Origin of the sequence: Nonomuraea sp. NPDC003804 (assembly GCF_040610675.1) — a bacterium.
Classification (GTDB): domain Bacteria; phylum Actinomycetota; class Actinomycetes; order Streptosporangiales; family Streptosporangiaceae; genus Nonomuraea.
In genome coordinates this window covers 56,073-284,164 of the sequence record NZ_JBEXMT010000008.1, presented here as the reverse complement: position 1 = coordinate 284,164, position 228,092 = coordinate 56,073, and the positions used below count along the sequence as shown (strand labels likewise).

Annotated in this window: 207 protein-coding genes and 2 pseudogenes (1 of these 209 only partly in view); 94 read left to right on the top strand and 115 right to left on the bottom strand. The window is 71.5% G+C overall.

Going from position 1 to position 228,092, the window contains the following annotated elements:
• Positions 1–106 carry the start of a hypothetical protein gene (locus tag ABZX22_RS14050; RefSeq protein ID WP_354908339.1) on the bottom strand. It extends 191 nt beyond the left edge of the window, so only the first 106 of its 297 coding nucleotides appear in the window; its start codon is at positions 104–106; its stop codon lies off the left edge, out of view.
• Between the two features lie 160 nt (positions 107–266).
• Positions 267–3,161: a BREX system ATP-binding domain-containing protein gene (locus tag ABZX22_RS14045; RefSeq protein ID WP_354908338.1), complete on the bottom strand. Its 2,895-nt coding sequence runs from the start codon at positions 3,159–3,161 to the stop codon at positions 267–269.
• A gap of 130 nt (positions 3,162–3,291) precedes the next feature.
• On the opposite strand from ABZX22_RS14045, the gene ABZX22_RS14040 reads away from it, so the two are divergent.
• A complete protein-coding gene (locus ABZX22_RS14040; protein ID WP_354908336.1) occupies positions 3,292–3,543 on the top strand; it encodes an SCO4226 family nickel-binding protein in 252 nt (83 codons plus the stop codon).
• Between the two features lie 239 nt (positions 3,544–3,782).
• Positions 3,783–5,762: a hypothetical protein gene (locus ABZX22_RS14035; protein ID WP_354908335.1), complete on the top strand. Its 1,980-nt coding sequence runs from the start codon at positions 3,783–3,785 to the stop codon at positions 5,760–5,762.
• Here the strand turns inward: ABZX22_RS14035 and ABZX22_RS14030 are convergent.
• The 5 genes from ABZX22_RS14030 to ABZX22_RS14010 all read right to left on the bottom strand — a co-directional run bounded on the left by ABZX22_RS14030 (position 5,747) and on the right by ABZX22_RS14010 (position 10,276).
• Complete coding sequence (locus ABZX22_RS14030; RefSeq protein WP_354908333.1) at positions 5,747–5,854, bottom strand: DeoR family transcriptional regulator; 108 nt, start codon at positions 5,852–5,854, stop codon at positions 5,747–5,749. The genes ABZX22_RS14035 and ABZX22_RS14030 overlap by 16 nt on opposite strands.
• Before the next feature lie 12 nt (positions 5,855–5,866).
• Positions 5,867–7,006 carry a tetratricopeptide repeat protein gene (locus ABZX22_RS14025; protein ID WP_354908332.1) on the bottom strand — a complete coding sequence of 380 codons (1,140 nt, stop codon included), beginning with the start codon at positions 7,004–7,006 and terminating at the stop codon, positions 5,867–5,869.
• 852 nt (positions 7,007–7,858) lie between these two features.
• Complete coding sequence (locus tag ABZX22_RS14020; protein WP_354908330.1) at positions 7,859–9,391, bottom strand: hypothetical protein; 1,533 nt, start codon at positions 9,389–9,391, stop codon at positions 7,859–7,861.
• Between the two features lie 91 nt (positions 9,392–9,482).
• On the bottom strand, positions 9,483–9,878 hold the full coding sequence (locus ABZX22_RS14015; RefSeq protein ID WP_354908328.1) for a hypothetical protein: 396 nt from the start codon (positions 9,876–9,878) through the stop codon (positions 9,483–9,485).
• Positions 9,875–10,276, bottom strand: coding sequence for a rhodanese-like domain-containing protein (locus ABZX22_RS14010; protein WP_354908327.1), 402 nt, complete (start codon positions 10,274–10,276; stop codon positions 9,875–9,877). Before ABZX22_RS14010 ends, ABZX22_RS14015 begins: the two co-directional genes overlap by 4 nt.
• A 97-nt stretch (positions 10,277–10,373) precedes the next feature.
• Here ABZX22_RS14010 and ABZX22_RS14005 point away from each other — a divergent pair, with 97 nt between their 5' ends.
• Positions 10,374–12,851 carry a LuxR C-terminal-related transcriptional regulator gene (locus ABZX22_RS14005; RefSeq protein ID WP_354908326.1) on the top strand — a complete coding sequence of 826 codons (2,478 nt, stop codon included), beginning with the start codon at positions 10,374–10,376 and terminating at the stop codon, positions 12,849–12,851.
• A gap of 113 nt (positions 12,852–12,964) precedes the next feature.
• On the opposite strand, the gene ABZX22_RS14000 is transcribed toward ABZX22_RS14005, so the two are convergent.
• The 4 genes from ABZX22_RS14000 to ABZX22_RS13985 form a co-directional block, all read right to left on the bottom strand.
• Positions 12,965–13,483 carry a hypothetical protein gene (locus ABZX22_RS14000; RefSeq protein ID WP_354908324.1) on the bottom strand — a complete coding sequence of 173 codons (519 nt, stop codon included), beginning with the start codon at positions 13,481–13,483 and terminating at the stop codon, positions 12,965–12,967.
• A 180-nt stretch (positions 13,484–13,663) separates the two neighbouring features.
• Positions 13,664–14,173, bottom strand: a complete 510-nt coding sequence (locus ABZX22_RS13995; protein ID WP_354908323.1) for a hypothetical protein — start codon at positions 14,171–14,173, stop codon at positions 13,664–13,666.
• Between the two features lie 5 nt (positions 14,174–14,178).
• Entirely contained in the window at positions 14,179–14,358 is a 180-nt protein-coding gene (locus ABZX22_RS13990; RefSeq protein WP_354908322.1) for a hypothetical protein, read from the bottom strand.
• Positions 14,359–14,527: 169 nt separating this feature from the next.
• Positions 14,528–15,199, bottom strand: a complete 672-nt coding sequence (locus ABZX22_RS13985) for a hypothetical protein (RefSeq protein WP_354908321.1) — start codon at positions 15,197–15,199, stop codon at positions 14,528–14,530.
• A gap of 304 nt (positions 15,200–15,503) precedes the next feature.
• Here ABZX22_RS13985 and ABZX22_RS13980 point away from each other — a divergent pair, with 304 nt between their 5' ends.
• Positions 15,504–16,364 carry a CHRD domain-containing protein gene (locus ABZX22_RS13980; RefSeq protein WP_354908320.1) on the top strand — a complete coding sequence of 287 codons (861 nt, stop codon included), beginning with the start codon at positions 15,504–15,506 and terminating at the stop codon, positions 16,362–16,364.
• Here ABZX22_RS13980 and ABZX22_RS13975 read toward each other — a convergent pair.
• Positions 16,346–16,513, bottom strand: a complete 168-nt coding sequence (locus tag ABZX22_RS13975; RefSeq protein ID WP_354908319.1) for a hypothetical protein — start codon at positions 16,511–16,513, stop codon at positions 16,346–16,348. The two genes, ABZX22_RS13980 and ABZX22_RS13975, sit on opposite strands and share 19 nt — an antisense overlap.
• Before the next feature lie 73 nt (positions 16,514–16,586).
• On the opposite strand from ABZX22_RS13975, the gene ABZX22_RS13970 reads away from it, so the two are divergent.
• The 7 genes from ABZX22_RS13970 to ABZX22_RS13940 all read left to right on the top strand — a co-directional run bounded on the left by ABZX22_RS13970 (position 16,587) and on the right by ABZX22_RS13940 (position 24,624).
• Positions 16,587–20,198, top strand: coding sequence for a serine/threonine-protein kinase (locus tag ABZX22_RS13970; protein WP_354908317.1), 3,612 nt, complete (start codon positions 16,587–16,589; stop codon positions 20,196–20,198).
• A gap of 3 nt (positions 20,199–20,201) precedes the next feature.
• Positions 20,202–20,411 (top strand): hypothetical protein, encoded by a 210-nt coding sequence (locus tag ABZX22_RS13965; RefSeq protein ID WP_354908316.1) that lies wholly within the window; start codon positions 20,202–20,204, stop codon positions 20,409–20,411.
• Positions 20,412–20,423: 12 nt separating this feature from the next.
• The gene (locus tag ABZX22_RS13960; protein WP_354908314.1) at positions 20,424–21,038 is read left to right on the top strand and encodes a hypothetical protein; all 615 of its coding nucleotides are present in this window, start codon (positions 20,424–20,426) and stop codon (positions 21,036–21,038) included.
• A complete protein-coding gene (locus ABZX22_RS13955) occupies positions 21,035–21,217 on the top strand; it encodes a hypothetical protein (protein ID WP_354908313.1) in 183 nt (60 codons plus the stop codon). Before ABZX22_RS13960 ends, ABZX22_RS13955 begins: the two co-directional genes overlap by 4 nt.
• Positions 21,218–21,346: 129 nt before the next feature.
• Positions 21,347–22,345 carry an alpha/beta hydrolase gene (locus ABZX22_RS13950; RefSeq protein WP_354908311.1) on the top strand — a complete coding sequence of 333 codons (999 nt, stop codon included), beginning with the start codon at positions 21,347–21,349 and terminating at the stop codon, positions 22,343–22,345.
• A gap of 386 nt (positions 22,346–22,731) precedes the next feature.
• Positions 22,732–22,902 carry a hypothetical protein gene (locus ABZX22_RS13945; protein WP_354908309.1) on the top strand — a complete coding sequence of 57 codons (171 nt, stop codon included), beginning with the start codon at positions 22,732–22,734 and terminating at the stop codon, positions 22,900–22,902.
• Positions 22,903–23,415: 513 nt separating this feature from the next.
• Entirely contained in the window at positions 23,416–24,624 is a 1,209-nt protein-coding gene (locus ABZX22_RS13940) for a serine hydrolase domain-containing protein (RefSeq protein ID WP_354908308.1), read from the top strand.
• Positions 24,625–25,091: 467 nt separating this feature from the next.
• Here ABZX22_RS13940 and ABZX22_RS13935 read toward each other — a convergent pair whose 3' ends face one another.
• The gene (locus ABZX22_RS13935) at positions 25,092–25,472 is read right to left on the bottom strand and encodes a helix-turn-helix domain-containing protein (protein WP_354908307.1); all 381 of its coding nucleotides are present in this window, start codon (positions 25,470–25,472) and stop codon (positions 25,092–25,094) included.
• A 96-nt stretch (positions 25,473–25,568) separates the two neighbouring features.
• Between ABZX22_RS13935 and ABZX22_RS13930 the strand changes: the two genes are divergently transcribed.
• A complete protein-coding gene (locus tag ABZX22_RS13930) occupies positions 25,569–25,958 on the top strand; it encodes a RidA family protein (protein ID WP_354908306.1) in 390 nt (129 codons plus the stop codon).
• A 177-nt stretch (positions 25,959–26,135) separates the two neighbouring features.
• Here ABZX22_RS13930 and ABZX22_RS13925 read toward each other — a convergent pair whose 3' ends face one another.
• On the bottom strand, positions 26,136–26,741 hold the full coding sequence (locus ABZX22_RS13925) for a VOC family protein (RefSeq protein WP_354908305.1): 606 nt from the start codon (positions 26,739–26,741) through the stop codon (positions 26,136–26,138).
• Between the two features lie 315 nt (positions 26,742–27,056).
• Here ABZX22_RS13925 and ABZX22_RS13920 point away from each other — a divergent pair.
• The 3 genes and pseudogenes from ABZX22_RS13920 to ABZX22_RS13910 form a co-directional block, all read left to right on the top strand.
• A pseudogene (locus ABZX22_RS13920) lies at positions 27,057–27,308 on the top strand (putative PEP-binding protein); the annotation flags it as partial.
• 420 nt (positions 27,309–27,728) lie between these two features.
• On the top strand, positions 27,729–28,163 hold the full coding sequence (locus ABZX22_RS13915; RefSeq protein ID WP_354908303.1) for a CBS domain-containing protein: 435 nt from the start codon (positions 27,729–27,731) through the stop codon (positions 28,161–28,163).
• A 26-nt stretch (positions 28,164–28,189) separates the two neighbouring features.
• Positions 28,190–28,429, top strand: coding sequence for a hypothetical protein (locus ABZX22_RS13910; RefSeq protein WP_354908302.1), 240 nt, complete (start codon positions 28,190–28,192; stop codon positions 28,427–28,429).
• 226 nt (positions 28,430–28,655) lie between these two features.
• Here the strand turns inward: ABZX22_RS13910 and ABZX22_RS13905 are convergent, their stop codons facing one another.
• Positions 28,656–28,991: a hypothetical protein gene (locus ABZX22_RS13905; RefSeq protein WP_354908301.1), complete on the bottom strand. Its 336-nt coding sequence runs from the start codon at positions 28,989–28,991 to the stop codon at positions 28,656–28,658.
• A gap of 497 nt (positions 28,992–29,488) precedes the next feature.
• A complete protein-coding gene (locus ABZX22_RS13900) occupies positions 29,489–30,322 on the bottom strand; it encodes a CPBP family intramembrane glutamic endopeptidase (protein ID WP_354908300.1) in 834 nt (277 codons plus the stop codon).
• A 140-nt stretch (positions 30,323–30,462) separates the two neighbouring features.
• Between ABZX22_RS13900 and ABZX22_RS13895 the strand changes: the two genes are divergently transcribed.
• Positions 30,463–32,418, top strand: coding sequence for a sensor histidine kinase (locus tag ABZX22_RS13895; protein ID WP_354908299.1), 1,956 nt, complete (start codon positions 30,463–30,465; stop codon positions 32,416–32,418).
• Positions 32,415–33,098: a response regulator transcription factor gene (locus ABZX22_RS13890; protein ID WP_354908297.1), complete on the top strand. Its 684-nt coding sequence runs from the start codon at positions 32,415–32,417 to the stop codon at positions 33,096–33,098. Before ABZX22_RS13895 ends, ABZX22_RS13890 begins: the two co-directional genes overlap by 4 nt.
• Positions 33,099–33,231: 133 nt before the next feature.
• Here the strand turns inward: ABZX22_RS13890 and ABZX22_RS13885 are convergent, their stop codons facing one another.
• The 4 genes from ABZX22_RS13885 to ABZX22_RS13870 form a co-directional block, all read right to left on the bottom strand.
• Positions 33,232–34,092, bottom strand: a complete 861-nt coding sequence (locus ABZX22_RS13885) for a CPBP family intramembrane glutamic endopeptidase (protein ID WP_354908296.1) — start codon at positions 34,090–34,092, stop codon at positions 33,232–33,234.
• Between the two features lie 88 nt (positions 34,093–34,180).
• Positions 34,181–34,543, bottom strand: coding sequence for a hypothetical protein (locus tag ABZX22_RS13880; RefSeq protein WP_354908295.1), 363 nt, complete (start codon positions 34,541–34,543; stop codon positions 34,181–34,183).
• 278 nt (positions 34,544–34,821) lie between these two features.
• The gene (locus ABZX22_RS13875; protein ID WP_354908294.1) at positions 34,822–36,042 is read right to left on the bottom strand and encodes an alpha/beta fold hydrolase; all 1,221 of its coding nucleotides are present in this window, start codon (positions 36,040–36,042) and stop codon (positions 34,822–34,824) included.
• A gap of 180 nt (positions 36,043–36,222) precedes the next feature.
• Positions 36,223–36,405 (bottom strand): hypothetical protein, encoded by a 183-nt coding sequence (locus tag ABZX22_RS13870; RefSeq protein WP_354908293.1) that lies wholly within the window; start codon positions 36,403–36,405, stop codon positions 36,223–36,225.
• Between the two features lie 109 nt (positions 36,406–36,514).
• Here ABZX22_RS13870 and ABZX22_RS13865 point away from each other — a divergent pair, with 109 nt between their 5' ends.
• Positions 36,515–36,988, top strand: coding sequence for a MarR family transcriptional regulator (locus tag ABZX22_RS13865; RefSeq protein ID WP_354908292.1), 474 nt, complete (start codon positions 36,515–36,517; stop codon positions 36,986–36,988).
• A 58-nt stretch (positions 36,989–37,046) separates the two neighbouring features.
• Here the strand turns inward: ABZX22_RS13865 and ABZX22_RS13860 are convergent, their stop codons facing one another.
• The 10 genes from ABZX22_RS13860 to ABZX22_RS13815 all read right to left on the bottom strand — a co-directional run bounded on the left by ABZX22_RS13860 (position 37,047) and on the right by ABZX22_RS13815 (position 46,193).
• Entirely contained in the window at positions 37,047–37,943 is an 897-nt protein-coding gene (locus ABZX22_RS13860; protein ID WP_354908290.1) for a bile acid:sodium symporter, read from the bottom strand.
• Positions 37,944–37,983: 40 nt separating this feature from the next.
• On the bottom strand, positions 37,984–39,324 hold the full coding sequence (locus ABZX22_RS13855) for a peroxidase (protein WP_354908289.1): 1,341 nt from the start codon (positions 39,322–39,324) through the stop codon (positions 37,984–37,986).
• Positions 39,325–39,346: 22 nt separating this feature from the next.
• Positions 39,347–40,363, bottom strand: coding sequence for a hypothetical protein (locus tag ABZX22_RS13850; protein ID WP_354908288.1), 1,017 nt, complete (start codon positions 40,361–40,363; stop codon positions 39,347–39,349).
• A 27-nt stretch (positions 40,364–40,390) separates the two neighbouring features.
• Positions 40,391–40,924 (bottom strand): hypothetical protein, encoded by a 534-nt coding sequence (locus ABZX22_RS13845; RefSeq protein ID WP_354908286.1) that lies wholly within the window; start codon positions 40,922–40,924, stop codon positions 40,391–40,393.
• Positions 40,925–41,083: 159 nt separating this feature from the next.
• Entirely contained in the window at positions 41,084–41,518 is a 435-nt protein-coding gene (locus tag ABZX22_RS13840) for a CBS domain-containing protein (protein ID WP_354908285.1), read from the bottom strand.
• A 93-nt stretch (positions 41,519–41,611) separates the two neighbouring features.
• Positions 41,612–41,866: a hypothetical protein gene (locus ABZX22_RS13835; RefSeq protein ID WP_354908284.1), complete on the bottom strand. Its 255-nt coding sequence runs from the start codon at positions 41,864–41,866 to the stop codon at positions 41,612–41,614.
• A gap of 1 nt (position 41,867) precedes the next feature.
• Positions 41,868–43,082, bottom strand: a complete 1,215-nt coding sequence (locus ABZX22_RS13830; protein ID WP_354908283.1) for an alpha-L-fucosidase — start codon at positions 43,080–43,082, stop codon at positions 41,868–41,870.
• A 5-nt stretch (positions 43,083–43,087) separates the two neighbouring features.
• Positions 43,088–43,954, bottom strand: coding sequence for a carbohydrate ABC transporter permease (locus ABZX22_RS13825; RefSeq protein ID WP_354908281.1), 867 nt, complete (start codon positions 43,952–43,954; stop codon positions 43,088–43,090).
• Positions 43,951–44,880 carry a sugar ABC transporter permease gene (locus tag ABZX22_RS13820; protein WP_354908279.1) on the bottom strand — a complete coding sequence of 310 codons (930 nt, stop codon included), beginning with the start codon at positions 44,878–44,880 and terminating at the stop codon, positions 43,951–43,953. The genes ABZX22_RS13825 and ABZX22_RS13820 overlap by 4 nt, the downstream gene beginning before the upstream one ends.
• Positions 44,877–46,193: a sugar ABC transporter substrate-binding protein gene (locus ABZX22_RS13815; protein ID WP_354908278.1), complete on the bottom strand. Its 1,317-nt coding sequence runs from the start codon at positions 46,191–46,193 to the stop codon at positions 44,877–44,879. Before ABZX22_RS13815 ends, ABZX22_RS13820 begins: the two co-directional genes overlap by 4 nt.
• A 154-nt stretch (positions 46,194–46,347) precedes the next feature.
• Between ABZX22_RS13815 and ABZX22_RS13810 the strand changes: the two genes are divergently transcribed.
• The 4 genes from ABZX22_RS13810 to ABZX22_RS13795 all read left to right on the top strand — a co-directional run bounded on the left by ABZX22_RS13810 (position 46,348) and on the right by ABZX22_RS13795 (position 50,250).
• On the top strand, positions 46,348–47,328 hold the full coding sequence (locus ABZX22_RS13810; protein ID WP_354908276.1) for a hydroxyacid dehydrogenase: 981 nt from the start codon (positions 46,348–46,350) through the stop codon (positions 47,326–47,328).
• A gap of 5 nt (positions 47,329–47,333) precedes the next feature.
• Positions 47,334–48,146 (top strand): AraC family transcriptional regulator, encoded by an 813-nt coding sequence (locus tag ABZX22_RS13805; RefSeq protein ID WP_354908353.1) that lies wholly within the window; start codon positions 47,334–47,336, stop codon positions 48,144–48,146.
• 67 nt (positions 48,147–48,213) lie between these two features.
• The gene (locus ABZX22_RS13800; protein WP_354908274.1) at positions 48,214–49,611 is read left to right on the top strand and encodes a polysaccharide lyase 6 family protein; all 1,398 of its coding nucleotides are present in this window, start codon (positions 48,214–48,216) and stop codon (positions 49,609–49,611) included.
• Positions 49,612–49,713: 102 nt separating this feature from the next.
• Positions 49,714–50,250 (top strand): helix-turn-helix domain-containing protein, encoded by a 537-nt coding sequence (locus ABZX22_RS13795; protein ID WP_354908272.1) that lies wholly within the window; start codon positions 49,714–49,716, stop codon positions 50,248–50,250.
• Here ABZX22_RS13795 and ABZX22_RS13790 read toward each other — a convergent pair.
• Positions 50,247–51,773 carry an MFS transporter gene (locus ABZX22_RS13790; protein ID WP_354908271.1) on the bottom strand — a complete coding sequence of 509 codons (1,527 nt, stop codon included), beginning with the start codon at positions 51,771–51,773 and terminating at the stop codon, positions 50,247–50,249. The two genes, ABZX22_RS13795 and ABZX22_RS13790, sit on opposite strands and share 4 nt — an antisense overlap.
• Entirely contained in the window at positions 51,770–52,792 is a 1,023-nt protein-coding gene (locus ABZX22_RS13785) for an acyl-CoA desaturase (protein WP_354908270.1), read from the bottom strand. Before ABZX22_RS13785 ends, ABZX22_RS13790 begins: the two co-directional genes overlap by 4 nt.
• 76 nt (positions 52,793–52,868) lie before the next feature.
• On the opposite strand from ABZX22_RS13785, the gene ABZX22_RS13780 reads away from it, so the two are divergent.
• Entirely contained in the window at positions 52,869–53,315 is a 447-nt protein-coding gene (locus tag ABZX22_RS13780) for a hypothetical protein (protein WP_354908268.1), read from the top strand.
• Between the two features lie 30 nt (positions 53,316–53,345).
• Here the strand turns inward: ABZX22_RS13780 and ABZX22_RS13775 are convergent, their stop codons facing one another.
• From ABZX22_RS13775 to ABZX22_RS13760, 4 genes and pseudogenes are all read right to left on the bottom strand, one after another.
• Positions 53,346–53,648: a serine hydrolase domain-containing protein gene (locus tag ABZX22_RS13775; protein WP_354908266.1), complete on the bottom strand. Its 303-nt coding sequence runs from the start codon at positions 53,646–53,648 to the stop codon at positions 53,346–53,348.
• Between the two features lie 15 nt (positions 53,649–53,663).
• Positions 53,664–53,787 (bottom strand): annotated as a pseudogene (locus tag ABZX22_RS13770) (serine hydrolase); the annotation flags it as partial.
• Between the two features lie 132 nt (positions 53,788–53,919).
• Positions 53,920–54,582, bottom strand: a complete 663-nt coding sequence (locus ABZX22_RS13765) for a response regulator transcription factor (RefSeq protein ID WP_354908264.1) — start codon at positions 54,580–54,582, stop codon at positions 53,920–53,922.
• Positions 54,579–55,718: a histidine kinase gene (locus ABZX22_RS13760; protein WP_354908263.1), complete on the bottom strand. Its 1,140-nt coding sequence runs from the start codon at positions 55,716–55,718 to the stop codon at positions 54,579–54,581. Before ABZX22_RS13760 ends, ABZX22_RS13765 begins: the two co-directional genes overlap by 4 nt.
• A gap of 216 nt (positions 55,719–55,934) precedes the next feature.
• Here ABZX22_RS13760 and ABZX22_RS13755 point away from each other — a divergent pair, with 216 nt between their 5' ends.
• Positions 55,935–56,675, top strand: coding sequence for an alpha/beta fold hydrolase (locus ABZX22_RS13755; RefSeq protein WP_354908261.1), 741 nt, complete (start codon positions 55,935–55,937; stop codon positions 56,673–56,675).
• A gap of 56 nt (positions 56,676–56,731) precedes the next feature.
• Here ABZX22_RS13755 and ABZX22_RS13750 read toward each other — a convergent pair whose 3' ends face one another.
• Both ABZX22_RS13750 and ABZX22_RS13745 read right to left on the bottom strand, forming a co-directional pair.
• Positions 56,732–57,601: a PhzF family phenazine biosynthesis isomerase gene (locus ABZX22_RS13750; RefSeq protein ID WP_354908259.1), complete on the bottom strand. Its 870-nt coding sequence runs from the start codon at positions 57,599–57,601 to the stop codon at positions 56,732–56,734.
• Positions 57,601–58,050 carry a carboxymuconolactone decarboxylase family protein gene (locus tag ABZX22_RS13745; protein WP_354908257.1) on the bottom strand — a complete coding sequence of 150 codons (450 nt, stop codon included), beginning with the start codon at positions 58,048–58,050 and terminating at the stop codon, positions 57,601–57,603. Before ABZX22_RS13745 ends, ABZX22_RS13750 begins: the two co-directional genes overlap by 1 nt.
• A gap of 2 nt (positions 58,051–58,052) precedes the next feature.
• On the opposite strand from ABZX22_RS13745, the gene ABZX22_RS13740 reads away from it, so the two are divergent.
• Positions 58,053–58,175, top strand: coding sequence for a hypothetical protein (locus ABZX22_RS13740; RefSeq protein WP_354908255.1), 123 nt, complete (start codon positions 58,053–58,055; stop codon positions 58,173–58,175).
• A 15-nt stretch (positions 58,176–58,190) separates the two neighbouring features.
• Here ABZX22_RS13740 and ABZX22_RS13735 read toward each other — a convergent pair whose 3' ends face one another.
• Complete coding sequence (locus ABZX22_RS13735) at positions 58,191–58,586, bottom strand: helix-turn-helix domain-containing protein (protein ID WP_354908253.1); 396 nt, start codon at positions 58,584–58,586, stop codon at positions 58,191–58,193.
• Between the two features lie 68 nt (positions 58,587–58,654).
• Between ABZX22_RS13735 and ABZX22_RS13730 the strand changes: the two genes are divergently transcribed.
• Positions 58,655–59,311 carry a nitroreductase family protein gene (locus ABZX22_RS13730; protein WP_354908252.1) on the top strand — a complete coding sequence of 219 codons (657 nt, stop codon included), beginning with the start codon at positions 58,655–58,657 and terminating at the stop codon, positions 59,309–59,311.
• Positions 59,312–60,341: 1,030 nt separating this feature from the next.
• Positions 60,342–63,671, top strand: a complete 3,330-nt coding sequence (locus ABZX22_RS13725) for an NPCBM/NEW2 domain-containing protein (RefSeq protein WP_354908250.1) — start codon at positions 60,342–60,344, stop codon at positions 63,669–63,671.
• A gap of 110 nt (positions 63,672–63,781) precedes the next feature.
• Here the strand turns inward: ABZX22_RS13725 and ABZX22_RS13720 are convergent, their stop codons facing one another.
• Entirely contained in the window at positions 63,782–64,507 is a 726-nt protein-coding gene (locus ABZX22_RS13720) for a MarR family transcriptional regulator (protein WP_354908249.1), read from the bottom strand.
• A 254-nt stretch (positions 64,508–64,761) separates the two neighbouring features.
• Here ABZX22_RS13720 and ABZX22_RS13715 point away from each other — a divergent pair, with 254 nt between their 5' ends.
• The 5 genes from ABZX22_RS13715 to ABZX22_RS13695 all read left to right on the top strand — a co-directional run bounded on the left by ABZX22_RS13715 (position 64,762) and on the right by ABZX22_RS13695 (position 71,021).
• Positions 64,762–65,754 carry a hypothetical protein gene (locus ABZX22_RS13715; RefSeq protein ID WP_354908247.1) on the top strand — a complete coding sequence of 331 codons (993 nt, stop codon included), beginning with the start codon at positions 64,762–64,764 and terminating at the stop codon, positions 65,752–65,754.
• Positions 65,755–65,800: 46 nt separating this feature from the next.
• Positions 65,801–66,979: a serine hydrolase domain-containing protein gene (locus tag ABZX22_RS13710; protein ID WP_354908246.1), complete on the top strand. Its 1,179-nt coding sequence runs from the start codon at positions 65,801–65,803 to the stop codon at positions 66,977–66,979.
• 117 nt (positions 66,980–67,096) lie between these two features.
• Positions 67,097–68,278 (top strand): M20 family metallopeptidase, encoded by a 1,182-nt coding sequence (locus ABZX22_RS13705; protein ID WP_354908244.1) that lies wholly within the window; start codon positions 67,097–67,099, stop codon positions 68,276–68,278.
• Positions 68,279–68,299: 21 nt separating this feature from the next.
• Entirely contained in the window at positions 68,300–69,187 is an 888-nt protein-coding gene (locus ABZX22_RS13700; RefSeq protein WP_354908243.1) for a GNAT family N-acetyltransferase, read from the top strand.
• Between the two features lie 154 nt (positions 69,188–69,341).
• On the top strand, positions 69,342–71,021 hold the full coding sequence (locus ABZX22_RS13695; RefSeq protein WP_354908242.1) for a helix-turn-helix domain-containing protein: 1,680 nt from the start codon (positions 69,342–69,344) through the stop codon (positions 71,019–71,021).
• On the opposite strand, the gene ABZX22_RS13690 is transcribed toward ABZX22_RS13695, so the two are convergent.
• From ABZX22_RS13690 to ABZX22_RS13655, 8 genes are all read right to left on the bottom strand, one after another.
• Positions 70,999–73,062: a prolyl oligopeptidase family serine peptidase gene (locus tag ABZX22_RS13690; RefSeq protein ID WP_354908240.1), complete on the bottom strand. Its 2,064-nt coding sequence runs from the start codon at positions 73,060–73,062 to the stop codon at positions 70,999–71,001. The two genes, ABZX22_RS13695 and ABZX22_RS13690, sit on opposite strands and share 23 nt — an antisense overlap.
• On the bottom strand, positions 73,059–74,180 hold the full coding sequence (locus tag ABZX22_RS13685; protein ID WP_354908238.1) for an erythromycin esterase family protein: 1,122 nt from the start codon (positions 74,178–74,180) through the stop codon (positions 73,059–73,061). The genes ABZX22_RS13690 and ABZX22_RS13685 overlap by 4 nt, the downstream gene beginning before the upstream one ends.
• Positions 74,180–76,030: an ABC transporter substrate-binding protein gene (locus ABZX22_RS13680; protein WP_354908236.1), complete on the bottom strand. Its 1,851-nt coding sequence runs from the start codon at positions 76,028–76,030 to the stop codon at positions 74,180–74,182. Before ABZX22_RS13680 ends, ABZX22_RS13685 begins: the two co-directional genes overlap by 1 nt.
• A 115-nt stretch (positions 76,031–76,145) precedes the next feature.
• Positions 76,146–77,048, bottom strand: coding sequence for an ABC transporter permease (locus ABZX22_RS13675; RefSeq protein WP_354908234.1), 903 nt, complete (start codon positions 77,046–77,048; stop codon positions 76,146–76,148).
• Entirely contained in the window at positions 77,045–77,995 is a 951-nt protein-coding gene (locus ABZX22_RS13670; RefSeq protein WP_354908232.1) for an ABC transporter permease, read from the bottom strand. The genes ABZX22_RS13675 and ABZX22_RS13670 overlap by 4 nt, the downstream gene beginning before the upstream one ends.
• A complete protein-coding gene (locus tag ABZX22_RS13665; RefSeq protein WP_354908230.1) occupies positions 77,992–79,992 on the bottom strand; it encodes an ABC transporter ATP-binding protein in 2,001 nt (666 codons plus the stop codon). Before ABZX22_RS13665 ends, ABZX22_RS13670 begins: the two co-directional genes overlap by 4 nt.
• A gap of 262 nt (positions 79,993–80,254) precedes the next feature.
• A complete protein-coding gene (locus ABZX22_RS13660) occupies positions 80,255–81,640 on the bottom strand; it encodes a serine hydrolase domain-containing protein (RefSeq protein ID WP_354908228.1) in 1,386 nt (461 codons plus the stop codon).
• A 139-nt stretch (positions 81,641–81,779) separates the two neighbouring features.
• Positions 81,780–82,946 (bottom strand): FAD/NAD(P)-binding oxidoreductase, encoded by a 1,167-nt coding sequence (locus tag ABZX22_RS13655; protein ID WP_354908226.1) that lies wholly within the window; start codon positions 82,944–82,946, stop codon positions 81,780–81,782.
• A 151-nt stretch (positions 82,947–83,097) separates the two neighbouring features.
• Between ABZX22_RS13655 and ABZX22_RS13650 the strand changes: the two genes are divergently transcribed.
• Together ABZX22_RS13650 and ABZX22_RS13645 are read left to right on the top strand one after the other, a co-directional pair.
• A complete protein-coding gene (locus ABZX22_RS13650) occupies positions 83,098–83,307 on the top strand; it encodes a heavy-metal-associated domain-containing protein (protein ID WP_354908224.1) in 210 nt (69 codons plus the stop codon).
• Between the two features lie 120 nt (positions 83,308–83,427).
• A complete protein-coding gene (locus ABZX22_RS13645) occupies positions 83,428–84,405 on the top strand; it encodes an NlpC/P60 family protein (RefSeq protein WP_354908222.1) in 978 nt (325 codons plus the stop codon).
• Positions 84,406–84,541: 136 nt separating this feature from the next.
• Here the strand turns inward: ABZX22_RS13645 and ABZX22_RS13640 are convergent, their stop codons facing one another.
• The 6 genes from ABZX22_RS13640 to ABZX22_RS13615 form a co-directional block, all read right to left on the bottom strand.
• Entirely contained in the window at positions 84,542–86,782 is a 2,241-nt protein-coding gene (locus ABZX22_RS13640; protein ID WP_354908221.1) for a heavy metal translocating P-type ATPase, read from the bottom strand.
• A 28-nt stretch (positions 86,783–86,810) separates the two neighbouring features.
• Positions 86,811–87,815, bottom strand: coding sequence for a hypothetical protein (locus ABZX22_RS13635; protein WP_354908219.1), 1,005 nt, complete (start codon positions 87,813–87,815; stop codon positions 86,811–86,813).
• A complete protein-coding gene (locus tag ABZX22_RS13630; RefSeq protein WP_354908218.1) occupies positions 87,812–88,021 on the bottom strand; it encodes a heavy metal-associated domain-containing protein in 210 nt (69 codons plus the stop codon). Before ABZX22_RS13630 ends, ABZX22_RS13635 begins: the two co-directional genes overlap by 4 nt.
• A gap of 14 nt (positions 88,022–88,035) precedes the next feature.
• The gene (locus tag ABZX22_RS13625) at positions 88,036–88,317 is read right to left on the bottom strand and encodes a metal-sensitive transcriptional regulator (RefSeq protein ID WP_354908217.1); all 282 of its coding nucleotides are present in this window, start codon (positions 88,315–88,317) and stop codon (positions 88,036–88,038) included.
• A gap of 61 nt (positions 88,318–88,378) precedes the next feature.
• Complete coding sequence (locus ABZX22_RS13620; protein WP_354908216.1) at positions 88,379–89,767, bottom strand: MFS transporter; 1,389 nt, start codon at positions 89,765–89,767, stop codon at positions 88,379–88,381.
• Between the two features lie 314 nt (positions 89,768–90,081).
• Positions 90,082–90,315, bottom strand: coding sequence for a heavy-metal-associated domain-containing protein (locus ABZX22_RS13615; protein ID WP_354908215.1), 234 nt, complete (start codon positions 90,313–90,315; stop codon positions 90,082–90,084).
• A 156-nt stretch (positions 90,316–90,471) separates the two neighbouring features.
• On the opposite strand from ABZX22_RS13615, the gene ABZX22_RS13610 reads away from it, so the two are divergent.
• The gene (locus tag ABZX22_RS13610) at positions 90,472–91,458 is read left to right on the top strand and encodes a helix-turn-helix transcriptional regulator (protein ID WP_354908214.1); all 987 of its coding nucleotides are present in this window, start codon (positions 90,472–90,474) and stop codon (positions 91,456–91,458) included.
• 140 nt (positions 91,459–91,598) lie between these two features.
• Here the strand turns inward: ABZX22_RS13610 and ABZX22_RS13605 are convergent, their stop codons facing one another.
• Entirely contained in the window at positions 91,599–92,381 is a 783-nt protein-coding gene (locus ABZX22_RS13605; RefSeq protein WP_354908213.1) for a hypothetical protein, read from the bottom strand.
• A gap of 95 nt (positions 92,382–92,476) precedes the next feature.
• Between ABZX22_RS13605 and ABZX22_RS13600 the strand changes: the two genes are divergently transcribed.
• A complete protein-coding gene (locus tag ABZX22_RS13600) occupies positions 92,477–95,617 on the top strand; it encodes a tetratricopeptide repeat protein (protein WP_354908211.1) in 3,141 nt (1,046 codons plus the stop codon).
• A gap of 29 nt (positions 95,618–95,646) precedes the next feature.
• Here the strand turns inward: ABZX22_RS13600 and ABZX22_RS13595 are convergent, their stop codons facing one another.
• On the bottom strand, positions 95,647–97,506 hold the full coding sequence (locus ABZX22_RS13595; protein ID WP_354908209.1) for a hypothetical protein: 1,860 nt from the start codon (positions 97,504–97,506) through the stop codon (positions 95,647–95,649).
• A 200-nt stretch (positions 97,507–97,706) separates the two neighbouring features.
• Here ABZX22_RS13595 and ABZX22_RS13590 point away from each other — a divergent pair, with 200 nt between their 5' ends.
• Positions 97,707–98,720 carry a hypothetical protein gene (locus ABZX22_RS13590; protein ID WP_354908208.1) on the top strand — a complete coding sequence of 338 codons (1,014 nt, stop codon included), beginning with the start codon at positions 97,707–97,709 and terminating at the stop codon, positions 98,718–98,720.
• 180 nt (positions 98,721–98,900) lie between these two features.
• Positions 98,901–99,935, top strand: a complete 1,035-nt coding sequence (locus ABZX22_RS13585) for a hypothetical protein (RefSeq protein WP_354908207.1) — start codon at positions 98,901–98,903, stop codon at positions 99,933–99,935.
• Between the two features lie 110 nt (positions 99,936–100,045).
• On the opposite strand, the gene ABZX22_RS13580 is transcribed toward ABZX22_RS13585, so the two are convergent.
• Entirely contained in the window at positions 100,046–100,255 is a 210-nt protein-coding gene (locus ABZX22_RS13580; protein ID WP_354908206.1) for a hypothetical protein, read from the bottom strand.
• 14 nt (positions 100,256–100,269) lie between these two features.
• Between ABZX22_RS13580 and ABZX22_RS13575 the strand changes: the two genes are divergently transcribed.
• The gene (locus ABZX22_RS13575) at positions 100,270–100,617 is read left to right on the top strand and encodes a DUF4386 family protein (protein WP_354908352.1); all 348 of its coding nucleotides are present in this window, start codon (positions 100,270–100,272) and stop codon (positions 100,615–100,617) included.
• A gap of 144 nt (positions 100,618–100,761) precedes the next feature.
• Here the strand turns inward: ABZX22_RS13575 and ABZX22_RS13570 are convergent, their stop codons facing one another.
• Together ABZX22_RS13570 and ABZX22_RS13565 are read right to left on the bottom strand one after the other, a co-directional pair.
• The gene (locus ABZX22_RS13570; protein ID WP_354908204.1) at positions 100,762–101,967 is read right to left on the bottom strand and encodes an alpha/beta hydrolase; all 1,206 of its coding nucleotides are present in this window, start codon (positions 101,965–101,967) and stop codon (positions 100,762–100,764) included.
• Between the two features lie 374 nt (positions 101,968–102,341).
• Positions 102,342–102,503: a hypothetical protein gene (locus ABZX22_RS13565; RefSeq protein ID WP_354908203.1), complete on the bottom strand. Its 162-nt coding sequence runs from the start codon at positions 102,501–102,503 to the stop codon at positions 102,342–102,344.
• A gap of 20 nt (positions 102,504–102,523) precedes the next feature.
• On the opposite strand from ABZX22_RS13565, the gene ABZX22_RS13560 reads away from it, so the two are divergent.
• Positions 102,524–103,327, top strand: a complete 804-nt coding sequence (locus ABZX22_RS13560; protein ID WP_354908202.1) for a carbon-nitrogen hydrolase family protein — start codon at positions 102,524–102,526, stop codon at positions 103,325–103,327.
• A 13-nt stretch (positions 103,328–103,340) separates the two neighbouring features.
• Here ABZX22_RS13560 and ABZX22_RS13555 read toward each other — a convergent pair whose 3' ends face one another.
• The 3 genes from ABZX22_RS13555 to ABZX22_RS13545 form a co-directional block, all read right to left on the bottom strand.
• Complete coding sequence (locus tag ABZX22_RS13555) at positions 103,341–103,508, bottom strand: hypothetical protein (RefSeq protein WP_354908201.1); 168 nt, start codon at positions 103,506–103,508, stop codon at positions 103,341–103,343.
• A gap of 182 nt (positions 103,509–103,690) precedes the next feature.
• Positions 103,691–105,784 (bottom strand): hypothetical protein, encoded by a 2,094-nt coding sequence (locus ABZX22_RS13550; RefSeq protein WP_354908200.1) that lies wholly within the window; start codon positions 105,782–105,784, stop codon positions 103,691–103,693.
• 112 nt (positions 105,785–105,896) lie between these two features.
• Positions 105,897–106,595: a hypothetical protein gene (locus ABZX22_RS13545; protein ID WP_354908199.1), complete on the bottom strand. Its 699-nt coding sequence runs from the start codon at positions 106,593–106,595 to the stop codon at positions 105,897–105,899.
• A gap of 207 nt (positions 106,596–106,802) precedes the next feature.
• Between ABZX22_RS13545 and ABZX22_RS13540 the strand changes: the two genes are divergently transcribed.
• Positions 106,803–107,963: a histidine kinase gene (locus ABZX22_RS13540; protein ID WP_354908198.1), complete on the top strand. Its 1,161-nt coding sequence runs from the start codon at positions 106,803–106,805 to the stop codon at positions 107,961–107,963.
• Positions 107,964–108,001: 38 nt separating this feature from the next.
• Here the strand turns inward: ABZX22_RS13540 and ABZX22_RS13535 are convergent, their stop codons facing one another.
• The 7 genes from ABZX22_RS13535 to ABZX22_RS13505 all read right to left on the bottom strand — a co-directional run bounded on the left by ABZX22_RS13535 (position 108,002) and on the right by ABZX22_RS13505 (position 117,477).
• Positions 108,002–109,120: an alcohol dehydrogenase catalytic domain-containing protein gene (locus ABZX22_RS13535; protein WP_354908197.1), complete on the bottom strand. Its 1,119-nt coding sequence runs from the start codon at positions 109,118–109,120 to the stop codon at positions 108,002–108,004.
• Between the two features lie 160 nt (positions 109,121–109,280).
• Positions 109,281–110,108 (bottom strand): DMT family transporter, encoded by an 828-nt coding sequence (locus ABZX22_RS13530; protein ID WP_354908196.1) that lies wholly within the window; start codon positions 110,106–110,108, stop codon positions 109,281–109,283.
• Between the two features lie 467 nt (positions 110,109–110,575).
• A complete protein-coding gene (locus ABZX22_RS13525; protein WP_354908194.1) occupies positions 110,576–111,187 on the bottom strand; it encodes a glycerol-3-phosphate responsive antiterminator in 612 nt (203 codons plus the stop codon).
• 16 nt (positions 111,188–111,203) lie between these two features.
• Positions 111,204–112,766: an FAD-binding oxidoreductase gene (locus ABZX22_RS13520; protein ID WP_354908192.1), complete on the bottom strand. Its 1,563-nt coding sequence runs from the start codon at positions 112,764–112,766 to the stop codon at positions 111,204–111,206.
• Positions 112,763–114,436, bottom strand: a complete 1,674-nt coding sequence (locus ABZX22_RS13515; RefSeq protein WP_354908191.1) for a glycerol-3-phosphate dehydrogenase/oxidase — start codon at positions 114,434–114,436, stop codon at positions 112,763–112,765. The genes ABZX22_RS13520 and ABZX22_RS13515 overlap by 4 nt, the downstream gene beginning before the upstream one ends.
• Positions 114,433–116,001, bottom strand: a complete 1,569-nt coding sequence (locus ABZX22_RS13510; RefSeq protein ID WP_354908189.1) for an FGGY family carbohydrate kinase — start codon at positions 115,999–116,001, stop codon at positions 114,433–114,435. The genes ABZX22_RS13515 and ABZX22_RS13510 overlap by 4 nt, the downstream gene beginning before the upstream one ends.
• 39 nt (positions 116,002–116,040) lie before the next feature.
• Positions 116,041–117,477: an MFS transporter gene (locus ABZX22_RS13505; protein WP_354908188.1), complete on the bottom strand. Its 1,437-nt coding sequence runs from the start codon at positions 117,475–117,477 to the stop codon at positions 116,041–116,043.
• A gap of 193 nt (positions 117,478–117,670) precedes the next feature.
• Between ABZX22_RS13505 and ABZX22_RS13500 the strand changes: the two genes are divergently transcribed.
• Entirely contained in the window at positions 117,671–117,964 is a 294-nt protein-coding gene (locus ABZX22_RS13500) for a putative quinol monooxygenase (RefSeq protein WP_354908187.1), read from the top strand.
• Here ABZX22_RS13500 and ABZX22_RS13495 read toward each other — a convergent pair.
• The 3 genes from ABZX22_RS13495 to ABZX22_RS13485 form a co-directional block, all read right to left on the bottom strand.
• Complete coding sequence (locus tag ABZX22_RS13495) at positions 117,943–118,782, bottom strand: rod shape-determining protein (protein ID WP_354908186.1); 840 nt, start codon at positions 118,780–118,782, stop codon at positions 117,943–117,945. The genes ABZX22_RS13500 and ABZX22_RS13495 overlap by 22 nt on opposite strands.
• Complete coding sequence (locus ABZX22_RS13490; RefSeq protein WP_354908184.1) at positions 118,779–119,123, bottom strand: hypothetical protein; 345 nt, start codon at positions 119,121–119,123, stop codon at positions 118,779–118,781. Before ABZX22_RS13490 ends, ABZX22_RS13495 begins: the two co-directional genes overlap by 4 nt.
• 128 nt (positions 119,124–119,251) lie before the next feature.
• A complete protein-coding gene (locus tag ABZX22_RS13485) occupies positions 119,252–119,626 on the bottom strand; it encodes a hypothetical protein (protein ID WP_354908183.1) in 375 nt (124 codons plus the stop codon).
• A 135-nt stretch (positions 119,627–119,761) separates the two neighbouring features.
• Between ABZX22_RS13485 and ABZX22_RS13480 the strand changes: the two genes are divergently transcribed.
• A complete protein-coding gene (locus ABZX22_RS13480) occupies positions 119,762–120,430 on the top strand; it encodes a hypothetical protein (protein WP_354908181.1) in 669 nt (222 codons plus the stop codon).
• A gap of 29 nt (positions 120,431–120,459) precedes the next feature.
• Here ABZX22_RS13480 and ABZX22_RS13475 read toward each other — a convergent pair whose 3' ends face one another.
• From ABZX22_RS13475 to ABZX22_RS13445, 7 genes are read right to left on the bottom strand one after another with little or no spacing between them, the layout of a single operon-like run.
• Positions 120,460–121,386: a BadF/BadG/BcrA/BcrD ATPase family protein gene (locus tag ABZX22_RS13475; RefSeq protein WP_354908179.1), complete on the bottom strand. Its 927-nt coding sequence runs from the start codon at positions 121,384–121,386 to the stop codon at positions 120,460–120,462.
• Positions 121,386–122,474, bottom strand: coding sequence for a hypothetical protein (locus ABZX22_RS13470; protein WP_354908178.1), 1,089 nt, complete (start codon positions 122,472–122,474; stop codon positions 121,386–121,388). Before ABZX22_RS13470 ends, ABZX22_RS13475 begins: the two co-directional genes overlap by 1 nt.
• On the bottom strand, positions 122,471–123,217 hold the full coding sequence (locus ABZX22_RS13465) for an SIS domain-containing protein (RefSeq protein ID WP_354908177.1): 747 nt from the start codon (positions 123,215–123,217) through the stop codon (positions 122,471–122,473). The genes ABZX22_RS13470 and ABZX22_RS13465 overlap by 4 nt, the downstream gene beginning before the upstream one ends.
• A 10-nt stretch (positions 123,218–123,227) precedes the next feature.
• On the bottom strand, positions 123,228–124,046 hold the full coding sequence (locus ABZX22_RS13460) for a carbohydrate ABC transporter permease (RefSeq protein WP_354908176.1): 819 nt from the start codon (positions 124,044–124,046) through the stop codon (positions 123,228–123,230).
• The gene (locus ABZX22_RS13455; RefSeq protein WP_354908175.1) at positions 124,043–124,936 is read right to left on the bottom strand and encodes a sugar ABC transporter permease; all 894 of its coding nucleotides are present in this window, start codon (positions 124,934–124,936) and stop codon (positions 124,043–124,045) included. Before ABZX22_RS13455 ends, ABZX22_RS13460 begins: the two co-directional genes overlap by 4 nt.
• Positions 124,927–126,198, bottom strand: coding sequence for an extracellular solute-binding protein (locus tag ABZX22_RS13450; protein WP_354908174.1), 1,272 nt, complete (start codon positions 126,196–126,198; stop codon positions 124,927–124,929). The genes ABZX22_RS13455 and ABZX22_RS13450 overlap by 10 nt, the downstream gene beginning before the upstream one ends.
• Before the next feature lie 14 nt (positions 126,199–126,212).
• The gene (locus tag ABZX22_RS13445) at positions 126,213–127,106 is read right to left on the bottom strand and encodes a MurR/RpiR family transcriptional regulator (RefSeq protein ID WP_354908173.1); all 894 of its coding nucleotides are present in this window, start codon (positions 127,104–127,106) and stop codon (positions 126,213–126,215) included.
• 174 nt (positions 127,107–127,280) lie between these two features.
• On the opposite strand from ABZX22_RS13445, the gene ABZX22_RS13440 reads away from it, so the two are divergent.
• The gene (locus ABZX22_RS13440; protein WP_354908172.1) at positions 127,281–128,921 is read left to right on the top strand and encodes a bifunctional metallophosphatase/5'-nucleotidase; all 1,641 of its coding nucleotides are present in this window, start codon (positions 127,281–127,283) and stop codon (positions 128,919–128,921) included.
• 65 nt (positions 128,922–128,986) lie between these two features.
• Here ABZX22_RS13440 and ABZX22_RS13435 read toward each other — a convergent pair whose 3' ends face one another.
• Positions 128,987–129,457 (bottom strand): MarR family transcriptional regulator, encoded by a 471-nt coding sequence (locus ABZX22_RS13435; RefSeq protein WP_354908170.1) that lies wholly within the window; start codon positions 129,455–129,457, stop codon positions 128,987–128,989.
• A gap of 73 nt (positions 129,458–129,530) precedes the next feature.
• Between ABZX22_RS13435 and ABZX22_RS13430 the strand changes: the two genes are divergently transcribed.
• The 3 genes from ABZX22_RS13430 (at position 129,531) to ABZX22_RS13420 (ending at position 131,859) form a co-directional block, all read left to right on the top strand.
• Positions 129,531–130,310, top strand: a complete 780-nt coding sequence (locus ABZX22_RS13430) for an SGNH/GDSL hydrolase family protein (RefSeq protein WP_354908168.1) — start codon at positions 129,531–129,533, stop codon at positions 130,308–130,310.
• Positions 130,307–130,930, top strand: coding sequence for an SDR family oxidoreductase (locus tag ABZX22_RS13425; protein WP_354908166.1), 624 nt, complete (start codon positions 130,307–130,309; stop codon positions 130,928–130,930). The genes ABZX22_RS13430 and ABZX22_RS13425 overlap by 4 nt, the downstream gene beginning before the upstream one ends.
• A gap of 80 nt (positions 130,931–131,010) precedes the next feature.
• Positions 131,011–131,859: a hypothetical protein gene (locus tag ABZX22_RS13420; protein ID WP_354908164.1), complete on the top strand. Its 849-nt coding sequence runs from the start codon at positions 131,011–131,013 to the stop codon at positions 131,857–131,859.
• A 10-nt stretch (positions 131,860–131,869) separates the two neighbouring features.
• Here the strand turns inward: ABZX22_RS13420 and ABZX22_RS13415 are convergent, their stop codons facing one another.
• On the bottom strand, positions 131,870–132,295 hold the full coding sequence (locus ABZX22_RS13415; RefSeq protein ID WP_354908162.1) for a VOC family protein: 426 nt from the start codon (positions 132,293–132,295) through the stop codon (positions 131,870–131,872).
• A gap of 171 nt (positions 132,296–132,466) precedes the next feature.
• On the opposite strand from ABZX22_RS13415, the gene ABZX22_RS13410 reads away from it, so the two are divergent.
• The 5 genes from ABZX22_RS13410 to ABZX22_RS13390 all read left to right on the top strand — a co-directional run bounded on the left by ABZX22_RS13410 (position 132,467) and on the right by ABZX22_RS13390 (position 137,745).
• A complete protein-coding gene (locus ABZX22_RS13410; protein ID WP_354908161.1) occupies positions 132,467–133,066 on the top strand; it encodes a dihydrofolate reductase family protein in 600 nt (199 codons plus the stop codon).
• Positions 133,067–133,221: 155 nt separating this feature from the next.
• Positions 133,222–134,610 (top strand): selenium-binding protein SBP56-related protein, encoded by a 1,389-nt coding sequence (locus ABZX22_RS13405; protein ID WP_354908159.1) that lies wholly within the window; start codon positions 133,222–133,224, stop codon positions 134,608–134,610.
• The gene (locus tag ABZX22_RS13400) at positions 134,598–135,221 is read left to right on the top strand and encodes a hypothetical protein (protein ID WP_354908351.1); all 624 of its coding nucleotides are present in this window, start codon (positions 134,598–134,600) and stop codon (positions 135,219–135,221) included. Before ABZX22_RS13405 ends, ABZX22_RS13400 begins: the two co-directional genes overlap by 13 nt.
• A 103-nt stretch (positions 135,222–135,324) precedes the next feature.
• The gene (locus ABZX22_RS13395) at positions 135,325–136,932 is read left to right on the top strand and encodes a protein kinase (RefSeq protein WP_354908158.1); all 1,608 of its coding nucleotides are present in this window, start codon (positions 135,325–135,327) and stop codon (positions 136,930–136,932) included.
• A gap of 195 nt (positions 136,933–137,127) precedes the next feature.
• A complete protein-coding gene (locus tag ABZX22_RS13390) occupies positions 137,128–137,745 on the top strand; it encodes a hemerythrin domain-containing protein (RefSeq protein ID WP_354908156.1) in 618 nt (205 codons plus the stop codon).
• A gap of 124 nt (positions 137,746–137,869) precedes the next feature.
• On the opposite strand, the gene ABZX22_RS13385 is transcribed toward ABZX22_RS13390, so the two are convergent.
• Entirely contained in the window at positions 137,870–138,463 is a 594-nt protein-coding gene (locus ABZX22_RS13385) for a histidine phosphatase family protein (protein WP_354908155.1), read from the bottom strand.
• Between the two features lie 241 nt (positions 138,464–138,704).
• Complete coding sequence (locus tag ABZX22_RS13380) at positions 138,705–139,355, bottom strand: CHAP domain-containing protein (protein WP_354908154.1); 651 nt, start codon at positions 139,353–139,355, stop codon at positions 138,705–138,707.
• Between the two features lie 524 nt (positions 139,356–139,879).
• On the opposite strand from ABZX22_RS13380, the gene ABZX22_RS13375 reads away from it, so the two are divergent.
• From ABZX22_RS13375 to ABZX22_RS13365, 3 genes are read left to right on the top strand one after another with little or no spacing between them, the layout of a single operon-like run.
• Positions 139,880–140,251: a BlaI/MecI/CopY family transcriptional regulator gene (locus ABZX22_RS13375; RefSeq protein ID WP_354908152.1), complete on the top strand. Its 372-nt coding sequence runs from the start codon at positions 139,880–139,882 to the stop codon at positions 140,249–140,251.
• On the top strand, positions 140,248–141,198 hold the full coding sequence (locus ABZX22_RS13370) for a M56 family metallopeptidase (RefSeq protein ID WP_354908150.1): 951 nt from the start codon (positions 140,248–140,250) through the stop codon (positions 141,196–141,198). Before ABZX22_RS13375 ends, ABZX22_RS13370 begins: the two co-directional genes overlap by 4 nt.
• 60 nt (positions 141,199–141,258) lie before the next feature.
• On the top strand, positions 141,259–142,113 hold the full coding sequence (locus tag ABZX22_RS13365) for a F510_1955 family glycosylhydrolase (RefSeq protein ID WP_354908148.1): 855 nt from the start codon (positions 141,259–141,261) through the stop codon (positions 142,111–142,113).
• 25 nt (positions 142,114–142,138) lie between these two features.
• Here ABZX22_RS13365 and ABZX22_RS13360 read toward each other — a convergent pair whose 3' ends face one another.
• Positions 142,139–142,798: a methyltransferase domain-containing protein gene (locus ABZX22_RS13360; protein WP_354908146.1), complete on the bottom strand. Its 660-nt coding sequence runs from the start codon at positions 142,796–142,798 to the stop codon at positions 142,139–142,141.
• A gap of 115 nt (positions 142,799–142,913) precedes the next feature.
• On the opposite strand from ABZX22_RS13360, the gene ABZX22_RS13355 reads away from it, so the two are divergent.
• From ABZX22_RS13355 to ABZX22_RS13345, 3 genes are all read left to right on the top strand, one after another.
• Complete coding sequence (locus ABZX22_RS13355; protein WP_354908144.1) at positions 142,914–143,468, top strand: helix-turn-helix domain-containing protein; 555 nt, start codon at positions 142,914–142,916, stop codon at positions 143,466–143,468.
• A gap of 191 nt (positions 143,469–143,659) precedes the next feature.
• Positions 143,660–144,418, top strand: coding sequence for an ABC transporter ATP-binding protein (locus ABZX22_RS13350; protein ID WP_354908143.1), 759 nt, complete (start codon positions 143,660–143,662; stop codon positions 144,416–144,418).
• Positions 144,412–146,934, top strand: coding sequence for an FtsX-like permease family protein (locus tag ABZX22_RS13345; protein ID WP_354908141.1), 2,523 nt, complete (start codon positions 144,412–144,414; stop codon positions 146,932–146,934). The genes ABZX22_RS13350 and ABZX22_RS13345 overlap by 7 nt, the downstream gene beginning before the upstream one ends.
• A 92-nt stretch (positions 146,935–147,026) precedes the next feature.
• Here the strand turns inward: ABZX22_RS13345 and ABZX22_RS13340 are convergent, their stop codons facing one another.
• Positions 147,027–147,497 carry a DUF3237 domain-containing protein gene (locus ABZX22_RS13340; RefSeq protein WP_354908139.1) on the bottom strand — a complete coding sequence of 157 codons (471 nt, stop codon included), beginning with the start codon at positions 147,495–147,497 and terminating at the stop codon, positions 147,027–147,029.
• Positions 147,479–148,699: a flavin-dependent oxidoreductase gene (locus ABZX22_RS13335; protein ID WP_354908137.1), complete on the bottom strand. Its 1,221-nt coding sequence runs from the start codon at positions 148,697–148,699 to the stop codon at positions 147,479–147,481. The genes ABZX22_RS13340 and ABZX22_RS13335 overlap by 19 nt, the downstream gene beginning before the upstream one ends.
• An 82-nt stretch (positions 148,700–148,781) precedes the next feature.
• On the opposite strand from ABZX22_RS13335, the gene ABZX22_RS13330 reads away from it, so the two are divergent.
• Positions 148,782–149,279, top strand: a complete 498-nt coding sequence (locus ABZX22_RS13330) for a MarR family transcriptional regulator (protein WP_354908136.1) — start codon at positions 148,782–148,784, stop codon at positions 149,277–149,279.
• A gap of 137 nt (positions 149,280–149,416) precedes the next feature.
• Complete coding sequence (locus ABZX22_RS13325; protein ID WP_354908135.1) at positions 149,417–149,857, top strand: DUF4383 domain-containing protein; 441 nt, start codon at positions 149,417–149,419, stop codon at positions 149,855–149,857.
• A gap of 25 nt (positions 149,858–149,882) precedes the next feature.
• Here ABZX22_RS13325 and ABZX22_RS13320 read toward each other — a convergent pair whose 3' ends face one another.
• Entirely contained in the window at positions 149,883–151,082 is a 1,200-nt protein-coding gene (locus ABZX22_RS13320) for a M20/M25/M40 family metallo-hydrolase (RefSeq protein ID WP_354908134.1), read from the bottom strand.
• A gap of 85 nt (positions 151,083–151,167) precedes the next feature.
• On the opposite strand from ABZX22_RS13320, the gene ABZX22_RS13315 reads away from it, so the two are divergent.
• The 4 genes from ABZX22_RS13315 (at position 151,168) to ABZX22_RS13300 (ending at position 154,791) form a co-directional block, all read left to right on the top strand.
• Complete coding sequence (locus ABZX22_RS13315) at positions 151,168–151,626, top strand: Lrp/AsnC family transcriptional regulator (RefSeq protein ID WP_354908132.1); 459 nt, start codon at positions 151,168–151,170, stop codon at positions 151,624–151,626.
• A 46-nt stretch (positions 151,627–151,672) separates the two neighbouring features.
• The gene (locus tag ABZX22_RS13310) at positions 151,673–152,818 is read left to right on the top strand and encodes a hypothetical protein (RefSeq protein WP_354908130.1); all 1,146 of its coding nucleotides are present in this window, start codon (positions 151,673–151,675) and stop codon (positions 152,816–152,818) included.
• Positions 152,819–152,979: 161 nt separating this feature from the next.
• Positions 152,980–153,840, top strand: a complete 861-nt coding sequence (locus tag ABZX22_RS13305) for an ACT domain-containing protein (RefSeq protein ID WP_354908129.1) — start codon at positions 152,980–152,982, stop codon at positions 153,838–153,840.
• 60 nt (positions 153,841–153,900) lie between these two features.
• Positions 153,901–154,791: an NAD(P)-dependent oxidoreductase gene (locus ABZX22_RS13300; RefSeq protein ID WP_354908127.1), complete on the top strand. Its 891-nt coding sequence runs from the start codon at positions 153,901–153,903 to the stop codon at positions 154,789–154,791.
• A gap of 14 nt (positions 154,792–154,805) precedes the next feature.
• Here ABZX22_RS13300 and ABZX22_RS13295 read toward each other — a convergent pair whose 3' ends face one another.
• The 7 genes from ABZX22_RS13295 to egtA form a co-directional block, all read right to left on the bottom strand.
• A complete protein-coding gene (locus tag ABZX22_RS13295) occupies positions 154,806–155,522 on the bottom strand; it encodes a DUF4097 family beta strand repeat-containing protein (RefSeq protein WP_354908125.1) in 717 nt (238 codons plus the stop codon).
• Between the two features lie 239 nt (positions 155,523–155,761).
• On the bottom strand, positions 155,762–157,468 hold the full coding sequence (locus ABZX22_RS13290; protein ID WP_354908350.1) for an ABC transporter ATP-binding protein: 1,707 nt from the start codon (positions 157,466–157,468) through the stop codon (positions 155,762–155,764).
• A gap of 5 nt (positions 157,469–157,473) precedes the next feature.
• Positions 157,474–159,189: an ABC transporter ATP-binding protein gene (locus tag ABZX22_RS13285; RefSeq protein ID WP_354908124.1), complete on the bottom strand. Its 1,716-nt coding sequence runs from the start codon at positions 159,187–159,189 to the stop codon at positions 157,474–157,476.
• 387 nt (positions 159,190–159,576) lie between these two features.
• The gene (gene egtD / locus ABZX22_RS13280; protein ID WP_354908123.1) at positions 159,577–160,560 is read right to left on the bottom strand and encodes an L-histidine N(alpha)-methyltransferase; all 984 of its coding nucleotides are present in this window, start codon (positions 160,558–160,560) and stop codon (positions 159,577–159,579) included.
• 19 nt (positions 160,561–160,579) lie between these two features.
• Positions 160,580–161,299, bottom strand: coding sequence for an ergothioneine biosynthesis protein EgtC (gene egtC, locus ABZX22_RS13275; protein ID WP_354908121.1), 720 nt, complete (start codon positions 161,297–161,299; stop codon positions 160,580–160,582).
• Positions 161,299–162,591, bottom strand: a complete 1,293-nt coding sequence (gene egtB, locus ABZX22_RS13270; protein ID WP_354908119.1) for an ergothioneine biosynthesis protein EgtB — start codon at positions 162,589–162,591, stop codon at positions 161,299–161,301. The genes egtC and egtB overlap by 1 nt, the downstream gene beginning before the upstream one ends.
• Complete coding sequence (gene egtA, locus ABZX22_RS13265; protein WP_354908118.1) at positions 162,588–163,841, bottom strand: ergothioneine biosynthesis glutamate--cysteine ligase EgtA; 1,254 nt, start codon at positions 163,839–163,841, stop codon at positions 162,588–162,590. Before egtA ends, egtB begins: the two co-directional genes overlap by 4 nt.
• A 102-nt stretch (positions 163,842–163,943) precedes the next feature.
• On the opposite strand from egtA, the gene ABZX22_RS13260 reads away from it, so the two are divergent.
• Positions 163,944–164,186 (top strand): zf-HC2 domain-containing protein, encoded by a 243-nt coding sequence (locus ABZX22_RS13260; protein WP_354908116.1) that lies wholly within the window; start codon positions 163,944–163,946, stop codon positions 164,184–164,186.
• A gap of 29 nt (positions 164,187–164,215) precedes the next feature.
• Here ABZX22_RS13260 and ABZX22_RS13255 read toward each other — a convergent pair whose 3' ends face one another.
• The gene (locus ABZX22_RS13255) at positions 164,216–164,455 is read right to left on the bottom strand and encodes a zf-HC2 domain-containing protein (RefSeq protein ID WP_354908115.1); all 240 of its coding nucleotides are present in this window, start codon (positions 164,453–164,455) and stop codon (positions 164,216–164,218) included.
• Positions 164,456–164,535: 80 nt separating this feature from the next.
• A complete protein-coding gene (locus tag ABZX22_RS13250; RefSeq protein ID WP_354908113.1) occupies positions 164,536–165,168 on the bottom strand; it encodes an RNA polymerase sigma factor in 633 nt (210 codons plus the stop codon).
• Between the two features lie 192 nt (positions 165,169–165,360).
• Between ABZX22_RS13250 and ABZX22_RS13245 the strand changes: the two genes are divergently transcribed.
• Complete coding sequence (locus ABZX22_RS13245) at positions 165,361–165,891, top strand: NUDIX domain-containing protein (protein ID WP_354908112.1); 531 nt, start codon at positions 165,361–165,363, stop codon at positions 165,889–165,891.
• A 317-nt stretch (positions 165,892–166,208) separates the two neighbouring features.
• Here the strand turns inward: ABZX22_RS13245 and ABZX22_RS13240 are convergent, their stop codons facing one another.
• Positions 166,209–167,765, bottom strand: coding sequence for a phospholipase D-like domain-containing protein (locus tag ABZX22_RS13240; protein WP_354908111.1), 1,557 nt, complete (start codon positions 167,763–167,765; stop codon positions 166,209–166,211).
• Between the two features lie 82 nt (positions 167,766–167,847).
• Positions 167,848–168,750, bottom strand: a complete 903-nt coding sequence (locus ABZX22_RS13235; protein ID WP_354908110.1) for a hypothetical protein — start codon at positions 168,748–168,750, stop codon at positions 167,848–167,850.
• 178 nt (positions 168,751–168,928) lie between these two features.
• On the opposite strand from ABZX22_RS13235, the gene ABZX22_RS13230 reads away from it, so the two are divergent.
• On the top strand, positions 168,929–169,531 hold the full coding sequence (locus ABZX22_RS13230; protein ID WP_354908109.1) for a cadmium resistance transporter: 603 nt from the start codon (positions 168,929–168,931) through the stop codon (positions 169,529–169,531).
• Positions 169,532–169,723: 192 nt separating this feature from the next.
• Here the strand turns inward: ABZX22_RS13230 and ABZX22_RS13225 are convergent, their stop codons facing one another.
• A complete protein-coding gene (locus ABZX22_RS13225; RefSeq protein ID WP_354908349.1) occupies positions 169,724–170,269 on the bottom strand; it encodes an ABATE domain-containing protein in 546 nt (181 codons plus the stop codon).
• A 103-nt stretch (positions 170,270–170,372) separates the two neighbouring features.
• Here ABZX22_RS13225 and ABZX22_RS13220 point away from each other — a divergent pair, with 103 nt between their 5' ends.
• Positions 170,373–171,614: an MFS transporter gene (locus ABZX22_RS13220; RefSeq protein ID WP_354908108.1), complete on the top strand. Its 1,242-nt coding sequence runs from the start codon at positions 170,373–170,375 to the stop codon at positions 171,612–171,614.
• Positions 171,615–171,705: 91 nt separating this feature from the next.
• On the opposite strand, the gene ABZX22_RS13215 is transcribed toward ABZX22_RS13220, so the two are convergent.
• Entirely contained in the window at positions 171,706–172,491 is a 786-nt protein-coding gene (locus ABZX22_RS13215) for a SigB/SigF/SigG family RNA polymerase sigma factor (protein WP_354908106.1), read from the bottom strand.
• A gap of 267 nt (positions 172,492–172,758) precedes the next feature.
• Between ABZX22_RS13215 and ABZX22_RS13210 the strand changes: the two genes are divergently transcribed.
• The 4 genes from ABZX22_RS13210 (at position 172,759) to ABZX22_RS13195 (ending at position 176,743) form a co-directional block, all read left to right on the top strand.
• Positions 172,759–173,871: a glycosyltransferase gene (locus tag ABZX22_RS13210; RefSeq protein WP_354908104.1), complete on the top strand. Its 1,113-nt coding sequence runs from the start codon at positions 172,759–172,761 to the stop codon at positions 173,869–173,871.
• A gap of 127 nt (positions 173,872–173,998) precedes the next feature.
• The gene (locus ABZX22_RS13205; protein ID WP_354908102.1) at positions 173,999–174,478 is read left to right on the top strand and encodes a DNA starvation/stationary phase protection protein; all 480 of its coding nucleotides are present in this window, start codon (positions 173,999–174,001) and stop codon (positions 174,476–174,478) included.
• A 190-nt stretch (positions 174,479–174,668) separates the two neighbouring features.
• Positions 174,669–175,577 carry an SRPBCC family protein gene (locus tag ABZX22_RS13200; RefSeq protein WP_354908101.1) on the top strand — a complete coding sequence of 303 codons (909 nt, stop codon included), beginning with the start codon at positions 174,669–174,671 and terminating at the stop codon, positions 175,575–175,577.
• Positions 175,574–176,743, top strand: coding sequence for a zinc-dependent alcohol dehydrogenase (locus ABZX22_RS13195; RefSeq protein WP_354908099.1), 1,170 nt, complete (start codon positions 175,574–175,576; stop codon positions 176,741–176,743). Before ABZX22_RS13200 ends, ABZX22_RS13195 begins: the two co-directional genes overlap by 4 nt.
• Before the next feature lie 15 nt (positions 176,744–176,758).
• Here the strand turns inward: ABZX22_RS13195 and ABZX22_RS13190 are convergent, their stop codons facing one another.
• Complete coding sequence (locus tag ABZX22_RS13190; protein WP_354908098.1) at positions 176,759–179,518, bottom strand: LuxR C-terminal-related transcriptional regulator; 2,760 nt, start codon at positions 179,516–179,518, stop codon at positions 176,759–176,761.
• A gap of 256 nt (positions 179,519–179,774) precedes the next feature.
• On the opposite strand from ABZX22_RS13190, the gene ABZX22_RS13185 reads away from it, so the two are divergent.
• The 7 genes from ABZX22_RS13185 (at position 179,775) to ABZX22_RS13155 (ending at position 187,705) form a co-directional block, all read left to right on the top strand.
• Positions 179,775–180,203, top strand: coding sequence for a general stress protein (locus ABZX22_RS13185; RefSeq protein ID WP_354908096.1), 429 nt, complete (start codon positions 179,775–179,777; stop codon positions 180,201–180,203).
• Positions 180,204–180,227: 24 nt separating this feature from the next.
• Positions 180,228–182,132, top strand: coding sequence for a molecular chaperone DnaK (dnaK, locus tag ABZX22_RS13180; protein WP_354908095.1), 1,905 nt, complete (start codon positions 180,228–180,230; stop codon positions 182,130–182,132).
• A 5-nt stretch (positions 182,133–182,137) separates the two neighbouring features.
• Positions 182,138–182,617: a nucleotide exchange factor GrpE gene (locus ABZX22_RS13175; protein WP_354908348.1), complete on the top strand. Its 480-nt coding sequence runs from the start codon at positions 182,138–182,140 to the stop codon at positions 182,615–182,617.
• The gene (locus tag ABZX22_RS13170; RefSeq protein WP_354908094.1) at positions 182,617–183,552 is read left to right on the top strand and encodes a J domain-containing protein; all 936 of its coding nucleotides are present in this window, start codon (positions 182,617–182,619) and stop codon (positions 183,550–183,552) included. The genes ABZX22_RS13175 and ABZX22_RS13170 overlap by 1 nt, the downstream gene beginning before the upstream one ends.
• Entirely contained in the window at positions 183,549–183,854 is a 306-nt protein-coding gene (locus ABZX22_RS13165) for a chaperone modulator CbpM (RefSeq protein ID WP_354908092.1), read from the top strand. The genes ABZX22_RS13170 and ABZX22_RS13165 overlap by 4 nt, the downstream gene beginning before the upstream one ends.
• Before the next feature lies 1 nt (position 183,855).
• The gene (gene clpB / locus ABZX22_RS13160) at positions 183,856–186,471 is read left to right on the top strand and encodes an ATP-dependent chaperone ClpB (RefSeq protein WP_354908091.1); all 2,616 of its coding nucleotides are present in this window, start codon (positions 183,856–183,858) and stop codon (positions 186,469–186,471) included.
• A gap of 130 nt (positions 186,472–186,601) precedes the next feature.
• Positions 186,602–187,705: a class I SAM-dependent methyltransferase gene (locus ABZX22_RS13155; protein WP_354908089.1), complete on the top strand. Its 1,104-nt coding sequence runs from the start codon at positions 186,602–186,604 to the stop codon at positions 187,703–187,705.
• Between the two features lie 143 nt (positions 187,706–187,848).
• Here the strand turns inward: ABZX22_RS13155 and ABZX22_RS13150 are convergent, their stop codons facing one another.
• The 3 genes from ABZX22_RS13150 to ABZX22_RS13140 all read right to left on the bottom strand — a co-directional run bounded on the left by ABZX22_RS13150 (position 187,849) and on the right by ABZX22_RS13140 (position 191,999).
• On the bottom strand, positions 187,849–189,498 hold the full coding sequence (locus ABZX22_RS13150; RefSeq protein ID WP_354908088.1) for a glycerol-3-phosphate dehydrogenase/oxidase: 1,650 nt from the start codon (positions 189,496–189,498) through the stop codon (positions 187,849–187,851).
• A 121-nt stretch (positions 189,499–189,619) separates the two neighbouring features.
• On the bottom strand, positions 189,620–191,137 hold the full coding sequence (gene glpK / locus ABZX22_RS13145; RefSeq protein WP_354908087.1) for a glycerol kinase GlpK: 1,518 nt from the start codon (positions 191,135–191,137) through the stop codon (positions 189,620–189,622).
• A gap of 34 nt (positions 191,138–191,171) precedes the next feature.
• Positions 191,172–191,999 (bottom strand): MIP/aquaporin family protein, encoded by an 828-nt coding sequence (locus ABZX22_RS13140; protein ID WP_354908085.1) that lies wholly within the window; start codon positions 191,997–191,999, stop codon positions 191,172–191,174.
• 304 nt (positions 192,000–192,303) lie between these two features.
• Between ABZX22_RS13140 and ABZX22_RS13135 the strand changes: the two genes are divergently transcribed.
• Together ABZX22_RS13135 and glpK (ABZX22_RS13130) are read left to right on the top strand one after the other, a co-directional pair.
• The gene (locus tag ABZX22_RS13135) at positions 192,304–193,071 is read left to right on the top strand and encodes an IclR family transcriptional regulator (RefSeq protein WP_354908084.1); all 768 of its coding nucleotides are present in this window, start codon (positions 192,304–192,306) and stop codon (positions 193,069–193,071) included.
• 35 nt (positions 193,072–193,106) lie between these two features.
• Positions 193,107–194,615 carry a glycerol kinase GlpK gene (glpK, locus tag ABZX22_RS13130; RefSeq protein WP_354908082.1) on the top strand — a complete coding sequence of 503 codons (1,509 nt, stop codon included), beginning with the start codon at positions 193,107–193,109 and terminating at the stop codon, positions 194,613–194,615.
• A gap of 317 nt (positions 194,616–194,932) precedes the next feature.
• On the opposite strand, the gene ABZX22_RS13125 is transcribed toward glpK (ABZX22_RS13130), so the two are convergent.
• From ABZX22_RS13125 to ABZX22_RS13110, 4 genes are read right to left on the bottom strand one after another with little or no spacing between them, the layout of a single operon-like run.
• Positions 194,933–195,520, bottom strand: coding sequence for an ATP/GTP-binding protein (locus tag ABZX22_RS13125; RefSeq protein ID WP_354908080.1), 588 nt, complete (start codon positions 195,518–195,520; stop codon positions 194,933–194,935).
• On the bottom strand, positions 195,501–195,878 hold the full coding sequence (locus tag ABZX22_RS13120) for a DUF742 domain-containing protein (protein ID WP_354908079.1): 378 nt from the start codon (positions 195,876–195,878) through the stop codon (positions 195,501–195,503). The genes ABZX22_RS13125 and ABZX22_RS13120 overlap by 20 nt, the downstream gene beginning before the upstream one ends.
• Complete coding sequence (locus ABZX22_RS13115) at positions 195,875–196,291, bottom strand: roadblock/LC7 domain-containing protein (RefSeq protein ID WP_354908078.1); 417 nt, start codon at positions 196,289–196,291, stop codon at positions 195,875–195,877. The genes ABZX22_RS13120 and ABZX22_RS13115 overlap by 4 nt, the downstream gene beginning before the upstream one ends.
• Positions 196,288–198,855, bottom strand: coding sequence for a nitrate- and nitrite sensing domain-containing protein (locus ABZX22_RS13110; RefSeq protein WP_354908077.1), 2,568 nt, complete (start codon positions 198,853–198,855; stop codon positions 196,288–196,290). The genes ABZX22_RS13115 and ABZX22_RS13110 overlap by 4 nt, the downstream gene beginning before the upstream one ends.
• Before the next feature lie 206 nt (positions 198,856–199,061).
• Here ABZX22_RS13110 and ABZX22_RS13105 point away from each other — a divergent pair, with 206 nt between their 5' ends.
• Positions 199,062–200,096, top strand: a complete 1,035-nt coding sequence (locus tag ABZX22_RS13105) for a terpene synthase family protein (protein ID WP_354908075.1) — start codon at positions 199,062–199,064, stop codon at positions 200,094–200,096.
• Here the strand turns inward: ABZX22_RS13105 and ABZX22_RS13100 are convergent.
• The 4 genes from ABZX22_RS13100 to ABZX22_RS13085 all read right to left on the bottom strand — a co-directional run bounded on the left by ABZX22_RS13100 (position 200,093) and on the right by ABZX22_RS13085 (position 208,736).
• Positions 200,093–201,739: a prenyltransferase/squalene oxidase repeat-containing protein gene (locus ABZX22_RS13100; protein WP_354908074.1), complete on the bottom strand. Its 1,647-nt coding sequence runs from the start codon at positions 201,737–201,739 to the stop codon at positions 200,093–200,095. The two genes, ABZX22_RS13105 and ABZX22_RS13100, sit on opposite strands and share 4 nt — an antisense overlap.
• 47 nt (positions 201,740–201,786) lie before the next feature.
• Complete coding sequence (locus tag ABZX22_RS13095; RefSeq protein ID WP_354908072.1) at positions 201,787–203,151, bottom strand: cytochrome P450; 1,365 nt, start codon at positions 203,149–203,151, stop codon at positions 201,787–201,789.
• 202 nt (positions 203,152–203,353) lie between these two features.
• The gene (locus tag ABZX22_RS13090) at positions 203,354–207,688 is read right to left on the bottom strand and encodes a cation-translocating P-type ATPase (RefSeq protein WP_354908070.1); all 4,335 of its coding nucleotides are present in this window, start codon (positions 207,686–207,688) and stop codon (positions 203,354–203,356) included.
• A gap of 79 nt (positions 207,689–207,767) precedes the next feature.
• On the bottom strand, positions 207,768–208,736 hold the full coding sequence (locus ABZX22_RS13085) for a TIGR03557 family F420-dependent LLM class oxidoreductase (RefSeq protein WP_354908068.1): 969 nt from the start codon (positions 208,734–208,736) through the stop codon (positions 207,768–207,770).
• A gap of 53 nt (positions 208,737–208,789) precedes the next feature.
• Between ABZX22_RS13085 and ABZX22_RS13080 the strand changes: the two genes are divergently transcribed.
• From ABZX22_RS13080 to ABZX22_RS13050, 7 genes are all read left to right on the top strand, one after another.
• Entirely contained in the window at positions 208,790–210,334 is a 1,545-nt protein-coding gene (locus ABZX22_RS13080; protein WP_354908067.1) for a mannitol dehydrogenase family protein, read from the top strand.
• Positions 210,335–210,598: 264 nt separating this feature from the next.
• The gene (locus tag ABZX22_RS13075; RefSeq protein ID WP_354908065.1) at positions 210,599–212,026 is read left to right on the top strand and encodes an extracellular solute-binding protein; all 1,428 of its coding nucleotides are present in this window, start codon (positions 210,599–210,601) and stop codon (positions 212,024–212,026) included.
• On the top strand, positions 212,027–212,962 hold the full coding sequence (locus tag ABZX22_RS13070; protein ID WP_354908063.1) for a sugar ABC transporter permease: 936 nt from the start codon (positions 212,027–212,029) through the stop codon (positions 212,960–212,962). It abuts the gene before it with no gap.
• Positions 212,959–213,864, top strand: a complete 906-nt coding sequence (locus tag ABZX22_RS13065) for a carbohydrate ABC transporter permease (RefSeq protein WP_354908062.1) — start codon at positions 212,959–212,961, stop codon at positions 213,862–213,864. The genes ABZX22_RS13070 and ABZX22_RS13065 overlap by 4 nt, the downstream gene beginning before the upstream one ends.
• Positions 213,865–213,873: 9 nt before the next feature.
• Complete coding sequence (locus ABZX22_RS13060; RefSeq protein WP_354908060.1) at positions 213,874–214,887, top strand: NAD(P)-dependent alcohol dehydrogenase; 1,014 nt, start codon at positions 213,874–213,876, stop codon at positions 214,885–214,887.
• A gap of 108 nt (positions 214,888–214,995) precedes the next feature.
• On the top strand, positions 214,996–216,117 hold the full coding sequence (gene ugpC / locus ABZX22_RS13055; protein ID WP_354908058.1) for a sn-glycerol-3-phosphate ABC transporter ATP-binding protein UgpC: 1,122 nt from the start codon (positions 214,996–214,998) through the stop codon (positions 216,115–216,117).
• Between the two features lie 30 nt (positions 216,118–216,147).
• The gene (locus tag ABZX22_RS13050) at positions 216,148–217,119 is read left to right on the top strand and encodes a carbohydrate kinase (RefSeq protein WP_354908057.1); all 972 of its coding nucleotides are present in this window, start codon (positions 216,148–216,150) and stop codon (positions 217,117–217,119) included.
• A 93-nt stretch (positions 217,120–217,212) separates the two neighbouring features.
• Here the strand turns inward: ABZX22_RS13050 and ABZX22_RS13045 are convergent, their stop codons facing one another.
• From ABZX22_RS13045 to ABZX22_RS13035, 3 genes are all read right to left on the bottom strand, one after another.
• Positions 217,213–217,836, bottom strand: coding sequence for a maleylpyruvate isomerase family mycothiol-dependent enzyme (locus ABZX22_RS13045; protein ID WP_354908056.1), 624 nt, complete (start codon positions 217,834–217,836; stop codon positions 217,213–217,215).
• 244 nt (positions 217,837–218,080) lie between these two features.
• Positions 218,081–219,433 carry a 6-phospho-beta-glucosidase gene (locus ABZX22_RS13040; protein WP_354908055.1) on the bottom strand — a complete coding sequence of 451 codons (1,353 nt, stop codon included), beginning with the start codon at positions 219,431–219,433 and terminating at the stop codon, positions 218,081–218,083.
• A gap of 55 nt (positions 219,434–219,488) precedes the next feature.
• A complete protein-coding gene (locus tag ABZX22_RS13035) occupies positions 219,489–220,247 on the bottom strand; it encodes a DeoR/GlpR family DNA-binding transcription regulator (RefSeq protein ID WP_354908054.1) in 759 nt (252 codons plus the stop codon).
• A gap of 132 nt (positions 220,248–220,379) precedes the next feature.
• Between ABZX22_RS13035 and ABZX22_RS13030 the strand changes: the two genes are divergently transcribed.
• The 5 genes from ABZX22_RS13030 to ABZX22_RS13010 all read left to right on the top strand — a co-directional run bounded on the left by ABZX22_RS13030 (position 220,380) and on the right by ABZX22_RS13010 (position 228,075).
• Positions 220,380–221,744, top strand: coding sequence for a PfkB family carbohydrate kinase (locus ABZX22_RS13030; RefSeq protein ID WP_354908052.1), 1,365 nt, complete (start codon positions 220,380–220,382; stop codon positions 221,742–221,744).
• Positions 221,745–221,747: 3 nt separating this feature from the next.
• The gene (locus ABZX22_RS13025) at positions 221,748–223,139 is read left to right on the top strand and encodes an extracellular solute-binding protein (protein ID WP_354908051.1); all 1,392 of its coding nucleotides are present in this window, start codon (positions 221,748–221,750) and stop codon (positions 223,137–223,139) included.
• Positions 223,140–223,206: 67 nt separating this feature from the next.
• The gene (locus tag ABZX22_RS13020) at positions 223,207–224,115 is read left to right on the top strand and encodes a sugar ABC transporter permease (RefSeq protein WP_354908049.1); all 909 of its coding nucleotides are present in this window, start codon (positions 223,207–223,209) and stop codon (positions 224,113–224,115) included.
• The gene (locus tag ABZX22_RS13015) at positions 224,112–224,939 is read left to right on the top strand and encodes a carbohydrate ABC transporter permease (RefSeq protein ID WP_354908048.1); all 828 of its coding nucleotides are present in this window, start codon (positions 224,112–224,114) and stop codon (positions 224,937–224,939) included. The genes ABZX22_RS13020 and ABZX22_RS13015 overlap by 4 nt, the downstream gene beginning before the upstream one ends.
• Positions 224,940–225,219: 280 nt before the next feature.
• Positions 225,220–228,075: a sugar-binding protein gene (locus ABZX22_RS13010; RefSeq protein ID WP_354908047.1), complete on the top strand. Its 2,856-nt coding sequence runs from the start codon at positions 225,220–225,222 to the stop codon at positions 228,073–228,075.
• Positions 228,076–228,092: the final 17 nt, after the last annotated feature.

Below are 228,092 nucleotides of genomic sequence, written 5' to 3'. Positions count from 1 at the left end.
CTAGGGCGCCGGCGACGGACCGGACGGCGGCCGAGGCCGGGGCGGCGGCACCGGCCAGTGCCATGATGGCCAGGACCGCCCCGATCATGATTCTCCTGAGTGACATGTGCTGTCCCTTTCTCTGAGGTGCCTCTCGAAAAGGGGCGTTCCATGGAGTTCCACGTGGAGGGACGGGCGCGTCGGCGGGCGAGCGCAGGAAGTCCGCCCACGTGACCGACGCTCGTTCAGGAGACGGGTCTGTGCCTTCCTGCGACCACCGTTCGTGATCACCCGGGTGAGCTGTTCGTCGGCACGGCATGGTCACCGCTCCTGCGGGTCGCGTACCATGCCGCGATCTCCGCGCGGCGGGCGGCGCCCAGTTTGGCGAGAATATGCGCGATGTGCGCGGAAACGGTCTTGGGGGCGAGCACGAGCCGTTCGGCGATCTCCCGGTTGGTGAGGCCGGCGGCCACGAGCCGTGCGACCTCGAACTCGCGCGCGGTCAGCGGATACCGGGGGTCCTCCGGCCGCCCGCGGCTCGACGAGCCGCGGAGCCGATCGGCCGCGTCGATGAGGGTCCTGGCGCCGGACGCGACCGCGACGGCGTGGACCTCGGCGAGGTGGCGGTCCGCCTCACCGAGGCGCCGTGCCCTGACGGCGGCCTCGGCGAGATCCAGCCGCGCCCAGGCGCCTTCCCAGAACCGGCGGCGGGCGCGCCACGACTCGCTCGCCGACTCCAGCGCTCCGTGCGCGGCGACCACGTCCCCTCGGGCGAGGAGGACGAGTCCCCGCGCGTGGTTGATCGCGGGCAGCGTGCCGGGGATCGCGCGAGCCGCGAGCACGGCGGCCACCCGCTCCGACCACTCCTCGGCGGCATTGACCTCGCCACGCGCGAGGTGGGCCCGCACGCCGGTGAGCATGAACGGAAAAAGATAGGCGGCATCCGCGACACCTGCCGAGGCACGGTAGCCGCGCTCACAGAGCGTGATCGTCAGATCGTGATCGCCCTGGCAGCGCGCGGCTTCGGCGAGCCCCCACAACGTGGGTGACAGCCGCTGCAGCTCCGCCATCCGCTCGCCCAGAGCCAGCGCCTCCTCCAGCACGCCGACTGCGGCGGCCCACTCGCCGCGTCCCATCGCCAGGTAGCCCAGGACGTACTGCGCCGTGATCCTCGTGGTGATGCCGCCGCGGCCGTCGGCAAGGGCGTGCTGCGCCGTCTGCGTCGCCGCCCTCCAGTCTCCGACGGCCCACTGGACGTGCGCGAGGTGCGAGGCCATGTAGTGCCGGTGGTTCCAGAGCTGGACCTGGTCCGCGTAGCGGATGCCGTCGGCGAGCCTGCGCTCCGCGAGGTCGTACTCCACGAGTACCGACGCGCACGACCCGACCATGCGGTAGCCGCGCGCCGCCTCCGCCTCGCGATGGGCGTCGCGGGCGTGCGCGATCGAGTCTTCGAGCAGGTGCCAGCCTTCGTCCATCCGGCCGGCGAAGACCAGAACGGATCCGAGCGTGGCGGAGACGTCGAGAGCGCCTCCGTCATCGCCGATCCGCCGGCTCTCCGCGAGGCTGCGCTCACCGCGGTCGATAGCCTCGTCCAAGCGCCGATCCAGCATGTACGCGGCGGCCATCGCGGCGTACAGCCGGGCCCGCTCGCGGTCCGCGCCGGCCGTCCCCCGCAGGCTGTCCAGTGCCGTCTGCAGGCTGCGTATGCGGGTGTCGAGGCCGTCACCGAGCAGGTGCGCGACCGCGACCATGCGCGGCACCAGCGCGGCCGCCGCGCGTACGTCGCCGGTGGCGGACATCAGATCATGGGCCGTCCGATACGCCTGGATGGCGGCGGTGTTGTCGTCGTTGGCCGCCGCTTCGTCGCCGAGCGCGGCGAACAGCTCGCCTTGATCCGCCGGCGGAAGCTCGGGGGGCAGGTTCCGCACCGCCCTGACGTACAGCTCGAGCGCTTGACCGTGTGCCGATATCGACGCCGCTTCGCGAGCGGCGCCGACAGCGTGGTGGTAGGCGAGTGCGGCGCATCCCGCCTGCTCGAAGTGGGCTGAGACGAACGCGTCGCCATAGCCCCGCTCCGCCGCCGTCCGGGCCACGCTCTCGTGCAGGCGGCGGCGCGTGGGGAGATCGGTGTCGGCGTAGAGGGCGTCGCGGATCAGCGCGTGCCGGAAGTCGAAGGTGACCGCGTCGCCGCCGGGCAGGACGAGGTACGCCTCCCGCAGCCCCCGCAGGGCGGCGGCGACCTCAGTGGGGGCGGCTTGGGTGACCGCGGTCAGCAGGTCGAAGTCAAAGGATCGTCCGATGACGGCGGCCGCCGACGCGACCTCACGCGTCCGCGCGGTCAGCTGTTGTGCCCGGCTCAGCACCGCATCCCCTAGTGTGTCCGGCACGGCAGCCGCCCGCACCGCGTCGCCGGAGCGCGACGAGAGGGCATCCTGGTCGACCGCGGCGAGAAGCTCCTCGACGTGCAGCGGTATGCCGTCGCTGCGCGCGTGGATCGCCGCCACCACCTGGGCGGGGGCAGGACGGCCCAGCACGGCTGAGGTCATCGCGGCGGTCTGATCCTGCCCCAGCCGCGGCAGCCGGATCTCCTCGGCGAGTCGCTGCGCCAGCAGGCGGTTACGAAGGCGGCGCATCGGCCATTTCGGGTAGAGCTCGTCACTGCGGTACGCACCGGCCACCAGGAGCCGCCCGATTGCGAGCCTGCCGGACAGGTGGCCGAGCACGTCCAGGCTCAGCTCGTCGGCCCAGTGCAGGTCTTCCAGGATCATCAGCAGCGGCCGGCCGGGTTCGAGGGTCGCGAGCGTGTCGACCAGGTCCTGCACCAGCAGGCGGCGCCGACGATGCGCGTCACCGTCGCGAGCGGACATCGTGCGCACTCGCGACGCCAGGCTCCGCCCTGGCTCGTTCAGGGCCGGCTCGGACGCGGATGTGAGAGCACTGGCCAGGTCCAGCAGCAGACCCGCGGGCGACTGTACGTCACCGGGGAACGCCGCGGCGCGCACCACACCGAACTTCCTCTCGCGCGCGTGTTCCGCGATCACCCCGAGCAGTCGTGTCTTGCCGATGCCGGCCTCACCCGCGACGAACAGCAGCTGCCCCCTGCCGCTCGCGGCCTCGGCGAGCCGGCGCTCGGCCCAGGCGACGAGATCATCCCTGCCGACGAGTACGGGTGACTGAACCACGCCGTGAGCCGACACCGTACACCCCCTTATAAGTATTCGATTCCCACAAATAGGTCACCTGACCGATGAATCGCATACACCCCACACAGATGCTAGAGGCATCCCAATCACCAAAAAGTGAGGAGTTCCAATGGCACGGTTTATGGACGTTCACGAGGGATTCGTCGGCGTGACCGAAGAGCAATTGCGCGAGGCGCACGAGCGGGATCTGGCCAATGAAGGGGCGGAGGGCGTGCACTTCGAGCGCGCCTGGCTCGACCCGGAGGCGGGCAAGGTTTTCTGCCTGTCGTCCGGTCCCTCCAAGGAGGCGGTCATGCGCGTGCACGAGAAGTCCGGCCACCCGACCGCGGAGGTCTACGAGCTGCCCGTCGAGGTCGAGTAGAGATCTGGCGGCGTCGAGACGACAAAGGCGGTCGAGGTCGGCATCCTTCACCGCCCTCTGTCTCGTCGAGCTCGGGCCATGCCGATCCGGTATCGGCCCGAGATCGAACCGGGACGCCGGCAAGGCGTCCGACCATGCCGCCATTCAGCACCGTCCCGGCGGAAGGCGCGGAGGGAAGCTTTTCGCCGGGCGGCGGCCGTTCCGGGGGGCGAACGGTTCGAACATCACTGGAGGAAGGCGTGACAAGGGAGCAAGGAGCACACGGGCTGAAGATGTACTCGGCCGCCCGGCACGACGGCGTCGAGCCGTCCCTCTTGCAAGCTGAGCGCGCGCTCTTCGTCGAAGGCGACCTACAGACCAGCAGGAAGTGGTTCGACACGGCCTACTGCGAAGCGGAGTGTGGCGGCGACGGGCCGGCGATGGCGCGGGCGGCCCTTGGCCTGGGCGGCCTGTGGGTGCACGAACACCGGGGGATGGCCGATGCGGAGATGGTGCGGGCGCGCCAGCGACGGGCGCTCGCGCTGCTCGACCCGGGGGCCACGCTCGGACTCAGGCTGCGGATCAGGCTGGCCGGCGAGGAGGACTACCGCACCGGCGCACACGTCGCGATCGAGAAGATGCTGGTCGAGGCCCGCGTCGCGGGTGACGCTCCGGCGACGGCTGAGGCGCTGAGCCTCGCCCATCACTGCCTGCTCGGGCCGGAGCACGGGGCACAGCGGCTGGAGCTGGCCAAGGAGCTGATCGGCGAGGCATCGAGGACGGGCCGCCGCAGCGATCTGGTGATGGGACTGCTATGGCACGCGCTCGACCTGCTCCTGGCCGGCGACCCGCATGCGGAGCGCCGTCTACGGGAGCTGCACGCGCTGCTGGCGCTGGAGGACCACCTGGCAGCCGGGTTCGTCGTCGACGCGATAGAGGTGATGCGCAGTATCCGCGGCGGCCGGTTCGCGCAGGCCGAGATACAGGCGGCCGCCTGCGCCGAGCGGGGGGCGGCCGTCGGCGATGCCGACGCCACCGCGTGGCACGGGGGCCAACTGGCGGCGATCCGCTGGTACCAGGGCCGCATCACCGAACTCGTGCCGCTGTTGTCGGAACTGGTCGACTCACCGACGCTCAGCGCCGTCGACAACTCCCCCCTGGCTGTCATGGCGGTGGCCGCCGCGACAGCGGGAGAGCGCCGAGTGGCCGCTGGCGCGCTGGCTCGATTACGCGGCCGGAACCTGGCGGATCTGCCTCATTCAAGCACTTGGCTCGTGTCGATGTACGGCGCGGTGGAAGCCGCGCACCTGCTCCAGGACGCCGACACCTCGGCCCAGGCGTACGCCCTCGTCGCCCCGTTCGCGCACCTGCCGGTGGTCGCCAGCCTGGGCGTCGCCTGTCTGGGGTCGGCACACCATCTCCTGGGGGTGGCGTCGATGACCACGGGCGACCTGGACAGGGCGGTGGAACATCTGCGGGCGGCGGTCCAGGACAACCTCAGGCTGGAGCACTGGCCCGCGATCGTCCTTTCCCGCTCGCGGCTGGGACAGGCCCTGGCGCTTCGCGACGGACCGCGGGATGAGGCCGCACGGCGAGAGCTGGCGCGGGCCGCGCAGGAGGCGGCGGCACTGGGCATGATGTTGCCCGGGGACGGCCTGCCGGCTCCGGTGAGCCGGGCGGGCGGATGGGGTGGTGGTGAAGGACGGCACCGGGTGTCGTGCCGTCGGCGTGGCCGGCGATGGCAGGTCGAGCTGGGTGACCGGTCGGTGCTCGTCGAGCACAGCGTCGGGATGGCCCACCTGGCGTCCCTGCTCGCCAACCCCGGATACGAGATTCCCGCCGTCGACCTGGCCGCCGGCCCCGGGCGAAAGGGTGCGCAGGCGGCCGAGGGGGCGGCCATCTCCGCCCAGCCGGTGCTCGACGACCGGGCCAGGCGTGAGTACAAGCAGCGGCTCCTCCATCTGCAGGCCGAAATCGACGAGTACGAGTCGATGAACGACCCCGAGCGCGCCGCCGCCGTACGCGCCGAGCGCGACTGGTTGATCGCAGAGCTCACGGCGGCCAGCGGCACCGCCGGGCGGGTGCGCCGGTTCGCCGGCAACGAGGAGCGGGCAAGGATCGCCGTAGGCAAGGCCATCCGGCGAGCCCTGGCCCGCGTCGCCGAGGCCGATCCGGTCATCGGCCATGAGCTGCGCGACACAGTGCAGACGGGCCTGCGCTGCTGCTACCGACCGGATTGACGGGGCGGAGAACGCGGCGCGACCGCCCCGCCGCGCACCCGGCTCACGAGCCCCTGCTGCTGGAGCCGGCCGAGGTCACGGCGGACGGTCATGTTGGCGAGCCACTACCTGACGGCCGACGGGCCCGAGCTGCTGCGTGCGCCGGCTCGCAGGCCCACATCGGCCTCTGGAGACCTTGGGTGACCCGGCTCGCCTCCGGCCAACAGACACCCCTCCGGCCCGGTGTGAGCGAGCCGGTCGAGATTGCGGCGGATGCGGAGGGTGACCGGGTGGGCGGGAGGGTAGGCCCGTTCGACGATCGCCAGGGCGCGTCGGAACCAGTCGGCCGCCTCGGGCCTGCGCTGCTCGTGCAGCAAGGTCCCGAGGTTGTTGGCGACGAGGGCCACCTCGGGATGCCCGGCGCCGAGCAGCCGCTCCTTGGTGGCCAGCGCCTCCCGGTAGAGGGCTTCGGCCTGGGCGGGCCGGCCGTCGGCCTGTTCGAGGTCGGCCAGGTTGTGCAGGTGCACGGCGATCTCGTACTGCCGCGGCGGACGGGCCGCCCGGCAGGCCTCCAGCGCCTGCCCGAACAGGTCTCTCGCCTCCTGGTACCGATGCTGCCCGGCGACTGCGGAGCCGAGGACGGCGAGGTCGGCGGCGAGGTCCACCCTGGTCGCCCGGGACGCCTGCCGCAGCGCCACCGCGTGTCGGGCGTGGGCCTCCGCCCGCAGGTAGTGCCCGCGGGAATACTCCAGGCCGGCGAGGTTGTGCTGGAGGGTTGCCGCGTCGGCGCGCGACGCGCCGGATTCCCGGTGGATCGCATGCACCCGCGCGTAGTGACGCGCGGCGCGGTCGTACTCGCCCAGTTCCTTGGCCGTGATGCCGAGGACGGTCAGCACCGCGGCGAGCAGATCCGGCGCGCCGCCGTCGCGCTCCACCGATCGCAGCGCCCGATCCAGGACCTCGCCGGCCTCCCGATAGCGTCCGGCGCGTCGGTGACAGTCGCCCAGAGCGGTGAGCGCTCGTACGAGCATCCGGTCGCGGTGCCCCGCCTCCGGCGCCGCTTCGAGCAGGTCGAGACAGTATTCAAGGTGAGCCCGGTCGGCCGTCTGGTCGTCGCGGGCGCGCTCGATCTCGGCAAGGGTCAGCGCGATGTCGGCAGCCGGCACGACCGGCGGGGTGCGGCAACGCCCCAGCAGCCACTGCGCGTGGCAGGCGTCCCGGGCCGCCTCGTCGAGGTCGCCGGTCGCCTGCCAGTAGCGGGCCACGCGGAGCCGCCGCAGGGCCCGTCCGGTGAACCATCGGTCCCGAACGGACCCCCAACCGCCGCCGTGCCGCCCGGTCACGGCCGACCGTCCAGCCGGACGGGGCCGCTTCCACCCGCGCGCTCCATCCACTCACGCTCTGAGCGGGGAGTGCCGAAGCTGACGCCGAGGAAGCGGCCGTGCCCGGCCGGCCGTGTCGTTTGATCGGAGAAACGCGATCGCGCCATCGATACGAACCGTTCGGCGTCGGCGCGGTTCAGCGCACCGGCTCGCAGTGGTTCGCGGAGATTCTGGCCTCCGCGACGCCGGCGAGTAGCCCCAGCAGTCCGGTCGTGCCTGCCGCGACCACCGCGATCCGTAGAACACGCTTCTTCATTGTCTTCATTGTCGCCTCCGAGGTGTGGATGGGTTCTCCTACTTGTAGGGAGTTCCACCCCGTTCCACGCTGTTCCGCGCCGGCGTTCCTCCAGGTCGACATCCAGATCCACACCGTGCCCGAGCAGTAGATCGCCTGTCTCCAGGCACACGTGGTCCTTGAGCAGACCAGCCGGGGCCTCCTGGGCCCACCTCGCGGTGGGCGGGCGCGTGCCTGCCCTGCCCGCTGTTCGTCCTGTACCGCGGCCTCCTCGCCGCTTGCTCACCGGCAACAGCCTGCGTCTCGGCCTCCGTCCGGGAGGTGTTCCACCCCGACGGCGCCCTGGAGATCGCCTGCCCGGGCAACCCAGAGGATCAGCCGAGTACGGCTCGCTGATGAGCGCCGGGGCGGGGAGGTGGAGGGCTTGCGGCGTGTGTGTGAGGCGGCGGAGCGGGGTGGCGCGTTCGTCGTCGGGGCAGGTCCGCGCTTCTGCAGCAGGCTCACCTGATGGGTGAGGCGCCATGGGCGGTCGATGCGAGCTTCCTGGAAGCGACCTCCCCCGGCCGGTACACGCACCGCATCCCCGTGTGCACGCTTTCCCGCAGGTGTGCCTCGATCACATGATCTTTCGCGGCGATCTGCTCCAGAGCCCGGCGGATCGCCTTGCCGACGGCGATCCGGGCCCGCTCAGCGCCGTCCTGGAACGTACGGGTGCGGCCGGCCAGGCCGGTGGCGCTGCTCAGCTCCGCCATCAACCACTCGCGCTCGGCGCGTGCTTCCTCGGCGCGATCTTGCCGTCCGGAAGCGCTCAGCTCATCGATGACGTCGCCGAGCCGGGCGAGCCTCGCACGGTACTGCTCGATCGCTGACCGGTCCAGCAGCGCCTGAGCACCACCGGATCGCAGCGCCTGAGCATCATCGGATCGCAGCGCCTGGCCCAGCCCGGACACGCCGGCGACGAGGTCGGCCGAATGTATCTCCTGCCCGGGATTGGCGATCAACACGGCAAGGTGCAGCAGGCCCACACCACCAGCCAGCACGATGCTGCGCGTCCCGTAGTTCAATCGCCACGTGCCGCCCTGGCGGTGGCAGGTCAGGGTGTCGGACGCCGCCGGACTGGTGTGACCGGGAGGCACCGGGATACCGACCGCCGCCACGTCGTCGGCCGCATGCGCGAGCTCGGACCGGGCAAGCTCGGCGTCACCGGGGCCGTCGCGGCGCGCCAGTGCCTGCGCGTACCGCATCCTGGAGCTGACGACGGCCGGCCAGTGAGCCAGACCGAGGTTCCGCTGAACCGCGGCACGCAGATGCGCGACAGCGGCATCGAGATCGCCGGTGGTCAGGCACGCGACGCCGAGCGCTTGTTCGGTCGACCCGAAGCAGACCGTCCCGAGGCCGCCCAGCATCGGCAGCGCCGCGAACGGCTTGAGCAGTTCGTACACGCGTGCCGCGGTCTCGGCGTCGCTGAGCAGGTAGGCGGCCTCGACCAGCCCGTTCATCGTCACCAGCCAGCTGCTGGACCGAGGAAGGTCGGCGAGGTCACGGCCACGCAGGGAAGCGACCAGTTCGCGGCGTAGTCCTCCATGATCCGGACCCAGGACGCAGTGGTGCGCCAGGCTTCGGACCTCCGCCCCCGCGATCGGATCCGCCACCGACCTGACCTGGTCGACGAACGAGAGGACCTTCGCGTGCTCGCCGGTTCGGTAGTCGGCCTCGGCGGCCAGTCGGGCGCTTACCCGCAGGCCCGTCGCCGAACCTCGCTCCACCATCGGCAGTACCTGCTCCAGCCGAGCTCGCAGCGTCGCCGATGCCGCGAGCGTCCGCCGTTCGTGCACCCAGATCCCACCCATGCCCAGGGCTGCCTGTGCCATCGCCTCCGCGTTCGCGCAACGCTCCGCGGCCTCGAACGCGGAATCGAACCGCTGCCGTGCGGACGCGAGGTCCCCGTCGCCGTCCAGCGCTCGGACGGCGAGGCCGAGCAGGCCCTCGACCTCGCCTGACTCCTCGTCAGCGAATGCGCGCATGAACATCATCAGACGACTCCCGCAGTACGCGCCGAGCCCGGCCCGGCATCACCAGCCGACGCCGACAGCGGTCGAGCACGACGCCTCAAACCGTTGGAGGTCATGCCGGGTCGGGTTCCTGGTCCGGGATGGGCTGGAAACCAGAGCACAGGATGCGCAGCCACATGATTCGTTCGCCGGCGACGGCGTAGTAGACCTGCTGTTCGACCAGATAGCGAGTGGATCCGGTACGAACCTGCAGGCGGTAGGCGAGATGTTCGCGGTCGCCTACGCGGCCGGTGGCGACGTGCAGGAGACGTTCGATGTCGTCGTCGGGTTCGAACCAGTGACCGAGAATGATCTGGTCGACGACCTCGCCAGGGCTGTCGGCGTCCCAGTGGGCTCCAGGGGTGAGGGCCTTGAAGTCGAGCGGGTCGCCGAGCAGGGTGCGCAGCGCGTCGCGGTCCTTGGCGGCGAGAGCCTGCGCGAACCTCTCACCGAGCGTGTGTCCCGTCACCGACGCTCCTCCTCTACCTGGAGGGTCACGGGGCGGCCGTGCTCTTTCCACGCCTTGAGGCCTCCGTCGAGGTGGGCGACGCCGGCGTAGCCGAGTTCCTGCAGCGCCAGGGCGGCGAGCGCGGAACGGCCGCCTGACGCGCAGTACAGGATGGTCGTGGCGGCGGGGTCGAATTCGGGCCGATGGTAGGGGCTGGCCGGATCGGCCCAGAACTCAAGCATGCCGCGCGGAGCGAGGACAGAGCCCGGAACGCCCCCGTCGCGGGCGACCTCGCTGGGTTCACGTAGATCGATCAAGGTCACCGTGCCGGACTCCAGGGCCTCGGCCACCTCGGCGACCGACAGGTTCCGAACCTGTGCGCGAGCGCGGGTGATCATGTCGGTGACGGAGCTTGCCATGACGTGGTCCTTTCGGGAGGCTCCCGATATCACACGGCATTCTCGAAGCAGGTACATCCGTGCTCAGTACGGAACTTTTCTGGGGGATGATCGCGTCATGGAGGACGCCGCGATACCAGACGCGTTGCGGAAGGCCGGGGTCACCAGGCGGGAGGCGGAGGTCTTCTGGCTGGTCGGTGAACGGCTGGCGAACCGTGAGATCGCCGATCGGCTCGGTCTGTCCGAGCGGACCGTGGAGAGCCATGTGTCGTCCCTGCTGCGCAAGCTCGACCACGCGGCCAGGAGGGACCTGGTCGAAGGCGCGGCGCGGCTCCGGAAGCGCGCTCACGCCCTGCCCAGGCATCTGTCGTCGTTCGTCGGCAGGGAGCGCGAGCTCCGCGAACTCGCCGAGCTGGTCACCGATGACCGCATGGTCACAGTGACGGGGCCCGCGGGCATCGGGAAGACGCGCGTCGCCCTGTACGTGGCTCACGAGGCCGTCGGGCTGCCTCCCGCGCTCCTGGTCGATCTGGCCTCGGTCCCTCCCGGCGGACCGGTCGACCGGGCGTTCGCCGACGCCCTCGGCGTGGGCGGCGACGGCAGGGACCTCGGCCCGCAGATCATCGCCGCGATCCGAGCACGCCCGTGCTGGCTGTTGGTCGACAACTGCGAGCACGTCGTCGACGCCGTCGCGGCCCTGCTGGCCGGTCTGCTGGCGGTGGCCGACGGTCTACGCGTGCTGGCGACCAGCTACGGGCCGCTGGGTGTGAGCGGCGAGGCCGTCTATCAGCTTCCGCCGTTGCCGATTCCCGACGAGGCCGCCGATTCCGGCGAGATCCTGGACTGCGCCGCCGTCCGGCTGTTCACCGACCGCGCGACCGCCGTCGCGCCCGGCCTCACCATCACGCCGGCCGACGCGGCTGTGCTCGCGACGATCTGCCGCCGCCTGGACGGGTTGCCGCTGGCCATCGAACTGGCCGCCGCCCGTACCAGGTTCGCCTCGCCCGCCGAGCTGCTGCGCCTGCTCGACGACCGGTTCGCGCTGCTGACCGATGCGCCGCGTCCCAACCGCCACCGCACCCTTGAGGCGGCCCTGCGGTGGAGCTACGACCTTCTGGACGACGACGAGCGCCTCCTGCTGGACCGCTGCTCGGTGTTCCCCGGCGAGTTCGACTACGACACCGCGATGCAGGTGTTGGCCGCGCCACCGCTCACCGACACCGACCTCACCCGGGTCTTCCCACGCCTGCTGGACCGCTCCATGATCTCCGCCCGCCGCCAGGGCGGGGACACGCGGTACCGCCTGCTCGACAGCGTCCGCCAGTTCGCCCACCACAGGCTGGCCGAACGGCAGGAGCACGAGGAGATCCACGACCGGCACGCCCGCCACCATCTGACGCACGCCGTGTCGATCGTTCCCGCGCTGAGAGGAGGGGCCCAGACGGCAGCCCTGCGCTGGTTCACCGACCGCTGGACCGATCTGAGGACGGCCGTGCGACGCGCCCTCGACTCCGGTGACACCGCCGCGGCTTGGGGCTTTCTCGCCGGCGTCGGCACCGGATGGGAGACCCTCGGGGCCCGCGGCGAACTGTTCACCTGGGTGAACGCGCTGCTCGACCGGCCCCTCCCTGAAGGCTCCTTGGGTGTCCGCGCCGCGATCACTTCCTGCCTTCTGCTCTGCTACCAGGACACTGACAAGGCACTCGAACTGGCCGGCTGGGCGGCGGACCACGCGGCGACCGAGGAGGAGCAGGCGTTGGCCGTCCTGGCGACCGGCTGCGTGGCCGTTCACCGACCCGCTCCCGCCGAAGCGGCCCGGGCACTCGACGGCGCGGCCGCGGTCTTCGAGCGGCTGGGTGATGACTGGCATCACGCGCTGGCGCTGTCCACGCTCGCGAACGTGGCGGCCGACACCGCGACCGCGGTGGATCGGCTGAGCGCCGCGGCGGCCCTGTTCGGACGGCTGGGCGACCGCGTGAAACGCGCCAACTGTCTCAACTACATCGCGAGCCGGCTGATCCGCGACGAGGTTCGCCTGGCAGAGGCCGAGGCCTGCCTGAACGAGGCGCTCGACCTCGCCCTGCGCACCGGAAGCGACCACGAACGCCTCCACGCCCAACTCCACCGAGCCCGCCTCAGCCAGCACCGAAACGACCAAGAGTCGGCGACAGCGCTCTTCACCGATCTCCTCCCGGAGTTCCACCGCATCGGAGACCTCCGCTGCGTGACCTACTGCCTTCTAGGTCTCGGCCGCGCAGCCGCTTCGCACGGCCACCACCGACGCGCGCGACGCCGTCTCCGCAAAGGGGTCGACACCGCGATCGCCATCAACGACCACAATCTGATCGCCACCGGCCTGCGGCTGCTCGCCGAGACCGAACACGCCGCCGGCTTCGCCGCCCGATCCGCCCAGTTGCTGGGCGCCGCGACACCCGCCGGCCACGGCGGTGTGGGCGACAGCCACCTGCGGCTCACGCTCCGCGCCGAGCTCGGCGAGGCGGCCTTCGCTTCCGCACTCACGGCCAGCCGCGCAACGCCGCCCGCCGAACTGCTCAACACCCTGACGGCTGCGGACGGAGCCGACGCCGATGAGTGAAGGTCCTCCACTTCCACTCCACCATCAGTCGCAGGCCGTCGCCTGGCCCCGAGTCTTTCGCCAGCCGGCCACGCCGCCATCGACGGCGTGGCCGGGCCGCGAGCCCCGCCCGCCTAGAAGTCGCGGTGGATCTCGGGTGTGTTGAAGGTGCGGGACGTGTTGGTGCGCGGATCGACGAACCTGACCCGGCCGAACACCTCGTCGCCCCGGTCACCGGGTGCGTCGTCCTCGTCGAGCTGGAACGGGTTGACGATGATGTCGAATTCGGCGCTGAGCCCTGACTCGGCTGATGCCCACACGGCGGTGAGAGGGACGGAGAAGAGGTTGTCGTCGAAGGTGTCGGCTCCGAGCACCCTGGCCGAGACCGGGTCGCCGGGAGCGTCGATGATCGCCTGGGCGTCCTGCCGGCTCATGGAAACATCGATGCCGATGTGGACGGCGTAGGTGCTGTTGGCGAGCCCGTCGATCGACAGGCACACGACGGCGCCGTTGCCGGCCCTGCACTGCTGCTCGGCGGAGGCGGGCCCCGCCAGGGCGACGATCGGGAGGGCGAGTGCCGTCGTGAGGACGGCCAGTCTGCGCAGGAGACGGCGTTTCGTGTGGCCGCGGGATGCGGGACTGCTGATGACCATGGTGGTTTCCTCGTGGCTCTGGCGCCATCGGGGGATGGCGCTTCGATCAGAAGGCGTGACACAGCGGGACAAGGGTGTGGAACGGGCTGGAACAGCACAGCCAGGGAGTCCCGTGCTTCCGGTGGGGGAACTGTCCCGCGCGTAGGCGCCCACCCGGGTACGCGCGTGCTACGGCGCCCCCTACCGACCCGGATGACCGTGCCAGGGCGAGGCATCGACGAGGATGTGAGCGAAGGCCGGATCGAAGCCGCCAGCGGTGGAGTGGCTCTTGAGCAGCGGTTTGCCGGTGCCGGAGACCGGTATCTCCAGGGTGTGGGCGAGCATGCGCAGCGTGCGCCGGCCGGCGTCGGTGACGGCGGTTTCGCAGCCGAGCAGGCGCACCGCGACGATCTGTAGCCGCGGTAGCAGCCGGTCCTGGGCCAGCGTCCGGAAGAAGCGTGCCACGACCGGATCGAGCATGTCGATCGGTGTGTCGCCCAGGCGGAGCAGGCGATGGCCACGGGTCGAGTGGCCGATCAGGTCGAGTGTCGCCGGCGAGACCGCCTGGTCGAGGCGGCGTTCGAGGACGTCACGCAGTTCGCTGAGCGAGCCCGCGTGCTGCAGGTTCACGCAGCGCGCGATCCGTCCGGCGAAGAAGGCCTCGGCGCAGTCGGGCGAAGCGATGTTGAGTGAGGCCGGCGGGGCGGGCATGGCCGCTAGTCACCCGAGAAAGGCGGGAGCTTGGGTTCGCTCACCACGAGCAGCGCGGTGGTGACCACGAACGCACCGCTGTCGAACAGCGCGGCCAGGTGCGGGCGGCGGGGTCGGTGCGCGAGGTCGGGGACTGCCGGAGGATCGGCTACCGGTGGCGCCGAGGGGACAGAGTCGGGATGCACGGTTACTCCTTGGCGTGTGGTCGGGATGGCGCGGTGGACGGGGGTGGCGGGGTGACGTTGAGTGCGACGGCGGCGGTCACCGGCAGGGCGGCGGTCATCAGCGCCCCGGCCCACGACCGGCGGGGTCGATCGGCGGTTGTGTGAGATGCGGAAGGGGTGGGTTCGTTGTTCATCGCGAATCCTCTAGGTCCGGGCAATCATGGGGTAGCCGGCCGCTGATCAAGAACAGCGCGCCGTGTTTGGGTGCGTCGTCGACGCCGATCGTGGTCAGGCTGGCTGGTCCGGCGTCACACTGCTCCGCGGAGCGGAGATCCAGCCACATCGTGATCGGGCGGACACCCGGATGCTGCGACCTGCCCGGCGGGTAGACCGCCACGCGCGCCAATGAGCCTTGCTCCTGAAGGATTTCGGCGTGGTGACCGGTGTAGCGATTGCCGGCCCGCGGGTCGTCCAGATGCGGCCAGTAAACGGCGGTCATGTACTCATGCCGGTGCCCGCTCACCCCCACCGGAGGGCACGCTGGACGCAGGGCGCGGGGAAGTGACTCCACGAATCCGTGCTCGAGATAGACCGCACCGGCGATGTGCACCTCCGGCCAACGCGGGCCGAGTGTCGTGCCGCTCGTCATGCCGTTTGGCCCGGTGAAGCAGTCATCGACCTGCACGTCATCCCAGGCGATCTGTTTCGCGGCGGCGGCCGAGGGAGTTCGGGCGAGATCGATCTCGATGAGCCGGTTCGGGGCGAAGCCGTGATCGACTGGCTCCTCCGCCCAGAAAGCACAACGTGTCTCGCCGTCGATCCGCCCCAGGAAACCCCCGGTCCCATAAAAGACACTTCGCATCGCAGCTGCCTCTCCGCCTGTGCGTGGATCTCGTTCCACGCCCACCTGCCTCACTCCCTGAGGCGTTCCGTCCCGTTCCTGCGAACGGAGCGAGACGGCACCGCCGACCGGCATGGGTGTCCCGCCGGCACATTGACGGAACACGGCTTCTGCGTGTTGCGGATCTGTCCTGGAACGAGATGGAACGCCGATGTCCACGAAGGCGGCGTCGGGTGCGTCGCCACATCGAAAAGGATTCGAGATGCACGTCCTTCAACGGATACGGCCGGCAGCGGTAGGTGCCGCGCTGGCACTGGCAGCCGGCGTGATCACGAGCACGGGCACGTCCGCCATCGCGGCGTCCTCCACGGCCGACGAGGGGACGGTTCATCTCGTGGCGAGCCTGCTGGGCCGCAACGAGACACCGGGTGCCGACGGTGCCGTCGGCGACCTGGACGGCCGGGCCGTCGAGGTCATCACGATCAAGGGCTCGACCCTCACCTACACCGTGCGGTGGCAGGGCATCGACGTGCCGACCGCGGCGCACATCCACGCGGGGATGGCGGGTGCGAACGGCGACGTCAAGGTTCCGCTTTTCGCCTCCGACCAGTTCGGCTACGTGGCGAGAGGCTCGGTGACGGTCGACGACGGTGACCTGCTGGCCGCCCTGACCGCCAACCCGACCTCCTTCTACACCGACCTGCACACGAACGGGTTCCCCGGCGGGGCCGTACGAGGTCAGCTGCACAAGGTGAGCCAGCCGGTCGGCGAGGACGGGCCGAAGGTCGACGTCGCCCCCGTGATCAGGGGCAAGCAGATCTACGCGTGCACCAGCCAGGACAACGGCGGGTTCGCCTTCACGCAGCACGACGTGTCCGCCCTGCTCAACGGCGGCATCAAGCACTCGTTCGTCGAGCCGAAGGCGGGGCCGCCGCAGTGGGTCGCCCCGGACGGCAGCGCCGTCACCGGCACTCTCCTGCTCAGGACGCCCAACGGGACCGGCAACATCCCGGAGCTCGAACTGCGGGCCACCCAGACCGGAGGCGGCCAGGGCCGACTGGCGCAGGCCGTCGAGGTGATGCGGCTCAACACCGTCGGCGGGGTCGCGCCCAGCGGTCCCTGTGACCCGAAGGCCACGCCCATCGCCAAGGTGCCCTACCAGGCCGACTACCTGTTCATCAGGTAGCCGGGCGCCGGGCCGTTCTCCCCCGTCAATCGCAGGACCGTCCGCACTGTGTCGGGCGGTTCGTCGGCGATGACCGGATCGGCCTCGGCGACGCGGGCCAGGACTCGCCGGATGGCCTTGCCTACGGCGATCCTGGCCCGCCCTGCCACTCATCACTCATCACGACCGGAGAGGCGTCAGGCGGGTTGCGGCCACACGTCCGTTGATGGACTCTCTAAGATCATGAACGATCCTCAGCTCGTCGGACCCTACGTCATCGCGCGCCGCCTGGGCAGTGGCGGACAGGCCGTGGTGTACGAGGGGTACGGTGCGACCGGCGAGCGGGTAGCGATCAAGGTATTGCACTCCGAGGCGGGCCTGGGCAGGCCCGTCGCCAAGGAGATCGCGGCCGCGCGTCGGGTGGCGCCGTTCTGCACGGCCCGCGTTCTCGACGCCGATCTGGAAGGGGCGCGGCCGTATATCGTCAGCGAGTACGTCGACGGTCCCAGCCTTCGTGAGGCCGTCACCCGCGACGGCCCCTATTCCGGCGATGCCCTGCGCCGCCTGGCGATCGGGATCGCCACGGCGATGGCCGCCATCCATGACGCGGGAGTGGCCCACTGCGATCTCAAGCCGGACAATGTGCTGCTGGGCCCGGACGGGCCACGTGTGATCGATTTCGGTATCGCCCGCATCGTCGACAATTCGCTGACCGCCTCGCGCGGCATCATGGGCACGCCCGGATACATGGCTCCCGAACTGTTCTCGGGCGGTCTGCCCACCGCCGCCGCTGACGTGTTCGCCTGGGGCGCGGTCATCGTCTATGCCGCCACGGGCACGGCGGCCTTCTCCGGACAGCATGTCGCCGCGGCCATCAACGGCGTGCTCCGCAAGGAAGTCGACCTGAGCGCGGTGGCCGAGCCGTTGAAGAGTCTGGTGTCCGCCACCCTTGCCAAGGACCCCGCAGCCCGGCCCACCGCACGCGAGTTACTGCTCGGCCTGGTCGGGGCGGCCGAGCACGGTGGCCTGCTCCAGGCCGGCAGCCGGGCGGCGGCCGAGGTTCGAGGGAGGACGGCCGACCCACACCTCGGCGAGCAGGCCCAGCACGCCTTCGAGCGGCTGTCCCCGGACGAGCAGAGCGTGGCCGACCAGCTCCTGCTGCGCATGGTCAACGGAGACGGCTCCCTGAGCAGTGTCGATCCCGATGAGCTGGGCCGAGCGACGATCGAGCCGGTCGTGTCCGCGCTGAACGCCGGCGGCGTGGTCCATGTGCGCGACGGCGACATACGCCTGGCCCATCCCGCGCTTGTCCAGGCCTGGCCCCGGCTACGCACACTGATCGCCGAGGAGGGCCCTGGGCTACCCGTCTACCAGCGGCTGCGTGAGGCCGCGCGGAACTGGAACGGGCACGGCCGCCGAGAGAGCGACCTGTACCAGGGAGTGGCGCTCGACCAGGCGACCGCCTGGGCCGCCACCGGCCGCCGCCGCCTGCAACTGGGCTCGGTGGAGCGGGCGTTCCTTTCCGGCAGCGCGGGACTGACCCAGCGACGGTTACGGCGCCGCCGCCTGATCTCCATGACGCTGGCCGTCCTGCTCGTCGCCACGGCGACGTTCGCCGGGCTGATGGAGCTCAGCCGTCGCGAGGTCCAGCGTCAACGCGATGACGCTGTGGCCAGGCAGTTGGCGGCCAGAGCGGAGACCCTGCGGGAGTCGGACCCCGCGGCCGCGCTGCTGCTGAGCGCCGCTGCCGCCACAACTGCCGATCTTCCCGATACGAGGAGGGCGTTGCTCGGGTCCCTGGCACAGCCGAGCCTGATCCGTGGGACCACGCGGGCCATAGGACTCGGCCAGGACGGCAGGTCGCTCGTCGAGATCAAGGACGGCGCCGCGGTGATCTCCGACGCCGTCACCGGGCGGACGCTCGCCCGGATCCCTGGGGTCGAGCACAAGGTCAAGGTGCGGGTCGCCTTCCTGTCCACCGACCGGCGCTACCTGGCCACAGCCGAATGCAAGGACGCGTACTGCAACTATGGACCTGTGGTGACCATTCGGCGCACCGCGGACGGCGAACAGGTGGGCAGCCCCGTCGCGTGGGACGACGGCGTACTCGATCGCAACGACCTGAGATTCGACGGCAGGGGCCGGCTGCTGCGCAAAGCCACATGCGGCAAGTCCGCCGTGTTCGCGGGGCCACGCCACCCGGGCACGATGGTCGGTTGTACAGCGGGGTCGTCCATCGGCATCTCGGACGCGGGTACCGGGCGGATCGTCTCCCTTGAGAAGATCGGGGGATCCGAGGACCGCTTCCGCTTCGCGCAGCTGAGCCCGGACGGGCGGCTGCTGGCCGTACAGCGGGACTCCATGAGCGTCGACGCGGACCCCTGGGCCTACTTCGTCGACGTGTGGACGGTGAGCAAGGGAATGCTCGGCCGGCATGTGGGCAGGGCCGCCTTCCCGCTGCATGAGACGCCGGTGATGAACTCCGGCGCAAACGAGTGCTGGCCGGAGCGGCTGGCCTTCGACGCCTCGGCGAAAGTGCTCGCAGGTGAGCTGTGCGGCCAGGTCGTCATCTGGGGACGGTCCACCAGCATCGAACTGTCTCCTACGATGCCCGTCGCGGGACCCGAAGACCCTTGGCGACCGATGGACGTCCTGCAGACGTTCGAGCATCCGGTCGGCTCCGCGATCGCCTTCAGCCCCGGCGGCGACCTGTTCACCATGATGAGCGACGGCGAGGTGCGCATCGTGGACGCCCGCCCGCTCACGCGCCCCGGTTCGCGCGTGGGTTCGGTCAAGTCGGCCGCTCTCAGCAACGACGGACGGCTGCTCGCCGTCATGGACGACTCCAAGCTACGCATCATGGAAGCGGACACCGGACGCGTTGTCCATGCATTCCGCGAGCCATGGGTGAGTCCGGACTTCTCCGCCATCATCCAGGGCATTTACCGGCCCCCGCTACGCTTCTCCCCCAATGGGCGCCTGCTGGCGGTCCACGGTGACGGAGCCGAAGTCGTGCTGATCGACACAGCCGCCGGGAAGGTGCTCGCCAGGTACACGCTCGACCACGAACGTCCGATCTCCTCCTCCGGCAGCGGCGAGATCGTGGCTCTGGATTTCTCTCGGGACGGCTCATCGCTGGCCGCGGCCGTCGTCGTCGCCGACGAAGACTCGGCGGACAACGGCTTCAGCATTCGCGTATGGGACACCCGCACCGGCCGCCAGAGCGCGAAGGTGGATCAGGTGTTCGCCGAGACCCTGGCCTTCTCGCCGGACGGCGCGAGCGTCGTCGTCGGCCACCCGGACAACGGGGTCTGCGTGATGGACCTGGCGACGGAACCGACCTGCCAGCGCGCGGAAGCCTCGGGCTTCCGCATGCCAGGCTATTCGACGGAGAACCTCGGATTCACTCCCGACGGCAGGCACGCCCTGCTCCGGGTGGCCGACGGTTCTGTGACGCTGTGGGATCCGGCACTACGGCAAGCGTCCGGGCCGGTGATGCGGGGCCACACCGAGGCCTGGATCGCCACGGCGGCCTTCAGCCCCGACGGTAAGACCCTGGCCACAGGCGGCTACGACAACACGGTCCGGCTGTGGGACGTCGGCACCGGCACTCCGATCGGGCCTGCCTTCCAGCATGACGGCGACGTGCTGGCCGTCGCGTTCGGCGACGGCGGCCGGGCGCTGCGCAGTGTCGACGCCTCCGGCGGTGTTCACACCTACCCGCTCAGCCTCAAGCAGGCGTTGACCGCGGTGTGCGCCAAGGCGGGGCGAACGCCGTACCCGGCCGAACGCGGCCTCTACGGCCTGCCCTCCGGGAGCGGGTGCGACAAGCCGGTTGCAGGTACGGCGCAGTAGCCAGTGTGGGCCGTGGTCGCGCAGGGGGTGAGACGGTTCGCGCTGGGTGAGCGCGTGTACGAGTACCGGGAAGGGCAGTACCTCATCGCCTGCCGCTCTCGGGAGCCCGTCCGGGGTGGCGGATCCCTCTTGAGAGGGATGGGGCAGTTCACTCGCCTCGGCGATGTCCGTACGGCGACGAAAAACCAGGATGGGGGAGGTCATCGCAGCTAAGGAGTCAACGAGATGAACCCCCGCATCGCCTTCGTCGCCGCCCCCGTCCTCACCTTCACCTACGGCGTGATCCGCATCCTGGACGGCCTGGACGGCAGCCGCGGTCCCGGGCTCGCCTGGACAACTGGGCACCTGGCCTTCATCGGCGCTCTGGTGTTCTTCGCCATGACCTTCCATGAGATGTGGAGGCTGGCCGGTCGAGGACGGCTGGCCAGCGGGCTGGCCTTCACCGGATATGTCGGGATCGCCACACTGATCGCCCAGTTCGCCATCGACATCGTCATCGGGTTCCGGTCAGCCGACCACGCCGCGATGGGCGTGCTGTTCGACCAGGTCCAGGCGGTTCCCGGGGTCCAGCAGGTGATCTACGACTTCGGGCCGTCGCTCTTCTTCGTCGCCCAGATCGGCCTGGTACTCCGGCTTGCGATCCAGCGCCGCGTCAAGGCCTGGACGCCCGTCCTGGTGATCGTTGACGTCCTGGTGCCGTTCGTGGAGAAGGACCTCATGCCGCTGGGCGCCGCCTTCCTGCTGATCTCCTACCTGGCGCTGGCCAAGGTGTCCCGCGCGTCGCGTCTGGCTGAGGCCCGGCACCGCGTGGTCGAGCCTGCCGTACCGGCTTCTGTGTGATGAATGGAGAATGCCGGGTCGCGTCCCTCGTCAAACGGGTGCGCGCCGTCCCGGCACGCCGGCTCGACCTGGCTCTCACCGCGCTCGTCCTGGCGGCCCAGCTCTGGCCGCTCCTGTCCGGCCCGGAGTCGTGGAGTTGGTGGGGTACGCCGTCGTGCTCGCGGCAGCCGTACCCCTGATGTGGCGGCGGCGCGCACCGGTGGTCGCGTCCATGGTCACCCTCTGCTCAGTCGCTCCCTGGCATCGCGGCCCCATAAGGGGCAGGCTCCATGGCGGCGATTGAGCGGATTTGAGAGGGCTTTAACCACGTGAGTGGTTGGATCCGCCACATCGCCGAAAGGATTCGAGACATGAGCAAGCACGTACTCGAACCGGAAGCGCAGAAGATCGCGGATGCCACCGCGAACCCACCCTTCCTCTATGAACTCGGACCTGAGGGTGCCCGCAAGGTACTCGACGATATTCAGTCCGCTCCGATCGACAAGCAGCCCGTCGCCGGCGACAAGTGGATCACCGTTCCGGCGGAGGTCGGAGATGTCCAGGTCCGCATCATCAAGCCTGAAGGGACGACCGGCCTCCTGCCGGTGATCCTCTACATCCATGGCGGCGGGTGGATCCTCGGCAACTCGGGGACGCACGACCGGCTTGTCCGCGAACTCGCCAACGGCGCGCGTGCGGCCCTGGTCTTCGTCGAGTACGACCGCTCCCCGGAGGCGCGCTATCCCGTCGCCATCGAGCAGGCGTACGCGACCGCGCAGTGGATCATCAAGAACGGCGCCGGCGAAGGGCTCGACGCCAGCCGCATGGCAGTCGCCGGCGACTCGGTCGGCGGCAACATGACCGCCGCGGTGGCGATCATGGCCAAGCAGCGCGGTGACGTGCGGTTCGTGCACCAGTCGCTCTATTACCCCGTCACCGACGCGGCGCAGGACACCGACAGCTACCGCGAGTTCGCCGACGGGCCGTTCCTCACCGCGAGGGCGATGGCCTGGTTCTGGGACGCGTACATCCCGGGCGATGGAGCGCAGCGCAAAGAGATCACCGCGTCACCGCTGCGCGCCTCCCTGGAAGAACTCGAGGGCCTCCCGCCGGCGCTGGTCATCGTCGACCAGAACGACGTCCTCAGGGACGAGGGCGAGGCTTACGCCGCCAAACTCACTCAGGCCGGTGTTCCCACGGCGTGCGTCCGGTACAACGGCATCATCCACGACTTCATGATGCTGAACCCGGTGCGTTCCACCCAGGCCAGCACAGCGGCCATCGAGCAGGCTGTCCACGTGCTGCGCAAGGCACTCGGCACGCTTTGACACTCCCGTGACGTGTCATGGGAAGACCGTCCTTCTGCGATGAGTTTCGGCCCGGGCGTTCGGGGATGAGCCGGGCTGCTTGGAACTGATAACGCGAGCGGAGCGTGTTTGCCGAGGTCGCGGTGCACTCTTTCATCTGCAGCACGGTCTGGACGCCCTGAGCCGGCTGCCGTCCACCGAGGATTCGTGACTCACCGACACGCTGTCGGTGGCAGGGACGGCCGCATCGCCCACTGCGACAAGTCCGGTTCGGCCGGCCTCCATTGCATGATGCTGCCTTCGATCCCGCAGCATCCTGCCACCCGTCGATCTTCAAATTGCCCGTCGCCACCGCCATCCTTGAACGAAACATCCAGCGCGAATAGATCCTTCTGGGGGAAGCGGAAATGAAGAAGATGGTCAGCAGGGTCTTGGCGGTAGTCGCGCTGGCCGGCGCGACGTTCATGGGTGCGAGCAGTGCGCACGCCGCGGCGGACTTCTCCGATGTCATCGTGTGCGTGCGGTCGACGGCGGAGTTCGCGGACGGTTCGGTGCTCTCCTGCACAAACGTCTGGTAGACGGTCTCGTTCCATCGGATTGGGGTGTGGGCGCGGTTCGCCTCACCCCAATTCCGTTGCTCTGACGAAATGCGGCCAGGCTGAACCAGGGGTGAACGCACCACGAAAGCCGGAGTGGAAATTCAGATCTCCCCCTCTTCGGAATCGGGCTTCACATGACCATCTGAGCCGAGGTGGTGCACCCCGCACGATGACCAGCGGGCATCTCCCCGAGGCGAACGCCGTCTGTGCCGGTGCGCCAGACGATGATGTCCATCGCCCCGCCCTTGCGCCGGACCCGGGCGCCGGTTGCGCAGGTCCAGCTCGTCGACATCCTGCCCCAAATAAGGCGATACCGGTCGCGCTGCCGACAGCGTGCGGTTTGTGAGTGGCGCGTTGGAGGGTGAGGCGGTCCGCGTCACCTATCCCTTATCACCTATCACCCGGAGGAACGGGTCAATGTCCCAACCTGTCTTTTCGTCGGATCGTGCGCGGCCACGCCGGCTGCGTACGGTCACCGCTTCGGCGCTGGGCGTGAGTCTGACCGTGGCCGCGGCGTTCCCGGCTGCCGCCGCGGCCACGCCGTACGCGGACTGGAGCGGCACCACGGCGCAGCGCGCTCAGCTACAGCAGTTGGCACGGAACCTGGTGGACGCCGGGGCGCCCGGCGTGATCGTGCGGGTCGACGACGGCCGCGGCCGGCCGATCGAGATCGCCGAGCAGGCCACCTGGACCAGACGGGATCACCTGCTCAAGGTGGGGGACGAGTTCCGGATGGGGTCCCACACCCAGACCGTGATGGCCACGCTCGTGCTGCGACTGGTCGCCGAGGGCAAGCTCGCTCTGACCGACCCGGTGGAGAAGTGGCTGCCTGGCAAGGTGCCGGGCGGCAAGGCGATCACGTTGCGCATGCTGCTGAACCACACCAGCGGCCTGTTCGACTACACCGATGACGCCGCGCTCCTGCCGTCGATCCTCGGCAAGGATCGGCGGCGGTGGACCTCGGCGAAGCTGCTCGCCGTGGGGGTGAAGCACGATCCGCTGTTCGCGCCGGGCACGAAGTGGTCGTACAGCAACACCAACTACGCCGCGGTCGGCGCCGTCCTGGAGCGGGTCACCGGGGCGAGCCTGGCCGATCTGGTCCGGGATCGGATCGCCCGACCGCTCGGCCTCAAGCACACCTACTTCGCCACGGACTCCACCTGGCGCGGCTCCCATGCGCACGGCTACGAACCGGATGCCGCCCACATGCCGCAGACCGTGCCGGCCAAGTTCCGGCAATTCGCCGGGGCGCGCCACCACGGTCACGTGGACGTCTCCGACAATGACCCCGGATGGAGCGGGGCGGCCGGGGCGCTGGTGTCCACCACACGGGACTGGTCCCGGTTCTACACCGCGTTGATGTCCGGCAAGCTGCTGCCCGCCGCCCGGCTGGCACAGCTGCGCGCCACTGTGCCGATGGACCCGCAGCAGCCGGACGGGCCCGGCTACGGACTCGGCATCCAGACCGGTACGAGCCCGTGCGGCACGTACTGGGGTCACGAAGGCGGCATCCCCGGCTACCTCACCATCAGTATCACCGACCGCACCGGCACCCGCTCGGCGAGCGTCCACATGTCGACGGAGATCCAGGCCGAGTTCGGGGCCGACCCGAAGATCGCCGAGGCCGCCCCGGCGCTCCAGACGGCCGTGGCCTGCGCGATGTTCGGCAAGCCTGTGCCGACCACGGCTTCCGCTAACTGACCGGTGCGGTGGTGATCGGCCTGCGTGACCCGCGCCGCCGACCGGTGAACGCCGCGCTCCCCCGCCACGGCGTCGGACTCTCCCGGTCACCGGCGAGCGCTCCACCCGCCCAGCTCACCACCGCAGGACACCAGCCGCGCCGCAGACCCTGACCGGCTGCAGACAGCGACAGACCGACATGTCCACCATGCCGCGAAGACGAAGATCGGAGCTTGAACGACAAGCCAAGAATCGCATGTTTGCGGTGTCCGGCGGCGGGCAGGCGGCGGCTGTCTGCCCCGGGCGGGGTTCTCCCCGAGGCTTCGTCCGGAGCAGGCCGGGCAGGGACACCTGCCGGGAGAAGCGTCTCCCGACGGGGCTCGCAGTCGAGCACTACGGATCGACACCAGACGCCACGCGCGCCCACGCGCTGGGTCGGGCGTTCGCCGGGCGCGTACCGCCACCGCCTCCCGTGACCGAGGCGGCCGTCAGGCGTCGAAGCGTCCGCGGGCAGCCTCGATGTGCGCCAGGTACCGCTGGGTCCAGCCGCACATCCCGTCAGCCACCGATCGCAGAGCCCTGCCCGGCTCGGTGAGGGTGTACTCCACCCGCGGCGGCACGGTGGGATGCACCTCGCGCTCGACCAGGCCGTTGCGCTCCAGCATGCGAAGGTTCTGGGTGAGCATCTTGTGGCTGATGCCCTCGATCTCCTGCCGCAGCTCGCTGAAGCGCAGGGTGCGCTCGCCGAGGGCCTCGATGATGAGGAGCGCCCACTTGTTGGCGACATCCGAGAAGATCTCCCGCGCCAGGGAGTCCGCGCGTCTGAGGTCCGCGTCCTCGGGTGAGCTTCCGTACTGCTTGGTCACCATCGGGTTCCCCAGTCACTGAAAAGTGCGTTCTTCCATGTCAGAGAACACTCTCTTACGGTTCCTGAGTAACCACAAGTGACTACGGAAGCAGGCGTCATGGCCATCACTCTGGTGAACCCCGACGGATTGCCCACGATCGACGTTTACCGGCAGGTGGCGATCGCGTCCGGGACGAAGCTGGTCTTCATCGCCGGGCAGGTCGCCTGGGACGCGGAACCGGAGCTCGCAGCGCAGGTCGAGCAGTGCTACCTCAACATCGGCACTGCCCTGGCCGAGGTCGGCGGTTCCTTCGCCGATGTGGCGAAACTGACCGTGTACGTCGTCGACTGGACTCCTGACAAGATGCCGGCGCTGCTGGAGGGGATCTCCCGGGCGGCCGGAAGGCTCGGGATCACTCCCGTTCCCCCGGCCACTCTTGTGGGTGTCGCGGCGCTGGACATCCCCGACCATCTGGTCGAGATAGAAGCCACCGCGATCCTCGACTGAACCGGCGTAGCGAAGACCTACGCAGAAGGGGCCCGCCCTCCACACCTTCCGCTCCGGCGACGACTCCAGCTTCATCACCGGCATCGAACTCTTCGTCGACGGCGGCCTGGCGCAGGTGTGAGCCCGATCGGCCGGAGCCGGCTCGGCTGAGCACAGGGCGGCATGTCCACACGGTTTCTAGGTGGGCAACTCCGTCCCGGCCTGCTCGGCGATCATGTACGCGGCATACCAGCTGGGCCAGTCCGCGTCCGGTTCGCCGGTGCGCTTCTCGTGCTCACCGTGGGCGGCCTCGGCCCGCCGCAGCGCCTCGGCCAGTTCGCCCGCGGAGGTGTAGGAGGCGGGAGCCGGTTCCACGCGCCCGGGCAGGCGGGTCGTGACCTCCTGCATGACCCAGGTGTTGCCGTCGGGGTCGCTGAAGGCGGCGAGGGAGTTGTAGGTGCGGCGCTCCGGATCCAGGCCGTCGGCCTGCCCGTCCGGGGTGCGGTGGAAGATCTCGCCGACGTCGACGCCGGCCGCGACCAGCGCCCGCCTGGCGGTCTCGATGTCGGAGACGATCACGTACGCCCTGGCCGAGCCGGGCGCGGCCGAGGTGATGTTCTCCCCGAAGTGCACCGAGCCCGGCGAACCCGGCGGCGTGAACTGCTCGACCCCGGGCGGCGTGACGTCCTGCCTCCAGCCGATCCTGCGGTAGAACTCCGTCGCCCGCTCGACGTCAGAGACGGGCAGGACGATCACCTCGATCTTCATGTCGAAGCTGCCGACGCCGACATCTGTGGTGCTCATCGCTATCTCCTTGGTGGCGATACCAGGACCAGGGGCCCTTGGGGTCGAACGGGATGCCGCCGGACTTGGCTCGTTCGAGCTGGGCCTCCATGGAAGCCGCGCCGATCTCGAGGCGGGCGTCGCCGAAGGCGGAGTGGTGCACGAACGCGTTCCGGAAACTGACATCTCCGCTGGAAGTACCCGGGTAGCCGTTCCAGCCGATCAGGCGCGGGTAAAACCATCCGCCGGTGTGGTTCTCCACCGCGTCATCGGCCGCGTTGGCGAAGCGGAGCGGCGGAGCACCTCCTGCCGAACCGGTCCGCACGAGCGGCGTCCGCGACCAAGGCGGAGGTGTCGGTCATGGCCCCCATGGTCACCACCTGGCGGGAAGCCGCCGCCTTCGCCGCCCGGGCCAGGGCGCACGGGCTGACCCGGGTGGGAGCGATGATCGAGGTACCGGCCGCCGCGCTCATGGCGCACCGGCTGCTCGACCACGTGGACTTCCTCAGCATCGGCACCAACGACCTCGGCCAGTACGCCTTCGCCGCCGACCGCCAGCATCCGGAACTGGCCGACCTGCTCGACCCCCCCACCAGAACGTGGCTGCACTCCCCACCAGGGGCGAACATCACACCGGCGCCAGGACCATGGCCGTGCCCAGGAGGACCGCGACGGAACCCGGCGGGACCGTAGTCGAAGGACCGGTTTCGTCGCGGTGGCGTCGGCTGAACAGCATGCGACGCTCCGTGGCACCAGGACGTGGGCCGAACGACTCGGATGTGAGGGACCAATTGCTCTTCGAGCGGTCCCCGCTGACCGTCACTGTGGAGAGGCGGGGAGTGTGCACCCGGGGCCAGGGGGTTGGCGCTGTCCCAGGCCGCTGCCCGATCTGCGTCTCGACGGGTCGTGCTGGAGGCCGCGGCTTCCTGGGTGTGCTCGGTGGGGCCGCCATGGGCGTCACCTGGGCGACGCTCACCGCCCTGGCGATGGTCCGGCTAGGGGGAGGACATGAAGATCAAGAACGTGATGTCCACGCCGGTGGTCGTGGTGCCGCCGTACACGGCGGTGTGTGATGTCGCCCGGCAGATGGACCATTCCGGAGTCGGCAGCGTCGTCGTCAGCGACGGACAGGAGGTCATCGGCATCGTGACCGACCGCGATCTGGTGCTGCGGGTGCTCGGGCAGGGAGGGGACGGCCAGGCTCAGGTGCGGCAGGTCATGACCAGGGATCCGGCCACCGTGCGACCTGATGACGACCTGGACGTGGCGGTCGAGATGTTCCGACGGAGCGCGTTCCGCCGACTGCCCGTGGTGGAGGCAGGCACGGTGATCGGACTCCTGAGCGTGGACGACCTGCTGCTACGGGTCAACCAGCTCACAGCCGACCTGCTCCGGCCGCTGGCCAGGCAGATCAGCACGCCCGGGCACTTCCAGGAAGGCTAGCGCGGTTTCCACGAACGTTCACCGGCTTGAGTGATCAGGCCGCTCGGGCGAGGTCAGCCCATCACCAAGAATACGGCAGCGGCCCGCATGCGCTCGATCACCTGATGGATGGGCTGCGCTTTCAGGTCAGTGGCGACGACAACCCCGCGGAAGAGGACGAGAGCATCAGCTCGATGCTGGCGTTGATCGGCCGCATAACGGAAACGGACATGGCCGCTGACTGGCTTGAGGCGGTGCACTCTCGCATCGAACTGACCCGAAGGTGACGGCGTTGGTCTCCGATCGCCCTGGCGGGCGGCCCGTTCCGGGCTGAAGATCGGGGTGGTTGCCCGCCGACGTCGTGTCTCTGGCCAGCGCACGGTGTGGGAGACGATGCGCGGCTTCTTGCCCTGACCGAGGCGGGCCTGCCCGACGTTCGGACAGGTCCGCCCGGTTCTGGCTCGGGAACCCTTACGGGATCACGAACCCCTGTACGGCTGCGATGGGCAGCGGCTAACACGAAGCCTTGCCCAGCTTGAACCCGGCGTTGTAGCCGTGATCGTATGCCGCGTCCTGCAGCTCAGGGGCGAGCCCCTGCCGGGGCTGTTGGCCCTTGCATGAGGCTTGCCCTTCGGTGTATCCCTCGTTGAAGCCGCGCGAGCACAACGTCCTGAGCTCGCCGTTGAAGTTGCGGGTGCACGTGGGCGGCGCGGCCTTCAAGGTCGCGGTGACATGACTGTCGCCGGCACTTACGGACGTCGGAACGACCGAGGCTTGCGAGACAGCGACCGTCCCGAACACGAGGGCGGGGATCAGCGGACTGGCGATGAGCAGACATTTTCCGCGCATCTTCGTCTCCTTCCTGATGAAGCCATCTCGACAACCGCGACTTCATCCGGGGAAATGGCGCTGGGATGGCTCGGGAGAGCCGATCCTCGTGAAGGCGAACCTTCCTTGGGAATTTCTGCTTCCTTACCCTCTCAGCGGAGGGCATCTGGCTGTGGCCCCTGATTTCCGTCGCCGCCCATTGACGATGTTTTCCGACATCGCATGCCGGCTGGGGCGACGCACACCTCCAGCATGGGATTCGGCTTTTCGGCGTGTCCAGGCACTTGACCTCAATCTGAGCACGGTTTTTCCTGTTGCCCGCAGATTTCCGAGATCTTAACTGAACACGAAGGGGCCTGCCTGTTTGCGCCGGGCTTCAGGGGGACAGCAGAGCCGCCGGGGACAGTCAAAACATGGCTTGAGTTTTGTCGTTTTGTAGGGCGGCACGCGGGACGAAAACAACCGGCCGATCCGGCACCAGCGGCTGAATCGCCCCGGCTCTCCACATCGAGGAACCGCTATCTCCTCCACAGGCGCCAGGTGGCGAGCACGACGAGCGCCGTGAAGCCCGACGTGAGCGCGCCTCCCTCCCCGATGAACCAGCCGGAGTGCTCCGTGGCGGCGGTCATGGCTCCGGCGACGAAGTAGATCGACGCGTTGAGGGTGGCGTGCAGGACCAGGACGGGCCAGATGCTCCCGGTGCGCAGCCGCAGCCACACCAGCGGATAGGCGAGAGCCACTGCCTCCACCATGAACCACAGCAGCGCGTACGGCGTGGAGACGCCTTTCTCGATCCCGCCCGGCACGAAGAGCATCAGAGGAAAGTGGGACACCCCCCAGGCCAGACCCACGATGAGGGCCGTGGCGTCGATGCTCCTGGTCGCCGACAGCCGGACGGCCAGCAGGCAACTCCAGCCGACCTGTTCACCGAAGGACAGCAGCATGTACGGCACGACGCCGGGAACCAGCCCGAGCAGGACGCCCAGGGCGGGGTGAAGCCCGACGGTCTCGGCCAGGTTGCCGGGATCGAAGCGCGCGGCGCCGGTCAGCCATGCCACACCGTACGCCAGCCCGACACCCAGCACGGGTATCGCCCAGGCCAGGCCGATCGTCCTCCAGGGTGCCCGGCGCAAGCCCCAGTCGAAGCCGCGCAGGCCGCGCCCGCCCGCCAGCCAGGCCACGAGCCCGGCGATGCCCGGCATGAACCCGCCGCTGAAGACCGCGATCCGCGCGGCGATCGGCGCCTGGCCGAGCCGGTTCAGGTCGAGTCCTTGGGACACGGCGAAGGCCAATGAGGGAAGCACGAGCGCGGGCAGCACGAGCGCGAAGACCGTGAGCTGCCGCCGTATCACAGCGCGTTCTGATAGGGAGGATGTCGTTGTACGCACGGCGGCAGTACATCCGCCCGGCGGTCCCGATCTCCCAGACCTGTGGTCCTGTCATGGTCCCGCATTCGTTGTCCGGATGGTGCGGGATATTTGACCATGTGGGAATGCGTATTCATCGGTGGCCGTGGCTGATCCCGGTCGCTTCGTCGGCGGCCATCCTCGCCGGCGCTGTCCTGACCACCGCGGTTCCCGCCCCGGATGTCACATACCTGGTGCTCGACGCCGTGGTCGGCCTGACCTTCCCCCTCGTCGGGGTGCTGATCGTCACGCGCAGACCGCGCAACCCGCTCGGTTGGCTGTTCTGCCTCAGCGGTGCGGGGCTGGCGATGCAGGCACTGGCGGGCGGCTACGCCGTGTACGGCGAGGCGCACGGGTGGCCCGCGACCGGCTTCGCGGCCTGGGTGATGAACTGGGTGTTCTTCACCGGTTTCGGGCCGCTCTTCCTGGTGCCGACCTTGCTGCCCGATGGCCGGCCGCCGTCCCCGCGGTGGCGGTGGCCGATCGGCGCGCTGGTCCTGGCGATCGCCGTGCTCCAGGTCATGCTGATGTTCAGGGACCGGATCTGGGTCTGGGGCAGCGAGGAGCCCAGCCCGTTCGGTTTCGTGCCGACGGACGTCGCCGCGGCCTTCTTCGAAGCCGTGATCATCGCGATGTCCGTTGCCGGCGTGGTCGCGCTGGCCATCCGGGTCCGCTCCGCCGATGACCGGCGCCAGCTCCTCCCCGTACTCGCCGCGGCCGTCGCCGTCGCCGTCGCCGTGATCGTCGACACGGTGCCCCCGGACGGCCTGCCGCTGCTCGGGGCGTGGCTTCACGTGCTGACCCTGCCGCTGCTCCCCGCCGCCACAGCGGTCGCGATCTTCCGCTATCGGCTCTTCGACATCGAGGTGCTGATCCGCCGTACCGTCGTCTACGTCGCGGTCACGTGCCTGCTGCTCGGCGCCTACCTGGCGACGGTCGCCACGTTCGACACGTTGCTGCGGCGGGACGCGGGAGTGCTGGAACCGCTGCTGGGCACGGCGGTGGTGGCGGTGGCGTTCGCCCCGGTCCGCGACGCGGTGCAGCGGGCCGTGGCCCGCCTGCTCTTCGGCAATCGTGGCGAGCCCGCGGCGGCGCTGTCCCGTCTCGGCCAGCGGCTGGAGGTGTCGGCCGATCCGACACGGCTGCTCGACGGCGCCGCGGAGACCGTGGCGCATACGCTCCGGCTTCCTTCGGTCGCCGTGCTCGCCGCCGACGGCACGCCCGTCTCCGTCGTCGGGGGCGTTCCGGAACACGGGGTACGGCTGCCGCTGCTGAGCGGCGGTCACCGGGAAGGGGAGCTGCGAGCTGCCCCGCGCTCGCCCGGTGAGGCCCTGTCCAGGCTCGACCTGGCCGTTCTCGACGATCTCGCCCCGCACCTGGCGGTGGCCCTTACCGCGGTACGCCTGGCCAGGGAGGTGCAGTCCTCGCGCGAGCACCTGGTCATCGCGCGTGAGGAGGAACGCCGCCGGCTGCGCCGCGACCTGCACGACGGCCTCGGTCCCGGCCTGGCCGCCATCTGCGTGCGACTGGATCTGATCCGGTTCACCGCGCCCCCTGACCTGCACGAGCAGCTGGGGGAGGTACGGCAGCTCACCCACGACCTCGTCGTCGACATCCGCCGGATCGTGGACGATCTGCGGCCCCCTGCGCTGGACGAACTCGGCCTTGGCGGCGCGCTGGAGGACCTCGTGCTCGACATGGCCCCGGACCTCGACGGCGCTCCGGCGGTCGCGGTCAGGCTTCCGATGCCGCTCCCGGTCCTCCCTGCGGCGGTGGAGGTGGCCGCGTACCGGATCAGCCAGGAGGCGCTGGCCAACGCGCTACGGCACGCGGACGCGTCGAACGTGGAGATCATGGTGCGGGCCGAGCCTGGGCGGCTGTTCCTCGAGATCCGCGACGACGGCCGCGGCCTGCCCGCTCCGGTCGTCGAGGGAGTGGGATCGGGCAGTATACGGGAGCGTGCCGCCGAGCTCGGTGGTCTGTTGCGAAGGACGTCCAGCCCCGGAAAGGGCACGATCGTAGAGGCGGTGCTTCCCCTATGAGCTCCATGCCCACCGGTGAACCTGCGAGCTCCGCGCCGGCCGGTGAACCGACCCGCGTGCTGCTCGTGGACGACCACCCGCTGTTCCGGCACGGCCTGAGGGCGCTGCTGGAGCAGGTCGGCGGTGCCGAGGTGGTGGGCGAGGCCGGGGACGGCGAGGAGGCGATCACGCTCGCCCTGTCACTGAGCCCGGACGTCGTCGTCATGGACCTGGTGATGCCGGGGGTCACCGGGATCGAGGCGACCCGGCGGCTGATCGACCAGCGGCCCGATCTTGGCGTGCTCGTGTTGACGATGAGCGAGGACGACGCGTCGGTCTTCGCCGCGTTGCGCGCCGGAGCACGGGGTTACGTCCTCAAGGGCACGGACGGGCACGACTTCATCGCCGCCGTCCGGGCCGTCGCCAGAGGAGAGGCCGTGTACGGCCCTGCGGTGGCCCGCCGCATCCGGCGGTTCCTCACCACGGGCCCGGAGAGCGGTCCCTTCCCGGAGCTGACCCACAGGGAGCGGGAGATCCTCGACCTGCTCGCCTCGGGGAAGACCAACGCCGAGATCGCCCGGCAGCTCTTCCTCAGCCAGAAGACCGTCAAGAACCACCTCACCTCCGTTTTCGCGAAGCTGCAGGTGGCCGACCGCGCGCAGGCGGTGGTTCGCGCCCGTCGCGCCGGCCTGGGCGAGTGACCGTCGCGCGGGCCTGGGCTAGTAACCGTCGCGCCGGCCTGCGCGAGTAACCGTCGCCCGTCGCGCCCGCTGGGTGAGTAGGACGCCATGCGCGACCACGGCCGGGTGGACAGCCGCCCGTCGCGCGGCCGTATCAGCTCTCCTCGGTCTTCCGCCACAGGCGGCTGGTCGCGGCCACGGTGATCACCAGTCCGCCGACGGTCAGCACGCCCGACTCGCCGACCAGCCACGGAGATGCGCCTTGCGAGGCGGTCATCGCCTGGGCGACGAAGTACGTGGCGGCGTTGAGCGAGGAGTGGAAGACCAGCAGGGGCCAGATGCTGCGGGTCCGCAGCCGCCACCACACCATGGGGAACGCGAGTGCGATCGTCGACGCCGTGAACACGGCAAGGGCGAAGGGCGTCGGCACTCCGTCCGGGACGGCTCCCGGAACGAAGAGCATCAGGGGGAAGTGGAACAGCGACCAGGCGATGCCGACGATGACGGCCGTGAGGTCGCGGCTCCTGGTAGTGGCGAGGCGAACCGTCAGCAGGCTGCTCCAGCCGATCTGCTCACCGAGCGCCAGCACCATGAACGGCACGACCCCGGGGAGCAGCCCGAGCAGCACGCCCGCCGCCGGCGGAAGTCCGGTCGCCTCGGTCAGGTTGGCGGGGTCGAAGCGGGCGGCTCCAGTCAGCCAGCTCGCGCCGTACGAGAAGAGGACCCCCGCCACGGGTATCGCCCACGCCAGGAGAAGCACGCTCCAGGAGACGCGGCGGAATCCCCAGTCGAGGGTGCGCACGCCTCCGCTGAGCGCTGAGGCCACCAACGCCGCCAGGGCCGGCATGAACGCCTGCCCGTAGATGGCGATCTGGGCCGCGATCGGCGCCTGGCCGACCTGGTTGATGTCGAGCCCCTGGGACACGGCGAAAGCGACGAGAGGCAGGTCGATGGCCGTCAGCGTGATCCCGAAGAGCAGGATCGGCCGGAGGCCGGTTCGGGTGGTCGTGTTCATGGCCGACAGTCCACCTGCCGGGCGGTCCCACCCGCCTGAGAGCACGGTCCCCTCCGAGTCCCTGTGCGGTCCCGGAACCGGCTACAGGTCAGCGATCAGCCGACGGTGCGTCCGGCGGCGGCCGGTCCGCCGGGGTGGCAAGCCCTTCGACGGCCATCCGCGCCAGGACCCGCCGAACGTCTTCCACGTCCACGCCCGCGATGGCCGCCAGTTCCTCCACCGGGTACGGCCCGGCGCCGTGGCGGTCGACAAACGAACGGATCGCCCGGAAGGTCACCAGATCGGCCGTTCCCGCGGCCAGCGACTCCAGCTCCTTGAGCGCCAGATCCAGCCACACGACATCCTCGCCGGCCTGCACGCGACGCTCACGCTCGCGGCGCATGGTCGCCAGCAGCCCGGCGGTGTCGTAGGCGATCTCGGTGAGGATCCGGTCGCGCTCGACCTCGTCCACACCCTCATGCTGCGCCTGCTCAGCATGCGGTGTCCAGCGCCGAGTCGGGCAAGATCATCGCCCGCGCCCACCACGCCACCCTGGACGCCCGCCCCTGTCCCGGCGGCGGCCTGACCATCGCCATCATGTTCGCCGGGAGCCGGTCAGCATCACCCGCCGGGGCGCGCGGGGGCGGCCATCGTCCCTCTCAGGGCAGGCCCGCGCCCGGGCCGTCACATCGGCCGCTGCCGTCGCTGCGCGGACGGAGACCTCGTCGGGGACGGCCGCGCCTGACCATGTCAGTGCTCGCGGAGGAAGCCGCGCAGGAGGCGAAGGTAGGTCGCGGTCTGCTCGTGGGCGATCCCGTGGCCGGCGTTCGCGACCTCGGCGAGGCGGGCGCCGAGGATCGTGTCGCGGTACTCGGCGGCGACGTGGGGTTTGATGTAGTCGCAGGTGCCGCGCATGATGAGCGCGGGTACGTGGAGCCGGCGCAGTCGGGGGCGGGGGTCGGGGACGCGCATGGCGTCGGCGACGGTGAACTGGTTGGCGTAGAAGCCGGGGCGGTTGCCGTGCGTCGGGGCGGGCGGGCCGTCCGGGCAGGTGGTGGCGTCCTTGCCGATGAGCAGCAGTTCGCGCATCCGCCAGTCGGCCTCGCGGTCGGGGACGAGAGCGTGCGCGGCGGCCGGGCCGTTCTCCAGCAGGAGGGACAGAGCGATCATGCGCGGGCTGCCGAGGAGGTCGTCGCGGCGGCGGGCCTGGTCGGGTGTGAGGCGGTTCCACGGCTCGCCGATGTCGCCGGCGCCGGGTGCCCAGAGCGCGCCGGGGGAGACGAAGACCGCCTTGTCCACCCGGCCCGGGTGGGCGGCCAGATACTGGGCGGTCAGCGTGGCCCCCCACGACCTGCCGACGAGGATCATCTTGGGCGCGCCGATGACCTGCCTGATCGCCTCGAGATCGGCCACCTGGCGGGCGACGGTGTAGCCGGTGACGTCGGCGAGGCGGCTGGAGCGGCCCGCGCCGACCTGGTCGTAGGCGTAGACGTCGAAGCCGTCCGCGGCCAGTTCCTCCGCCCCTTCCGGCAGGCCCTCGCCCGCGGTGCCCGGTCCGCCGTGCAGGAAGATCACGGGGTACGGCTCGGCGCCGCCCTTCCGGTGCGTGTAGGCGATGCGGGAGCCGGTGGGCAGGTCCCAGTACCTGACGTACGCGGGAGCGGCCGAGGCGAGCGGCGTCGGTAACGGCCGGAAGACGAGCAGCCAGGCGCTGACCGCGGCCAGTGCGGTGACCGTGACCGCGAACCAGACGGCGGCGCGCCCGGCCGAGCGCGTCAGCAGTCGCATCGACGGCCGGCCCAGCAGATAGGCGACCAGCAGGCAGACCAGGACTGCCGCCGCGCACAGCATGGGGATGACGGCGGTGACGGAGGCGAGCGCGAGAAAGGAGAACGCGGCGGCGGCCACGGCCAGGAGGGCGGCGATCAGGCCGGCCAGCAGGCCCGCCGTGCGGCGAACAAAGGTGGGCATGCCGCCAAAGATCCTCTTGTGGGGTGTGTGCGGCATCGGGAGCAACCCCGGCCCTCGCCCCGGGTTCCGGGCGGATACTCCTCCTGCGGACCCACTACTTTCGTCCTGGAAACGTGGCGAACCGGGTGCGTGTCGCGGGCGCCCTGGTGGTGCACGAGGACAAGCGGCTCGGCCGCGGCATCATGATGGGTAGAAGTGCATGACGACGGCGAGCCCCACGAAGTGGATGATCACCACGAAGGTGATCAGGAAGATGAACACGAACTTGGCCGGGCCGTGCTCGAAGTGCTTACCCTCCTTCAGGGGAGGCAGCTTGGCCTGCCGCTCAGCGATGCGCTCCTCCAAAGGCTTGCGGTAAAACACGGGTGTCCTCCAGGGGTCAGCCGACCGATAGGTTTTGCGTGCAGGTTATTGGTGGGCTATTAGTTTGTACACAAAGTAACCTACCAGGGAATGGAGGAGGAAACCTCATATGGAGCCTGTGACAGGCGTAACAGACCTGCTGGCGCTGGATCGGCAGGTGTGCTTCGCCTTGAGCATCGCCTCGCGCAGCGTCATCGGGCTGTATCGGCCACTGCTGCAGCCGCTGGGTCTGACTCATCCGCAGTACCTGGCCATGCTCGCGCTCTGGCAGCACGAGCCTCTGTCGGTCAAGGAGCTGGGAGAGCTGCTTCAGCTCGATCCGGGCACCTTGTCTCCGCTGCTCAAGCGGCTTCAGGCCCTCGGCTACATCCATCGCGAGCGCAACAGCAAGGATGAGCGCGCCCTGGCCCTGACCCTCACCCCAGCCGGCAAGGAGCTACGAGCCGAAGCCGAGAAGATCCCACCCGCCATCGTGGCACGTCTCGGCATGGACATCGAAGAGTTGCAGCACCTGCACCAGTCGTTGATGCGAGTGATCGCGGCAGCACGCGGTGCCGACGAGCCCAAGCCGCACGACTCCTGACCGTTCCACGTCATTCGTCCAGGTCGAGCGACATGTCCATACTCCCTGAGGACACCGGTCACGCCGGCGGACGTCGAGCCGGGTGATCCGCGGTGGTGCCGCTCCGGCGACGGCTCAGCACCGCGGCGATGGGAATGGCGGCGGCCAGGCCGCTCAGCAGGACGGCCGCGAGCGCTCCAAGGACGGCCGGTTCGTCGCCGAAGGCGAGGCCGACCGCGGCGAGCGCCGGTCCCACGTTGCGCACCGCGGTGACTCCCCCCATGGTGGTACGGAGTGCCCGCGGCCCGGTGGCCATGGCCGTGCCGAGGCCGAAGGCGATGGCGGAGAAGACGAAGCCCGCGAGCGGGCTGAGTGAGCCGATCAGCGCGACGACGTCCCGCCAGTTGCCCAGGAGCATGCCGGCCAGCACGATGAGGAAGGTCACGTTCGACGCTCCGACCGCCACCGGATGCCATGACAGGGCTGTGGGCGACGCGTAGTGGCGCACCGTCAACCCGACGGCGAACGGCACGAGCTGGAGGACCGCCACGGTCAGCATCAGTGCCGGGACGTCGAGTGCGACTCCACCGCCCACGCCGGCCGCCTTGAGCATCACGTTCGCCGTGGGACCGAAGGTGATGCTGCCGACGGCGGCCAGCAGGACCTGCATCGCCGCACCTGCGACCACGTCGCCCTTCTGCACCATGCCGAGTTTCGCGCCGAGCGGCCCACCCGGTGAGGACGCGATCAGGAGCAGCGCGATGTACGCCGCCGTGGGCAGGCCGAACAGGGCGGCGAGGCCCCAGCCGAGGAGCGGGACGGCGACCAGGTTGGCCAGGAGGACCAGCACCAGCAGCAGGACATTCGCGAACACGGCGCGCAGGGCCGACAGTGTCGCCCCGAGACCGGCGGCGAACATGGTGGCCGCGATGAAGACGACGGTGACGGCGTTGAACAGCAGCTGCAGCGTGTCCATATGGATCCCCGGTCGTCGGGCCAGAACGGCGTCACCATGCTCAGTCCGTGAGGTCGCCGAGCCGGCGCAGTGCGGTCAGCCCTGGCATGAAGCAGTATTCGCCGCCTCGCGTGACCACGAACCGCGGTGTGGAGAGCAGCCGACGCCGTACGGGACGCCGGGGAATGGTGAAGTCGCCGGAGCCGTCGGTGGAGCCGATGACAGGGTCTTTCGCCCCGCCCGCGCCGAAGAAGACGCCGTCGTTCATCCATTCGGACTGGACGAACTCGAACTGCCGCCCGAGATGCGCTCCGACGAAGGCGAACATCAGCCCGCGGTCGGCCCCGTCGTCCTCCAGGACGCCCTCGGGCAGCGGCGGCCCGTACGCGGTGCCGCGCCTGATCATGCGATGCAGCCTCGGCACCCCGGCCACCCTCGCGTCACGAGGATTGCCCCGGCGGATGTGGCAGCCGCCGGGAGTGGCGAAACCTGCCGGATCGTCCTGCTCGAACAGGAAGATGTTGTTGCGCGTCCGGTCGGCGCCGAGACCGGGGTCGTCGTGTCGCGGGCTGAGCGCCAGCGGAGCGCCGCTGCGCCAGCGTCCCATGAGCTTCGCGGCCAGCAGTTCCTCGTCTTCAGGCCCGGTGGCGTTGTCCTTCAGGTATCGCCTGAACAGGGCCACGCGCTGGTGGAGTTTGCGGAAGACCACGTAGGTGCCGTTGCGTCCGAGGACATCGGGTTGCGGGGTCTGGATGCCGCCGAGCTCGTCGCGATAGCCGAGCACGAACTCCCCCGCCTTGAGCGGCGCTTCCAACGGGTTCGAGCCGGCTATGCCGCTGCCCTCGACGGCGGGATGGCTGATGCCGTCGCGGTAGCCGAAAGGTTCGGTCTCGGTGGGCAGCGCGTGGCAGTTCTGCCGCCAGATCGCCGTCACTCCGGGCAGGGCCTCGTAGGCCGGGCGAGCACGGTCGATGGCGGCCTCCAGCCGTGCGCTGTCGGGCGCGAGCGCCACCAGCACCACGTGGACGTCGGGTGTGCCGAGCGGCGACTCCCAGTTGTCGGGGCTGCTCTCGCCGACGTCGCCCAGCACGGTGGCCCGTGCGGCCATCCCCTGCCGGAACTCCCAGGCGAAGGTGTCCAGCCACTTCTGAGGGACACCGAGCGCCTTGAGACCGTGGTAGGTCAGCGCGACGCTGACCCAGGTCTCGCTCAACGGGCTGACCGTGTCGGCGGCCGAGGTCACCACGGCGCTCACGCGCCGCATCAGCTCCCGCCCATGGTCGCGGTCGTCGATGCGGAACAGGATGTAGGTCGCCGCGTACGGCGTCGGCCGGGGGCTGAGGACCCCGCGCTGGATGTCGTCGAGTTCGAGCTTGACCTGGGCCTGGGTGTCCTCGCTCACCGGAACCCGCCTCCTCGTAGCGCTACTTCGCCGAGACGATGTTGTTCCAGAAGGCGCGCAGGCTCTCGTCGACGCCGAACAGCGAGCTGAAGATCGTGGTGTCGGCGAAGATCACGTCACCGGCGCGGTCACCGCCGGGTGGCATCCACAGGAACATGTTGAACTCGGTGTTCCCGGCCTCGGTGAACGGGTGGGGCCTGGACATGTCGATCGGCTGCCTGCCCAGCACGTGGATGGCGCTCGGGTCGTCGGTGGTCACGGCGTAATGAGGCAGGTGCTTGTGGAAGTTGAAGCTGGACACCCCTTCCAGCCAGCCCTTGGTGTCCAGGTCCCTGACGATGGACAGCGGGGCGCTCCTGTTCCCGTCCGTCACCGCGGGACGGAGCCCGTACCGGTTCTCGACGGGTATCCCCAGCCCTGCCATCAGCGACCGGGTGTACCTGCCGAAGCGTTGCTGGCGGGGCACCAGCGCGTCGCCGTGGTGGTGGTATTCCATGTCGCGCACCACCATGTCGTTCGACGCGCCGACGTCGTGATGCGGTCCCAGTGCCAGGCAGGTTCCCTCGCGGGAGAGGAAGTCGCGCACCGCCTCGATCTCCCCGGGTGTGGCGTCCTGGCCGGTGATCATGTGGTCCAGTCCCCACACGAACAGGGTGTCGGTGTCCGCAAGGACCCGCTCGTCCAGCGGAGTGTGGAATCCGGCCTGGTCGACGCGCTGGTACACGGGTACGACGTGCCCGCTGGTCTCCTCGACGAACTGCTGGAAGGGCAGCCATCCCCAGAAGAACAGCTCCAGCCCGCCCGCGATGCCTTGCTGGAACCGCAGCGGATCCGACCATTTCGGGTCCTCGTAGGCAGGCCACGTCACGCGCCGCACTTCGGTCATCGTGGAGAACCGGTTGTCCAGTTCGGCGGTGTTCCTGCCGGCCTCGGCTGGATAGCTCCATGCGACGTAGATGCTCAACCGCCGCCGGCCGGGAGTGTACTGGCGCGGCACGTGGGTCTGGTTGTAGGTGCGCGCCGTTCTCAACTCGCTCATCTCGTCTCCGCATGGCGCCGGCGGGCATCACTGCATCTGGTCGAGCATCTCCGACAGGGCGCTCCTGACCAGCAGAGCCTTCTTGATCTCGTCGGCGGTGACGTACGGGTACTCGCCGTACTCGATGAAGCTCGGGCAGTGGTGCTCGCGAACGAATCTGATGAACGCCTCCGGGTTGGTCTTCCAGTCCTCGGGGAAGCCCTCGAGGTTCTCGAAAACCGTGTTCACTCCTGATCGGGTGAACAGTGCGATGGCGTCTTCGGTGTACTTGTCGAAGTCGGTGTCGAAGATCCCCTGGTACATGAAGCGGGTGTCGTCGTCGAAGAGCACCCAGCGCAGGTAGTGCAGCTTCAGAGGGGCGAGCAGGTCCGGGTCGTCCTCCAACGCCTTGGCGAGCGTGTGTCCGTAGCCTCGGATGACCTCAGCTCGGCCGGGCTTGACGTTCGCGATGATGGTGAACCCGTAGCACGCAGGGGTCCGCGGGTAGACGGGACCGTACTTCCCCTGCTCCAGATGGTCGGTCTCTTTCGGGATGACGACCGCCTGCGGCCTGATCTCCATGCCCGTCCCTCTCCATCGTTGTACACCAAGGGGGAAACGGTGGAGCGACCTGACTGCTGGCCATTATCCCATAACGCGGCGCTGTACGGCAGGCGCGTGCACGCCCAGGGGCCAGCCGCGTCCAACGGAGTGGACGCGGCCGGCCGTGAGTTTCGTCGTTCAGCCGGCGCGGTCGGCCGCACCGGACTTGATGGTCTCGATGAACTCCCCGAGCTTGTCCTCGGGCAGGTTCTGGGCGAGGTCCGACTCGCTGATCATCCCGACGAGCCGCCGATCGTCGATCACCGGCAGTCGCTTGACCTTGTGCTGCATCATCTGCCGGAGCACGTCATCGACGTCGGCGGTCGCCTCGACGTAGACGGGCTTGCCCTGGGCGAGCTCCGCGGCGCGGCACTCCTGCGGATCCTTGCCCTCGGCCAGGCACTTGATCACTATGTCGCGGTCGGTGATGATGCCGTGCAGCTTGTTGTCGGTGCCGCAGATCGGCAACGCTCCCACACCGAGGTCACGCATCTTGCGTGCGGCATCGATGAGGGTCTCGTTTTCGCCGATGCACTCGGCACCCACATGCATGATTTCCCGTGCCGTCGTCATCCGGGCCCTCCTCAGGTGTGTCCTTCCTTCCGTGCCGCCTACCCCATTCATCAGCGGTCATCCGCGCGTTCCAGAGATCGGCGGTGCGAGCGTTCAGCTCAACGCCTTCTCCAGTTCCGTCCTGGACATGCTCGACCGGCCTCTGATGTTGCGGCGCTTGACCTCGGCGTACAACTGATCCTTCGTGCGACCGCCCGCGCCGGAGCCGGCGGTGCGCGACTCGCCCGCCCGCGCGCGTTCCTTGTTGACCGTGCGGGCGGCGATCTCCTTTGCCCGCTTCTCGCTCTCCCCCCGTGCCAGAACGAGTCGCCCTCGCGTCGGAGTCCATCCGTAGGAATTTTCCTCCATGTCATTCCAGGAAGAGTTCGACGACGGGCACCAGGACGTCGGGGCGTCGCACCGGCAGCTCCAGCGTGAGCGTGTCCGGCGCCTGGCCGCCCATCCGGGTGTTCTGGGCCTCCTGGTCAGGGTCGGTGCTGACGAACCTGATCTCCGAGGCGTCGTTCAGCAACTGCGCGTAGCGCACCTTGCCCGCCAGCCCCGGCAGGTGCACGTGACGCAGCGGCCAGCTGAACAGGTGGAGGTAGAGCCGGTCGCCGCGGCGGGTGTAGCGGCAGTCGGCCGGGGCGGGATACTCCGCCGGGCCGCACCCGCGGATGGAGCGCTCGTGCAATTCCATCCAGCCGCCGATCCCGGCCAGCAACGCGGTGGCGCGCGGGTCGATGCGCCCGCGCCCGTCAGGACCGACGTTGAGCAGCAGGTTGCCACCCTTGGACACCCCGTCGACCAGCATCTTCACCAGCAGGTCGGCGCTCTTGTAGTCGAGGTTGTCGCGGTCGTAGCCCCAGCTGCCGTTCAGCGTCTGGCAGGCCTCCCAGGGGCGTGACATGGGCGCGGAGGGCTGGTACTGCTCAGGGGTGACGAAGTCGCCGGGAATCCCGAGGCGGTCGTTGACGAGGATGTCAGGTTGCAGCTCGCGCACCATCGCCAGCAGTTCCTTCGAACCCCAGTCCTCGGGGCCCTTTCCGCCCCACCATTCGCTCCGGCCGGCGTAGGAGAAGTCGAAGAAGAGATAGTCGACCGTTCCATAACGGGTCAGGAGCTCCCTGACCTGGCCGTGCAGGTATTGCCGATACACCGAGATATCACGTTCGGGAAGGGGACGGTCATCGCGCAGCGGATGGGTTCCGTCCACGGGGAACTGCGGGTGGTGCCAGTCGATCAGTGAATGGTAGAAACCGACCTTCAACCCCTCGGCGCGGCACGCCGTCACGAACGGTTCGACCAGGTCACGGGAGGCCTTGTAGTCCGTCAGGTCGCTGTCCCACAGGCAGAATCCGTCGTGGTGCTTGGTGGTCAGCACGGCGTAACGCATGCCCGCCGCCCTGGCGGTCCGCGCCCACGCGGCGGGGTCGTACAGGTCCGGCGAGAAATGGTCGACGTAGGGCTGGTATTGCGCGTCGGTCAGTTTCTCGCGCGTCTTCACCCATTCGTGCCGGGCCGCCAGCGAGTACGGCCCCCAATGCACGAACATTCCAAAACGATCATTGACCCACCAGTTCATAAAAATCATCCCTTGAGGGCGCCCGACGACAATCCATGGACGAACGAGCGCTGGAAGAACAGGAACACGATCACCGACGGCAGCAGCGCCAGCAACGAGGCCGCCATCACCACACCGGGCGTGACGACCGGGTCGATCCGCAGCGTGCGCAGCGCCAGCGGCAGCGTGTACGTCGAAGAGTCGGCGGCCACCAGCATCGGCAGCAGGTACTGGTCCCAGATCATGGTGAACCCGAACACCCCGATGACGCCCAGCGCCGGACGGCACATCGGCAGGATGATCCGGGCGAAGATCCGCAGCTCCCCCGCCCCGTCGATCCGCGCCGCCTCCTCCAACTCGCGCGGCACGTCCCGCATGAACTCCGTCATGACCAGGATGGAGAACGCCCACGCACCCACCGGCACGATGATCCCGGCCAGCGTGCCGATCAGGTTGATGTGCAGCACCGGCAGGTCCGACAGGATCAGCGACAGCGGGATCGCCAGGATCTCCTCCGGCAGCATGAGCGTGGCCAGGATCGCCACGAACACGACCGTCATGAACCTGAAGCGCTTGCGGGCCAGCGCGTAGGAGGCCAGCGTCGAGACGACCACCTGCAGCAGCAGCCCGAACCCGACCACGAAGAAGGAGTTCAGCAGGTACTTCAGCACCCCGTGGTCGACGGCGACCGCGAAGTTGTCCAGCGTCGGGCGCGAGGGCACGACGCTGAGCTGCGTCGGATCGGAGACGTGGTTGAACGCGCTGACGAGCAGCGCCAGCAGCGGGCCGGCGAACACCACCAGGACCAGCGCGTAGATGACGAGTTTGAGCAGCCGCGCCTGCGGCGTCCTGCTCTCCTTGAGCCCGAGTGCGGTCTCGCTGGCCGCGCTCATTCCCTCTCCCTCCGTCTGAGGACGGACACGACGACGGTCAGCAGCAGCGTGGCCAGGAACAGCAGCACCGCCCCTGCGGAGGCCACGCCCAGCCGGTTCTGCTCCAGGCCCAGCTTGGTGATCAGGGTCATGACGACCTCGGTCGAACCGTTCGGCCCGCCGTTGGTCAGCAGGTAGACCTCGGTGAAGACACGCAGGCCGCGGATGGCCGCCAGGATGAAGAGGATCGAGAACACCGAGCGCAGCCCCGGCAGCGTCACGTGCAGCAGCCGCCGCCACCGCGACGCGCCGTCGACGATCGCGGCCTCGTACAGGTCCCTGTTCACCCCCGCCAGCCCGGCCAGGAAGATCATCATGTCGTACGGCGCGCCCCGCCAGATCCCGGTGGCGATGACCGAGGCCATCGAGGTGTGCGGGTCGTTGATGAACCCGGAGGGCCCGAGCCCGACCAGGCCGAGCAGCGAGTTCAGCATGCCGTCGCCGGTCGGGTGGTACATGATCCGCCACAGCTCGGCGATGACCGCCATCGGCACCACGACCGGCAGGAACGCCGCCGACCTGATGAAGCTCAGCCTGCGGCTGCGCCCCTCCATCAGCAGCGCGAGCACCAGCCCGAGCAGCATCGAGCCCGCCGTCTGGACCACCGCGAGCAGCACGGTGTGCCAGGCGGCCTGCTGGAAGCCGTCGGAGGTGACGACCTTGACGTAGTTGTCCTGGCCCACCCACTGGTTGCCGAGGAAGGGCTGCACGTTCTGGAAGGACATCACCAGGGCGTTGCCCATCGGGATGAACTTGAAGTACAGGAACAGGACGAGCGCGGGGGCCAGGAACAGCCACGGAACCCACCAGCGCCCGCTCCGGCCGCTCACGCGCTCCTGCGTGGCCGGAGCGGCCGGAGCGGCCGGTTCGGCCTTCACCGCCGTCATGACGCGGCGACGCCCTGCTCGGCCAGGATCCCGGCGAGCTTGGTGTCCAGCTTCTGCAGCTCACCCTTCAGGTCCAGGCCGCAGTCGGCGACCAGGGCGTTGACGGTGTCGGCGGTGGCCTGCCGTACGGGGGTCCAGTTGGGGATCGACGGCGGGTAGTGGCCCGAGCTCTGGTAGACGTCGGCGTAGGTCTTCCACCTGGGGTCGGGGCGGACCTGGCTGATGTCGACGGTTTTGTTGACGGGCAGTTGCACGATGTAGGCGGTGTCGCCCTCCATGCCGATCTTCTGGCCCTCGGCGGAGATGGCGTAGGAGGCGAAGGCGTCCTGGCCCGCGTTGTTGGGCGAGCCCGCCATCAGGTAGATCGCGCCGCCCTCGGCGAGCACGTCGGCGTTCTTGGCGCCCTGGGGCATGGGCACGACCTCGTACTTGTCCTTGCCGAGCGACTTGTCGTAGCGGGGCATCAGGTAGGGGCCGACGACGTACATGCCGGTCTTGCCCGACTCGAACGTCTCGTTCGTCGGCGGGGTGTCCATGGTGACGGCGCCCGGCTGGATGACCTTGTCCTTGCACGCCAGGTCGCGGAACCACTGCGCGGCCGCGATCGACTCGGGGGTGGACATGGCGGGCTTGAACCTGCCGCCGCCGGCTTCGGCGACGAAGTCACCGCCGCCCGCCCACAGGAAGTTGGAGAAGTACCAGGAGGCGTAGCCGCGTTTGGTCGACAGCGGCGCGGCCAGCCCGGAGGTGTCGTTCCGGCCGTTGCCGTCGGGGTCCTTCTCGGTGAACGCCTTGGCCAGGGCCGCCAGATCCGCCCAGCTCCGTGGCGGCTCCAACCCCAGCTTCTCCCGCCAGTCCTTGCGGATCAGCAGCGCCGTGGCCTGCGCGGAGTACGGCACGCCGTACTGCTTGCCGTCCACGCCCTTGCCGGAGGCGAGTGCGCGCTCGGACAGGTCCTTGGCCCCGGCGAGCTTGGTGAGGTCGATCTCCCTGAGCAACCCCTGGCCCTGCATCGTTCCCAGCTGGGCGACGTCGTTCATGACGATGTCGGGCAGGTCCTTCTGGGCGGCCCGCTGCTGCATCTTCGTCTCGAAGTCGTCGAAGATCGCGGTCACCTTGACCTTGTAGCCGGTCGCCTTCTCGAACGCGGCGGCCAGCTTGAGCGTGCCCTGCTCGCCGGGCCCGCCCGGCGAGGTCCTGGTCCAGAGCTCGAGCGTAGCCTTGGCGTCCTGCTCGACGTTGGTTCCGGCTGCGCCTGACGAACATGCTGTGAGCACCACCAGGCACGCCAGCATTGTGGAGGCGGTTCGCATACGTGGACGGCTCCCTCTACTTGGCAAGCGATTCCCGGAAGGTAGCGGTGGTCACGTTCCCCGGTCAATGCTCCGATGACTAAACCGTCACCGATAAAGCTGTTCCGTCATACGACACCATGTCTCCCCAGACATCCGACGAAACGAGGAAGTAATGATCAAAGCGCTGCTGGTGATGGAGGAACTCAGGCGGGCCGACGTCTATCCCGCGCACGTCCTGGAAAGGCTGGCTGACCTGGTCGAATGGCAGGCTCCCGCGATGACGCGCGAGCGGCTGGCCGCCGATCCCCGCGTGCTGTCAGAGGTCGAGATCCTGCTGTCCGGCTGGGGCGCGCCGGTGCTCGACGCCGGGCTGCTCGGTCACGCTCCGCGCCTGCGCGCGGTGCTGGTGGCGGCGGGCTCGGTGCGCCCGCTGACCACGCCGGACTTCTGGGCGCGGGGCATCCCGATCGTCTCGGCCGCCTCGGCCAACGCGATCCCGGTGGCGGAGTTCACGCTGGCCCAGATTCTGCTGGCGCTCAAGCAGTTCCACCGGATCTCCCGCGAGATCAAGGAGCTGGGTCGCTACCCGGACGAGGTACGCGTGGCCGGGGCCTACCGGTCGCGGGTGGGGCTGCTCGGCCTGGGCGAGATCGGCCGCCTGGTCGCCTCCCACCTGCGCGCCTTCGACCTGGAGGTGGTCGCCCACGACCCGCACGCCCCCGCCGGGCTGGGCATCCCGCTCCTCCCGCTGGCCGAACTGTTCGAGACCTGCGAGGTCGTCAGCGTGCACGCCCCGCTGCTGCCGGAGACCACGGGCCTGGTCGACGGCCCGCTGGTGGCGCGGCTGCGCGCGGGCGCGACGCTGATCAACACCGCCCGCGGCGCCGTCCTCGACGAGCCGTCCGTGGTCGAGGTCCTGCGCGGGCGGCCCGACCTCACCGCGGTCCTCGACGTCACCTGGCCCGAGCCGCCGGAGCCGGGATCCCCGCTGTACGGCCTGCCCAACGCGGTCCTGACCCCGCACCTGGCCGGGGCGATGGGCGCCGAACGGGGCAGGATGGGCGAGCTGGTGCTGGCCGAGGTCGCCCGCCTGGCCGCGGGCGAACCGCTGCGGCACGCGGTGAACCCGGCGTTGGCGAGCCTGCGGGCGTGACGGCGATGGACCCGGCACTCAGGGAGCACCTGCGGCGGCTCGACCTCGACCTGCTCATGGCCGGGCACGCCGATCCCGTCCCCGCCGGCTGGGGGCGGAAGGCGCGGACGGACGGCTACAACCGGCTCTACCTCATCCTCGACGGGGTGGGGTCGATCACCCTGGACGGCGTGGAGTACCTGCCGCGGCCCGGCCAGCTCTACTTCCTGCCTGCCGGGTCCGCGCTGGCCTTCTCCAGCTCGAAGGAGCGCCCGTTGCGCAAGTACTGGGCGAACTTCACCGCCACCGTGGCCGGGCGCGAGCTGGCCTCGCTGGTCGCGCTCCCCCGGGTGGTGGAGGTGGAGGATTCGCGGGCCGTACGGGAGATGTTCACCAGGCTGCTGGCGGCGGGCAGGGGCGCGACGCAGGTGACGGGGCCGCTGCGGCAGCGGGCGGTGCTCATGGAGCTGACGGCCTACCTGGTGGACCACGCGCCGCTGGGCTCGTTGCGGCCGCTCAGCCAGGGGCCGGGGCGGATCCTGGAGTACATCGACGCGCACCTGGCCGAGGTGCTGACGGTCGGGCGGCTGGCGGAGGTCTTCCACTACAACCCGACCTACTTCATCACCTACTTCGCCCAGCTCTTCGGGGTCTCCCCCAACCAGTACATCCGGCAGCTGCGGGTCGAACGGGTCAAGCAGGCGCTGATCCACACCGAGCAGAGGATCGAGGAGATCGCCGGGGCGGTGGGCTGGGAGGCCGCCTACCTGTCGCGGGTCTTCCGCCAGGTGACCTCGCTGACGCCCACGCAGTACCGGGCCTTGCACCGGGCCTCCTGAGGATCGTCCTAGGAGTGCCCGAGTTTTGCCCATGCCCAAGGGAATACGCTTTCCCTACGTTGCCGGTATGAACCGATTGGCAGCCCTTGTCGCGGCGGCGTTCCTGCTGCCCGCCGCGCCCGCCCTCGCCTCGGCGGGCGGGGAACGGTTTGTCTCGAACCAGGCCGAGCTGAACGCGGCGATCGGGACGGCGGACACCATCGTCATGGCCGACGGCACCTGGCAGGACACCGTCATCGACCTGCGCGCCCCAGGACCCCTCACGCTCAGGGCGCAGACGCCCGGCAAGGTGCTGCTCACCGGCAGGTCGGCGCTGTCGCTCAACAGCCCCGACCTGACCGTGAGCGGCCTGACCTTCACCTCCGGCCAGGCGCCCGTCGGCGCGGCCTCGGTCATCTCCTTCAACAGCGACCGCGGCAGGGTCACCGACACCGCCGTGGTCGACTTCAACCCCGCCGACCCGGCCACGCCGTACTACTGGGTCTACTTCAAGGGCGGGCACAACCAGTTCGACCACAGCCTGCTCAAGGGCAAGGCCCACCAGGAGCCGGTGGTCGGCAACGACCGGGGCCCGGCGGCCGTCCACAACCGGGTCGACCACACCCGCTTCGCCGACGTCCCCAACCTCGGCCGCAACGGCATGGAGGCGCTGCGCATCTGGGGCTACGGCCAGTGGGCGGAGGAGGGCGCCGAGGAGGGCGCGTACTTCACCATCGACAACAACCTCTTCGAGCACGTCAACGGCGACGACGAGATCATCTCGCTGAAGTCGAACCACAACACGGTCCGCAACAACACCATCAGGCAGTCCAGCGGCGGCCTGGTGCTGCGCTACGGCAACTACAACACGGTGGAGAGCAACGCCATCATCGGCGACCGCTACCCGGCCAGCGAGGGCATCCGTGTCAGCGGCGACCACCACGTGGTGCGCGGCAACTACGTGCAGGGCGTCTCCGGCTACGGGCTCAAGGTCACCAGCGGTGAGCACCTGTTCGACGAGAACCACAAGCTCGACTACCTGACGCCGGACTTCGTCCCGCAGCCGAACCCGCTCACGCCCTACGGCTACCTGTTCCACTACGGGCAGGTGACCGACAGCGCGTTCACCGGCAACGTGTTCACCGACAACGCCAAGAACGACATCCACATCGGCTGGTTCTACAAGAACCACTGGCCCGGCTACCAGATGGTGCTGCTGCCCGAGGGCAACACCTTCACCGGCAACCTCAGCTACAAGCCCAAGGGCGGCGTGGCCGTGACCACCTCGGTACAGGACACGGCGGGCCCGCTGGCGAAGTTCTCCTTCCAGCCGAACACCTTCCGCGGGAACGTCGTCTACGGCGGGACGCTCGACGTCAACCCGCCCAACAGCACCAAGGGCATCGTGGTCGTCCCCTCCCGCGACCGGACCCCGCCCGCCCCGCCGCGGACGGAGGAGACCGGGCCGTCCTGGCAGGCCGGCTAGTACACGGCTGGTACTGTCGACGCGGCCCGGGTGACCCCGCCCGTATCCGCAGCCAAGCAAATGTTTGAAACGCTTGTTTGCGGCATTGGTAGGATCGCCCGCGTGGGAGTTCCTGAGGATTTGCTGGCCGCGGCCAAGCAGTGCCTGTCCGAGCGCGGATACGCCCGAACAACGGTCCGGGACATCGTCGCCGTCTCCGGCAGCAACCTCGCTGCGATCAACTATCACTTCCGCTCCAAGGACGCCCTTCTCACCCAGGCGATGATCGAGGCGACCGGAGAAGCGGTCGCGGAGGTCCTCAAGGCGTTCCCGGACGACTCCAAGGAGTGGTTCGAAGCGTTCTGGGCGGAACTGATCGAATCCTTCCGAGTCAATCCGATGGTGTGGCGAGCCAACGTCGAGACGCTGGCGCAGGCACCTCACCTCCCCGAAGTACGAGCCCGCCTGACCGAAGGGCAGGCGCTCGCCCGGCGCGAGCTGGGCCGGCGCCTGCCACGCCAGGACGAGGCGGGCGCGCAGGTGCTGTTGACGCTGCTCATCGGTCTGCTGGTGCGCTGGCAGATCGACCCGGACAACGCCCCGACGGCTCACGACCTGGCCGCCGGTCTCCGGTCGGTGGCCGAAGCAGCCGCCGGCTAGCGCACCACGTGCCGTCCGGAGTGGTCCGGGCGAGGTTGCGGCCGGCTCGCACGTCGTACGGAACGCAACATGATGGGCGCGAGCAGCGCCATCAGGCACAGACCCGTTGCTGCGGAGATCATGGCGTAGTGCTGACCCTGAGCGAAGGCCTCGCGGGCCGCGCCGGCCAGAGCGGTCCCAGCCGGTTCCGGCAGGTGCCGCGCCGACTCCAGGGCGCCGCCGAGGGTGTCCAGCGCCGATGCGGGAGCGCCGGCGTCGCTGAGGTGTCTTCGATAGACGGCGGTGCCGATGCTGCCGAGCAGGGAGATGCCGAGCGCACCGCCGAACTCGGTGGCCACCTGCGAGAGCCCGGCGACCGAGCCCGCCCGCTCCGGCGGGGCGGTGGCGATGATCAGGTCGGAGGAGATGGTCAGGACGAGGGTGACGCCGCCGGCCATCAGCATGATCCCCGTGATCAGCAGGCCGGTCTGCCCGGTCACGTCCAGCCTGGACAGCAGCGCGAACCCGCCGGCGCCGACGAGCAGCCCGGCGCAGACCACCAACCCGGGACGGATCTTGCGGACCAGGACGGGGGCCAGCCCCGCGGCCAGTATCGCCATGCCCGCCGAGGGCAGCGCGTACAGGCCGGCGACAAGCGGCCTGGCGCCCATGACCATCTGCAGGTACTGGGTGGTGAAGAGGCTGGAGCCGACCATGGCGAAGACGCCGAGGGTGTTGGCGCTGATGGCGGCGGTGAAGGCGCGGCTGCCGAACAGGCGCACGTCCAGCATCGGATCGGTCATCGAGCGCTGGCGGCCTACGAAGGCGACTCCCAGCGCCAGGCCGGTGACGATGGCCAGCAGCGGCGGCCAGCCGAAGCCCTCCTGGGCGATGTGCTGGATCCCGTAGATCATGGGAAGGATCGCGCCCAGCGACAGGACCATGCTGGGCAGGTCGAACCGGCTCGGGTGCGGGTCACGCGATTCGGGGAGCAGCAGTGGCGCCAGGATCAGCAGCAGCGCCATCACCGGCAGGTTGACCAGGAACACCGAACCCCACCAGAAGTGTTCCAGCAGCGCGCCGCCCATCAGCGGACCCAGCATGGCGCCGCCGGCGAACGCTCCGGTCCAGATGGAGATGGCGATCCGGCGCTGGCCGTCGTCGTGGAACATATTGCGGATCAGCGAAAGCGTCGAGGGCATCAGCGTGGCGCCGCCCACCCCGAGCAAGGCTCGGGTGGCGATGAGCAGGTCCGCGCTGGGAGAGAAGGCGGCGACCGCGGAGGCGGCGCCGAACGCTGCCGCCCCGGCCATCAGCAGCCGTCGCCGTCCGACCCGGTCGCCCAGCGTGCCCATGGGCAGCAGCAGTCCGGCCAGCATGAACGGGTAGATGTCGATGATCCACAGCAGCTGGGAACCGCTCGGCGCCAGGCCGGCGCTGATGAAGGGCAGCGCGTACGACAGCACGTGCAGGTCGACGGAGATCAGAAGGACGGGCAGGACCAGGACGGCCAGCCCGATCCACTGCTTGCGTCCGGCTTTCATCGGCGGCCTTTCTCGCGGAGGGAGGCACCGGCGTGGTGCAGGTGGCGGAGGGCCTCGCCGTGCGAGGCCACAAAACTGACTTCGTGGTACGGCAAGCCGAGCCGGCGGCAGTAGGCCCGCACGATGGGTTGCGCCAGGCGCAAATTCGGGGTGGGCATGTTGGGAAACAAGTGGTGTTCGATCTGGTAGTTGAGCCCGCCCATGGCGATGTCGATGAAGCGGCCGCCGCGCACGTTCCGGGTGGTGAGCACCTGTTTACGCAGGAAGTCCAGGCCGGCTTCCCCGGTCAGCGTCGGCATGCCCTTGTGACCGGGGGCGAAGACGCAGCCCATGTAGAGGCCGAACAACCCCTGGTTCACGGCGAAGAAGGCCAGAGCCTTGCCCGGTGACAGAACCCAGGCGAGCGCGCCCAGGTAGAGGGCGAAGTGGGCGAGCAGCAGCGCGCCTTCCATGACGCGGTGTTTCATCCAGGGCTGCCGCAGCGCGCGGATGCCGCCCAGGTGCAGGTTGAGCCCTTCCAGCAGGAGCAGGGGGTAGAACAGCAGCGCCTGCCGGCCGCCGATGACCCGGGCCGGCCCGCGGCTGGCGCGTGCCTGCTCCTGTGACCACACCAGGACGTCGGGGACGACGTCCGGATCGAGCTCCTCGTGGTTGGGGTTGGCGTGGTGGCGGGTGTGCTTGTTCATCCACCAGCCGTAGCTGAGGCCGATCCCGAGATTGCCGCCGAGGCGCCCGAGGGTCTCGCTCGGCCCTCGGGTGAGAAAGATCTGCCGGTGCGCCAGGTCGTGCAGCACGAGGGCGACCTGGGCGAAGACGATCGCGAAGCAGGCGGCCAGCGGCACCTGGAGCCAGGAGTCGCCGAGCCAGAAGAACGCCGCCACGCCTGCCAGGTAGAGACCTGCCACCGCGCTGAGCCGTACCAGGTAGTAGCGGGGGCGACGGTCGAGGAGCCCAGCTCGCCTGATGCGTCTGGACAGGCGGCTGAAGTCGCTCGCGGCCGTTGCGGTTGCTTGTGCCATGCCGCCGACCATACACACGTTTGAAACAACTGTGCAAAACATATGTTTGTGACAGTTGTTTGGATAGGGTGGCGGCATGGAAGAGCGACACAAGCTGATCGAGGCGACCACCGACCGGGCTCACGCGTGCCGCCGGATGACGGCGCCGCCTCCGCTCACCCTGCGTCAAGCCCTGCTGATCGTGGATGCCGTGAACGGGCTGTACTCCACCGACCGCCTGGCCAGGACGCGACTACTGGCGCGGGAAGTGGCGGCAGTGATCGAACTGGGCGCGCCAGAGATATGGGCGGCCGACGGGCTCGCCCTGCTGTGCATGATCGAAGCATGGACGACCTGCCGGCGCCTGGCCGTCATGGATGCCGCCGAGCGATTCTGGGCATGCGCCGAGGGCGGCTATGAGGAGGGGCTGCGGGCGGTAGGGCTGCTGCCCGAGCCGAGGGTTCCACAGCGCGTGCCACCGCTCGACCATCCACATGTCACCTGCGCTGGACGACGGCGCAGCGCCGAGATCACCTCACCGTAACCCCGGCAAGGTCCCGGGGTCACGCCCATGTCACCGCACCATGTCGTCCAGGGTCGAGATCACCCCGCCGTTGCCGACGCACATCCCCGGCATCTCCGGTGCCGCGACGGCGGCCCCGAGAACGACCTGGTACCCGGACGGCAGGCCCTCGGCACGATCGGAACACCCCAGCGTCGAGCCGGTGCCGGTCATGCCCAGCGGCGTGAACACCTCGGCGTGGAGGAAGGCGCCGAAGGACTTCCCCGACACCACCTCGACGATCCTCGCCGCGATCGAGTAGTTGGTGTTCGGGCAGGACCTTGACGACCGGGTCGTCCAGGGAGACGCGGCCACGGTCGACCAGCAGCATGATCGCCGTAGCCGTCATCGACTTGCTCATCGACGCGATCCGGAACCGTGTCCGAGCCGTCACCGCGTTGCCGTCCCCGTCCCGGCCGCGGATGATCGTCTCGACCGACGACCCGTCGATCACGGCCGCCGCGACACCCGGCGTGCCATAGACGGAGCGGTAGTCGTCGACCAGTCGTTCGCCAGTGGCATGGGCCGGTGCCGTCCAGCCGAGCAGCACGGCGACGAGCACACCGCCGAGGACGAGGATGGAATCTCAGTCAGGCAGATCGTTGCGACCCACAAGCCCGTTCTCGTACGCGTGGATCACCGCGTGCACGCGGTCGCGCAGGTCCAGTTTCTGCAGGACGGCCCGGACGTGCGACTTCACCGTGTTCTCGCTCAGCACCAGTTCCGCGCAGATCTCGCCGTTGGACCTGCCGCGGGCGAGCAGGCCGAAGATCTCGACCTCGCGCGGGGTGAGGCCGTCCAGGGCCGCCATCCGCCGCACCGGCACCTGCCGTACGAGATCGAGGACCGTCGCGGCCACCCCCGGGGCCAGCGCCGACGTCCCGGAGGCGACGTCACACACGGCCTGGGCCAGGGCGGCGGGCCGGACGTCCTTGGTCAGGTAGCCGCTCGCGCCGGCCCGGATGGCAGCCACCACCAGCTCGTCATCATCGAACGTCGTCAGCATGAGCACCCGGGTCGCCGGCGCGATCCTGACGATCTCCGCCGTGGCGGCGACCCCGTCCATGCGCGGCATCCGGATGTCCATCAGCACCACGTCGAGGCGGTGCCGCCGGACGACCTCGATCGCGTCGCTGCCGTTCGCGACGTCGTGGGTGACCTCGATGCGCTCGTCGGCCGACAGCACCGTACGGAGCGAGGCCCGCAGCAACTCCTGGTCGTCGACGAGCATGACCTGGATCCCGGTCAAGCCCCCTCCTTCGTGGGGAGCCGCACCCGCAGCACCCACCCGTCGTCCCCGTCGTCGATCGACAGGGTGCCGCCTGCGGTACGCACACGTTCCTCGATCCCCATCAAGCCGGTCCCCTGGCTGCCGGCGTCGCGAAGCGCCCTGCCGCCGTCGTCGCGCACCTCCACCAGCACCTCGACCGGGGTCCAGCGCAGGCGAACGGTCACCTCGACCGGTGGTTCGAGGTGGCGCAGCGCGTTGGTGATGCCTTCCTGCACGGTCCGGACCGCCGCGACCTCGGCACTCAGGCTCAGCGGCCGTCGCTCACCCACCTCCGCGAACGTCACCACATGGAGCGGGCTCGCCGCCGAGGCCACGAGGTCAGGGAGGGCGTCGAGCGAGATCGGAACCTCTCTGGGCCGGGAGTCGGCGCGCGGCGCCACGGTGGCCGGGCGCAAGGTGGCCAGCATCGCTCGCAGGCCTTGGTGGGCGTCCCGGCCGGCCTCGGCGATGTCGCCGAGTTCACGGCGGGTCGCCGGATCCGCCGTCGTCACCGCCGCGGCCTCGATCCGCGCGACCATGACGGTGACCGTGTGGGCGATCACGTCGTGCAGGTCGCGGCGGATGCTGGCCCGTTCGTCCGCGACCGCCGCGGCCAGCCGTTCGCTCTCGGCTCGTCGGCCGGCCTCGTGCCTGCGGCGTACCAGCAGGGCCGCAAGCCACACACCGCCGACCACGAGCATCAGCAGCCCGCCCTCGACCAGGCCGGTCCACCCAGGGGTGTCAGGGGGCAGCCGGGCCCACGCCACCCGTTGGGTGAGGACGATCCCGAGAGCGGCGACGGCCAACGCGACCACCGAGGACCTGACCGAGACCAGGCTGGTCAGCCGCCACAACGTGAGGGGGAAGCACACAGCCGAGGGCAACATGGTCAGTGACCAACCCGGGGTGGGCGTCATCACCAGGACGAGCATTGCCAGCGCGCCGATCGCGTACCCCACCCACGGCCGTCGACGGGCCACCACCGCTCCCGTATGGAGCAGGACGGCAGCGCCCGCCGCGGCGAAGATCTGCCACAGGTCCGCGCCGAGGTGCCAGGCGCCCGCCAGGATGATCACCGTCAGGAGAGCCAGGACCGCGTGCGTCACCACCGTCACGGCCGGCCATGTGCTCCGGCGCTCGGCGGCTGTCACGGCCGTCGCCTCCCGATGGACTCGTGGTGGGGAGCCGTGCCCGGCTCGACGTGCCACAGGATAGCCAGCAGCGGCAGCCGTCATGGGAGCGGGCCACGGTGACGGCCGGCACGCCGTCGCCGTCCGGCGCGGTCGCCACGCCGACGGCCTCGCGCAGGTCGTGCGGACGGAAGGGCGGGGGTGAGCGGGGCTTCAGGCGGGGCCGGACTACCCACAACACCGGCAGAACGATCGGCGGCGGCATGGACCTCGCCTTCGACCTGCCCACCTCCAGATCGCACCATCACCTTCGACTACCGCGGCACCGGGGACAGCGACAAGCCCGACGAGCCCTACACGACGCGCGGCTTCGCCCTCGATGCGCTGGCCGTACTCGACGAGCTCGGCGTGGAGCGCGCGCACGTCTACGGCACCTCCATGGGCGGCCGCGTCGCCCAGTGGCTGGCAGCCGACCACCCGGAGCGGCTGGCGGCGCTCGTGCTGGGGTGCACGTCTCCCGGAGGCGCACACGGGGTGGAGCGAAGTCAGGAGGTGCGCCGCTCGCTGGCCCAGCGTGACCGGGCCGCCGCCCGGCGGGCGCTGCTCGAGCTGATGTACACCCCGGAGTGGCTCGCCACCCACCCCGGCCCGTATCGCACGATCGGCGATCGCGGCATGCCGGCCCACGCCCGCCGCCACCATCTCGCCGCCAGCGCGCATCATGACAGCTGGGAAGCCCTTCCCGGCATCGTCGCGCCCACCCTCGTGATTCACGGCGCCGACGACGTCTTCAACCCGGCCGCCAACGCGCCGCTGCTGGCCGGCCGCATCCCCGGAGCGCGGCTGCACCTCATCCCGGGTGCGCGGCACGCCTACTTCGAGGAGTTCCGCGAGGTCGCCGGCCGGGTGGTCGCCGACTTCCTCGCCGACGTGGCCGGCTGAGGAATCGTGCCGTTCGGGCCGGCGTGAACACCGGCCCGAGGATGTCGCCGGCGGGGTCACGGCAGGCGGACGACGCGGGTGATCTCCGCCGCGCCGCCCAGCCGGACCAGCGGGCCCGACTGGCTGCGCCGGGTGGTGGCGGTGATCGTGGAGGGGGTGCGGAGGGAGTCGCCCATGTCGACGGTGAGATCGGTGACGCCCTGACCGGCCAGGTGCGCGGCGAGGCAGGCGGTGCTGTTGGCGTTGGCGATGTCCTCCGCGACGCCGATCGACGGGGCGAACATGCGGGCCGCGGCCCGTCCGGTGGGTGTCGGAGTGGAGTAGACGTAGCAGCCCAGGAGGCCGAGCCGGTCGCATGCGGCGCGGAGCCGTTCGAGATCCGGGGCCAACGCGGCCAGAGCGGAGCGCGTGGCGATGGGGACCAACAGCCGTGGCCGCCCTATCGCAGCGACGCGGGCGCCGGGGGCGAGCGTGTCGGAGGTGACGCCAAGCGCGCGCAGAACGAGGGCGCACTCGATCGCGGTGGGCTCGCGCAGGCTGACGGACCCGGCGTCGAAGACGGCGTCGACCCGGTTGTCCTCCCGTACGGCCCGGCCGGCGAAGGCGCGTCCTGACGCGTGGAGGGTTGCCCGGTAGTCCTGGACCCCGGCGCGCTCGGCGAGGAAGGCCAGGGCGGCGATGGTCCCGTGGCCGCACGCGGGCAGCTCTCCCTCGGCAGTGAAGAAGCGCAGGGAAACCGCGGGATCTTCAGCTCGGCCGTGGTGAGCGTGGACGAAGACCACGTGAGAGGTTCCCATCAGGACCGGTATGCGGCGGCGCTGGTCGTCGGTCAAGGGCGCTTCCTCCATGACCGCGGTGGGGCTGCCGCCGCCGCCGTCGCGCAGGCACGCGTGGACGATCGCGACGGGCAGGCCGTACCCGCTCATCAGCGGTCCCCTTCGTGAGGTGGCGGGAAGCTTCCGTGAGATGGCGGGAAGGGAGTGCCCCAGGGCTCCTCCCGCAGGAGGAGCCCGTTCGCCAGGTGACTGATGGTCCGGTACCAGCCGGTCAGCACCAGGAATTCGAGCAGCTGCGCGTCCTCGTAATGGACACGCAGGGCATCCCAGGCAGGCTGCGACAGCCGCGCGGTCTCGTGCAGCTCGTCGACCGCGACGAGCAGCGCCGCATGGCGCGGCGGCCACGAGGCGTCGACGCCCGCGACGGCGGTCGCGCGCAGCTGCTCCAGGCTGAGCCCGGCCTGCTGGGCGAGGGTCGCGGCGTGCACGCCCCACTCGTAGCCGCAGCCGGCGCGGGCGGTCACCCGGGCGATGACGATCTCCCTGTCGATGGCCGGCAGGAGCCCGTGGCCCAGCAGCCCGGCTCCGAGTGCGAACATCCATGTCGGTGGTCACCGTCACCGTGGCCGACTCAGCCGTCGCCGAGTCGATGGTGATGGTGACGCCGTTGGCGTTCACCGACTGGACGGGTTCCCGGTTGCCGAGGTCGCGCAGCAGGACTTGACCGGGCTTCGTCGCCTCACCTGTCCGAGGTGCCGGCCTCCCTGATGCGGTGTCGGGCCCGCTCGATCTCGTTGATGTGGTCCTCCGTCCATCGTCTGAGCGCGCTGATGGGCTCGGCGAGGCTCCGGCCGAGCTCGGTCAGGTCGTACTCGACCCGAGGCGGGATGGTCGGGTGCACCGTCCGGGTGATGAAACCGTCGGCTTCGAGACCGCGCAGGGTCTGGGTGAGCATCTTCTGCGAGACGCCCTCGATGCGGCGGCTCAGGTCGGTGTAGCGCATGGTGCCCTGGAGGAGGGCGTCAACCACCAGGATCGTCCACTTGCCCGCGATGTGGTCGAGGACCTGGCGGGTCGGGCACTTCGCGGAGTAGACGTCGGCCGGCAGGCCCGAGGATTCCACCACAGCACTCATGAAAGGAGAGTAGCGCACTAAAAGGTGCCGTCTTCCGAAAAGTTCGTGACTCTCCAATAGTGAGTATCATGACGAACCACCTCATGCCCACCATGTCCGTCGCCGACGCCATCCGCACCCGGCGTACCGTACGCCACTACCGGCCCGACCCCGTGCCCAGGACCGCGCTGGACACCCTGCTGGAGCTCGCCGTCCAGGCACCCACCAGCTGGAACCTGCAGGACCGGTCGATCGTCGTGGTCACCGACGACGATGGCCGCAAGGGACTGACCTGGGCCACGGACGGCCAACCCCAGCCGCAGGAGGCACCGGTGATCCTCGTCTTCGTGGCCGAGCCGCAAGCCTGGCGCGACGACCACAGTGACGTCTACGAGCAGGCCCGCGGCAACGGCGCCTGGAATGAGGAGTTCATCGCGATGTTCTCGGAGGCCTCGCGGGCGTTCCAGGAAGGGCTCGACCGGCGCGGCCTGCTGCGCGAGTACGCGATCAAGGACGCGATGATCGCGGCCTCGTTCGTGATGCTCGCCGCGACCGAGATGGGCCTGGCCACCTCACCGATGAACGGCTGGGACGAGGACAGGGTGAAGAAGGTGATCGGGATCGACGATCGCGACGACCTCGCCATCGCCCTGCTGGTGTCGGTCGGCTACCCGGCCGGGCAGCCACGCCATCCCGGCCGTCGCGCACTGGCCCGCAACGTCTTCCACGAGCGGTACCCCGCCTGAGCTCCGGGCGGGCGGGCACGTGCCGCGTAAGACACGGGAACGCGTTGGAGCCTGTGAGGCCTACGTTCCCGCCCCCCTGAGCGGAGCGCGACAAGTCCGTTTCGCGGTCACCCGTGCCCCGGGACGCCCTCACCACCTTCCGAGGACGCCAGACACTACTGGCTCAGTGGGACCTCCAGCCAGTCCCGCGGGTTGAACGGGCTGCTGTCCGCAGGCACTCAACGGCCGGCTGGATGAGGGCCGGATGCTCGGTCAGCCACTGGTTTGCCCTCAGTGCGATGTCCACGCGGATGGCCCGTTCCATGGACTGCAGGGCCAGAGCGTTGGCGGTGGCGGCTGCGGCGTCCTTCCCCGCGGCGGCATGAAGCCGTGAGAAGAGAAGGAGCACGATCAGCAGACCGGCCGATTCGACGAGCGGGGCGGGGCGCCGCCCACCCATACTCCCGGCACGTACGGCTGAGCGGGCACGCGTCACCAGGCGCGATAATCGGCCGACCGCCATCTCACGCGGGTTCACGCGGGTCACACTAACGCGGACAACAATGCGCACGTCTTTGACGGCACCGTGATCGTCGCATTCACTCCCCAGACAGAACCTCTCTCGACGGCCTCGGTGACGCCGGCGTCTTCGGCGGCCCGCAGGTGCTCGTGCCCGGCGGCGACGTGCTGAACAAACCTCGCCACCCTGCAGGAGCGCGTCGGCTTCAGTCGTCCGATGCGGCCGCCATGGCCATCTACGTCTTCCTCTACCCATCCATGGAGTGACTCCTGTGGGGTGGCGTGGGGCGTTGGCCAGGACGCTACACCCAGTCTTGCAAGAGTTCAATGAAAGTTTTCGCTCGATCAAGCCATTCATGCCGAGGGCCGGCCGCCTCGCCCGCGTACGCGCATGGGCACGCGCGAGGGTAGCCGCCCTCCCCCAACTAAACAACTGTTGACATTGATCTTTGTGAAGCACTCAATAGGCCCCATAGTTCAACATCTTCCAACGCATCGCTCCGGCTTCCTCGCCGAAAGGAATCGATGTCAGATGCGCCGCCTCACCCATGCGCTCCTGGCCTTACTGGCTTCAGCCCTGGCCGTATCCGCCGTCCCCGCATCACCCGCCGAAGCGGCGGGGCCGTACGTTGTCGAGGCCGAGAGCATGGCGCTGTCCAACTTCTCGACCGCCAGCGTCGAGCACACCTTCAACGGCACGCCGGTCGAGACCGTGAATTACATCCAGGGCGTTTCCGGCCAGTCGAGCAGCGCCACCAAGGCATTCAGCGGCGCCGCCGGCACCTACGACCTCATCACGCGCTACAACGGCAAAACCGCGGGCGGAGTCACCTACACGCTCGCGGTGAACGCCACCACCGTGGATTCATGGGCCACGGCGCAGCGAAATGGTCGCGACTACACCGACCCCGCGAACATCGACACCCACACGTCGAGCAAGATCTCGCTCAACAACGGTGACACCATCAAGCTGACGGCCGCGTCCGCCGGCGAGACACCGCGCGTCGACAAGATCACGATCCAGGAGCACGTGGGTCCGCCGACCAGCACGCTGAGCATCGATTCGCCGAACGCGGCACTGAACGAGGGCTTCACCTGGGGCAAGAACCGGGCTCTGGGCATGACGTTCTACCCCGGGAACCCGATGATGGGGCACGAAGCCGAGTGGTGGCGGCTGAAGGATTCCACGCACACCACGGTGGTGCCCGGCTACTGGGGCTCCTACGTGAACCGGGAGGCCTTCTACAACAGGGACATCGCCCACCAGTCGGATGGCGCGCACGCGCTCGGCCTGGACAACGAGACCTTCGCGATGCTGAAGACGTTCGCCGGCGATGCCGACGATCCGGGCCAGAACGGCTGGCCGCTCTGGGCGCACAGCTCCTACGGGAGCATGTATTACGTCGACGGCACGGGATTCCGGGAACTGCCTTCGCCGTTCAACGTGATGGCCAAGGCCTACAAGCAGTACCAGTGGACGGGAAACCAGAACTGGATCAACGATCCGACCCTCTCGGCGTACTACGACTCGACCATGGGTTCGTTCCTGACCAACCACGAGGTGACGTGGAACGACGCGAACCCCTCCAGCGAGCAGCCGGTCGCGAGGATGCAGCCCGGCGAATACACGGCGACATTCTTCGAGTTCCCGAACGAACATCTCGTCTCCGCCGCCGACGCGCTGGGCTACCAGTACCAGTCGATGATCGCGTATTCGGCGATCCTGAAGGAAAAGGGCGACAACGCCAACAGCGCGAAGTGGGCCCAGCGCGCCCAGCGGGTACGCGACCACTTCGAGCGAAACTGGTGGGACTCGGCGACCAACCGCTACATCCGCGGCAAGGACGCCGACGGCAAGGGTTACAGCAGTTGGGGACATGAGGCCAGCTTCCTGATGATGCTGACCGGGTTGGGCGACCACGGCGCCAGGACCAGCGACTACCTGGACTTCATCGCCGCAAGCGACGACGACCTGAATGTCGAGGCGACCTCCTATCTGCCGGAGATGTACTACCAGTACAACCGGCCTTCAGAGGGTTGGGCGTGGCTCAAGAAGCTCATGGCCGACAAGAACGGATATCCGGAAGTTTCGTTCATGGTGGTCAGCAGCATCATCGACGGCATGATGGGCGTGCAACCGGACGCCCCGCACAACAAGGTGACCACCGTCCCGCGGTTGACCGCTGAGGTGCCGTGGGTGGAGATCAACCACCTCAAGGTCGGCGGCAACGACCTCAAGCTCAAGCACACCGGCACGACGGCCTCCACGCTGACCAACAACTCCGGCTCCACCATCACCTGGGAAGCCCAGTTCTACGGGACCCTCTCGTCGATCAGCGTGAACGGCACCCCGCAGACGCCGCAGACCAAGTCGCTGTACGGCCGGACGGTCTCGTACGTGGCGGTGCCGGTGGCCGCCGGCGCGTCGGTGACCGCGACCGCCGGAAGCGCAGGGGGTGACACCACGGCTCCCACCGCGCCGACCGGCCTCGCGGCGAGCAAGGTGACCTCGAACAGCGTGGATCTGAGCTGGGGGGCGTCGACCGACAACGTCGGCGTGACCGGCTACGGCGTCTACCGCGGCACCACGCTGATCGGTTCGTCGACGGGCACGAGCTTCACGGCGACCGGCCTTTCCGCCTCGACGCCATACACGTTCACGGTGAAGGCGAAGGACGCGGCGGACAACACGTCGGCGGCCGGCGACGCGGTCAATGTCACCACGGCCATCAGCGGAAACGGCCAGACAGCCGATCTCAGCGATCTCACCTGGGTCAGCGCCGTGACCGATTTCGGCACTGTTCAGAAGAACAGAAGCGTCGGGTCGAACCCCATCAAGCTGGCCGGGACTTCCTACGCCAAGGGCATCGGCACGCATGCCAACAGCGCCATCACCTACACCTTGAACGGCGGGTACGCGAAGTTCCAGGCGGAGGTCGGCGTGGACGACGAGGTCTCCGCGGGCGCGACGGTCAGGTTCGAGGTCTGGGGCGACGGCGCCAAGCTGTACGAGAGTCCGTCGGCACTGACGGCCTCAAGCCCGACCCAGTCCGTCGACGTGAGCATCGCCGGGGTGACCTCGCTGGTGCTGAAGGTGACGGACGCGGGAGACGGGATCAACAGCGACCACGCCGACTGGGCGAACGCTCGACTTGTCAGTGCGGACACCCAGGCGCCGGCAGCGCCGACCAACCTGGCGTCGAGCAACGTCACGTCGAGCAGTGTCCAGCTGACCTGGACGGCGCCGAACGACAACGTCGGGGTGACGGGCTACGACATCTACCGCGGGACGGCGCCGGCCGGCTCGTCCACGGGCACGAGCTTCACCGCGACCGGGCTGTCGGCCGCGACGTCGTACACCTTCACGGTGAAGGCGAAGGACGCCGCCGGGAACGTGTCGGGTGCCAGCAACGCGGTCACGGTCACCACCTCCGGCGGCGCCGCGGTGTTCCTCAGCGATCTGAACTGGACCGGTACCCCCACCATCGGGTGGGGCACCCTTCACAAGGACCGGAGCGTCGACGGGCACACCATCACCCTGAACGGGACCACGTACGCCAAGGGGCTGGGCACGCATGCGACGAGCAGCATCACCTACCTCCTGAACGGCGCCTATTCCCGGTTCCAGTCGGATGTCGGGGTCGATGACGAGGTCGGCGCGAACGCGACGGTCACGTTCGAGGTCTGGGGCGACGGCGTCAAGCTGTACGGGAGTCCATCGGCGATGACTCCCTCCAGCGCGGCAGCCTCCATCGACGTCAGCGTGGCCGGGGTGACCTCACTGGTGCTGAAGGTGACGGACGCGGGAGACGGGATCAACAGCGACCACGCCGACTGGGCGGGAGCGAAGCTGGCGTCATGATGCGCAGGACCCGGCGGGGAGCCCTTCCAGGGCGACCCGCCGGAGTCGCGCCCACGACGGCCCGTTCCTCGCGCCGATGCCGCTGGTGAGCGCGGCGACGCTCCGCCGTGCTAGCCCTGTGCGGCGCGCTTCGCGGCATGGGCCTGCCGCCACTCCTCGGCCGCCTGGATCATGGCCTGGCCGACGTGCTCGAAGAAGTGGCCGATGTCGTGCATCCGCGTGCCGGCGGGTGTGGTCGTGCCAAGGACCTGGGCACCTTGACGGGCGAAGTCGGCCAGCAGGGTGTTCTGGCGGGCGCTGGCCATCCAGCCGCGGAACCACGCGTCGGCGTCGATGACGTACCGGTCGCGGCGGCGATGGGGGTCGCGTTCGCGCCTGATGAGCTCCTGCTGTTCGAGTTCGCCGACGGCCTTGGAGATGGAGGCGGGGCTGACCTGGAGGCGGCGGACGAGCTCGGCGGCGGTCATGCTGCCGCTGTCGGTGACGTACAGGCAGGTGAGCACGCGGGCTGTCATCCGCGGCAGCCCCGTGCCGACCATCATCGCGGTGAACTGTTCCTCCAGTTGGTGAACCGACTCGGGATCGCGCCCGTGCGCGTCGACGGCGGCGGGCGGAAGCTTGGCCGAGTTCGGCTTGCGGCGGCGGGCGCGTCCTTGGGTCGCCCGCTGTGCCTGGTCGGCCCGGTAGCCGCCGGCGCCGCCGTTGCGGGCCACTTCCCGGGTGATGGTGGAGATGGGCCTGCCCAGATCGCCGGCGATCTCGGTGTAGGTGAGTCCGCCGGCCAGCCCCTCGGCGATCTTCTGCCGGTCCTGGTGGGTCAGCCTGCCTCCGGGCATCGCTCCTGCCTTCCGTGTCACGTCTCGCGGTATGGCCAGTATTGCGTTCGCCGACACTCCATTGCAAGTCGCCAGCTTCGTTTTGCACTCACCTTCATCCTCATTGCAAGAGTTAATGGGCCCTGAGCTGGGACTATATGGCTATAAGCCACCTAGCTTGTTGCCGCTTTGGTGAAAGCAAGCTAGCTTTTAGTCATTCGCGAATGAGCGAACGGACTGCTCGCAAACTGCCGAGCCGTGATCGGAGCCCCCTCATGACTTCCCTCCTCACCCCTGTGCGCACCTGGCACCGTCCCTTGGTGGTCTGCGCGCTCCTCATGCTGGCTGTGATGCTCGCCGCCGGTGTCGGGCTCGTCGTCGACGGCCGGACCCTGCTGGATGAGCCGGTGTGGGTCAAGCCGCTGAAGTTCGGCTTCGCCTTCGCTCTCTACGCAGGCACGCTGGCCTGGCTGCTGACCAGGCTGCGCAAGGGCAGGCGGCTGGGCTGGTGGATCGGCACCGTCTTCGCGCTGGCCGCGACCGTGGAGGTCGGCGCCATCACCGCCCAGGCGGCGCGCGGTACCTTCAGCCACTTCAACGCCGATCAGAGCGATCGGGTCACGCTGGCTCTGGTGCCCATCCTCACCTACGGCGTGATGATCATCCTGGTCACGCAACTGATCCTGGCGGTCGTCGTGCTGATCCAGCGCACCGGCGGGGCCGCGGTGAACCGGGCGATCCGCGCCGGGCTGGCGCTGGCCGTCTTCGGCATGCTGGTGCCGGTCTACTGGCTGGTCGCCGAGATCCACCCCCGCACGGTGACCGACGCCAACGGTGCCCGGATCCCGATGTACCAGGGCCACGGCATCGGCGACCCGGACGGCCACGGCATGCCTCTCACCGGCTGGAGCGTCACCGGCGGCGACTTCCGGGTACCGCACTTCGCCGCCCTGCACGGCATCCAGGTGCTGCTCCTGCTCACCGCGGTGCTGGCCGCCCTGGCCGCCAAGCACGCCTGGCTGCGCGCCGAGAAGGTCCGTGCTCGCCTCGTCGGCTGCGGCGCCCTCGGCTACACCGGGTTGGTCGCGGCCGTGACCTGGCAGGCCTGGCGCGGCCAGTCCCTGATCCACCCGGACAGGATCACCCTTCTCGCCGTGGCCGCGGTGCTGCTCCTCACGGCGGCCACCACCGCAGGGGTGATCGTCACCGCCAGGCGCGCGGGCGCCGTACCCGCCGAAACCCCCGAGCGCCGCCGGCCGGCGCACTGACGGCCTCCCCTGACCTTGAGAACCGAACGTCCAAAGGAGAACTGACATGACACCGTCCGCTTCCGCCAAGGGCGGGCTGTTCCTCGCCACCGTGTTGATCGCTGGGGGCGTCCTGACGGCACCCGCGACAGCCGCATCGCCCGCTTCCGACCACGCCGGCGTACAACGCGCTCTCGACAACGCCGTGGCCCACGGTGGCGCTCCGGGCATCGTCGCCGAAGTCCGCGACCGCCGCGGCAGGTGGTTCGGTTCGGCAGGCGTGGCCGACACCAGGACCGGCCGCAAGCGTCAGCCGCACGAGCGGTTCCGGATCGGCAGCACCACCAAGGCGTTCACCGCCACCGTGGTCCTGCGGCTGGTGGCCGAGGGCAGGCTGAGCCTGGACGACACCGTGGAGCAGTGGCTGCCCGGTCTGGTCGCGGGCAACGGTTACGACGGCCGTGAGATCACCGTCCGGCAGCTGCTCAATCACACCAGCGGCATCTTCAACTACGGCAACGACGAGAAGTTCTTCGCCAAGGGCGTGGGAGCCGCCTGGTTCGAGCACCGCTACGACACCTACACCCCCGAGCAACTGGTCGAGATCGGCCTGGCCACCCCGCCCCGTTTCAAGCCGGGCACGAGCTTCCTCTACTCCAACACCAACTACTTCCTGGCCGCCATGATCGTCGAAAGGGCCACCGGCAGGACCTTCGCCCAGGAACTCACCAGGACCGTCATCCGCCCCCTGCGCCTGACCGGCACGTCACTGCCAGGCACCGACCCCAAGATCCGCGGCCCTCACCCGACGCATTACTCCACCCTGTTCTCCTCCGACCCCAAGCCCGAGATCCACGACGCGACCGAGATGAACCAGTCCTTCGCCTGGGCCGCAGGCGGCATCATCTCGACCACCGGTGACCTGCAGCGCTTCTTCGGCGAGCTGCTCGGCGGACGCCTGCTGCCCGCAGCCCAGCAACAGGAGATGTTCACCACCGTCGAGACCAAGGGCCCCGTCCCGTGGATCCCCGGCACCCGCTACGGCCTCGGCGTCTTCTCCCAGAGGCTGCCGTGCGGCGTCACCGTCTGGGGCAACGCCGGCGCGACCTACGGATCGTGGACCTACGCCATGGGCACCCGCACCGGCAACCACCTGCTGACCAGCCAGGTCAACGGCGACTGGAGCGGCCTGAGCGTCTTCACCGACACGCTGTCGGCCGAGTTCTGCCCGGCCAGGTCCCGATGACCCGCGACCACGCCGTAGGACTCGTGGCGCCCCGTTCATCGCGGAGTCCCAACGGGACGCGCCAATGTTGGCCGGCCGGACAGCGCCACGCCCGCCGCGCTTCGCCATGCTGGAGCGATGCGCCGATCAGGAAATGAAGATGCCGCCGCAGCCGCGATGATCGCCGACATCGAGCGGCTCGTGCGCTGCGAGTCCCCGTCCGAGGACCTGGCCGCGGTCACCCGCAGCGCCGAGGTGGTCGCCGAGGTCGGCGCCCGGCTCCTGGGCGCGGAAGGGGAGCGGGTGGTGGTGGACGGCCACACCCACCTGCGCTGGCGGTTCGGCGGCGAGCCCCGGGTGCTGCTGCTCGGGCACCACGACACGGTGTGGCCGGTCGGCTCGCTGCGGACGCATCCCTTCGAGGTCCGCGACGGGCTGCTGCGCGGGCCCGGGTGCTTCGACATGAAGGCCGGGCTGGTGATGGCCTTCCACGCGCTGGCGGCGCTGGACGACCTGGACGGCGTGACCCTGCTGGTCACCGGCGACGAGGAAACCGGGTCCCTCTCCTCGCGCGAGCTCATCGAGGACGAGGCCCGCGGGTGCTCGGCCGCGCTGGTCCTGGAGGCCGCCGGGCCCGGCGGAGCCCTGAAGACCGCGCGCAAGGGCGTCTCCCGCTACGAGGTGCTGGTGCGGGGACGGGCCGCGCACGCGGGACTGGAGCCGGAGCGCGGCGTCAACGCCTCGGTGGAACTGGCCCGCCAGGTCGTGGCCGTGGCCGGGCTGGGCGATCCCGCGCTGGGCACGACCGTCACCCCGACCCGCCTGGAGGCGGGCACCACGGTGAACACCGTGCCCGGGTCGGCGCGCTTCGAGGTCGACGCCCGGGTCTGGGAGGCCGCCGAGCAGATCCGCGTCCACACCGCGATGCTGGGCCTGCGGCCCGCGCTGGACGGCGCCGAACTGGTGATCAGGGGCGGTCCGAACCGGCCTCCGCTCCAGGCCGCGGCGTCGGCGGACCTGTTCGAGCGGGCCCGCCGGCTCGCGGCGACGCTCGGGATCGGCCCGCTCACCTCGCTCGCCGTCGGCGGCGCCTCGGACGGGAACTTCACCGCGGGAGTGGGCACGCCGACCCTCGACGGGCTGGGCGCGGTCGGCGGCGGGGCGCACGCCGACGACGAGCACGTGGTCGTCGCGGAGCTCACGGGGCGGACGCGGCTGCTCGCCGCCCTGGTCGCCGAACTGCTCGCAAGCGCGGAAGTTGTCCACTCGGACGAACCGGGAGCCGTCCTCCCGTGCCCGCCGACCAGCTGCAGGGCCTGACCGGCTGGAACCATGGCCGGCGTGACTGATCTCATCCGCGACCGTCGCGGGTCCGGGCCCGTCGACCTGGCGTACGCCGCAGCCGAGGCGGCCGCGCGAAGCGCGGGCATCCACATCCGCCCTTTGGACAGCGTCGTCGAGCTCGAGGCCGTCCGCCGCCTGTACGAGCGCATCTGGCGTACCGGTGAGAACAACCCGCCGGTGACGGCCGACCTGCTGCGGGCGATGGCGAAGGCGGGCAGCTACGTCAGCGGCGCCTTCGAAGGGGACGAGCTGGTGGGCGCCTGCTTCGGCTTCTTCTCCCCGCCCGCGCGCGAGGCCCTGCACAGTCACATCGCGGGGGTGCTGGCGCGCGTGCAGGGACGCAACGTCGGCTTCGCGCTGAAGCTGCACCAGCGCGCCTGGGCCATGTCGCGTGGCGTCAGCGAGGTGTGCTGGACCTATGACCCGCTGATCCGGCGCAACGCCTACTTCAACATCACCAAGCTGGCCGCCGACCCGGACGAGTACCTGCCGAACTTCTACGGCCCGATGGACGACGACATCAACCGCAGCGACGACACCGACCGGGTGCTGGTGCGCTGGCGGCTGGAGTCGCACGCCGCCGTGGCGGCCAGCGCGGGCCTGCCCAGGCCGGCCGACGCGGCCTCCGCCCGCGCGGCGGAGGCGGCCGTGGCGCTGGACGTCTCTCCCAGGGGCGGGCCGGTCGCCTGCCGCGCCGACACGCGCACCGTGCTGGTCGGCGTCCCCGGGGACATCGAGACCTTGCGTGCCCACGACCCGGGGCTGGCCGCCCAGTGGCGTACGGCGCTGCGGGACGTGCTCGGCGAGCTGCTCAGCGAGGGCGCGCGGGTGCGCGGTTTCGACCGCGCGGGGTGGTACATCGTGGACCGGCGGGAATCGCCGTGAAGCTTTTCGGGGTTGGCAGTCGCCGGATGAGGTGACGGTCGCCCCGGAGTGGGTACCCCTCTCCTGAGCCCGGTCCGGCCCGACGAACCGGATAGCATCCTTTGGTCATGCAGAACGAACGCCGACCCACCCGCGCTGCGCTAGCTTCGGGCGCGTGCTTGTCCCCGTGACCAGCCTCCCGCGAGCCAGCCTCGCCCGCGTTCTGGAGGAACTCGGTTCTACCCTGCTCGACGTCGTCTGCGGCGATGTCGAGCAGGCCGGCGATGTCGGCGGCGTCGTCATCTACGACCCGCTCGACGAGCCCGAGCTACCGGGCCGCGCGCTGGTGTTCGGCGTCGGCCTGCACGACCCGGCCGACCTCGCCCGGGTGGTGACCCAGCTCGGCCGGCACGACGCCGTCGGCCTCGTGGTCCGCGCGCCGGTCGTGCCCGACGACGATCTGGTCGCGGCGGCGCGCGAGGCGGGGGTGACGGTCCTGTCCTTCGCGCGCGGCGCGTCATGGACGCACCTGGCGGGGATGCTCCGGTCGCTGACCGCCGAGGGCGGCGTGCTGGACGGCGCGGACGCGCACACGGTCGGCCGGATCAGTTCCGGCGACCTGTTCGCGGTCGCCAACGCCATCGCCGCGCTGCTCGACGCGCCCGTCACCATCGAGGACCGCAACTCCCGGCTGCTGGCCTTCTCCAGCCGGCAGGAGGAAGCCGACCACTCGCGGGTCCAGACGATTCTGGGCCGCCAGGTCCCTGAGCACTACACGCGCATCCTGGAGGAGCGTGGGGTGTTCCAGGCGATCTACCGCAGCGACCGGCCCGTCTACGTGGCGCCCCTGCCCGAGCCGGTCGACCCGGCGCTGCCGCCGGAGCTGCCCCGGGCGGCGATCGCGGTGCGGGCCGGGGACGAGATCCTCGGCACGATCTGGGTGGTCGTCCCCGAACCGTTGGACGAGGAGCGCAGCGAGGCGCTGTACGAGGCGTCCAAGCTGGTCGCCATGCACATGGTGTGGCAGCGCGCCGACGCCGACATGGAGCGGCGGCTGCGGGCCGAGCTGCTGAGCACCGCCCTGGAGAGCGGGCCGGGGGCGCTGGAGGCGGTCCGCCGCCTCGGACTGAAGGACGAGCCCGCGGTCGTCCTCGCGCTGACCGTCGTCGGCTCGGCGGCCGAGCACCCGCTGCCCGCCCAGTTGGCCACCGAGCGCAAGCGGCTGGCCGACGCCTTCGCCATGCACCTGTCCGCGGCGCACCCGCGGGCCGCCGCGGCGCTCATCGGCGACATCGCCTTCGGCGTGCTGCCCCTGCCGCAGAGCAGGGAGCAGAACCGCGAGGACACCGAGGAGCGCGCGGTGTGGATCGCCGCCGAGTTCCTGGCCCGCGTCGGCTCGCGGCTGCGCCCGCTGATCGGGGTCGGGCCGCTCGCCGCTGACAGCTCGGCGCTCGCCCGGTCACGGTCGGGGGCCGAGCGCGCCCTGCGCGTCCTGCGCTCGGGGGTCGGTGGGCAGCAGGTGGCCCGCCTGGACGACGTGCACGTCGAGGCACTGCTGATCGAGCTCGCCGACCTTGTCCCGCGCGGCGACATCCCCAGCGGGGCCGTCGCACGCATCGTCGCCTACGACAAGGAGCACCAGACCAGCCTGGTCGCGACGCTCCGGGCCTGGCTCGACGCTTTCGGCGACGTCGCGGTGGCCTCGGCCGCGATGTACGTGCACCCCAACACCTTCCGCTACCGGCTGCGCCGGGCCGCCGAGGTCGGCAGGCTCGACCTCGGAGACCCGGGCGCGCGGCTGTCGGCCATGTTGCAGCTGCGCCTGATGTCGATCAGGTCTGCCCCGGACGGCTGACGCCCCGCAGGCCGAGCGTGCCGATCAGGAACGCCAGCCACTCGACGTCCTGCGCGACGGCGACGTCGTGGGCGGTCGCCGCGCCGTGGCCGGCGTCCTCGAAGACGTGCAGCAGGATCGGCGCCACCCCTTGCTGCGCGGCCTGCAGGCGCGCGGCGAACTTGCGCGCGTGCCAGGGCCTGCACCGTGGGTCGGTCGCCCCGGCCTGCAGGTAGACCGCCGGGAAGACGCCGGGCTCGACCAGCTGGTACGGCGAGAGCCCGAGCAGCCGCCGCACCTCGGCGGGGTCGTCCGGGTCCGCCCACGCCTTGCGGATGACGAAGTCGAGGTAGGGGTCGCGGGTGCCGCCGATGAGGTCGAGCAGCGGCGCCCTCGGCAGGACCGCACGCCACAGCTCGGGCCGCCGGGTGACGGCGATCCCGCACATGAGGCCGCCGTCGGAGCCGCCGGTCAGCGCGAGCCGGTCGGAGGTGGTCAGGCCCGTGGCGAGGAGGTGCTCGGCGACCGCGACGAGGTCGGCGTCGCGGACGTGCTTGCGCTCCCGGTGCGCGGCCAGGTACCAGTCGCGGCCGAACTCGCCGCCACCGCGCAGGTACGCCTGGACCAGCACGCCTCCTGCCGCGACGAAGGCGGCCAGGTCGGGCTGGTACTGCGGCAGGAGCGGCACGTTGGCCGCGCCGTACGCGGAGATCAGCACCGGGGCCGGCGCACCGGCGGCGCCGCGCACCACGTGGTACGGCACGGCGACGCCGTCCGGTGCGAGGGCCTCGCCCTCCTCCAGCACGGCGTCGAGGACGACCGCGGGGGGCGTCAGCGTCTCCGGTTCCGTCTCGCCGGGCCGGTGCCGGTAGACGCCCCACGAGCTGGTGAGGGTGGAGAAGGCGAAGACGAAGTCGGCCGCGGGCGTGCCGGTGGCCAGGGCGGTCAGCGGGAAGAAGGGCGCGGCGAGCGCGCCCCTGCCGGGCAGGGGGACCTCGCCGGTGACGGCTCCTGAGCGGTCGAGGATGCGCACCCTGGCGAAGGTCCGGTCGAACTCGCTGAGGTAGAGGTGCTCGCCGACCGGGGTGAGGGAGCGCAGCACCGTGTCACCCTCCGGGACGAGCTCGGTCCATCCGGCCGGGTCGCCGGGGTCGGCCGCGTCGAGCGGGATGGCGACCACCCTGCCGCGTGGGGCGTCGACGTCGGTGACCGCGATGTAGCGGTCGCCCACGACGTGCCCGGCGATCGTCCCCGTGCAGCCGGTGACGAAGGGCCGCCAGGCCGTGTCGGGGCCGGACAGGTCGCGCACCGCGACCGGGACGGGGCTGCCCACCCGGTGGGCGGCGACGGCCCAGCGGCTGCCGGTCGACATCTGGACGAGCGTGTACTCGCGGGAGCCCTCGCCGACCGGGATCGGCTCCGGTTCGGTCGCGCCGCCGAGCCGGTGGAGGAAGACCGCCTGCCGGAACTCCTCCGGCGTACCGGTGAGCGCGAAGAAGTAGAAGCCCGTGCTGTCCGGCAGCCACGAGACGCCGCCCGCCCATGCGCTGTGCAGGATCTGCTCGGGCGCGCCGTCGAGCTGCCGCCCGGAGGCGACGTCGACGAGCCGGATGGTGTTGTGCTCGCTGCCGTCGGTGCACAGGCCGAACGCCAGGACGCGGCCGTCGGGCGCGGGCGCCAGCCAGGACACGACCGGCGGGTGCTCGCCCTCGCCGGATCCGGCCAGGTCGACGACTGTCCGCCCGTCTCCCAAGGGCGTGTCCGCGACGACCACCGCGGGCGCCGAGCTTCCTGGCTGAGCCACGACGCGGAACCAGCGGCCGGAGGCGTACTTGGGCAGGGCCGGGCGGGAGCCGGCGTCGTAGGCGCGGATCAGGTCGCGGACGGCCTCCGGGTCCTGGCCGGCGTAGACGGCGGCGGTGGCGAGCTCGGCCTGCCGCCGCTGCCACTGCCGTACCTCCTCGGTCTCCTTCTCCAGCCAGCGGTAGGGGTCGGGCACGCGCACGCCGGCGACGTCCTCGAAGACCTCGACGGTGCGGGCGGGCGGGTAGGAAGCGGTCACGGTGACTCCGGCTCTTGTGGGGGCAGGGCTCCGGTCTCGAACTCCGCGCGGAGCCGCTCGAACGCGCCGGGGACCCGGGTCACCCGGCGGACGTGGATGAGCGCGTCGTAGGCGGCGGGGAAGTCGTCGACGGGGTCGAGGCCGCCGGCGGCCAGCGTGCCGTCCACCCCTTCGAACAGCCCGGCCGGCTCATGGCGCAGGTCGACGGCGGCGACGGGCGGGCCGAGGCGCTCCAGCCGCGACTCGATGGCGTTCGGCGGCAGGATGCGCTCGTGGAGGGAGACGTCGCAGTCGAACGGGCGCGGCGAGCGCTGGGTGAAGCGCACCTCGGGGCCGGAGCCGTACGTCATCCCGATGACGACGGGATCATCGCCGAGCAGGCCGCCGAGCATCGGCCGGCCGTGCAGCGGCGTGCGCCTGACATGCGCGTTGTGCGCGCTCACGACGACCCGCTCCTCGCGCTCCAGGATCCAGCGCACGGTGTCGGCCATGAACACGTCACGCGGGTACGGCCCGGCGTCCGGCCCGTCCAGCTCGGCGAGAAAGGCCCCGATCGAGGCCCCGCACCGGCGCACGACCCCGTCGTCGTGCGCCGCCGTACGCTCCACCAGGTCGCGGAGGCCGTCGAGCAGCCGGGTCCGCTCGGCGGCCGGCATGGCCTGGTAGCGGATCGCCGCCTCGGTCCGGCCGCCCAGGTCGCTGAGGCGACGGAGCTCCTTGTCGCCGGACAGCTCCGGCAGCCGGTCGAGGCAGGCGCGCACCGCCGGTCCGGGTGAGGTGGAGGAGCCGGGCAGGTCCATGCCGTAGAAGCTGACCTTCGTCGGGTTCGCGGCGTTCCACTCGCGCATCCAGGTCAGCTGTCGCCGCATCGGCTCGCACTCGCCGAACCGGTAGGTGATGCCGTCGCGGGCGACCGTCTCGACCTCGCCGGGCCCGCCGTGGATCCACGCGTCGACGGCCAGCCCCTCGGCGAAGCCCGACTCCATCACGAAGGCGGTGAACCCGTGCTCCTCCACGAGCAGGCGGAACAGCTCGTCCTTGAGCTCGTAGAACTCCGTGATGTTGTGCGCGCCCTCGCCGAGGGCCACCACCCTGGCGTCACCGGCCAGGTCTCGCACTAGCTGTGGAAGTACCATAGTTCCGGCGTGTACAGGAAGCTGATCAGGGCGTTGAACGACGACTGCGGGCCCGACAGGGTGTTCTTCCACACCACCAGCGTGTGCGGGGTCGGCAGGAAGAGCACCGGCAGGTCCTGGGCGAGGCTGGTCACCTCGGCCGACAGCGCCTTCTGGTCCGCCCCGAAGGTCGAGGCGCCGATCAGCTTGTCCACCTCGGCGTTCTTGTAGCTGCCCAGATTGAAGCTGCCCTCGGTGTTGAACACCGTGTTGCTGCTCGGGTAGCCGGCCGCCAGGTAGAGGGGGCCGTAGTCCTGCATCGCCCACTCGTTCTTGGTGGCGGGGGCGAAGGTGTTGCCGTAGTTGGCGTACATGTAGTTGAGCGACTTGGTCACGATCTTGACCTCTATGCCGAGCTTCTTGGCCGCTGAGGCGAAGGCGACGTCACGCGCGCCGACGAAGGCCGGGGAGCTGGCCGAGGCCAGGGTGAAGCTGATCGTCTGCCCCTGCGGGATGTCCGCGCCGCACTGGCCGGGCCCGGTTCCGGGACGCTCGCAGGTGGTGGCGCCGTTCGGCGCCACCTTCCAGCCGTTGTCGGTGAGCAGCTTCTCGGCGGCGGCCGGGTCGTAGGGGTAGGGCGGCTGGTCGCCGAAGGCGGGCGGGTAGGGGGATCCGTTGCCCGCGGTGCTGTAGTTCGGGGAGGCGGCGCCGTTGTAGATGCCGCGGCTGGCGATGTAGCCCTGCTGGTCGACCAGCCGCTGCAGGGCCTGGCGGACGTACGGCTGCGCGATGACCTTGTCGAAGTTGTTGACGGTGTTCGCGAAGTTGATGACGAGCGAGTCGAACCGGGCCGGGGCGGGCGCGCCGTACACGTTGTAGCCCTTGGCCTTCAGCTGGCCGATCTGGGTGGCGAAGCTGGAGTCCAGCGTGCCGACGGTCAGGTTGCCGGCCTTGAACTGGTTGAGCACGGCGGCGGCGGAGGTGAAGGCCTTGAAGTCGATCTGGTCGAGCCGTGACTCCCCCGGCCCGCTGTAGGACTCGTTGCGCGCCAGGGAGAACGAGCCGGTCGTCGGGTCGAAGCTCTTGAGCCGGTAGGGGCCGTTGACGACCTGCCAGAGCGGGTTGCCGGCGAAGGTGGCCTGCGACTCCGACTCCTTGGTGAGGTACTTGTAGATCGCCTTGGCGTTCTTCGGCTGCTTGTAGTCGAGGTGCGGGCCGCCGGTGGCGGCGATGTTCCACTCGGTGGAGGGCAGCACGTACAGCAGCGTCAGCATGGACAGCAGGTACGACGGGTTGTACGCGGTCTCCAGCTTGAGAGTGAGCGTGTCAGGCGCGGCGGCCTCGGCGCTCACGCCGTCGGGGAACTGCCCGGGGGTGTAGAAGCTCCAGTTGGCCGGGCTCTCCTTGAGCGCGGCCTTGAGCAGGGCCAGGGAGAAGACGACGTCGTCGGCCGTGACCGGCTTGCCGGTGGACCACTTGTAGTCCTTCATCTTGATGGTCACGGTCTTGCGGTCCGGGCTGTAGACGGGCGGCTCGGCCAGGCTCAGCTCGGCGTCGGCGACCTGGTCGCCCTCGCCGCTGGGCCGGTAGAGAGAGCGCCACAGCTGGCCGCGGGCGATGACGGTCCCGTTGGCGGCCGCCGGCGGGTAGGGGTAGATGTAGTTGGGGCTGAGCCCAGGTGTCAGCGCGACCGTGGCGGTCCCACCCTGCTTGGGGGTGCCGGTCTGCACGGGCTTGGCGGTGTAGCTGCCGGCGATGTCCTTCGTCGTGTCCCCACCGCCGCCGCTGCACGCTGTGGCCAGCACGGCGACGGCGGCGACGGCGGCCACGGAGAGGCGGCCTCGGTGCTTCATTGATGGCTCCCTGGAGAAGTGTGCGGGGTGCGTTGACGATGCACCGGCGGCTTCGGCCCGTGTTCGGCGGTGCGGACAATTCCGCGCGCCCGCCTCCGTCCTGGCGAACAGGTCATCAGTCGGCCCGCCGCCCGACCGCGTCGCGGAGCGCGTCGGCGAGCAGGTTGAGCGCCAGCACGGTGAGGACGATGCAGCCGCCGACCGGATAGACCAGCCACCAGTAGTCGGCGGAGATGAAGGTGACGCCGCTGGCCAGCTGGCTGCCCCAGTCGGCGGTGGGGTAGGTCAGGCCGAAGCCCAGGAAGCCCAGGGCGGCCACGACCAGGACGGCGTCGGCGACCTGGAAGGTGATGGTGACGATGATGACGCCGAGCGCGTTCGGGATCAGGTGGGTGAGGATGGTCCGCCGGCGGGAGGCGCCCATCAGCTTGGCGGCCAGCACGAACTCCCTCACCCGCAGGGTCAACACCTCTCCGCGCACCAGCCGGGCGGAGACGAGCCAGGAGAACCCGCCGATGACGAGGCTCAGCGACAGCGCGTCGGCGTGGAAGCGGGCCGACAGGATCAGCACGAAGAACAGGAACGGGATCGACAACATGACGTCGACCAGCCGCATCATGAACCCGTCGACCACGCCGCCTGCCAGCCCCGCCACGGCCCCGTAGACGGTGCCGATCGTGGTGGCGACAAGCGCGGACAGCAGCCCGATCTGCAGCGACACCTGGCCGCCGGACATCAGCCGGCCGAGGACGTCGAAGCCGTTGGTGTCGGTCCCGAGCGGGTAGCCGGGGCCGGGCGGCAGCGCCGCGTTGACCAGGTCCACGTCGGTCTGGTTGGTCTGGTAGAACAGCGGCCCGAGGAAGCAGAACCCGGCGATGAGCAGCAGGAGCAGCCCGCCGGCCAGGCCGAGCGGATGCCGGCGCAGCCCGCGCAGGACCGACCGGGTCGAGACCCGGTTCCTGTCCGCCGACGTCTCGGCCTCGGGGGATGGAACGGCGGTCACGTCTGGTGCGGTCATGCGCTCAGCTCGATTCGGCGGTCGGCGGCCGCCACCGCGACGTCGGCGATGAAGTTGCCGGCCACGGTCAGGACGCCGCCGATGAGGGTGTAGGCCAGGAGCACCGGGTAGTCCTCGCGCTGCAGGCTGTTGAGGAACAGCAGGCCCAGGCCGGGATAGTTGAAGAGCGACTCGACGATCAGGTTGCCCGCCAGCAGCGTGGGGACGAGCGTGCCGACCAGCATGACCAGCGGCAGGCAGGCGTTGCGCAGCAGGTGGCGGGTGAGGATCAGCCGCTCGGGCAGGCCCTTGGCGCGCGCGACTCGCACGTAGTCCTGGCCGAGCTGGTCGAGGGCGGCGGAACGCTGGTACTGCGCGAAGATCGCGACGCTGGTGACGGCGAGGGTGATGACCGGCAGCGCCATCGCCCGCGGATCGGTGAAGACGACCCACGGCGAGTGCGACTGCGACGCCTCCGCCGGGAAGATCGGGATCGTCTGGCTGAAGACGGCGATCAGCAGCAGCCCGAGCAGGAACGACGGCGTCGCGTAGAGCACGTACGACGCCGCGGTGGCGACCCGGTCGACGAGGCTGTTGCGCCGGACCGCCTGCAGGATGCCGAGCGGGACCGCGACAAGCAGCGCGAGCACCAGCCCGGCCAGCGACAGCATCGCGCTGCGGCCGGCGTTCCGCGCCAGCAGCGCGCCCACGTTCTCGTTCAGCTTGTACGACCGGCCCAGGTCGCCCTGGAGCAGCTGGCCGAGGTAGCTGATGTACTGCACGACGACCGGGCGGTCGAAGCCGTGCTCCCGGTTGAAGTCCGCCACGGCCTCCGGCGAGGCGCGCTGCCCGAGGACGACACGTCCCGGGCTGTCCGACACCAGGTGCAGCATGAGGAAGACGACCGCGGAGATCCCGAGCAGGACGAGGAGCGAGACCGCCAGGCGGCGGAGCACGTACCAGGTCATGAGCGAGACTCCGCTCGGCGCAGTGGGTGGTGGCAGGCGACGTGGTGGGTGCCGGTGACCGGTGTCAAGGGGGGCTCCTTCTGGGCGCACAACTCGGTCGCCAGGGCGCACCGGGTGCGGAACCGGCAGCCGCTGGGCGGGTCGATGGGGCTTGGCAGCTCGCCTCGCACTCTCGTGGCCGCAGGGGGGCGCGGCGCATCGGGGTCGGCCTCAGGGATCGCGGCCAGCAGCCCCGCGGTGTAGGGGTGCGCGGCTGAGCCGTACACCTCCTCGGTGGTGCCGGTCTCGACCAGCTTGCCCAGGTACATGACGCCGACGCGGTCGGCCAGGTACCGCACCACCGCGAGGTCGTGCGAGATCACCACGCTGCTGAGCCCGCGCTCGAGCTGGATGCGGCGCATCAGATTGAGGACCTGCGAGCGGATGGAGACGTCCAGGGCGCTGACCGGTTCGTCGGCGACCAGTACCTTCGGGTCCAGGGCGAGCGCGCGGGCCAGGCCCACCCGCTGCCGCTGCCCGCCGGACAGCTCGTAGGGGTAGCGCTCCAGCATGCTCGCCGGCAGGCCCACGTCCCGCAGGAGCTCGCGGGCGCGGGCGGTGCGCTGGGCGCGGGTGCCGATCCCCTGGATGGCCAGGGGTTCGCGCAGGATCGTGCCGATGCGCATGCGCGGGTCGAGGGAGGCGTTGGAGTCCTGGAACATCATCTGCAACTGGGTACGGCGGGGCCCCAGCGTCCGGGCGCTCATCCGGGTGACCGGCTCGCCGTCGAAGATCACCTCACCGGAGGTGGGCCGGTCGAGAGCCACGAGCATGCGGCCCAGGGAGGACTTGCCGCAGCCCGACTCGCCGACGAGCCCGAAGGTCTCCCCCGCCGCCACCTCGAAGCTCACGCCCGAGACCGCCTTGACGGTGCGGCGGCCGCCGAACAGGCCGGCCCTGCCCGCCGGGTGCTCGCGCCGGAGGTCGACCACGCGCAGGCGCGGCTCCGTGACGACCGGCGCCGGGACGACCAGCCGCGCGCGGGCCCTGGCGGCCGGGCCGTCGGCGGGGTGCCAGCAGGCGTAGACGTGGCCGCCGGCCTCGGTCGCGGGCGGCGGGGGCTCCTGGCGGCACCGGTCGGTCGCGGCGGCGCAACGTGGCGCGAACGGGCAGCCCGCCTGGGTCACGGTCAGGTCCGGGGGCGCCCCGGGGATGCTGAAGAGCTCCTCGTGGCGGTCCTGCGTGAGCGACGGGATCGAGGAGAGCAGCGCCTGGGTGTAGCGGTGCCGTGTCCGGGCGAACAGCACGGGCGTCGGCCCGGTCTCGGCCACGCGCCCGGCGTACATCACCCCGACGCGGTCGGCATGCCGGGCGATCACCCCCATGTCGTGGGTGACCAGGATCATCGACATGCCCAGCCGGGACCTGAGGTCGTCGAGGAGGTCGAGGATCTCCGCCTGGATGGTGACGTCGAGCGCGGTGGTCGGCTCGTCGGCGATGACGAGCCGGGGCTCGCAGACCAGCGCCATCGCGATCATCACGCGCTGCCGCATGCCGCCGGAGAGCTGGTGCGGGAAGTCGTCCAGCCGCTCGGCCGGCCGCGGCAGCCCCACGAGGGCCAGCATCTCCTCGGCGCGGGCGCGCGCCTCCCGCTTCGAGGCGCCGCGGTGCAGCCGAACCGGCTCGGCGACCTGCTCGCCGATGCGCTTGGTGGGGTTCAGCGCGGTCATCGAGTCCTGGAAGACCATCGCCACGTCGTTGCCCCTGATCGCGCGGTACTGCGCGGCGGGCAGCCCGACGAGCTCCCTGCCGTCCAGGTCGATCGAGCCGGCGGTGACCCGGCCGCCGGCCGGCAGCATGCCCATGATCGCCAGACCGGTCATCGACTTGCCGGACCCTGTCTCGCCGACGATCCCCAGCGTCTCGCCTCGGTCGAGCGTCAGGCTGACGCCGGAGACGGGGCGGACGACCCGATCGCCCCGCCGGATCTCGACCGACAGGTCACGGATCGTCAGCACGCGGCCGCCATCCGCCTTCGTGGAACCATCGGCCGTGCTCAAGGCAGTGCTCACGGCAGTGCTCTCCCAATCCATTCGACGATAGTGGGACCCGATCCCCCTGGTGGTGTTCGTCACGTCGATCGAACCTTGACGCCCGCGTTCGTCCACCGGGACGAACTGATCGCCGCGAGCCGTCGCGGCGGGGCGGGAATCGTGAACGGCCAGGCGTTCTGTCCCGCCGGTCGCGTACCGAACCTCGCGGGACACAACAGCCAGGCGTTCAGGCCGGCGCGCGCCGGTCGGCCCGGCCGGTGTGCAGGTAGAGGGCGCGCCCCTGCCCGTCGTCTCCGAGGAAGGCGAGCGGCGCGCGGACGCCCCGCTCGGGTTCGGTCGGGAGCACCGAGTCGCCGCGCCAGGCGACCAGTTCGGTGCGGTACGGCGCCTCGTCCAGGTCGGCGGTGACGCCAAGGGGTACGCGGTCCAGCCACAGCCGCCCTTCGGCGTCCCGGCTCACCGTGGTCCGCGAGGTGCTCGACAGGTAGGTGCCGGCGTAGCGGGCGGCGTTCAACGGGGGCGCGGCCGGGTCCGGCCGGGGCGCCTCGCCCGGCTCGACGCCGGCGAGTTCGCCGAGCACGCGCCCGGCGAGCTCGCGGAAGACCGGCTTCGGTGAGCCGCCGTTGGTGAGGATCACCAGCGCCACGTCGCGCTCCGGGACCACGCGCAGGAACGCCGACTGGCCGATGGTGTTGCCGTCATGGCCGAAGACCGCCCGGTCGGGGCGGTGGAAGAGCTCCCAGCCGAGGCCCCAGCCGGTGCCCTGGTCGAGATCCGGCTGAGTGACCTGCGGCTGCCGCATCGCCCGGACGCTCTCCTGGCTGAGCACGGCGCGGCCGTCCGGCCCCAGGCCGCCGGCCAGGTGCATGCGGGCGAAGGCCAGCAGGTCGCGGGCGCGCATCGCCAGCATCGAGCCGGCCGGCGCGTTCGATCGGGCCAGCGCCCAGACGCGGGTGGGTTCGAGCGGGCCTCCGGGCTCCTGCTCGATGTGCCCGACCGCGGCGCGGTGGAGGATCGCGTCGTACGGGTCGTTCGCGGCGTGCGTCAGCCCCAGGGGCTCGAACAGGTGCGCCCGCATGCAGTCGTCGAACGGCCTGCCCCGGACGACCTCGACGATCCGGCCCAGCACGCAGAAGCCGGCGTTGTTGTAGGAGAACATCTCCCCGGGCTCGAACAGCTGCGGCACCTCGCGCAGGAGGTCGACGTACTTCTCGAGGCAGTCGTCGCCCTTGCCGGTGTCGGTGAAGATGTCGCCTTCGAAGCCCGCGACGTGACACATCAGCTGCCGTACGGTGATCCGCCCGGCCGCGCGCTCGTCGGCGATCACGAAGCCGGGCAGGTAGGCCCGCACCGGCGCGTCGAGGTCGAGCCTGCCCTCGTCGACCAGTTGCATGGCCAACGTCGTGGTCAGCACCTTGGTGATCGAGCCGATCTGGAAGAGTGAGTCGGCCGTGGCCTCGACGCCCGTGACGGTGTTGAGCACCCCGGCCGCGGCGTCGGCCGTCCCGTCGCCGGCGCAGACCGCCACCGCCGCCCCTGGTACCTGGTTCTCCGCGAGCAGATCCGGCAGCCGGTGCCGCAACCACGCAGCGATCTCATCCAGTTTCGACACCGATTTCCCCTCTGGTTTCCCCTCTGGCTGGTTTCCGGGGGAGCATAGGGGCGGCGGACACGGTGGTGTTCGTCAGCTCGCACCACTGGCGGCCCGCCCGTTCGTGGGCTCGGCCAAGCGTCTTCCGGACTGCCGGGCTTCAGCGCCCGCCCGAGGCCGTGATCTCGCGCTTGAGCCGTATCCAGTCCTTGGGAGAGTTGACCGCCACGGCGCCCGTCGCCACGCCCCGCCGGGTGAAGGCCACCGCGAACCGGTCCTCCTCGAGCGATCCCGCGACGATCTGTGCCTCGTCCGCCAGGTGCGGGAGACCCGCGGTCTGGATCCTGGCGCCGTGCACGTGCGTGGCGAAGGACGGCACCTCGAGATAGGGCCTGGCGTCCTGCCGGCCGGCCAGGAGGTTCTTGGCGGCCACCCCGCCCTGGTCGTTGGCATTGGACCAGTGCTCCACGCGGACCAGCTCTCCGTCGTACATCTCGTGCGGCCAGCGGGCCACGTCGCCGGCCGCCACGATGTCGTCATGGCCGCGGGCGAAGAGCGTGGCGTCGCAGAGCAAGCCGTCGTCGAGCGCCAGTCCGCTGCCCTCCAGCCACTCGGTGTTGGGCGTCACGCCCGCCGCGGCCACCACGAGGTCCGCGGGAATGTTCCTGCCGTCCGTCAGCGTGACACCGGTCACCCGTTTCGTTCCCCGCACGCCGGACACCCGCACGCCTGAGATCAGCTCGACTCCGTTGCGCTCATGATGCGCCGCCAACCACTGCCCCGTCGCCGTCCCCAGGGTGCGGCTCATCGGGTACGGCCCCGCGTCGACGACGGTCACCTTCACCCCCAGTACACGGGCGGTCGAGGCGACTTCTCCCCCGATGAACCCACCACCGATGATCACCAGGTGCTCGGCGCCGGACTCCAGTTCCGCCCGCAGGGCCAGCGCGTCCTCGATGGTGCGGAGCGTGTGCATTCCGTCGAGCGGCCCAGGAACGCTTCGCGGTCTCGCGCCTGTGGCGATGACCAGACCGTCGTAGCCCACCTCGGAGCCGTCGTCGAGAAGGACCGTCTTGTCGGTGGTGCGCAGCCGTACCGCCTGCCTGCCGCGCAGCCAGTGGTCGTCCAGCTCCTCCGCGCCGGGCAACGAGACGTCGTCGTCCCCGCGAAGGACGCTCTTGGACAGCGGCGGGCGGTTGTAGGGCGTGTGCTTCTCCGCGCCGATCAGCGTGATGTCCCCGTCGAACCCTTCTCGCCGGAGACTCTGCACCGCGCGGAGGCCCGCGAGGGCGGCGCCGACGACGACAACTCTTCGTAGGTTTCTCATGGCCGACAACATACCCAAGGGGGGTATATGCAGACGATGTGATCTTCGTCTCATATACCCTCACCCGGTATGGGTTGCGTCTCCGGCCGCGGCCACATATGGTGCAGCATGCCGATACCCGCTAGGGGTATTTGAGGAGAAGGTGAAAGCGATGAGCACCAGTACGTTCGTTGTATCCGGAATGACCTGCGGACACTGCGTCGGCACGGTGAAGTCCGAGGTCGGCAAGGTCTCCGGAGTGTCCGCCGTCGACGTCGAGCTTGCCTCCGGCAAGGTGACCGTGACCGCCGACGGACCCGTCGACGAGGCCAGGGTGAGGGAGGCGGTCGAAGAGGCGGGATACGAGCTCGTCGGCAGCTGACTCGACCAAGCTCCCACCAGGCCGGTGCGCAGGCGGCGCGCCGGCCTGTTGTCATGTCCGAGCGCCGGCGCCCTTCCTCCTGTCGCCGGTAGAGCCGGAGCCGGTCCGCGCGGGTGACAGATGACCGGAGGGGTGCCCACGGCGGCGGCTGTCGTGCTTGCTCTGGCCGCCCCGATCTCCGTACAGGGAGGCGCCCTCGCCGCGCCACCGCCCACCATCCCTGAGGCCCGAGCCCGGCTCGTGAAGCTCAACGAGCGCGCTGATCAGATGGTCGAGAAGTACAACCAGGCCGCGGAGACGCACCGGAAGGCCAAGAAGAAGTACGACTCCCTCAACGCCGACCTCAAGGCGAAGGGAGTGCGCGTCGACGCCCTGCGCCAGAGCCTCGTCACGGTGGCGGTCAACCGCTACCAGTACGGCGACCCGACCGGCTGGGGGCATCTCTTCGTCCAGGGCGAACCACAGGCGATGCTGGGATCGCTCGCCTCGATCGAGCAGATGGCACAGACCAGCACAGCGGAGCTGGCCGCCTTCGAGGCGGCCACGAAGGAGCTGCGTGATCAGCGGGTCGCCGCCAAGACCGCTCTGTCCGAGGCGGACGCCGCGCGTGACCGCGTCCGCGGTGAGAAGACGAAAGTCGACAGCCTGGTCCGCGACCAGATCACGCTCCTGCGCAGACTGGGTGCCTTCAAACAGGGCAACCCCACCAGCACCGGCGTCACGTACACCGGCTCCGCCTCGGGGAACGCGCGCCTGGCCCTCCAGTTCGCCTACGCGCAGATCGGCAAGCCGTACCGATACGGCGCCACCGGCCCCGGTTCCTACGATTGCTCCGGCTTCACCCAGGCGAGCTGGCGGGTGGCGGGAGTAGAACTGCCCCGCACCACCTGGGACCAGTGGAGCTGGGGCGCCGATCGCCGCGTGTCCCTGGACGAGCTGCAACCGGGAGATCTCCTCTTCAGCAAGGGCCTGGGCCATATGGGCATGTACGCGGGCAACGGAAAGATGGTCCACGCTCCCCAGACCGGGGACGTCGTCAAGGTCGTCGACCTGGACGACGACTGGCGCAACCGCCTGCTCGGAGCGGTCCGTCCTTGACGCGACGCCACCGGGCGGACGCGGTCAGGTGCCCCTGTCCTGTGCGTGTCCCCCAGGGTGGTGACTGAGGACGCCGACATGGCCGGAGACGCCATCGTCTCCGGCCATGTCGGGGGCTCTCGTCCTCGCCGCCGCCCTACTTGAAGCCGCGCAGCCTGAGGCTGTTGCTCACCACGAAGACGCTGGAGAACGCCATCGCGGCTCCGGCGATCATCGGGTTCAGCAGCCCCATCGCGGCCAGCGGCAGGGCGGCCACGTTGTAGGCGAAGGCCCAGAACAGGTTGCCCTTGATGGTGCGGAGCGTCCGGCGGGACAGCCGGATGGCGTCGGCGGCCACCCGCAGATCGCCCCTGACGAGGGTGAGGTCGGAGGCCTCGATGGCGGCGTCAGTGCCGGTGCCCATCGCCAGGCCCAGGTCGGCCTGGGCGAGGGCGGCGGCGTCGTTGACCCCGTCGCCCACCATGGCGACCGTCCGGCCCTCGGCCTGTAGTTCCTTGACGACGTCCACCTTGTCCTTGGGCAGCACCTCGGCGATCACCTCGTCGATGCCGACCTCGGCCGCGACGGTCCTGGCGACCGCCTCGTTGTCGCCGGTGAGCAGCACCGGGGTGAGACCGAGCGCGCGCAGCTGCCGGATGGCCTCGGCGGAGGTGGGCTTGACCACGTCCGCCACTTCCAGCACCGCGCGTGCCTTGCCGTCCCAGCCGACCGCGACCGCCGTACGGCCGGCGGCCTGGGCCGCCTCCAGCGCACGCTCGAGATCGACGGGCAGGTGCTGGGACCATTCGGCCAGCAGCTTGGGCCGGCCGACGAGGACGGCATGCCCGTCGACGATGCCCTGGACGCCGAGGCCTTCGATGTTGGCGAAGTCCTCCGGGGTGGGCAGGCTGCCCACCTTGTCGGCGGCGCCGCGTGCGACGGCCTGGGCGATGGGGTGCTCGGAGGCGTGCTCCAGCGCGCCTGCCAGGCGCAGGACCTCGTCGGCGTCCTCGCCGTCGGCCACGTGCGTGGCGACCAGCGTCATCCTGCCCTCGGTGACGGTGCCGGTCTTGTCCAGCACCACGGTGTCGACCTTGCGGGTGGATTCCAGCACCTCCGGGCCCTTGATCAGGATGCCGAGCTGCGCGCCCCTGCCCGTGCCGACCAGCAGGGCCGTCGGTGTGGCCAGGCCCAGCGCGCACGGGCAGGCGATGATCAGTACCGCGACCGCGGCGGTGAAGGCCGCGCCCGCGCCGCCGCCGGTGCCCAGCCAGAAGCCCAGCGTGCCCAGGGCCAAGGCGATGACGATGGGGACGAAGATGCCCGAGATGCGGTCGGCCAGCCGCTGGACCTGCGCCTTACCGGTCTGCGCGTCCTCGACCAGCTTGGCCATCTGGGCCAGCTGGGTGTCGGCCCCGATCCGGGTGGCGCGCACGACCAGGCGACCACCCGCGTTGACGGTCGCGCCGGTGACCGCGTCGCCCGGCCGCACCTCCACCGGGACGGACTCGCCGGTCAGCATGGAAGCGTCGACCGCGCTCGAGCCCTCCTCGACCACGCCGTCGGTGGCGATCTTCTCGCCCGGCCGCACCACGAACCGGTCTCCCACCGCCAGCTGGCCGGTGGGGATGCGGACCTCGACGCCGTCGCGGAGGACGGCCACGTCCTTGGCGCCCAGTTCCAGCAGCGCCCGCAGCGCGGCGCCCGCCCGGCGCTTCGACCGGGCCTCGAAGTAGCGCCCCGCCAGGATGAACGCCGTCACGCCCGCCGCGGCCTCGAGGTAGATGTTGCCCGAGCCGTCGGTCCTGGCGATGGTGAACTCGAACGGGTGGGTCATGCCGGGGGTGCCGGCCGTACCGAAGAACAGCGCCCACAGCGACCAGCCCAGTGCGGCGAGCGTGCCCAGGGAGACCAGCGTGTCCATGGTCGCCGCGCCGTGGCGCAGGTTGGTCCACGCGGCCTTGTGGAACGGCCAGCCCGCGTAGACGACGACCGGCGCGGCCAGCGTCAGCGACAGCCACTGCCAGTTGGTGAACTGCAGCGGCGGGATCATCGCCATCGCGATCACCGGGATGCTCAGCGCCAGCGAGGTGAACAGCCGGTTGCGCAGCGGACGCAGCTCGTCCTCGGGCTCGGCTTCGGGAGCCGACTCGGCACGCGGCGGCGCGGGAAGCGCGGCGGTGTAGCCCGCCGACTCCACCGTGGCGATCAGCTCCTGCGGGTCCACTCCCTCAGGAAAGGTGACCTTCGCCTTCTCCGTCGCGTAGTTGACCGTCGCGGTCACGCCCTCGAGCTTGTTCAGCTTCCGCTCGATCCGGTTGGCGCAGGACGCGCAGGTCATGCCGCCGATCGATAGTTCGACCGAGCCTTGGGGCTTGTCGTCGGTGAGGGAGGACATCACCTCTCCTTTCTCAGCGTCCTGCGGATCAGTGCTTGTGGTCGCCGTGCCCGCCGGACTTCGCGGGGCTCGGCGTGGGCTTCGCGGTGGCGGTCGCGGTCTGCCCGGTGTTCACGGTGAAGTCGGCGGTGCGGACCTTGCCTTCGTGCTGGAAGTCCAGGAAGAGGCGGTAGTCGCCCCTGCTCGGCACCTCGGCGTAGAAGACGATCTCGGGGCCGGCCTTGGTCTTGCCGTCGCCGGGCTCGCCGTCGGGGTGCACGTGCAGGTAGGCCAGGTCGCTGCCGCGCAGGGCGACGAGGTGGCCGTAGGCGCCGAGGTAGGGCTGCAGGTCGGTGACCGGCTTGCCGTCCTTGTTCACCTTGAGGGTGAGCTTGCTCGCCTGGCCGGGAACCAGGTCGCCGTCCAAGGTGACGGTGTAGCCGTCCACGTCGGCCGTACGGCTGGCCGCCGGCAGCGCCTTGGGCGTGTAGTCGCCGGCCACGAGCAGATCCGCGCCGAGCGTCAGGGCGCTGCCCCCGGTGGGGGCGAAGTCGGCGAAGGCCCGGTAGGCGCCCGCCGCCGGCAGCGTCAGCTTCACCGACCAGACACCGTTGCCCGCCTCCACCGGGTGCAGATGCTGGAAGCTGCCGAGGTCCCTGGAGACCACGATGAAGTGGAGCTTCTTGTCGTGCTGCACCTGGTAGTCGGTCACGGCGCCACCGTTCGGGCCCGTCACCGTGAACTGGAAGTCGGTCGGCTCGCCGGGCTTGATCGTGGTGGTGAGCGGGTTGAGCGTGTAACCGTTCTCGGACACTTGGAGCCCCCCGGGGGTATCTTCTGACGCCGCCTCAGCGGGCTTGGCGTTCGTGGTGTGCGTTCCGCCGTCGTGTGCGCCTGTCGGCCGGCTGCTGGGGGTGTGGCCCGCACCCTGGCTGTGGCTGTTCGCCTGGGGCGGCGCGCCGACCTCGCCGACCGCGTTGCCCACGCCCAGGGCCCCGCCGAAGACGACGGCAAGGCCCAGGACGTAGGCGCCGAGCCTGGCTGGAGTGTTCACTGGTTCGTCACTTCGTATCCGGCCGCCTCGACGGCGGCGACGATCTGGCCGGCCTCGACGGGCTGCTCGCTCTGGACGGTCAGCAGGCCGGTGGCCAGGTCCACCTCGACGCCTGTCACTCCCGTGACCTCGCTGACCTCTTCCTTGACCGAGCTGACGCAGTGGCCGCAGGTCATGCCCTTGACGGTGTAGGTGGCGGTGCTCATATCGATTCACTCCTTCAGGAACGGACGAGTCGTGCGATGGCGTCGGTGGCTTCCTTGACCTTGGCTTGCGCTTCGGGGCCGCCCTTGACGGTGGCCTCGGTGACGCAGTGGGCCAGGTGCTCTTCGAGGAGGGACAGAGCGAAGGACTGGAGGGCGCTGGTGGCGGCGGACACCTGCGTGAGGATGTCGATGCAGTACTTGTCGTCCTCGACCATCCGCTGCAGGCCTCTGGTCTGCCCTTCGATCCGGCGCAGCCGCCGGAGGTGGTCGTGCTTCGCGTCGGTGTAACCGGCCATCACCCGCTCCCCTCGCTCTGTCTCCTACGAGAACACCATACCCCCCTAGGGTATTTCAATGTCAAATTCGTGCGGGGTCGGGCTGCTCCTGCACGGCCGCCGGCCGGCGCATGAGCACCAGCGAAAGCAGCGCGCCGGCCACGGCGACGACCGCCGCCCCGATGAAGGCCGCCTGGAAACCCTCCGTGAGCTTGGCGAGGTCGCCCAGCTCACCGGCCCCCTGCGAGGTGGCGATGGCGGTCATGACCGCCAGGCCGAGAGCCGAGCCCACGTTGTAGGTGGTGTTGACGATGCCCGAGGCGAGACCGGCGTCCTCAGGACGCGCTCCCGACATCGCCGACATCATGGCCGGGATGTAGGCCAGCGACATGCCGACCGCGGCGATCAGGCTGGCAGGCAGCACGTCGGCGACGAAGGTGCCGTCGGGCCGGGCGAAGGACAGCCCCGCGACCCCCGCCGCCAGGACGAGCAGGCCGAGGACGATGAGCGGCTTGGCACCGAAGCGGCCGAGCAGCCTCGCGGTGATCCCGATCATGAAGATCATGATGGCGACGGTCATCGGCAGCAACGCCGCACCGCCGGGGAAGGCGCCGTAGCCGAGCACCTGCTGCAGGTAGAGGTTCAGGAAGTACCACATCGGAATCCACGCCGCGCCCAGCAGGGTCATCGCCAGGTTGGCGGTGGCCAGGCCCGGCGTCCGCCAGATCGACAGCGGCATCAGCGGCGCCTTCACCGTGCGCTGGATGACGAAGAACAGCGCGAGCAGTGCCGCACCGCCGAGGGCGACGGCCCAGTTCATGTCGACGATGGCGTAGACGACCAGAGCGACTCCCGCGGTGGCGGAGATGCCGCCGAGGACATCGACCGAGCCGCGCCTGCCCGGAGTGGCGGGAAGAAGGGCGGGGACGGCCAGCAGGGTGGCCACGCCGATCGGGATGTACACGATGAACACCCACGGCCAGCTGAGGTACTCGGTGATGACGCCGCCAAGGAAGACGCCGGCCGTGCCGCCGGCCGGGGCGGCCGCGCCGTACAGGGACATGGCCTTGCCGAGCTCGCGCGGGTCGTGGCTGAAGAGCATCATCAGCAGCGTCATGGCCGCCGGGGCGATGAGCGCGCCACCGACACCCTGGACGGCTCGGCCGAGGATCTCGACCCACGCGCTGCTCGCGGCCGCGGCGACGACAGAACCGATGATCAGGATCGCCCAGCCCGCCGTGAAGATCTTGCGGGCGCCGAACAGATCGGACAGGCGACCGCCCAGCAGCAGCAGCCCGCCGAAGGCGACCACGTAGGCGTTGAACACCCACTGCAGGCCGCCCTGGGAGAAGCCGAGGTCGCGCTGCATGTCCGGCAGCGCCACTCCGATGATCGAGGTGTCCATGATGACCATGAATTGCGCGGCGGCGAGCACGATGAGTGCCCACCACCGGCGCGGGTTTGCTGACATGACGCTCATTCCTATACCTGGTAGGGGTATGTGTTTTCGACGGCAGGGAACGTAACATACCCCCATGGGGTTTGCAAGAGACCCGGGTTTCCCGCACGTCCGCGTGAGGCGGCCCCCCGTTCGGCTCCATCGGCGCCAGGACCACGGAAAGGGGCTCCGGATCAACTCCGAAACCCCTTACTGCCGGAACCCCGCTCGGCGTCCATTCAGGTGGCGGCCGTCCTCGGCGCCGGACCGCCCAGCCGATTTACTATCCATGCTAGTAAGTCATCCTGTCGGCATCGCGACCTCGACGCCCGACCGGACCATGTGTGTCAGGAACCGACGACATCGCAGCCGGCGGCGTCGATCGCCGCCCTGACGAGCTCCTCGTCCACAGGACCGTCGGTCAGGATGCTGATCTTCGCCTCCCTCGGGTTCATGTCCACGCCGACGACACCCGGCACCTGGATGAGCTCGGACTTGATTCCGGCGAGACAGTGGCCGCAGCTGTCGGGAGACAGCCCCATGACGATGTAGGTGATCAGACTGTAGGCAACGGTGATCATCCCGTTCCTCCTTGCGCTTCATGCGTACGAAGATCAGGCAGATGACTCGAGTCCGCCCTCGTGAGAGATCTTCGCGGAGTTGTGGCGCTTTGCGGAGCTGTGGAGGCTTCGGGGTCACGCCATGGCGAGAAGAGGACATCTCCTACTGTTGGTCGTATGTCCGACCAGACCGGCTCCTCCCCTGTGGACGACGATCGCCACGCCCAGGCCCTGTACCAGCGCATGCATGCCAGAGGCGAGTCGCTCGCCGCCGCGTCGGCCGCGCTCGCCCTGACCCCGGTCGAGGAGTCCCGCGCACGGAACCGGCTGGTACGGCTCGGCCTGCTCAATCCCGAGTCGGAGCTGACCGTCGAGACGACGGCGGCCCTGATGCTCAGCCTGGAGCGCGGCCATCGGGCCCTGGACAAGCTGGTCCAGCAGCACGTCATGACAGCGGCCGTGGCCAGGAACTACCTGGGACTGGCTGCCGGGGACGGCGACGACGTCCACGTGGAGTTCTACGCGCGTGAGGAGCACAGGACGCGGCTCGCCCAGCGACTGGACGATCTGGCCGCGACGGTACGGCACGAGGTCGTGGCGCTGCACCCGCCGGCGAACTGGGATCCCCGCAGGATGGGGGCCGTCTACGAGCGCGACAGGATCCACGTGACCAAAGGTGTCCGCGTGCGGTCGATGCACGCCCAGATCGCGCTGGCCGACCCTCCCATGCGGGAGCTCCTGCGAGCGCGGGCGGCGCGTGGGGTCGAAGTCAGGGTCGCCCCGGTCATTCCCACCAGGATGCTGGTCTACGACCGGCACCTGGCGATCGTCCAGGCCGATCCGGACGACCTGGACGCGGGTGCGGTGCTGATCCGGAGCGCCAACGTGGTCAGGTCGCTGGCGGCGATCTACGACTACCTCTGGATGACGGCGTCCGAGCTCGATGACGTGCCCCGCTCGGCGGACGGCAGCACGTTGACGGAGCAGCAACGCGCGGTGCTCCGCATGCTGGCGGAGGGGGCGAAGGACGACGCCATCGCCCGGAGCCTCGGCGTGTCGACGCGTACGGTGACACGGGTGGTCGGCGAGCTTTCCACGATGCTCGGGGCGGGCAGCCGGTTCCAGGCAGGCGTGCGCGCCACCCGGCTGGGCTGGCTCGACTGACCGCCCGGAAGGAGGACGGAACCGCTGGTTACCACCGGCGGCAGGGCAGGAAGGGCCGGGGCATTCCGCTCCCGGCCCGTCCGGCCCTCTCCATCGCGTCCCGACCTGATCAGTGATGACGGGTATCGGTACCCATGCCGTCAGTCGCGGAAGCGTCCCTCTCGCGTGTAGACACAGCCGCCCCCGAGACAGTTCGGGCTGGAATTCCAGCCGTCGTCGTAAGAGACCTTGCGCGGGCGCTTGACTATGCCTTTATCGACTATCTGGTGCTGTCCCGGCGCCACCGTGGAGTCGAAGTGCTTGACGTACTTTCCCCAGATGTTCTTGTAGTAGATCCGATGCCTGGCGAAGAGATGGCTCGGCGAACCTTCCGGGGTGCAGTTGACGATGGAACTCTCGGCGTGGCGCTTCGCGCCGCCGAACTGGGAGCTTTCGTAGGACTTGGGAGCCAGTCCCGGGACCCCCACGTCATGCCAGTTGACCCAGCCGAAGTGGGAGGCATCACATGCGGCCGCGCCCGAGATGACCGCGCTCCGCGGCGGCGTCAGACCGCCGGTGGCGACCGGCGACGTGGTTATCCTGCGAAACTGCAGCTCCGGCGGCGTGTCGGCGCCGTGATCGTCGACCAGACGCTGCGGCACCGCGACATCTCGTGGGGTGATCTCCAGATAGGTCTCCAGAAAGGAGTCGTCCTCGTCACGGGCGATGAGCAGGGTGCGGCCGATCATCCCGGTCTGCACCATTCCGATGTCGTCCGACGGACGGCTGTCGGTGAAAGTCACCGTCAGGCCATTGGTGTATTCGAGCTGAGCCAGCCGTACGTCCACGTCAGTCTCTTCATCGCCGGCCGTGGCCATGGCCGTGGAAGGGGCGAGAATCAGCGCGCCCGCGATTCCTGCCAGCAGGGCCGGAGTGAATCTCATGGTCTCTCCTTGTGAATGGGATGCCGGGACCAGAGGTAACGGTAAGAAGCGATCTTTCAGTTGCCTTAAAGGTGAGCTCAGCGGATACTGCGCCTGTGACGGCGACCGGGCATCTGCTGCCGCGACCCCAGCTCATGCGTTTCCTGGATCAGATCGTGCGGCACCGTCTCACGGTGGTGACGGCCGGACCGGGCGGCGGAAAGACGTCGGCCGTGCGCGCATGGGCGCAGACCCTGGACGTGCCTGTGACATGGGTGACCCAGGCCGACGATGCCACCCTGGTCGAAGAGATCTGCCAGGGCCTGGCGGCACCTGCGGCATGGGCCCGGTCGACGGGGCCCGCCGCGGACGACCCGGCCCGTACCGCTGCGCTCGCCGCCGAGCTTGGCGCCGCGCTGCCGTCCTCCGCGGTTCTCGTGATCGACGAGGCGGAACGGCTCGCCCCGCATACGGCCGGCAGCCGCCTGCTCGAGGGCCTGTGCCGGCACGGCGGAGACAACCTGCATCTGGTGCTGATCTCGCGTTCGGGTGCGCCCTTTCCCATTCAGCGGCTCTGCGGCCTGGGCCAGGTGTTCCGGGTCTCGGCCGAACACCTGGCCTTCACGCTCGACGAGACGGGATCGCTGGCCCGGCTGGTCCTCGGGGAGCACGACGACGTGCTGGCGAAGGAGGCCCAGGAGCTCACTGCCGGCTGGCCGGTGGCCGTGCGTCTGGCGCTGAGCTGGCTCCGCGGCCTGCCCCCGGAAGGCCGGTTGAAGCGCCTCGCCGCGGCGACCGGGCCGCTCTTCGACTATCTGGTCGAAGAGGTGCTCCATGACGGTGACGTGCGACTGAACGAGTTTCTCCGCGCGGCCGCGGCACTGCCCTGGTTCACCCCGGAGCTGTGCGCGGCGATCGGCCTCGACATCTCCAGTCACGAGATCAGCACCCTGGCCGACCAGCACATCCTGATCACGCAGCGTGAGGACGGCTATGCCGTGACGACCCTGGTCAGGGAAAGCATCGGAGGTGCCGACCGGAACCGCGCGTCGCGGGCGGCCCGCTGGTACGAAGAACACGGGTTCGTCAGGGAGGCCCTGGCCGTCTCGAGCGACCCCGCCCACCTCGCCGCCATGATCGAACGTTGGTGGGACACGCTGCTGGCCGAGGGGCGTCCCGTGGAGGTGGTGCGGGCCTGCCGCGCCGTACCGGCGGAGCTGCGGACGTCCACTGTCGACCTGGCCGAGGGCCAGGCTCGGCAGGTTCAGGGCGACTGGGCGGGAGCGCTCGACTGTCTGCGCCACGCCACGGCCACGGATCCCGCCGTGGCGTGGCGGATCGGGATGATTCACTACCACCGCGGCGACTACCGGGCGGCGCTGAAGGCGTTCGAGCGCGGCGTCCTCACCGGTGAGGCCTCCCCCCACGAGGCCATGCTGCTGGCCTGGACCGCCAGCGCCCGCTGGCTCGTCGGCGACCTCTCGGACGCGGCGCGGCTGGCAGAGCGCGCCCTGTCCGTCGCGACAGCCTGTGGCGACGAGCGGTCGGCGGCGTGCGCGCACACCGCGCTGGCCATGGCCGCCCACGACGAGGGCGACCGGGCCGCGAGCGAGCGACACAGCACGCTCGCGCTCGCCGCCGCCGAGAGCGCGGGCGACCTGCTGCTGGCCGTACGCGTCCTGGCCAATCGAGCCTCGCACCGCACCGAGGAGGCGCGGTACGCGGAGGCTCTGGTCGACCTCGAGCTCGCGGTTCGGCGGGCGGAACTGGCAGGCGCGCCGGTCAACGCGGCGATCGTCCTGCACAACCGCGCGGAGGCACTCATGGGGCTCGGCAGGCTCGACGAAGCCCTGGCCGACTTCGGAGAGGCGCGCGACATCCTCGGACGGGTCGGCAGCGACAAGCTGGGCCATCCGTTGGCCGGCCTCGGCAAGGTCTACCTCGAGCGCGGAGACCTGTTACGCGCCAGGTTCAGCTACGAGAACGCGTTGAAGCACGCCGAGCAGCTCCAGGATGTGCACCTGATCCAATCCGTCCTGGCCGGGCTGGCGCGAGTCCACGTCGTCGACGACCCTGAGCGAGCCGTCCGGCTCGCCGAACGCGCGGTAGCCACAGGCAGCGGATCCAGCCAGGTCGGGGCGTTCCTGGCGGCCGGTTGGGTCTGGGCGGAAGCCGGTGATCGGGCCAGGGCCGCCGCCTGCGCGCGGTCCGCCCGTGAGGCCGCCGCGAACCGGCGAGATCGGGCGGCCGCGGCCGAGGCGCTGGAACTGTCGGCCATCACAGCGGCCGGCTCGCCGGAAGATCGTGCGGAACTGCTCGCGGCGGCCGGCGAGATCTGGACGGAGATCGGCAGCACGCTGGGTGCGGCGCGCAACAGTTTCGCCCGGGCGTCTCTCAGCCGCACCGATCGCGGCAGCCGGCGTGACGGCCGCCGCGAGGCGGAGCGTGAGCTGCGTCGCGCCGGGATCCGTGGTCCGCACGACTCCGGCGCGGGGCTGTTGCGGGCGATCGCCCTCCTGGACCCCGGCGCGGTGCGCTTCTGCGTGCTCGGCGGGGTACGGCTGAGCCGCCATGGACGTTCCGTCCCCGCCGCCGAGTGGCAGTCTCGGAAGGCTCGAGATCTGTTGACATGGCTGGTCTGCCAGCGAGGGCGACCCGTTGCCCGAGAGGCGGCGATGGAGGCTCTCTGGCCGGAGGAGGACCCGTCCCGATGCGCCAACCGGCTCTCGGTCGCGCTGTCGACCGTCCGCTCCGTCCTTGATCCGCAGCGGAAGTTCGGCGCGGGAGAGTTCGTTCGAGGAGACAAGCACACCGTCCAACTGGTCGGACTTCGCGTGGACGTCGAGGAGTTCCTGTCCGCCGCCGCCGAAGCGCTCGCCGCGCACGATGATGATCTGCTTGCCTCGGCCGAGGCCCTGTACACAGGCGACGTCTGCGAGGACTCCCCCTACTCCGGATGGCTGGAGCCCTTGCGGGAGGAGGCTCGAGCCGTCTACCAGGCGCTGCTGAGGGCACTGGCGTCGCGTGCACGGCAGGCCGCCGAACACGACGGAGCGGTCCGCTATCTCTTGCGGCTGCTCGAACAGGACGCCTATGACGAGGAGGCGCACCTGGACCTGGTCCGGACATTGACCATGGCTCGCCGTCACGGGGAAGCCCGCAGACGGTACCGCATGTATGTCGAGGCGATGGGCGAGCTGGGTGTGGAACCGGCGCCCCTTCCTGTCGTCGACGACCGGCCGGCCCTCTCGGCGTAGTCGCGTTCCGGCCGAACCGGGCTCGCCCGTCACGAGTCCTCGGCGGACAGCAGCCGGGCCAGGGTGTCCAGACCGTGGTGAAGCCGGCGGAAGTAGGTGGCCCTGCTGATGTGGAGCTGCCGGGCGAGCTGCTGGTGCGTGCGCGGTCTGCCCAGGTAGTAGTGGCGCAGGATCCACCCCGCCTCGGTGTCCTCCGGTGCCTCGCCGTCCTCCAGGGTGCGCACGGCATCGCGCAGCCACTCCTGCAGGTCCCGCACCGTCGCCGTGCGCGCGCAGGACAGCAGCGGGCTGTCGGCCAGTCTGGTCTGGTCACGGATGTGGGTCAGGGCCCAGCCCACCTCCCGGCCCGTCGGGCCCTGGGCGCCGCCCCCGTCCGGGGCGGGGACGAGCCGCTCCACCCAGTCGGACAGCGCGTCCTGGCCGAAGTCCTGGCTGTAGATCTCGGGCCTGCGTCCGCACCGGTAGATGTCGTCGGTGGTCGTGCCGTGCCGCCGGAACCGCAGACCGCGCAGGAGCCGCTGGTAGACGGGGTTCGGCGTGGAGACCGTCAGCAGGACGCCGCGGGAGCGGACCTGGTGCAGCAGGTGGCGCAGGAGGAAGGCGTGCAGGCCCGCCTCGGGGCAGTAGGCGGCCCCGAGGACCAGGCTGCCGGTGCCCCCAGGCCGGTCGAAAAGTGCGTCGGTGTGTTCCTGGAGCAGCGACTCCACGCTGGTCGCGGTGCGCTCGGTGACGTGGAGCAGGCCGATGAGGCCGGCGGACCGGCCGTCGCCGTCCTTCAGCAGGTGGAAGCCCGAGGGGTCGTCGCGCAGCCATTGCTCCACCATGCGGTCCGTCCGCCGGGGGTCCAGCCCTCCGTGCCGGGCCCAGCGGTGCATCAGCTCGCCGATGTCGTCGGCGTCCCCGGGGTCGGCGGTGTGGACCAGACCCGTGGGCAAGGCGTCGGGGAACCTCTCGGGAAACAACGTCTCGCGCACGGCCGCGTCGTCGGACAGCGCCATGACGCCCTCGGCGAGGCGGCTGCGGTACTCGGCGCTCGGCTCTGTGGCCACCAGGCGCTTGCGGTAGGCCAGCGCCCGGGTCCGGGTGCCGCGGTGGGCGGCCGGTTGCCGCCACCGGTGTGCCAGCTCGATCACCGTGCGGAACGGCTCGGCCACGGCGAGCCCGAGCTCGGTGCGGGTGACGACGCTGAGCCCGCCGAGGGCGTCGAACAGCTCCGGGTCGACCTTCAGCAGCGCCTCGTCGCCCGACCACACGGTGGCCAGCCGGTCCAGCGCGCCCCGCCACCGGGCGGCGGGGGACTCGCGCGACAGCCGTTCGACGATCTCCCGGGTGACCTGGTCGGCCACCGCCCCCGCAACGTGCGGCGAGGCGCCCGCGTGCAGCGCCCGGCATGCCGCGCCGGCGATCAGCGGGTTGCCTGCGGCCAGGCGGACGACCAGGTCCCGACCTCGCGGGGCGTGCAGCTGCGCGTCCGCGGCCAGCTTCCTGATCCGCTCGTCCTGCCAGGCGGAGATCTTGAGGACCGTGACTCCCGACAGGGTCCACGCCGGGTGGACCAGCAGCGAGCGCCTGCTCACGATCAGAACCGGCCTGCCGTCCTCCGGCCGCCGGGTCCGCACGGCCTCCAGCGCGGACAGCGCTGCCTCGCTGTCCACGCCGTCGAGGGCGAGCGGTGTCCTGGTCTGTTCGGCGAGCGCGGCCGGTACGGCCTGCCGGGTGCCCGGCTGCGACAGATCCAGCACCGGCACCGAGGTCAGGCTCGACACGAGCCGGGACTTGCCGATGCCGAGGGGGCCCGTGAGGTTGACGAGCGCGTGCCTCGTCAGTGCCTCCCGCAGAACGTCCGGGGTCACGCCCGGAGCGGGCCCGGCCTCTGGTGTCTGTCCCATCAGATCTCCTTGCACTCCTCGACGAACGGTCCATCGCCGCACATGGCGAACACCTCATCGACCCGGCGACGCGGCGAGGAACCGGGCTGCGGCCCTCGTGAGACTGTGAGACTCCCGTGAGACTTGGTTTGTTTGCTTCCCGACTAGTTTGTCGTCCGTGGTCACCAGGCACGCGGGACCGAACGCGCGGGGGGGAAGACATGCAGGGCCACACCATGTCCGTACTCGGCCTGACCGGAACCGAGGAGGACGTGTACCGCCACTTCCTGCGCCATCCACGCACGCCCGCACGCGACATCCGGGAGGTGTTCTCCTTCGGCGAGGAGAGCGCGACGCGGGCGCTCTCGCGCCTGCGCGACCTGCGGCTCCTGCACGGGGACGACGAGAGCACGTGGGCGTCGGAGCCCGAGGTGGCCGTGCCCCGGCTGATCGAGGAACAGCTCGAGGCGATGCACCGGACGATGCGCCGGCTCGTGGACCCCTGGCCCATCGTGCGTGCGCTGCAGTGCGACCGGCAGGACCCGGTGCCGGGGCTCTCCGGGACGGCCGACGGCGCGGGCGTCGCGCTCCGCCGACTGGAAGACGCGCGGGAGGTACGCGCCCACATCGACCAGCTGGCCTTCAGCGCCCGGGACGAGGTCCTGGCGGCCGAGCCCTACGACACGCTGTCACCGCGGGACATCGCGCACGGGCGGCCCGTCGACGCCCGCTGTCTGCGGCGCGGCGTGCGCGTCCGGAACCTCGTGCGCGCCTCCGCCCTGAAGGATCCGGCGACCCTGGGCTATCTGCGGGCACTGCACGCCGACGGTGCGCAGATCAGGGTCGCGGACGAGTTGTCGGACCTGATGCTGGTCTACGACCGACGCACGGCGCTCCTCCCGATCGACCTCCACGACACCGGCAGGGGCGCCCTTCGCATCGAGGAGAGCACTCTGGTGGGCGGCGTCATCAGCCTGTTCGAGAGGCTGTGGGCGGCGGCGACGGACCTCGCCGAGCTGACGGCCCCCGACGCCGGGCAGGTCATCCGGCTCTCCGAGACGCAGCTGCGGGTGCTGACCTGTATGTGCACCGTGAGCAAGGACGAGGTGGGCGCCCGGCGGGCCGGCATGTCGCTGCGCACCTACCGCCGGCACATAGCGGATCTGCTGCGGGTGCTCGACGCGGGTAGCCGTGCGCAGGCGGCGTTGACCGCGCGCGAGCGGGGCTGGGTGTGACCGCGTGGTACGGCCCGCTCGACGGGTCTCACCGTTCGTGATCAGCGGATTCGTACGGCAAGGCGCGGGTCTGACAAGCCGTGCGAGGTTCTTTCACACGGATCGTCACCCGCGCACGGCCTTTCTCCGTTATCGTCACTCGCGCATCATCGGCAAAGTCCGTCATGATCGGGAGACTTCATGCGCGCGGTCCTCTCCGCTGCTGCGGCGGCCTTCACCCTCCTCCTCACCTGCATGGCCGCCCCTTGGCCTGCTGTCGCCTCCACCGCGGCCCTGCCGGGCGGCAAGGCGACCTATGTCGTCTCGCAAGGGCACCTGAAGGCCGCGTCCAGCCAGAACTGGGTACGGCTCGGCAGCTACCGCTTCGCCGCCGACGGCACGGTGACCGCCGCTCTGTATCTGTGGTGGCAGCGCCATCCCGAGGCCAGGCAGCGCACCGGCAACACCCCTGACTCGGGCTGCACCACCAGGGCAGGCGGTTCCCGCTCGCTCCCCCGTACCTGCGAGGTGCTCACCGCCGGGGGTTTCACCGGCTCCCCCGACGAGAACCGCACCGGGACGTACACCGTGTCGGGCAACGTGGTGAGCATCCGGTGGAAGATCGCCCAGACGTGGACCGAGCAGTGGTACGTGCGGCCCTCCCCCGACGGCGCTCTGGCCCGCCTGGACCTCAAGTCCAGCACGCTGGCCACCCACGGTTACGGCTACGGCAGCAACGCGGCGCTCGGCACCCGGCGCGCGATGAGTTCGGTGAAGGCGTTCGCCGGCACTCTCCGGCAGGACCTGACGAGCTGGGCGGGCGGCAGGATCGTCGCCACCGGCGGTCAGAGGTTCGCTCATTCCTCCTTCCGCGCCTGTGCCGACACCACCTGGTGTCTGACCTACCTGCAACCGTCGTCCGCGGGCGCCTGCCAGAAGTCGGGCGGATGCCCCAGGTACGGAGGCGGGACGAAAGCGAACGTGAGTTCCATCCAGTACTACCTCACGAAGATCTCCAACTCCGATCGCCGCGACACGTTGTGGCACTGGTGCACCTGTCTGGCCATGGAGCGCGGCGAGTTCTGCTACACCGGCAACTCCCACGTCAAGCCGCTCATGCAGATCATCGACGACAAGGGCGCCTTCCGCGGATGGGTCGGCGCGGAGGCCTCGTTCTCGACCGGCTCCAGGGGCGCGGACATGCTGGCGGTGTTCCGCATCACCGACTTCCGCTGACCGGAGCGAGCGGCCCGCACGATCTCCGCGTGACCCCCTGGGGGCCGCAGCACCGAACCGTCTCCGCCCTCGCCGACGCCCTCGCTCGCGACGAGATCGCCGCAAGGAGCTCATCGACCTGGCGCGGGACGGCCGGCTGCGGGATCGCTGGACGCGTTGCGGCGGGCGGCGGCCGGCACGCCGCCCGCGTCCGTGATCTCGTAGACGGTCCGCTCGGGGTAGAGCTGGTCGCGCTCGGTCTCCTTGACGGCGACCAACCCGCCGGCGAGCAGCCGGTCGATCGTGCGGTACAGGCTCGACCGCTGCCCGACGTTGACCACCTGTCGTCGCCAGGATCCTCGAGAGCGTCCTCCTGCTTCCCGCCGCCATCGGTCCGCTCCTGCTGGTGGCGCTGGGCACCACGCCGGACGCCGGCACACCTGACGGCGCGGCGCGCCTGGACACCGTCCGGGCACTGACCCAGACGTACGACAGGTGGGGGCACGCCAGTGCGGTCTTCTTCTGCCTCAGCGTCCTGCTCCTCAACCACCTGCTGTACCGGTCAAGGCTCGTCCCCCGGTGGGTGTCCGGCTGGGCGCTCGTCGCGGTGGCACCGTACCTGGCCGGAAGTCTCCTCGTCATGTTCGACCTGCTCGCCGGGTCCTCGGCGGCCTACGCCGTTCTGGTCGTCCCCTGGCGCTGAACGAGATGGTGCTCGCGGTCCGGCTGCTGGCGAAGGGGTTCAGCACACCGTCGTCGCCGCTCACCGCCCAGGTCGCCGGCGCCGGCGGCGCCGCGTGACGCGGTGCGGAGGAGGGCTGGCCGCCGGGGGCGGGCACGGCGGCCGTCAGCGCCAGAACCTCACCTCCGGGTAGCGGCGCGAGGCCCGGTCGAGCAGCGGCCGCGACTGCTTGCGCAGGTGCAGGTCGAAGAAGGCGCCGACATACGCGCGGAGGACCTCCACGGTCCGCGGACCCGAGAGCGAGGAGTCCAGTTTGAGTCCGAGCTGCTGGGCGAAGAGCGGATAGTCGCAGAACGACCGGTGTTCCATGCCGTCGAAGGTGATCCAGCGCTTCCAGCCGGTCATGCGCTTCCAGTCGCGCCCCCAGGAGGTGTCGCCCCCGCCCGGCTGGTGGATCTTCCCCGCGCCCAGCATGAGGAACGGCCGGGACAGCCCCTTCTCCGGAAGCGGGATGAAGAAGGTGCCGTCCATGTTGATCCCGGCGCGGAACCGGCGGTCGCCGAGCATCGTCCAGGTGGCGCTGTTGCCGCCGATGGAGTGACCGGCCATCCCGATCCGGGAGGTGTCGATCAGCCCGCCGCCCTTCCAGGCCGGGTTCGGCCCGGTCAGCCGGTCGAGCACGAAGGAGACGTCCGCGACCCTGGTGCGGGTGACCTTCACGAGGCCGGGCAGGTCGACCGACTTACAGGCGACGCAGGTCGCGGTACGCCCGCCGGGCAGGGACGTGCCGAAGGACTCGTAGGTGTGGTCGATGCCCGCCACGACGTACCCCTTGCTCGCCAGGTCCTCGGCCAGGGCCGTCAGCGAGGAGCGGGGCACGGTGAAGCCCGGCGACAGCACGACAAGGGGCAGGCCGCGTTCGCGGCCGAGCGGCGCGGCGTCGAGGGAGGCGTTGGTGCGGGTCCTACTCAGCCGTACGGCGTTCGCGGGCACGGCGCGCGCCTCCAGCCCTTTCAGGACGAGGGCCGCCTCCTTCATGGTCATGTACGGCGCCCGCCGGCCGCTGGGCGCCTTCGCCGGATACCACAGCGAGACCATGAGCTCGCGGGCCTTCTCCTCGGGCACCCACGGGTCCGGGCGGGAGTCGTCCACCAGATGCAGCACGGTGGTGCCCACGGGGTGCGGTCCGGTCGGCCGGGGCAGCGCGAAGACCGCTGCGGGGTTGGCGGCATCCGTGGTGGTGGAGGACGCGCGCCGCCCGGTGGAGGGCATGGCGGCCGGCGCGGTGGCACCGGCCGCCACGGCGGGCACGGAAAGCGCGAGCATGGCGGCGCCCGCGGCCAGCGCGCCGCGAAGGATGGTCGTTGACATGGCGACCATGCTTCCCCCGGGTGGCCGCTGGCGACTCAGCCGAAAGATCCATTACGGGTTCCGACTTCCGGACAGGAGGAGAACCGGCTTCGCTCTCCCCCGCCGGCGACCATCCGCGCGGCGGGCACCGGCGCGAGACGTTGCCGGCATCGGCCCGAGGCGTGGCGGTTCCGCCTCGTAACGGCCGTATCTGCAGGTGAACCGGTGCCGCGGCGGCGTCTTGCCCGGGCGCGCCGACCTGCAGCGGAGTTAGACGAAGGTCTACCCCGCGCATCTACCAATGTCCTATGCCCGGCGAGTGGTCTCCGTTCCGAGAACGAGGCCAGGACCACACCTGGAGACGAGGCCGGCTTTCCCGGCCGCCGGGCGGTCGCTCAACGGACGCGTCGCCCGATGGCGACCAGCGCCACGACCGCCGTGCCGACGACGAAGGTCAGCGGGTCGAGCACGTCGGCGAGGAACAGGGCCGACCAGCACATGGTCAGGATCGGCTGGAGCTGCCGCACTCCCCGGGCGAGTCCGGCGCTGGGTGCCACGCGGACGCTAGGATGCCGCCGTGTCCCAAGAGACGTTGATCGTGGCGGTCGCCCAGACTTCTGCCCGCCTCGGTGACGTGACCGCCAATGCTCACGCGGCGGCCACGTCGATCCCCGTGGCCGTCGAATCCGGGGCGAAGCTTCTCATCTTCCCCGAGCTCTCCCTCGTCGGCTACGACCTCGACCTCCTGGACGACCCGGCGGCGTGGGTGACCGAGGACGACCCACGACTCGACGTCGTCCGGCAGGCCGCTCGGGACTGCGGGGTGACCGCGGTGGTGGGCGCGGCCTACCGCCGGGCCGACGGCACGGCGTGGCTCGCCTCGCTGGCGGTGCGTCCGGACGGAAGCATCCATGCCTACGGCAAGCAGAACCTGCACGGCCGCGAGCGCGATCTCTTCCAGCCCGGTGAGCCGGGTCCGCTTCTCGACGTCGACGGCTGGCGGGTCGCCCTCGCCATCTGTTACGGCGCCGGCGTGCCGGCCCACGCCGAGGACGCGGTCCGCCGAGGTGCGGAGGTCTACGCCGGATCGGTCCTGTACACGCTCGCGGAGGCGCGGCGGCTGGACCTCCACTTCGGGGCACGCGCCATGGATCACCGCATGTTCGCGATCGCCGCCAACCACGCCGGCACGGGGCCGGGCTGGGTCTCGTGCGGTGGCAGCGGGGTCTGGCACCCGGACGGGACTCGGCTGACGCAGGCCGCGACCGGCCCGGGGCTGGTCACCGCGGCGCTGTCGCGCGGCGAGCTGCTCGCCTTGCGCGACAGGGACGCGCTGGCGGGCTACCCGCGCAGCACGGTTCCCGGCGCCTCGCCCGCGTAGAGGGCCGAGATCGTCAGCGGCCGGCCGAGCGCCGCAGCTCGTCGAGGATCTCGAACTCCTCCGCCGTCAGGTCGGCGGCCACGCTCAGCCTGCCCGTGGACGTCTCGAGTTCGATGGGCGGCGGCCGCTCGGCGCTCTCCGGCACGACCTCGAAAAGCGGCTTGCGTTCGGGGTTGCTCACTGTCCCAGCATGCCACGGGATCACTGACGGGGTCGCCGGCCGGCCTGGCCAGGGAGCCTCGTGATGGGGACCGCCGGACGGCACCGCCCCGCCGCCGCACTCGATGTGATCAAGGCAGGGCGAGGCGGTGAGGGCATCTCCTGACGGCGTCCGAGGCGGCCGGTCCAGGCGGGCCGGATCCGTCAGGTGCAGGTGACGCTGTACGTGACAGGTTCGGAAACCGCCGTGTTGGGCGCGACGACCTGAAGGTAGCCGGTCACCCTTCCGCCGGTGGACTGGACGGCGCGCCAGTCCTTCCACTCCACCGTCCTGGTGAGCGGGCCGCCCTCGGGGAAGGTGATCCGCTCGGTCGGGCTGCTGGTGTTGTTGTCGAAGCGCCAGGCGTACTCGACCGGCACCGACGTAGGCGCGGACACGGTGATCGTCGCGGTGGCCTTCAGGTCGACGGGGCAGGCGCCCGTGTGGTTGGACGGCGTGATGGCGGGGTTCGTCACCGACGTCACCTTCCCGCCGGTGTTGGGCGCGGGCGGCTTGCCGTTGCAGGTCAGGGAGTACTCGCCGGGCTCGCCCTGAACCTTGGCGGGGCCGGTGACGTCCAGCCATACCTTGGCCGCGTGGCTCTTGGAGGTCATCCAGGAATGGGCGGCACGCTGTGTCCCCGGCTCGGTGAACCGGAGCTTCTCCTCCTGCCAGTAGCCGCCGTCGTCCCAGCGCCACCGGTAGGTCACGGTCAGCGGGTAGGTCAGGCCCTTGGGGGCGGTGACCGTCGCCGCGGCGGTGAGCTGGTAGGGGTTGGCCGTCGTGCAGGCGCCCGGTTCGCGGCTCCACGTGGTGACGGCCGCCTTGGACACGGTGAGCTGGGCCGGCTCCTCGCCCTTGCAGGTGACCGACCAGGTGATCGGCGCCGAGTCCTTCCAGTGGCCGTAGTCGTCGCCGGTCGCGACGGCGAACGCGGTCGATCCCGTCGTCGTGCCGTTCTCGACCCAGTCCCTGGTGTAGGTCCTGGTCCCCGAGATTCTCTCGGAGGTGAGGCCACCCGCGCCGGGGTACTTCCAGTAGTGCCAGACCACCACGGGCCCGCCCGTCACGGTGATCGTCGCCGTGGTCCGCACCGTCACGGGGCAGGCCCCCGTGTACGGCTGGGCGGGCGAGGCCACCTTGGTCTCGGAGAAGCTGATGTCGACGCACGCGATCGTGAACTTCACCGGTTCGGTTCGGGCCAGAGCCGGCGAGGTGACCTCGACCCAGGCGGATCCGCCGCTCGTCCTGGACGGATCGGCGACCGGCCAGGCGAGGGTGAGGTCCCTGGTGAGGTCGGTGCCCCTGATCTCGATCTCGCCGGGGACCGTGGTCCCGTCGCTGCGGACCCACCTGTAGGTGACCTTCGCCGGCTTCGACACCGCGAGGGTCGCGTGGAAGGTGAACTGCAGGGGCCTGGTGCAGGAGCCCTGGTAGCCGGCCGGGCTCACCCACGGGTTGGCCGCCTTCACGACGACCGGGGGCGGCGTCGGGTCGGTCGTGCAGGTGACGCGGTACGGGGCCCTGTTCGAGGTGCTCAGCACCCTGCCGTCCGGGCCCAGGATCTCGATCCAGCGCGTACCCGACTGGCTGGTCAGGAAGGCGCGGCTGGAGGTGACCGTACGCGTGGAGGCGTCGGAGAACCACAGCCGCTCGGTGCCGAGCGCGCCGCCGTCGCTGTCCACCCATCGGTAGGAGACGGCCGCGGGCACCCGGGAGACGGTCAGCCTGCCGGTGAAGCGCAGCGTTCCGCCGCCGACCGGGCACTTTCCTGCGTAGTCGTCGCCGGTCGCCTCGGCCGACGCCGTGGGTGCCGGCGGCGCCTGTCCTGGTCGCCTGGAGACGCCGGCGTCACGCAGGCCGGCGCCACAGGAGACCGTGTAGTAGGCGCGCTTGGAGATCAGCTTCTTCGGGCTGAGCACCTGGACGGCCTGCCAGCCCCGGGTGCTGCCGGTGAAGGAGCGCCGTTCCCGCAGCGTCACCTTCGCTCCCGCGCGGACGGTCTTCACCGCGCTCTTGCTTCCGTCGCTGCGGATCCAGCGGTACGTCAACCGGTCGGCCCCCTTGACCGTGACGGCCGCGGAGAACACGGTCGAGACCGGGCACTGCTCGCCGCCACGGGCCGGGGAGGCCTTGACCGCGGCGATCCTGACCATGGGGTCCGCCGCCGCGTTCGCGGGAGCGGTGAATACCCCCGCCGACAGGCAGAGAGCGGCGGCCAGCGCCACGGCACTCCGCCACCATAGGTTCTTCCTCACGCAAACTCCGATTCAGTGATGTAGCGCGCGTAGTCTGGCCAACGCGACTTGCGGGAGAGTGGGAAGCGGCTGCAAACGTCACCGTCCCGCCGCCGGCGGCCTGCCGCCGGGATCACGCCGCGGCGCGCACGCGCTGCAACGTGCGCACGCCCGCGACCGCGAGCGGCAGGAACAGCAGGCTGAACGCGCCGCCCACCACATACGTCAGGTCGATCGGGATGAACATCATCGCGACGAAGGCGCCGAGGTAGACGGCGCTCAGCCACCAGCCGACGACACCGGCGCGGGCGAGCCCGGCGCACACGGCGAGCAGGCCCAGGAAGGCGAACATCTCGGTGCCGCTCCACAGGGGCATGAACGCCGACCCGTCCACGGTGTCCGAGATCCGCACCGCGACGTCGAGCGGCAGCTGCCGGCCGAGGACCATCCGCCACCAGTCGTCGCGCACGGCGCCGGACACGTTCAGCAGCCCGAGGGCGGCGGCCAGCGCGCCGAACAGGGTCAGCCACCGCCCCTTCCTGCCGCGGACGAGCCCGGGCACGACCATCGCGCCCAGCGCGCCGGCGATCAGGCCGTAGTGCAGCAGGATCGCCGACAGCTCCGTCAGGAAAGCGTCGCGGGCCAGCGAGGTGATGTAGTCCACCGTCGAGTCGGAGTCCTGCGGTGGGCAGGTCATCATGCCGGCGAGCATGAGCAGGGGGCAGGCGATCAGGGCGGCACCGCCGGCGCGTCGCAGGAACCGGCCGGCTCGATCGGCGGGCTCGGCAGGCGCGGGCCCGGCGGCCGTCGCGCTGTGGGCAAGGGGGGGCATGTCGTACCTCCGGGCTTCGGTGTCGTTGGCGAAGGAACTCTCTCGCCGGGACGCCGGGCGGCGCGTCAGCCATTGCGTATCGTGACGGGTCCACGCGTCGGTGGACCGGCTCTCGCGCGGGTCCACCGTTCGAGGGACCCGCTGAGCGGCGGCGGTCCGCCGTCCGGCGGACTCGGCGGGCACCGGGCATGATTACCATCTGTAGCCATGACGATGACCCGGCTGAGGGACGCCCGCCTCATCCCGCTGGTGTTCGGCCCGCTGATCGGCGTCCTGTCCGTCGTGGAGACGAAGCTCGACGACTTCTTCGGCGCCAGCGCCGCGGCCACCTGGGTCTCGGGGATCGTGCTCGGCGTCGGCGTGGTGCTCGCGACCTGGTATCCGCTCGCCGGTGCGGCCATCGCGGCCATCTGCTTCCCGGTCGGCGTGGTGGCCTTCGACGCGCCGGGTGCCGGCGGTGCGGCGATGATCGGCCTCATCGGGGCGGTCGCCTGGGCCGGATGGCGGGAGCCGCCGCGGCGTTCGGCCGTCGCGCTGTGCGTCGCGGCCGTGTCCTTCGCCGGCACGTCGGTCGTCGGCGGCCAGTCGCTGTGGGAGCTGTTCTTCGTGCCGGCGATCCTGCTGCCGGGCTGGTACATGGGGCTGCTGGCGCGGCGCAACGGCGAACGCGCGGTGAAGCTGGCCGAACTGGCCGCGGCGCTGGACGCCGAACGGGAGGCCAACGCCCAGGCCGCGGTCGCGCAGGAACGCACGCGCATCGCACGGGAGGTGCACGACGCCGTCGCGCACTCGGTCAGCGTGATGACCCTGCAGCTGGGCGGCTTGCGCCGGCTGCTGGCCGATCGTCCCTCCGAGCAGGAGATCGTGGTCGGGCTGGAACGGCTCGGGCGGCAGACGGTCGAGGAGATGCGCGGCCTGGTCGGCATCCTGCGCGAGCGTCCCGACGGTGAGCGGCCGACGCCCGTCCCGTCGCTGTCCAGGGTCGACGAGCTGATCTCCGACGTCCGCGCCGCCGGCCTGGAGGTGCACCTGGACTCCCCCGCCGACCTGCCGCGGCTGCCGCCGGTGCTGGACCTCACCGCCTACCGGGTCCTGCAGGAAGCACTGACGAACGTGCTACGGCACGCCGGCGCGGCTCCGACCGCGGTCGCCATCGGATACACCGAGCAGGCGCTGACCCTGGAGGTGCGCAACGAACCCGGGCGGGCGGCGCGCGCATCCACCGCATCGCCCGCGAAGCGCGGCGGCCACGGGCTGGTCGGCATGCGTGAACGGCTGGCGATGGTGCACGGCAGCCTGCACGCCGCCCCGGAACCGGACGGCGGTTTCGCGGTCCGTGCCCGATTCCCGCTCCCCCGAACCCGGTAGGGACAGGCTCGGCCGCGCCCGTCCTTCCCGCTCGCCGTTCAGGCCTGCTCCTCGCCGAAGACGATGACCTGCCGGACCGCCTTCCCGTCGGCGAGCTGGTCCATCGCCTCGTTCACCGCCGAGAGCCCGATCCTCGCCGACACCAGCGCGCCGACCGGCAGCCTGCCCTCGCGCCACATGCGGGCGAAGACGGGAATGTCACGGGAGGGGACAGCCGACCCGAGATAGCTGCCGATGATGGTCCGTCCCTCCGCCACGAGCTTGAGCGGCGAGATCGACGATCGGGCGTCGGGCGCCGGAAGCCCCACGGTGACGGTGCGGCCGCCGGGGGCGGTCGCGTCGACCGCGCTCTCGAAGGCGCGAGCGTTCCCGGCCGCCTCGATGACGACCGGCGCCTTGATACCGAGCGCGGCGACCTCGGCGGGACTGTAGGTCGCATGGGCGCCCAGGTCACGGGCGGTGGCGAGCTTGTCCGGATTGCTGTCGACGCCGATGACCGTGACGCCGTCCAGGGCACGCGCGGTGATCAGCGCGGCCATGCCGACGCCGCCGAGCCCGACGACCATCACCGTCTGCCCGGCGGCGGGTTGGCCGGCGTTGATGACCGCGCCGCCACCGGTGAGCACGGCGCAGCCGAGGATCGCGGCGACCTCGGGAGGGACGTCGTCGTCCACCGGGACGACCGAGTGCCGGTCCACGACCGCGTACGTGGCGAAGGCCGAGACCCCGAGGTGGTGCAGGACCCTGCCGCCGTTCCGGTGCAGGCGGACGCCACCGGTCAGCAGCCTCCCCTCGTTGTTGGCCGCGCTGCCCCGGACGCAGGGCGTCACGCCGTCGGTGGCGCAGCCCTCGCAGGCGCCGCAGCGGGGCAGGAAGGTCATGACGACCCGCCGGCCGACGGCGATGTCGTCGACCCCGGCGCCGGCCTGCTCGACCACGCCGGCCGCCTCGTGTCCCAGGAGCATGGGTACGGGGCGCACCCGGTTCCCGTCGACGACCGACAGATCAGAGTGACACACGCCGGCCGCCTCGACCCTGACGAGGAGCTCGCCGGGGCCGGGCGGGTCGAGGTCGAGATCGCAGATCGTCAGCGGACGGGACTCGGCGTACGGGCGCGCCCGGCCGATCTCCTCAAGGACGGCTCCGCGGATTCTCATCACATCACCTCTCAGAGGCTCCAAGGTTGTCTTCACGATAGGTTCGTCGGGCGGATACGGCCCGGCCGGACGCCGGGCGACTCCCTCGCCGCGGCGGCTGGACGCCGGGCGGCTTCCTGTCACGGCGGCGGCTTTTCCACGCGAGGCGGCGCCGTGACTCTCAGGACGGGGCGGACCGGTGGTTGGCCAGCAGGACACCGGCGCCACCGAGAACCAGACCGACAACGGCGAGCGGATGCAGCACCTGGCTCACGAGGAGCCAGGCCAGCACCGCCGTCACCGAGGGAGTCAGGAAGAACACCGTGCTCACCCGACTGGCGGACCAGCGGAGCAGCATCATGTTGAGCAGGATGAACGACGCGATGGAGTTGACCAGCACCATCCACGCGACGGACGCGCCGAACGCCGTCCAGTCCGACACCCGCGGCGTCTCGACCGCCAGACAGACCAGCCCGACGGCGGGGGCGCTGACGAGAAGCTGCACCGCGGTTCCGGCCCGCACGTCCATGTCGGGGACGAACCGCTTCTGGTAGAGGGTGCCGGCGCTCAGCCCGAGCAGCCCGACCAGGCACAGCGCCACGCCCCAGCCGGACAGGCTCACCCGGTCGGCCACCGCGAGGACGACACCGGCCGCGCCGAGGGCGAAGCCGAGCCCCTGCCGCCTGGTGACCGTCTCGCCGAGCAGGCGCATGGCCAGCACGATGACCACGGGGCTGAGCCCCTGGACGAGGGAGACGACCGCGGCGGGGAAGCCCATGCCGAGCGCCGTGTAGAAGCAGCCGAACTGCAGGGCCTGGATCAGCAGCCCGGAGACGGCGATGTGCGCCGCGGCCCGGCCGCGTGGCCAGGGTGCGCGGGTGATCAGGGCGTAACCGGCGAGCAGCACCCCGGCCAGGGCGAAGCGCGCGAACATCAGCAGCAGCGGCGGAGCCGCCGCGACTCCCGGGATGCCGGCGATGAAGGCGCTGCTCCAGAGCAGGACGAACACGGCGGGCGCGACCGCCGTCAGCCGCGGGCCGCCGGGCGTCCTCCCGGCCGCCCCGCCACCTGGACCGCGGGCCGTACCGCGGGCCGTACCGCCGGACGTCCCTTCGGCTGCCCCGCCACCCGGACCACCGGCCACCCCACCGGACCTGCCTCCAGCCGCCCCGCCATCCGGGCCCCGGCCCGTACCGCCGGACGTCCCCACGGGTGCCGCGTCACCGAGGCCGCGGGCCGTACTGACCGGTGGCGGGCCGGGTGTCGCCGCCGGGGATCCGGGCGGCGCACCGGACGGCGGCCCGGGTGGGGGTCCGGGCAGGTCCGGGGTGACCGGCGTCATCGAGTCGTCCTTCCGTGCGAAGACCCACCGGTGGGGACACACGCGGCGGCCGAGGGGCGGCTGAGGGATGGCTGCGCCCGCCCCGCACGCCCGGCGCAGCAGAACGGCGGGACGGAGGGACGGAGGGAGGTGGTTCAGGAGGCGCGCAGGGCCGACCGGCGCAGCTCCCACAGGGCCTGCTCCGAGGTGCAGACCCCGGCGGCGCCGTGGCGGAGCGCCTCGGCCACGTCCGCCTCACCCTGGACGAACCCGGCCGCCAGGTACGGCACGCCGAGCTCCCTGGCCTGCTTCTCCACGTATCGCAGCACGACGGCGGGCATGAGCTGGACCAGATCGGGACGGGACCGGGCGATGGCCTGGACGCTGCGGTGCAGGTTGGAACGGTCGGTCACGAACACCTTCTGCATGGCCAGCAGTCCCAGGCTGCTCGCCCGCTCGACGATCGCCGCGCGGGTGGAGCAGATCCCGACCGCCCCGATCCCCTTGAGGTAGGTCAGGGCGCCGGGGTCATGGCCGAGGCCGGGGGTCGAGTCCATGTTGACGAACACGATCTTGTTCGCGGCCAGGGTCCGCCGGACGGTCGCCTCGAGATCGCCGAGCGGGACCGAGGCGAGGATGCCCAGCGGGGTCGAGGTGGTGGTGAACCGGTCCGCCATCTCCACGCCGACCAGCGACGCCATCACGGGGTGTTCCGCGAGCGAGGCCAGCAGGCGCCGGTCAAGGGGACGTTTCGGACGAGGGTTCACTGCTCCACCTTATGCGTCAGCCGTGCGCGGTTGTGTCGGCCTGGAACCGGCTGGGCAGCCCCAGCTTCCCCGGGTTCATGATCCCCTCGGGGTCGAGGGCCCGCTTGACCGCCACCAGGGTGCCGAAGCCGCCGGCCAGCGAGCGTTCGACGTACGGCGAGCGCAGCAGTCCGACGCCGTGGTGGTGGCTGATGGCGGCGCCGTGCCGGATGAGCACCTCGTTGGCGGCGTCCCAGGCGGCCCGGTACCACTCGCGGCGGCCAGCGCGTTCCACGTCGCCGCGCAGCGAGAAGTACAGGCAGGCGCCGTCGGTGTAGGCGTGCGACTGGTGCGCGGAGGCGCGCAGCGTCCCGGGGACCGCTTCGATGGCCGCCACCACCTGGTCGTAGATGGCCGTCAGCGACGACCACGGCGCGGCGATCTCGCAGGTGTCGGCGACGAAGCCGGGGCCTTTGGCGAAGCCGTCGCCGGACTTGCCGACGACCATCCGCTCGTCGAGCCACCGCGCGAGGACCGCGTCGCCGTCGAGCGTGACCGCCGCCCGCTCCTTGCAGACCTCCTCGACCACCGCCATGGTCGCGTCCACCAGTGCGGGGTCTCCCTCGTCGGCGATGAGCAGCAGGTTGGTGTCCCGCTCGCCGAAGTGGGTGCCGCTCTCGTGCGCGTCGTACAGGCGCAGTACCGCGGGGGTGGCGCCGCGCTGGAGGATCTCCCTGCACGCGTCGAGCCCGGCCGCGAAGGTGTCGAAGCCGTACGCGAGCCCCACCGCGTAGTCGGGCAGCCGGTGGGTGCGCAGCCGCAGCCGGGTGATCACGCCGAGCGTGCCCTCGGAGCCGATGAACAGCTGGCGCAGATCAGGCCCCACGGCGGCCCTCGGGTAGGTGCCGTAGCTGGCGGTGCTCCCGTCGGGCAGCACCACGTCCAGCCCGACGACCATGTCCTCGATCTTGCCGTACCGGGTGGACAGCTGGCCCGCCCCCCGGCAGGCCGCCCAGCCGCCGACCGTCGAGATGGCGAAGGCGGACGGCCAGTGCCCGGTCGTGGCGCCGTACGTCTCCTGCAGTTCCTTCTCGAACAGGTCGCCGAACATGCCGGCCTGCACCTCGACGATCATCGACTCGGCGTCGAAGGAGATGATGCGGTTGAGCCGGCAGACGTCCAGCACGACCCCGCCGAACACCGGCAGGGCGGCGCCGAGGACGTTGCTGCGGCCCGCCGAGACCGTCAGGGGGATGCGGTGCGCGTGGCAGAGCCTGACGATCGCGGCCACCTGCTCCTCGTCGGCCGCCTCGACGATCACGGCGTCCGGCGTGGCGGGGTGACCGTCCGTCTCGCCGATGGAGGTGCCCGCCCACCAGTCGCGGGTGCGCGTGATCACCTCGTCCCGCTCGGTGTGGACGGCGGCGGCGATCGCCCGCAGCTCGGCGACGACCGTGGCGGGAACCTCGACCACGGCGGCCTGCAGGCTGGCCGGGCCCGCGCCGGGCGGGCAGTCGGCGGCCCAGCGCGGCGGGGTGGGCGCGCCGACGACGTAGTCACCCCGGTTGAACGGGTGGGTGATGGTCTGCCTGCTGATCATGAATGTGCCTCCATCAGTACGGTCTTCTCGCGCTCGATGCCGGAGATGTAGTCGTCGACCTGCCGGGCGACCTCGTCGTCGGACAGCCCGAGCTCTCTCTGGAGCAGCCGGCCGACCTCAGGGGCGGCCTTGACCGACAGGTCGCGGGCGAACACCCGCATCCGGGTGCGGCGCGACAGCACGTCGTCGACGCTTCGCGCCAGCTCGCACCTGGCCGCGTAGACCACCTCGGCCCGCAGGTGGGCGCTGCCCTCGATGATCGGCTCGGCCAGGGTGGGGTCCTCGCCGAGGAGGTCGGCGACGAAGCGGGCCTCGGTGCCGTAGCGCTGTCCCAGGTGGGCGCCGAGCCCCCCGGTGGCTGAGGTGGCCTCGGCGTCGTAGCCGGCGCCGCCCAGCAGCGGGAGGCGTGCCGTACGGCAGCGGGCCCTGCGGCCGAGCACCTTCAGGGCCGCGTCGACCACGAGCTCCCCCATGTGGCGGCTGGTGGTGAGCTTTCCGCCGGTGACGGTGACGAGCCCGTGCGCGTCGGTCGAGATGCGGTGGTCGCGGCTCATGTCGAGCGTGGCTCCCTCCTTGCCGCCGACCAGGGGACGCAGCCCGGCGATCGAGCCGATCACGTCCTCGGGGCCGAGGTCGGCGTCGAAGGCGGTGTTGGCCCCGTCGAGGAGGTACTGCATCTCCTCCCTGGTGCACAGCACCTCATCGAGGGATCCGTCGTAGTCGGTGTCGGTCGTCCCGACCACGACCACGTCCCCCCAGCGGGTGCAGGTCGCGCGGCGGGCCCGTCCGGGGACGGGCACGGTCACGGTGCCGTCGATGGGCAGCCGCGTCCAGGGCACCACGATGTGCACTCCCTTGGCCGGACGGATCCGGGGCCGGTGGCCGGGATCCGACAGGGCGTCGAGCGCGTCCGACCAGACGCCGGTGGCGTTGATCACGACGCCCGCCCGCACGTCGATCTCGCGGCCGTCGACCTCGATCTTCGCGCCGCGCACCCGGCCGCCCTCGCGGACCAGGCCGCGGCAGGCGGCGCCGTTGATCACGGTCGCTCCGAAGTGCGCCGCGGTCCGCGCGATCGTCAGGGTCAGGCGCGCGTCGTCGGTGCGGCTGTCGTAGTAGAGCAGCCCGCCCTTGAGCTGTCCTGCGCGCAGCCGCGGGGCGCGGGCGAGGACTTCGGCGGCGCTGAGACGCTGGTGCAGCCTGCCGATGCGCCATCCTCCCGCGAGGTCGTACGTCCACAGCAGGCCCTCGAAGGCCTTGGCGATGCGCGCGTCGAAGACGCCGTCCTGGGCGAGCACGGGGAAGACGAACGGCAGCCGCTGCACCAGGTGCGGGGCGTTGTTGCGGAACCGCTGCCGCTCCAGCAGCGAACGCCGGACCAGCGGCAGGTTGCCCTGCTCGATGTAGCGCAGGCCGCCGTGCACCATCTTCGACGACTTGGAGGACGTGCCCGACGCGAAGTCGTCCCGTTCCACGAGCGCCACGGTCAGGCCGCGGGTGACGGCGTCCAGCGCGGTGTAGCAGCCGGTGATGCCGCCGCCGACGACCAGGACGTCCACGGGCCGGGCGGCGAGCCGTTCGATCTGTTCCCTGCGGTCGAGCGCGAGCGCGGTACGGCGGATGGCGCTGTTCGTCTCTGACCTCGCCTTGCGTGCGGGAAGCCGGATCACGAGGGTGATTCCTCCTGTACGTCGGGTTCGGGACCGCGGGAGCCCGGCGTGCCGGGGCCGGCGGTGGCGGTGTGGCGAGCCAGCAGGTCGCGCCATGCGGCGCGGGCCGCCACCCGCTCGCTCTCGGGAAGGGTGGGTTCGAAGACGGGGGCAGGCCGGAGGCCGGCGACGGCCGCCGAGACGTCCGGCCACAGCCCGGCGCGCACGCCTCCGAGGTAGGCGGTGCCGCGGAGGCTGGCGGTCTCGTGGTCGCGGGCCCGCCGTACCGGCCGGCCGATCAGGTCGGCCTGGCTGGACATCAGCACGTCGCTGCCGGCCAGCCCGCCTCCGCAGAACAGGTCGGTGACCGGCCTGCCCATGACGTCCTCCACGCCTTCCAGCAGGTCGCACACCGAGTGCGCGAAGCCGTTGAGGACGCCGCGGGCCAGCTCCGCCCTGGTCGTGGACAGGCTGAGGCCGGTGAGGACCCCCGTGGCCTCCGGCGACCAGACCGGGGTGCGCAGTCCCGCCAGTGCGGGCAGGAACATCACCCGGGTCGGCCCGGTGTGCTCGCGGGCGAGTTCGGCCAGCTGGGCCGGCGAGCCGAACAGCCCGATCTCCTCGCACAGCCAGCGCATCGCCGAGCCGGTCGTCGAGGCGTAGCTCTCCAGGCTGAACACGGAGGTGCCCCGCGACCGCCAGCCGACGAGGGTGAGCACCCCCGGCACCTGGCGGCCGGAAGCGGGCGGCCGGTCGCCGGCGACGGCGTCGAGGAACGTTCCGGTCCCGTGGACGCTCGTGGCCTGGCCGGGCCGGTGGGCGCCGAGCGCGATCATCGCCGCGTGCTGGTCGCCCATGACGGACAGGATGGGCAGCCGCACGCCGAGCACGGACGGGTCGGTGGCGCCGAAGTCGCCGTCGTCGTCGACGATCTCCGGCAGCAGGTCGGGCGGGCAGCCGAGGAACTTCACCCACGGCTCGTGCCAGCCGCCCGTCCGCAGGTCGTAGGCGCCCACGGCCACGGCGTTCGTGGCCGACATGACATGGCGCGCGCCCCCGGTCAGCTTCCAGACCAGCCAGGTGTCGACCGAGCCGAAGGCCAGCCTGCCCTCGTCGTGGGCCCGCCGGAGGGCCGGGTCGCCGGCGACCTCCTCGGCCGCCCACAGCAGCGGCGCCCGGGAGCCGACCGGCCGGCCGGTGTGCTCGACCAGGTGCGCGTCCCACTCCGGCTCCCACTCCCGCAGCCGGGCGGCGTACCGGCGGTCCTGCCACACCACGGCCTGGCTCAGCGGGGAGCCGGTCACCGTGTCCCACAGCAGCACCGTGGCGCGTTGGGTGGAGAGCGACACCCCGGCGAGCTCCACCCCGTGCGCGGTCGCCCACTCCATCGCCTCTCGGCAGACCCGGACGGTGTCCGCCCAGATCTCCGTCGCGTCCTGCTCGACCCGCAGGTGGTCGGGCGAGCGGACCGAGAGCGGCAGGTAGGCGGCCGGTGCGGCGGTGCCGTCGTCGAGGACGACGGCGGCCCGGGTGCCCGTGGTGCCCTCATCGATGCTGAGCACGCCGCGACGGCGTTGCCTTGTCATGCGCGAAGGTCCTTTCATCGTGTCCGTACCGGACACCGTTCAGGCCGACACCGTCGTACGCTGCCGGAGGCTGATCGCCTCTTCCTCCAGGTTCACCGCGACTCGGGTGGGGTCCCACTTGATGGCCAGGCAGGTGAGCAGGCCGACCAGCGGCACCACCGACAGGACCATCAGGCTGTTGCCCACGCCGATGCCCGCCTGGAGCTGCGGGAACAGGTACAGGCCCGCCACCGAGCCGAGGCTGCCGAGCATGCCGGTCACGCCGGTGCCCAGCGTGCGGATGTCGCTGCGGTACGAGAGCGCGGCGATCGACTTGCCGTTGGGGCCCGGTCCGGCGGAGTGGAAGAAGATGAACAGCACCGGCAGCAGCGCGGCCAGCGCGACGGGCAGTTGCTTGAACGTCGCGCCCATGACCAGCAGGGCGACGAACACCATGGCGTAGCCGGCCATGGAGCTGACCCGCAGGCCGAAGCGGCGGCCCGCGTAGGCCGACAGGCAGCCGCCGACGATGCCGACCGCGTTGAAGGCCATGGAACCGAGCGTCGCCTTCTCGAACTCGCTGCCGAACAGCTCGAGGCTGATGACCGGCAGGTACCAGCCCACGGCGAAGTACTGCATGGCCTGGGTGAGGGAGATGGCGGTCGACAGCACGGTCCTGGGCAGGTAGGGCTTGCGGAACAGGACACCCGCGTCCCGGAACCCGACCGGGTGGGCGCCCTCCTGGGCCGGCCCGGTCTCCCGTGCCCCTTCCTGTACGGCGAAGCCGTACATCCGGCGCAGGTTCGCCACGGACTCCCCCAGCCTGTTCTTGGCGGCCAGCCAGGTGGGGCTCTCCACCAGGAACAGGCGCTGCAGGACGAGCAGGACGAGCGCGAAGGCCGCCGACGAGCCGACCGACCAGCGCCAGATGTCGGCGCCGACGTCGAAGTTGTAGAACAGCAGGGTGAGCAGGAGGTTGGTGGTCGTCGCGGTGTACCAGACCCCCTGCCAGAAGTTGAGTCTGCCCTTGAGGGAGGCGGGGGTGTACTCGGCGAGCAGCGCCATCGCCACGGCGAAGTCGACGCCGTAGGCGACGCCCACCAGGGCCCGCCCGGCGAAGACGGTCTCGAAGTCGGAGCCGACCGCGGTCAGCACCGCGCCGCAGGCGAAGACGACCTTCGTCATCAGCAGCGGCTTGACCCTGCCGATCCGCGCGGCGAGCCAGCCGCCGAAGGGGTTGGAGATGATCGCGATCGCGGGGGCCATGGCGGTGAGCACGCCGACCTGCGTCGGCGACAGGCCCAGTTGCTTCACCATGGGCGACAGGCCGGCCCCCAACGCCGCGTTGGAGTAGGCGTCGAGGAACAGGCCTGCCAGGGCGAGGAACCAGATCCAGTTCGCCCGGCCGCTCAGGCGCTTGAGGGTGTCGATGAGGTCGGCAGCGTCTCCCGCGTTGCGGATGACCGCTGGTGCCGTGTTCGCAGAGCCGTCGTTCATGCTCAGCCGCCTTTCGGGGGGTGTCCCTTGCCAGCGGTCCAAGAACGACAAAAAGCACAGACGAAGACCACTGACAGGGATGTCTTCGTCTGTGCCTGTCGGTTAGCGGGACGTTAATCGCGTAGTGTCCGATATGTCAAGCATGATGGGCCGGGTGTGAGAGGTTCCGGCACCCGTCCTAGAGTCACCCGTCATGGCATATGTTGTGCAAGCCGTGTGGACCGCGCGCGACGGCGAGGAGACCGCCGTCGCCGACATCATCCGGACCATCACCCCGCTGTCGCGCCAGGAACCGGGCAACCTCTCCTACCAGGCCCACGTCGCCGTCGACGACCCGCGGCGGTTCATGATCTACGAGCGGTACGTCGACGCGGCGGCCTTCGAGGCCCACCGCGCCTCCCCGCATTTCCAGAAGTACGTCGTCGGTGACTGCCTGGCCCGCCTCGCCTCCCGGGAGGTCGTCGCCTACGAGCCTCTCGACCCCTGAGCGAGCCGGGCGGTCAGGCCGGATTGCCGGCACAGGTGGGTCAGGCCGTAGACGGTGGCGTGCGCCGGTTCGGACGCCACGCGTACGGGCATGCGGAGCGTGCTGCGCAGCCGGTTCAGCAGCCGCGTCTGCCCGGCGCCGCCGCCGGTGACGATCAGGCCGCCGTCGCGGACCGTCGCACGCAGGTGTGCGGGCATGCGGTGCAGCAGACCGGCTGTCATGCGGACCACGCTGTCCACCGTGGGCCAGGGCAGGCCCGCGCGCGTGGTGGCGCTCAGTTGCAGGGCCACCGCGTCGGTGATGGCGCCGTCATGGATGACGACGGCCTCCACGACGCCCGCGCCCACGTCCAGCAGCAGGCACGGCCGGGGATCGGTCACATCGAGACCGGCGCCGACGGCGGCCGCCAGGGGCTCCTCCACGAGCACCACCGGGCACTCGGCCGCCTCGATGACCGCCGTGCGCAGCGACCGGCGCTCGCTCGCCGTGGCGGCCACCGGCACGCCGACCAGTATCCGCTCCAGCGGCCAGGCTCCGGCCAGCCGCGCGTCGTAGAGAACGATGTCGACCAGCCGCCGGCAGGCCGCCGGATCGGCGACCACGCCGTGCCGGATCGGCCAGCGCAGTCCGGAGGGCGCCGTGGTCCCCGGCGCCCCCGCGGGGACCGCCGAGAGCCGCTCGGCGATCGCGAACGTTCCCGAGGTCAGCGACCTGGTGCGCACGGTTCCGAGGTCCAGGACCGCGTAACCGCGCACGTCACGGCGGCGCCGTCCGGTCTGCTCGCCGGTGCGTGCGGCGGTCTGGGGCGGGGTGCTCATGCCGACGCCTCCCTCTGCGGAGGTACGGCGCAGCCGTCGCAGGCGAGCCGGTGCGGCGCGCGCAACAGCTGCTCGTAAGGGATGAACGACGTGCAGTCCGTGCACACGCCGTAGCGCTCCCTGTCCATGCGGTCGAGTGCGGCCTCGATGTCGGCGACCTGCCGGTCCGCGCGCGAGGCACGCCCGCCCGTCGCGGGCGTGAGGGCGGCGAGCTGGTCGTGCAGCAGCCGGCGCAGTTCCTCCAGCTGCGCCAGGTGCCGGTCGTAGTGCTGGAGGTGAACGCGGACTGATCTGACGTCGGCCATGACGATGATCGGCTCCTTGCTTGCGGGGAAGGCCACGCCGCGCTGGACGTGGCGATGCCGAGCTCCCGGCGGCGCCCGCGACGCGGCCGCGCGTGCACACCCGGGCATGCACAGCGGGCCTCCCGGCGTGCGAGCGGCCGGAGACAGGAAATCGAAGGACGCGACTAGATCAGCGGAGGACTGCGCGAGCCGGCGGCGCGGTGCGCCTCCTGCTGAGGATGGCGGATGGCGCCGGCACCGGGTTCCGGCCCTCCCGGCGACGGGACCTGGCCGGTCTCCGGCCGCCGTTCGGCGCGCAGCGCCGTCCACAGCGACGACACATGGCGCGCGGTGACACCGGAATTCCGCGGCGGCAGGCTGGACAGCAGAGCGTCCTCGGCGCCCGGCGCCCAGGACTGGCCGGAAGCGTCGGCCGGCCGCAGCGCCACGCCGTGACCGGCGGGAAAGGAGCCGGCCAACAGCAGAGACAGCAGGACCAGGCCGATCACGCCGGTGAGCGCGACGGCCGCTCGTGGTGTCCTCCACGGCCCCCTTGTCATGCCCCCGACCCTAGCCCAACCTGCGCGAAACCCGACATCCGGGCGAAACGGGCACCAGGTGCGGCACGCCGATCTTTGCAATTCCTCCACATCTCATGGGCCATACCTGCACACGACCTTCCTATCGTGGGGCCGGTGACGGTCTTCGAGACGGGCCCGTCCGGTCGCGAGCGACCCGGACGGCGGCTCCCCATCTGGATTCCGCTGCTGTTCATGGGCGTCGTGACGGTGGCGCTGCCGGCGATGGAGCTGCACATCGGCCGGCTGTCGACCACGCTGTGGATCCTCACTCCGGTGGTGACGCACGGGGCGTACGGCGTGGCGCTGCTCGTCTACGTGCTCGGGATGAAAGCCCTCGCCAGACGGGGCGCGCCGGCCGGCGCCGTGGGTCTGCTCCTGGTGGTCATCGGCATCGCCGGCCCCGTGACCCTGCGGTCCTTCCCCGAGTTGCGCATCCAGGCCCGTTTCCTGCTCGAGCGGCCGGCGTTCGACGAGGTGGCCGCCCTGTCGGACAGCGGACGGCTGCCCGCGTCGCAGCTCGGCGGCTACCTGGGCGCGCGGCTGCCCGACCGCCTGTGCTTCGTCTCGGCCACCTGCCGGGTCAAGACGATCGGCACCAGCGGCGGGCGGCCCGTGCTGTTCGTGCCGGACTGGCTCGGCATCCCCGACGACGCCGTCGGCTACGCCCGTTTCGCGGCTCGTCCCGGCGGCGAGACCTTCGACGGGTACGGCATGCGCATCTGCCCGACCGTCGAGCTCGCGGACGGCTGGTGGTGGATGGGCCGCTGCCCGCCAACCCGCTGACTGGACGTGGCGGTGGAAGAGCGGCGCTGCTATGTCGCCCCGGTGAAGCGCGGGTGTGTGGTGGTCGCGGCGTCCTGTCCGGCCAGGTCCAGGGCGGCGAGCCAGCATGCCGCTCCCGCCGTGTCCCGTGCGGTGCTGACGCGGTGTCCACGCAGCAGTTTCATGACGGCGTCGCGGACGGCGCCTTCGCTGGTCAGGACGCTGCCCGCCAGCACGATCGGCCCCTCGCGATGCAGCCGGGACACGGTGGCCACCAGGCGGGCGGCGGCGGCCTGGACTATCCGCGCGGCCGCCGGGTCCCCCAGCGCGGCCGCCTGCCCGATCAGGGGCGCGGCGGCGGCGAGCGTCATCCGGTCGGCCTGCGCCTGCCGGACGATGCGGTCGGCTCGCCGCCGGGGCGGGCCGGTCACGCCGAAGTGCCGGCTGACCAGGTCGACCAGGGGTCCCGGCGGTGTGCCGCCGTCGAGGGCGTGGACGGCCGCCCGCACTCCGGCACGTCCGAGCCAGAAGCCGCCGCCCTCGTCGCCGAGCAGCCAGCCGAGGCCGTCGGCGACGGCCTCGACGGCGCGGCCGGTGAAGCGGGCGGCGGCGGCCCCTGTCCCGGCCAGCAGCACCGTGCCCGAGGGGGCGGGCGTGCCGGCGGCGTAGGCCACGTCCACGTCGCTGACCAGCCGCGGGGCGTGGGCCAGGCCGTGCTCGGCCCAGACCTGCCGGAGCACGGCGGCGAAGGAGCCGTCCGAGCCGGCCACCCCGGCGACGGACGCGGTCACCGACGACGGGTCCAGACCGCCCATCGCCTGGCGCAGGGCGCTCGCGATGGCCGCGGCCGCCGCGGCGTCGCCGTGCGCGGCCGGGTTGCCGCCGCCGGCCGTGCCGTAGCCGGCTCTGGCGCCGGACAGGGTGTGGACGGCGACGCGGGTGGAGGTGCCACCCGCGTCGACACCGGCGACGAGCATCAGCGCACCAGCCGCGCGGCGCCGGGCGCGAGGACGAACGTGGCGCCGATGGGCTCGTAGGACCCGGTGGCGGGGTCGAAGGCGGCGGCCGGGCGGGCGAGCGTCACCTCGGTGGGCCGGTCGTGGCGGGCGTTGCACACGAACAGGTGCCGCTCGCCGTACCGGCCGACCACGACGTCACCGGCCGGCACCGCCCCGTCGGCGGCCGGCGCCGCGCCGCGTGGCACCGGGCCGGTGTGCCCGGCCGACCGCCACGGCAGCCGGGCCAGCTCCTCCCCCACCGGCCGCAGCCAGCCGGTGTTGAGGTCGCGCACGATCCCGTAGCGCTCGGTGGGCTGCCCGCCGTCGACGAGGGCCGGCTGGAAGCCCTCGCCGCGCGCCGGATCGGGCGTCCAGTAGGTGAAGTACTGGATGCCGGTGTAGCCGTAGGCCAGCGCGGTGTTGACCTGCCAGGCCAGCTCGGCGGCCGTCGGCGTACGGTGCCCGTCGTAGGCGAGCGTCTGGACGTACATCCACGCGGGAAGGCCGGCCCGTCGCGCGTGCGCGCGGATCACCGCCAGGTCGGCGAAGTAGCCCTCGTCCTCGCCGGTGGACAGGAACGGATAGCGGTCGAAGGAGACCACGTCGGGACGGACGGTGTCGACGAAGCCGCCGACGTAGGAGTCGTAGGACCCGGTGACGTGGCTGGGGAACAGGTTGACGTAGGCCAGGTGCCCGCGGGCGCGCACGGCCGAGACCCCGGCCGCCAGGCGCGGGAAACGCTCGGGCAGCGGTTCGTCCATGAGGCTGACGCCCCGGAACGACGGGTGCCCCGCGTAGTCGTCGATCACCCGGCCGATCAGCGCCCTGGTCTGCTCCTCGCCGGGGTCCAGGTCGCGCATGAGCACCTCGACCCGCGGATCGGAGGCCACGAGCACACCGAGGCCGGTCTCGTCCGCGCAGGCCAGGGCGTGCCGCAGGATGACCGTGTCATTGAGGTAGTTGCCGGTGATGACCAGGTCGATGCCCGCGTCGGCGATCTCGCGGTACCTGGCCACGGTCGTCTCGTGCGGAGGCGGCGGCCAGAACGCGGCGATCGTGAGGCTCACAGCGCACCGGTCCTGATCCGCCCCGCGTAGCGCGCGGCCAACGCGTCGTTGTGCGCGTCGGCGCCCGGGATGTTGGCGGACAGGTAGGTGGGCGGGACGGTGCCGGCCGCGCCGATCAGGCCGATCGCCTCGGCGACCATGAGCTGGACGGCGGTGGCCGAGGTGATCGAGGAGATGCCGCACACCGGCCCGTGCTCGGCCTCCAGGACGGCGTCGCCGTACGGGGCGAGGTTGTCGATCACGACGTCGGCCAGCTCGAACAGCCGCTCGCCCGAGGGGTGGCGGGAGGTGATGGCGGTGGTGTGCGCCAGGGAGGTGATCGCGATCAGCGGCAGCGAGCGCTGCTTGACCAGCCTGGCCATCTCCACGGTGGAGCCGTTGCCGCCGGAGTTGGAGGCGATCACGAAGACGTCGGCCGGCTCGATCCTGTGCAGGGCGAGCACCCGGTGGGCGGTGTGCGGGTCGCGCTCGGCCAGCGGGTCGAACTCCTGCGGGGAGGCCGTGCCCAGCACCACGGGATCGCGCAGGGTCAGCCGGTTGGTCGGGATGAGACCACCGGCCCGGCCGGCCACCTCCAGCGCCACGGCCTCCGAATGGCCGGTGCCGTAGGCGTGGACGACGCCTCCGGCCCGCACCGCCCCGGCGATCAGCGCCCCCGCCCGCCTGATGGCGGGCAGCTGGCTCCTCGTCAGCTCGTCCAGGCGCCGGCGCGCCTCGTCGGCGAAGGCCATCACAAGATCCATGAAGGGTTCCTCAACGGTTCATGCCGGCGGTCAGGCCGGCGACGATCTGGCGCGTGGCGATGACGAACAGCACGACCAGGGGGATCGTCGTCATCACCAGTCCGGCGAAGAGCGTTCCCCAGTCGTTCTGGAACTCGCCGAAGAAGTGGGTGAGCCCGACCGGCAGCGTCAGCCTGCTCTCGTCGCGCATCAGGACCAGAGGGTAGAAGAAGTCATTCCACAGCGGCACGAACTGGAAGACGACCACGGTGGCGACGGCCGGCCGTACCAGCGGCAGCATCACGTGCCAGAAGGTCGCCAGCGGGCCGGCGCCGTCCAGCGCGGCGGCCTCGTCCAGCTCGTGGGGCAGCTGGCGGAAGAACGCGGTCAGCACGAAGACGTTGAACGGGATCGAACCGGCCGCGTAGACGAGGATCAGCCCCAGCAGCGTGTCGACCAGGCCCATGCTCTCCATCAGGTAGAACAGCGGCAGCACGCCGAGGTGCGCGGGCAGCGTCATGCCGGAGATGAAGTAGGCGGTGAACAGGCCGCGCCCGCCGAAACGGCCGCGGCCCAGCGGGTAGGCCGCCAGCAGCGACACCGCGGCGCCCAGCAGCACCGCGCAGACCACGACGATCACCGAGTTGCCGACGTAGGTGGAGAAGGAGGCCTCGGTCCACGCCTTGGCGTAGTTGCCGAACCACGATCCGCCCGGCAGGCCGAGCGGGTCGTCGAAGATCTCGCCGGTGGGCCGGAAGGAGCTCAGCACCATGACGATCAGGGGCGTCATGGAGAAGACGGCGTAGCCCCACAGCAGCAGCCTGATCCACAGGCCCTGTGCCCTGGTCATGCCTTCCTCCTCAGCACCCATTCGAGCAGCAGGGTCGAGCCGAAGACGAAGGTGAACATGAACACCGCCAGCGCCGAGGAGGTGCCCAGCGCGTTGACGTCGCCCGAGGCGAAGGCGGCCCGGTAGAACAGCAGGCCGAGCACGTCGGTCGCGCCCGCCGGGGCGCCGTTCGAGCCGCCGAGGGCGTAGACGAGCGCGAAGGTGTTCATGCTGCCGATGAAGCTCAGGATCGTGACGGTGCCCATCGCCGGACGCAGCAGCGGCAGCGTGATCTGCCGGAACACCTGCCACGAGCCGGCCCCGTCGGTCCTGGCGGCCTCGCCGTACTCCTGGGGGATGCCGCCGAGCGCGGCGCTGAACAGCAGCATCGGGAAGCCGACCCACTGCCAGGTGGTGATCAGGATGACGGTGGGCAGCGCCGTGGCGGGGTCGCCCAGCCACGGGACGGCCAGCTGCTCCAGGCCCGCCCCGCGCAGCAGCGAGTTCACCGGCCCGAAGGTCGGGCTGAGCAGCAGCGTCCAGAGGTAGCCGATGACCAGCGGGTTGACCAGGTACGGCAGGGCGAACATGGTCTGCAGCGCGCGCTTGCCCCGCCGTACCCGCGACAGGGCGAGGGCGAAGGCCAGGCCGAGGGTGTTCTGGACGAGCACGCTGCCCGCGAACAGCAGGGCGTTGTGGCCGAGCGCGGGCAGGAGCTGGTCGAGGAAGGAGCCGGACAGCAGCCCCGCGTAGTTGGCCAGGCCGGCGAAGCCGTCGCGCAGCGTGCCCTTCCAGGAGAACACGCTGTAGCTGAGGGCGGTGAACAGCGGGTAGACGACGAAGAGGGAGTAGAGGAGGAGGGCGGGGACCAGGAACAGGTACGACGATCCCCGCCGCGGGCCTACAGCCATGTGGACACGCTCTTGTCGAGCTGCTCTGCCGCCTCCCGGGCGGTGATGCGGCCCAGCAGCATCTCCTGCAGCGACTTGGAGAAGACGACCTGCGAGGAGGGGTTGCCGTAGGCGAACTCGTTCATGAAGTAGGCGGCCCCCTGCTGTTCGAAGGTGGTGGCGACCTCCTTGAGCAGGGCGTCCTTCGGGGTGACGCCGGGGACCGCGGAGAAGATGCGCAGGGTGTCGGTGAAGAGCTGGCCGTAGTCCTTGGAGGCCAGCCAGGCGGCGAACTTCAGCGCCTCGGCCCTGTTCCTGCTCTTGGCGTTGATGCCGTACGAGCCGTCGGTGAAGCCCGGCATCAGGCCCGGCCCGTTCGGCGCGGGCGGCGTGAAGACGCCCAGCTCGATGTCCTTGGCGTGCTGGCCGAAGAAGTTCAGCTCCCACAGGCCGCCGGGGAACATGGCGGCCTTGCCCGAGGAGAACAGGATCTGGGCGTCGGTGTAGGACACGCCGGCCACGTCGTCGGGGAAGTACGGCTTGAGCTTGTTGAGCTGGTCGATGCCCTCCACGAACGCGGGGTCGGCGAACTTCTTCTCCTTGGCCTTGACCGCCTTCAGGAAGTCGTCGCCGCCCCAGTGGGCGGTGCCGAAGATGCCGGCCACGACGGGCAGCATCCAGTCGTCCTTGCCGCCGAAGGCGAACGGCACGATCTTGGCGGCCTTCAGCTTCCCGGCCGCGGCGATCATCTCGTCCCACGTCCTGGGCGGGGAGATGCCGTGGTCGGCGAAGATCTTCTTGTTGTAGATGACCTGCAGCGTCTGCACGGCGAACGGCACGCCGTACACCTTGCCGTCCTTGTCGCCCTTGGCGGCGCGCAGCACCTTCTCGTCGTAGGCGGCCAGCCCCGGCACGTCCTTGACGTCGAGCGGCAGCAGGCGGCCGGCCTCGACGAGGGGTTGCAGGTTGGCTCCGGCGCGCAGCCAGGCCAGGTCGGGTCCGCTGTCCCCGGCCAGGCCGGTCGACAGGATGGTGTCGTACTCGGTGGCGGTGGTGAAGGAACGGGCGTCGACGTCGACGCCGGGGTGGAGTTTCTCGTACTCGGTGAACATCTTGTCGTAGTCGGCGTCCGGTCCCCACCCCCAGACCGACAGGGTGACCTTGCCGCCGGGCGCGGTGGAGGTCGAAGGGGAGGTCGAGGTGGAGGTCGAGGGGGCGCAGGCGGTGGCGGACAGGAGGGTGAGGGACAGCAGGACGGCGGCCGTGCGGGGGGCCAGGCGCATGGGGGGCTCCTGAGTCAGCGTTGGGGCAGGCGATGCTTGGCGACCGCGTCCGTCGCCGCGGTCAGCAGCTGGTTGCTGGTCTCGTGGGTGCGCTGGACGACGCCGATGTACAGGCAGTCGAGGACCAGCATCTGGGTGTGGCGGGCGGCCACGCCGCCGGCGCGGAAGGGGGTGTCCTGCGCCGCGGTCGTCAGCACGATGTCGGCGGCCTCGGCCAGCGGGCTGCGCGGGAAGTTGGTGACCGCGACGGTGGTGGCGCCGCGCTGTCTGGCGATGGCCAGCGGCTCGACGACCTCCGCCGTGGTGCCGGAGTGGGAGATGCCGATGGCCACGTCACGGTGGTCGCGCGCGTTGGCGCTGCAGACGGCGCTGTGCACGTCGGTCCACAGCGCGCACGGCCGGCCGATCGCGTGCAGCCTGAGGTGCAGGTCCATGGCCACTCCCGCGCTGCCGGAGACGGCGAAGAAGTCGATGAACCTGGCCCGTACGAGGGCGGAGACCGCCCGCTCCACGGCGGTGACGTCGAGCTGCGCCGCGGTCTCCTCCATCGCGCGCATGTCGCTGGCCAGCAGGCTGCGCAGCACCATGCTGAGCGGGTCGTCAGGGGAGAAGGCGATGACGCTGTCACGCGGGCTGGCGTTGGTACGGCCGAGCTCGGCGGCCAGCGCCAGCCTGAGCTCGGGGTAACCGGCCAGGCCCAGCTCGCGGCAGAAGCGGGTGATCGTGGTCAGTGAGGTGGCGCAGCGTTCGGCCAGCTCGGTGATGGTGGAGGCGGCCACGGCGGCGGGCTCGGCGAGGATCGTCTCGGCGATGCGCTGGTGTGCTGCGGTGAGGGTGGGCGCCACTCCCCTGATCCGGGCCAGGATCCCGGTGGCGGTAGGTGAATTATTCTCCGTGGACGTGGCCATGGGAGGAAATTTCCCGTACTCACTGTCGCAATGTCAAGAGTTCACCTCGACGCCTTGGCGTATCCACCTGTCCGATGTGAATAATTCCCTTCGACGATCTCTTATCAAGAGAGTCTTTACTTCGTCCCGAAGGCGTGTCTACGCTCGCCCCGACCAAGCCCTGAAGGGACGCACATGCGCAATCTCTTAGCCGCGCTGGTGCTGGGCGGCGCCACCCTGCTGCCCGCCCACGCCGACACGGTCGACATCCAGCTGCTCGGCATCAACGACTTCCACTCCGCCCTGCCCACGAGCTTCGCCATGACCCCGGACGGCCCCGTCGAGGCGGGCGGCGCCGAATACCTCGCCGCCCATCTCGACCGGCTCCAGCGGGACAACCCCCAGGGCACGCTGCGGCTGTCCGCGGGCGACAACATCTCCTCCAGCACGCTGGCCGCCACCGCGCTGCACGACGAACCCGGCATCGAGGCGCTGTCCATGATGCGCCTGGACGCCTCCAGCGTGGGCAACCACGAGTTCGACGAAGGACTGGCCGAGCTGCGCAGGATGGAGGAGGGCGGCTGCCACCCCATCGACGGCTGCGCCCTGCCCGGCTTCAAGGGCGCCGCCTTCCCCTACCTGGGCGCCAACATCGTCGACACCACCACCGGCAAGCCCGCCTTCCTCCCCTACGTCGTCAAGGAGGTCAAGGGCGTCAAGGTCGGCGTCATCGGCGTCAGCTACACCAACACGCTCAAGGAGGCCCCAGGCCCCACCGCGCCGCTCGAGGCCCGCGACGAGGCCACCGCCGTCAACGCCTACACGGCCGAGCTCAAGGCCAAGGGCGTGCGCACCATCGTCGTCGTGATCCATCAGGGCGGCGGGCAGACCGGCGGCGGCCTGCCCAACCAGTGCAACAACCTGGTCGGGCCGATCAAGGACATCGTGCAGAGGTTCGACCCCGAGGTCGACGCGGTGATCTCCGGACACACCCACAACGCCTACAACTGCGTGGTCAACGGGATCCCCGTCACCCAGACCTCCGGCCACAGCCGCGAGGTCACCCGCATCGTCCTCACCGTCGACCGCGCCACCGGCGAGCCCACCGCCGCCAAGGCCGACAACATCACCGTCACCCACGACATCAAGCCCGACCAGCGCATCGCCGAACTGCGCCGCAAGAGCGACGAGCACGCCCACCGCCTGCTGGACCGCCCCGTCGGCATGCTCCACCGCGACCTGACCGCGGTCAGGAACGCCGCCGGCGAGTCCACCCTCGGCCACGCCCTGGCCGACGCCCGCCTGCACGCCACCTCCTCCCCCGACACCGGCGGCGCCCAGATCGCCGTCCAGCCCCCGTACGGCGGCGGCATCGCCGGCGACCTGTGGGTCTCGCCGACCGGCAACGACATGCCCAACCTCGTCACCCACGGCGAGGCGCTGCGCGTGCAGCCGTTCAGCAACATGCTGGTCACCATGACGCTGACCGGCGCCCAGGTGGAGCGGCTGCTCGAACAGCAGTGGTGCGGCCAGGGCACCCAGCGCGTGCTGGGCGTCTCCCAGGGCCTCACCTACACCTACGACAACGCCAAGCCCGCCTGCGACAGGATCGACCCGGCCTCGATCAGGCTCAACGGCACCGTCATCGACCCGGCGGGCAGGTACCGGCTGACCGCCAACTCCTTCATCGCCTCCGGCGGCGACGGGTTCACGGTGCTGACCGAGGGCACCGAACGGGTCGAGAAGGTCCGCGACATCGAGGCCTTCGAGTCCTACATCCGGGCCGTCAGCCCGCTCCAGCCGCCCGCACTGGGCCGCGTCACCCGGGTCAACTGACCCTCGGGACGGCCGCGCCGTGGCGGGACGCCACGGCGCGGCCGTCCCTTCGTTCCCTGGTCGCGCTACAGGCCCCGGTATCCGGGATGGACGCCGGGGGTGAGCCCCTGCTGGGCCGCGACGGCCTCGAGCATGGCGGTCAGCGCGGCGCGCTGGTCGTGGTCGAGGGCCGCCAGCAGGTCGTCCTGGTGCGCGGCGCCCAGCTCGCGGACGGCCCCCATCAGCCGCAGCCCCTCACCGGTCAGGTGCAGGGCGTAGTTGCGCCGGTCGGCGGGGTTGCGCCGCCGTTCGACCAGTCCCTTGCCCTCCAGGGCGTCCAGCAGCGTGACGACCCTGCTGGGCACGACGCCCAGCTCCTCGGCCAGGGACTGCTGGCTGCGGCCCGGCGCCGTGATGATCATGCGGAGCAGGCCGATGTCGGCCGGGACCACGCCCAGCTCGGCCACGCGCTCGGCGAACCGCCTGGCGGCGTGGGCGCCCACCTGGGCCAGGAGGAACGCCGCGCCGGACGGCGGCCTGTCGTCAGCGGTCGGCATGACGAACACGATAGCGCGTCACGAAAATAGTTCTGTGCTATAAACGATTCATCTAAGAGAACGGATTCGTGACATGACCTTCCCCACGCCCGAACGGCTCATCCGCTTCCAGCACCCCGAGAAGGTGCTCGGCTACCTCGGCCCGCTCGACGAGGACCGCCTCGGCCCGCTGTTCGGGCTGCCGGCCGAGCGCTTCGGCGCGATCCGCCGTGAGCACGCCGCGCACGCCCGGCGGCTCGCCGAAGACCTGCTCGCCGACGACGACTTCGCCGCCGCCGTCGACCGGCTGCCCTTCGCCGCCGGCCAGCGGGTGGTGGCCGTCGGCGAGAGCACCACCGCCGACCTGCTGTCCTGGTTCGAGATCCTGCGTCACCTGCTCGACCTGCGCCGCCCCGGCCACGGCAGCACGCTGGTCAACCTGGCCGTCTCCGGCCAGAGCACCACGCAGGCGCTGGGCGCCCTGCCCGCGCTGGCCGCCCAGCGGCCCGACTGGGTGCTGTGCATGCTGGGCGGCAACGACGCCATGCGCGTCGGCGGCACGAAGGACACCCAGGTCAGCCTCCCGGAGACCGAACGCAACCTGCGCCTGCTCCGCCAGGCGGCCCCGGCCGCCACATGGCTCTGGCTGGCGCCCACGTCGGTGGACGAGGCTCGCGTCACCGCCTACCAGCCGTTCCAGCGGGCACGTCTGAGCTGGGCCAACGAGGACCTGCGGGCGATCGGCGAGGTGCTGGCCGCCATGCCCGAGCAGGTGGTGAGCCTGGCCGAGCCGGACCACGAGGACGACGGACTGCACCTGTCGCCGGCAGGCCAGCGGGCGCTGGCCGCCGCGTTCGTCGCGAGCCTGGCATGAGGATCCTGCTGTTCGGGGCGAGCGGCGGCACCGGCGCGCAGGTCCTGCGGCAGGCCACCGAGGCCGGGCACGAGGTCACGGTCGTCGCCCGCGACCCGGCCTCGGTACGGCACGACACCGTGGTGGCCGCCGACGTCCTCCGGCCGGAGACCTGGCGGGCGAGCCTGGACGGGCAGGAGGCCGTCGTGTCCTGCCTCGGCACCAGGGACCGCCGCCGCCCGACCACGGTCTACTCCGAAGGCACCGCCGGCATCCTGGAGGCGATGGGCGAGTACGGCGTGCGCCGCCTGCTGTGCCTGTCGTCGGCCGGGCTGGACATCCCGCCGGACCTGCCGCTGCCGCAACGGCTGGTCGTCAAGCACGTCATCCAGCGGCTGTACCGGTACGCCTACGCGGACATGGCCGAGATGGAGCGCCTGGTGAAGGACAGCGCCGCCGACTGGACGATCGTCCGGCCGCCGATGCTGACCGACGGGCCCGCCACCGGCGCCTACCGCTTTTCGACCGACGGCGGGCTGACCGCGGCCAGGAGCGTGTCCAGGGCCGACCTGGCCCACTTCCTGCTGCACCACCTGGACGACGCCGCGTGCGTACGCCGCGTCGTGGACATCTCCTCGTGAGCCGTCTACCACGACGGGCGTACCCCGGCCGCCTCTCCCGGGCGGATGCCCCGGCGGGCGGCCGCGGCCAGGCTGAAGCCATGTCCAACTCCCAGCGCTTCGGCTACGGCGTGGCCGCGCTCCTGCTGGCCAGCAGCGCCTTCCACCTGCTGGTGTACGCCGTCGACGGCGGCGGATGGGGCGGCCCGGTGTCGTGGCGCAAGCCCATCCTGTTCGGCTTCTCCTTCGGGGTGACGCTGATCAGCCTGGTCTGGATCGCCGGACGGTCGGGGCTGAGCCCCAGGGCGAGCCGGCTGCTCGTCGGCACGCTCGCCGTGGCCAGCCTCGTCGAGACCGCGCTCATCGATCTCCAGCGCTGGCGCGGCGTGCCCTCACACCTCAACTTCACCACCCCCTTCGACGCGACCGTCTCGGCCGCGCTGGCCGCCGTCGCGATCGTGGGTCTGATCCCCTCGATCATCATGATCATCGTGGTGGCCTGGCGGCGCTTCGACGGGCCGCCGAGCATGCGGCTGGCGGTGCGGGCCGGACTGGCGGTGCTGTCGCTGACCCTGGTCTCGGGGGCGGCGCTCATCGCCAACGGCCGGGCCATCGGGCTGCCGCCCCAGGCCACCGACCTGTCGATCTTCGGGGCGGCGGGGCAGCTCAAGGTGCCGCACGCGGTGACGCTCCACGCGGTGCAGGTGCTGCCGGCGCTGGCCTGGCTGCTCACCCTGACCGCCTGGAGCGAGGCGGCCAGGGTGCGTCTGGTGGCGGTGGCGGCCGCGGGCTACGGCGGGGTGGTGCTGGTCTCCGTGCTGCAGGCGGCCGCCGGGCTGGCCCCGGCCGACGTGACGGTGGCCTCCGGCGTCCTGCTGGTGGCCGCGCTCGCGGCCATGGCCGGCGCGGGGACCGCCACGCTCGCCCGCCTGCGCCCGCCTGGCCGGTAGTGCAGTCGGTTCAGCGCACCGGTTCGCCGACGCCCAGCAGGTTCCCCTCGCTGTCACGGAACCAGGCTCCGCGTTCGCCGCGCGCGCCCTTGCTCGGATAGTTCCCGTCGATCTCCGCGATCCCGTCCCTTGTCCGGAACCCGGGGACGTCGACCTCTTCGAACACCACGCCGCGCCGTCTGAGTTCCGAGACCGCCGTCTCGATGTCGTCGACCTCCCAGGCCATCTGGGTGAAGGTGCCCGGCGAGGATCCCGTCGACTGGAACACGACGAACTCCGCGCCTTCACACCGGTAGAGCAGCCCGCCGGGCCGTTCGTCGACGGGCTCCAGACCGAGCCGCTCGGAATAGAAACGCCGCGCCCGGTCCAGGTCCTGGGCTGGAAGCCTGGTCGCCACGCGTGCCCGGGACAGCACGTTCCTGTCATCCGCGTTCATGTCTCCACTGTTCCACGGGCGGCGCCCGGAGGAGCGGAGGCGTCCCGCCGTCGCGGCGTGGACATGGCGTGCCGAGAAGCTCAGCAGGCGATCACCTCGAGCGGGATGTCGAGAACCCGTCGGCGGCTCCGACGAGTGCGTGAGAGACACCCGACGACAGGAGTTGCACAGATGGGCAAGGTCACCTCTGACATGGCGATGTCCGTGGACGGTTACGTCGCGGGCCCGAACCAGAGCCTGGACAACCCGTTCGGCGAAGGGGTCGAGGAGCGCCTGCACCGGTGGATGTTCGAGGAGCCCGAGGCGCACGCCGAGGTCATCGAGGCCATCACGGCGGCGGGCGCCTACATCATGGGCCGCAACATGTTCGGGCCCGGCCGGGGCGACTGGGACCTGGACTGGAAGGGCTGGTGGGGTGACGAGCCGCCGTACCACGGCCCGGTGTTCGTCCTCACCAACCACCCGCGCGAGCCCCTGGAGATGAAGGGTGGCACGACCTTCACCTTCGTGACCGACGGGATCGAGCCGGCGCTGGCCATGGCGCGCGCGGCCGCGGGCGACGCCGACGTCGCGATCGCGGGTGGCGCCCACACGGTCAACCAGTACCTCGCGGCGGGCCTGATCGACGAGCTGCGCCTGCACATCGCGCCGGTGATCCTCGGCGCCGGCGAGCGTCTGCTGGAGGGCGCCGGGAGCGTCGACCTCGAACCCGTCCACGTCTCGGGCACCGGCCTGGTCACCCACGTGACCTACCGGGTGGTGCGCGGCTGAGCGCGTGACCACGGGGAGGCGGGGCCGGTCCCGCTCCGCCTCTCCACGTACGGCCGGCGCACAACGCCGGGGTCCGTCCACGGGGGGTCAACATTCGGCCACCAGTTGCCCCGGCCTCTTGACCGGCCAAGAAAAGCGACGGAGAGGATGAGAAGGTGACACTCTGGACGCCGGACCCGACCTTCTATCCGTCGCCGCGCGACGCCGCGGCCGCGCCGGCCGAGCGGTACGCCTACGTCGCCGCCTTCGACCGTCAGGCTGCCAGACCCGACGCGATGGCCGTCATCGACGTCGATCCCGACTCCCCGGGGTACGGCGGCGTGGCCGGCTGGACGGACCTGCCGTACACGGGCGACGAGCTGCATCACTTCGGGTGGAACGCCTGCAGCAGCGCGCTGTGCCCCAATGCGCCGCACCCGCACGTCGAGCGCCGCTACCTCGTCGTGCCCGGCCTGCGTTCCTCACGCATCTACATCCTGGACACCAAGGACCGCGTCAGCCCCGAGGTGGTCAAGGTGATCGAGCCGGAGGAACTGGCCGCGCGGGCCGGCTACTCCCGGCCGCACACCGTGCACTGCGGGCCCGACGGCCTGTACGTCTCCGCGCTCGGCGGGGCGAACGGCGAGGAGGGCCCCGGCGGCATCGCCGTCCTCGACCACCAGACGTTCGAGGTACGCGGCCCCTGGGAGGCCGACCGGGGCCCGCAGCACCTCGCCTACGACTTCTGGTGGCACATCAACCACGACGTACTGATCAGCTCGGAGTGGGGCACCCCCTCCATGATCGAGAACGGCGTCGTCGGCGAGCTGCTGCTCGGCCGGAAGTACGGTCACCACGTGCACTTCTGGGACCTGCGCAAGCGCCGCCACCTCCAGGCGGTCGACCTCGGCGACCAGTACCAGATGACCCTCGAGCTGCGCCCGGCCCACGACCCGCGACGGACCTACGGCTTCGTCGGCGTGGTCGTCAGCGTCGAGGACCTGTCGGCCTCGGTGTGGACGTGGTTCCAGGAGGACGGCCGCTGGCAGGTGCGCAAGGTGATCGACATCCCCGCCGAGCCGGCCGACCCGGCGGACCTGCCCGACCTGCTCAAGCCGTTCGGGGCGGTGCCGCCGCTGGTCACCGACATCGACCTGGCCGTGGACGACCAGCGGCTGTACGTCTCCTGCTGGGGCACGGGCGAGCTGAAGCAGTACGACGTCAGCGACCCGTTGCATCCGGTGGAGACCGGCTCGCTGCGGATCGGCGGGATCGTGCGCGGCGACCCGCACCCCGCACTGGACGAACGCCTGCGTGGCGGCCCCCAGATGGTGGAGGTCAGCAGGGACGCCCGGCGCGTCTACGTGACCAACTCCCTGTACGGCGCCTGGGACGACCAGTTCTACCCCAAGGGCGTCGGCGCCTGGATGGCCAAGATCGACGCCGAGTCGTTCACGTTCGACAAGAGCTTCTTCCCGCACGGCGACGACTTCCGCGGCCTGCGCCCGCACCAGGTCAGGCTGCAGGGCGGGGACGCCTCCTCGGACTCCTACTGCTACCCGTGACGCTCGCGGCCGCCCTGCTGCTCGGGGCCCTGCACGGGCTGAATCCGGCCATGGGCTGGCTGTTCGCCGTGGCCCGCGGCCTGCAGGAACGCAGCAGGGCCAAGCTGCTCGCCTCGCTTCCGGCGATCGCCGCCGGGCACCTGGCCGCCGTCGGGCTGGTCGCCGCCGTCATCGTGGTGACCGGCTCGCTCACCACTGGCCGGGTGGTGGCGCTGGTGGGCGGGACGGTGCTGGTCGGGTTCGGGCTGTGGCGGCTGCTGTCCAGGCGGCACTTCCGCTGGGTGGGCATGCGGCTGTCGCTGCCGCAGCTGGCCGCCTGGTCCTTTCTCATGTCGTCGGCGCACGGCGCCGGGCTGATGCTCATCCCGCTGTTCGCCGGGGTGAACGCCGCCCACGCGGGGCACGCCGGGCACACCGGACACGCCATGGGCGGCAGCATGGCCATCGCGCTGGCCCACACGCTGGCCATGTTCGTGGTCGCGGGCGTGGTGGCCGTGATCGTCTACGAGGTCGCCGGATTGACCATCCTGCGCCGCGCCTGGTTCAACGTGGACCGCATGTGGGCGGCCGCGCTCATCGCGGCCGGCGTGATCACCCTGGTCCAGGCCTGATCGCGGGCGCGCCGGCGGCGGGCCGGAACGCTCTGACTCATCCCTTAACTCCCGCACCGCCGCTCTGATACGATCTTGACCCACTTCACTGGCTGGAGACTTCGTGACCGAAGCGGTGGCCCTCTTAGCTGAGGACCCACGAGTGGTCGGGCCCTACCGCCTGGAAGGGCGGCTCGGGCTGGGCGGGCAGGGCACCGTCTACATGGGGCGGGACGGCGACGGCGGGCTCGCGGCGATCAAGCTCCTGCATCCGCACCTGATGGCCGACCCGCGGGAGCGACAGCTCTTCCTGCGCGAGGTGGAGACGGCCAAGCGGGTCGCGCCCTTCTGCACGGCCCAGGTGCTCGATCTCGGGTTCGTCGGCGACCGGCCGTACATCGTCAGCGAGTACGTCGACGGACCGTCGCTGCAGAACGCCGTGCGGGACAACGGGCCGCGCGGAGCGGCCGCCCTGCAACGGCTGGCGGTCAACACGGCGACCGCCCTGGCGGCCATCCACGAGGCCGGGGTGGTGCACCGCGACTTCAAGCCCGGCAACGTGCTGCTCGGGCCCGACGGGCCGGTCGTCATCGACTTCGGCATCGCGCGGGCGCTGGACCTCAGCCAGTCGGTCATCAGCAGCCGGCCCATCGGCAGCCCCGCCTACATGGCGCCCGAGCAGATCGCCGGCGGCGACGTCGGGCCCGCGGCCGACGTGTTCGCCTGGGGCGCGACCATGGTCTACGCGGCCACCGGGGAGCGTGCCTTCGCCGGCGACTCGATCCCCGGGATCCTGCACGGCATCCTGCAGGGCGAGCCGGACCTCGGCGGGCTGGAGGGCGCGCTGCGGGAACTGCTGCGCGAGTGCCTGGACAAGGACCCGGCCCGGCGGCCCACCATCGTCCAGGTGATCGAACGCCTGCGCGCGCTGCCCGCCCCCGCCTGGCACGCCGCCCGCGGCGCCCGGTCGGGCGGCTTCGCCGTCCCTGACGTGCCCGGCGTCGGCTCCGGCGCCCCGACCGCTCCCGGCGCCGCCGTCGCGGGCGGTCCTGCCGTACCCGCTCGGAAGGGGCGGCGCGGCCTGGTCCTCGGTACGGCGGGCGCGGGCGTGCTCGTCGCCGCGGCCGCCGCCTACTTCGCCCTGGCGCCCAGCGCCTCCGGCAACCACGCCGGGCAGGCGAGCCAGGCGGCGACCGTACCGGCGGTGGCGCTGCCGTCGTCTTCCGTGGTGCCCGTCGAGCCTTCTCCCAGCGCGCCCGAGACGCCGACCCTCGATGACACACCCACTCCGAAGACGAGCAAGCGGTCGCAGTCGGCCAAGGTGGTGCCCCGCGCGAGCGCCGCCCCGCAGGAGGCGCCCCGGCAGACCCGCAAGACCACCACGACCTCCGACGCGCCCACCACCACACGCACCACGAAGCCGACCCGCAAGCCCGTGACCGCGCCGATCGGGACCACGCCGCCGCGCGACGACGACCCGCCCCCGCCGCCGCACAGCGACCCGCCCGCGCCCGCCCAAGGCTCGATCACCTTCAACGACGCCAACGCGTACTGCGCGGCGCAGGGCCAGAGCATGGCCGGCGGCACCTGGGACAACCTGTGGTGCTTCGGCGGCGCCGGGGCGCGCATCAGCGCGACCACGGTGTGCCAGTGGAAGTACCAGGGCCGCAACGCGGTCGCCGAGCAGCCGCCCAACACGTGGTCGCGGGAGGTGACCTGTCGGCTGTCATGACCGCCCCGACCGGCCGCGACACCGCTCGTCCCGCGTCGTTCGGTCCCCTTCCCGCGAGCGTCCCCTCGGCTGGAGACGGCGGTGACGAACGGCGGGGCCCGCGTCCAGGTAACACCAACAGCTGTTCCGTTGTCCTCCAACTTGGCGTACGGCCCTCGCGTTCGGGTACCGGGGAGCGCCAGGAAGGGAGTAGCCATGACATCGGACGCCATCAGCATGATCACCGCGGACCACCGCGACGTGGAGCGGCTTTTCGACCGGCTCAAGAAGGACACCGAGGACCGCCCCGCGCTGCTGGCCGAACTGGCCGCCAAGTTCGTCGCCCACTCCAGGGGCGAGGAGGAACTGATCTACCCGGAGATCGCCAAGACCGTTCCCAGCGAGAAGGACCAGGTACGCGAAGGCGCGGAGGAACACCACGAGGCCGAGCGGATGCTGCTCAGCCTCCTGGACGTCGACCCGGACACGCCGAAGTTCGACACGCTGCTGGACCAGCTCGTCCAGGCGGTCAACCACCACGTCCAGGAGGAGGAGAGCGAGATCCTGCCGGCGCTCAGGAAGGCGGTTCCCCGCCGGCGGCTGGAGGAGCTCGGCCGGGCCTTCAGCGAGCGCAAGGCACAGGAGATCCAGCACGGTCTACCCGTGGGGAACGGCAGGAAGTCGGGCAAGCGGACGCGGGCCGGCGGCGGAGGATCCACGGGGATGAGCAAGGAGGAGCTGTACCACCGGGCCCAGGAGGCCAAGATTCCGGGCCGCTCGTCCATGACCAAGGAAGAGCTCACCAAAGCGCTGCAGAAGAGCGGGAAGGCCTGACGGGCCGGGAAAACCGTCCGGCAGGGGTCGCTCGTGACCCCTGCCGTCCAGCGGGGGTCGCTCCTGACAGTGACACATGCGCGACCTGGCCACGCGCGCCCTGGTCCGGCGCCGCGGGTGACGATCAGTCCCCGCCGGCGGGTCTCGTTCGGCTCGATGGTGACGGGCGCCCGCGCCAGTCGGAGGGGAGGATGAACTCCCACCCGGGTTGCCAGCGAGGCGCCGCCTCGACGAGCGCCGTCAGGTCGGCGCCGCCCAGCAGGCACTCCAGCGCCCAGCGGTTGGCGGAGTGCGCGATCACGAGGACCCGGCCCCCGTCCCGGCGGGCGAGCAGGTCGTCCAGGAAGTCGGCTGTCGCGGCGAGCACGTCGCGGTAGCTCTGCCCGCCAGGAAAGGGCACGTCGACGTGCCGCACCCGCAAGGGGGCGACGAGCGCCATGGGACTGCCGTTGAGCTCCCCGTAGTCGCACTCCCGCAGACGGGGGTCCTGGTTGATCGGCATCGTGGTTCCGGCGAAGGCGATGCGCGCGGTGTTCACCGCCCGATCCAGGTCGGAGGTGAACACCGCGGCGATGCCGTCGTCTCGGCGCCGGTCGCCGAGTTCGCGTGCCTGCCTGCGGCCGGTGGGCGACAGCAGCCCGGGGAGCCGGCCGGTGGCGATCCCCGCCTCGTTGTCGGTCGTGGTCGCGTGGGTCTCGTAGACGATCTGCAAGCTCATGGCCCCATGCTGCCCCGCTTGCCAAGGCACGGCCTGACAACCTACTATGACAATTAGTTGAGAAGGCGGACCGATCGGGTGCGACAGGCGCGGAAGCCCCGATTCGAGCATGCCCGGCATCTTCCCCGTGGATGCTGGGCATCCCCCTGTTCCCGCTCGGCGCGGACCGCCGGCGGCCGCCGGCGAGCCACCGGCCCGCGGTGTCCGATCCAACGAGACGGGCTCGTAGATCCGCCGGCTCTCAGGCCTGGTAGACGGGGTAGCCGTAGCCGACGACCTGCGAGGCGGCCCTGATTCGCTGCTCCACCCTGCCGTTGCCGGTGTTGCCTTCGATCGTGGTGATGGTGCCGTCCCCGTTGTCCTTCTTGACCAGGCCCATGTGGTCGATGCCGCTGACGCTCTTGCTGCCGCTCCACGAGAAGTACACGACGGCGCCCGGCTTGGCGGCGGTTCCCCACCGCCGATTGTCCTTGAACCACTGGGCCCAGGTGACGGTGTAGGCGTCCCAGCCGACCGTGGGTCTGGCGCCGGCCTTCTCGCCGACCCAGGCCACGAACATGGCGCACCACGGCGCGTTGGTGTAGGCGCGCAGGCTGCCCCCGTCGCGCTGCAGCGTCTCGCTCGCCCGCCGGGACGACATGTACCAGCGGTGGAAGGGGGTGCCGCCGCCGGAGGCGTTCTCCTTCACGCCGAGCTGCGACTCGGCCACCTTCAGCACCGCCGCGGCCGTCGCCGGGGTCCGCTTCTCGGCCGCCGGCGCCGGGACGGCGACGGGACGGGAGACCTGGGGGCGAACGTCGTTCGTGTGGTCGGCGAGGGCGGGACCGGCGCCCGCGATCGCGCTTGCCGCGACTGTCAGGCCCAGACCGATGCGGGACAGGGTCGCGGGCATACGGAAGGGAAAGAGGGCAGGCCTCGACATACTGGGGTTTGACTCCTTGTTTCCTGCCGCCCACCGGGACAGGTTCGGGCATGGAAGTGCCCTACGGCGCTGTGTCGGTGCACGCGCCACCCTGGAGAGATGTGGGTTCCCGGCTCCGCGAGAGTGCGGACTCGGCGGCCGCGCCACGTCGGGCCTGAGGCTCCGACCGGTGGTCACGAATTCATCGGTATGCAGGCGGCAACCTGCCGCCTGGCGTCGCCTCAACGTAAGCGAACCGTATAGAGCGATGCAAGGCCGGACCGCGAACGTCTCACGGGACCGCCTGCGCGACAGGGGTTCGCGAGGAAATTCTTTACCTTGGCGAAGGCCGTCCCGACTGGCCGGGCAACGGCCTTTCCGGCTGTTTCCAGGACCCGCTACGGCGCGAGCGCGCCGTCGCCGCCGGGGACCCGACTCACCGCCCACCCTGCCCCGGGCCACCCCGCGACAACCGGGCATAATCGGAGGAAACCCGCAGGTGGGAGGGGGTACGCATGATGCGCGGCCTGGGCGACCTGGAGTCCACGATCATGGAGCGCATGTGGTCCTACCGCAAGCCCGCGTCGGTCAGACAGGTGCTGGAGGACCTGCGCCAGGAGCGGGAGATCGCCTACACGACGGTCATGACCGTGATGGACAAACTCCATACCAAAGGGCTCCTCTCGCGGGAGCCCGTCGGCAAGGCCTACATCTACGCCGCGACCTCCACCAAGGAGGCCTACACCGCCGACCGCATGCGTGAGTCGCTGGCGCGGAGCGGCAACCAGGCGGCCACGCTGGTGTACTTCCTGCAGCGGCTGACGCCTGAGGAGGCCGACGCCTTCGAGGCGGCGCTGCAGATCTTCCAGCCGAGGGACCGGCAATGACAACGGCCGTCCTGGCGGTGTACGCGATCATCGCCGCCATCCTGCTGCCGCGGGTGGTGGGGCGCGCGCGCTGGGCCGACCGCGCCCCCAGTCTGGCGATCGCCCTGTGGCTGGCCGCCACCACGTCCGTGGTCGTCTCCGTCCTGCTGGCCGCGTTCGCGCTGGCGGTCCCCGCCTCCATGGTGGGCCAGGGTTTCGCCGCGGTCTTCGACCTCTGCGTCGCCCTGTTCGGGCAGCAGCCGGGCCTGACGTCGACGACCACCGGCATCGCGCTCCTCGTCGCGGGCGCCCTCGCCGTACGGATCACCTGCTGCGCCACCGCCGTCCAGGTCCGCGTACGGACCGAGCGGCAGCACCACGCGGCGATGCTGCGCCTGCTCGGCGAGCGCGACCGCTGGCTCGGCGCCATCGTGCTGGACTACGACGAGCGGCTCGCCTACTGCCTTCCCGGCAGGCCGGGCGAGGCCGTCATCACCACGGCCGCCCTGCGGGCGCTCACGCCGGGGCAGGCCGAGGCCGTGCTGGCACACGAGCGGGCGCACCTGCACGGGCGTCATCACCTGCTGCTCGCGGGGGCGGAGGCGCTGGCCAGGTCCTTCCCGCGCATTCCCTTGTTCGAGCGCACCAGGAGCGAGGTGGCCAGGCTGCTGGAACTGCTCGCCGACGACGTGGCCGCCCGCCGCCATCCGCGCATTCTCATCGCCACCGCGCTGGTGCAGCTGGCCACCGGGCGCGCGCCCGACTTCGCGCTGGGCGCGGGAGGCGACACCGCGGTGACGCGCGTGCGCCGCATGCTGACCCACCAGGCGCCGCTCACGCCCAGGGAACGGCTGGGCGGCCTGCTCGCGGTGGCGCTGCTGCTCACCGGGCCCGCGGCGGTCGCTCTCGCTCCCGGGTTCGGCGACTTCCTCACGCATCACTGCCACGAAATCCTTCTCGGCTGCTAGACCTACGATGATGCGTAGTAGGCTGCGGCCGTACGTCTGGGACATCAGCGAGGTCGTCATATGCATGGAACGCGTTTCCGGATCCGCGCCGCGGCGGTCGCCGCGGCGCTGGTCGCGGCCACCGCCGCCTGCGGCACCGGCAGCCAGGCTCCGGGCCGGGACCCGGGTGTCGGCCACATCCACGGCCTGGGCGTCGATCCGGCCGACGGCGCCGTCTACGTCGCCGGCCACTACGGGCTGTTCCGCGTCAAGGACGGCCGGAGTGTCGAGCGGGTCGCCGGCCGCGTCCAGGACCACATGGGGTTCACGGTCGTGGGACCGAAGACGTTCCTGGCCAGCGGCCACCCGGGTGAGGAGGCGGCCGCCGCCTCGCCGCACCTCGGTCTCATCCGCACCACCGACGGCGGCCGGACCTGGGTGACGGTCTCGGAGGAGGGCACCGCGGACTTCCACGCGCTGGAGCAGTCCGGCGACACCCTGTACGGCTTCGACTCCCAGTCCGGGCAGCTGCGCCGCAGCGCCGACGGCGGCCAGAGCTGGACGCCCGGAGCCGAGGAACCCCTGATCGACCTCGCCGTGGACCGCGGCAAGGTCTACGCGACCACGCCCGAGGGGCTGAAGGTCAGCGAGAACGACGGCGCGGCCTTCGCGAAGGTGGCGAACGCGCCGCTGCTCAGCCACATCGCCGCCCCCGCCGAGAACACCCTCGTCGGGCCGGGCGCCGACGGCCGCGTCCACACCAGCCGTGACGGCGGCAGGACATGGACGGCCGGCGGCGCGCTGCCGGGCGCCGTCAGCGCGTTCACGGCCGTCGACGCGCGGCGGCTGCTGGCCGCCACCGAGGACAACACCGTCCTGGAGTCGAAGGACGGCGGCCTGACCTTCTCCCCGATCTTCCGGCCCCCGACCGGCTGACCAGGAGGAGCCCCGGGGACAGGCCCTACACGGACCTCGCCGGCCGGTGGGCGCGCACGTAGTACAGCAGGGACGGCAGCGCGCCCTCCGACTCCACGTCGAAGCCCGCGTCGGGAACGAGCCTGCCGAGCAGGTCGCGGGGATCGTGGCGCATGGCGGGCCCGGACAGCATGCCCACGACCCGCCTGGCGAGGTGGTTGGCGGGCGGCCGGAACTCGGCGATGACCAGCCGTCCTCCCGGCCTCAGCACGCGGAACATCTGGCGCAGCGCCGCGGGGCGGTCCTCGGCCGGGATGTGGTGGACGGCCAGGCTGGAGACCACCGTGTCGAAGGAGCCGTCGGGGAACGGCAGGTCCTGGGCGGCTCCCACCACGTAGGCGCAGTTGCCCGGCGCGCGGCCGCGCGCGTAGTCGATCATCTCGGGCGCCAGGTCGACGCCGGTGACCTGTCCGGTGGGGGTGACGACCGGGGAGATGACCCGGCTCAGGTAGCCGGTGCCGCAGCCGACGTCGAGGACCCGGTCGCCCGCCCTCGGCCTGGCGAGGGCCGCGACGCGGGTGAACGCGGCCCTGCGGCCCCCGGCGAAACCGATCGTCGCGAACAGCTCGTAGGCGCGCGGATGGTCGATGGTGCCGCCCGCGTCGGCGTGCTCGGCGTGGTTGTGCAGCAACTTCCCCAGCCCCATGGCTTACCCCCTTGATACTGAACACTCTGTTCGTTAACAAATCATGCGTTCACTATGGTGAGAGGGTCAACGATCAGATCGGGCGAGGTGTGCGGTCCTGAACAGGAACGGGAAAGTGTCCGGAGACCGGCGCGTACGGCGCACGCGGCGGGCCGTCCAGGACGCGCTCGTGGCGCTCATCCTGGAGAAGGGCTACAGCGCCGTGACGGTCACCGACATCATCAACCGTGCCGACATCGGCAGGTCGACCTTCTACTCGCATTTCGCCGACAAGCAGGACGTGCTGTTCAGCAACATCGAGGAGCTCGGCTTCCTGCATCCTGACCACGCCGTCCGCGACGGGGAGCTGTTCGCGTTCAGCCTGCCGATGTTCGAGCACGTGCGGGAACAGCGCTCACTGGTGCGGGCGCTGCTGGGACGGCGCGGCGGCGGCCTGGCGGAGGCGCACGGGGAGCGCCTGCTGGCCGCCGTCGTCAGGGACGAGCTCGTCGCCAGGGCCGGCGGGCCGGCGCCCTCCCTCGACCTGATGGTGATCTGCGTCGTCGGCGCGTTCCTGGGGCTGGTTCGGGCGTGGGTGGACGGCGAGATCTCCGCCACGCCCGCCGAGCTGGACGCCGCCTTCCGCGCGGCGACCGTTCCAGGCGTCCGGGCGGCGCTCGACCGGCTCTGACCTCGGCGAAGCCCCGCCGGCGACCACCCCGCGGCCGACCGGCGGGACGCGGCGCGCGGGAGCCCGCGCCTCGCCCCTGGTAGGGCCAGCACTACCTCCGAGACGGTAGACCACCAGCTAGTGTCCGAAATGACCGGATCACTACATTAAGTGGCGGTCAAAGAGGCACACAGATCAGAACGGGGGCCGGAGTGACGACGCACGCGGTGCGCCTGAACACGGTGACGAAGACGTACGGGCACGGGACACAGGCGGTGCACGCGCTGCGCGGGGTCACGGTCGACCTGCCGCGCGGCGGGTTCACCGCCGTGATGGGGCCCTCGGGCTCGGGCAAGAGCACCTTCCTGCACTGCGCGGCGGGCCTCGACACGCCCACGTCGGGAACGGTCCACCTCGGCGAGGTGGAGCTGTCGGGGATGAACGAGACCCAGCTGACCGAGCTGCGCAGGCAGAAGGCGGGCTTCGTCTTCCAGGCCTTCAACCTGATCCCGGCGCTCAGCGTGACGGAGAACATCACCCTGCCGCTCCGGCTGGCGGGCGCCAGGCCGGACCGCGCCTGGCTGGCCGAGGTGATCGCGCGGGTGGGTCTCGGGGACCGTACGGGACACCGGCCGTCGCAGCTGTCCGGTGGCCAGCAGCAGCGGGTCGCGCTCGCACGGGCGCTGGTGACCAGGCCCGAGGTGGTCTTCGCCGACGAGCCGACCGGCGCGCTCGACACCCGCACCGCCGCCGAGGTGCTCGGCCTGCTGCGCCAGGTCGTGGACGCGACGGGCCAGACCGTGGTGATGGTGACCCACGACCCGGTGGCCGCGGCCTACGCCGACCGGGTGCTGTTCCTGGCCGGGGGCACGCTGGTGGACGAGGTGTGGTCCGCCTCCGCGGACGCGATCGGGCGGCGCCTGGCCGGCCTCGGCGGGTACGGCAGGCCGGCGGAGGCCGCGCGATGCTGAGACTCGCCTTCGCCACGCTGCGCGGCCGGATGTCCTCGCTCGCCGGTTCGTTCCTCGCGCTGCTGTTCGCCACGGCCGTGATCACCTCGTGCGGGCTGCTCATGGAGACCGGCCTGCGCGCGAACACGCCCCCTGAACGGTACGCCGCGGCCCCGGTCGTGGTGGCCGGCGACCAGTGGGTCTCCGTCGGCATCAAGGCCGGCGGGGACACGTCGGCCGAGATGAGCGAGCCGCTGCCGGAGCCCGTGGCGGTCCCGGCCGCGCTGGCCGGGAAGATCCGTAAGGTGGAGGGCGTGACGCGGGTCGTACCCGAGCTCACCTTCCCGGTGGGGCTGGTGGGCCGGGACGGCCGGCTGGTTGGGGGCGCCGGAGGGCGCACCCTCGGGCACGCCTGGGAGTCCGCGGTGCTCGCGCCGTACACCCTGCGCGCGGGCCGGGCGCCAGCCGCGCCCGGCGAGATCGTCCTGGACGCCGCGCTGGCCGGGCGGGCACGGCTGGAGGTCGGCGGGACCGCACGCGTCCTGGGCAGGGACGGCGTCAGGGAGTACACGGTGGCCGGGATCGCCGGTCCGGGGCTGCCCCGCCAGTCGTCGGTGTTCTTCACCGCCGAGCGGGCCGCCGAGCTGTTCGGCCGCCCCGGCCGGGTGTCGGCCTTCGGCGTGACCGGGCAGGGCGACCCCGAGCAGCTGAAGGAGCGGATCGACGCCGCGCTGGACGGCGCCGGCGTGGTCGCCCACGCGGGCGCCGAACGGGGGCTCGCCGACGACATCCAGGCCCTGACGGGCAGGGAGATGCTCGTCGGACTCAGCGGCAGCCTCGCCGGGATCGCCGTCATGGTGGCGGTCTTCGTGGTGTCCGGGACGTTCGCGCTGACCGCACGGCAGCGCCAGCGGGAGATCGCCTTGCTGCGGGCGATCGGCGCGACGCCCCGGCAGGTCCGCATGATGCTCGGCCGCGAGGCCCTGCTGGTCGGGACGGTGGCGGCGGCGCTCGGCCTCCCGCTGGGGGTCGCCGTGGGCGACTGGATGTTCGGCCGGTTCGTCTCGCTGGGGCTGCTGCCGGACACGTTCACGCTCGCCGTCGGCCCGCTGCCGATGCTGGCCGCCGTCGTGGCCGGGCTGGCCACCGCGTGGCTGGCGGCCCGCGCCGCCGTCCGGCGGGCGACGCGGATCCGCCCCACCGAGGCGCTGGGCGAGGCCGCGATGGAACACCGCGCGCTGGGCCGCGGCCGGATGATCAGCGGTCTTGCCTTCCTCGCCCTGGGGTCGGGCGTCACCGGTCTGGCGATGTCCATGACCGGCGAGACGGCGGCCGCGAGCGCGGGCGGGATCGTGCTGTTCCTCGTCACCGCCGCCGCGCTGCTGGGGCCGTGGCTCGTCCGGCTGGCCGCCGGGCTCGTCGGCGGCGCGCTCGGCCGGGCCTCCCGGGTGGGCGGCTACCTGGCCGTGGCGAACACCCGGGTCGGGGCCAAGCGGCTGGCGTCCGTCGTGAGCCCGCTCATCCTGCTGATGGCGTTCGCCGCGACCATCCTCTTCACCCAGTCGACGCTCGGCCACGCCGCCACCCGGCAGGCCTCGGAGGGCAACCGCGCGGACTACGTGCTGGAGGCGGCGGGACCGGGGCTGCCCGCGCAGGCGGCGCGCGCGGCGCGGGCGCTGCCGGGGGTGAAGGGCGTGACGGAGGTGATCGAGACGCAGGTGATCGCCCACCACGAGCAGCTGGGTGACCCCATGCTGACCTCGTACGGCGCCATCGGGCTGACCGTGCCGGCGCACGGGATCGACCTGGGCGTGCGAGCCGGCTCGCTGGACCGGCTGGACGACGGCGGGGTCGCGCTGAGCACGCTCAGCGCCGGCACCCTGGACGCGTCGGTCGGCGAGAAGGTACGGCTGCGCCTCGGGGACGGCACGCCGGTCACGCGGACGGTGGTGGCCGTCTACGAGCGGGGCCTGGGCTTCGGCGACGTGGCCCTGCCGTACAGCGTGGTGCGTGACCACTCGGCGTCGGGCATGACCGGCCGGCTGTACGTCGTGGGCGGCGAGAAGGACCGGCTCACCGGACTGGCACCCGGCCTGACGGTCCTCGACAGGGCGGAGGTCGCCACCGCGCGGGACGCGGCGCAGGAGCTGAGCGACATGGCCAACCTCCTGGTCCTCGGAATGATCATCGTGTTCATCGCGATCTCGGTGGTCAACACGCTGGTGATGGCCACCGGATCGCGGGTGCGGGAGTTCGCGCTGCTTCGCCTGGTCGGCGGCACCCGGCGGCAGGTGCTCAGCATGGTCCGCTGGGAGGCGCTGCTGGTCGGCGGCATCGCGGTGACGGTCGGTACGGCGGTCGCCGCCCCGACGCTGATGGCGCTCAGCTACGGCGTGACGGGCTCGCCATGGCCGTACGTGCCGCCGCTGGCCTACGCGGCGATGGCGGCGGCGACGCTGGGGCTGGCCTTCGCGGCGAGCCTCGTGCCCGCCCGGACGGTGCTGCTCGGCAGGCCGGCGGAGCAGATCCGCGGCTGACCGCCGTCCTGCGGGGCCCACCGGTAGTGGAAGCAGGCCGCGACGCGCTGCCGCGCGTCGCGGCCTGCTGACGGTGTCAACGGCGCCTCCTGTCAGCGCAGCGTGTAGGCGTCGTAGTGGACGGCCGTGGCCGCCCGCAGCCCGGACGCGACGGCGAGGGTGTGGTTGAGCCAGAGGTATCCGGGCGCGGCCGTCTCGAACCTGACCGCGAGCCGGAAGTAGTAGTCGGCCGGGTCGACGGGCTCTCCGCGGCCGAGCGCGGCGATCACCTCGGGCGGGCCGTGCCGTACCCCTGAGGTGTGGATGCAGATCAGCGCGCCGTCGTGGGTACGCAGGGTGTAGCGGGCGTCGATGGTGGCGCTGCCGTCGCCGTGCACCACCTGCCAGTCCGCTCCGCCGGGCAGGACGGTTCCGGCCATCCTGGGTCCGTCGAACGATCCGCCCAGCACGTCGATCACCCGCCGGTGCCCCCACGGCGTCTCGCCCAGGTCCTTGACCGCCGCCAGCTCGACCCGGAACCGGGCCAGCGGCTCCAGGCCCGGCCTTACCGGTTCGTCGAACATGTGTAGGAGGCGCGCTGGTTGAGGAGTTCGGGGTCGAAACCGGCCTTGCGCTTGTAGCCGGCGGCGATCGCGGCGAGCTCGGCCCGCGGGATGACCTGCTCGATGTCGGCGAAGCCGCCGGGGGCCCGCTCGTGGGCGAGCTTCATGACGACCTCAGGGCCCATCTCGCGGTTGGCCAGGCAGAGCGCGGTGGTCGGCGGGCGCCGGTCCCGCTCGTAGGCGGCCAGAGCCTGGTCGACGTCGCCGGTCCCGGCCAGGTGGAAGGCCAGCACCCGGGCGTCGAGGATGGCCTGGGAGGCTCCGTTCGACCCGATCGGGTACATGGCGTGGGCGGCGTCGCCGAGGAGGGTGACCCTGCCGTGGGTCCAGCGCGGCAGCGGGTCGCGGTCGACCATCGGATACTCGTAGATCGCCTCGGCGCCGGCGATCAGCCCGGGGACGTCCAGCCAGTCGAAGCGCCACTCGGTGAAGTGCGACAGGACCTCTTCCGCCGGTACCCGCCTGTTCCAGTCGCCCCGGTCGGTCGCCTGTCCTGCGACGGGCCGCTCGGCGATCCAGTTGATCAGCTGCGGGTCGCCGTCCTTGATGGGGTAGGCGACGAACTTCCGCTCCCCGTCGCCCGCCATGATCATCGATCGGCCGGTGAGGAACGGCGGGGCGTGGGTGGTGCCGCGCCACAGCACGAGCCCGTTCCACGGCGGCGGACCCTCGTCCGGATACAGCCGCGCCCGCACGGTCGAGCGGATGCCGTCGGCCCCGACGAGCAGGTCGAACCCCAGCGTCGAGCCGTCGGCGAACCGCGCCTCCGCCTCGCCGAAACCGGTCAGCTCGCGCCCGGTGAACACCGGCACGCCGCTCGCCTCGACCTCGCGCAGCAGCAGCATCTGCAGCTCGCCGCGATGGATCGAGTACTGCGGCCACCGGTATCCGGCGGCCAGCCCGCGCGGCTCGCTCCAGATCAGGGAGCCGAAGCGGTTGTGGTAGGCGAGCTCGGCGGTGGCTCTGGCCCGCTGCTCGAGCTGCGGCGCGAGCCCCAGCTCGGTCAGCTCCCGTACGGCATGCGGAAGCAGGTTGATCCCGACGCCCAGGGGACGGAGCTCGGCCACGGACTCGGCCACGGTGATCTCGGTGAACCCGGCGGCGCGCAGGCTCAGCGCTGCCGCGAGGCCACCGATGCCCCCGCCGATGATGAGGATGCGCATCAGCTACTCCCGGAAATTGATTTGGCCAAAACTATTTTGGGCATAATCATCGGTGCGGGCAAGAGGGTGGGAGGATCGCCGGATGGAACGGCTGGACGTCTGGTACGAACGTCACGCGCGCGAACTCGTCGCCAAGTTGCCCGTCGAGGTCGACACCTCGACCTTCGGGCTCGCCTACAACCTGCTGCACCTGTCGTACGTGCTCGTGGCCGACCTCGAATCGCGCATCCACCGGCCCCAGGGGTGGACGCTGCCCGGCTTCCGGCTCATGTTCAAGCTCTGGCTGCTGGGGCCGTCGAGGGTGAGCGATCTGGCCGACTTCTCCGCCATGACGCGCTCGGCGGTCTCCAACGCCGTCAACACCCTCGAGGCGGCGGGGCTGGTCGAGCGGCAGGCCGTACCGGATGACCGCCGGGCGGTGCTGGTGGCGCTCACGGAGGCGGGACGGCAGGCGGTGAGCGGCGCCTTCGAGGAACAGAACCGGCGCGAGCGCGAATGGTTCGCCCCCCTGTCGGCGGAGCAGCGGGAGCAACTCGCCGACCTCATCCGCACGATCATCGCCAGCCGCCCCGACGCCTGACCGGCACCCGACGGCGCACCGACGCGGCCACCAGGCATCCATGCGCGGCACCGCTCCGAATGCCTGCGTGAAGGGCGCCGGCGGAGGACCTCGACGGCCCCGCCGGCCCGGCGAACACGCGAACGGAGACGGCTCACATGACCACCTCACACACCAGGACGGCACGCACACCCGTGCAACTGGCAGCGCTCATCGTCGGCGTGGCGTTCCTGCTGGTCGGCGCGCTCGGCTTCGTGCCGGGCATCACCGCGGGCTACGGCGGCCTGGCCGTCGCCGGCCACCACTCCGAGGCCATGCTCCTGGGCCTGTTCCAGGTGTCCGTCCTGCACAACGTCGTCCACCTGCTGTTCGGGGTCGCCGGCATCGTGCTGGCCCGCACGTGGACCGGCGCCCGCGCGTACCTGATCGGCGGCGGCGCGGTCTACCTGCTGCTGTGGATCTACGGCATGGCCGTCGACCAGACAAGCCCGGCCAACTTCGTGCCACTCAACACCGCCGACAACTGGCTGCACCTGCTCCTGGGCGTCGGCATGGTCGCCGCGGGCTACCTGCTGGGCCGCGCCAGGGCCTCCCGGTAGTTCCAGCAGGTCGGCCCCGGGGCCGTCATGCCAGCATGGCGCTCGCGTAGCGGGCGTACACGGCGGCGCAGCGGCGCATGGCGGCCTCCTCGACGTACTCGTCCGGACCGTGGGAGACGTCCAGGCGGCCCGGGCCGTAGCCGAAGGCGGGGATGCCGAGCTGGGCGTACCAGCGGGTCTCCAGGATGCCCGCGCAGAGCTCGAACCGGGCCGGGGCACCCTCGACGTCGCCGACGACGCGGGCCAGCGTGGCGGCCGCGGGATGGTCCTGGCCGGTGCCGGCGGAGGGCTGCAGCTGGGTCGTACGGACCGACACGGTGGCGCCGACCTCTTCCGCGGCGCCCTCGATGAGGGCGGTCAGCCGCCTGAGCTCGGCCTCCAGGTCCTCTTCGGGGTTGTAGCGGCCGTCGACGGTGAAGTAGGCCGCGCCGGGGACGACGTTGAAGTTCGCGCCGCTGCCGGACGCGCCGCCGACGACGAGCATGCTGCCGGGAGCGTCGGCGGGGTTCAGCGGAAAGCCGGTGTGCCGTTCGGCCAGCTCGGCGGCGTAGCGCTCGACGGGGCGGGCGATGTGCAGCATGTGCTGGAAGGCGTTCACGCCGCGATGGGCCTGTCCGACGTGGGCCTCGCGGCCCTGGATGTCGACGCGGACGGAGACGGCGCCGCGGGCGGCGTTCCAGATGCCGCCGCCGCTGGGCTCGGCGGTGAGCATGGCCAGCGCGGCCGGGTCGATCAGCCCCGCCGCGCGCAGGTGGCCGGCTCCGGCGACGCTGCCGGTCTCCTCGTCGCACACCAGGTGCAGCACGATCCGGCCGGCGCCGAGCAGGCCGAGAGCCTTGGCGGCCGCGGCGCCGTAGAGCATGCTGACGATGCCGCCCTTCATGTCGGCCGTGCCGCGTCCGATGATCCTGCCGTCGCGGCGTACGGGCGTGAACTGCGCCCGGTCCTGGGCCGGCACCACGTCGAAGTGGCCGTGGAAGTAGACGAGCCCGTCACCGTCACCGGCGGTGCCGCGCACGACGCACGGGTCCGCCGACCCGCCGGCCGGGTCGGCGACCGGGATGATCTCCGGCGCCAGGCCGAGGCGGTCCATCTCCTCGCGCAGGACCTCCGCGCAGCGGCCCAGGGCGCGTCCGGGCGGGTTCTCGGAGTCGACGGCCACCAGGCGGCCGAGCAGGCGGGCCATGTCCTCGGCTCGGCGCTCCAGCCAGACCTCGATCGTCATGGTCGCCACCTTTCCCTCGGTCACGGGAAATTCTAGGTGGATATCTGCCTCATATGGTTGTCGATTATGACGATATGATCATCAGGTGAGCAATGAAGTGACCCTTGATGCGATCGATCGAGAAATATTGTTTCAGCTCCAGCAGGACGGCCGGTTGACCAACGTCGAGCTCGCCCGGCGCGTGGGGCTCACGCCGCCCCCCTGCCTGCGCCGCGTCAAACGCCTGGAGGAGGCGGGCGTCATCAGCGGCTACCGGGCGACCGTCAACCACGAGCTCCTCGGTGGCGGCCTCGAGGTCATCGTCTCCATCGAGGTCGGCGTGAGCGACCTCAAGACCCTGGAGGAGCTGGAGAGGACCATCGCCGCCTACGACGAGGTCGTCGAGTTCCGCCGGCTGTTCGCCACACCGGACTATCACCTGCGCGTCCTGGTCGCCGACTACGCGGCCTACGAGGCGTTCCAGACCGGAAAGATCATCGGCATTCCCGGCGTGGCCAGGGTGATCTCCCAGCCGACCATGAAGAAGATCAAGGTGCTCGACTGACCAGGCCCGCCGACCAGGCAGCACCCGGGCCTACGATCATGGTGTGATGGGACGCGCACTCGCTCTCGTGACCGTGGCCGTGACCGCGGTGGCCTGCTCCACCCCGGTCGACACCGCCAGGGAGCACCCACCCCGTCCCACCCCGGCCAGGAGCGTCACCTCCTCCGTCACCTATCTCGACGTCCGATGGGACGCGCTCAGCGCGCGCGCCATGGGGATGTCCGAGAAGGACGTCAAGAACCGCATGTCGGGGTCGTTGGCCGACGTGGCGGTGATCACCCCCCGCGACGTGTGGGCGGTGGGCGCCCGTACACCGAGCGACACCCGGCGATGGCACGAGGAGACCAGGGCCGTCGTCCTGCACTGGAACGGCAGCGGCTGGCGTCCCGTCAAGCCTCCGGCGGGCATGCGGTCCCCCGATCTGATCGCCGCCTCGTCGAGCGACAACGTCTGGGTGATCGAGCGCTACCGCCCCGGCGTTCACCGGTGGGACGGCCATACCTGGACCGACCTGGGCGCGCCACGCATCACCGACCCCGCCGTCCCGAAGGGGTTCTCGCTCGGACTGGACAGCGCGGTCGTGACCGGCCCGCGCGAGGCGTGGGTGGCGGGGAAGGCCTACGTCGACGACGAGGGGCCCGCGTACCCCTACCTGGCCAGGCGGACGGCTTCCGGCTGGTCGCAGGTGCCCACCCCCGGCGGCATGACGATCAGCCGGCTCGAGGCGCTGTCGCCGGACGACGTGTGGGCGGTGGGCGAGAAGGACGGCACGCTCGCCATCGCGCACTGGGACGGTCGCCGCTGGCGTCCGACCCCCACCCCGGTCGCTCCGACCCGGGGCGGAGACGTCGCCATCAGGGCGGTGTCGCGGGACGAGGTGTGGGCGACGGTCGCCTCCATCGCGCGGGTCATGCGGTGGGACGGCACGCGCTGGACGATGCTGCCGCCTCCCCCGACCGGAAGCGCCTGCATGATCACCGGTGGCGGGCCCGGGAAGCTGTGGATGGTCGCCACGGAATACACCAGGGTCCAGCCGCGCATCTCCACGGTGTCCGCGGTCCTCCTGCGTTACGACGGCCGCAGCTGGAGCGTCGAGGACCTGCCCGCGAGCTACGCCAAGTGCCGCGGGGCGCTGGCGCGCGACCCGGACACCGAACGGCTGTTCTGGGCCGCCGACTTCACCGCGAAGTAGCGCGCCCGGCGACCCGACACCGGGCGACCGCTCCGCCCGCCGACTTCACCGCGAAGTGGCGCGGCGGCCCGACACGTGGCGCCGCGCCGGTGCGAACGGCTTAATCCCGCGCAATCGCGCAGGTCACGGCGGCGTAACACAGCGCGGTGAGACTGGCCGGCATGAGCGATGCACCGAAGGCGACCCATCCGAACTCCGGACCCGACCGCCGGCACCACGCGCGCTCCTGGTGGCGGGAGATCCTTGAGGTGGCCGCGCTGTTCGTGGCGGTGGGCATGGCCCACCTGCTGGCCACCCTCCTCGGGCACACCGATCCAGGACCAGTGGTGCTGGTGGGCCTCGGCGGCGCCCTGATCGCCGGCTCGGCCGTGCACCGGCGCCTGAAGACCGGACGGCCGGCGACCGCGCGGCGGCGGTCCGCGCCCGCCCTGCCGCCTCCCGCCGACGACGACGGCGGCGCGATGTCGCTGTGGCGGATCCGGATGCGCGTGGTCGAGCGTCCAGGCCGCCTGGGCGAGGTGGCGGGCGCGTTCGGCCGGTTGGGCTGCAACATCCTGGCGCTGCACATCGCCCCCACCGCCAGCACCGCGATCACGCCGTCCGGCGGCGACGCGCTCGACGAGTTCGTCGTCGAGGCGCCCACCCACCTGACGCCCGGCGCCCTGCACGCCGCGCTGTCCGAGGCGGGCGGCCTCGACGTGCTGGTCGTGTCTGCCCAGGTCAAGGACCTGATCGACCCCGGCATCCAGGCACTGACGCTGGCGCAGCGGGTGCACGACGACCCCGCACGGCTCCCGCAGGCCATGGCGGAGCTGCTCAGGGCCACGCGGGTCGAGTGGCGCCGGCCGGGCGAGACCCTCGCCGACGACGGCGAGCTGACCAGCACGATGGTGATCTCCGTACACCCCGGACGGGCCCTGCTGCTCAAGCGGCCCGGCCTGCCCTTCACCCCCACCGAGGCGGCCAGAGCCGCCGCCTTGGCCGCCGCCGCCAGAGGCGCCCGCTACTGCGGCACCACCTGAGCGCGCGAGGGCGCACGACCGTTCAAGACTGGGGCCGCCGCCTGGCGGTACAACCTGCGTATGGACGTAGGTTTCCTCGGCCTGGGACTGATGGGCGAGCCGATGGCGGTCAACCTGGCCCGGGCGGGCACGCCTTTGGTGGTGTGGAGCCGTTCCTCGGCCAGGTGCGACTCGGCGCGCGCGGCCGGCGCGCGGCAGGCGGCCAGCCCCGACGAGGTGTTCGGCCGGGCACGCGTGGTCATCCTGATGCTGGCGAACGAGGACGCGCTCGACGCCGTGCTGGAGCGCGGCACGCCCGGCTTCGCGGCGAAGGTCGCCGGGCACGTCGTCGTGCCCATGGGGACGACCGCGCCGGCCTATTCGGCGGCGCTGGAGCAGGACGTGCGCGCCGCGGGCGGCGCCTACGTCGAGGCGCCCGTCTCAGGGTCGCGGGTGCCGGCCGAGGCCGGGCAGCTCGTGGGCATGCTCGCCGGGGAGCCCGCGGCGGTGCGGGAGGTACGGCCGCTGCTCGGGCCGATGTGCCGGGAGACAGTGGTGTGCGGCGCCGTCCCTTCGGCGTTGCTGATGAAGCTCGCGGTCAACCTGTTCCTCCTCACGATGGTCGGCGGCCTGGTGGAGGCCACGCACTTCGCCGCCAGGAACGGCCTGGACATGGACGTGTTCCGTCACGTGCTCGACTCCGGGCCCATGGCCAGCGCCGTCTCCAGGATCAAGGCGGCGAAGCTGGTCGAGCGTGACTTCAGCCCGCAGGCGGCGATCGCGGACGTCCTCAACAACAACCGGCTCATCGTGGATGCGGCCCGCGACTCCCGGACCGCCTCGCCGCTGCTGGACGTCTGCCTTGCCCTGTTCGGCGAGACCCAGGCACTGGGACACGGGGCGGCGGACATGGCCGCCGTGGTCCACGCCTTCGAGGCCAGGACGGCCCGGCTCACCGGCGACGAGGCCTGAGCGCGTCCCGCACGTCACCGGCCGGCTGGTCGCTGCTCCACGGCCAGGTCCCCGGAGCCGCTGGACAGCTCGATCGTACGCTCGGCCGAGGGAACGCCGGCGACCTTGATGTCCTTGTCGCCGGAGTCCGTCGTGGCCACGATGTTGTAGGGCCCCTGCGGCACGTGAATCACGGTGTGGCCGGAATCCGCGGTGGTCGTGACCCGAGCGGGCCGTCCGGCGAAGGCCAGTTCCGTGTCGCCGGAGTCGGTTCTCGTGACGACCCGCCCGTCCGTCAGCCCGGTGGCCTCGATCGCCCCGGAGTCGGTGACGGCTTCCACGTCACCCGACAGGTTCTCCAGCGTCAGCTTCCCCGAGTCGGAAACCACCTTGACGCGGAGTCCCCTGGGCACCTCCACCTCGTAGCTCACGTCGCAGGACGTGCCCATGGCGCCCCACCCCCACGTGTTGGGACAGGTGAACGTCAGCTCCAGCGTGTCACCCCGCGTCCGGTGACGGGTCTGCGGCTTGTTCTTGTACCAGCTCAGCCGCTCCGTCACGCGGATGCCCCGACGGTTCGACTGGACCACGTCGACGGTCCCGGAGTCGACTTCGACGTGCAGCGCCGCCACCTCGTCGGTGACGTCGTACGAGACGGCGGCCTCATCCTGCGAGACACTGGTGCCGCACCCGGTCGACACCGCCACGAGCCCGAGAAGGCCCGCGATCACCGCCGCTCTCCGCATCGTCATGATGTCCCGTTCTGCGTGGTCCGGCCGTGCCGGACTCGGGTGATCCCCGGAGTCCCTGGGGGACCCCTGCCTGGGCTGCTTCCTGCCGTGAGACCGCCGACGAAACCGGTCGCGGGGAAGACTCTAGAACCCCTCGTGAGCGACGGCATTGCCGCTGGCCCGCCCCTCGTTGGTAGTGCCAGCCCCACCCTTGGGGAAAGTCCCCGAGACGGTCGCGCCACCGCCGGGCGACCACCGGCTCATTCGCTCCCTGCCGGAGTCATGGACAGTTCCCAGAAATCGGCGTAGCGGCCGCCGTGGCGCAGCAGCTCGTCGTGGGTGCCTTCCTCCACGATCCGGCCGCCGTCCAGGAAGACGACCCGGTCGGCGCGCCGGACGGTCCGCATCCGGTGCGCCACCATCACCACCGTCCGGCCCGCCATCAGGCGCTCGACACCCTCGTGGACGGCCGCCTCGTTCACCGGGTCCAGTGCCGAGGTCACCTCGTCCAGCAGCACGATGGGCGCGTTCTTCAGCAGCGCTCGCGCGATCGAGACACGCTGGCGCTCACCACCCGACAGCAGTGCGCCGCCCTCGCCCACGTTCGTCGCCCATCCGCCGGGCAGTCGCTCGACCACCTCGTCCAGCCGCGCCGCGGCCGCCGCCGCCCGCACCTCGGCGTCGTCGGCGTCGGGACGGCCGAGCCGTACGTTCTCCTCGATCGTGCCGTCGAAGAGATAGACGTCCTGGAAGACGATGGCGATCTGCGCCATCAACACCTCGGTGTCGATCGCGCGCACGTCCACACCACCCACGCGCACCGCGCCCGCGTCCACGTCGTAGAACCGCGCGATCAACTGCAGCAGGGTGCTCTTGCCCGCACCCGACGGACCGACGACGGCGAGCCGCTGTCCCTCCGGCACGGACAGCGACACCCCGTCGATCACGGTGCGCCCGCCGTGCCGGAAGGCGACGGAGTCGAACCGCAGGTCATGGCGTTCCGGCCGGACCGGTTCGGGAGCTTCCGGCAGCGGCTCGGTGCGCAACACCGTGTCGAGCCTCGCCAGCTCGGAACGCGCGCTGCGGATTTTGCCACCGATGTCCGACAGCGACAGCAGCGGATCCGCACAGCGGGCGGCCAGCACCAGGATCGCCAGGATCTCCGCCGCGCCGATGTTCCCGCCGAGGGCGAGGTAGGCGCCCAGGACCAGCAACACGGTGAACATCGCCTGCACCGTGAGCGTCAGGCCCAAGAGGCCGGGCAGCGCCGTCAGAAGGGTACGGCGGGAGGCGCGCTGCAGCTCGCGCAGCGAGTCGTCGAGCAACCGGAAGCGTTCGACGGTCCGGCCGCCGGCACGCAGCACCGGCTGGGCTTGCAGATATTCGATGACCCGCCCGGTGGCCTCGTGGTCGCGTTCGACGCGCTCGGCGTCGGTGGCGGCCATCGAGCGTCCCGTCCAGACCTGGATCGCCGCCACGACCGGTACGGCGACCAGCGCGGCCAGCCCCATCTGCCAGTTGAAGGCGAGCATCACGACAACGATCGTCACGGGAGTCACGCTGGCGGAGACGAACGGTGCCAGCAGATGCGCGATCGCGCTCATCGCCTGCAGGACGCCGCTGCTGGCCATGACGGACACCTGCCCGACGCGGCCCGCGCTGTACCAGCCGATGGGCAAACGAGCCAGATGATCGCCGAGCCGGTGATACATGCCATGCAACAGCGTGGTCCCGGCGCGGAATCCGGACAGGTCGCTGACATAGCGCAGCACCGCGTAGACCGCGACCGCGGCCCCGAACGCGATCAGCCAGGGCCGCGCGTCCGCGGGGCTGCTCCCGAACAGTGCGCGCAGCACCGGAACCAGCAGCGCGTAGGACAAACCCTCGACCACCGCGGTCGTCGTCATCAGGGCGACGGTGCGACGCACCGGCTGGGCGTACTCCTGTCCCAGCACGCGCAACAGCATGCGGATCACCGGGTCTCGTCTCCTTGGGGTACGACGTGGGTTTCCAGCTCGCCGGCGACCGCCGACCGCTGGGTTCGCCAGAACGCGGCGAACTTCCCGTTCTGTGCCAGCAGCTCGGCGGGCCTGCCGCGCTCGACGATCGACCCGTTCTCCAGCATCACGACGGTGTCGGCGTCGGCGATCGTCTCCAGGCGATGGGCGATGACCAGGATCGTCCGATCGCCTTCCAGCGTCGAAAGGGCCCGGCGCACCGCCAGCTCGGTCTGCGGGTCGACGAAGGCGGTCGCCTCGTCGAGCACCAGAACAGGCGCGTCGGCGAGCAGTGCGCGTGCGATCGAGATCCGCTGCGCCTCGCCACCCGACAGTCCGGTGTCGTCGCCGATCACCGTCTCGTATCCGCGCGGCAGCTCGAGGATCCGATCATGGATGTTCGCCTGCCGGGCGGCGCGAACCACGTCGTCGAGGTCGGCATGCGGTACCGCCAGCGCGATGTTGTCGGCGACCGACGCGCGCAGCAGGCGAACGTCCTGGAAGACGAAGGAGACCGTCCGGTACAGCTCCCGGCTGCCGAGCTCGCGCAGGTCGACACCGCCCAGCCGTACCGAGCCGTGGGTCGGGTCGAAGAAGCGCGGCAGCAGCTGGACCAGCGTGGACTTGCCGCTGCCCGACGGCCCGACGAGCGCGGTGACCGTGCCCTGCTCCAGCACCAGGTCGATCCCGCGCAGCACCTCGTGATCTGCTTGGTAACCGAAGCGGACGTCCCGCAGTTCCACCCGGTGCCCCTGTGGCGCGACCGGGTGCGCGGGCTCCGGTAGCGACGGCACCGCGAGCACGTCCCGGATCCTTCCGACCGCGCGACGGGCGGCCTGCAGGTCGTCGAAGCCGTGGCCGAGAGCCGCCACCGGAGCGGTCAGCCCCAGTCCCAGCAGCAGGAAGGGCAGCAGGTCGGCCGGGGCCATGCCGCCGGTCGTGATCAGAGCCGCACCGCCGATCAGCACGACCAGCAGCACGAACGGCGGCGACAGCGCCACCTGCATCCCCGCGGCGATCCCGGAGAGACCGCGCACCATCCGGTAGAAGATGTCGACGAAATGGTCCGTGGCCGTGCGGAACTTACGGTGGGCGCGCCCGGATCCGCCGAACGCCTTGACCACCGCGATGCCCTGCACGAACTCGACGACCGCGCTCGAGATCCGCCCCATGGCCTCGTCGAACTGCTTCTGCTCGCGCAGCCGGACCGGGGTCATCATCAGGGGGACCAGCGCCATCGCCAGCGCCACCGGGATCAGCGTGATCAGCGTGAGCCGCCAGTCGACGGTGAACAGGTAGACCAGCGACACCAGCGGCACCACGAACGCGGAGATCAGCTCGCCGGGGGTGTGGGCGATGAACGGGTGCACGGCGCTCACGTCCTCCCCCACGACCTTGGCCAGCTCGCCCGTCCGGCGCCGGGAGAACCAGCCGATCGGCACGCGTCCCAGCCGCGCGGCCAGTCGCCGGCGGAACGACAGTTGCACCTGGCCGTCGAGGACATGCCCGATCCCGGACGACGCGGCCGTGAACAGCAGCCGGACGAACAAGCCGGCCGCGCCCGCGACCACGACGAGCCAGACATGACCGTGATCGATCGGGCCGGGCGACAACAGCACCCGGCCCAACTCGACGACCGCCAGCAGCGGCGCCAGACCCGCGGCAGCGCCGACCACCTGCAGGATCACCACGGCGGCGAAACTCCGGAGGTGAGGGCGCAGCAGCCCCGCCATGCTCTGTGCGGCCGGGGAGCGGGCATCCGGGGGTGGTGCGGACTGCTCTCTCCCTTGGGCAAGGGCGGCGGTGGTCATCGCTCTCCCGCCTTCGTCAGTCCCGTCGCGACCGCGGCTGTCCCTGCTGTGGCTCTCATGAGCGACAATCGTCGTCCGGCCGCGGTTCGGAGTCGTCCCACAGGCGGAGTCATCTTCCGGGATCAGCGATCAGCCGGACTACGACGCAGGGAGTAGTCGCACCGTCCACCTCGCACGCGAACGCGGCGACGAGCAGCCTGCACCCGGACGGTGGCGGCGGTCCTGCCCGCGGCGCCCGGCGGGGGAGACACCGGACGCCCCCTGTGCTCAGGCCTGTGCCAGGACCAGGGTGAAGTCCCCGGAGGGATCGGTGTAGCGGCGGCGCACCTCGAACCCGGCGGCGGCCAGCTCCCTGCGCAGGCCCTCCGGCCGGAACTTGGCGCTGATCTCGGTACGCATCTGCTCGCCCTCGACGAAGTCCACGGTCAGGCCGAGCCCGCCGATCCGCACCCGCATGTCACGGCTCGCCCGCAGCCGCATCTCGATCCAGTCGTGGCGCGCGTCGTACAGCGCCACGTGCGCGAACGCCTCCGGTTCGAAGTCCGCCTCCAGCTCCCGGTTGATCACGTGCAGGACGTTCCTGTTGAAGGCGGCCGTCACCCCGGCCGCGTCGTCGTAGGCCGCCACCAGCCGTCCGGTGTCCTTCACCAGGTCGGCCCCGAGCAGGAAGGTGTCGCCTGGGCGGAGCGTGGCCCGCAGTTCCTTCATGAACACCTCGCGCGCGGCCGGTTCGAGGTTGCCGATCGTGCCGCCGAGGAAGGCCACCATCCGCCGCCCGGTGCGGGGCAGCAACGCCAGATGGCGTTCGAAGTCGGCGCACACGGCGCGCACGTCCAGGCCGGGGAAGCGCTCGGCCAGCCGCCGCGCGGCCGCGGCGAGAGTGACCGCGTCCACGTCCACCGGCGTGTAGGTGCGCAGCGTGCCGGCCGCCTCGAGCGCCTCCAGCAGCAGAACGGTCTTCTCGCTGGTGCCCGAACCCAGCTCGACCAGCGTGTCCGCGCCGCTGGCCGCGGCGAGCTCGGCCGCCCGCACCCGCAGGATGGCCAGCTCGCGCCGGGTCGGGTAGTACTCGGGCAGCCGGGTGATCCGGGAGAACAGCTCGCTGCCCGCGGCGTCGTAGAACCACTTGGGCGGCAGCCACTTGGGCGACGACGTCAGGCCGGCCCTGACGTCGTGCTCGAGCGCCTGGCGCAGGTAGTCGCGGTCGAGATGGTTGATCACGCGGTGGAAGGTCGGCCGGCTGACGAACACGGGGCCTCCTGGGGTGAGATCACAACGGCTGCACGCGGACGTCCGTCCCGGTGACCGTCATGAGGCTGCGCTCGGGTACGGCCTGCCATCCGGGCAGGTCGTCGAGCGGCTCACTGGCCACCAGCACGCCGTCGTGGAGCGGGTGGTAGAAGAGCGTGTCGCCCCAGACGGTGGCGGCGATGGACGCGCCGTCGCAGGCGAGCAGGTTCAGGCGGGCGCCGGGATCCTTCTCCCCGGCACGGACGACGACCTCGGCCAGCGCCTCGCCCAGGCCGAGCCCGGCGCGCCCGAGCAGGAACACCGCGGCGGCCACCCAGGCGGCGTCGCACGTGCTCTCCGCGCGGTCGGGCAGGTCGTCGGCGAGATCGAGCAGCGCGTCCCTGGTGACGCGGCCGTTGAGGCTGAGCAGCCACCCCCCGTCGGTGAACGGCGCCGTGGCGCTCTCCTCGATCGGCATGCCCGCGGTGGCCGAGCGGACGGCCGCCAGCAGGCAGGTCGAGCGGGCGACCTCGGCCAGCGCCGGCAGGTTGGCGTCGGTCCAGATGGGTACCGCCCGGCGGTAGCGCACCGGCTCGGCGCGCGCCGGGTCGTACCAGCCCATGCCGTACCCGTCGGCGTTGACCAGGCCCTGGTGCTGGCGGCGCGGCGCGAACGACTGCCGCAGCAGGCCGTGCTCGGGCTCGTGGATGAGCCGGCTGAGCGGGCTGGCGGCGCCCAGCCAGGCCGCGTGCCTGCACATCAGGTCTGCTCCGAGCGGGCGCAGCGGAAGCCGGTGAAGATCTGCCGGCGGATCGGGTAGTCCCAGTTCCTGAACGTGGTGCGCACCGCCGCCGGGTCGGCCGCCCACGAGCCGCCGCGCAGCACCCGGTACTCGTGGCCGAAGAAGACCTCGCTGTACTCCTTGTACGGGAAGCTGCGGAAACCGGGGTAGGGCTGGAACCACGAGGAGGTCCACTCCCACACGTCTCCCACCATCTGCTCGGCCCCGTAGGCGCTGGCGCCGGCCGGGTAGGCGCCGAGCGGCGCGGGACGGGCGGCGCGGTGGCCGAGGTTGGCCCGGTCGGCGGTGGGCGCCTGCTCGCCCCACGGGTAGCGGCGCGCGCTTTTCGCCCGCGGGTCCCAGCCGCAGGCCTTCTCCCATTCGGCCTCGGTGGGCAGCCGCCTGCCCGCCCAGCGGGCGTAGGCGTCGGCTTCGTACCAGCACACGTGCTGGACCGGCTCGTCCATCGGGACCGGCTCGGGACGGCCGAAGCGGGTGCGCCGCCAGGCGTCGCCGTCCCTGACCCAGAACAGGGGGGCGAAGGCGCCGCTGCGCTGCCGCCACTGCCAGCCCTCAGGGGACCACCAGCGCGGGTCGTCGTAGCCGCCGTCGCCGATGAACTCCGCGTAGGAGCGGTTGCCGACGGGCAGCCGGTCGATCCAGTAGGCGGGCAGGTCGACCCGGTGGGCGGGCCGTTCGTTGTCGTAGGCCCAGGGCAGGGTGGCGGTGCCCATGAGGAAGGCGCCCGCCGGCACGAACACCTCGTCGGGGCCTGCGTCGCGGCCCGGCGGGAGCTCGCCGTCGCGCACCAGGCCGGGCTGCCGGGACAGCTGGAGCGTGGCGAGCATGGTCTCGTCGTGCTGGTGCTCGTGCTGGATCACCAGGCCGAACACGAAGCCGTCGCGGTGCAGCGGGTCGGGGCCGTCGAGATCGACGGTGTCGAGGACGTCGAGCACCCGCCCGCGCACGCCCTCGATGTAGCGCCGGGCCTCGGCCGGACCCAGGATGGGCAGGCTCGGGCGATCCTTGCGCGGGGTCTTGAACGCGTCGTAGATGTCGTCGATCTCCGGCCGGAGCGGGTCGATGCCCCCGGCCGCGCGCAGCACCCAGAGCTCCTCGTAGTTGCCCACGTGCGCCAGGTCCCACACCAGCGGTGACATCAGCGGCGAGTGCTGGCGCAGCAGCAGGTCGTCGTCCGCCGCCGTGTAGGTGAGCGACCGGTCGCGCACCGCGACGAGCTCGGCCGCGATGCGTTCCTTGAAATCGTTCATCCCCATCCCTCATCGTCCAGCCAGGTCGGGACGCGCCGTGTCGACGCCGGATCCATCAGGTCGGCCGCCGGGGAGCGGCCGGTCGTCACATGCCGGTCGGCGAACGCGGCCACCTCGCCGGCCAGGCCCGGGTCCACGCCGAGGCGGGGCAGCGCCTCCAGCGCGGCGCGGAAGCACGCCTCGGCGGCCCTGCGCAGGCGCGGGTCGGCCAGCCCGCACCGCGCCGCCACCCCGCTCAGCTCCTGGTAGCGGTGCGGCCCCTGGAACGGCCCCTGGAACGGCTCCGTGGCGGCCAGCGCCGCGTCGGCGGCCCGGTCGTCGGCGACGAGGGCGCAGGTCACGGCCACGCAGACCGGCCAGGTCGCCGGATGCTGCGCGTCGAGGTAGCGGATCTCGAGCCAGCCTCTTGGCCGCACCGGGGGGAAGACGGTCGTGGCGTGGTAGAGCAGGTCCTCGACGGTGGGCCGCCGCCCGCCGCCGGACCGCAGCCAGTCGCCGAACGTCGAGCCGTCGCTGACCGTGCGGTAGCGCTCCTCGTCCTCGCGCACCAGCATGAGCCGGGCCTCCAGCAGGTAGTCGGCCCAGTCCGCGCCCGGATCGCCCGAGGCAGGCACGGGCGCGGTCCTGGTGCGGTCGAGGTGGTCCCAGACGGCCTGGCGGCCCGACATCCAGCCGCACGGCCTGCCGCCGCTCAGCGGCGAGTTGGCGAAGGCCGCCGTCAGCACGGGGCCGACGGCGTGCGCCCGCGCCCATCGCGTCGCGGGCCGCTCCCCCAGGTCCAGGTTGACCTGGATCGACGCGGTCGAGCACATCATCAGGCTCCCGTACGGCACGCCGAGGAAGGCGGCCATCGCGTCGTACCGGGGCAGGCGCAGCTGGCGGCGGGCCGGCCGTACCGGGTCGAGACCCACCCCGGCCAGCGCCAGCCCCGCCGCGCGCAGGGCGGCGCGCACGGCGGCCACGTCGGCGGCCAGGCGGGCCAGCGCGTCCGGCAGCGGCCCCGGCGGGCCGGACAGTTCGAGCTGGCCGCCCGGCTCGAACGTCACCCGGCTGCCGCCCGTCAACGCCGGCAGCGCCCGCTCGATCCTGGCCAGCGGGACGTGAGCGACCGGCGCCGTCCGGTCGAAGACCAGGAACTCCAGCTCGACGCCCACATGGTCGGCGGTGGCGGGACGGAAGCAGCGGCGCGCGAAGTCCACCACCTCCGAGGTGTCCCGCAGCGGCGTGTCCTCGGCGGTGAGCCCGATCATCGTCTCCCCTTCGCACGGCGCACAGGTCTACAGACCCGCGAGCCCCGCGATCGTTACACGCGGATTCGCGTAACGGATGGAGCGCGACCGGCACTAGGTCACATGGGGTGGGCACGAGGCGAGCTCGGGTGCGATGACGTGCTCGACTCGATCACGGACTATCTGGAGGCGGCGCTCCCCGCCGGCCGGCGGCGGCTCGTCACGGATCATCTGGCGGCGTGCCCGGCGTGTTCGGGGTGGCTGGCTCAGGTGCGGGCGACGATAGCGGCGCTCGGCTGCCTGCGTGACGGCACCGTCCCCGCACCGGTGCTCACCGCGCTGCGGAAGAGCTTCCTCGCCTCATGACCGGTTCATTGCCTTGCTCATGACCTTGCTCATGACCGGCTTCGCGCGCGGAAGGCGGCCATGAGCCGGTCGCGCACGTCGGACCGCAGCTTCTCCGGCGGCGGGTCGCCCAGGACGCCGACGGTGGCGCGGAACTGCTCGACATAGCGGGCGCAGGCCTCGCAGCAGGCCAGATGCTGCCGGACGCCGTCACGGGCCGGCTGGTCGAGGGCGTCCTCAAGGTAGGCGGTGATGACTTCCACCAGTTCGTCGCAGGTGAACCGCTTCACGACGTGACCGCCCTATCGCCTGGGAATTGAACCGTTTCACTTATTGTGGCCGCTGCACGGGCCAGCGGAAGCCCTACGCGCTATTCCGGCCGCTTCCCCGACTCGAAATAGCCGGCCAACCAGCCGCGCACCGCCACCCGGGCGCGGTGCAGCAGCACCCGCTGGTTCGCCGCGGAGATCTCCAGGATCTCGCACACCTCGTCGGAGCTGCAGCCTTCCACATCGCGCAGGGTGATCACGATCCGCTGCCGGGACGGCAACCTGCCGAGGGCTTCGGCGATCAGCCCGCGCACCTCCGCGGCCAGCGCCTCGCCCTCGGGGGTCGGCCATGCCCCCGGAACCTCCTTCCAGCCGCCCGGCGGCACCGGGCCGTGGCCCGCGGACCTGCCGCCGTCCTGCTCGAAGGCGCTCCACGGCAGCGTACGGCTCTCGCGTACGCCGCGCTTCTTCGCGGTGTTGACCAGGATGCGGTAGACCCACGTCTTGACCGAGGAGCGGCCCTCGAAACAGTCGATCCCGTCGATCACCGCCAGCCACGTGTCCTGGACGACCTCCTCCGCGGAGTGGTCGGTGGACACGTAGGACCTCGCCACCCGCAACAGGCCCCCGGACCACGTGTCCAGCAGCGCCGCGAACATCTCCTCGTCGCCGGCGCGCAGAGCCGTGACGACGACGTCGTCCGGGGGCAGCCCTTCGCCCAAGACAGACCCCACGATCGCCTCCCCCGGTCGAACGATGGGACGTTCATGACATCGGGACCGGGCCGCAGCCCGGCGTCGCCCCGCGGCGGGCCGACACCGCCCAGGTTAATTCCTCCCACCGACGTTCTTCCCGTCCGGGCGGTCGTGACCACCTTGTGCGTATCCTCGAAGGGCGAGTCCGGCGAAGCGGGGAGGTGCGGGTCCATGCGGCGCTCGGAACGGCTGCTCTACGCGGCGAACGGGGTCGATCTTCGCGTCGTGGATGTCGCGCTGACCGACGGCGAGCACGTCGAGCGGCCCTTCATCCGCACCCCGCGGGCCGCCGGAGCGGTGGTCGTCCGCGGCGGGCGGGTCCTGCTGCGGTGGCACCACCATCTCGTCACCGACACGTGGGGATGGGAGATCCCGCTCGGCGAGATCGGCCCCGGCGAGCAGCCCGAGGCCGCCGCCGCCCGGCACGTGGAGGAGCAGACCGGCTGGCGGCCAGGACCGCTGCTGCCGCTGATCCGCATCCGCCCGGCCGGTGACGTCGCCGACTGCGACCACCTGGTCTTCGTCGCCCACCAGGCCGCGCCCGGCGCCCCGGCCGACGACGTGGAAGGCGGGCGCGCCGAGTGGCTGCCGATGCTGCGCATCCAGCAGCTGATCGACGAGCAGGCCATCACCTCGGCCACCACCCTGGCGGCGCTGCTGCACTTCCTGGCCGACCTCCTCCAGACCAGAACGCCCCACTAGGTTTCCACCCCACGCCGCCGTGCGAGTGTTCGGCTTCACCCGCCGCACCGCGTCGATCTCCTTGGCCAGGCGCTCGTCGGCCGCCCCGTCGCGCAGGACCTTGACGGCGACCAGCGCGCCGTCCCTTCCCCTTGCCAGGTAGACGATGCCCTGCCCACCGGCGCCGAGGCGGCCGAGCAGCCGGTAGGGCCCCACGATCGCGGGATCGCCCTCCCGGAGGGGGTCGGCATGCGGCAAGGGACTCCTGTGACAGCAGACAAGGGATCTTCAGCACCATATCCGGCCACGTCACGCACGGGTCGGCGGTGTGGCAGCGCTCAGAACGCGTTCGTCCTGCGCAGGCGCGGCGGCCGGCCGTCCGGGTCCACGACCGTCCGGTACAGCGGCATGGCCATCGCCCTGCGGACGCGGCCGAGCTCCGGTTTCGGATGCGGGCGCAGCCGGCCGGGCGGGCGGGGGCCGCGACCGCCGCCCTGGTGCCAGGCGTCGAGCCGGGCGGCCGACTCGGCGAACGCCTCGAACGCGCTTTTCGGGTCGCACAGATCGGCCAGCTCGCCGGGGTCACGGTCGAGATGCTCGGCGGCCAGCGTGAGCCGCAGGTCCCTGGCGAACCGGCGCGCTCCGGCGGGCGGGCGCGGATCGGGCTGCTCGTCGATCACGGCGCAACTCAGCTCGGAGTCGAACGTCCACGAGCGCAGGTTGACGTTGTCGGAGCCGACGCTCGCCCACACGTCGTCGACCACGCAGACCTTGGCGTGCACGTACACCGGCGCGCCCGCGTGGTTCTCCAGGTCGTAGATGGCGATCCGGCCGGGTCCTGCGCGCATCAGCCGGGTCAGCGCATCCGCCCTGCCGATCAGGCTGGCCGGGCCGGCCAGCCAGCCGTCCTGGTCGGGATGCCGGGGCACCACGATGATCATGCGGAGCTCCGGCTCCCGCTCCAGCGCCCGGGCGAACGGCTCGATCACCTCCGTGGACCACAGGTACTGGTCCTCCAGGTAGACCAGCGTTCGCGCCCGGCCCAGCACCTTGCGGTAGGCCCTGGCCACGCTGCGTTCCCCCTCCGGCGCGAACGGGTAGCGGCTGCGCAGGTAAGGACAGGTCCGCAGCAGCTGGACGGCGTGCGTCCCGGCCGGTCGCGGCGGCGGCGCCGGCTCGGGCAGCGGCGGCACGTCGGCCATCCGGTCCAGGCGGTCGCGCAGCCGCCTGAGCGGTTGGCGGGTCTCGGGCGCCGGGTCCTCCCACCGCTCGCGGAAGACCTTCTCCACCTCCGCGACGGCGGGGCCGCTGATCGCCACCTGGGCGTCGTGCCACGGCGGGCGCGGGCCGTACGTGGCCGGCATGGACGCCGCCTGCGGGTCGCCCAGATGCCGCGCGTCGTCGCGGCGGCTGTGACACAGGTCGATGCCGCCGACGAACGCCACGTCCCTGTCCGGGTCGCCGTCATGGCGCAGGACGACGAACTTCTGGTGGTGGGAGCCGCCGAGCCGGACCCTGGTGTCGAGCAGCGCCTGGCCGCCGGCCGCCTCGATGTGCTCGCCGAGGTGCCGGTTCTCGGCCGCGCTGAAGCGCAGGACGTCCAGGTGCGAGCGCCAGATCAGCCCTCTGACCAGGGCTCCCCTCTCGGCCGCCGCCGCCATCGCGGCCGCCACCGTGGGACCGTCCGGTCGGAGCCGCTCGTCGGGGTCGCCGCGCCAGTCGGTGAACATCAGCAGGTCGTCCTTGCCGAGAGCGGCCAGTCCCGCGTGGAGCTCGGCGAAGTAGGTCGCGCCGTGCAGGAGCGGGCGCACCAGGTTTCCCTCCGACCAGGACACCAGCCTGGTCCAGTCGTTCCCGCGTTCCTCGCGGGTGAGGAACCAGTCGTCGAGCCTCATCTTCCCAGCCAGCGGACCTCTCCCCTCCCGTGCGGCTCCGTCGAAGACCTTGCAGCTGCCCCGGATCCCGCGCTCTAGGCCTTCACCCGGCGCCGGCGGGCGACCGGTCGTCCATGACGCCGTAGGTGGCGGCCCTGAACAGGAAGGAGGCCCAGCTGCGGTAGGGGCGCCACGACTCGGCCAGCCTCCGGTACGCGGCCGGTGTCGCGTCTTCCGGCAGGCCGTAGGCCTCACGCAGGATCGCGAACAGGCGCGGCTCGTCGCCGGGGAACGCGTCAGGCGCGCCGGCGCCGCGGATCAGGATCAGGCCCGCGGAGAACGGGCCGACGCCGGGCAGGGCGCGCAGCTCGGCCAGGGCCTCCTCGGGGGCCGGCGCGCGCAGGTGCTCGGCGGTGAGCACGCCGTCGAGCGCGGCGCGGGCCAGCCCGCGCAGCCACTCCTCCTTCTGCGCGGGCAGGCCCAGGCCGCCCGCCTCCACCAGCGCCATGGGCGGCGGGAAGGCCGCGTACGGCCGGCCGCCCAGGGTGATCGTGGCGCCGTACCGATCGGCGATGCGCTGCTTGAGCCGGGAGGCGATGAGCATCGACGAGCGCTGCACGATCACCGCCCAGCACGCCGCCTCCCACGGGCTCCAGAAGCACACCGGCCGCAGCCCCGGGCTGCGCCGCTGCAGATCGCCGAGCACCGGGTCGGCCTCGCCGAGCTCGGCGAAGCCGGAGCCGTCCACGTCCAGGGAGAGGATGCGGGCCACCTCGCCCCTGATCCCCGCTCCCGCCGCCCTCGTCGTGGTGACGGCGACTCCGCCCGGCGCGGCCGTCACGGTCACGCCGATCGGGCGCCAGTCGGACTCCGCGCAGTAGGCGAAGCGCAGCGCCCGCCCGTCGGAGGGCAGCGCGCTGGTGGCCGGCCAGTCCTCGACGAAGCGCAGCGAGGCGCCGAAGTCGAACGGGCCCTCGGCGGTGAGCGTGAATCCGTGCGTGGTCATGCGCGTATGGTAGGAGGCCGCGCGGTTCCCGGTGCCGCGGGCCGGCCGCCGACGGGAGCGCACGCCGTGCGGTTCGTCGTGCCGTGGGCCACCGCCGACGGGAGCCGCACGCACACCGCGCGGTCGCGGGCGCCCGCGCGGGCGGACCGCCGCGGCCCGCGCTGTAGCGTGTCGCCCCGTGAACGCAGGCATCCTCGGGCAGGCGGCCGGCCTGTTCGCCGTCACCAACGTCGACGACATCCTGATCCTGGCGCTGTTCTTCGCCCAGGGTGCCGGGCGGCGAGGTACGGCAGCGCGGATCGTGGCCGGGCAGTACCTGGGCTTCCTCGCGATCCTGGCCGTCGCCGTGGCCGCCGCCTTCGGCGCGACCTTCCTGCCCGACCCGGTCATCCCCTACCTGGGCCTGCTGCCGCTGGCCCTCGGCGTCAGGGCCGCCTGGCGGGAATGGCGCAACCACCGCGACGGCACCGGCGACGACCCGGCGGGAGCGCGCGGCGGCGGGCCCGGGGCGCTGGAGGTGGCCGCGGTCACCTTCGCCAACGGCGGCGACAACATCGGCGTGTACGTGCCCGTCTTCGCCACGGCGGGCGCCGGCGCGATGACCGGCTACGTCGCCGTCTTCCTGGCCCTGGTCGCCGTCTGGTGCGCCGCCGGGCGCTTCCTCGCCACCCGCCCGTTCGTGGCCAGGACCCTCAGCCGCTGGGGCCACGTCCTGCTGCCGCTGGTCCTGATCGGCATCGGCGTGGTCATCCTGGTCTCGGGCGGCGCCTTCGGCCTGTAGGCCCGACGGGACAGCGGCTCCCCCGCGCGGAAGGCACCGGGCACGGGAGACGCCGCGCGCGGGAGGCACCGGGCATGGGAGACGCCGGGCGGGCGATGGTGCAGGTCATCGCCTGCCGCCTGCACGGAACCGCAGCCCGGCGCGTGTGGAAGTCATCGCCTGCCGCCCGCGCGGAACCGCGGGTCGGGGCGCTCAGGGTGACGTGCGGGTCGCGTAGTACCGCCGCGCCTTGTCGCGGCTGCCGCAGGTGGTCATGCTGCACCATCGGCGGCGGCCGTTCTTGCTGGTGTCGAGGAACAGCCAGCAGCACGACGGGCACGCGCCGAGCCGTTCCAGCGGCCCGCGGGACAGCAGGTCGGCGGCGGAGGCGGCGACCTCCCAGAGCAGGGTCCTGGGGGTGCGCGGTGCGGGCCACGCGAAGCCGAAGCGGCCGTCGGCGCGCTCGAGCGCGGCGTGGGCGAGGCCGTCGGCGTACACGGCGGTGACGGCATCGAGGTCGGCGCGGGGCGGGTCGGCCCCGCGGGTCAGCGGGTCGAACACCCGGAACACCGACTCGCGGAGCTCGCGCGCGCCGGGCAGGGCGGCGGTGAGGTCCGCCTGCCGTTCGATCGGATGGCCGGCCGCCCGCGCCCAGGTCAGCGCCTGCTCGGGGACGGCCAGCCAGTCGCGCCGGGCCACCGGGCGGCTGTTGACCGTGTTGGCGAAGTCGAGGCAGAGGGCGTTGCCGACCAGTTCCATGTCGATCACACTCCGATTATCTCACCAATCAAACGCTGTTGACAGGTGAGATGGGACTCCAGCACGCTATGACCCTTCAAACCGCTTTGAAAGGTGAGAATGCATGCGCGTCCTCCCCGTCTCGCTGGGCCGCTCCTTCAACGGGCTGTGGTTCGGCACCGGCGCCGCCAACCTGGGTGACGGCGTGGCGCTGTTCGCGCTCCCCCTGCTCGCCCTGGCGGTCGGCGCCTCGCCCGGCGGGGTGGCGGCCGTGACGACGGCGCTGACGCTGGCCTGGCCGGTCTTCGGCCTGCACGCCGGCTGGCTGGTCGACCGCCTCGACCGCCGCCTGCTGCTGGGCGCCGTCAACCTCGTCCGGGCGCTCGTGCTGGCCGCTCTCACCGCCGGTCACCTGGCCGGCGCGCTCTCGCTGCCGGTGATCCTGGCCGCCGCGGTACTGCTCGGCGCGGCGGAGACGCTCGCCGACACGGCGCTGTCCTCGACCGTCCCCATGGTCGTCGAGCCGGCGGGCCGTTCCAGGGCGAACGCCAGGATCGAGGCGACCGTCAACGTCACCAACCAGCTGGCGGGACCCCCGCTCGCGGGCCTGCTGGCGGCCCTCACGCTGGCGCTGGCCACCGGCGCCAGCGCGGCTCTGTACGTCCTGGCCGCCGTGGGGCTCGCCGCGATGACGCTCCGCCGCGCGCCGGCGGACGGCCGGACCGGCGGCGGCGCGGGCCAGGTGGTCGCCGGGTTCCGCTTCCTGTGGCGGCAGCCGGTGGTGCGGACGCTGACGCTCTTCACCGCCGCGATGAACGTCGTCTGGGCGGCCGCCACGGCACTGCTCGTCGTGTACGCCGTCAGCCCCGGCCCGCTCGGCCTCACCGCGGTCCAGTACGGCCTGCTGATGACGGCGATGGCCGTCGGCGGGCTGCTGGCCTCGATGCTGGTCGAGCCGCTGCGCCGCCGGTACGGGGTGACCACGCTCCTCGTCGCTGACGCCGTCGGCACCGTCCTGCTGGTGGCGCCCGTGGCGCTGGACGCGGACGCGTGGCTGGTGGCCGCGGGCGTGGTGGTCGCCGGAGCGGGGTCGAGCGTCTGGCGGATCCTCGTGGCCACCGTCCGGCAGAACCTGACGCCGCCCGACCTGCTGGGCCGCGTCTACTCCGCGTCGCGGGTGCTGAGCTGGGGCGTCATCCCGGCCGGCGCCGCGCTGGCCGGGCTCGGGGCGGAGCTGTGGGACGTGCGGACGGTGTTCGCCGCCGCCACCGGCCTCGCGCTGGTCACCCTGGCCGGCTTCGTGCCGTTCGCGCTGCGCACCGACCTGTCGGCCGCCGTCCAGCCGATCGCGGAGCCCGTCGCCTGAGCCGATGCCGTCCGGCCGGTCGCGGAGCCCGTCGGGTGCCGTCCGACCGGCCGCGCGGCCCGTCGCCCCTGTCCCGGCGCGCGGGGGCCGCCTACACGGCGGCCGTCAGCTCGCCGCGGAGCTGGTCGAGGACCTTGCGCAGGATCCGGGAGACGTGCATCTGCGAGATGCCGAACTCCTCGGCGATCTCGGCCTGGGTCATGTTGCCGAAGTAGCGCAGCAGCAGGATGTTCCGCTCCCGGTCGGGCAGGGCGTCGATGAGCGGCCTGACCGCTTCGGTGTCGACCAGGGTGGCGAGGGCGCCGTCCTCATCGGGGATCATCTCGCCGAGGGAGGCGACGTCGTCGCCACCGGCGGACCCGACCGGGGCGTCGAGCGACAGCGTGCTGTAGGCGGCCGAGGCGTCGAGGGTGAGCAGGACGTCCTCCTGCGAGATGTTCATCCGCTCGGCGAGCTGGGCCACGGTGGGCGACGTGCCGAGCTCCTGGGTCAGCTCGCCGACCAGCCGGTTCAGCTCGGCGCGGCGGTCCTGGTAGACGCGCGGCACCCGGATGGCCCAGGCGCGGTCGCGGAAGTGGCGCTTCACCTCGCCGCTCATGGTGACGGCGGCGTAGCCCTTGAACGTGTGGCCGAGCGAGGCGTCGAAACCGTTGATCGCCTTCATGAGGCCGAGGTAGGCGGCCTGGAGGATGTCCTCGTACGGCTCGCCCCGGTAGCGGTACTTCCGGGTGATCTCCAGGACCAGCGGCCGGTGCATCTGGACGAGGCGCTCGCACAGCCGCTCACGATCCGCGGGGGACGTCTCAGGCCGGGACATCTCCTCGAGGAGGTCCTCGGCGGTCACGTCATCGGCGCGAACGACATTCTGGACGGTCACGGTGCTACTCCTTCAAAAAGGGGATGCAGGCGGCCCGCCAGAATGAATCCGCGCAGGGGCACACCTCGCCTCAACGGCGGTCAAGCCCTCTGCTGGACTTATGGCGCCGAGTATGCCCCACCTTCGAGCGGTTCAATCATCAAGATTCAGGTGAATTTCGAGGTTTGGGATCCGGCGGGATCGTGGTACAACTCTTCTGCCTCCACGGCGGTGCCTAAGACGCAGGCACACCCCTTTTTCGTTCGTCATTCCTCGAACGGGTGTGCCATGAAGATCGCCATTGTCGCCGCCGAATCCCTCGCCAACCGCGCGGAGCTGCTGTCCGTCGCCAGGGAACTGGGGCGCGACCACGACGTGACCCTCTACAGCCGCCGCAGCAGCGACGCCAGGCCCGCGGCGCGCATCGGCAAGGGTGTCACGGTCCGCTACCTCGAAGTCGGTCCCGCGCGTGAGCTGACCTCCGAGGAGCTCACGCCGTACCTGGCCGAGCTGGGCGACTCGCTGCGCCGGCAGTGGACCGCCGACCGTCCCGACGTCGTCCACGCGCACGCCTGGACCTGCGGCCTGGCTGCCATAGCCGGCAGCAGCGGGCTGGGCCTGCCGGTGGCGCAGACGTTCCTCCACGGCCGCGGCGGCGACGCCGCCAGGCAGCTGAAGCTGCAGCGGGCGCTCGGCAGGCGGGCGAACGCCGTGGTGGCCCGGTCGGAGGAGGAGAGGTCGAGCCTGGTCAGGTCCGGCGTGCCGCGCGAGCGCATCGAGGTCGTGCCGTACGGCGTGGAGGTGGACAGGTTCCGCCGCCGCCCGGTCGCCGAGGCCCGGCAGTCACGCGGGCGCCTGCTCCATGTCGGCTCGCTCGCGCCCGACCGGGGCGCGCACACCGCGCTGAACGCGCTGCGCGCGGTGCCCGACGTCGAGCTCGTCGTCGCCGGCGGCCCGGCGCCCGACCGGCTGGCCGACGACCCGGAGCTGACCGAGCTCCGCCGGATGGCCCAGCGGTACGGCGTCGCCGACCGGGTCACCTTCCTCGGCCAGGTGCCTCACGCGTCGATGCCCAAGCTCATGCGCGGCAGCGACATCGTGCTCAGCCTGCCGCACCAGGCGCCCAAGGGGCGGGTCGCCCTGGAGGCCATGGCCTGCGGGATCCCCGTCATCGCCACCGCGGTCGGCACCCACCTCGACTCCGTGGTCGACGGTGTCACCGGCCTGCTGGTGGCGCCGGACCGGCCCGCGGAGGCCGCCTGGCTGATCCGGCGGCTGCTGGCCGACCCCACGCGACGGGCCGCGATGGGGTTCGCCGGGACCGACCGCGCCAACGCCCGGTACGCCTGGGACCGGGTGAGCCGCGAGCTCGTGCGCGTCTACGAGAAGGCCGCGGCCTGAGCGTGCCGCGGACCTCCGGGGCCGCCGGGGGAGGTGGCAGAACAGGACGCCGGCGACCCCGGGTGGTTGTCCGGGGACCGGCCGGGTAGCAGGACGACGCATCGCGGAGACAGGAAAGGCAGCGATCATGGCTGTTATCACGAGCCCGCTGGGGGACGCCGAACGCAAGCTCACGGGTGACGCGCTGCAAGGAGCGCTGGTCGACCTCATCAACATCTCCCTGACCGCCAAGCAGTACCACTGGAATCTCGTCGGCGCGCGGTTCCGGTCGATCCATCTGCAGCTCGACGAGGTGGTCGGGGTCGCGCGCACGCATGCGGACACCGTCGCCGAGCGCGCCGCCGCCATCGGCGTCAACCCGGACGGCCGCGCCAAGACCGTCGCGGTCAGCGAGGTCACCGACGCCGACGAGGCCGGCTGGCTGTCCGACGACACCGTCGTGAGCCGGACGGTGGCCATGCTGCGCCGCGTCGGGGAGCTCATGCGGGCCCGCATCGACGCGGTGGCCGAGGCCGATCCGGTCACGCAGGACATCCTCATCGACGTCTCCGCCGACCTGGAGAAGCAGGCCTGGATGTTCGAGGCCCAGCTCTCCCGGACCGGCTGAAGGCCAGGCCGCGGCGCAGGATCGGCCGCCTTTCCGGGGCCGGGCGGTGCCGGAGTTGGCGGAATCGGGGACGGCATTTGGCGAGACCTGGACGGTTGACACCCACCGGGCGGGCAGGGGGCTCAGGGTGCAGATCCCCGCCAAACCGGACGCGTCACCCGACCGCCCGACAGAACGGAAGCAATCGGCTATGTCGCGACATGAACACCACAGAACCGACAAGCTCGCCCGGACGCTCGGGTGGGTCAGCCTGGGGCTGGGGGCGACACACCTCCTCGCTCCGGACGCCGTCCGCCGTGTCAGCGGCATCGACGGCTCCCCGTCGGCGAAGGCGGCGACGAAGGCGGCCGGCGCGCGCGAGCTGGTGCAGGCCGCGCTGCTGCTGGGCAGCCGCAGGCCCGCCCGATGGGCCTGGACCCGGGTGGCCGGCGACGCGCTGGACCTGGCGCTGCTGGGCAAGGCCATGACCACCCGTTCGGGCGACGACCGGCGCCGGCTGGCGGCGGCGACCGCCGCGGTCGGCGGCATCACGGCCCTCGACCTGTTCACCACGCTGAACGGCCTGCGCTCCGGCAGGGAACCGCTGTCCATCCACGCCTCGATCACCGTCAACCGGCCGCGCGACCTGGTCTACCGGTTCTGCCGGGACCTGGACAACCTTCCCAGGTTCATGACCCACCTGGAGTCGGTGCAGCCGCTCGACGAGCGCCGCTCGCGGTGGCAGGGCAAGGGGCCGACCGCCGACCTGTCGTGGGTGGCCGAGATCGTCGAGGACCGCGTGGGCGAGCTGATCGCCTGGACGTCCCCCGGCCGGTCCGTCACCGCCAGCGGCTCGGCGCGCTTCGCCGACGGCCCCGCCGGGCGCGGCACGGTCGTCGAGTACACCCTGCGGTACGGCCGGCCGGGCCGCGCGCTCGGCGCCGCGGTCGCCAGGATGCTCGGCGAGCATCCCGAGCAGCGCATCCGCGACGACCTGCGCCGCCTCAAGCAGATCCTGGAGACGGGCGAGGTGCTCCGGTCCGAGGGCAGCCCCGAGGGCACCCACGCCCCGCGGCAGCGCAGGCAGCGTCCCGCCCAACCGGTGGGAGGACGAGCATGAAGGCCAACTGCTACACGGGCCGCAACACCGTCGAGGTGCTCGACGTGCCGGATCCGGTGATACTCAACGCGCGCGACGCGATCGTCCGCGTCACCTCCACCGCGATCTGCGGCTCCGACCTGCACCTGGTCGACGGTTACGTCCCGACGGTGAAGAAGGGCGACATCCTCGGCCACGAGTTCATGGGCGAGGTCGTGGAGGTCGGCTCCGGCGTGTCGAACCTGCGCCCCGGCGACCGGGTCGTCGTGCCGTTCCCGATCGCCTGCGGCAACTGCTTCGCCTGCGAGGACGGGCTGTACTCGGTGTGCGAGAACTCCAACCCCAACGCCGGCATGGCCGAGAAGCTCATGGGGCACGCCACCGCCGGCATCTTCGGCTACTCCCACATGCTGGGCGGCTTCGCCGGCGGCCAGGCGGAGTACGCGCGCGTGCCGTTCGCCGACGTCGGACCGATCAAGATCGAGGACGGCCTGCCGGACGACAAGGTGCTCTTCCTGTCCGACATCCTGCCGACCGCCTACATGGGCGCCGAGATGTGCGACATCAAACCGGGCCACACGGTCGCCGTCTGGGGTGCGGGGCCGGTCGGCCAGCTCGCCGTGCTCAGCGCCTACCTGCTGGGCGCCGACAGGGTCATCTGCATCGACCGGTTCGGCTACCGGCTCAGGCGTGCCGAGCGGGCCGGCGCGCTCCCGCTCGACTACGAGGAGGTCGACGTCCTCGACGCGCTGCGCGACATGACCGGCGGGCGCGGGCCCGACGCCTGCATCGACGCGGTCGGCATGGAGGCGCACCACCCCACCCCCGCCATGTACGCCTATGACCGGGCCAAGCAGGCCGCCCGGCTGGAGACCGAACGTCCGTACGCGTTGCGCGAGGCCATCCTGGCCTGCCGTAGCGGCGGGGTGGTGTCGGTCGTCGGGGTCTACGGCGGGCTGCTCGACAAGTTCCCGATGGGCGCGCTGATGAACCGGTCCCTGACCCTGCGCACCGGCCAGTGTCACGTGCAGCGCTACATGAAGCCGCTGCTGGAGCGCATCCGCGACGGGGAGATCGACCCCAGCTTCGTCATCTCCCATCACCTGCCGCTCCAGGAGGCACCGCGCGGGTTCGAGCTCTTCAAGAACAAGCAGGACGAGTGCAACAAGGTCGTCCTGACGCTCTGAACCGCACCGGCGGCCTTAGTCCTGGGACCGCTGGGACCGGTCGTGCAGACGGTCCTCCTCGACGACGAAGCGGGTCAGGTCGACGCGCGAGCCGATGTCCAGCTTGCGGAAGATCTGCCGCAGGTGGAAGGCGACGGTGTGCGCGCTGATGAACATCTGCTGGGCGACCTGCCGGTTGGTCATCCCCTGGGCGACCAGCCGGGCGACGGAGTTCTCCGTGCCGGTCAGGCTGTCCCAGCCGAGCTTCGCGTGATCGTTGCGGACCCAGTGGCGGTGCCGTACGCCCAGCAGGCGCAGCCGGCTGCGCACCCGGGCGGCGTCCCTGGCCGCTCCGGTCGCCTGGTATCCGGCGAGCGCGTCGGTGAAGGTGCTGATCGCCTCGTCGGCGCGCGCCATGGGCGCGAGCGCCACCCCGAGATCCTCCCTGGCCGACGCCCGCGCGTAGGCGTCGGCGGCCAGGCCCACCGCGGCGGACAGGCTCTCCACGTCGCCGTCCAGCAGGCCGCGAGCGTGGGCCGCCGCGGCCGCCGCCAGGACGACGTCCGGGTTGTCGCCGGCCAGCTTCTCGATCGCCGTGGTGACCGCTTCGGCGCGCGGCCGGTCGTCCACCCGCAACGCCAGGCGGACCAGCCAGGCCGCGGTGGTCGGATCCAGGACGAGGAGGGCGCGGTTGCGCTCGATCATGGGGTAGACGCCGGCGAGCGACGCCATGGCGCGGCGCGGATGGCCCTGCGCCTCCATGACCTGGGCGGCGAGCAGCGCACAGCGGACGCTCCCCTGGGACCCGGCGTAGCACGCGAGCCGCGCGTGCTCGCCCTCCACCTGGGCGGCCGCCTCCCGCAGGTCTCCCCGGCGCAGGGCGGCGGCGCCGAGCACCGCCGCGCCGACCGCGGAGAACAGGTGCGTGCCGAGCGCGTCGGCGGCCAGCAGGCCCGCCTCCGCCGCGTCCACCGCCTCGGCCGGGTGATGGGCGGCCAGTTGCAGGCGCGCGGACAGCAGGGCCGGGCCCGCCGTCCAGGCGGTGTGGCCGAGCGCCTCGACCTCCTCGCGGGCCGCCCGCAGGACAGCCCGCGCCTCGTCCAGCCGGCCGGCATCGAGCAGCATGGAGGCCAGCGCCAGCCGCGGGTGCGTACGGCGGGCCGCCGCCGAACCCGCGCCGGCCCGCCGTACCGCCTCGCGGGCCAGGCCGATGCCCTCGGCGAGCCGGCCGGCCTCCCAGCTCGCGACCGCCAGGAGGGTGGTGGCGGTGACCAGGAGCGCGTCGGCGTGGTGGTCAGGCTCGCCGAGGACGGCCTCGGCCTGCCGCACGACCTGCTCCCCCACGTACGCTCCGGCCTGCGCCTGGAGCATGGCCATCCGCGCCTCGTCCCGGGCCTGCCGCGACAGGTCGGCTGCCGTCAGCGCCTGCTCCGCCTCCCGCGCCGCGTCCGCCGCCTTGCCGCCCAGCAGGAGCGTGGCCGCGAGCACGCTGCGCAGCTGTGCCGTGCCCGACGGCTGCAGGGGCTGGATGAGAGCCTGCGTGACCAGCTCCACGACCTCCGCCAGCCGCCCCGCCTCGGTCATCGCCCTGGCGGCGCGCAACGTGCGGGCCAGCCGTTGCGGCGTGTGGTCGGCGGTCAGGTTCATGGCGCGCAGGGCGACGGCGGCCGCCGCCTCGGGCGCGTCGGCCAGCAGGTCGTCCACCGCCTGGTCCAGCCTGGCCAGGGTACGGCTGTAGCCGTCGTGGCCGCCGACCAGCAGGTGCGCGGCCTCCATGGCGGGGCCGCCGCGTTCCAGGAGGATCCCGCCGATCTGGTGGTGCAGGGCCTGGAGCAGGGGCGGGGGCAGCATCTGGAGGACGGCTTTCCTGAGGATGTCCTGCTGGAAGACCAGGACGTCGGTCGTTCCCAAGAGGATGTCCGCGTCGATGGCCTCCTGTACGGCGAGCAGGAGACCGGCCGGCGTCCGGCCGAGCACGTCGGCCACGTCCTCGGGTGAGAAGGCGCGGCCCAGCACCGCGGCGGTCTCGACCACCTGGCGCGCCGGGCCGCTCAGCCCGTCGAGACAGCGCGTCACGGCCCGCACGAGCCGCTCAGGCAGCCGTCCCGAGACGAGCCGTGTCTGCCCGCCCACGACCTGGAGCGACTCCTCGTCACGCAGGCCGGCCAGCAGCTCGGTCAGCAGGAGGGGGTTGCCCGCCGCGCCGGCGGCCAGTTCCGACAGCTCGCGGCTGGGCGGCGCGGGCAGGAAGCCGGCGATCAGCTCGGCCACGGCGTCGGCGGGCAGCGGGCCGAGCTCGACGCGGCCGGCGCCCTCACCCTCCATGAGGGCGAACAGCCGCTCGGCCTCCGTCCTGCGCACGCAGGTGCTGCGGGCCAGCAACCAGACGATGGGCAGCGCCGACAGCTGGCGCTGCAGGGTCCGCAGGGCCATGAGCGTCGCGGGGTCGGCCCACTGGAGGTCGTCGAGCGCGACGAGAACCGGACGGATCCCCGCCAGCGCTTCGGCGCGGGCCCGCAACCGCTCCACCAGCACGACCGGCGAGTCGATCGCCTCCGACGACGGCTCGTCGAACGCCGCGAGCAGCGGCGCCATCGGGACGAGCCCGCCGAACGCCTCGGCCTGCCCGACCGCGGCCCCGAAGCCGCGTTCCGTGGCCGTCGCCACGACCTCGGCGAGGAACCTGCTCTTGCCCGTGCCGAAGCCGCCGTCGAGGAGCAGCACCCCGCCGGCTCCAGGTCCAGCCGCTTGGAAGAGCTCGAGGACTGCGCGCCGTTCGCGCTCGCGTCCATGCATCCAGATACTCCGCAGAGCCGCCCCCGGACATCGAACAGGTCGCACCCCACGCGCGTGGTGCAGGCATCACCCCCGTTCACGCCTGCTCCTGCCGGCACTCGCTCCCAGAGGTCTACCCGAATGGGGGATGTCAATCCCGCCGCCCGCAACAAGCCTCGAAAGAGTGGGCTCCACTTCCAGTGAAGGGCAGGCCAGGTCAATGACCACATCACCTTCCGGCCCCGTACCCACCTCTGTGATCGCAAGCTACGTACCGGTGGCCGGCTATGGCAGCTACCCCGAGGCCGAGCGGGCGGTCGACCGACTGTCCGACGAGCGCTTCCCCGTGGGGGAGGTCGCCATCGTCGGGACCGGCCTGAAGCTGCTGGAGAAGGTGCTCGCCCGCATGACCTACCCGCGGGCGGCGGGGCTGGGCGCCCTGTCGGGCGCCTGGTTCGGCCTGCTGATCGGCATCTTCTTCGCGATCTTCGCGACGACGGCGGCGTCCATGTTCTCCGTGATCGTCTGGGGGCTGATCTGGGGAGCGATCGCCGGTGTCGTCTTCGGGCTGATCTCGCACCTGTTCACCGGCGGGCGGAGGGACTTCGTCGCGACGAGCCAGCTGGTGGCCGACAGGTACGAGGTGCTCGTCGCCCCCGCGCACGCCGAGCGCGCGCGGGCACTGCTCCAGACGCCCCCCGCCTAGCGACCCCAGAGGGGAGACATACCGATGGCCAAGGCAGTCGGCATCGATCTCGGTACCACCAACTCGGTGATCGCCGCGATGGAGGGCGGGCAACCCACCGTCATCCCCAACTCCGAGGGATCGCGCACGACGCCCTCGGTGGTGGCCTTCACCGAGCAGGGCGAACGCCTGGTCGGGCAGCTGGCCAGACGGCAGGCGATCCTGAACCCCAAGGGGACGATCTACTCCGCCAAGCGGTTCATGGGCCGGCGTTTCGACGAGGTGAGCAGCGAGCAGACGGCCGTGTCGTTCGACGTCGTGCCCGGCCCGAACGGCGAGGCCCGCTTCGAGATCCGCGGCAAGCAGTACACGCCTGAGGAGATCTCCGCGCTGGTGATCCGCAAGCTCGTCGACGACGCCGGCAAGTATCTCGGCGAGCGGGTGACCGAGGCCGTCATCACCGTTCCCGCCTACTTCAACGACGCCCAACGCCAGGCGACCAAGGACGCCGGACGCATCGCCGGCATCGAGGTCCTGCGCATCATCAACGAGCCGACCGCCGCGGCCCTGGCCTACGGCCTGGACAAGAAGGCGAACGAGACGGTCCTCGTGTTCGACCTGGGCGGCGGCACCTTCGACGTCAGCATCCTCACCATCGGGGACGGAGTCGTCGAGGTGCGCTCCACCTCGGGTGACACCCACCTCGGCGGCGACGACTTCGACCGGCGCATCGTCGACCACCTCGCCGACGAGTTCCAGCGGCAGGAGGGCATCGACCTGCGCCGCGACCCCCAGGCGCTGCAGCGCCTGTTCGAGGCGGCCGAGAAGGCGAAGGTGGAGCTCTCCTCTGTCACCCAGACCACGATCAGCCTGCCGTTCGTCACGGCCGACGCCTCCGGCCCGAAGCACCTGAACACCACGCTGATGCGGTCGACGTTCGACCAGATCACCGCCGACCTCGTGGAGCGGTGCCTGGAGCCGGTCAAGCAGGCCATGGCCGACGCCAAGCTCACCGCCGACGACATCGACGAGGTCATCCTCGTCGGCGGCTCCACGCGCATCCCCGCCGTGCAGAACCTCGTGCGCCGGCTGACCGGCGGCAAGGACCCGAACATGTCGGTGAATCCGGACGAGGTGGTCGCCATCGGCGCCGCCATCCAGGCCGCCGTCATCAAGGGCGAGGTCAAGGACGTCCTGCTGCTGGACGTCACGCCGCTGTCGCTGGGCGTGGAGACGCTGGGCGGCGTGATGACCAAGGTCATCGAGCGGAACACGACCATTCCCGCCCGCCGTACCGAGGTGTTCAGCACCGCGGAGGACGACCAGCCCTCGGTCGACGTCGTCGTGCTGCAGGGCGAGCGGGAGCGCGCGGCCGACAACCGCGTGCTCGGCCGGTTCAGGCTGGAGAACATCCGGCCCGCGCCGCGCGGCGTCCCGCAGATCGAGGTGACCTACGACGTCGACGCCAACGGCATCCTCAACGTCTCCGCCCGGGACAAGGACACCGGCGCCGAGCAGCGCATCACCATCAGCGAGAGCTCGACGCTGGACAAGTCCGAGGTCGAGCGGATGATCCAGGACGCCGAGCGCAACCGCTCCGAAGACCTGCGGCTGCGCGAGCTGGTGGATGCCCGCAACGAGCTCGACAGCGTCGCCTACCAGGTCGAACGGCGCCTGAACGAGCTCGGGCCGAACGTCGCCGCCCATGACAAGGCCCGTGCGGAGATGCTGGTCGCCGACGCCCGGCAGGCCGTCAAGGAGGCGGCGTCGCTCGACCGGCTCCGCTCGCTCACCTCGGAGTTGCAGCAGGTCTACCACGGCCTGTCCGCCGCGGCCGGCGCGGGCGCCGCAGCCGGTCAGGGCCCGCCGCCGGGGGCGCGGGGACAGGGCGGCGGCGCCGCCGGAGCCGACGACGACGTCATCGACGCCGAGTTCACCACTCCCGAGTGATCGACATGTCCGAGCACGACGCCGCGCCCGCCGGACCCCTGAACGACGACAAGGCGCTGATCGAACAGCTCGAGTCCCGCGTGTCCGAGCTCGAGGACCAGCGCCTGCGCGCGCTGGCCGAACTCGACAACGTCCGCAAGCGGGCGGCCAGGGAGGCGGAGCTCGAACGGGCACGGGTGGTCAGGCAATGGCTGCCCGTCCTCGACAACCTCGATCTCGCGCTCCAGCACGCCGGCCCGGACGACGCGCTCGTCGAGGGCGTCAAGGTCGTGCGCGACCACGCCCTCGCCCTCCTCGAACGGCTGGGCTTCCCCCGCCGTGACGACACCGGTGAGGCGTTCGACCCGTCCCGCCACGAGGCCGTGGGCGCGATCGCCGGCACGGAGACCCCGCCGGGGACGGTCGTCCAGGTGGTCCGTCCCCGGTACGGCGAAGACGAGCGCCAGCTGCGTCCCGCCGCGGTCATCGTGTCGAAGGCCGACTGATGGCACGCGACTTCTACGAGGCTCTCGGCGTTCCCAGGACGGCCGACCAGGACGACATCCAGCGCGCCTACCGCCGACTGGCCCGCGCCTACCACCCGGACGTCAACAAGGACCCGCAGGCCGAGGACCGGTTCAAGGAGATCTCCGAGGCCTACCAGGTGCTGTCCGACCCGGAGACGCGCCGCCGTTACGACGCGTTCGGGGAGGACTTCCGCCGCGTCCCCGAGGGCGTCGACCCGGACACCTGGCGGCGCGCCCGCGCCGGCGCCGGGGCCGGGGCCGGGGCCGGGGCGGGGGCAGGGCCCGGTGGCGAGTGGGCCGGCAGGACGACCTGGACCGACGCGGACCTCGAAGACCTCTTCGGCGAGATGTTCGGCGGCGTGCGGGGCCGGGGGTGGGGCCCCGCGCCCGGCGCCGACCAGGAGGCGGAGCTGCCGCTCACGGTCGAGGAGGCCTACCACGGCGGCCGCAGGAAGCTCACGCTCGGCGGCGGCCGCCAGATCGACGTCAGCATCCCGCAGGGTGTGACGAACGGCCAGCGCATCCGCCTGGCCGGCCAGGGCGGGCGCGGCGCGAGCGGCGCGCCCGCCGGGGACCTCTACCTGATCGTCCGGATCGCCGACCATCCGCGCTACCGCGTCGAAGGCCGCGACATCCGCGTCGTGCTGCCGCTCACGCCGTGGGAGGCGGCGCTGGGGGCGACCGTACCGGTCGACACTCCCGGCGGCGAGGCCAAGGTCAGGGTGCCGAAGGGCACCTCGAGCGGCCGCCGGCTGCGCCTGCGCGGACAGGGGATGCCCAACCCGCGCGGCGCGCCCGGCGACCTGTACGCCGAGGCCCGCGTCATGGTGCCCGAGCGCCTCACCGCGGAGGAGCAGCGCCTGTTCGAGCAGCTGGCCGCCGGCTCGTCCTTCGACCCGAGGAGATCGCGATGACCTACGCGCTCGTGCGAAGGACCGCCGTCGAGGCGGAGATGGACCTCGACGGCTTCGCCCGCGTCACCGGGATGCATCCGGAGCTGGCGCGGCGGCTGGTCGCCCTGGACCTGATCGAGGCGCGGCGCGACGCCGCGGGCCGGCTGTGGTTCCCGGTCTCGCAGGTGGCCCTGGCGGGCCGCATCCAGCGGCTGCGCGCCTGCTTCGGGCTGAACTACGCCGCCGTCGGCCTGGTGGTGGACCTGCTCGAGCACATCGCGCGGCTGGAAGCGGCACTGCGCGACCAACGCACAGGAGGGTGATGTGGACCCCAACCGCCTGACGCAGAAATCCCAGGAGGCTCTGCACGACGCGCAGACCAAGGCGCTGCGTTTCGGGCACACCGAAGTCGACGGCGAGCACCTCCTCCTGGCCCTGCTCGACCGCCCGGACGAGCTCGTGCCGCGCCTGCTGGGCCAGGCCGGAGCGGACGCGGACCGCCTCAAGGCCGACCTGGAGGCCGACCTCGCACGCCGTCCCCGCGTGAGCGGGCCGGGCGCGGCCCCCGGCCAGGTCTTCGTCACCCAGCGCCTGTCCCGCCTGCTCGACGCGGCCGAACGGGAGGCGCACCGGCTCAAGGACGAGTACGTGTCGGTGGAGCACCTGCTGATCGCGCTGCTGGACGAGGGCGCGCAGACGGCCGGTGGGCGGCTGCTGCGCGAGCACGGCATCACGCGCGACCGGTTCCTCCAGGCGCTCACCGCGATACGGGGCAATCAGCGGGTCACCTCGGCGATGCCCGAGGTCGCCTACGAGGCGCTCGAGAAGTACGGCCGCGACCTGGTGGCCGACGCGGCCGCGGGCAGGCTCGACCCGGTGATCGGCCGGGACGCGGAGATCCGCCGGGTCATCCAGATCCTGTCCCGCAAGACGAAGAACAACCCCGTGCTCGTCGGTGACCCGGGAGTCGGCAAGACAGCCATCGTCGAGGGGCTGGCCCAGCGCATCCACCGGGGCGACGTGCCCGAGGGGCTCAAGGACAAGACGGTCTTCAGCCTCGACATGGGCTCGCTCGTGGCAGGCGCCAAGTACCGGGGCGAGTTCGAGGAACGACTCAAGGCCGTGCTGAACGAGGTCAAGGCCGCGGAAGGGCGGATCCTGCTCTTCATCGACGAGCTGCACACCGTGGTGGGAGCCGGCGCGGCCGAAGGCGCCATGGACGCCGGCAACATGCTCAAGCCGATGCTCGCCCGCGGCGAGCTGCACATGATCGGCGCCACGACGATGCAGGAGTACCGCAAGCACATCGAGAAGGACGCCGCCCTCGAACGCCGCTTCCAGCCCGTGCTCGTCGACGAGCCCTCCGTCGAGGACGCCATCTCGATCCTGCGCGGCCTGCGCGAGCGGCTCGAAGTGTTCCACGGCGTGAAGATCCAGGACAGCGCGCTGATCGCGGCGGTGGTGCTCAGCCACCGCTACATCTCCGACCGGTTCCTGCCCGACAAGGCGATCGACCTGGTCGACGAGGCGTGCGCCATGCTGCGTACCGAGATCGACTCGATGCCCGCGGAGCTGGACGAGCTGACCCGGCGGGTGATGCGCCTGGAGATCGAGGAGGCCGCGCTGTCCAAGGAGGACGACCCGGCCGGTACGGCCCGCCTGGAGGCGCTGCGCAGGGAGCTGGCCGACCTGCGGTCCGAGGCCGGCTCCATGCGCGCCCAGTGGGAGGCCGAACGGCGGGCGCTGAAGAAGGTCCAGGAGCTGCGCGAGGAGATCGAGCGCGTACGCCAGCAGGCCGAGGAGGCCGAGCGCGCCTACGACCTGGACCTGGCCGCCGAACTGCGTCACGGCAAGCTGCCGGAGCTGGAACGCCGGCTGGCGGCCGAGGAGGAACGGCTGGCGGCCAAGCAGGGCAGGCACCGGCTGCTGCGCGAGGTCGTCACCGAGGACGAGATCGCCGCGATCGTCTCGCGCTGGACCGGCATCCCGGTCCGCCGCCTCAAGGAGGGCGAGCGCGACAAGCTGCTCCGGCTGGACGAGATCCTGCACCAGCGCGTCATCGGGCAGGACGAGGCGGTGCAGCTGGTGGCCGACGCCATCATCCGCGCCAGGTCCGGCATCAAGGACCCGCGACGGCCGATCGGGTCCTTCATCTTCCTCGGCCCGACGGGCGTGGGGAAGACCGAACTGGCCAAGGCACTCGCGGAGGGCCTGTTCGACACCGACGAGAACATGATCAGGCTCGACATGAGCGAGTACCAGGAGCGGCACACCGTCAGCAGGCTGGTGGGCGCGCCTCCCGGGTACGTCGGCTACGAGGAGGGCGGCCAGCTCACCGAGGCGGTCCGGCGCAAGCCGTACTCCGTGGTCCTGTTCGACGAGATCGAGAAGGCGCACCCGGACGTCTTCAACGCCCTGCTCCAGGTGCTGGACGACGGGCGGCTCACCGACGCGCAGGGCCGTACGGTCGACTTCCGCAACACCGTCATCATCATGACGTCGAACATCGGCTCGCAGTACCTGCTCGACGGCGTCACCCCGGACGGGGAGATCAAGCCGGAGAACCGCGAGAGCGTCATGGCGGAGCTGCGGCGCCACTTCCGCCCGGAGTTCCTCAACAGGGTCGACGACATCGTCCTGTTCAAGCCGCTCACGCAGGCGGAGATCGAGCGCATCGTCGACCTGATGTTCGACGACATCAGGGACCGGCTGGCCGACCGGCGCCTCAAGCTCGAGGTGACCGACAGCGCCCGGCGCTTCATCGCCCAGCAGGGCTTCGACCCGGTGTACGGCGCGCGCCCGCTGCGCCGGTACATCGCCCGCGAGGTGGAGACCCGCATCGGCCGGGCGCTGCTGGCAGGCGACGTGGCCGACGGTTCCACGATCACCGTCGACGAGCGCGATGGCGAGCTCGTCGTCACCTTCGGTGCCCACCGATGACAGCGCACGCCGAGACGCCTGACCTCCACGGGCCCGTCCCCCGAGCGGCCCGCGATCCCACGCACGCGATCTCATCCCGCGCGCCTGGCCTCGCCAGGCGCTCACGGCTTCGCACTCGGAGGACGTCATCATGAACGCCTTGGACACCGGCGTCGAACCCGCCGCCGACCGCACCACCCAGCTCGTCGAGCGCCTCTTCGAGAACACCCTGGGCGCCCTCGAACTGTTCGCGGTCTACCTGGGGGGCGAGCTCGGCCTCTACCGGGCCCTCCAGGAGCACGGGCCGCTGACGGCGGCGCAGCTGAGCGAGCGGGCCGGGATCGCGCCGCGCTACGCCGCCGAGTGGCTGGAGCAGCAGGCCGTCGCCGGGCTGCTGGAGGCCGACCCGGACGTGCCCGGCGAGGAGCGCCGCTACCGCCTGGACCCGGCGTACGTCCCGGTGCTGGTCGACGCCGACGATCCGGCGCACGCCGCGCCGTTCGCGCACATGCTCGCCGGGATCGGGGGCGTCATCTCCCAGGTGGCGCAGGCCTACCGCACCGGCGGCGGCGTGCCGTACGAGTCGTACGGGACGGCCTTCCGCCACGGCCAGGGACACATCAACCGGCCCGCCTTCACCCACGAGCTGGCCGCCACCTGGATCGCCGCCATGCCCGACGTCGTCGAGCGGCTGACGTCGGCGCCGCGCCCGCGCATCGCCGACGTCGGCTGCGGGCAGGGCTGGGCCGCCATCGCGGCCGCCCGCGCCTTCCCGAACGCGCAGGTGGACGGCGTGGACGCGGACGAGTCCTCGATCGCCGACGCGCGCGCCCACACCGAGCAGGCCGGTCTCGGCGACCGCGTCCGGCTGGTGCGGGCCGACGCGGCCACGCTGCGCGACGGCGGGCCGTACGACCTGGTGCTCCTCATGGAGGTCCTGCACGACCTGTCGCGCCCGGTGGAGACGCTACGGGCGATACGCGAGGCGCTGGCCGACGACGGCGTGCTGCTCGTCGCCGACGAGCGCGTGGCCGACCACTTCACCGCGCCCGGCGACCCGGTGGAGCGGATGATGTACGGCTGGAGCGTCACCCACTGCCTGCCCACCCAGCTCGTCGAGCAGCCGTCGGCGGCCGTCGGCACCGTGCTGCGGGCCGCCACCGTGGACCGGTACGCCGGGGAGGCGGGCTTCAGCGGATGCACCGTGCTGCCCGTCGCCAACGACTTCTTCCGCCTCTACCGGCTCGACCGCTGACGCCGCCCGCCGTACCGCCGCCCGGCTCACGGCACGACCGGGAAGGGGCCGGGTGCACAGCCACACCAGCAGCAGTCCCGCCGCCGCCAGGACGACGTCGATCAGCACGACGAGCGCGACCATCTCATCGCCACGACCTTCCCTCATCGGGAGAGCGCGGAACGGTCGGGGACGTCCAGCCGGGCGCTGTCGGCCGCCTGGTCGTCCTGCTGCCGCTCGGCCGCGAGCTGGGCCTGGACGTGCAGCCGGTGGTGCTCGGTCTCCCGCCACACGTCGTCCGCGTCCCAGCCGAGCACGCTCGCCATGAGCGCGGCGACCTCGGGCGCGGCGGCCAGGCCCCGGTCCTTCTCCTCGGTCGCGATGCGGGTACGGCGGGCCAGGACGTCCTCCAGGTGCCTGGCCCCCTCGTGCGAGACGGCGTAGACCACCTCGGCCTTGAGACAGTCGCGCGTCCCCGGCACGCACTCGCCCAGCACCGGATCGCCGGCGACCAGCTCCAGCAGTTCCTCGGCGAGCGAGCCGTACCGGCGCAGCAGCCGCTCGACCTTGGCCAGGTCCAGCCCGTAGCGCTGCGCCAGGTGGCGCCGGCCGTTCCACATCGTCTCGAAGCCGACGGCGCCGAGGACGGGCAGCCGGTCGGTGACGGAGGCGGGCACCGCGCCGCCGAGCTCCCGCACCGCCATGTCGATGGCGTCCTTGGCCATCACCCGGTAGGTGGTGTACTTGCCGCCGGCCACGGTCACCAGGCCAGGCGCCGGACGGGCGACCGCGTGCTCGCGCGACAGCGTGGCGGTGTTGGCCGCGTCCCTGGCCGGCAGCGGGCGCAGGCCGGCGTAGACGCCCTCGACGTCCTCCCTGGCCAGCGGGGTGGCCAGCACCGAGTTGACGTGGTCGAGCAGGTAGTCGATGTCGGCGCCGCTGGCCGCCGGGTGCGCCTTGTCCAGGCGCCAGGCGGTGTCGGTGGTGCCGATGATCCAGTGGCGTCCCCAGGGGATGACGAACAGGACGCTCTTCTCGGTCGGCATGATCAGGCCGGTGTCGAGGCGGATCCGGTCGCGCCGGACCAGGATGTGGACGCCCTTCGACGCCTGCACGGTGGGCCTGCCGTCGGCGCCGGCCATCTGGCGCGTCTCGTCGGTCCAGACGCCGGTGGCGTTGACGACCTGGCGGGCGCGGACGTGGATCTCCTCGCCGCTGTCCAGGTCGCGCACGCGCGCCCCGCTCACCCGGGCGCCGTCGCGGACGAGGTCGGTGACGCGGGCCCGGGTCATGACGGCGGCGCCGTACTGGGCGGCGGTGCGTGCGAGCATCATGGTGAAACGCGCGTCGTCCACCTTCGCGTCGAAGTACTGGACGGCGCCGACCAGGGACTCGGGGCGCAGGCCGGGAGCCACCGCCAGCGCCTTCCTGCGGCTCATGTGCCGGTGGCGGGGCATGGTGCGGGCGCCCCCGAGAACGTCGTAGAGGGCCAGGCCCGCGCCGACGTAGAGCCGCTCGGCCACCCGGTGCCGCAGCGGGAACATGAACGGCACCGGCTGCACCAGGTGCGGCGCCAGCCGGGTCAGCAGCAGACCGCGCTCCTTGAGCGCCTCCCTGACCAGCCGGAAGTCCAGCTGCTGGAGGTAGCGCAGGCCGCCGTGGATCAGCCGGCTCGACCGGCTGGAGGTGCCGGCCGCCCAGTCGCGTGCCTCGACCAGCGCGACGGTGAGGCCGCGGGACACCGCGTCCAGCGCCGCTCCGGCCCCGACCACTCCGCCGCCGATGACCAGCACGTCGAACTCGGTCTCACGCATCCTCTGCAGCGTGGCGGCGCGGTGGGCCGGGCCAAGCGGTACAGACGTCATTGCAGAACTCCTTGCGTCGATCAGAGGGATGGACCCGCGGGGACCTGGCCGGCCCCCGCGGATCCGCCAGTCAGTCCAGCTCGATCCAGTCGAGGGTGCGGGAGACGGCCTTCTTCCAGCCGGCGTATCCACGGGATCGCTGCGACTCCGACCAGGTCGGCTGCCAGCGCCGGTCCTCGTTCCAGTTGCGCTTGAGCTCGTCGGTCGACTCCCAGAAACCGACGGCCAGGCCGGCGGCGTACGCGGCGCCGAGCGCCGTGGTCTCGGCCACGACCGGCTTGGACACCGGGACGCCGAGAATGTCGGCCTGCAGCTGCATGCACAGGTTGTTGGCGGTGACCCCGCCGTCCACGCGCAGGACGTCGAGGGCGACGCCGGAGTCCTGCCGCATCGCCTCGACGACGTCGCGGCTCTGGTAGCAGATCGACTCGAGGGTGGCCCGCGCCACGTGGGCGTTGGTGTTGAAGCGGGACAGGCCGACGATGGCGCCGCGGGCGTCCGAGCGCCAGTAGGGGGCGAACAGCCCGGAGAAGGCGGGCACGAAGTACACGCCGCCGTTGTCGTCGACCTGCGCGGCCAGCGCCTCGCTCTGCGCCGCGCCGGAGATGATGCCGAGCTGGTCGCGCAGCCACTGCACCGCCGAGCCGGTGACCGCGATCGAGCCCTCCAGCGCGTACACCGGCTTGTCGTCGCCGAACTGGTAGCAGACGGTGGTCAGCAGGCCGTGCTTCGACCGGACCGGCTCGTGGCCGGTGTTGAGCAGCAGGAAGTTGCCGGTGCCGTAGGTGTTCTTGGCCTCGCCGGGCGAGAAGCAGACCTGGCCGACGGTGGCCGCCTGCTGGTCGCCCAGGTCGCCGGACAGGGCGACCTCGCCGCCGAGCGGCCCGCCCGCCAGGGTCGTGCCGTACAGGCGGGGGTCGGACGACGGCTTGATCTCGGGCAGCATCCGCCGGGGGATGCCGAAGAACGACAGCAGCTCGTCGTCCCAGTCGAGCGTCTCGAGATCCATCAGCATGGTACGGCTGGCGTTGGTCGGGTCCGTGACGTGCACGCCGCCGTCGGGGCCGCCGGTGAGGTGCCACAGCAGCCAGGTGTCGGTGGTGCCGAAGAGGGCGTCCCCGGCCTCGGCCGCCTCGCGCACGCCGTCGACGTTCTCCAGGATCCACTGGATCTTGCCGCCGGAGAAGTAGGTCGCCGGGGGCAGCCCGGCCTTGCGGCGGATGACCTCGCCCCTGCCGTCCTGGTCCAGGGCGGCGGCGATCCGGTCGGTCCTGGTGTCCTGCCAGACGATGGCGTTGTAGTACGGCCGGCCGGTGACCCTGTTCCAGACCACCGTGGTCTCGCGCTGGTTGGTGATGCCCAGCGCGGCCAGGTCGGAGGCGACGAGGTTCGCCTGGTTCATCGCGGTCTCGATCACCGCGCGGGTGCGCTCCCAGATCTCGGTCGGGTTGTGCTCGACCCAGCCGGCCTGCGGCATGATCTGCTGGTGCTCGAGCTGGTGCCGGGCGATCTCGTTCCCGCCGTGATCGAAGATCATGAAGCGGGTGCTGGTCGTTCCCTGGTCGACGGCTCCGATGAAGTCGGCCATGACGATCGTGCCTCCTGGATGGGGTGGGGGGGTTTCAGACGGCTTCGTAGGCGGGCTTGGCCGCGGGCTGGGCGGCCTCGGGCTCTTCCGCGGGCGGCAGGAACCGGCCGACCAGGACCTCGTACAGGCCGGCGCCGATCAGCCCGCCGATCACCGGGGCCACGATCGGCACCCAGAAGTAGAGCGAGCCGTACTGGTCGTGGAAGGCGGTCTCGTAGCCGGTCAGGAACGAGGCCAGGCGCGGGCCGAAGTCGCGGGCGGGGTTGATCGCGTAGCCGGCGTTCGTGCCCCAGGCCATGCCGATCGCCACGACGAGCAGGCCGACCACGAAGGGCGCGAGGTTGGCCCCGGGAGAGGAGTTGCGCAGGTCGGTGATGGCGAGGATGAGGAACAGCAGGATGGCCGTGCCGATGATCTGGTCGCGGAAGGCGCCCCACGTGCCGACGGGAAGCGTCCCGTTGCCCGGCAGCGTAGAGAAGACGCCCTGGGTCTTGATGGTGAAGCCGGGGTCGACCTTCGCCAGCACCTCGGCGTAGTTGAACCGGACGATCAGGGCGGCCACGAACGCGCCCGCGGTCTGCGCCAGCGAGTAGGGCAGGACCTTGCGCCACGAGAAGCCCTTGAACACCGCCAGCGCGACCGTGACGGCCGGGTTGAGGTGCGCGCCGCTGACGCGGGCCGCGACGTAGACGCCGAGCGTGACGCCGAGGCCCCACGCCCACGCGATGCTGTCGTGCGCGCCGATCCCCGCGGCGGCCACCTGGGCCACCACGCCGACCCCGAAGAGGATCAGGATCATGGTGCCCGCGAACTCGGCGGCCACTTCACCGAGCAGTCCGCGGGCCTTGAGTCGTTCGGCCATTTCTCTCTCCTCACAGTGCCGTGCTCCCCCCGGCGGAAGGCGGGAGCGGACCGTCGCCGTGAGTAGTCGTCCCAGGTGGTGTGACCGGCCTCACGGTTGCCGTGGACGCTAGGTGAGAGAAAACGGAGGGTCAACGGCAAGGTGTCGACAATGTCGAACACTAGTCAGCGATGCCACGCCGGGTTAGAGTCTGAGAACTATGACGCAGGCTACAAAAGTCCACGTCTGTGGGCGATTGCGTAGATTGCCCGCTCATGGGTGTCGACATTGTCGAACACCTGTCGGCCACACTACGATCGGACATATGCCAGGTCCAGTTCAGTCCATCGAGCGGGCGGCGGCGATCCTGCGTCTCATCGCGCGCAGCTCAGGCCGGCTCGGCCTCGGTGAGATCTCCAACGCGCTGGGTCTGGCCAGAGGCACCACGCACGGGCTGCTGCGCACCCTGCAGCGGGTCGGCTTCGTCGAACAGGACGAGGCGACGGGCAAGTACCAGCTCGGCGCCGCCCTGCTGCACCTGGGCACCAGCTACCTCGACGTCAACGAGCTCCGCTCGCGGGCGATCAACTGGGCCGACGCGCTGGCCGCCCGCAGCGGCGAGGCCGTCCGCATCGGCACCCTCCTCGACGGCCAGATCCTCATCGTCCACCACGTCTTCAGACCCGACGACACCCTGCAGACACTCGACGTGGGCGCGCTGCTGCCCATGCACGCCACCGCGCTCGGCAAGGTCCTGCTCGCCTACGACGTCGGCGCCGCCGCCGCCCTCGGCGACGGCGTCCTGGAAGCCTTCACCCGCCGGACGGTCGTGCAGCCGAAAGCGCTGGCCCGCACCGTCGCTCAGGTCCGCGAGGTCGGCTGGGCCGTCGAGGTCGAGGAGATGACCATCGGAGAGGCCGGCATCGCCGCGCCCATCCGCGGCCACGGAGGACTTGTCGTCGGCGCCATCGGGATCTCCGGTGCCGTCGAACGCATCTGCGACACCAAAGGACAGCCGAACGCCGCCCTGGTGACGTTCGTACGCGACGCGGCGCGCGCGGTCTCCAGGGACCTCGGCGCGGCCCGCTGGTGACCCCCCTCCACCCCCATCTGCCGAGGTAGGATGCCATGGTCATGCGCTACGTGATGTCCATCGATCAGGGCACGACATCCACGCGCTGCATCGTTTTCGACCAACGAGGGCGCCTGGTGTCGGTGGCGCAACGCGAACATCGACAGCACTTCCCCCGACCGGGCTGGGTCGAGCACGACGCCGTCCAGATCTGGCGCAACCTGGAGCGCATCGCACCCGAAGCGCTCTCCCAGGCGGGCATCGGCCTGGACCAGGTGGTGGCGATCGGCATCGCCAACCAGCGCGAGACCACGCTGCTGTGGGACCGGCACACCGGCGCGCCCCTCGGACGCGCCATCGTGTGGCAGGACACCCGCACCGACGCCCTCGTCGACCAGTTCGCCGCCCGCCCCGACGCCTCGATGGTGCAGAAGCGCTGCGGACTCCCGCTGGCCACCTACTTCTCCGCCCCCCGCATCCGCTGGCTGCTCGACAACACCCCGGGGCTGCGCGAACGAGCCGAACGGGGCGACGTGCTGTTCGGCACGATGGAGACCTGGCTCATCTGGAACCTCACCGGCGGTCCCCAGGACGGCCTGCACGTCACCGACGTCACCAACGCCAGCCGTACCCTCCTCATGGACCTCGCCTCGCTGGCCTGGGACCCCGACCTGCTCGACTTCTTCGGCATCCCCAGCGCCATGCTGCCGCAGATCCGGCCGTCCACCGAGACCTACGGCCTGGCCAGCCGCGTGCTCCCCGGCGTACGCATCGCCGCCGCGCTCGGCGACCAGCAGGCGGCGCTGTTCGGCCAGACCTGCTTCGCGCCCGGCGACGCCAAGTGCACCTACGGCACCGGCAGCTTCCTGCTGCTCAACACCGGCCACGAACCCGTCCGCTCCAGCCACGGGCTGCTCACCACCGTCGGCTACCAGGTGGGCGACGAGCCCGCCGTCTACGCGCTCGAAGGCCCGATCGCCATCACCGGCGCCCTCGTCCAGTGGTTCCGCGACGGGCTCGGCCTCATCAACAGCGCCCCCGAGATCGAGACCCTCGCCCGGACCGTGGACGACAACGGCGGATGCTACATCGTCCCCGCCTTCGCCGGGCTCTTCGCCCCCCACTGGCGCAGCGAGGCCCGCGGCGTCATCGTCGGCCTGACCTCCTACATCACCAAGGGTCACCTGGCCAGAGCCGTCCTGGAGGCCACCGCGTGGCAGACACGCGAGGTCGTCGACGCCATGAACGCCGACTCAGGGCTGGAACTGCGCACCCTCAAGGTCGACGGCGGCATGACCGCCGACAACCTCCTCATGCAGTACATCGCCGACGTGCTCGACGTGCCGGTCGTCCGCCCCATGGTGGCCGAGACCGTCTCGCTCGGCGCCGCGTACGCGGCCGGGCTGGCGGTCGGCTACTGGGCGGACCTGGAAGGGCTGCGCCGCAACTGGCACCGGGCCGCCCAGTGGCTGCCCAGCATGGAGCCCGAGCGCCGCGCCACCGAGTACGACAACTGGCACCGGGCGGTGGAGCGGACGTTCGGCTGGATGAAGTCGGGCGGCTGAACCTGTCGCCGCCCGCGTACGGCCCGCCGTACGCGGGCGACCTCCCACCCGGCCAGGTCGCCGGCCTCCAGCCTGCGCCGCAGGTCGTGACGGTCCGGGATACCCCACATCTCCCGGATGCCGGTCACGCCGTTGGCCAGGTACAACGGCCGGGCCCTTTACAAAGTAGATTCATGACGGCGAGCGGCGACCCCGCAGCCGCGGGGCCCTGGCCCGGGCCGCGCGGTGCGAAGGTCGCGGGTCAGCCGCCGCGCGGTGCGAAGGTCGCGGGTCAGCCGCCGAACGCCGCCACGCTCAGGCGGCCCGGAGGTCGCGGGTCAGCCGCCGACCGCCTCCACGCGCATCTCGGCCGCGTGCTTCACCAGCGCGACGAGCACGTCGCGGCTCGACTGCCGCTTCCTGGCATCGCACATCACGATGGGGATCGACGGGCTGAGCTGGAGCGCGAGCCGTACCTCGTCAAGCTCGTAGGTGGGGGCGCCCTCGAAGGCGTTCACCGCGACCACGAAGGGCGTGCCCCGCCGTTCGAAGTAGTCGATCGACGGGAAGCAGTCGGCCAGGCGCCGGGTGTCGGCCAGCACGACGGCGCCCAGCGAGCCTTCGGCCAGCTCGTCCCAGACGAACCAGAACCGCTCCTGGCCGGGGGTGCCGAACAGGTAGAGGACGTAGTCCTTGCTGATCGTGATGCGGCCGAAGTCCATCGCGACGGTCGTGGTGCGCTTGTCGCTCACACCGGACAAGTCGTCCACGCCGACGCTGCGGTCGGTCAGGGCCTCCTCGGTCCGCAACGGCTTGATCTCGGAGACCGCGCCCACCATGGTGGTCTTGCCCGCGCCGAAGCCACCCGCGACCAGGATCTTGATCGCGGTCGGCATGCGCGGCCCGTCAGAGCGCCCGAAGGCCATCGAGCACCGCCCGGTAGAGGTTCATGTCGTTCATGTCCGCCTCGTAGTGTGGTTCCTGCGCGGAGACGAGATTCCGTTCGTACAGATCCCCGAGAAGCACGCGGATCGTGTTGATGGGCAGGTCGAGGTCCGCGGCGATCTCGGCGACGGACTTCGGCACGCGGCAGATCCGCAGGATCGACAGGTGCTCGGGGTCCAGGCCGGACTCCGGGCCCGGCACCGGCCCCAGAGCGAGCGCCATGGAGATCATGTCGAACGTGCCACTGGCAGGCTGGGTACGCCCGCGCGTGACCACGTAGGGCCGGACGACCTGCGGATCGACCCAGGTGCCGTCGGCGGGCTCGTCCGGCCGGCTCACCGTTCGCCCCCGCCCTGCGCCAGAGTGGTGCGCGCCTCCGAGGTGAGGTACTGGCCGACGCGGGCGACGAGCATGGCCATCTCGTAGGCGACCAGGCCGATGTCGGCCACCTGGTCGCAGAGGACGGCCAGGCAGGCCCGCTCCCCCGCCACGCTGACGATGAGGAAGCCGGACTTCCACTCGATGACCGTCTGGCGGACCGCGCCGCCCTTCACGTGCTCGGCGACTCCCCTGGCCAGGCTCTGCACCCCGGAGGCCACGGCGGACAGGTGTTCGCCGTCGGTGCGTTCCAACCCCGCGGAGGAGGCCATCAGCAACCCGTCGGAGGACAGCACGATGGCGTGCTCGGTGTTGCCGACCCGGCTGATCAGATCGTCCAGCAGCCAGTTCAGATCTGGGCTGGTACTGGTCACTCGTCGTCTCCCGACCGATCGTCCTGCATGAGCTTGGCCGCCTCGGACCTGCCGAGCTTGCTGCCCATCTGTAGCGAGCCCATCATGGCCCTGATCTCCTCCGGCGAGCGCTCGTCACCGTCGTCCTGCCGGCTCGGCGGCGTGGCGGGGGCTTCGTCGCGCAGCGCGGGGGCCAGGTTGGCCTGGGGCACCCTGAGCGGCAGCCCGGACGGGGTACGGCCGGCCGGCGGGGACTTGGGCAGGTCGGCGGCGGGTGACGCGGTGCTGGACGGCGCGGCGCCGGGAGCGGGCGTCGTGTCGGGGCCGCCGAGCGGCGGCACCGTGCGGAGCTGCGGCGCCGAGCGCGGCTGCGACCCCGGGCGGGAGTCGAGCTCCGGGCGGGAGTCCGGCGCTGGGCGGGAGTCCCGGACCGGGCGGCGGTCCAGCTGCGGGCGGGAGTCCGGTCCAGGGCGCGAGTCCGGGTCCGGGTGCGGGTCCAGATCCGGGTGCGGGCGCTGCGCGCTACCGGAGCGCTGGGCCGTACCGGAGCGCTGTGCCAGGTCGGAGACCTGTGCGATCTCGGAGAGCTGGGCCAGGTCGGACAGGTGGGCCATGTCGGAGTGCTGCGCGGTGCGCGGCCGGGGTGCCGTGAAGGTGGCCGTGCGCCCGGCCGCGGGCGCCGCGGTCTGCCTGCGCGGCAGACCCGCGGGCAGGTCGGCCTCCGGGTCGTCGTCGGGTCGTCCCTGGTCCGTCTCGACGAGCTCGCGCGGCAGCAGCACCACGACCGTGGTCCCCCCGTACGCCGAGGAGCGCAGCGACACCTGGATCCCGTGGCGTTCGGCCAGGCGGCTGACCACGTACAGGCCGAGGCGCGCGGTGGTGCCGGTGATGCGGAACTCGGGCGGGTTGGCGATGCGGTCGTTGGCGGCGTCCAGGTCCTCGGGCTTCATGCCGAGGCCGCGGTCCTCGACCTCCACGACGTAGCCGTTGGCCACGAACTGCCCGCTGACCTGGACGTTGGTGTAGGGCGGGGAGAACGAGGCGGCGTTCTCGATGAGCTCGGCCAGCAGGTGGATGACGTCACCGACGGCCCGGCCCACGAGAACGACGTCGCCCATCGGGAGGATGTCCACCCGCGTGTAGTCCTCGACCTCGGCCAGCGCGCCGCGGACCACGTCGACCATGGGCACCGAGTTGCGCCAGGTACGCGCCGGCGAGGCGCCGGACAGCACGATCAGGTTCTCGGCGTTGCGGCGCATGCGGATGGCCAGGTGGTCCAGCCGGAAGAGCTCCTTCAGGTCCTCCGGGTCGGTCTCGCGCCGCTCCATCACGTCCAGCACGCTGAGCTGCCGGTGCACCAGCCCCTGCGTACGGCGGGCCAGGCTGAGCAGGATGTCGCGGATGCTCTGCCGCAGCGCGGCCTGCTCGGCGGCGATGCGGATGGCGGTCTCCTGCACGGTGTTGAACGCCTGGCCGACCTGGCCGATCTCGTCGGCGCCGACCTGGAGCGGGGGCGCCTCGACGGAGACGTCGACGTGCTCGCCGTGCCCGATGCGTTCGACCACCCGGGGCAGCCGCTCGTCGGACAGCTCGTGCGCCGCGTCGCGGAGTTTCTGCAGCTGCGCGAACAGCGAGCGCGCCGTGGTGATGGACAGGACGATCGAGGCGATGACCGCGATGAGTCCCAGGCCGCCGGCCAGCACCAGCCGCATGACGACGCCGGCCGCGACGGGCGTCGCGCGGTCGACCACGCCGTCTCCGGCCGTGAGCACCATGGTGTTGAAGTCGGCCAGGGCCTGCTCGGTGGTCGCCTTCCACTGCTCGGCGCCGAACGGGATGCTCTGGGTGCTCTGACCGTATTCGGCGAGCAGGTTCTCGAGCTCGCTCAGCCGGGTGAACACCGGGCCGCTGAGAAGCTTGTCGTAGGCGGCCCGGTCGGCGCTCGGCAGCTCGGCGGCCGCCTGGTCGGCGACGACGCGCCAGGCGCCCACGGTCTTGATGAACTGCGCGTGCTCCTCGGCGCTCAACCGCCCCGCGGCGAGCGCGCCGGCCAGCAGGGCGTCCTCGGTGGCCATGATCTCTCGCGCCCTACTCAGCGTCATAAGGGTGCGGATGTCCTTGGCGACCGTCTTGTCATCGATGGTGGCCAGCGAGCCGTACAACGGATAAAAGGAGTCGATGATGTCGGCGTAGGCGCGGCTGGCCTTGATCCGGCTGGTGCGCCCGGCGTCGACAGCCGCCCTGACCTTCGGGAGGCCGTCGAGCTTGGCGAACAGTTCATCGAGCCGCCGCTCGCCGTCGTCGTCGGTGGCCCACTCGACGATGTCCGCCCGCGCCGCGGTCCTGAAGTCGGTCAGGAACCTGTCCGCTCGCTGGCGCTGCTTGTGCAGTTCCTCCTGGGATCCGGTGGAGACTTCCGCGAGATGCATCATCGAGGCTCTGCGTTCCCTCTGAAGCTCGACGAGCAGCGGCTCGCTGGGGCCGATCACGCTACTGTCGAGCTGTGCGACCCAGAGCAGGTTGATGCCTTCACGCAGGGTGACCCAGGCCGCGAACGCCCAGAGTGCGGCCAGGGAGAGAAGCATGGCCGTGATCTTGGTGCGCAGGCGGGAATTGCGGGGGCGCATAGTACCTACTCCGCGAAGTCATATGGTTGCATAGCGGCGCTAAGGACCACGGCACTTTAGCAAGGGTCATGATCGTCATACAAGTCAACAAATATCTTGACAGAATAAGATTTTAATTGTAGTATTTACGCCTGCGCAAGATCGTGCACGGATATAGTCGTCGAGTGAGCGGCACCAGCCCAGAGGCATACTTCGGCATTCGGAACCCCCTCGCGGACCGCTTGCTCCAGAGCTCCCACCAACTTGCCGGCGTACCGGAAGCCGACAGAGGCGTTGTCCTTCGGGCCGCGCTTGACGCGGTGCCCGAGGCCGCGGCACTCCTGCGTCCCTTTCCGGTCCTGTTCGCCGATGGTGAGAGTTCAGCCAGCAGGCTGGCCTTCAGCTGCCTGACGACCGCGGCCACGTTCCCGCGCGCGCGCCGTGACCAGATCGCCGACCTCGCGGCGTTGACCGCCATCCTGTTCGGCGTCGACGACATCGCCGACAGCATCGCGGGCCAGTGGTCCGAATCCGACTTCACCGCGTTCTTCACCCGGCTTCCCGCGGTCCTGTCCGGCGAGGCCGGCTGTGACGCGTCCGAAACACCGATGGGCCAGGTGGTGGCGGCGTGGACGCGGTGGTGCGCCCGTTTTCAAAGGTACGCCGGCGCGGCGGTCCACGCCCCTAACCTGGCAGAGCAGCTGGAACTCGCGGGCGCGGCCATGGCTCGGGAACGGGCGTGGGCCGCCGCGAAGCAACCGTGGCCTTCGTACGACGACTATCTCGCCAACGGGCTGCTCACCATCTTGTACCCCACTTGGTGGTCGGCCGCCCTGGCCGTCTGCGGTCCCCTCCCTGCCGACGCCTCACACTGGACATCGGTCGAGGCCGCGACACGGCTCGGCGCGTCATGTGTCCGGCTCGCCAACGACATCAGGACGTTTGAGAGGGAGAAATCAGAGGGCAAGCCCAACTCCGTGGCCATTCTGGAGGGGACGGGTACAAGCGCCACGGCGGCGGTTCACCAGGTCATGGCCGCCATAGACGAGCTGGAGGCGGCGTTCCGGGCGGAGCTGGCGACGATACCCGCCGAACTGGAGCGGATCGCCGAAGGCCAGCGGCGGAGTGTGACGTTCAACAACCGCTGGTACCTGGCCAGGGACACCCACGCTTACACCGTCGGCGAACTGGCCGCCGACGCCGAGGGTCACGAGGCCTAGCAGGCCTGCTGGGCGAGGTAGGAGGAGGCGAGCACCGCGGCGCGGACCACGGCGACCGGCGTGTAGAGGTCCTTGTCGTGCCACAGCGGCGGATGGTCGGCACCGGCCGAACGCACCAGATGGGCGTGGCCGCGGGCCGCCGCCTCGGCACGCCGCGGGTCGCTCCCGCGCGGGCCGGTCAGCAGCAGCGTCATCATGGCGTAGGCGGTCTCCTCCGCGGTGCCCTCCCACCGCCCCCACGACCCGTCGGCGCGCTGGCCGTCCAGCACCCAGTCGGCGGCGGCGCGCACGGCAGCCGCCGACTCCTCGCCGCCGAACTCGTCGAGGGCCAGCGCGCAGCTGGCCGTGGCGTAGTACGGCGACGCGTGCCAGCGGTCGTCCCAGCTCCCGTCGGGCCGCTGCCGGTCCCGGATCCACTCGGCCGTTCCGGTGATGGCCGCGCCGTAGCGGTCGGCGGCGGCGGGGCGGCGCGCGACGTACTGGCCGAAGGCGTCCAGCACGTGCGCGTTGACGCTGACGGAGGAGCCCTGCTCCCCCGGCCAGGTGGAGAAGTGCGTGCCGGAGTGGAAGGCCCACAAGCTGTCCGGCTCGTACGGCGCGCCGAGCAGCGACAGCGCGTACAGCGCCACCGACGTCGTGTCGGCGTCGGCCGGAAGCCCCGGTCCGGCGGGCGTCCCGGCGGGCCCGATCGCCGCCCTGAGATCGGCGACCATCTCCGGCGGCACGTCGATCGGCACTCCGGCGCGGATCAGCCAGCTGAGCACCCAGCCCCGCTCGAACACCGTGATCGGCACCCCGACGGGCACGGGGCCGCCGTGCCGCCGGGCGAGCGCCTCGAGGTGGCCGCGCGCCGGGTCGTCCGCGTCGCGCCACCCGCGCTCTCCCAGCCAGGCCGCGGTGGCCGCGGGCGAGGCCCCGACGGTGCCGATCGCCGTCGGGGCGACCGCGGGCGCGCCGCTGGCCGCCGGGCCCGCGATCTCCAGGGCGTGCAGCAGTTTCTCCGGGACTTCCGTCCCCGCCGCGATCCACGACCTGATCAGCGCGAGCGTGTCGTAGCTCATGTCGTCGGGCAGCGGCAGCGGCGGCTGGCCGGGCAGCGCCTGCACGTGCTGGTTGATGAGCGCCACGAGCGAGGGCACGATGTGCTCGATCGCCGGCATGTCGGGGAGTTCCCGCCGCGCGCCCAGGCAGTCGGCCAGAGCACGCAGGCCGCGCCGGGCCGCCTCCTCGAGGCGGTGCCGGTCGGCCTCGCCGAGGGAGTACCGGTCAGCCCCTTCGAGGCCGTGCCGCTCAGCCCCTTCGAGGCCGTGCCGGTCGCCGTCCTCGGACTCGAGACGGTGCCGGTCGGCGCCGGGGGCGCCGTGGCCGTCGCGCAGCAGCGCCGACAGGATCGCCTCGGTGGCGCTCAGCGTCGGCACGAGGCCGTAGCCGTCCGGCGCCCCCCAGCTGCCGTCCGGCCGCTGGGTGGCCACCAGGAAGGCGAGCCGCTCCTCGTGCCCGACCAGCCACGGAGCCAGGGTGACCAGCCGGCCGGTCTCGTAGACCGACGGGGAGACCTGGCCCCACGGCCTGCGCATGAGATCGGTCAGCAGCGCGTCCGCGGCCGGGATCGTCTCCGGTACTCCCTGAGCGGTGATGCTCACCCGCCCACCTCCGTCGGCCGTACCGGTCTGTTTCGCTCGCTCACCCGTCAGTCCCGCGCCCTCGGCACCAGCTTCAGCATGAGCTTCTCCTTCGGCCGCACCGACGCGCCCGGCACGGGCGTGAGGCGCTGCGGGTTGGTCAGTTCCACCCGATACCTGCGCAGCAGGTTGGCGATCACCAGCGGGGCTTCCACGTAGAACAGGTGCTGGCCGAGGCAGACGTGCGGGCCGGCGCCGAAGGGGATGAAGCTGTAGCGGTGCCGCCGCTCGGTGTTCTCCGTCGCCCAGCGCTCAGGGTCGAACTCCAGCGGCCGGTCCCAGAAGTCGGCCAGCCGGTGGGTCGCGTACGGGCTGACCAGCACCTGTGAGCCCGCCTTGATCCTGACTCCGCCGATGTCGGTGTCGGCCACCGCCTGGCGCGGAATGATCCAGGCCGACGGGTAGACGCGCAGCAACTCCTGCAGGACCCTCCGGAGATACACGAGCTTGGGCACGTGCGCCGGCCGGACGGGGCCTTCGCCCACGACCTCGTCGATCTCCTCCAGCAGCCGGGCATGCACGTCGGGGTGGTCGTGCAAGACGGACCACAGCCAGGTCAGCGACATGGCCGTGGTCTCCGAGGCGGCCCCGTAGATGCTGACCAGGTCGTCGCGGACCTGCCGGGCACCCGCCTCGCCGCCCTGCGCCATCCGTGCCTCGATCAGCGCCGAGACCACCTCGTTCCTCGTGCTCTTCTCGGCGCGCGCCTGATCAATCAGCGGGTAGACGATCTCGTCGATCTTTTGTGCGGCGGCCAGGAAAGCGCGGTCGCCCGGCACCTTGATGGAGTAGGACACGAAGGGGAACAGCAGCCGGAAGGCTATCGACGTGGCGCAGGTGGCGAACTCGGGCGCCAGCCGCTCGGCGATGTCGCGGGAGATGCGGCCGCCGAAGAGCACCTTGATGACGGCCTGGTTGACGATGGTCGTCATCTGGTAACCGCCGTCGACCAGCCGGCCAGTTCGCGCGTGCTCGTCCAGTTCACTGATGGAGTCGGCGATGATGTCGGCCATGTCCTCACCCAGCGAGGCCGTGTACCTGGCGGTGAAGAGCGGCTGCAGGATCTTCCTGCTGGACTCCCAGCCCTCCCCTTCCCCGAGGATGCTCTGGCCGGTCACGCGACGCAGCGGCCGCCAGAACATGCCCTCGCGCACGAACTTGGTCCAGTCGGTCTTCAGCACCCGCTGGACATGGTCGGGGTGGGTCACCAGATAGGGCCTGAACGGGCCGAGGCCGAGCTGGACGACCTGACCGCCGGCCTCTGTGGCGATCTTGGCCAGTTCGGTGACGGGATCCTTCATGAGACGGGGGATGGCCCGATAGAAGGGAAGCACTCGCGGCGTGGTCGCGACAGCGCCCGCGGCAACCGACATGGCGATGATCCCCACTCCAAACATGTCAGGGAGCAACACGCGTCGCAAAAGCTAACTCTTGCGACATAAGTGACTCTCCGCCGCAGTATCGTACGATCCGCCTTCTCTGATCAAGATGTGGCACGTGTGATGATTGATCCATCCTGGTGAGCGGCGCCACGCGCTCACCCTTCCGGACCGGGCGGGCAGATCCGCGCGGACTTCACGGCAGGCGGTTCATCAGGGGCAGCCGGTCGAGGGGGACGAACCGTTCCGCGACCACCGCGGCGGCCACGGCGGCGAGCGCCGTGCCCCAGGCGAGCGGGTCGAGCGGCACGCAGCCGAAGAACTGGCTGACCCCCGGCACCTGCACGATCGCGGCCAGCACGGCCGCCGACCCGAGCGAGCTGAGCAGGACCGGGCGGCCCGTGCCGCCCGCGATCACCGTCTGGGCGAGCTGGGTGCCGACGAGGGCGACCAGCCCCACGGTGCGGGCCCGGGCCTGCGGTCCCGTCAGCCTGGCCAGCGTCCAGCCGGTGGCGGCGCCCAGGGTGGTGAAGACCGCCCGTCGCACGATGTCGTGGGTGAGCGCCGAACCCAGAGAGGTCTCCGGCCCCTCGCCGAGCAGCGCCGCCGCGGCGTCCTTCGACGGCGCCCGTACGGCGATGGCCAGCGCGGGCGCGAGGTCGGTGAGCATGTTCACCAGCAGCAGCTGCCTGGCCGTCAGCGGCGAGCGGCCGGTGGCGAGCGACCCGATCAGCGTGAAACCGATCTCGCCGAGGTTGCCACCGACGAGAATGGCCAGCGCCTCGCGGACCGAGGCCCACATGGCCCGCCCCTCGACCAGCGTCGAGATGATGGTCTCCAGGCTCTCGTCCGCCACGACCAGGTCGGCTGCGGCCCGCGCGGCCGGGGTCGCGCCGGAGCCGACGGCGATGCCCACGTCGGCCAGGCGGATGCCGGCGGCGTCGTTGGAGCCGTCGCCGGCCATCGCGACGACCCTGCCGAGGCGCTGGAACGACTCGACCACCCTGACCTTGTGGGTGGGCGTGCAGCGGGCGACCACGTCCACGTCGGGGAGGGTCTTGTCCAGCGCGCCGTCGTCCATCTCGTCGATGTCGGTGCCGGTCAGGACGTGCGGGTGAGGGTCGTCGGTGACGTGGGCGGCGATGGCGCCGGCCGTACCCGGGTGGTCTCCGGTGAGCATGACGATCTGCACGCCGGCGTTGCGCAGCGCGGCGACCGCCGACCCGGCCGTGTCGCGGACGACGTCGGCGAGCCCGACGAGGCCGGTGAAGCGCAGGTCGTCGATGTCGTCGTCGGCGAGCTCGTCGGAGTCCATGGGACGTTCGGCCACGGCGAGGACCCGGTGCCCCGACGAGGTGAGGTGATCGATGCGGGCCTCGATCTCGCGCCGCCGCCCGTCGTCGATCCCGGCGCAGCGCGGCACGACGACCTCGGGTGCCCCCTTGACGCTGAGCAGCCGGTCGGACCCGCGCCGGCCGAGCGTGGCGTGGTAGGCGCGGGACGACTCGAACAGCAGCGCGGTGATCTCCTCCCAGCCGTCGGCGCCGGTCTGGCGCGAGACGCCGAGCTCGGCCGCGCCCTCGCCGATCGCGCCGTCGGTGACGTGGCTGTAGTCCCCGTCGGCGGAGTGCGGAGTGGCGCGCAGGGCCGCGGCGAGCACCTCGCGCAGGCTGTCGTCGAGCGCGCCGACGTCCTTGTCGTGCTCGGCGTCGCTCACCCTGGCCAGCCGGATGCGGCCTTCCGTGAGCGTCCCGGTCTTGTCGAAGCACAGCACCTCGACCCTGCCGAGCGCCTCGATGGTCCCCGGGTCGCGGGCGTGCACGCCGCCGGCGGCTAGCCGGCGCGTCGCGGCCAGCTGGGCCGCGCTGACGAGCAGCGGCAGACCCTCGGGCACCGAGGCGACGGCCAGGTTGACGCCCTCGCCGAGGGTCTCGCGCAGCTGCCTGCCGCGCAGCAGGCCGGACAGGGTCACGCCCAGCGCCGAGCCGATGGCGATGGGCGTGGTGGCCCTGGTGATCGCCGTCAGCCGCTCCTCCACGCCGCTCACCCGCTCGACGCCGGCGGTGGCGGCCATCGCGCGGCCGGACTCGGTGGCGTCGCCCACGGCCACCACGACGGCGGTGGCGCTGCCGGCGGCGACCGTGGTCCCCTCGTACAGCATGGAGCTCCGCTCGGCGACGTGGTGGGCGAGGACCGCACCGGCGCCCTTGGAGACCGGCAGCGACTCCCCCGTCAGCGATGACTCGTCGACCTCCAGCCCGTCGGCTTCCATGACGCGGCAGTCGGCGGGCACGACCTGCCCGGTGTCGAGCAGGACGACGTCCCCTGGCACCAGCTCGCCCGCCTCCACCTCGCTCTCCGTGCCGTCACGCCGGAGCCGGGCGCGCACCTTCGTCTCTTCGGCCAGCTCGGCCAGGGTGCTCGCGGTGGCCGTCCGCTGCACGCCGCCCACCAGGGCTGAGACGCCCATGACGGCGACCACGAGGAAGGCGTCGACGAGCGAGCCGAGGACGGCCGAGCCCGCCGCGCCGGCCGCCAGCATCGGGGTGAACGGATTGTCGAGCTCGGCCCCGACACCGCGCACCAGCGTCGCCAGCGGTGAGGCCGCAGGCGCGCGCGCTCGGCGGCGCGCCTGCGCCTCGGCAGCGCTGAGCCCACCGTCCCGCGTCTCCAGGACGGCCAGCACCCGCTCGACCGGCATGGCGTGCCACGGTGTCACGGACAGGGCGGGCGCGATCGGCCGTCGCATGCTCGCGTGGGCCTGCCAGGCGCCCTGCGCCAGCGAGAGCGCGGCCACGCCGTTCACGGCCGACAGCACGTGCCCGGTCACCCGGCTCATCCGGTCGGTCAGCCCGTAGATCGCGGCCACGCCGGTGCCCGCCTTGGCGAGCGTCACGCCGCGCTCGCTGACGGCCCGGGCGTCGCGCGCCGACTCGATGACGAGCGCCGCGGTGCCCAGGTCGGCGCCGACGAGCAGGTGGGCGCCCCACGGCGGCCGGCCGTCGCGGCCGGACACGCCGACGCCGCAGTCGGCGGCGGCCAGCGCGGCGCCGTCACGTGACACCAGCATGACGACGGCGCCCTGGCGTTGCAGCTCGCGCATCGACGCGGCGAGCTCCTCGCCGCTCTCCTCGACCAGCCGCAGGTCCGCCCCGCGCGCGGCGACGGCGAGCGCGTGCGCCTCCGGCACCCGCCCCCGCACGACCTCGATCACGGCCTGGAGCCGCTCGCCGTGCGTCAGCGCCAGCACGTGGACGGCGGCGCCCTTCCTGAAGCGGTCGTGGTGCGACCTGCCCGCCCAGCCCTTGCGTGGCAGCTCGTCGTAGGGGCCGAGCGCCCAGTCGCCCTCTCTGCGCACCCGGTCGGGCTCCGACGGCTCGAACAGACCGTGGAGCCGCGCGGCCACCGCCTCGTGGTCGGCCTTCTCCGCGGCGGCCACCTCGCCGATCATCAGGTCCTCGGCGATCAGCACGTCCTCGTCCAGCACGAGCGTGTCGACCCGGTCCAGGCGGCTCAGCGCCTGGGAGCCGGCGATGATCACGCCCCGCTGGGACAGCAGCGTGCCCAGCTCGGCGACGAAGGCGTCACGTCCCGCCGACGACGCCTTGGGCAGTCCGGCCAGCGCGACCTCGAGGCCCCGCTGCATGTCGCCGGTCAGCACTCCTCCGGCCAGGCTGCCGATGGCGCTGCCGGACAGCACGTTCTCGGCGTGCCGCTCGATCGGCCCGTTGGGCAGCCGCCGCGGCCGGTTGGGGGCACGCTCGTGGGCGCGTGCGCGTTCCGGGGTGCCGGTCAGCTCTTCCTCCCGCTCGGCCCACACGTCGTTCTGCACGCGTGACTGGCGGATCTGCAGCGTCCGCTGCACGAGGTCGATGGCCAGGCCCGTGCCGCCGGGGGTGAGTGTCTGGATCGCCGTGTTCACCATCGGCATCCAGGACCGGCAGGCGGGGATCGAGTCGTCGAGCACCTTGCGCAGCTGCGGGACCGCGCTCAGGTAGCCGGCGACGCCGGCGGCCCCTGACGGCAGGGGCGCCCGGTGCACGAGCCACTCCACGCCGGTCACCGCCAGCCCGAGCGCGTCCGCGGCGAGCACGAGGGCGACGGGCGGCCCTGCCGACGTGCCCTCGGTGATGGCCGGGTCCTTCTCCACGGCGGCCCGCTCGGCCTCGTCCAGGACGGCGACGAGGTCGTCGACGGAGGGCGGTGGCTCGTCCACGGCGACGATCACGCGGCCCAGCGCGAGGTTGACGCGCGCCCATCGGACGCCGGGGTGGACCGACAGGGCCGACTCGACCGCGTCGGTCAGCTGCTCGGGGACCGGGCACGAGAGCGCGAGGTGGATCCGGCCCGGAAAGGTCCACGTCGACCGGCGCACGCCGGCCAGCTCCGCGAGGGTGGTGGCGGCCCAGCCGGGCGCCTGCGCCGCCTTGTCCGCGGCCCACCTGAGCGGTGCGGCCACGAGATCCTGGCCCGGCAGCCTGGGCAGGCCGGGCAGCCTGGGCAGGCCGGGCAGCGACAAACCGAAAGGCATGTCGGCCCCGTACCCCGGTGAAGCCGTTTACGCGTGCCGGCGCGACTTTTTGGCCGGCGAGACGACGACGCTCCCGCTGCTAGAGGCCGCGCAGCGCGGGCAGGAGGTCCTTCTCGGCCCACTCGAAGAACGGCTGCTGCTGGTCGGCGCCTATCTGCACGAGGGCCACGTGCGTGAACCCCGCGTCGGCGAACGCCCGCACCGCGTGCACGACCGCGTCCACTTCGGCGCCGCAGGGCACGCTCCGCGCCACGTCCTCCGGACGGACCGAGGACGCCGCCGCCTCGAAGTTGACCGGCCCCGGCAGCTCCGCCATGACCTTCCAGCCGCCCGCCGCGGCCCAGCGCCACAGCCGGTGCGCCCGCTGTTCCGCCGCCTCGGCGTCGCTGTCGTAGGCCAGGGCGAGCTGGCCGTAGATCGGCTTGCCGGCGCCGCCCGCGGCCTGGAACTGCGCGACGACCTCGGGCATCGGATCGTTGACGACGAGGAGGTCGGCGTGCTCGGCGGCGATCCGGGCGGACCTGCCGCCGGAGGCGGCAACGCCGATCGGCACCCGCTCGTCGGGCAGGTCATAGAGCTTGGCGGAGTCGACGTCGTAGAACTCGCCGTTGTAGGTGACGTAGTCGCCGCTGAACAGCCGCCTGATGATCTCGACGGCCTCGGCGAACATCCGGTGCCGGGTGTCCGCCGGCGGCCAGCCCTCGCCGATCACGTGCTCGTTCAGGTTCTCGCCCGCGCCCAGCCCGAGGGTGAACCTGCCCTCGCTCAGCACCCCCATCGTGGCGGCCTTCTGCGCGACCACGGCCGGGTGGTAGCGCATGATCGGGCAGGTCACGTAGGTCATGAGGGGCAGCCGCCGGGTGGCCTGGGCGACGGCGCCGAGCACCGACCAGGCATACGGCGAATGCCCCATCTCCTCCAGCCACGGGAAGTAGTGGTCGGAGATGACGGCGAAGTCGAAGCCGGTGTGCTCCGCCGCCACCGCGTTGCCGACGAGCTGGCGGGCCGGGGTCTGCTCGGACATCAGGGTGTAGCCGATGTTCACCATGGCCTCGTCATGTCCCCGCGCGGTCAAGGGTAGGTGCCGAGGAGCGAAGATTAATGATGAAGGTGGTCGACGCCGCGGGGCCGGTCGAGCCCGGTAGGGGGATGATGGCGGTGACAGCGCTGACGCAGGAGACGGTGGCGGCTCTTCCCCGGGAGGTCGCGGTTCCCTCCTATGACCGGTCGAGACTCACGGCCGGCATCGTCCACGTCGGGGTGGGCGGATTCCACCGGGCGCACCAGGCGATGTACCTGGACCGGCTGATGAACGACGGCCTGGCCCACGACTGGGCCGTCTGCGGCGTCGGGGTGCTGCCGGGCGACGCGCGGATGCGCGACGCGCTCGACGCGCAGGACGGCCTCTACACGCTGGTGCAGAAGCACCCGGACGGCACGCTCGAGGCGCGCGTCATCGGCTCGATCGTCGGGTTCCTCTTCGCGCCCGACGATCCGCAGGCCGTCGTCGAGAAGATGGCGGATCCCGCCGTCCGCATCGTGTCGCTCACGGTCACCGAAGGCGGCTACAACTTCCACCCCGTGACCGGCGAGTTCGTCGCCGACGCTCCGGCGGTCCGCGCCGACCTGGAGCCGGGGGCGGCTCCGGCGACGGTGTTCGGGCTCGTCACCGAGGCGCTGCGGCGCAGGCGCGCCCGGGGGGTCGCGCCCTTCACGGTCATGTCGTGCGACAACATCCAGGGCAACGGGGACGTCGCACGGCGCAGCTTCACAGCCTTCGCCCGGCTCGCCGACGCCGATCTCGCCGGTTGGATCGAGGAGGCGGTCGCCTTCCCCAACTCCATGGTCGATCGCATCACCCCGGTCACCACCGACCAGGACCGCGCGTCCGTGGCCGAACGGTTCGGCGTCCTCGACGCCTGGCCGGTCACCTGCGAGCCGTTCACGCAGTGGGCGCTGGAGGACCACTTCTCCAGCGGGCGTCCGCCGTTCGAGGCGGCCGGGGTCCAGATGGTCGCGGACGTGGAGCCGTACGAGCTGATGAAGCTGCGCCTGCTCAACGCCGGTCACCAGGCGCTTGCCTACTTCGGCCGTCTCAGCGGGCACCGGTACGTCCACGAGGCGGCCACGGATGCGGCTCTGGCGAGGTTCGTGCGCGACTACATGGACGTCGAGGCCACGCCGACGCTCCGCCCGGTCCCCGGTGTCGACCTGGAGGACTACAAGCGGACCCTCATCGAACGCTTCGCCAACCCCGAGGTGCGCGACACCGTCGCGAGGCTGTGCGCCGAGTCCTCGGACCGGATCCCCAAGTGGCTGCTCCCCGTGGTCCGCGAGCAGCTGGCCAGGGGCGGCGAGGTCACCCGCGCGGCCGCCGTCGTGGCCAGCTGGGCCCGTTACGCCGAGGGAGTCGACGAGGCGGGCGAGCCGATCACGATCGTCGATCCGCTGAAGGACCGGCTGACACCCATCGCCAGAACGCAGCGCACGCGGCCCACGGCCTTCATCGAGAATCGCGACCTCTTCGGCGACCTCGCCGACGACAAGCGGTTCGTCGAGCCGTATCTGCGCGCGCTCGAGTCCCTGCACACGCGCGGCGCCCGCGCGACGGTGCGGGAGCTGGCGGAGCTGGGAAGGCGCACGTAGGGGCAGGTTCGAGGGCTTGTTCGGGGGCTTGGCGGGCCGGCCGGGGCCGCGCCGTTTCCGGCTGGCGAATCGACGTGCGCGGAAAATGCGATTGCCGGCACATTCCCCCAATGCCCAAAATCTTGTTTTGCGAGAAAATAGAATTCCCATTCGTTTACATAGGGCACCCAAGGACAGTTGACCGCCATTATCGCCCTTTTTTTGCTGGAGTGCGGGGGTGAGTGGACAGTGGACTGCTATCCGCCCGAGCCGAGTAGGCGGGATGTGCTTCGTGGCGCGCTGGCCGCGGGGGCGGCGCTCGCCATGACGGGAACCGCGAGCGCCTGCGGCACTCAGGCCGACGCGCCGCGAACCGCCGGTGCCGGCCCATGGCGCCAGTTCCAGGGCACCACCCTGAACTTCATCTCGGAGAACACCGCTCCGACCGCGGCCATCGCCGCGAACACCCGCCCGTTCACCACGCTGACCGGGATCGACGTCAAGATCGTGACGCTCGAGCTCACCGCGCTGGTCCAACGGGTCGCCCTGGACCTGGCCTCCGGCCACTCCCAGTACCAGGTGATCTACGCCGATCCGTACCAGGTGCTCGCGCCGTACCAGCGCGGACTGGTGGACCTGCGGACCCTGCAGGCCGATCCGAGCCTGCCGGACCTGCCCGGCGGCATCGCCGACTTCATCCCGGCGCAGATGGACGCGGCCGGCCGGTTCGTCGACCCCCAGGCCGTCTACGCCCTGCCGTACGACGCGCCGACGATGATCTGGCAGTACCGGCGCGACCTGTTCGCCAAGTACCACGACCGCATGGCCGCCGACCTCGGGTTCGACCCGACGCCCAGCGGGGAGCGGACCTGGGAGGAGTACTTCAGGATCGCCGAGTGGTTCAACAAGAACGCCAAGCAGGACGTCAAGTACGGCACCGGCCACCAGGCCCGCCAGCACGACTCGCTGATGAACGACTTCAGCAACGTGCTGTGGTCCTACGGCGGCGACTACTTCGACAACGGCAAGGAGGTGGGGCGCCTGGGCTCGCGCGACCCCGGCCCGTGCCGCCTCGACTCCCCCGCCGCGATCGCCGGCGCGGAGTTCTACCAGCGGCTGCTCAGCATCGCCGACCCGGCCTCCACGACGTGGGACTGGGACGGCGTGGGCGCCGCCTTCCGGGGCGGCAGGCTGGCGATGTGCCCCAACTGGCACGAGTTCGCGGCCAGCAACGAGCAGGTCATGCCCGGCAGGGCCGGCTACTCGGCGCTGCCGAAGGGCCCGGTCAGCACGGCCAACATGTACGGCGGCACCGGGATCGGGATCAGCGCCAACACGCCGCCGAACGAGCGCGGCGCGGCCTGGCTGTTCCTGGTGTGGGCCACCTCGCCGCAGACGCAGCTGGCCAACCTCCAGAGCAAGGCCGGCGGCGGCACGCCCACGCGTATCTCCGTCTACGAGCTCCCGCAGGTGCGCGCCGCCGAGCATCGGCCCTCGCCGATGCCCAACATGCTCACGGCCGCCGCGGTGCGGGAGGCCTGGCGGCCCGACCGGATCGGGCTGCGACCCAAGATCCCCATGTGGAACGAGTGCAACACCGCGATCTTCACCCAGCTGTCCCGCATGCTCACCGGCGGAGCCTCGCCGCAGGAGGCGATGCGCGAGATCAAGTCGCGGGTGGACCGGATCGTGGCGCGAGGGTGGGTGGCCTAGATGACACACGCCGCGGACACCTCACCGGTGCTCAGCCGCTCGGCCCGGCCGAAGGAAGCCGCTCCGCGCGAGCCGCGGATCGGCTTCGAGGGCAGGATGATGACACCGGGCCTGATCCTGCTGGCCGCGCTGTCCATCGTGCCGTTCCTGGCCCTCGTCGCGATGAGCTTCTCCCACGTCCGGCTGCTCGGCGGGGTGTCGCTCGACCTGGTCGGCCTCACCAACTGGGTGCGCTTCTTCACCGACGCCGACATGTGGATGTCGTGGGCGCGCACGGTCATCTACTTCGTCCTCACCGTCGGGCTGGAGATGACACTGGGCGTGGCCATCGCGCTGTGCCTGTACCGGGTGCTGCACGGCCGCAACATCATGCTCAGCCTGCTGCTGCTGCCGATGTTCGCCGCGCCGTCCATCGTCGGGCTGCTGGGGCGCTACCTCACCGACTCCACCTTCGGCCTGTACGCGTGGGTGCTGCGCTCCTTCGGCTACCAGGGCGACATCCTCGGCAGCCCGGTCAGCGCCTTCATCGCCGTCGTGCTGATGGACGTCTGGGAGTGGACCCCGCTGATCGCCCTGATCACCCTCGCCGGCCTGTCGAGCGTTCCGCAGTCGGTGCGCGAGGCGGCGGCCGTCGACGGTGCCGGAGGGTGGATGACGCTGCGGTACGTCATCTTCCCCGCGATCTCCAACGTGCTGCTCGTGGCACTGCTGATCCGCTCGATGGACGCCATCCGCTACTTCGACATCATCTGGGTCACGACCAACGGCGGTCCCGCCGACGCGACCAAGATCGTCCCGATCCGGCTGTACGAGACCGCGTTCCGCTTCTTCGACTTCGGTTACGCCGCCGCCATCGGCCTGGCGATGCTGGCCTTCTCGATCATCATCGCCCGTACGTTCGTCCGCCTGCTCGACGTGAGGGGGTTGACCCGATGAGCACGACCCAGACCGCGCCGGCCGGCCCGGCGGTCACCGCGGCCCCGCGCGGGGTGCCGCAGTCGCCCCTGGAGGCCACCAGCAGGAGCACGCGGTGGCTGACCGTGCTGCTGCTCGCGCTGGCCCTGCTCTGGACGCTGGTCCCGCTGGTGTGGATGTTGATGTCGTCGTTCAAGAACCGCACGGACGTGACCGCGCCCACGCCGAAGTTCGCGTTCGCGCCGACGATGGACAACTACGTCGGCCTGTTCACCGGCGCGAACAACCTCGTGCCGTACATCTGGCACAGCGTGCTGGCCGCCGGGATCTCCGCGCTGCTCGCGGTCACCCTGGGGGCGCTGGCCGGGTACGGCCTGGCCCGCACGCAGATGCGCGGGAAACGGCACCTGGCCTTCTGGATCATCTCGACCCGTATGGCGCCCATCGCGGCGGTCGTGGTGCCGCTGTTCCTCATCTTCCGCGGGCTCGGCCTGATCGACTCGATCCCCGGACTGGTGCTGGCGTACCTGACCTTCAACCTGCCGTTCGCCATCTGGCTGATGAGCGCCTTCTTCGCCGAGGTGCCGCCGTCGCTCGAGGAGTCCGCGCTGGTGGCCGGCTGCACCCGCTGGCAGGCCTTCCGCACGGTGATCCTGCCGCTGACGAAGTCGGGCCTGGTCACCACCTTCGTGCTGTGCCTGGTGTTCGCCTGGAACGACTACGCGTTCGCCGTGGTCTTCTCCGGCCCGAACTCCCAGACGCTGCCCATCGCCGCCTCCCAGCTGGTCACCCAGACGGGTGTCGACTGGGGCCAGCTCGCCGCGATCGGGACCATCGTGGTCGTGCCGATGATGCTGGCCGGGCTCGCCGTGCGGCGCTGGCTGGTCACCGGCCTGACCCTCGGCGCCGTCACAGGAGAGTAGGAGGCTGCCATGCGTGCCGCCGTACTGCACGGCGTGGGAACGGTCCTCCTGGAGGAGCGGCCGCGGCCCGAGCCCGGCCCCCGGGAGGTGCTCGTGCGGGTCGACTCGGTGGGCACGTGCGGCTCGGACGTCCACTACTACGAGCACGGGCGGATCGGCGACTTCGTCGTGACGTCCCCGCTGGTGCTCGGGCACGAGCCGTCAGGGACCGTGGTGGAGGTCGGATCCGCGGCGGGCCGCCACCGCACGGGCCAGCGGGTCTCGCTGGAGCCGGGGGTGCCCGACTTCACCTGCCCGCAGTGCCGGGCCGGCCGGTACAACCTGTGCCCCCGGATGCGCTTCTTCGGCACCCCGCCGATCGACGGCGCCTTCTGCGAGTACGTCGTGGTGCACGAGGAGTTCGCCTACCCCGTCCCCGACTCCGTCTCCGACGACGCAGCGGCCCTCATTGAACCGCTGTCGGTGGGCGTGTGGGCCTGCCGCAAGGCACGGGTCGGGCCGGGCACCCGCGTGCTCGTCACCGGCGCGGGCCCGATCGGGCTGCTCTGCCTCCAGGCGGCGCTGGCCTTCGGCGCGACCGACGTCCTGGTCACCGACGTCACCGGCACCCGGCTCGGGCTGGCCCGCGATCTGGGCGCCCGCGCGACTCTCAACGTCCGCGAGAACCGCCTGGCGGACGCCGGTTTCGAGCCGGACGTGCTGCTCGAGTGCTCCGGCCATCCGGCGGCGATCGGCGAGGCCGTCCGCGAGGTGGCGCGGGCCGGGCGGGTCGTCCTCATCGGCATGGGCGGCGACGAGATCCCGCTGCCGCTGTCGTACGTGCAGACCCACGAGCTCGATGTGACCGGGACCTTCCGCTACGCCAACACCTGGCCGGCCGCCATCGCGCTGGCCGCCTCGGGCAGGGTGCGGCTGGACGACCTGGTCACCGGCCACTACGGCCTGGCCGAGGTCGAGAAGGCGCTCACGGCCGGCAGCCGCGATCCCGACCTGGTCAAGGCCGTCGTCCGGCCGCAGGAGTGATGGGGATGGCGCGCGCTCGGACCACCAGCACCAACACCACCGGCCCCGGACCGGGGCGGCGGCCGTCACCAGGCCGCCACCGGCCCGGCGCCGACTAAGGAGACACCGATGGCCAGAGTTGTCTACGACGAGGCGACCCGCGTCTACCCCGGAACCACCAGGCCCGCGGTGGACGCCCTCGACCTCGACATCACCGACGGCGAGTTCCTGGTCCTCGTCGGCCCGTCAGGTTGCGGGAAGTCCACCTCCCTGCGCATGCTGGCGGGTCTCGAGCGGGTCGACGGCGGGCACATCAGCATCGGTGACCGGGAGGTCACCAACCTGCCGCCGCGTGACCGGGACATCGCGATGGTGTTCCAGAACTACGCCCTTTATCCCCACATGTCGGTGGCCGACAACATGGGGTTCGCCCTGAGGGTGATGAAGACGCCGAAGGAGGAACGCGACCGGCGGGTCCGCGAGGCGGCCAAGCTGCTGGACCTGGAGGACTTCCTCGACCGCAAGCCCAAGGCGCTGTCCGGCGGTCAGCGGCAGCGCGTGGCCATGGGCCGGGCGATCGTCCGCGAGCCGAAGGTGTTCCTCATGGACGAGCCGCTGTCCAACCTGGACGCCAAGCTGAGGGTGCAGACCCGCACCCAGATCGCCGCCCTGCAGCGCCGGCTCGGCGTCACGACCGTCTACGTGACCCACGACCAGGTCGAGGCCATGACGATGGGCGACAGGGTGGCCGTCCTGAAGGACGGGGTGCTCCAGCAGGTCGACACGCCGCTGGCGCTGTACCAGCATCCGGCCAACGTCTTCGTCGCGGGCTTCATCGGCTCCCCGGCGATGAACCTGGCCGAGTACGGCGTCGAAGGCGACGAGGCGGTCCTGGGCGAGATGCGCATCCGGCTGAGCCGCGAGACGCTCAAGCTGCTCAAGGAGGAGAGCAGCGAGCGCGTCATCGTCGGCTTCCGGCCCGAGGCCGTCGACGTGGCCGGCGAGGGGGAGACGAACGGCGAGCAGCCGACCTTCCCGATCTCGGTCACGGTCGTCGAGGAGCTCGGCTCGGACGCCTTCCTCTACGGCCAGTACGCCCACGCGACCGACCCGGCGCTGCGCGATCGGACGGTCATCGCGCGCGTGGACCCGAACGCGCCGCCCGCCAAGGGCCAGGTGGTCCGCCTGCGGATCCAGCCGGGCAAGGAGCGGCTCTTCTCCGCGGTCACCGGGCAGCGGCTGTCCACCTGACCGCCAGGCACGAGGAGAGGAGCCGGGCGCGTGATCGTGGCCTGTGGTGAGGCGCTGGTCGACCTGGTCCCGCGGCGGGACGGCTGCTACGTCGCCCGGCCGGGGGGCAGCCCGGCCAACGTCGCCGTGGGTCTCGGCCGGCTCGGCGTCCCCGTCGCCATGCTCGCCCGGTTCGCCGACGACGGGTTCGGCCGGCTCCTGCGGGCGCACCTGACGGACTCCCGTGTCGACCTGAGCCTCGCCGTCCCGGCGGGCGAGCCGACGACGCTGGCCGTGGTCACCCTCGGGCCTGAGGGCGGCGCCGAGTACACCTTCTACGTCACGGGCAGCGCCGACGGCGCCTGGCAGCCCGCCGACCTGCCACCGGAGCTGCCGTCCGGTACGGCCTGCGTGCACGTCAGCGGGTCGCTGGCGCTTGCCGTACCGGCGATGGGCGACACTTTGGAGGCGTTGCTGTGGCGGGAGCGCTCGCGGCGCACCCTCGCCTTCGACCCGAACCTGCGGCCCCGGCTGGCCCGCGATCCGGCCGCCCTGCGCGCGCGGCTGGATCACTGGATCGGCCTGGTCGACCTGGTCAAGATCAGTTCCGACGACCTGGCCTGGCTGACCCCCGGCGAGCCGGTCGAGAGCGTCGCGGCCCGCTGGCGGGAGCGCGGGCCCGCCGTCGTCGTCGTGACGCGCGGGGCCGCGGGTGTGCACGCGCTCGGGCCGGCAGGGCCGGTCGACCTGCCCGGCCGGCAGGTGCGGGTGGCCGACACGGTCGGGGCGGGAGACGCGTTCATGTCCGGTCTGCTGGCCGCGCTCGCCGAGGACGGCGCGCTGGCGCGCGACCGGCTGGCCGCCCTACCCGCCGGCCCGCTGGCGGCGGCGCTCGACCAGGCCCAGCACGTGGCCGCGCTGACCTGCACCCGCGTGGGCGCCGAACCGCCGTGGCGGGCGGAACTCGACGCCGACAGCGAGGCTCGGCCCGCCGCCGCCCCCGGCCGGACCGCCGACGCGTGACGCGGACCCGACCGGACCGGCTCGTGACGCGGACCCGACGGACCGCTCGTGACGCGGACCTTGACCGGACCGCCGGGTGTGGCGGCGTTCCGGTCAGGCGCGGGTGAAGCGTGCCGCCGGGGCGCCGCGCAGCCTGCCGGGCGGCAGCTTCCTGCCGCAGATCGCCAGCAGCAGGTCCTGTGCCGAGCCGTGGACCGGCGTGCCCGTCCCGAAGGTCCAGTCGAGGTCGTCGGCGCGGAACTCGACGCCGGCGAGGTCGACCTTGAAGAACAGCACGCCCCTGTCGGAGGCGCTGACCGGCAGGGCGGGCCTGAGCCGCTCCTCGGGCACCTTCCGGTCCAGGCCCAGCGCGACGGTGATGTCCAGGCCGTGGATCACGTCGTGGCTCAGCGCGCCCTCGTGGCCGCCGCCCGGGGGCTTCCAGGGGTGGGTCGCGTTGTCGCGCAACGAGGCGGTGAGCTGCCGCGGCGTCATCGTGACCGCGTCACGCCTGGCGAACCGGTCGGCCGCCCTGTTGAAGTCGCCGCGGGCGGCGAGCAGGCCGAGCACCACTTTCGGCAGCGAGTAACGGAAGGGCGTGGTGATATGGGCCGCCACCTCCCGTACCCGCCATCCCGCGCACAGGCTGGGCTGGTCCCACTGCCGGTCCGACAGACCGGCGAGCACGTCCGCGAGGTCGCGGCGTTCGGCGGCGACGGCCGCCCTGATGTCGTTCATCGGGTTCCCCTTCGCTGAAGGCTGTTCGCCTCACCGACGAACGGGAACCGGCCGGACCGACACGCGCCGCCTCGGGAATTCGCCGGCACGCGAACCTCGGGAACGGCGGGCTTTCGGCGGCGCCGGGGAAAGGGGACGCGGGCGCCGGACCGAACCGGGGACAGCGGCCGGCTCGGTCATGCGGATGCGGCGCCGGACCGGACCGGGCAGGAACAGCGGCCGGCTCGGTCATGCGGGCGCGGCGTCAGACCGAACCAGGCAGGACGGCGGCCAGCTCGGGGATGCGGGCGCGGTAGCCGTCCAGCAGCGCGCGCGCCGTGGCCACCGAATCGACCAGGGGATGCAGCGCGAACGCCGCGACGGCCAGGCGGGCCGAGCCGGACAGGGCGGCCGCGATGGCGGTCTGCTCGACCGCCTTGACCTGCTGCACGAGCCCCAGGAACCGGCCGGGCAGCGGGCGGGTGGCCAGCGGCCGGATCCCGGCACCGGTGACCAGGCAGGGGATCTCGACGACCGCCTCCTCGGGCAGGCCCGGCACCGCGGAGCCGTTGCGGACGTTGAGGATCATGGTGGAGGGCTCCCCCCGCGCGATGGCGGCCATGAGGGCGAGCGCGATGCCCTCGTACCCGCCCGCCTGCAGGTCGGCGACGTCGCGCTCGCCGGCGGCGGTGGCGTCGCGGGCCTCGGCCATGTACGTCGCGTCGCGTTCCCTGCGCGCCCTGCCCCAGGCGGCGAGGGCGTGCTCGGGCCGCTCGCGCACCGCCGCGTAGAACCGGTCCTGCTGCCCGAGCAGGGCTTCGCCACGGGTGTGCGCGGCGCCGCGGAGCGCGGCGACCGACTCGCGGGTGAAGTAGTAGTAGTACAGGTACTCGTTGGGCAGCGCGCCGAGGGTGCGCACCCAGTCGCCGCCGAAGATCCTGGCCTCCTCCACCCGGCGCAGCGCGGCGTCGTCGGCGAGCAGGTCCGGCAGCACGTCGCGGCCGTCATGGGTGAGGCCGCGCAACCAGCCCAGGTGGTTGAGCCCCACGTAGTCGGGCGACACCCGGGCCGGATCGAGCCCGAGGGCGGCGGCGGCGCGCCTGACCAGCCCGATCGGGGAGTCGCAGATGCCGACCACGCGGTCCCCGAGCACCCCCCGCATGGCCTCAGTGATCATTCCGGCCGGGTTGGTGAAGTTGATGACCCAGGCGTCCGGGGCCAGAGCGGCCACCCGCTCGGCGACGCGCACCGCCACCGGCACGGTGCGCAGGCCGAAGGCGATGCCGCCTGGCCCGGTCGTCTCCTGGCCCAGCACGCCGAGGTCGAGCGCGACCCGCTCGTCGGCCGTACGGCCCGCCAGCCCGCCCACCCGGATCGCCGAGAAGACGAAGGCGGCCTCGCGCAGCGCGGCGTCCAGGTCCGTGGTGGCCCACACCTTGGGCGGGCGGTCGTGTCCGGCGGCGAGCTGGTCGAGCACGTGCCGGATGGCCGCCAGCCGCTCCTCCGACACGTCGTGCAGGACCACCTCCTCCACCCGCGGGGTGGCGGTGTCGCGCAGGAGCGCGCCGTACACGAGGGGCACCCGGAAGCCTCCGCCGCCCAGAACGGCCAGTTTCATCGCGCTCCCCGTCCGCCGCCCGGTCTCGGCAGGGGCTCGCGCGCGGCGGCGACGATCACGCGAGCACCACCTCCGTGCCCGCCGCCGCGCAGGCGCGCAGCGTCCTCTCGTCGGCGCCCTCGTTCGTGACGATCACGTCGATGTCCTCGGGGCCGCACACCCGCAGGGCGCCGGTGCCGGGGAACTTGTGCCGGTCGGCCAGGAGCACCACGCGCTCGCCCGCCGCGATCATGGCGCGCTTCAGCGGCACCTCGGCGAGCGTGGTGTCGACGAGCTGGCCGTCCGGCCGGACGCCGCTGGCGCCGAGGAAGACGTGGTCGGCGCAGATCTGGCTCAGCGCCGCCTCGGTCAGCACCCCGACCAGCGAGTGGTAGGCCCGGCGGACCATGCCCCCGAGCAGCAGCACCTCGACCTCGGTGTCGGTGCGCAGCACGTCCAGGACGGCCAGGCTGGAGGTGACCACGGTGACGCGGCGCCCGCGCAGCCGGCGGGCCAGGCGCATGGTGGTGGTGCCGATGTCGAGCAGGACCACGTCGCCCTCGTGCACCATCTGCGCGGCGCGGACGGCGACCGCCTCCTTGTCCCGCTCGTCGACCGCGGCCATCTCGGCGAAGGGGCGGTCGTCGTCGGCGTCGACGTCGGCGAGCGCGCCCCCGCGCACGCGCCGCAGCGTGCCGTCGCGGTCGAGCACCTCGAGGTCCCTGCGGATGGTGGACGGGCTGACGCCGAGCTGCCTGGCGAGATCGAGCACGCTGGTGGCACCGGCGAGGCGGACCCGGCGCATGATCTCCGCATGCCTGAGGTGCTGGAGCACGGGGGGATCATATCAGTCATTTACGCGCATGAGTGAGCAACATTGACCAGCTTGCCGCACAAAGCACTTGATGTGCTCGAGGAAACATGCAAGATTGCGCACAAGACGGTCTGTCGAGGAGGACTCATTCCCGTGTCTGTCCAGGCGTACGACCCTCTCGCCGATCAGCGCACCCCTGAGGGGCCACGGTTCGACGTCTTCTTAGCGGGCACGGTCTTCCTCGACATCGTCTTCACCGGCCTGCCCTCGATGCCCGTCTCCGGCACCGAGATCTGGGCCGAGGGCATGGGTTCCTGCCCCGGCGGCATCGCCAACCTCGCCATCGCGACCAGCAGGCTGGGCCTGCGCACCTCGCTGGCCGCCGCGTTCGGTGACGACGACTACGCCGACTTCTGCTGGCGCACGCTGGCGGAACAGGAGTCGGTCGACCTGTCCAGGTCACGGCGCTTCGCCCACTGGCACTCGCCGGTGACGGTCTCCATGGCCGTCGACCGCGACCGCAGCATGGTGACCCACGGCCACCCCGCGCCGATGCCGGCGACGCAGATGATCGGCACGCCGCCGCCGTCCAGGGCGGTGATCGCGGCGCTCGCCAGCGACGAGCCGCTCGGCGAGGGCAACTGGGCCGAGCGGGCCCACCGCGAAGGCGCGCTCATCTTCGCCGACGTGGGCTGGGACCCCTCGGGCACGTGGCGTCCCGAACTGCTGGACCAGCTGACGATCTGCCACGCGTTCATGCCCAACGCGGTCGAGGCGACGGCCTACACCGGCACCGACACCCCGCGCGACGCCCTGTACGCGATCGCCGACCTGGTGCCGCTCGCCGTGGTCACCGACGGGGCCAACGGCGCCATGGCCATCGACTCCCTGTCCGGGGAGGAGGCCTACGTGCCCGCCCCCCGGGTGACCGCCCTCGACCCGACCGGCGCGGGTGACGTCTTCGGCGCCGGCCTGGTGCTCGGCACCCTGTGCCGCTGGCCGCTGGCCGACCGGCTGGCCTTCGCCGGGCTCTGCGCGGCGCTGGCCGTCCAGCAGTTCGGCGGGTCGCTGGCCGCGCCGGGCTGGGGGGACATCGCCGACTGGTGGCACGCGGCACGGGCGAGAGCCGGGCACGGCGGCGCCTACGCCGAGTCGCTGGCCCGCCGATACCGCTTCCTCGACCGGCTGGTGCCGACCGTCCCGATGGGCGCGGTGCGCCGGGCCGTGGCCACCATCGCCAGGCACGCCGACCTGGGCATGGTCGCTCCCCCGCCCGAGGCCGCCGAAGGACCGCCGGCGGATCGGAGCCCCGAGGCCGCCACGGGACCACCGGTGGATCCGGCCCCTGAGGCCGCCGAAGGACCGCCGGCGGATCCGGACCCTGAGGCCGCCGAAGGACCACCGGCGGATCCGGACCCTGAGGCCGCCACGGGACCACCGGCGGACCCGGCCCCCGAGGCCGCCGAAGGACCGCCGGCGGACCCGGACACGCCGCCCGTGCCTGCCCACAAGGAGTAACCCATGATCTCCACGACGCGAACAGCGCGCGGGCGCGAGCCGCGCGGCGCCGTGACGCGTGCCGTCCTCGCCGCCGGTGCCGCGGTCCTGGCCCTCACCGTGGCCGCGTGCGCGCCCGGCTCCTCGGCCCCGCCCGCCCCTGCCCAGCCCGCCTCGACGGTGCGCACCGACGCCGCGGCCCTCGGCCCCGTGACGCTCACCGTCTGGGACCAGGAGGTCCGCGGCGGGCAGGCCGCCCAGATCAAGCAGCTCAACGCCGCGTTCGAGAAGAAGTACCCCAACATCACGCTCAACCGGGTCTCCCGCTCCTTCGACGATCTCAACACCACGCTGCGGCTGGCGCTGAGCGGCAACCAGCCGCCGGACGTGGTGCAGGCCAACAACGGCCGCGCCCAGATGGGGGCGTTCGTGAAGGCGGGCCAGCTGCGCCCGCTGGACGCCTACGCCGAGGCCTACGGGTGGAGGAAGCGCTACTCCCCGTCGGTCCTGCAGTACGTGAGCTACACCCCCGACGGCAAGATCTTCGGCACCGGCGACCTGTACGGCATGCCGCAGGTCGGCGAGGTCGTCGGCATCCTGTACAACGCCGCCAAGCTGGCCAGGCTCGGCCTGCGCCCGCCGACGACGTGGGAGGAGTTCGACGCCGCGCTGGCCACGGCCAAGGCCGCCGGCGAGGTGCCGCTCCAGCTGGGCAACCTCGACAAGTGGCCGGCCGTTCACGTGTTCGGCACCGTGCAGGCACGGTACGTGTCCGCCCCCAAGATCACCGCGCTGGGCTTCGGCCGCAAGGGCGCCTCGTGGACCACCCCGGAGAACCTGAAGGCCGCCGAGCAGCTCGTCGACTGGGTCGACAAGGGCTACTTCGCCAAGGGCTTCAACGGCCAGGGCTACGACGCCGCCTGGCAGGCGTTCGGCAAGGGCCAGGGCGTCTTCCTGATCGGCGGCAGCTGGCTGGTCGCCGACCTGCAGAAGGTCATGGGCAAGGACCTGGGCTTCGTCCGGCCGCCCGGCACGCCGCCCGTGGCGACCGGCGGCACCGGCCTGCCGTTCGCGATCACGGCCAAGAGCCCCCACCCCGACGCGGCGGCGGCCTACATCGACTTCCTCACCAGCGCCGAGGCCATGAAGGTGCTCACCGCCAACGGCCTGCTGCCGATCGCCGACGCCAACCGGCAGGACGGCGTCGGGGCCGGCGCGCAGCAGGACATGTTCGCCGCGTTCGGCGCCGTCACCGAGCGCAACGGCCTGGTGCCCTACCTCGACTACGCCACCCCGACCTTCGCCGACACGCTCGGCGCGGCGCTGCAGGACCTGCTGGCCGAGAAGGTCGCTCCGCAGGAGTTCCTGGCCACGCTGGAGAAGGACTACAAGACGTTCGCCGAAAGCAACGAGTGACCGCGAGCTCATGGCCACGCCGCACTCGTCCATGCGCGCTCCCGGGTCAGGGCGTCCGGAGGCGGCCGTGACCCGGTCCCGGCCCACCTCCAGGCGCCCGGGAGGTCCGCCCGGGGAGCCGCGCGGGATCGCCTACCTCTACCTGCTGCCCGCCCTGGCGGTCTACGCGGCGTTCCTGCTCTATCCGATCGCGCGGGCGGCGCACCTGTCGCTGTTCGAGTGGGACGGCCTGACCCCCGGCCGGTGGGCGGGGCTGGACAACTACGCCGCGATCGTCGCGGACGAGGGGCTGCGGGCCGCCTTCGCCCACGCCCTGGTCCTCATCGTCTTCTACGCGCTGGCGCCGCTGGCGATCGGGCTGACGCTGGCCGCGATACTGAACCACGCCAAGGTGCGCGGGCTGGCCTTCTTCCGCACGGTGGTGTTCCTGCCCCAGGTGGTCGCCATGGTCGTGGTGGCCGTCGCCTGGCGGCGCGTCTACGCGCCCGACGGCACGCTCAACGACCTGCTCGGCGCGCTCGGGCTCGACGCGCTCACCAGGGGCTGGCTCGGCGACCACGCCTTCGCGCTGCCGGCGGTCGGCGTGGTCGGCACGTGGTTCGAGACCGGCCTGGTGACCGTGCTGCTGCTGGCCGGGATGAGCCGCATCCCCGTGGAGCTGTACGAGGCAGCCAGGCTGGACGGGGCCGGCGCGGTCAGGGAGTTCTTCGCCGTCACGCTGCCCTCGGTGCGCGGGGAGATCGCGGTCGCGCTCACCCTGACCGTGATCGCCGCGCTGCGGACGTTCGACCTGGTGTACGTCACCACGCGCGGCGGGCCGGGCGACTCGACGGCGGTGCCGTCGTACGAGGTCTACCATCGGGCCTTCGAGCTCGGCCAGGTCGGCTCGGCGGCGGCGGTCGGCGTCACCCTCACCGCCGTCATCTTCGCGATCTCGTTCGGGATCAACCGGTTCGCCGACAGGGGTGTCTCGTGATCTCTCGCGGAGAACGGCTGGCCAACTACGTCATCCTGCTGGCGTTCGCCGCGTTCGCGCTGGGACCCGTGGTGACGATCCTGTCGGCGGCGCTGGGCCCCGACGACGCCGCCGCAGCGGGCGGGCAGCGGTTCAGCGTGGCCGGGCTGCACGTCGGGAACTTCGCGGCGGCGTGGGAGGTCGGCCGTTTCGGCACCTACCTGGCCACCAGCCTCGCGGTGTCGTCGTTCGTCGTGGTCGTCAGCGTCGTCCTGTCGATCATGAGCGGGTACGCGTTCGGCACGATGCGCTTCCGCGGCCGGTCGGTGCTGTTCTACCTGTTCCTGCTCGGGATCATGATGCCGAGCGAGGCCATCGCCGTGCCTCTCTACTTCGACCTGCGCGCGCTCGGCCTGACCGACACCTTCTGGTCGGTCGCGCTGCCGCAGGTGGCGCTGTCGGTGGCGTTCGGCACGTTCTGGATGCGGGCCTACTTCCGCACCGGCAGCCGCGCGATCGTCGAGGCCGCCCGCATCGACGGCGCCTCGGTCTGGCGGATCCTGTGGCAGGTGCTGGTGCCACCGGCCCGGCCGGCCATCGTCACCCTGACCGTCCTGGTCTTCATGTGGACGTGGAACGAGTTCCTCATCCCGCTGATCATGGTGACCTCGGAGTCGCTGCGTACCGCGCCGCTCGGGCTGGCCTTCTTCCAGGGCCAGTACACCTCCGGCTTCACGCTCCTCGCCGCCGGCTCGGTCATCGTCGCCACCCCTGTCGTGATCTTCTACCTGTTCCTCCAGCGCCATTTCATCCGCGGGCTGCTCCAGGGGGCGGTCCGCGAGTAATCCCGGAGGTTCCATGCGCCATCCGCAGCACCCGCGACCCGCCCCTCCCCCACCGCCCGCGCCTCCGCAGGCCGAGTCCCCACCTCCCGCGCCTCCACGCGCCGAGCATCCGCCGCCCGCACCTCCGCGTGCCGAGCCTCCACCTCCCGCACCTCCACGCGCCGAGCATCCGCCGCCCGCACCTCCGCAGGTGTCTCCGCCTTCCACGCCTCCGCGAGCGGTGTACCCGCCCCCCGTGCCTCCCCGGGCGGTGGCCATACATTCCGCGCCTTCGCGGACGGTGACTCCCTCGACCGCCTCCTGGCGGGCCGCGCGGCCGGGGGGTCGCCTGGGCGTGCTGGCCGTCGCGGTGCTGCTGGCGCTGGCGCCGGCCGTACCCGCGCTGGGCTCGACCGCCCCGGCGGGCTCCCACGCTCACCCCGCCCCGCCCGGCTCTGAGAGGCACCCCGCCGCGCAGACCGGGACCGGGCCCGCCGCCCCGGGTGGGACCGAGCCCGGCGCCCCAGGTAGGACCGAGGCCGCCGCCCCGGGTGGGACGCGTGCCGATCTCGACGTGCTGTTCGTCGGCGCCCATCCCGACGACGAGGCCTTCACCCTCTCGACGCTCGGGCAGTGGAAGGAGGACCACGGCGTCCGCGCCGGCGTCGTCACCGTCACCAGGGGCGAGGGCGGCGGCAACGCCGTCGGCCCCGAGGAGGGCCCGGCGCTCGGCCTGCTCAGGGAGGCCGAGGAGCGTACGGCGGTGGCGAAGGCAGGCGTGCGGGAGGTCTTCAACCTCGACGACGTCGACTTCTACTACACGGTGAGCGCGCCGCTGACCGACCGCGTCTGGGGCGGCGACACGCTGGAGAAGGTCGTGCGGATCGTCCGCCAGACCCGGCCCGAGATCCTGCTGACGATGGATCCGGCTCCCTCCCCCGGCAACCACGGCAACCACCAGCAGGCCGCGCGGCTGGCCGTCCAGGCCTTCCACGCGGCGGCCGACCCCCTGGCCTTCCCCGAGCAGCTCGCCCGTGAGGGGCTGCGCCCCTTCGCCCCGGCTCGCGTACTGCTCGGACGGGCGCGCGGGACCGCCCAGAACGGTCCCCGGTGCGCCGCGACGTTCCGCCCCGCCGACCCGACGCAGAACGTGTACGGGGTGTGGAGCGGGCGCGTCTCCCCGAGCGCGGGCCGGAGCTGGGCCGCCATCGAGCGCGATGCCCAGCGCGTCTACGCCTCCCAGGGCTGGGCCGGCTTCCCCGACGTGCCGCAGGACCCGGACCGGCTCGGCTGCGACTTCTTCACCCAGGTCGACTCGCGGGTGCCCTTCCCCGAGCCGGGCACCGCGGCGGCCGCCGCGCCGACGGCGGTCCTCGACGGCGCGCTGGTCAGGGCGTCCGGCGCGGTCCCGCTCGGCACCTCGCTCGACCTGCGCGCCGGCACCTTCGACGTCCGCCCCGGCACGGCGTTCACCGTCACGGTGACCGCGACCGCTCCCGCCCGCGAGCCGCTGGGCCGATCGGCGGTGACGCTGCGCGTCCCCGAGGGCTGGCGGGTCAGCGGGTCGGGCGACCTCGGCGGGCTCGGCGCCGGCCGTACCGGGTCGGCCGCCTTCACCGTCACGCCGCCGCGGGAGGCCGCCCCCGGTCAACGGGCGCGGGTGGCCGCGACGCTGGCCACCGAGAAGGGCCGCGGCTACACCGACCGGGTGGTCGAGGTCAGCCCCGCCGTACGCGGAGGGCAGCAGTCGCTGCCCCAGGTCGGCCAGTACGAGACGTGGGCCGCACAGGCGGGCGTGCCGCAGCTGCGCGACCTGGTCACTCCCGTGCTCACCCTGCCCTCAGGCGGCTCCCGCCAGGTGGGCGTCGTGGTCACCAACGTGAGCGACACCGTCCGGTCCGGCACCGTACGGCTGGACCTGCCCGCCGGTTTCGCCGCCGACCGCGCCGAGGCGGCCTACACCGGCCTGGCGGCGGGGGCCTCGACGACGGTGCCGTTCACCGTCACCAACACCGACACCTCGCTGAAGACCGCCAACGAGGGCGGCGACTACGCCTACACCATCACCACGACCAGCGCGGACGGCTCCAGCGTCAGCAGGCCCGCGCTGGAGCTGGTGCCGGCGGCGGCCATCCCGCGGGCGGCCGAGGCGCCGGTCGTCGACGGCGCCGAGGGCGACGGTGAGTACGCCGGCGCGGCCCTGGACGTCTCGCGCCTCTGGGAAGGCTCCGCGTGCGCGTCGGCGGCGGACTGCTCCGGCACGGCCAAGCTCTCCTGGCGCGACGACACGTTGTTCCTCCTGGTCCAGGTGAACGACGACGTGACCGGCACCCGCCTGCCCGCCGCCGACTGCAAGCGGCACTGGCGGACCGACGCCGTCGAGGTGACCCTCGACCCGCGCGGCACGTCGGAGAACACCTCCACGACGTTCAAGGCGGCGGTGCTGCCGGTGACGGCCGAGGGACCGCCGTGCTTCGAGCGGGACGCCGACAACCGTCAGGGGCCGGGCGAGCGGACCGCTCCGGGGATGCGGGTGGCCGCGAAGGTGTCGGCCGGGCAGTACACCGTGGAGATGGCCATCCCGATGGAGCTTCTGCCGGGCGCCGTCGATCCCGGGCATCTCGGGCTGAACGTCCTCGTGTACGACTCCGACACCCAGGACAAGACCGGCCAGACCCGGATCGGCTGGTCGACGTGGGGCGGCGTGCAGGGCGACCCGTACCGGTGGGGCGTCGTGACGCTGCCGGGTTACCGGCCGCCGCCGGGACGGCCGACCACCCCGCCCGACCCGGTGATCCCGGACACCGGCCTGTCCAGCCTGGACTCGCCGCAGTCGCTGGAGCAGGCGGCCCGCCTCGGCCTGCCGCTCGCCGGCGGTCCGGCGGCCGGGCCGTCCGAGCGCGGCCTGGTCAGCTCCGCCGTGGCCGGGCGGGACGCGGTGACGGTGACGCTGCGCGCCGCGTCCGCGGGCACGGCGCACCTGTTCGTCCGCGACGGTCAGGGGACGGCGGGCAGCCGCGTGGTCACCGTCGCGCGCGGCGGTGACACGACCGTGCGCGTGCCGCTCACCCGCGCCCTCGGCGCCGGCGCGTTCGTGCCGGCCGGATGGCGGGCGCCCGGCGGCGGCACGCTGGCCTCGCAGGTCCGCGTCCGCTGACGGGAACCCCGCCGTGG

Bases quoted from the DNA above. Each gene is read 5' to 3' on its own strand.
- ABZX22_RS14040 (WP_354908336.1), top strand. From the start codon at position 3,292: ATGGCACGGTTTATGGACGTTCACGAGGGATTCGTCGGCGTGACCGAA.
- ABZX22_RS14030 (WP_354908333.1), bottom strand. From the start codon at position 5,854: ATGACCGTCCGCCGTGACCTCGGCCGGCTCCAGCAGCAGGGGCTCGTG.
- ABZX22_RS14020 (WP_354908330.1), bottom strand. From the start codon at position 9,391: ATGATGTTCATGCGCGCATTCGCTGACGAGGAGTCAGGCGAGGTCGAG.
- ABZX22_RS14010 (WP_354908327.1), bottom strand. From the start codon at position 10,276: ATGGCAAGCTCCGTCACCGACATGATCACCCGCGCTCGCGCACAGGTT.
- ABZX22_RS14005 (WP_354908326.1), top strand. From the start codon at position 10,374: ATGGAGGACGCCGCGATACCAGACGCGTTGCGGAAGGCCGGGGTCACC.
- ABZX22_RS14000 (WP_354908324.1), bottom strand. From the start codon at position 13,483: ATGGTCATCAGCAGTCCCGCATCCCGCGGCCACACGAAACGCCGTCTC.
- ABZX22_RS13995 (WP_354908323.1), bottom strand. From the start codon at position 14,173: ATGCCCGCCCCGCCGGCCTCACTCAACATCGCTTCGCCCGACTGCGCC.
- ABZX22_RS13985 (WP_354908321.1), bottom strand. From the start codon at position 15,199: ATGCGAAGTGTCTTTTATGGGACCGGGGGTTTCCTGGGGCGGATCGAC.
- ABZX22_RS13970 (WP_354908317.1), top strand. From the start codon at position 16,587: ATGAACGATCCTCAGCTCGTCGGACCCTACGTCATCGCGCGCCGCCTG.
- ABZX22_RS13960 (WP_354908314.1), top strand. From the start codon at position 20,424: ATGAACCCCCGCATCGCCTTCGTCGCCGCCCCCGTCCTCACCTTCACC.
- ABZX22_RS13945 (WP_354908309.1), top strand. From the start codon at position 22,732: ATGAAGAAGATGGTCAGCAGGGTCTTGGCGGTAGTCGCGCTGGCCGGC.
- ABZX22_RS13935 (WP_354908307.1), bottom strand. From the start codon at position 25,472: ATGGTGACCAAGCAGTACGGAAGCTCACCCGAGGACGCGGACCTCAGA.
- ABZX22_RS13930 (WP_354908306.1), top strand. From the start codon at position 25,569: ATGGCCATCACTCTGGTGAACCCCGACGGATTGCCCACGATCGACGTT.
- ABZX22_RS13925 (WP_354908305.1), bottom strand. From the start codon at position 26,741: ATGAGCACCACAGATGTCGGCGTCGGCAGCTTCGACATGAAGATCGAG.
- ABZX22_RS13915 (WP_354908303.1), top strand. From the start codon at position 27,729: ATGAAGATCAAGAACGTGATGTCCACGCCGGTGGTCGTGGTGCCGCCG.
- ABZX22_RS13905 (WP_354908301.1), bottom strand. From the start codon at position 28,991: ATGCGCGGAAAATGTCTGCTCATCGCCAGTCCGCTGATCCCCGCCCTC.
- ABZX22_RS13895 (WP_354908299.1), top strand. From the start codon at position 30,463: ATGCGTATTCATCGGTGGCCGTGGCTGATCCCGGTCGCTTCGTCGGCG.
- ABZX22_RS13890 (WP_354908297.1), top strand. From the start codon at position 32,415: ATGAGCTCCATGCCCACCGGTGAACCTGCGAGCTCCGCGCCGGCCGGT.
- ABZX22_RS13885 (WP_354908296.1), bottom strand. From the start codon at position 34,092: ATGAACACGACCACCCGAACCGGCCTCCGGCCGATCCTGCTCTTCGGG.
- ABZX22_RS13875 (WP_354908294.1), bottom strand. From the start codon at position 36,042: ATGCCCACCTTTGTTCGCCGCACGGCGGGCCTGCTGGCCGGCCTGATC.
- ABZX22_RS13865 (WP_354908292.1), top strand. From the start codon at position 36,515: ATGGAGCCTGTGACAGGCGTAACAGACCTGCTGGCGCTGGATCGGCAG.
- ABZX22_RS13860 (WP_354908290.1), bottom strand. From the start codon at position 37,943: ATGGACACGCTGCAGCTGCTGTTCAACGCCGTCACCGTCGTCTTCATC.
- ABZX22_RS13850 (WP_354908288.1), bottom strand. From the start codon at position 40,363: ATGAGCGAGTTGAGAACGGCGCGCACCTACAACCAGACCCACGTGCCG.
- ABZX22_RS13845 (WP_354908286.1), bottom strand. From the start codon at position 40,924: ATGGAGATCAGGCCGCAGGCGGTCGTCATCCCGAAAGAGACCGACCAT.
- ABZX22_RS13840 (WP_354908285.1), bottom strand. From the start codon at position 41,518: ATGACGACGGCACGGGAAATCATGCATGTGGGTGCCGAGTGCATCGGC.
- ABZX22_RS13835 (WP_354908284.1), bottom strand. From the start codon at position 41,866: ATGGAGGAAAATTCCTACGGATGGACTCCGACGCGAGGGCGACTCGTT.
- ABZX22_RS13830 (WP_354908283.1), bottom strand. From the start codon at position 43,082: ATGAACTGGTGGGTCAATGATCGTTTTGGAATGTTCGTGCATTGGGGG.
- ABZX22_RS13825 (WP_354908281.1), bottom strand. From the start codon at position 43,954: ATGAGCGCGGCCAGCGAGACCGCACTCGGGCTCAAGGAGAGCAGGACG.
- ABZX22_RS13820 (WP_354908279.1), bottom strand. From the start codon at position 44,880: ATGACGGCGGTGAAGGCCGAACCGGCCGCTCCGGCCGCTCCGGCCACG.
- ABZX22_RS13815 (WP_354908278.1), bottom strand. From the start codon at position 46,193: ATGCGAACCGCCTCCACAATGCTGGCGTGCCTGGTGGTGCTCACAGCA.
- ABZX22_RS13810 (WP_354908276.1), top strand. From the start codon at position 46,348: ATGATCAAAGCGCTGCTGGTGATGGAGGAACTCAGGCGGGCCGACGTC.
- ABZX22_RS13805 (WP_354908353.1), top strand. From the start codon at position 47,334: ATGGACCCGGCACTCAGGGAGCACCTGCGGCGGCTCGACCTCGACCTG.
- ABZX22_RS13800 (WP_354908274.1), top strand. From the start codon at position 48,214: ATGAACCGATTGGCAGCCCTTGTCGCGGCGGCGTTCCTGCTGCCCGCC.
- ABZX22_RS13790 (WP_354908271.1), bottom strand. From the start codon at position 51,773: ATGAAAGCCGGACGCAAGCAGTGGATCGGGCTGGCCGTCCTGGTCCTG.
- ABZX22_RS13785 (WP_354908270.1), bottom strand. From the start codon at position 52,792: ATGGCACAAGCAACCGCAACGGCCGCGAGCGACTTCAGCCGCCTGTCC.
- ABZX22_RS13780 (WP_354908268.1), top strand. From the start codon at position 52,869: ATGGAAGAGCGACACAAGCTGATCGAGGCGACCACCGACCGGGCTCAC.
- ABZX22_RS13750 (WP_354908259.1), bottom strand. From the start codon at position 57,601: ATGAGCGGGTACGGCCTGCCCGTCGCGATCGTCCACGCGTGCCTGCGC.
- ABZX22_RS13745 (WP_354908257.1), bottom strand. From the start codon at position 58,050: ATGTTCGCACTCGGAGCCGGGCTGCTGGGCCACGGGCTCCTGCCGGCC.
- ABZX22_RS13740 (WP_354908255.1), top strand. From the start codon at position 58,053: ATGTCGGTGGTCACCGTCACCGTGGCCGACTCAGCCGTCGCCGAGTCG.
- ABZX22_RS13735 (WP_354908253.1), bottom strand. From the start codon at position 58,586: ATGAGTGCTGTGGTGGAATCCTCGGGCCTGCCGGCCGACGTCTACTCC.
- ABZX22_RS13730 (WP_354908252.1), top strand. From the start codon at position 58,655: ATGACGAACCACCTCATGCCCACCATGTCCGTCGCCGACGCCATCCGC.
- ABZX22_RS13725 (WP_354908250.1), top strand. From the start codon at position 60,342: ATGCGCCGCCTCACCCATGCGCTCCTGGCCTTACTGGCTTCAGCCCTG.
- ABZX22_RS13720 (WP_354908249.1), bottom strand. From the start codon at position 64,507: ATGCCCGGAGGCAGGCTGACCCACCAGGACCGGCAGAAGATCGCCGAG.
- ABZX22_RS13715 (WP_354908247.1), top strand. From the start codon at position 64,762: ATGACTTCCCTCCTCACCCCTGTGCGCACCTGGCACCGTCCCTTGGTG.
- ABZX22_RS13710 (WP_354908246.1), top strand. From the start codon at position 65,801: ATGACACCGTCCGCTTCCGCCAAGGGCGGGCTGTTCCTCGCCACCGTG.
- ABZX22_RS13705 (WP_354908244.1), top strand. From the start codon at position 67,097: ATGCGCCGATCAGGAAATGAAGATGCCGCCGCAGCCGCGATGATCGCC.
- ABZX22_RS13680 (WP_354908236.1), bottom strand. From the start codon at position 76,030: ATGAAGCACCGAGGCCGCCTCTCCGTGGCCGCCGTCGCCGCCGTCGCC.
- ABZX22_RS13675 (WP_354908234.1), bottom strand. From the start codon at position 77,048: ATGACCGCACCAGACGTGACCGCCGTTCCATCCCCCGAGGCCGAGACG.
- ABZX22_RS13670 (WP_354908232.1), bottom strand. From the start codon at position 77,995: ATGACCTGGTACGTGCTCCGCCGCCTGGCGGTCTCGCTCCTCGTCCTG.
- ABZX22_RS13655 (WP_354908226.1), bottom strand. From the start codon at position 82,946: ATGAGAAACCTACGAAGAGTTGTCGTCGTCGGCGCCGCCCTCGCGGGC.
- ABZX22_RS13650 (WP_354908224.1), top strand. From the start codon at position 83,098: ATGAGCACCAGTACGTTCGTTGTATCCGGAATGACCTGCGGACACTGC.
- ABZX22_RS13645 (WP_354908222.1), top strand. From the start codon at position 83,428: ATGACCGGAGGGGTGCCCACGGCGGCGGCTGTCGTGCTTGCTCTGGCC.
- ABZX22_RS13640 (WP_354908221.1), bottom strand. From the start codon at position 86,782: ATGTCCTCCCTCACCGACGACAAGCCCCAAGGCTCGGTCGAACTATCG.
- ABZX22_RS13630 (WP_354908218.1), bottom strand. From the start codon at position 88,021: ATGAGCACCGCCACCTACACCGTCAAGGGCATGACCTGCGGCCACTGC.
- ABZX22_RS13625 (WP_354908217.1), bottom strand. From the start codon at position 88,317: ATGGCCGGTTACACCGACGCGAAGCACGACCACCTCCGGCGGCTGCGC.
- ABZX22_RS13620 (WP_354908216.1), bottom strand. From the start codon at position 89,767: ATGTCAGCAAACCCGCGCCGGTGGTGGGCACTCATCGTGCTCGCCGCC.
- ABZX22_RS13615 (WP_354908215.1), bottom strand. From the start codon at position 90,315: ATGATCACCGTTGCCTACAGTCTGATCACCTACATCGTCATGGGGCTG.
- ABZX22_RS13610 (WP_354908214.1), top strand. From the start codon at position 90,472: ATGTCCGACCAGACCGGCTCCTCCCCTGTGGACGACGATCGCCACGCC.
- ABZX22_RS13605 (WP_354908213.1), bottom strand. From the start codon at position 92,381: ATGAGATTCACTCCGGCCCTGCTGGCAGGAATCGCGGGCGCGCTGATT.
- ABZX22_RS13595 (WP_354908209.1), bottom strand. From the start codon at position 97,506: ATGGGACAGACACCAGAGGCCGGGCCCGCTCCGGGCGTGACCCCGGAC.
- ABZX22_RS13590 (WP_354908208.1), top strand. From the start codon at position 97,707: ATGCAGGGCCACACCATGTCCGTACTCGGCCTGACCGGAACCGAGGAG.
- ABZX22_RS13585 (WP_354908207.1), top strand. From the start codon at position 98,901: ATGCGCGCGGTCCTCTCCGCTGCTGCGGCGGCCTTCACCCTCCTCCTC.
- ABZX22_RS13570 (WP_354908204.1), bottom strand. From the start codon at position 101,967: ATGTCAACGACCATCCTTCGCGGCGCGCTGGCCGCGGGCGCCGCCATG.
- ABZX22_RS13545 (WP_354908199.1), bottom strand. From the start codon at position 106,595: ATGCCCCCCCTTGCCCACAGCGCGACGGCCGCCGGGCCCGCGCCTGCC.
- ABZX22_RS13540 (WP_354908198.1), top strand. From the start codon at position 106,803: ATGACGATGACCCGGCTGAGGGACGCCCGCCTCATCCCGCTGGTGTTC.
- ABZX22_RS13535 (WP_354908197.1), bottom strand. From the start codon at position 109,120: ATGAGAATCCGCGGAGCCGTCCTTGAGGAGATCGGCCGGGCGCGCCCG.
- ABZX22_RS13520 (WP_354908192.1), bottom strand. From the start codon at position 112,766: ATGATCAGCAGGCAGACCATCACCCACCCGTTCAACCGGGGTGACTAC.
- ABZX22_RS13510 (WP_354908189.1), bottom strand. From the start codon at position 116,001: ATGACAAGGCAACGCCGTCGCGGCGTGCTCAGCATCGATGAGGGCACC.
- ABZX22_RS13505 (WP_354908188.1), bottom strand. From the start codon at position 117,477: ATGAACGACGGCTCTGCGAACACGGCACCAGCGGTCATCCGCAACGCG.
- ABZX22_RS13500 (WP_354908187.1), top strand. From the start codon at position 117,671: ATGGCATATGTTGTGCAAGCCGTGTGGACCGCGCGCGACGGCGAGGAG.
- ABZX22_RS13495 (WP_354908186.1), bottom strand. From the start codon at position 118,782: ATGAGCACCCCGCCCCAGACCGCCGCACGCACCGGCGAGCAGACCGGA.
- ABZX22_RS13485 (WP_354908183.1), bottom strand. From the start codon at position 119,626: ATGACAAGGGGGCCGTGGAGGACACCACGAGCGGCCGTCGCGCTCACC.
- ABZX22_RS13475 (WP_354908179.1), bottom strand. From the start codon at position 121,386: ATGCTCGTCGCCGGTGTCGACGCGGGTGGCACCTCCACCCGCGTCGCC.
- ABZX22_RS13465 (WP_354908177.1), bottom strand. From the start codon at position 123,217: ATGGATCTTGTGATGGCCTTCGCCGACGAGGCGCGCCGGCGCCTGGAC.
- ABZX22_RS13460 (WP_354908176.1), bottom strand. From the start codon at position 124,046: ATGACCAGGGCACAGGGCCTGTGGATCAGGCTGCTGCTGTGGGGCTAC.
- ABZX22_RS13455 (WP_354908175.1), bottom strand. From the start codon at position 124,936: ATGGCTGTAGGCCCGCGGCGGGGATCGTCGTACCTGTTCCTGGTCCCC.
- ABZX22_RS13450 (WP_354908174.1), bottom strand. From the start codon at position 126,198: ATGCGCCTGGCCCCCCGCACGGCCGCCGTCCTGCTGTCCCTCACCCTC.
- ABZX22_RS13445 (WP_354908173.1), bottom strand. From the start codon at position 127,106: ATGGCCACGTCCACGGAGAATAATTCACCTACCGCCACCGGGATCCTG.
- ABZX22_RS13440 (WP_354908172.1), top strand. From the start codon at position 127,281: ATGCGCAATCTCTTAGCCGCGCTGGTGCTGGGCGGCGCCACCCTGCTG.
- ABZX22_RS13435 (WP_354908170.1), bottom strand. From the start codon at position 129,457: ATGCCGACCGCTGACGACAGGCCGCCGTCCGGCGCGGCGTTCCTCCTG.
- ABZX22_RS13430 (WP_354908168.1), top strand. From the start codon at position 129,531: ATGACCTTCCCCACGCCCGAACGGCTCATCCGCTTCCAGCACCCCGAG.
- ABZX22_RS13425 (WP_354908166.1), top strand. From the start codon at position 130,307: ATGAGGATCCTGCTGTTCGGGGCGAGCGGCGGCACCGGCGCGCAGGTC.
- ABZX22_RS13420 (WP_354908164.1), top strand. From the start codon at position 131,011: ATGTCCAACTCCCAGCGCTTCGGCTACGGCGTGGCCGCGCTCCTGCTG.
- ABZX22_RS13415 (WP_354908162.1), bottom strand. From the start codon at position 132,295: ATGAACGCGGATGACAGGAACGTGCTGTCCCGGGCACGCGTGGCGACC.
- ABZX22_RS13410 (WP_354908161.1), top strand. From the start codon at position 132,467: ATGGGCAAGGTCACCTCTGACATGGCGATGTCCGTGGACGGTTACGTC.
- ABZX22_RS13390 (WP_354908156.1), top strand. From the start codon at position 137,128: ATGACATCGGACGCCATCAGCATGATCACCGCGGACCACCGCGACGTG.
- ABZX22_RS13385 (WP_354908155.1), bottom strand. From the start codon at position 138,463: ATGAGCTTGCAGATCGTCTACGAGACCCACGCGACCACGACCGACAAC.
- ABZX22_RS13380 (WP_354908154.1), bottom strand. From the start codon at position 139,355: ATGCCCGCGACCCTGTCCCGCATCGGTCTGGGCCTGACAGTCGCGGCA.
- ABZX22_RS13375 (WP_354908152.1), top strand. From the start codon at position 139,880: ATGATGCGCGGCCTGGGCGACCTGGAGTCCACGATCATGGAGCGCATG.
- ABZX22_RS13370 (WP_354908150.1), top strand. From the start codon at position 140,248: ATGACAACGGCCGTCCTGGCGGTGTACGCGATCATCGCCGCCATCCTG.
- ABZX22_RS13365 (WP_354908148.1), top strand. From the start codon at position 141,259: ATGCATGGAACGCGTTTCCGGATCCGCGCCGCGGCGGTCGCCGCGGCG.
- ABZX22_RS13360 (WP_354908146.1), bottom strand. From the start codon at position 142,798: ATGGGGCTGGGGAAGTTGCTGCACAACCACGCCGAGCACGCCGACGCG.
- ABZX22_RS13345 (WP_354908141.1), top strand. From the start codon at position 144,412: ATGCTGAGACTCGCCTTCGCCACGCTGCGCGGCCGGATGTCCTCGCTC.
- ABZX22_RS13340 (WP_354908139.1), bottom strand. From the start codon at position 147,497: ATGTTCGACGAACCGGTAAGGCCGGGCCTGGAGCCGCTGGCCCGGTTC.
- ABZX22_RS13335 (WP_354908137.1), bottom strand. From the start codon at position 148,699: ATGCGCATCCTCATCATCGGCGGGGGCATCGGTGGCCTCGCGGCAGCG.
- ABZX22_RS13330 (WP_354908136.1), top strand. From the start codon at position 148,782: ATGGAACGGCTGGACGTCTGGTACGAACGTCACGCGCGCGAACTCGTC.
- ABZX22_RS13325 (WP_354908135.1), top strand. From the start codon at position 149,417: ATGACCACCTCACACACCAGGACGGCACGCACACCCGTGCAACTGGCA.
- ABZX22_RS13320 (WP_354908134.1), bottom strand. From the start codon at position 151,082: ATGACGATCGAGGTCTGGCTGGAGCGCCGAGCCGAGGACATGGCCCGC.
- ABZX22_RS13310 (WP_354908130.1), top strand. From the start codon at position 151,673: ATGGGACGCGCACTCGCTCTCGTGACCGTGGCCGTGACCGCGGTGGCC.
- ABZX22_RS13305 (WP_354908129.1), top strand. From the start codon at position 152,980: ATGAGCGATGCACCGAAGGCGACCCATCCGAACTCCGGACCCGACCGC.
- ABZX22_RS13300 (WP_354908127.1), top strand. From the start codon at position 153,901: ATGGACGTAGGTTTCCTCGGCCTGGGACTGATGGGCGAGCCGATGGCG.
- ABZX22_RS13295 (WP_354908125.1), bottom strand. From the start codon at position 155,522: ATGACGATGCGGAGAGCGGCGGTGATCGCGGGCCTTCTCGGGCTCGTG.
- ABZX22_RS13290 (WP_354908350.1), bottom strand. From the start codon at position 157,468: ATGCTGTTGCGCGTGCTGGGACAGGAGTACGCCCAGCCGGTGCGTCGC.
- egtC (WP_354908121.1), bottom strand. From the start codon at position 161,299: ATGTGCAGGCACGCGGCCTGGCTGGGCGCCGCCAGCCCGCTCAGCCGG.
- egtB (WP_354908119.1), bottom strand. From the start codon at position 162,591: ATGAACGATTTCAAGGAACGCATCGCGGCCGAGCTCGTCGCGGTGCGC.
- egtA (WP_354908118.1), bottom strand. From the start codon at position 163,841: ATGATCGGGCTCACCGCCGAGGACACGCCGCTGCGGGACACCTCGGAG.
- ABZX22_RS13260 (WP_354908116.1), top strand. From the start codon at position 163,944: ATGGGGTGGGCACGAGGCGAGCTCGGGTGCGATGACGTGCTCGACTCG.
- ABZX22_RS13245 (WP_354908112.1), top strand. From the start codon at position 165,361: ATGCGGCGCTCGGAACGGCTGCTCTACGCGGCGAACGGGGTCGATCTT.
- ABZX22_RS13240 (WP_354908111.1), bottom strand. From the start codon at position 167,765: ATGAGGCTCGACGACTGGTTCCTCACCCGCGAGGAACGCGGGAACGAC.
- ABZX22_RS13235 (WP_354908110.1), bottom strand. From the start codon at position 168,750: ATGACCACGCACGGATTCACGCTCACCGCCGAGGGCCCGTTCGACTTC.
- ABZX22_RS13225 (WP_354908349.1), bottom strand. From the start codon at position 170,269: ATGGAACTGGTCGGCAACGCCCTCTGCCTCGACTTCGCCAACACGGTC.
- ABZX22_RS13220 (WP_354908108.1), top strand. From the start codon at position 170,373: ATGCGCGTCCTCCCCGTCTCGCTGGGCCGCTCCTTCAACGGGCTGTGG.
- ABZX22_RS13210 (WP_354908104.1), top strand. From the start codon at position 172,759: ATGAAGATCGCCATTGTCGCCGCCGAATCCCTCGCCAACCGCGCGGAG.
- ABZX22_RS13205 (WP_354908102.1), top strand. From the start codon at position 173,999: ATGGCTGTTATCACGAGCCCGCTGGGGGACGCCGAACGCAAGCTCACG.
- ABZX22_RS13200 (WP_354908101.1), top strand. From the start codon at position 174,669: ATGTCGCGACATGAACACCACAGAACCGACAAGCTCGCCCGGACGCTC.
- ABZX22_RS13195 (WP_354908099.1), top strand. From the start codon at position 175,574: ATGAAGGCCAACTGCTACACGGGCCGCAACACCGTCGAGGTGCTCGAC.
- ABZX22_RS13190 (WP_354908098.1), bottom strand. From the start codon at position 179,518: ATGCATGGACGCGAGCGCGAACGGCGCGCAGTCCTCGAGCTCTTCCAA.
- dnaK (WP_354908095.1), top strand. From the start codon at position 180,228: ATGGCCAAGGCAGTCGGCATCGATCTCGGTACCACCAACTCGGTGATC.
- ABZX22_RS13175 (WP_354908348.1), top strand. From the start codon at position 182,138: ATGTCCGAGCACGACGCCGCGCCCGCCGGACCCCTGAACGACGACAAG.
- ABZX22_RS13170 (WP_354908094.1), top strand. From the start codon at position 182,617: ATGGCACGCGACTTCTACGAGGCTCTCGGCGTTCCCAGGACGGCCGAC.
- ABZX22_RS13165 (WP_354908092.1), top strand. From the start codon at position 183,549: ATGACCTACGCGCTCGTGCGAAGGACCGCCGTCGAGGCGGAGATGGAC.
- ABZX22_RS13155 (WP_354908089.1), top strand. From the start codon at position 186,602: ATGAACGCCTTGGACACCGGCGTCGAACCCGCCGCCGACCGCACCACC.
- ABZX22_RS13150 (WP_354908088.1), bottom strand. From the start codon at position 189,498: ATGCGTGAGACCGAGTTCGACGTGCTGGTCATCGGCGGCGGAGTGGTC.
- glpK (WP_354908087.1), bottom strand. From the start codon at position 191,137: ATGGCCGACTTCATCGGAGCCGTCGACCAGGGAACGACCAGCACCCGC.
- ABZX22_RS13140 (WP_354908085.1), bottom strand. From the start codon at position 191,999: ATGGCCGAACGACTCAAGGCCCGCGGACTGCTCGGTGAAGTGGCCGCC.
- ABZX22_RS13135 (WP_354908084.1), top strand. From the start codon at position 192,304: ATGCCAGGTCCAGTTCAGTCCATCGAGCGGGCGGCGGCGATCCTGCGT.
- glpK (WP_354908082.1), top strand. From the start codon at position 193,107: ATGGTCATGCGCTACGTGATGTCCATCGATCAGGGCACGACATCCACG.
- ABZX22_RS13125 (WP_354908080.1), bottom strand. From the start codon at position 195,520: ATGGCCTTCGGGCGCTCTGACGGGCCGCGCATGCCGACCGCGATCAAG.
- ABZX22_RS13110 (WP_354908077.1), bottom strand. From the start codon at position 198,855: ATGCTTCTCTCCCTGGCCGCACTCTGGGCGTTCGCGGCCTGGGTCACC.
- ABZX22_RS13095 (WP_354908072.1), bottom strand. From the start codon at position 203,151: ATGTCGGTTGCCGCGGGCGCTGTCGCGACCACGCCGCGAGTGCTTCCC.
- ABZX22_RS13090 (WP_354908070.1), bottom strand. From the start codon at position 207,688: ATGCCTTTCGGTTTGTCGCTGCCCGGCCTGCCCAGGCTGCCCGGCCTG.
- ABZX22_RS13085 (WP_354908068.1), bottom strand. From the start codon at position 208,736: ATGGTGAACATCGGCTACACCCTGATGTCCGAGCAGACCCCGGCCCGC.
- ABZX22_RS13080 (WP_354908067.1), top strand. From the start codon at position 208,790: ATGATGAAGGTGGTCGACGCCGCGGGGCCGGTCGAGCCCGGTAGGGGG.
- ABZX22_RS13070 (WP_354908063.1), top strand. From the start codon at position 212,027: ATGACACACGCCGCGGACACCTCACCGGTGCTCAGCCGCTCGGCCCGG.
- ABZX22_RS13065 (WP_354908062.1), top strand. From the start codon at position 212,959: ATGAGCACGACCCAGACCGCGCCGGCCGGCCCGGCGGTCACCGCGGCC.
- ABZX22_RS13060 (WP_354908060.1), top strand. From the start codon at position 213,874: ATGCGTGCCGCCGTACTGCACGGCGTGGGAACGGTCCTCCTGGAGGAG.
- ugpC (WP_354908058.1), top strand. From the start codon at position 214,996: ATGGCCAGAGTTGTCTACGACGAGGCGACCCGCGTCTACCCCGGAACC.
- ABZX22_RS13045 (WP_354908056.1), bottom strand. From the start codon at position 217,836: ATGAACGACATCAGGGCGGCCGTCGCCGCCGAACGCCGCGACCTCGCG.
- ABZX22_RS13040 (WP_354908055.1), bottom strand. From the start codon at position 219,433: ATGAAACTGGCCGTTCTGGGCGGCGGAGGCTTCCGGGTGCCCCTCGTG.
- ABZX22_RS13025 (WP_354908051.1), top strand. From the start codon at position 221,748: ATGATCTCCACGACGCGAACAGCGCGCGGGCGCGAGCCGCGCGGCGCC.